At 70.7% G+C, this 230,686-nt stretch carries 160 protein-coding genes and 1 pseudogene (1 of these 161 cut by a window edge); 79 read left to right on the top strand and 82 right to left on the bottom strand.

What is annotated here, in order from left to right; genetic code table 11:
• Both AB0H93_RS13025 and AB0H93_RS13020 read right to left on the bottom strand, forming a co-directional pair.
• A protein-coding gene (locus AB0H93_RS13025) for a 2,3-butanediol dehydrogenase (protein WP_358571768.1) crosses the window boundary here: on the bottom strand, positions 1-298 show its beginning. 761 nt of this gene lie to the left of the window's left edge; 298 of the gene's 1,059 nt are visible here — the first part of the coding sequence; the start codon lies at positions 296-298; the stop codon falls past the left edge of the window.
• Positions 299-419: 121 nt separating this feature from the next.
• Positions 420-1,073: a GntR family transcriptional regulator gene (locus AB0H93_RS13020; RefSeq protein WP_358571980.1), complete on the bottom strand. Its 654-nt coding sequence runs from the start codon at positions 1,071-1,073 to the stop codon at positions 420-422.
• Between the two features lie 187 nt (positions 1,074-1,260).
• On the opposite strand from AB0H93_RS13020, the gene AB0H93_RS13015 reads away from it, so the two are divergent.
• Positions 1,261-1,803 (top strand): SRPBCC family protein, encoded by a 543-nt coding sequence (locus tag AB0H93_RS13015; RefSeq protein ID WP_358571766.1) that lies wholly within the window; start codon positions 1,261-1,263, stop codon positions 1,801-1,803.
• A gap of 143 nt (positions 1,804-1,946) precedes the next feature.
• On the opposite strand, the gene AB0H93_RS13010 is transcribed toward AB0H93_RS13015, so the two are convergent.
• The gene (locus tag AB0H93_RS13010; protein ID WP_358571764.1) at positions 1,947-2,342 is read right to left on the bottom strand and encodes a hypothetical protein; all 396 of its coding nucleotides are present in this window, start codon (positions 2,340-2,342) and stop codon (positions 1,947-1,949) included.
• Positions 2,343-2,471: 129 nt separating this feature from the next.
• On the opposite strand from AB0H93_RS13010, the gene AB0H93_RS13005 reads away from it, so the two are divergent.
• Positions 2,472-3,422, top strand: a complete 951-nt coding sequence (locus AB0H93_RS13005) for an aldo/keto reductase (protein WP_358571762.1) — start codon at positions 2,472-2,474, stop codon at positions 3,420-3,422.
• A 112-nt stretch (positions 3,423-3,534) separates the two neighbouring features.
• Here the strand turns inward: AB0H93_RS13005 and AB0H93_RS13000 are convergent, their stop codons facing one another.
• Positions 3,535-5,301 carry an AMP-binding protein gene (locus AB0H93_RS13000; protein ID WP_358571760.1) on the bottom strand — a complete coding sequence of 589 codons (1,767 nt, stop codon included), beginning with the start codon at positions 5,299-5,301 and terminating at the stop codon, positions 3,535-3,537.
• A gap of 436 nt (positions 5,302-5,737) precedes the next feature.
• Here AB0H93_RS13000 and pabB point away from each other — a divergent pair, with 436 nt between their 5' ends.
• Both pabB and AB0H93_RS12990 read left to right on the top strand, forming a co-directional pair.
• On the top strand, positions 5,738-7,834 hold the full coding sequence (gene pabB, locus AB0H93_RS12995) for an aminodeoxychorismate synthase component I (protein WP_358571758.1): 2,097 nt from the start codon (positions 5,738-5,740) through the stop codon (positions 7,832-7,834).
• A 160-nt stretch (positions 7,835-7,994) separates the two neighbouring features.
• Entirely contained in the window at positions 7,995-9,020 is a 1,026-nt protein-coding gene (locus AB0H93_RS12990; RefSeq protein ID WP_358571756.1) for a methyltransferase, read from the top strand.
• Between the two features lie 49 nt (positions 9,021-9,069).
• On the opposite strand, the gene AB0H93_RS12985 is transcribed toward AB0H93_RS12990, so the two are convergent.
• A complete protein-coding gene (locus AB0H93_RS12985) occupies positions 9,070-9,792 on the bottom strand; it encodes an SDR family NAD(P)-dependent oxidoreductase (protein ID WP_358571754.1) in 723 nt (240 codons plus the stop codon).
• A 449-nt stretch (positions 9,793-10,241) separates the two neighbouring features.
• On the opposite strand from AB0H93_RS12985, the gene AB0H93_RS12980 reads away from it, so the two are divergent.
• Both AB0H93_RS12980 and AB0H93_RS12975 read left to right on the top strand, forming a co-directional pair.
• Entirely contained in the window at positions 10,242-10,376 is a 135-nt protein-coding gene (locus AB0H93_RS12980; protein WP_358571752.1) for a hypothetical protein, read from the top strand.
• An 85-nt stretch (positions 10,377-10,461) separates the two neighbouring features.
• Positions 10,462-10,683 carry a ferredoxin gene (locus tag AB0H93_RS12975; protein WP_358571750.1) on the top strand — a complete coding sequence of 74 codons (222 nt, stop codon included), beginning with the start codon at positions 10,462-10,464 and terminating at the stop codon, positions 10,681-10,683.
• Positions 10,684-10,690: 7 nt separating this feature from the next.
• Here AB0H93_RS12975 and AB0H93_RS12970 read toward each other — a convergent pair whose 3' ends face one another.
• Positions 10,691-11,521: a methyltransferase domain-containing protein gene (locus AB0H93_RS12970; protein WP_358571748.1), complete on the bottom strand. Its 831-nt coding sequence runs from the start codon at positions 11,519-11,521 to the stop codon at positions 10,691-10,693.
• A gap of 352 nt (positions 11,522-11,873) precedes the next feature.
• Here AB0H93_RS12970 and AB0H93_RS12965 point away from each other — a divergent pair, with 352 nt between their 5' ends.
• The gene (locus tag AB0H93_RS12965) at positions 11,874-13,109 is read left to right on the top strand and encodes a cytochrome P450 (protein WP_358571746.1); all 1,236 of its coding nucleotides are present in this window, start codon (positions 11,874-11,876) and stop codon (positions 13,107-13,109) included.
• A 49-nt stretch (positions 13,110-13,158) separates the two neighbouring features.
• Here the strand turns inward: AB0H93_RS12965 and AB0H93_RS12960 are convergent, their stop codons facing one another.
• From AB0H93_RS12960 to AB0H93_RS12935, 6 genes are read right to left on the bottom strand one after another with little or no spacing between them, the layout of a single operon-like run.
• A complete protein-coding gene (locus AB0H93_RS12960) occupies positions 13,159-14,496 on the bottom strand; it encodes an aminotransferase class III-fold pyridoxal phosphate-dependent enzyme (RefSeq protein ID WP_358571744.1) in 1,338 nt (445 codons plus the stop codon).
• Between the two features lie 16 nt (positions 14,497-14,512).
• The gene (locus tag AB0H93_RS12955; protein ID WP_358571742.1) at positions 14,513-41,308 is read right to left on the bottom strand and encodes a type I polyketide synthase; all 26,796 of its coding nucleotides are present in this window, start codon (positions 41,306-41,308) and stop codon (positions 14,513-14,515) included.
• Positions 41,309-41,331: 23 nt separating this feature from the next.
• A complete protein-coding gene (locus AB0H93_RS12950; protein ID WP_358571740.1) occupies positions 41,332-56,730 on the bottom strand; it encodes an SDR family NAD(P)-dependent oxidoreductase in 15,399 nt (5,132 codons plus the stop codon).
• A 23-nt stretch (positions 56,731-56,753) separates the two neighbouring features.
• Positions 56,754-61,151: a beta-ketoacyl synthase N-terminal-like domain-containing protein gene (locus tag AB0H93_RS12945; RefSeq protein ID WP_358571738.1), complete on the bottom strand. Its 4,398-nt coding sequence runs from the start codon at positions 61,149-61,151 to the stop codon at positions 56,754-56,756.
• Positions 61,152-61,182: 31 nt separating this feature from the next.
• A complete protein-coding gene (locus AB0H93_RS12940) occupies positions 61,183-79,371 on the bottom strand; it encodes an SDR family NAD(P)-dependent oxidoreductase (protein WP_358571736.1) in 18,189 nt (6,062 codons plus the stop codon).
• Between the two features lie 54 nt (positions 79,372-79,425).
• On the bottom strand, positions 79,426-80,049 hold the full coding sequence (locus AB0H93_RS12935) for a hypothetical protein (RefSeq protein WP_132487793.1): 624 nt from the start codon (positions 80,047-80,049) through the stop codon (positions 79,426-79,428).
• Positions 80,050-80,339: 290 nt separating this feature from the next.
• On the opposite strand from AB0H93_RS12935, the gene AB0H93_RS12930 reads away from it, so the two are divergent.
• The 9 genes from AB0H93_RS12930 to AB0H93_RS12890 all read left to right on the top strand — a co-directional run bounded on the left by AB0H93_RS12930 (position 80,340) and on the right by AB0H93_RS12890 (position 88,459).
• Positions 80,340-81,287 carry a zinc-binding dehydrogenase gene (locus tag AB0H93_RS12930; RefSeq protein WP_358571733.1) on the top strand — a complete coding sequence of 316 codons (948 nt, stop codon included), beginning with the start codon at positions 80,340-80,342 and terminating at the stop codon, positions 81,285-81,287.
• A 364-nt stretch (positions 81,288-81,651) separates the two neighbouring features.
• A complete protein-coding gene (locus AB0H93_RS12925) occupies positions 81,652-83,079 on the top strand; it encodes a carboxyl transferase domain-containing protein (RefSeq protein ID WP_358571731.1) in 1,428 nt (475 codons plus the stop codon).
• A gap of 41 nt (positions 83,080-83,120) precedes the next feature.
• Positions 83,121-83,846, top strand: coding sequence for an alpha/beta fold hydrolase (locus tag AB0H93_RS12920; RefSeq protein ID WP_358571978.1), 726 nt, complete (start codon positions 83,121-83,123; stop codon positions 83,844-83,846).
• A 158-nt stretch (positions 83,847-84,004) separates the two neighbouring features.
• Positions 84,005-84,214 carry a DUF5988 family protein gene (locus AB0H93_RS12915; protein ID WP_358571729.1) on the top strand — a complete coding sequence of 70 codons (210 nt, stop codon included), beginning with the start codon at positions 84,005-84,007 and terminating at the stop codon, positions 84,212-84,214.
• The gene (locus tag AB0H93_RS12910) at positions 84,211-84,546 is read left to right on the top strand and encodes a hypothetical protein (protein WP_358571727.1); all 336 of its coding nucleotides are present in this window, start codon (positions 84,211-84,213) and stop codon (positions 84,544-84,546) included. Before AB0H93_RS12915 ends, AB0H93_RS12910 begins: the two co-directional genes overlap by 4 nt.
• Positions 84,547-84,874: 328 nt before the next feature.
• The gene (locus AB0H93_RS12905) at positions 84,875-85,834 is read left to right on the top strand and encodes an iron-siderophore ABC transporter substrate-binding protein (RefSeq protein ID WP_358571725.1); all 960 of its coding nucleotides are present in this window, start codon (positions 84,875-84,877) and stop codon (positions 85,832-85,834) included.
• A gap of 5 nt (positions 85,835-85,839) precedes the next feature.
• Positions 85,840-86,853, top strand: coding sequence for an iron chelate uptake ABC transporter family permease subunit (locus AB0H93_RS12900; protein WP_358571723.1), 1,014 nt, complete (start codon positions 85,840-85,842; stop codon positions 86,851-86,853).
• A complete protein-coding gene (locus AB0H93_RS12895) occupies positions 86,850-87,875 on the top strand; it encodes an iron chelate uptake ABC transporter family permease subunit (RefSeq protein WP_358571721.1) in 1,026 nt (341 codons plus the stop codon). The genes AB0H93_RS12900 and AB0H93_RS12895 overlap by 4 nt, the downstream gene beginning before the upstream one ends.
• The gene (locus AB0H93_RS12890; RefSeq protein ID WP_358571719.1) at positions 87,872-88,459 is read left to right on the top strand and encodes an MSMEG_1061 family FMN-dependent PPOX-type flavoprotein; all 588 of its coding nucleotides are present in this window, start codon (positions 87,872-87,874) and stop codon (positions 88,457-88,459) included. The genes AB0H93_RS12895 and AB0H93_RS12890 overlap by 4 nt, the downstream gene beginning before the upstream one ends.
• An 8-nt stretch (positions 88,460-88,467) precedes the next feature.
• On the opposite strand, the gene AB0H93_RS12885 is transcribed toward AB0H93_RS12890, so the two are convergent.
• The 6 genes from AB0H93_RS12885 to AB0H93_RS12860 are packed head-to-tail and all read right to left on the bottom strand — an operon-like array spanning position 88,468 to position 95,399.
• Entirely contained in the window at positions 88,468-89,814 is a 1,347-nt protein-coding gene (locus AB0H93_RS12885) for a serine hydrolase domain-containing protein (RefSeq protein WP_358571717.1), read from the bottom strand.
• Positions 89,811-90,827, bottom strand: a complete 1,017-nt coding sequence (locus tag AB0H93_RS12880; RefSeq protein WP_358571715.1) for an oligopeptide/dipeptide ABC transporter ATP-binding protein — start codon at positions 90,825-90,827, stop codon at positions 89,811-89,813. Before AB0H93_RS12880 ends, AB0H93_RS12885 begins: the two co-directional genes overlap by 4 nt.
• Positions 90,824-91,834 carry an ABC transporter ATP-binding protein gene (locus tag AB0H93_RS12875; protein WP_358571713.1) on the bottom strand — a complete coding sequence of 337 codons (1,011 nt, stop codon included), beginning with the start codon at positions 91,832-91,834 and terminating at the stop codon, positions 90,824-90,826. The genes AB0H93_RS12880 and AB0H93_RS12875 overlap by 4 nt, the downstream gene beginning before the upstream one ends.
• A 2-nt stretch (positions 91,835-91,836) precedes the next feature.
• Positions 91,837-92,718: an ABC transporter permease gene (locus AB0H93_RS12870; protein ID WP_358571711.1), complete on the bottom strand. Its 882-nt coding sequence runs from the start codon at positions 92,716-92,718 to the stop codon at positions 91,837-91,839.
• On the bottom strand, positions 92,718-93,719 hold the full coding sequence (locus tag AB0H93_RS12865) for an ABC transporter permease (protein ID WP_358571709.1): 1,002 nt from the start codon (positions 93,717-93,719) through the stop codon (positions 92,718-92,720). The genes AB0H93_RS12870 and AB0H93_RS12865 overlap by 1 nt, the downstream gene beginning before the upstream one ends.
• 33 nt (positions 93,720-93,752) lie before the next feature.
• On the bottom strand, positions 93,753-95,399 hold the full coding sequence (locus tag AB0H93_RS12860) for an ABC transporter substrate-binding protein (RefSeq protein ID WP_358571707.1): 1,647 nt from the start codon (positions 95,397-95,399) through the stop codon (positions 93,753-93,755).
• Positions 95,400-95,733: 334 nt separating this feature from the next.
• Here AB0H93_RS12860 and AB0H93_RS12855 point away from each other — a divergent pair, with 334 nt between their 5' ends.
• Positions 95,734-96,747, top strand: coding sequence for an Lrp/AsnC family transcriptional regulator (locus AB0H93_RS12855; protein WP_358571705.1), 1,014 nt, complete (start codon positions 95,734-95,736; stop codon positions 96,745-96,747).
• A 247-nt stretch (positions 96,748-96,994) separates the two neighbouring features.
• On the opposite strand, the gene AB0H93_RS12850 is transcribed toward AB0H93_RS12855, so the two are convergent.
• Complete coding sequence (locus tag AB0H93_RS12850; protein ID WP_358571703.1) at positions 96,995-97,924, bottom strand: NADP-dependent oxidoreductase; 930 nt, start codon at positions 97,922-97,924, stop codon at positions 96,995-96,997.
• A 75-nt stretch (positions 97,925-97,999) separates the two neighbouring features.
• Between AB0H93_RS12850 and AB0H93_RS12845 the strand changes: the two genes are divergently transcribed.
• Entirely contained in the window at positions 98,000-98,380 is a 381-nt protein-coding gene (locus AB0H93_RS12845; RefSeq protein WP_132487769.1) for a helix-turn-helix domain-containing protein, read from the top strand.
• A gap of 34 nt (positions 98,381-98,414) precedes the next feature.
• Here the strand turns inward: AB0H93_RS12845 and AB0H93_RS12840 are convergent, their stop codons facing one another.
• The 4 genes from AB0H93_RS12840 to AB0H93_RS12825 all read right to left on the bottom strand — a co-directional run bounded on the left by AB0H93_RS12840 (position 98,415) and on the right by AB0H93_RS12825 (position 100,096).
• The gene (locus tag AB0H93_RS12840; RefSeq protein ID WP_358571701.1) at positions 98,415-98,723 is read right to left on the bottom strand and encodes a hypothetical protein; all 309 of its coding nucleotides are present in this window, start codon (positions 98,721-98,723) and stop codon (positions 98,415-98,417) included.
• Positions 98,724-98,789: 66 nt separating this feature from the next.
• Entirely contained in the window at positions 98,790-99,257 is a 468-nt protein-coding gene (locus tag AB0H93_RS12835; protein ID WP_358571699.1) for an SRPBCC domain-containing protein, read from the bottom strand.
• On the bottom strand, positions 99,254-99,589 hold the full coding sequence (locus tag AB0H93_RS12830) for a metalloregulator ArsR/SmtB family transcription factor (protein ID WP_358571697.1): 336 nt from the start codon (positions 99,587-99,589) through the stop codon (positions 99,254-99,256). Before AB0H93_RS12830 ends, AB0H93_RS12835 begins: the two co-directional genes overlap by 4 nt.
• 87 nt (positions 99,590-99,676) lie before the next feature.
• The gene (locus tag AB0H93_RS12825) at positions 99,677-100,096 is read right to left on the bottom strand and encodes a helix-turn-helix transcriptional regulator (protein ID WP_358571695.1); all 420 of its coding nucleotides are present in this window, start codon (positions 100,094-100,096) and stop codon (positions 99,677-99,679) included.
• A gap of 29 nt (positions 100,097-100,125) precedes the next feature.
• On the opposite strand from AB0H93_RS12825, the gene AB0H93_RS12820 reads away from it, so the two are divergent.
• Positions 100,126-100,584 carry a hypothetical protein gene (locus tag AB0H93_RS12820; RefSeq protein WP_358571693.1) on the top strand — a complete coding sequence of 153 codons (459 nt, stop codon included), beginning with the start codon at positions 100,126-100,128 and terminating at the stop codon, positions 100,582-100,584.
• Positions 100,585-100,768: 184 nt separating this feature from the next.
• Positions 100,769-101,431, top strand: a complete 663-nt coding sequence (gene lexA, locus AB0H93_RS12815) for a transcriptional repressor LexA (protein WP_358381128.1) — start codon at positions 100,769-100,771, stop codon at positions 101,429-101,431.
• 250 nt (positions 101,432-101,681) lie between these two features.
• Here the strand turns inward: lexA and AB0H93_RS12810 are convergent, their stop codons facing one another.
• The 5 genes from AB0H93_RS12810 to AB0H93_RS12790 all read right to left on the bottom strand — a co-directional run bounded on the left by AB0H93_RS12810 (position 101,682) and on the right by AB0H93_RS12790 (position 105,910).
• The gene (locus AB0H93_RS12810; protein WP_358571691.1) at positions 101,682-102,896 is read right to left on the bottom strand and encodes an MFS transporter; all 1,215 of its coding nucleotides are present in this window, start codon (positions 102,894-102,896) and stop codon (positions 101,682-101,684) included.
• A gap of 22 nt (positions 102,897-102,918) precedes the next feature.
• Complete coding sequence (gene pqqE, locus AB0H93_RS12805) at positions 102,919-104,010, bottom strand: pyrroloquinoline quinone biosynthesis protein PqqE (RefSeq protein ID WP_358571689.1); 1,092 nt, start codon at positions 104,008-104,010, stop codon at positions 102,919-102,921.
• Entirely contained in the window at positions 104,003-104,284 is a 282-nt protein-coding gene (gene pqqD, locus AB0H93_RS12800) for a pyrroloquinoline quinone biosynthesis peptide chaperone PqqD (protein WP_358571687.1), read from the bottom strand. The genes pqqE and pqqD overlap by 8 nt, the downstream gene beginning before the upstream one ends.
• Positions 104,285-104,360: 76 nt before the next feature.
• Positions 104,361-104,501, bottom strand: coding sequence for a pyrroloquinoline quinone precursor peptide PqqA (pqqA, locus tag AB0H93_RS12795; RefSeq protein ID WP_093274433.1), 141 nt, complete (start codon positions 104,499-104,501; stop codon positions 104,361-104,363).
• Between the two features lie 284 nt (positions 104,502-104,785).
• On the bottom strand, positions 104,786-105,910 hold the full coding sequence (locus AB0H93_RS12790; RefSeq protein WP_358571684.1) for an NAD(P)/FAD-dependent oxidoreductase: 1,125 nt from the start codon (positions 105,908-105,910) through the stop codon (positions 104,786-104,788).
• 248 nt (positions 105,911-106,158) lie between these two features.
• On the opposite strand from AB0H93_RS12790, the gene AB0H93_RS12785 reads away from it, so the two are divergent.
• The 3 genes from AB0H93_RS12785 (at position 106,159) to AB0H93_RS12775 (ending at position 109,672) form a co-directional block, all read left to right on the top strand.
• Positions 106,159-106,731 carry a helix-turn-helix domain-containing protein gene (locus AB0H93_RS12785; RefSeq protein ID WP_358571682.1) on the top strand — a complete coding sequence of 191 codons (573 nt, stop codon included), beginning with the start codon at positions 106,159-106,161 and terminating at the stop codon, positions 106,729-106,731.
• 419 nt (positions 106,732-107,150) lie between these two features.
• On the top strand, positions 107,151-108,485 hold the full coding sequence (locus AB0H93_RS12780) for a bifunctional o-acetylhomoserine/o-acetylserine sulfhydrylase (protein ID WP_358571680.1): 1,335 nt from the start codon (positions 107,151-107,153) through the stop codon (positions 108,483-108,485).
• On the top strand, positions 108,482-109,672 hold the full coding sequence (locus AB0H93_RS12775) for a homoserine O-acetyltransferase (protein WP_358571678.1): 1,191 nt from the start codon (positions 108,482-108,484) through the stop codon (positions 109,670-109,672). Before AB0H93_RS12780 ends, AB0H93_RS12775 begins: the two co-directional genes overlap by 4 nt.
• Positions 109,673-109,794: 122 nt before the next feature.
• On the opposite strand, the gene AB0H93_RS12770 is transcribed toward AB0H93_RS12775, so the two are convergent.
• Complete coding sequence (locus tag AB0H93_RS12770; protein ID WP_358571676.1) at positions 109,795-112,659, bottom strand: AAA family ATPase; 2,865 nt, start codon at positions 112,657-112,659, stop codon at positions 109,795-109,797.
• A 144-nt stretch (positions 112,660-112,803) separates the two neighbouring features.
• Between AB0H93_RS12770 and AB0H93_RS12765 the strand changes: the two genes are divergently transcribed.
• Both AB0H93_RS12765 and AB0H93_RS12760 read left to right on the top strand, forming a co-directional pair.
• Positions 112,804-114,003, top strand: coding sequence for a S8 family serine peptidase (locus AB0H93_RS12765; protein ID WP_358571674.1), 1,200 nt, complete (start codon positions 112,804-112,806; stop codon positions 114,001-114,003).
• A gap of 110 nt (positions 114,004-114,113) precedes the next feature.
• Positions 114,114-114,521: a nuclear transport factor 2 family protein gene (locus AB0H93_RS12760; RefSeq protein ID WP_358571672.1), complete on the top strand. Its 408-nt coding sequence runs from the start codon at positions 114,114-114,116 to the stop codon at positions 114,519-114,521.
• A 26-nt stretch (positions 114,522-114,547) separates the two neighbouring features.
• Here the strand turns inward: AB0H93_RS12760 and AB0H93_RS12755 are convergent, their stop codons facing one another.
• Both AB0H93_RS12755 and AB0H93_RS12750 read right to left on the bottom strand, forming a co-directional pair.
• The gene (locus AB0H93_RS12755; RefSeq protein ID WP_358571670.1) at positions 114,548-115,459 is read right to left on the bottom strand and encodes an aminoglycoside phosphotransferase family protein; all 912 of its coding nucleotides are present in this window, start codon (positions 115,457-115,459) and stop codon (positions 114,548-114,550) included.
• 110 nt (positions 115,460-115,569) lie between these two features.
• Positions 115,570-115,974, bottom strand: coding sequence for a hypothetical protein (locus tag AB0H93_RS12750; protein ID WP_358571668.1), 405 nt, complete (start codon positions 115,972-115,974; stop codon positions 115,570-115,572).
• A 201-nt stretch (positions 115,975-116,175) separates the two neighbouring features.
• Between AB0H93_RS12750 and AB0H93_RS12745 the strand changes: the two genes are divergently transcribed.
• From AB0H93_RS12745 to AB0H93_RS12725, 5 genes are all read left to right on the top strand, one after another.
• Positions 116,176-116,715, top strand: a complete 540-nt coding sequence (locus AB0H93_RS12745) for an RNA polymerase sigma factor (protein WP_358571666.1) — start codon at positions 116,176-116,178, stop codon at positions 116,713-116,715.
• Positions 116,712-117,539 (top strand): zf-HC2 domain-containing protein, encoded by an 828-nt coding sequence (locus tag AB0H93_RS12740; protein WP_358571664.1) that lies wholly within the window; start codon positions 116,712-116,714, stop codon positions 117,537-117,539. Before AB0H93_RS12745 ends, AB0H93_RS12740 begins: the two co-directional genes overlap by 4 nt.
• Positions 117,540-117,574: 35 nt before the next feature.
• On the top strand, positions 117,575-118,393 hold the full coding sequence (locus AB0H93_RS12735; protein WP_358571662.1) for an ABC transporter ATP-binding protein: 819 nt from the start codon (positions 117,575-117,577) through the stop codon (positions 118,391-118,393).
• The gene (locus AB0H93_RS12730; protein WP_358571660.1) at positions 118,390-119,745 is read left to right on the top strand and encodes a hypothetical protein; all 1,356 of its coding nucleotides are present in this window, start codon (positions 118,390-118,392) and stop codon (positions 119,743-119,745) included. Before AB0H93_RS12735 ends, AB0H93_RS12730 begins: the two co-directional genes overlap by 4 nt.
• Before the next feature lie 68 nt (positions 119,746-119,813).
• Positions 119,814-120,326 carry a hypothetical protein gene (locus AB0H93_RS12725; protein WP_358571658.1) on the top strand — a complete coding sequence of 171 codons (513 nt, stop codon included), beginning with the start codon at positions 119,814-119,816 and terminating at the stop codon, positions 120,324-120,326.
• Positions 120,327-120,330: 4 nt separating this feature from the next.
• On the opposite strand, the gene AB0H93_RS12720 is transcribed toward AB0H93_RS12725, so the two are convergent.
• From AB0H93_RS12720 to AB0H93_RS12685, 8 genes are all read right to left on the bottom strand, one after another.
• Positions 120,331-121,398: a maleylacetate reductase gene (locus AB0H93_RS12720; protein WP_358571656.1), complete on the bottom strand. Its 1,068-nt coding sequence runs from the start codon at positions 121,396-121,398 to the stop codon at positions 120,331-120,333.
• Positions 121,395-122,264, bottom strand: a complete 870-nt coding sequence (locus AB0H93_RS12715; RefSeq protein ID WP_358571654.1) for a dioxygenase — start codon at positions 122,262-122,264, stop codon at positions 121,395-121,397. The genes AB0H93_RS12720 and AB0H93_RS12715 overlap by 4 nt, the downstream gene beginning before the upstream one ends.
• An 8-nt stretch (positions 122,265-122,272) precedes the next feature.
• A complete protein-coding gene (locus tag AB0H93_RS12710) occupies positions 122,273-123,361 on the bottom strand; it encodes an alpha/beta hydrolase (protein WP_358571652.1) in 1,089 nt (362 codons plus the stop codon).
• Complete coding sequence (locus AB0H93_RS12705) at positions 123,358-124,938, bottom strand: bifunctional 3-(3-hydroxy-phenyl)propionate/3-hydroxycinnamic acid hydroxylase (RefSeq protein ID WP_358571650.1); 1,581 nt, start codon at positions 124,936-124,938, stop codon at positions 123,358-123,360. The genes AB0H93_RS12710 and AB0H93_RS12705 overlap by 4 nt, the downstream gene beginning before the upstream one ends.
• A gap of 140 nt (positions 124,939-125,078) precedes the next feature.
• Entirely contained in the window at positions 125,079-126,089 is a 1,011-nt protein-coding gene (locus tag AB0H93_RS12700) for an AraC family transcriptional regulator (protein ID WP_358571648.1), read from the bottom strand.
• Positions 126,090-126,221: 132 nt separating this feature from the next.
• Positions 126,222-126,416 carry a ferredoxin gene (locus AB0H93_RS12695; RefSeq protein WP_358571646.1) on the bottom strand — a complete coding sequence of 65 codons (195 nt, stop codon included), beginning with the start codon at positions 126,414-126,416 and terminating at the stop codon, positions 126,222-126,224.
• Positions 126,417-126,424: 8 nt separating this feature from the next.
• Positions 126,425-127,240, bottom strand: a complete 816-nt coding sequence (locus tag AB0H93_RS12690) for an oxidoreductase (RefSeq protein WP_358571644.1) — start codon at positions 127,238-127,240, stop codon at positions 126,425-126,427.
• A gap of 5 nt (positions 127,241-127,245) precedes the next feature.
• Positions 127,246-128,427, bottom strand: coding sequence for a cytochrome P450 (locus tag AB0H93_RS12685; protein WP_358571642.1), 1,182 nt, complete (start codon positions 128,425-128,427; stop codon positions 127,246-127,248).
• Between the two features lie 170 nt (positions 128,428-128,597).
• Here AB0H93_RS12685 and AB0H93_RS12680 point away from each other — a divergent pair, with 170 nt between their 5' ends.
• Positions 128,598-129,302: a helix-turn-helix domain-containing protein gene (locus AB0H93_RS12680; RefSeq protein ID WP_358571640.1), complete on the top strand. Its 705-nt coding sequence runs from the start codon at positions 128,598-128,600 to the stop codon at positions 129,300-129,302.
• A gap of 7 nt (positions 129,303-129,309) precedes the next feature.
• Here AB0H93_RS12680 and AB0H93_RS12675 read toward each other — a convergent pair whose 3' ends face one another.
• A complete protein-coding gene (locus tag AB0H93_RS12675; RefSeq protein ID WP_358571638.1) occupies positions 129,310-130,308 on the bottom strand; it encodes an AraC family transcriptional regulator in 999 nt (332 codons plus the stop codon).
• A gap of 125 nt (positions 130,309-130,433) precedes the next feature.
• Between AB0H93_RS12675 and AB0H93_RS12670 the strand changes: the two genes are divergently transcribed.
• From AB0H93_RS12670 to AB0H93_RS12640, 7 genes are all read left to right on the top strand, one after another.
• Positions 130,434-131,474, top strand: coding sequence for a TauD/TfdA family dioxygenase (locus AB0H93_RS12670; RefSeq protein WP_358571636.1), 1,041 nt, complete (start codon positions 130,434-130,436; stop codon positions 131,472-131,474).
• A gap of 69 nt (positions 131,475-131,543) precedes the next feature.
• Complete coding sequence (locus AB0H93_RS12665) at positions 131,544-132,518, top strand: quinone oxidoreductase (protein WP_358571634.1); 975 nt, start codon at positions 131,544-131,546, stop codon at positions 132,516-132,518.
• A 68-nt stretch (positions 132,519-132,586) separates the two neighbouring features.
• Positions 132,587-133,471: a TauD/TfdA family dioxygenase gene (locus AB0H93_RS12660; RefSeq protein WP_358571632.1), complete on the top strand. Its 885-nt coding sequence runs from the start codon at positions 132,587-132,589 to the stop codon at positions 133,469-133,471.
• Between the two features lie 48 nt (positions 133,472-133,519).
• Complete coding sequence (locus AB0H93_RS12655) at positions 133,520-134,572, top strand: 3-keto-5-aminohexanoate cleavage protein (RefSeq protein ID WP_358571630.1); 1,053 nt, start codon at positions 133,520-133,522, stop codon at positions 134,570-134,572.
• Positions 134,573-134,707: 135 nt separating this feature from the next.
• Positions 134,708-136,024, top strand: a complete 1,317-nt coding sequence (locus tag AB0H93_RS12650) for an MFS transporter (protein WP_358571628.1) — start codon at positions 134,708-134,710, stop codon at positions 136,022-136,024.
• Between the two features lie 25 nt (positions 136,025-136,049).
• Positions 136,050-136,634 carry an alpha/beta fold hydrolase gene (locus AB0H93_RS12645; RefSeq protein WP_358571626.1) on the top strand — a complete coding sequence of 195 codons (585 nt, stop codon included), beginning with the start codon at positions 136,050-136,052 and terminating at the stop codon, positions 136,632-136,634.
• 31 nt (positions 136,635-136,665) lie between these two features.
• The gene (locus AB0H93_RS12640) at positions 136,666-138,219 is read left to right on the top strand and encodes a long-chain fatty acid--CoA ligase (RefSeq protein WP_358571624.1); all 1,554 of its coding nucleotides are present in this window, start codon (positions 136,666-136,668) and stop codon (positions 138,217-138,219) included.
• 179 nt (positions 138,220-138,398) lie between these two features.
• On the opposite strand, the gene tnpB is transcribed toward AB0H93_RS12640, so the two are convergent.
• Positions 138,399-139,817 carry an IS607 family element RNA-guided endonuclease TnpB gene (gene tnpB / locus AB0H93_RS12635; RefSeq protein WP_358571622.1) on the bottom strand — a complete coding sequence of 473 codons (1,419 nt, stop codon included), beginning with the start codon at positions 139,815-139,817 and terminating at the stop codon, positions 138,399-138,401.
• Positions 139,814-140,185, bottom strand: coding sequence for a hypothetical protein (locus AB0H93_RS12630; protein ID WP_358571620.1), 372 nt, complete (start codon positions 140,183-140,185; stop codon positions 139,814-139,816). The genes tnpB and AB0H93_RS12630 overlap by 4 nt, the downstream gene beginning before the upstream one ends.
• Positions 140,186-140,680: 495 nt before the next feature.
• Here AB0H93_RS12630 and AB0H93_RS12625 point away from each other — a divergent pair, with 495 nt between their 5' ends.
• Together AB0H93_RS12625 and AB0H93_RS12620 are read left to right on the top strand one after the other, a co-directional pair.
• Positions 140,681-141,634, top strand: coding sequence for a hypothetical protein (locus AB0H93_RS12625; protein WP_358571618.1), 954 nt, complete (start codon positions 140,681-140,683; stop codon positions 141,632-141,634).
• 24 nt (positions 141,635-141,658) lie between these two features.
• Positions 141,659-142,138 carry a hypothetical protein gene (locus AB0H93_RS12620; protein ID WP_358571616.1) on the top strand — a complete coding sequence of 160 codons (480 nt, stop codon included), beginning with the start codon at positions 141,659-141,661 and terminating at the stop codon, positions 142,136-142,138.
• Positions 142,139-142,254: 116 nt separating this feature from the next.
• On the opposite strand, the gene AB0H93_RS12615 is transcribed toward AB0H93_RS12620, so the two are convergent.
• The 6 genes from AB0H93_RS12615 to couN all read right to left on the bottom strand — a co-directional run bounded on the left by AB0H93_RS12615 (position 142,255) and on the right by couN (position 148,777).
• Positions 142,255-143,574 (bottom strand): MFS transporter, encoded by a 1,320-nt coding sequence (locus AB0H93_RS12615; protein WP_358571614.1) that lies wholly within the window; start codon positions 143,572-143,574, stop codon positions 142,255-142,257.
• 90 nt (positions 143,575-143,664) lie between these two features.
• Positions 143,665-145,173: a long-chain fatty acid--CoA ligase gene (locus AB0H93_RS12610; protein ID WP_358571612.1), complete on the bottom strand. Its 1,509-nt coding sequence runs from the start codon at positions 145,171-145,173 to the stop codon at positions 143,665-143,667.
• Positions 145,174-145,219: 46 nt separating this feature from the next.
• Positions 145,220-146,443, bottom strand: a complete 1,224-nt coding sequence (locus AB0H93_RS12605; protein ID WP_358571610.1) for a lipase family protein — start codon at positions 146,441-146,443, stop codon at positions 145,220-145,222.
• Between the two features lie 36 nt (positions 146,444-146,479).
• The gene (couM, locus tag AB0H93_RS12600; RefSeq protein ID WP_358571608.1) at positions 146,480-146,944 is read right to left on the bottom strand and encodes a p-hydroxycinnamoyl-CoA hydratase; all 465 of its coding nucleotides are present in this window, start codon (positions 146,942-146,944) and stop codon (positions 146,480-146,482) included.
• A 28-nt stretch (positions 146,945-146,972) separates the two neighbouring features.
• Positions 146,973-147,869: a 4-hydroxyphenyl-beta-ketoacyl-CoA hydrolase gene (couO, locus tag AB0H93_RS12595; protein WP_358571606.1), complete on the bottom strand. Its 897-nt coding sequence runs from the start codon at positions 147,867-147,869 to the stop codon at positions 146,973-146,975.
• Positions 147,866-148,777, bottom strand: a complete 912-nt coding sequence (gene couN, locus AB0H93_RS12590; protein ID WP_358571604.1) for a 4-hydroxyphenyl-beta-hydroxyacyl-CoA dehydrogenase — start codon at positions 148,775-148,777, stop codon at positions 147,866-147,868. The genes couO and couN overlap by 4 nt, the downstream gene beginning before the upstream one ends.
• A 101-nt stretch (positions 148,778-148,878) precedes the next feature.
• On the opposite strand from couN, the gene AB0H93_RS12585 reads away from it, so the two are divergent.
• Together AB0H93_RS12585 and AB0H93_RS12580 are read left to right on the top strand one after the other, a co-directional pair.
• Positions 148,879-149,313 (top strand): MarR family transcriptional regulator, encoded by a 435-nt coding sequence (locus tag AB0H93_RS12585; protein WP_358571602.1) that lies wholly within the window; start codon positions 148,879-148,881, stop codon positions 149,311-149,313.
• Positions 149,314-149,432: 119 nt separating this feature from the next.
• A complete protein-coding gene (locus tag AB0H93_RS12580; RefSeq protein ID WP_358571600.1) occupies positions 149,433-150,245 on the top strand; it encodes a DUF899 domain-containing protein in 813 nt (270 codons plus the stop codon).
• Positions 150,246-150,411: 166 nt separating this feature from the next.
• On the opposite strand, the gene AB0H93_RS12575 is transcribed toward AB0H93_RS12580, so the two are convergent.
• The 3 genes from AB0H93_RS12575 to AB0H93_RS12565 are packed head-to-tail and all read right to left on the bottom strand — an operon-like array spanning position 150,412 to position 152,490.
• Positions 150,412-150,957, bottom strand: a complete 546-nt coding sequence (locus tag AB0H93_RS12575) for a dihydrofolate reductase family protein (protein WP_358571598.1) — start codon at positions 150,955-150,957, stop codon at positions 150,412-150,414.
• Between the two features lie 40 nt (positions 150,958-150,997).
• Positions 150,998-151,579, bottom strand: a complete 582-nt coding sequence (locus AB0H93_RS12570) for an NAD(P)H-dependent oxidoreductase (RefSeq protein WP_358571596.1) — start codon at positions 151,577-151,579, stop codon at positions 150,998-151,000.
• Positions 151,576-152,490, bottom strand: coding sequence for an alpha/beta hydrolase (locus AB0H93_RS12565; protein ID WP_358571594.1), 915 nt, complete (start codon positions 152,488-152,490; stop codon positions 151,576-151,578). Before AB0H93_RS12565 ends, AB0H93_RS12570 begins: the two co-directional genes overlap by 4 nt.
• 249 nt (positions 152,491-152,739) lie before the next feature.
• Between AB0H93_RS12565 and AB0H93_RS12560 the strand changes: the two are divergent.
• The 3 genes and pseudogenes from AB0H93_RS12560 to AB0H93_RS12550 form a co-directional block, all read left to right on the top strand.
• Positions 152,740-152,974 (top strand): annotated as a pseudogene (locus AB0H93_RS12560) (IS5/IS1182 family transposase); the annotation flags it as partial.
• Positions 152,975-153,518: 544 nt separating this feature from the next.
• Positions 153,519-154,430, top strand: a complete 912-nt coding sequence (locus tag AB0H93_RS12555) for a MerR family transcriptional regulator (protein WP_358571592.1) — start codon at positions 153,519-153,521, stop codon at positions 154,428-154,430.
• 189 nt (positions 154,431-154,619) lie between these two features.
• Positions 154,620-157,865, top strand: a complete 3,246-nt coding sequence (locus AB0H93_RS12550; RefSeq protein ID WP_358571590.1) for a BTAD domain-containing putative transcriptional regulator — start codon at positions 154,620-154,622, stop codon at positions 157,863-157,865.
• 21 nt (positions 157,866-157,886) lie between these two features.
• On the opposite strand, the gene AB0H93_RS12545 is transcribed toward AB0H93_RS12550, so the two are convergent.
• Positions 157,887-158,447, bottom strand: a complete 561-nt coding sequence (locus AB0H93_RS12545) for a dihydrofolate reductase family protein (protein ID WP_358571588.1) — start codon at positions 158,445-158,447, stop codon at positions 157,887-157,889.
• 596 nt (positions 158,448-159,043) lie between these two features.
• Between AB0H93_RS12545 and AB0H93_RS12540 the strand changes: the two genes are divergently transcribed.
• The 10 genes from AB0H93_RS12540 (at position 159,044) to AB0H93_RS12495 (ending at position 171,767) form a co-directional block, all read left to right on the top strand.
• Positions 159,044-160,075, top strand: a complete 1,032-nt coding sequence (locus tag AB0H93_RS12540) for a ParB/RepB/Spo0J family partition protein (RefSeq protein ID WP_358571586.1) — start codon at positions 159,044-159,046, stop codon at positions 160,073-160,075.
• A 60-nt stretch (positions 160,076-160,135) separates the two neighbouring features.
• Positions 160,136-162,538 carry a glycosyltransferase gene (locus AB0H93_RS12535; protein WP_358571584.1) on the top strand — a complete coding sequence of 801 codons (2,403 nt, stop codon included), beginning with the start codon at positions 160,136-160,138 and terminating at the stop codon, positions 162,536-162,538.
• Positions 162,539-162,564: 26 nt separating this feature from the next.
• Positions 162,565-164,550, top strand: coding sequence for a carbamoyltransferase C-terminal domain-containing protein (locus AB0H93_RS12530; protein ID WP_358571582.1), 1,986 nt, complete (start codon positions 162,565-162,567; stop codon positions 164,548-164,550).
• Between the two features lie 4 nt (positions 164,551-164,554).
• Positions 164,555-166,186 (top strand): hypothetical protein, encoded by a 1,632-nt coding sequence (locus AB0H93_RS12525; protein WP_358571580.1) that lies wholly within the window; start codon positions 164,555-164,557, stop codon positions 166,184-166,186.
• Positions 166,183-166,647: a nucleotidyltransferase domain-containing protein gene (locus AB0H93_RS12520; protein WP_358571578.1), complete on the top strand. Its 465-nt coding sequence runs from the start codon at positions 166,183-166,185 to the stop codon at positions 166,645-166,647. Before AB0H93_RS12525 ends, AB0H93_RS12520 begins: the two co-directional genes overlap by 4 nt.
• On the top strand, positions 166,647-167,672 hold the full coding sequence (locus AB0H93_RS12515) for an ATP-binding cassette domain-containing protein (protein WP_358571576.1): 1,026 nt from the start codon (positions 166,647-166,649) through the stop codon (positions 167,670-167,672). The genes AB0H93_RS12520 and AB0H93_RS12515 overlap by 1 nt, the downstream gene beginning before the upstream one ends.
• Positions 167,673-167,681: 9 nt before the next feature.
• Positions 167,682-168,500: an ABC-2 family transporter protein gene (locus AB0H93_RS12510; protein ID WP_358571574.1), complete on the top strand. Its 819-nt coding sequence runs from the start codon at positions 167,682-167,684 to the stop codon at positions 168,498-168,500.
• Between the two features lie 30 nt (positions 168,501-168,530).
• Positions 168,531-169,367, top strand: coding sequence for an ABC-2 family transporter protein (locus tag AB0H93_RS12505; RefSeq protein WP_358571572.1), 837 nt, complete (start codon positions 168,531-168,533; stop codon positions 169,365-169,367).
• Positions 169,368-169,447: 80 nt separating this feature from the next.
• Positions 169,448-170,482 carry an NAD-dependent epimerase/dehydratase family protein gene (locus AB0H93_RS12500; protein ID WP_358571570.1) on the top strand — a complete coding sequence of 345 codons (1,035 nt, stop codon included), beginning with the start codon at positions 169,448-169,450 and terminating at the stop codon, positions 170,480-170,482.
• A 16-nt stretch (positions 170,483-170,498) separates the two neighbouring features.
• Positions 170,499-171,767, top strand: a complete 1,269-nt coding sequence (locus tag AB0H93_RS12495) for a UDP-glucose/GDP-mannose dehydrogenase family protein (RefSeq protein WP_358571568.1) — start codon at positions 170,499-170,501, stop codon at positions 171,765-171,767.
• Positions 171,768-171,787: 20 nt separating this feature from the next.
• Here AB0H93_RS12495 and AB0H93_RS12490 read toward each other — a convergent pair whose 3' ends face one another.
• A complete protein-coding gene (locus AB0H93_RS12490; protein WP_358571566.1) occupies positions 171,788-173,104 on the bottom strand; it encodes a DegT/DnrJ/EryC1/StrS family aminotransferase in 1,317 nt (438 codons plus the stop codon).
• A 129-nt stretch (positions 173,105-173,233) separates the two neighbouring features.
• Here AB0H93_RS12490 and AB0H93_RS12485 point away from each other — a divergent pair, with 129 nt between their 5' ends.
• Complete coding sequence (locus tag AB0H93_RS12485) at positions 173,234-174,940, top strand: aminotransferase class I/II-fold pyridoxal phosphate-dependent enzyme (RefSeq protein ID WP_358571564.1); 1,707 nt, start codon at positions 173,234-173,236, stop codon at positions 174,938-174,940.
• On the opposite strand, the gene AB0H93_RS12480 is transcribed toward AB0H93_RS12485, so the two are convergent.
• Positions 174,941-176,008: a Gfo/Idh/MocA family oxidoreductase gene (locus AB0H93_RS12480; RefSeq protein WP_358571562.1), complete on the bottom strand. Its 1,068-nt coding sequence runs from the start codon at positions 176,006-176,008 to the stop codon at positions 174,941-174,943.
• Positions 176,009-176,043: 35 nt separating this feature from the next.
• On the bottom strand, positions 176,044-177,000 hold the full coding sequence (locus tag AB0H93_RS12475) for an Ldh family oxidoreductase (protein ID WP_358571560.1): 957 nt from the start codon (positions 176,998-177,000) through the stop codon (positions 176,044-176,046).
• Positions 177,001-177,180: 180 nt separating this feature from the next.
• On the opposite strand from AB0H93_RS12475, the gene AB0H93_RS12470 reads away from it, so the two are divergent.
• The 4 genes from AB0H93_RS12470 to AB0H93_RS12455 all read left to right on the top strand — a co-directional run bounded on the left by AB0H93_RS12470 (position 177,181) and on the right by AB0H93_RS12455 (position 179,891).
• Entirely contained in the window at positions 177,181-177,546 is a 366-nt protein-coding gene (locus tag AB0H93_RS12470; RefSeq protein WP_358571558.1) for a hypothetical protein, read from the top strand.
• 168 nt (positions 177,547-177,714) lie between these two features.
• A complete protein-coding gene (locus tag AB0H93_RS12465) occupies positions 177,715-178,482 on the top strand; it encodes a VOC family protein (RefSeq protein WP_358571556.1) in 768 nt (255 codons plus the stop codon).
• Positions 178,483-178,680: 198 nt separating this feature from the next.
• Complete coding sequence (locus AB0H93_RS12460) at positions 178,681-178,938, top strand: PLD nuclease N-terminal domain-containing protein (RefSeq protein WP_358571554.1); 258 nt, start codon at positions 178,681-178,683, stop codon at positions 178,936-178,938.
• Between the two features lie 167 nt (positions 178,939-179,105).
• A complete protein-coding gene (locus tag AB0H93_RS12455; RefSeq protein ID WP_358571552.1) occupies positions 179,106-179,891 on the top strand; it encodes an IclR family transcriptional regulator in 786 nt (261 codons plus the stop codon).
• A gap of 93 nt (positions 179,892-179,984) precedes the next feature.
• Here the strand turns inward: AB0H93_RS12455 and AB0H93_RS12450 are convergent, their stop codons facing one another.
• From AB0H93_RS12450 to AB0H93_RS12430, 5 genes are all read right to left on the bottom strand, one after another.
• Positions 179,985-180,941 carry a hydroxymethylglutaryl-CoA lyase gene (locus tag AB0H93_RS12450; RefSeq protein WP_358571550.1) on the bottom strand — a complete coding sequence of 319 codons (957 nt, stop codon included), beginning with the start codon at positions 180,939-180,941 and terminating at the stop codon, positions 179,985-179,987.
• Positions 180,938-182,155: a CoA transferase gene (locus AB0H93_RS12445; protein WP_358571548.1), complete on the bottom strand. Its 1,218-nt coding sequence runs from the start codon at positions 182,153-182,155 to the stop codon at positions 180,938-180,940. The genes AB0H93_RS12450 and AB0H93_RS12445 overlap by 4 nt, the downstream gene beginning before the upstream one ends.
• A 310-nt stretch (positions 182,156-182,465) precedes the next feature.
• Positions 182,466-182,957, bottom strand: a complete 492-nt coding sequence (locus tag AB0H93_RS12440) for a hypothetical protein (protein WP_132490574.1) — start codon at positions 182,955-182,957, stop codon at positions 182,466-182,468.
• A gap of 90 nt (positions 182,958-183,047) precedes the next feature.
• Positions 183,048-183,641 carry a GNAT family N-acetyltransferase gene (locus AB0H93_RS12435; RefSeq protein ID WP_358571546.1) on the bottom strand — a complete coding sequence of 198 codons (594 nt, stop codon included), beginning with the start codon at positions 183,639-183,641 and terminating at the stop codon, positions 183,048-183,050.
• Entirely contained in the window at positions 183,638-184,255 is a 618-nt protein-coding gene (locus AB0H93_RS12430; protein ID WP_358571544.1) for a TetR/AcrR family transcriptional regulator, read from the bottom strand. Before AB0H93_RS12430 ends, AB0H93_RS12435 begins: the two co-directional genes overlap by 4 nt.
• A 139-nt stretch (positions 184,256-184,394) precedes the next feature.
• Here AB0H93_RS12430 and AB0H93_RS12425 point away from each other — a divergent pair, with 139 nt between their 5' ends.
• Together AB0H93_RS12425 and AB0H93_RS12420 are read left to right on the top strand one after the other, a co-directional pair.
• The gene (locus AB0H93_RS12425; protein ID WP_358571542.1) at positions 184,395-185,069 is read left to right on the top strand and encodes a TetR/AcrR family transcriptional regulator; all 675 of its coding nucleotides are present in this window, start codon (positions 184,395-184,397) and stop codon (positions 185,067-185,069) included.
• The gene (locus AB0H93_RS12420; protein WP_358571540.1) at positions 185,066-186,439 is read left to right on the top strand and encodes a phenylacetate--CoA ligase family protein; all 1,374 of its coding nucleotides are present in this window, start codon (positions 185,066-185,068) and stop codon (positions 186,437-186,439) included. The genes AB0H93_RS12425 and AB0H93_RS12420 overlap by 4 nt, the downstream gene beginning before the upstream one ends.
• 96 nt (positions 186,440-186,535) lie before the next feature.
• On the opposite strand, the gene gndA is transcribed toward AB0H93_RS12420, so the two are convergent.
• The 6 genes from gndA to AB0H93_RS12390 all read right to left on the bottom strand — a co-directional run bounded on the left by gndA (position 186,536) and on the right by AB0H93_RS12390 (position 192,260).
• The gene (gndA, locus tag AB0H93_RS12415; RefSeq protein WP_358571539.1) at positions 186,536-187,984 is read right to left on the bottom strand and encodes an NADP-dependent phosphogluconate dehydrogenase; all 1,449 of its coding nucleotides are present in this window, start codon (positions 187,982-187,984) and stop codon (positions 186,536-186,538) included.
• A complete protein-coding gene (locus AB0H93_RS12410) occupies positions 187,933-188,508 on the bottom strand; it encodes a gluconokinase (RefSeq protein ID WP_358571537.1) in 576 nt (191 codons plus the stop codon). The genes gndA and AB0H93_RS12410 overlap by 52 nt, the downstream gene beginning before the upstream one ends.
• A gap of 11 nt (positions 188,509-188,519) precedes the next feature.
• Positions 188,520-189,554 (bottom strand): L-idonate 5-dehydrogenase, encoded by a 1,035-nt coding sequence (locus tag AB0H93_RS12405; protein WP_358571535.1) that lies wholly within the window; start codon positions 189,552-189,554, stop codon positions 188,520-188,522.
• A gap of 215 nt (positions 189,555-189,769) precedes the next feature.
• Positions 189,770-190,540, bottom strand: coding sequence for an SDR family oxidoreductase (locus tag AB0H93_RS12400; protein WP_358571533.1), 771 nt, complete (start codon positions 190,538-190,540; stop codon positions 189,770-189,772).
• Between the two features lie 17 nt (positions 190,541-190,557).
• Positions 190,558-191,625 (bottom strand): D-2-hydroxyacid dehydrogenase, encoded by a 1,068-nt coding sequence (locus tag AB0H93_RS12395; RefSeq protein ID WP_358571531.1) that lies wholly within the window; start codon positions 191,623-191,625, stop codon positions 190,558-190,560.
• Positions 191,625-192,260: an RraA family protein gene (locus AB0H93_RS12390; protein WP_358571529.1), complete on the bottom strand. Its 636-nt coding sequence runs from the start codon at positions 192,258-192,260 to the stop codon at positions 191,625-191,627. The genes AB0H93_RS12395 and AB0H93_RS12390 overlap by 1 nt, the downstream gene beginning before the upstream one ends.
• A 380-nt stretch (positions 192,261-192,640) precedes the next feature.
• On the opposite strand from AB0H93_RS12390, the gene AB0H93_RS12385 reads away from it, so the two are divergent.
• The 7 genes from AB0H93_RS12385 (at position 192,641) to AB0H93_RS12355 (ending at position 199,363) form a co-directional block, all read left to right on the top strand.
• Positions 192,641-193,975 carry an MFS transporter gene (locus tag AB0H93_RS12385; RefSeq protein WP_358571527.1) on the top strand — a complete coding sequence of 445 codons (1,335 nt, stop codon included), beginning with the start codon at positions 192,641-192,643 and terminating at the stop codon, positions 193,973-193,975.
• 25 nt (positions 193,976-194,000) lie between these two features.
• Positions 194,001-194,807: a 5-oxoprolinase subunit PxpA gene (locus AB0H93_RS12380; protein WP_358571525.1), complete on the top strand. Its 807-nt coding sequence runs from the start codon at positions 194,001-194,003 to the stop codon at positions 194,805-194,807.
• 24 nt (positions 194,808-194,831) lie between these two features.
• Positions 194,832-195,560 (top strand): carboxyltransferase domain-containing protein, encoded by a 729-nt coding sequence (locus tag AB0H93_RS12375; RefSeq protein WP_358571523.1) that lies wholly within the window; start codon positions 194,832-194,834, stop codon positions 195,558-195,560.
• Complete coding sequence (locus AB0H93_RS12370; protein ID WP_358571521.1) at positions 195,557-196,555, top strand: biotin-dependent carboxyltransferase family protein; 999 nt, start codon at positions 195,557-195,559, stop codon at positions 196,553-196,555. Before AB0H93_RS12375 ends, AB0H93_RS12370 begins: the two co-directional genes overlap by 4 nt.
• 59 nt (positions 196,556-196,614) lie before the next feature.
• Entirely contained in the window at positions 196,615-197,412 is a 798-nt protein-coding gene (locus tag AB0H93_RS12365; RefSeq protein ID WP_358571519.1) for an SDR family oxidoreductase, read from the top strand.
• Between the two features lie 26 nt (positions 197,413-197,438).
• The gene (locus tag AB0H93_RS12360) at positions 197,439-198,620 is read left to right on the top strand and encodes an aminotransferase class I/II-fold pyridoxal phosphate-dependent enzyme (RefSeq protein WP_358571517.1); all 1,182 of its coding nucleotides are present in this window, start codon (positions 197,439-197,441) and stop codon (positions 198,618-198,620) included.
• A gap of 158 nt (positions 198,621-198,778) precedes the next feature.
• Positions 198,779-199,363, top strand: a complete 585-nt coding sequence (locus AB0H93_RS12355; protein WP_358571515.1) for a TetR family transcriptional regulator — start codon at positions 198,779-198,781, stop codon at positions 199,361-199,363.
• Positions 199,364-199,388: 25 nt separating this feature from the next.
• Here the strand turns inward: AB0H93_RS12355 and AB0H93_RS12350 are convergent, their stop codons facing one another.
• The 9 genes from AB0H93_RS12350 to AB0H93_RS12310 form a co-directional block, all read right to left on the bottom strand.
• The gene (locus AB0H93_RS12350; RefSeq protein WP_358571513.1) at positions 199,389-200,144 is read right to left on the bottom strand and encodes a succinate dehydrogenase/fumarate reductase iron-sulfur subunit; all 756 of its coding nucleotides are present in this window, start codon (positions 200,142-200,144) and stop codon (positions 199,389-199,391) included.
• Between the two features lie 15 nt (positions 200,145-200,159).
• Positions 200,160-202,097, bottom strand: coding sequence for a fumarate reductase/succinate dehydrogenase flavoprotein subunit (locus AB0H93_RS12345; RefSeq protein WP_358571511.1), 1,938 nt, complete (start codon positions 202,095-202,097; stop codon positions 200,160-200,162).
• Positions 202,098-202,105: 8 nt separating this feature from the next.
• Complete coding sequence (locus AB0H93_RS12340; protein WP_358571509.1) at positions 202,106-202,861, bottom strand: succinate dehydrogenase cytochrome b subunit; 756 nt, start codon at positions 202,859-202,861, stop codon at positions 202,106-202,108.
• A gap of 289 nt (positions 202,862-203,150) precedes the next feature.
• A complete protein-coding gene (locus tag AB0H93_RS12335; protein ID WP_358571507.1) occupies positions 203,151-204,098 on the bottom strand; it encodes a LysR substrate-binding domain-containing protein in 948 nt (315 codons plus the stop codon).
• Between the two features lie 181 nt (positions 204,099-204,279).
• Positions 204,280-205,086: an ABC transporter permease gene (locus tag AB0H93_RS12330; protein ID WP_358571505.1), complete on the bottom strand. Its 807-nt coding sequence runs from the start codon at positions 205,084-205,086 to the stop codon at positions 204,280-204,282.
• Positions 205,087-205,212: 126 nt separating this feature from the next.
• Positions 205,213-206,103 carry an ABC transporter permease gene (locus AB0H93_RS12325; protein WP_358571503.1) on the bottom strand — a complete coding sequence of 297 codons (891 nt, stop codon included), beginning with the start codon at positions 206,101-206,103 and terminating at the stop codon, positions 205,213-205,215.
• Between the two features lie 72 nt (positions 206,104-206,175).
• On the bottom strand, positions 206,176-207,381 hold the full coding sequence (locus AB0H93_RS12320) for an ABC transporter substrate-binding protein (RefSeq protein ID WP_358571501.1): 1,206 nt from the start codon (positions 207,379-207,381) through the stop codon (positions 206,176-206,178).
• A gap of 26 nt (positions 207,382-207,407) precedes the next feature.
• Positions 207,408-208,499: an ABC transporter ATP-binding protein gene (locus AB0H93_RS12315; RefSeq protein ID WP_358571499.1), complete on the bottom strand. Its 1,092-nt coding sequence runs from the start codon at positions 208,497-208,499 to the stop codon at positions 207,408-207,410.
• A 258-nt stretch (positions 208,500-208,757) separates the two neighbouring features.
• On the bottom strand, positions 208,758-210,176 hold the full coding sequence (locus tag AB0H93_RS12310; RefSeq protein ID WP_358571497.1) for a gamma-aminobutyraldehyde dehydrogenase: 1,419 nt from the start codon (positions 210,174-210,176) through the stop codon (positions 208,758-208,760).
• Positions 210,177-210,301: 125 nt separating this feature from the next.
• On the opposite strand from AB0H93_RS12310, the gene AB0H93_RS12305 reads away from it, so the two are divergent.
• Positions 210,302-211,045, top strand: coding sequence for an FCD domain-containing protein (locus AB0H93_RS12305; RefSeq protein ID WP_358571495.1), 744 nt, complete (start codon positions 210,302-210,304; stop codon positions 211,043-211,045).
• Positions 211,046-211,186: 141 nt separating this feature from the next.
• On the top strand, positions 211,187-211,933 hold the full coding sequence (locus AB0H93_RS12300) for a cache domain-containing protein (protein WP_358571493.1): 747 nt from the start codon (positions 211,187-211,189) through the stop codon (positions 211,931-211,933).
• Between the two features lie 18 nt (positions 211,934-211,951).
• On the opposite strand, the gene AB0H93_RS12295 is transcribed toward AB0H93_RS12300, so the two are convergent.
• The 4 genes from AB0H93_RS12295 to AB0H93_RS12280 form a co-directional block, all read right to left on the bottom strand.
• Positions 211,952-214,540, bottom strand: coding sequence for a DUF4118 domain-containing protein (locus AB0H93_RS12295; protein ID WP_358571491.1), 2,589 nt, complete (start codon positions 214,538-214,540; stop codon positions 211,952-211,954).
• 66 nt (positions 214,541-214,606) lie between these two features.
• Positions 214,607-215,146 (bottom strand): hypothetical protein, encoded by a 540-nt coding sequence (locus tag AB0H93_RS12290; RefSeq protein WP_358571489.1) that lies wholly within the window; start codon positions 215,144-215,146, stop codon positions 214,607-214,609.
• 292 nt (positions 215,147-215,438) lie between these two features.
• Entirely contained in the window at positions 215,439-216,572 is a 1,134-nt protein-coding gene (locus AB0H93_RS12285) for a threonine synthase (RefSeq protein WP_358571487.1), read from the bottom strand.
• 47 nt (positions 216,573-216,619) lie between these two features.
• The gene (locus AB0H93_RS12280) at positions 216,620-217,537 is read right to left on the bottom strand and encodes a LysR family transcriptional regulator (RefSeq protein ID WP_358571485.1); all 918 of its coding nucleotides are present in this window, start codon (positions 217,535-217,537) and stop codon (positions 216,620-216,622) included.
• A 182-nt stretch (positions 217,538-217,719) separates the two neighbouring features.
• On the opposite strand from AB0H93_RS12280, the gene AB0H93_RS12275 reads away from it, so the two are divergent.
• The 6 genes from AB0H93_RS12275 (at position 217,720) to AB0H93_RS12250 (ending at position 224,680) form a co-directional block, all read left to right on the top strand.
• A complete protein-coding gene (locus AB0H93_RS12275; protein WP_358571483.1) occupies positions 217,720-218,802 on the top strand; it encodes a tartrate dehydrogenase in 1,083 nt (360 codons plus the stop codon).
• A 114-nt stretch (positions 218,803-218,916) separates the two neighbouring features.
• Entirely contained in the window at positions 218,917-220,239 is a 1,323-nt protein-coding gene (locus AB0H93_RS12270; RefSeq protein ID WP_358571481.1) for a 2-hydroxycarboxylate transporter family protein, read from the top strand.
• Between the two features lie 47 nt (positions 220,240-220,286).
• Entirely contained in the window at positions 220,287-221,174 is an 888-nt protein-coding gene (locus AB0H93_RS12265; protein ID WP_358571479.1) for a hypothetical protein, read from the top strand.
• A 220-nt stretch (positions 221,175-221,394) separates the two neighbouring features.
• Positions 221,395-222,714 carry a Dyp-type peroxidase gene (locus AB0H93_RS12260; RefSeq protein ID WP_358571477.1) on the top strand — a complete coding sequence of 440 codons (1,320 nt, stop codon included), beginning with the start codon at positions 221,395-221,397 and terminating at the stop codon, positions 222,712-222,714.
• Between the two features lie 98 nt (positions 222,715-222,812).
• Positions 222,813-223,934 (top strand): catalase family protein, encoded by a 1,122-nt coding sequence (locus tag AB0H93_RS12255; RefSeq protein WP_358571475.1) that lies wholly within the window; start codon positions 222,813-222,815, stop codon positions 223,932-223,934.
• 65 nt (positions 223,935-223,999) lie between these two features.
• Positions 224,000-224,680 (top strand): GAP family protein, encoded by a 681-nt coding sequence (locus AB0H93_RS12250; RefSeq protein WP_358571473.1) that lies wholly within the window; start codon positions 224,000-224,002, stop codon positions 224,678-224,680.
• Positions 224,681-224,787: 107 nt separating this feature from the next.
• Here the strand turns inward: AB0H93_RS12250 and AB0H93_RS12245 are convergent, their stop codons facing one another.
• A complete protein-coding gene (locus AB0H93_RS12245) occupies positions 224,788-225,480 on the bottom strand; it encodes a GntR family transcriptional regulator (protein WP_358571471.1) in 693 nt (230 codons plus the stop codon).
• Positions 225,481-225,575: 95 nt separating this feature from the next.
• On the bottom strand, positions 225,576-226,766 hold the full coding sequence (locus tag AB0H93_RS12240; protein WP_358571469.1) for an alpha/beta hydrolase: 1,191 nt from the start codon (positions 226,764-226,766) through the stop codon (positions 225,576-225,578).
• A gap of 196 nt (positions 226,767-226,962) precedes the next feature.
• Between AB0H93_RS12240 and AB0H93_RS12235 the strand changes: the two genes are divergently transcribed.
• Positions 226,963-227,739 (top strand): SDR family oxidoreductase, encoded by a 777-nt coding sequence (locus tag AB0H93_RS12235; protein ID WP_358571467.1) that lies wholly within the window; start codon positions 226,963-226,965, stop codon positions 227,737-227,739.
• Positions 227,740-227,983: 244 nt separating this feature from the next.
• Here the strand turns inward: AB0H93_RS12235 and AB0H93_RS12230 are convergent, their stop codons facing one another.
• Entirely contained in the window at positions 227,984-229,447 is a 1,464-nt protein-coding gene (locus tag AB0H93_RS12230; protein ID WP_358571465.1) for an MFS transporter, read from the bottom strand.
• Positions 229,448-229,746: 299 nt separating this feature from the next.
• Here AB0H93_RS12230 and AB0H93_RS12225 point away from each other — a divergent pair, with 299 nt between their 5' ends.
• Entirely contained in the window at positions 229,747-230,496 is a 750-nt protein-coding gene (locus tag AB0H93_RS12225) for a glucose 1-dehydrogenase (RefSeq protein WP_358571463.1), read from the top strand.
• Positions 230,497-230,686: the final 190 nt, after the last annotated feature.

The following is a 230,686-nucleotide window of genomic DNA, read 5'->3' as shown; positions in this document are numbered from 1 at the left end:
CCAGGTACGGCTCGACGGCGACGCGGTCGCCGACCCGCAGGTCGCGCACCCCGTCGCCGAGCTCGCTGACGACTCCGGCGAACTCGTGGCCGAGCGTGAGGGGCACGGTTTCGCCGGTGAGCGGGTGCGGGGCGCCCGCGCGCGGCGCGAAGATCGGGCCTTCGAGGTATTCGTGCAGGTCGGTGCCGCAGATCCCGCACCACTCGACCGCCACCTTGACGGTGTCGGGGTGGGTTGCGGGTTCCGGCACGTCGTCGATGCGGATGTCGCCACGGCCGTGGAAGCGTGCTGCTCTCATCGCGGACCCTCGCTCAGCAGGAGATTGCGGACGGCATCCCGAGGATGCGCCGAGGCGGGCCGAGGCGGAAGAGCACCGGGCCGCGACGCGGAACCTGCCGGGCCAGGTCGATGAGGCGGGGTCAGGCTTCTTCCGCGGGGGTGCGGCCGGTCAGGCCGGCCGCGGTCAGGGTGAGGTGCTGGGCCAGTGCCTCGGCCGCGGCGTCCGCGTCGCGGGCCAGCGCCGCCTCCTCCAGCCGGCGGTGCTCGCCGACGTGGTCCCGGCCGGGGGTTCGGTGCGCCGACCAGCGGCGAGCCAGCTCGCTCGCGGACCACATCCGGTCGAAGGTCTCCAGCAGGACGGGGTTGCCGCACCCCTCCAGCAAGGTGCGGTGGAAGACCCGGTGCGCTTCGGACCATGCGTCGCTGACGTACTCGCCCTCCTCCGGCACGAACGCCGGGGTGCGGGTCAGGCGGTGGTGTGCGGCGCGTACGCGGGCCTCCCACTCGACGTCGCCGCGCTCGATGGACATGCGCAGCACGAGCGGTTCGATGGTCCGGCGGGCCTCCGCGATCTCCTGCCAGCGGCGGTCGGAGAAGGCGAGGACGGCGAAGCCGCGGTTGGGCAGCCGGTCGGCGAGGCCCTCGCCGACCACCCGCACGAGCGCCTCGCGCACTACCGCCAGGCTCACGCCCTGTTCCTTGGCGAGGTCCTGCGGTTTGAGGGCCTCACCGGGGGCGTAGTCCCCGCGCATGATCGCGTCCCGCAGGTGCGCGTAGACCTGCTCGGAGAGCATCTGCTTTCCCGACGAGGTCGAGGTGTGGGCCGTCCGGGGCATCTCGCCAGCGTAGACGGTCCGGTGGAAAATCGATTATTTGTGTTATGGTCGATTTATTGGCGGGCGACCGTGGCGCCGCTACGCGAGGGGCTTCCGTCGGCCGGATCACCGCCACTCCCGAAGCACGGCCTGAAAGGACGACGCCATGAGCGCCATCGACCCAGCCAACCTGATCGGTACGGCGGAAACGCCGCGCGTGGGCGAAGACGCCGAACGGATCGAGGTTTCCCGGCTCATCCCCGCCCCGGCCGGCGACGTCTTCGCGGTCCTGACCGACCCGAAGGGCCACGTGGACATCGACGCGTCGGGAATGCTCATGGACGCCGAAGGGGAACGGGTCGAGCGGCCCGGCGACCGGTTCCTGGTCCACATGGACCGGGACGCCCTCGGGGACGTCCCCCTGGGCAAGTACGACGTCGAGGTCGTCATCACCAAGCTCACCCCGGGCGAGGAGATCGCCTGGACCGTCGAGGGCAGGGTCCGGCCCCATGCCCGCCACATCTACGGCTACCGGCTGGAGCCGGCCGAGGGTGGCACCCTCGTCACCTCCTACTACGACTGGTCGGAGATCGACGAGGAGTGGAAGGAGCGCATCGTCTTCCCGGTGGTCCCCGAGTCCGCGCTCAAGGCCACCCTCGGGATCCTCGAGCGCACCGTCCGCCGGCGAGCCGCCGCCGAGGCTTGCTGAGGCAGGAAGATCAACGGGCCGACAGCAAGCTTCCCCTGGCCGTGCTCCGTGGTGAACGACGTGGAGTTCCCACCGGATGGCCGAGTGATCGTCGTCACGCCGCGCGCGCAGGACACCTGCGTGCACGGCTGAACCAGGCCCGGTCAGAGCGCGAGCGATGCCCAGCCGCCGCCCCGGGCGAGCAGGGTCTGCACGGCCAGGGCGTGGTCGGCGAATCCGGCGAGGTCGCGGTGCAGCAGCGAGGCGCGCTCGTCGTCGAGCGGCGCGGTGTCGTCCGCCCACGGCTCGCACGTCCAGCTCGCGGCCGGGTACATCGAGGTCAGCAGCCGCGCGACCTCGGCGGACTCGGTGCCGCCCGCGGCGAGGTAGTCGGCCAGGATCTCGTCGCACGCCGCCATCAGCTCTCGCAGGCCGCGCACCGCTTGCCCGGGCGTGCCGTCCCAGTCGGCGCGCGGCCAGGCCGACGAGCCGAGCGCGAGCCACAGCCGCCACCCCGCGATCAGCTCCTCCTGGTCCCGCGGCGTCCACTGCCCGTCCATGACCCGAGTGTGCGCCCGATCCGGCCCCGCGAGCGGATGGCATTCCTCACCCTCCAGTCGTCCATTGTGGACGAATGTCGTCACGGCGGTCCCGGCCGGGCGCGGTGACCTCCGTGAAAGGATGGCCCGGTGACGACGGAGACGAGCGCGGATCGCGTGCTGTACGGGTGCATGGGGCTCGGCGGGAGCTGGGATGCCGAACCCCTCGCCGCGGCCGACATCGACGCGGCCGAGGCGGCGATCCAGGCGGCGCTGGAGATCGGGATCACGACGTTCGACCACGCCGACATCTACCGGCGCGGCAAGGCCGAGGCGGCCTTCGGCGAGGTGCTCGCCCGCACGCCCGGGCTGCGCGAACGCGTCGTGCTGCAGACCAAGTGCGGCATCCGGCAGGCGGAGGGCGACCGGCCCGGGATCTACGACCTGCGCGGGGACAGCATCGTCCGGCGGGTGGAGGAGAGCCTCGCCCGGCTGCGCACCGACGTGATCGACGTGCTCCTGCTGCACCGGCCCGACCCGCTGGCCGACCCGGAAGACGTCGCCAAGGCGCTCATGTCGCTGCACGAGCAGGGCCTCGTGCGGCGCTTCGGGGTGTCGAACATGAGCGCGGCCCAGATCGCGCACCTGCAGGCGCACCTCGGCGTTCCGCTGGTCGCCAACCAGCTGGAGATGAGCCTGCACCGGCGCGACTGGTGCGAGGCCGGGGTGCTGGTGAACACCGCCGAAGCCGCGTCGATCGGCTTCCCGCTGGGCACGATCGAGCACTGCCGGGCGAACGGGATCTCCCTGCAGGCATGGGGCCCGCTCGCGCGCGGCCGGTTCACCGGCGGCCAGGAAACGCCGACCGAGCGGGCGACCGCGGAGCTCGTCGCGGCCCTGGCGGAGGAGAAGGGCACGACGCCGGAGACGATCGTGCTGTGGTGGCTGCAACGCCACCCGGCGGGCATCGCGCCGGTCATCGGCAGCGCGAAGCCGGAGCGGATCCGCGCCTGCCGCGACGCGGCGCAGCGGGAACCCGACCTCACGCACGAGGAGTGGTACCGGCTCTGGATCACGGCCCGCGGCGCCGCGCTGCCCTGACCGGTTCAGGCCGGGCGCGGCGGTCGATGCAGCGATCCTCGCCGGACCAGGAAATGCGGTCGGCTGTTGAGCAGCCGGCGGATTCTCGGACACCGGGACAGGATTTGCCAACCTACGTGTCGAGCGGCTGCGGGCGACGCATCGGGGCGACCCCCTCGCCCGCCACCTCCTGGAGATGACCGCCGTCCGACTTCGAGTGCGCCGACCGCCGCACGGTTCTCGTTCGCTCCGCAGCCGCGGCGGCTTCGCGAAGCGCGGCGCGGTCCAGCTTGCCCACTCCGATCAACGGCATCGCATCGAGGAGTTGCAGGCGCTCGGGCAGCTTGTACCTGGCCAACCCGCGGGATTCGAGGTGCTGGCGCAGTTCTCGCAGCTCGGGGCGTTTCTCGCCGGCAGGTACCACGTACAGGCATACGATCTCGCCGTGCATGGGGTGCGGCCCGGCGACGGCGGCCACCTCGGCGATGTCGTCCAGCTCCCGGAGGAGCTGCTCCAACTCCTCGGCGCACACCTTCTCGCCGCTGCGGTTGATCACGTTCTTGATTCGCCCGACGACCGCCAGGTTCCCGCTCGGCAGCAGCCGGACCAGGTCGCCGGTCCGGTAGAAACCGTCGGCGGTGAAGGCGTTTTCGGTGGCCGCTTCGTCCCGGTAGTACCCGGCGATCGTGGCCGGGCCACGGGTCAGGAGCTGCCCGGTTCGCCCTGGCGGAACTGGTTCGCCCGCGTCGTCGACGATCAGCAGTTCCTCGGCAGCCGAGACGGGCCTGCCCTGCGAGGACGAAACCACCTCTGCGGGGTCGTCGAGCCGGGTGGAGTTGACCAGTCCTTCGGTCATGCCGTAGACCTGCTGCACCACGGAGCCCAGTACCGACCGGGCCTGTTCGGCCCCGGCAGGGTCCAGCCTGGCGCCCCCGACCTGGACCGCGGCGATGCTGGAGATGTCGAAGTGATCCGCGCGGAGCACGGTCGACCACTGGCCGAGCAGTGCCGGAACCACGGCGCAGTGCGTCACCCGCTCCTGCTCGATCAGCCGCAACGCGCGCCGTGGGTCTTCCGCGCTGCCGAGCACGACCCGCCCGCCGAAGGCGAGGGCGCCCAGGATTCCCGGACAGGCCAAGGTGAAGGTGTGAGCGGCGGGCATGACCGCGAAGTAGACCGAATCGGCATCGAGCCCGGCGGTCTTGGACGCGGTTCGAATGACGTGGCCGTAGTCCTCGTGCGTGCGGGCGATCATCTTGGGCGGCCCGGAAGTGCCGCTGGAAAGCAGCAGCAAGGCCGCGTCGTGCGGCTCGGGGGCCGATGGCTGGTGCGCCGGCACCGCCGCACGGGCGGAAGCGCTCGCGGGATCGCACAGTTCGGACAGATCCACGATGTCAGGACCCGCGGGTGGTTCGCCGGTGAGCAGCAGGGTTTCGAGGTACGGGTGCCGGGGACGCAGTTCCTGCACCATCGCGAGGTGATCGAACCGAGGCATGCGGTGCGGCAGGGCCATCGCGCGGGGCCGGATCAGCCGCAGGATGCGCTCGATCTCGTATCCCCGCAGCGCCGGCAGGATCAGCATCGGGAGCGCGCCGATGCGCATCAGCGAGAGGACGAGGACGACGAATTCGAGGCTGTTCGGGAGTTGCACCACGACTGCGTCGCCGCGCCGCAGGCCCCTCGTCGTCAGCAGCGCGGCTGCGCGATCGACAGTGGTGGCCAGCTCTCCGTAGGTCATTCGCCGGTCGCCGGCCACCAGCGCGCACTTCGACGGGACGCGACTGCCGTGGCGCAGGACGAGTTGGTCCAACGTCACGGGCTGCCACCACCCGTCCGCGCGGTACCGCTGCGCGCGTTCCTCGGGGATGCGGGGAATCGTCGGCTGATCCCGAATCGTCATCAGCGCCCCTCGATGGGGTCCCCGCGGAAAAGTGCCGCCACACCTGCGGGTTCGGCGCTACTCGCCAGGAGTTCTTCGGTAACTGAAAGGAATTCGGCCATTCTGCTCTTTCCTTGGTTTCGGCCCCCCCTTTTATAGGCAGCTGCCGAGTTGGCGGGCAACTCGATTCGCTGAACGAACCTCCATCGGGTAGCGGTTCGGGTGTCGCGAACTTTGCTCGGTTTCAACGAAATCAACCGGGGGACGGTCGATCGGGCGAACTGATCGGCAGGCCTGACAGTGCCGAGACCCGAGCGCATCGGGAAATGTCGCGATCCACGCCGGAGTCTTGCCGAGGAGACATGCGTCACCCGCCACTCGGCTCGCCGCTGTGACGCGAGGATTCCAGAATGGACGCGCGTGTCCCAGTCTCGGAATTCTGCAGGAAGGTCGACGCATGCGGACCTTGATCGTCGATAACTACGATTCGTTCACCTACAACCTCGCCCACTACCTTGCTGAAGCCAACGGAGAGCAGTGCGAGGTCATTCGCAATGACGATCCGAGTTTTCGCCTGCAGGGCCTGCAGTACTTCGACAACGTGGTCCTGTCTCCAGGGCCAGGTCATCCCGAGCGGGCGTCGGACTTCGGCATCAGCGCGGACATCGTCCAGTACGCCGATTTGCCCTTGCTGGGCGTGTGCTTGGGCCATCAGGGATTGTGCTCCGCATACGGCGGGAAGGTCGGTCCTGCGGCTGAAGTGCGTCACGGCCGGCTCTCGCCGGTCGTCCACGGCGGCGAGTCGCTCTTCGCCGGCGTGCCTTCACCTTTCTCCGTGGTTCGCTACCATTCCCTGGTCGTGATCGAACTTCCTGACGATCTCGTCGCGGATGCCTGGACTCCGGACGGGGTTTTGATGGCTGTTCACCACCGGAACCGCCCCCAGTGGGGAGTCCAGTTCCACCCGGAGTCGATCTGCACGGCGCACGGCGATCGCATGCTTCGGAACTTCACCGACCTGACCAGGCAATGGCAGCGCACGACCGGAAGGCGGACGCGACTACCTCGCCAACGGCAGCGCAGCACTGTCCCCGATCGCATTCGATCCACCGCACGATTCCGGGTGATCGTCGAGGAACTGGAGGGCTGGTGCGATCCAGAGCGCGTGTTCGACCAGCTTTTCCGATGCAGCGAGTACTCGTTCTGGCTGGACAGCAGTCTCTCCGACGTCGCCAACGGGCAATTCTCGTTCATGGGTGATGCGACGGGTCGGCTCGCCCGAGTAGTGGAGGCCGATACGTGGCGCGGCACGACGGTCGTCCACTCCGCGGCCGGAAAGGACGAAATCCAGGGAGCTTTCCTGGACTGGCTCGAGGCCGATCTCGATTCCCTGGTGGTGGATGTCCCGCCCTTGCCGTTCGACTTCGCCCTGGGATGGGTCGGTTACCTCGGGTACGAGCTGAAGTCCGAGTGCGGCGGACGTCGTGCACATCGGGCCGAGACTCCGGATGTCACGATGATCTTCGCGCCGCACGCCGTCGCTTTCGACCATCATGAGCGCCGGGCGTACTTGCTGGCCTTGGCCGAAGTGGGGGACGAAACCGCTGCCAGGCAATGGATGCGGGAGACGGAAGCGCAGTGGAACGCGATGTGCGCGCTCGGCGCGGCCCTGCGGGAACCCGCACCGTCGACGGAGGTCGAGGGTCTCGAATTGCGCCACGATAGGCAGCACTACCTCGACCTCATCGAGGAGTGCCAGCGCCAGATCCGGGCGGGCGAGACCTACGAGGTATGCCTGACGAACATGGCCCATGGGCGTGCGACCGTCGATCCGTGGGAAGGCTATCGCTTCCTGCGCGCGCACAGTCCAGCGCCGTTCGCCGCGCTGCTTAGGTTCGGTGCGTTGTCGGTCTTGAGCACCTCGCCGGAAAGGTTCCTCCGGATCTCCGCCGATCGCGTGGTGGAATCCAAGCCCATCAAAGGAACTCGGCCCCGCTCGGACGATCTGCGCGAGGACCGGCGACTTCGGGAGGAACTGCGGGCCAGTGAAAAGGATCGCGCTGAGAACCTGATGATCGTCGACCTGGTTCGAAACGACCTCAGCACCTGTGCGGAGCCGGGTTCGGTGCACGTCCACGAGCTGTTCGACGTGGAGTCCTTCGCCACCGTGCACCAGCTCGTGAGCACCGTCCGAGCGCGACTGCGTGCGGATGCCTCGGCGGTGTCCTGCGTGCGGGCGGCGTTTCCCGGGGGCTCGATGACCGGTGCCCCCAAGATCCGCACGATGCAGATCATCGATGAACTGGAGGAAGGGGCGCGGGGAATCTACTCCGGCGCACTCGGCTACTTCTCCCTCAACGGAGCCACGGATCACAGCATCGTCATCCGCACGCTGGTGGTTGACGCGGGTCGGGTGAGCTTCGGAGTGGGCGGGGCGATCACCGCGTTGTCCGGCCCGGACGAGGAATGGGAGGAGACCGCGGTGAAGGCGGTGGGGCTGCTGCGGCTGTTCGGTGAGCGCTTCCCCGATCACGACGTCGTGCTCAGCGAGTGAGCCGACGTGCTTGCCATGGCATGAGGTGAGCCGACCGCCAACCGCGTTGCGAGGCGAGTTCCTGCAGGGATTGCACCCATTCCGGTATTTGTCGATTCTGGCGCTCGCGGTGGTTCGGAATTTGCGGTTAGCCTCTCGTCGTCGACATTGGAGGTTGAACGTGGGAAAACCTGAGGACGATTTGGACGCCATTCTCGGCGCGCAGTGGAATTTTCATCTCCTCGGCGCTGCGGCCAGATTGGGAGTTGCTGATGAGTTCGCCGAAGGGCCTCGTACGGCGGCCGACTTGGCTGCGGCGATTGGGGCCGGTGACGTCAGAGCGGTATCCGCATTCCTCAACAACGCCGAGTCGATCGGTCTCGTGCAGCGGGTCGATGCGGATCAATTCGCGGAAACTCCGATGCTTGCCCTGCTTCGGCGTGATGGGGGTGCGTATCGCAATATCGTGTTGATGCTCACATCGCCTGGACTCTGCCGTCCCGCGGAGATGCTGCACAGCGTTGTGCTGCACGGCCGGTCGCACACCGAAGACGCGCTTGGGAAGGGGTTGTGGTCGTACTACCAGGAAAACCCGGAAGAGGCGGCCGCATTTGCCGACTTCATGAGCGAGCTGTCCGACATGGTGGCCGACTCGGTGCTGTCCCGGTACTCATTCCACGAGCACCGCAAGGTCGTGGACGTCGGCGGCAGCAATGGCGCGTTCTTGTCCCGCATTTTGTCGGAGTACCCGGATGTCGCCGGCGTTCTGTTCGATTTGCCGCACGCGGTCGAAAGGGCGCGACGGATCATTGCGGAGCGTGAATTGAGCTCTCGCGTCGAGTTCGTCGGCGGCAGCTTCTTCGAAAAGGTTCCTGAAGGGGGTGACGTCTATTTGTTGAAGTGCGTGCTGTCCGACTGGGATGACGAGAGTTGCGCGCGAATCCTGTCGCGGTGCCGGGAGGCGGCGTCGCCTGGAACTCCAGTGGTCGTCATCGATTGGCTGTACCGCGAGGATTCGGCGCAGCTGTTCGACGCGATCCATTTGCGGCAGTTGGCCAGGGTCGATGGGAAGGTGCGGACGTTGCCGGAGTATGAATCCCTTTTCGAGGCAGCCGGTCTCGCGCTCAAAAGGGTCGACAGTCCGGCGGAGGGCGATGCGGTGGAGGAGTGGGCTCCGGCCACCGTGTTCGAGACGATTCGCCGTTAGCTCGGGGGGCTGCAAGCACGCGAGTTTGGCTGAGCGTGGTCGTCGTGGCTCATGCCGACCGCGGAGTGGGTGGTGTGGGCCGGTGTCCGGACGCGATCTGCTCGACCTGCGCGACGACGGCCGCCTGCCACTCCGAGGGAACGACGGCGAAGACACCGTCGTCGACGGCCCGCAACGCCTCATGCGCGACGAGGCCCGGCTCGATCCCGTCCGGCGACATGCCGGTGGAGACCAGCGCCGGGCAGATCATGGTGACCCGCACCGGTGTGTCGGCCAGGGCCATCGCCGCGTGCTGGGCGACGGCGACGACGGCGTGCTTCGACGGCCCGTACGCCCCGCCGCCGGGAAAGACCGTGAGGCCAGCCAGCGATGCGGTGATCAGCACATGGGCCTGCTCACCGGAGGCGAGCAGGCCCGGCACGAACGCCCGCAGCCCGTTGACGACGCCGCCGACGTTGATGCCGAACACGCGATCCCACTCGTCGGCCGGCACCTCCCACGGCGCGCCCAGCGACGCTCCCACGACACCGGCGTTGAGGCAGATCAGGCGCGCTTGCGGGGCCTGCGCAGCCAGGGCGTTCATCGCGGCCGGGTCGGACACATCGGCCGTCACACCTGTCGCGCCGAGCCGCTCCGCGGTCGCGGAGAGCGCGTCGGCATCGACGTCGGCCAAGACGAGGTCGGCGCCCTTGGCGTGGAGCGCCTCGGCCAGTGCCCGTCCGATCCCGCTCGCGGCACCGGTGATGACCGCGGTCAGCGCGTCGGTTGCCAAGGACTTCCTCCAGGGTTCGCCGGAATGATCGAGAAGGAGCTTAGGCCGGACGACAGCACCGGCGCACGCCATTAACGACCGATCGTCGAATTGTTGTGGCGATGCGCGCGGTGTTGGGAGCGGAAGGTCGGAAATACCTGGCCGTGCGACAGGTTCACCCCGTGGTACCGGGTGTGGTGGCATGACGAGTGTTGCGGTGAAGTGGTTGCAGCACAACGGAATTGAACAGGTGGCGAACGTCGGGAAGTGGCCGCCGGGATGTCCTTCTTCGATCGAGTGGCGAACCAGGCAGGACGGTTGTGGGAGCCGTAACTTGCGCGTCGGCAACGGTCGATGGCACTTGGAGCGTCGCATGTCGGAACCGAGGAAGTTCCCGTTCAGCGAGCACCTCGACGCAACTCGCGAACTCCGCGTACGCCCTGCTGACCCATCCCCGGGAGCTCCAATGGTTGCTCGCCGACCTCGATCGGGTCCCGCAGGCGGCCGAAGAGCCGCAGGCCGGGCTCCGCACGCTGCTGGAGAGGCTGCCCCGCCTGCGCTTCGCAGGCGACGAGGACGACGTCGTCGTGTGGGGGAGGGGATGATTCTCCACAGCCCGTCGCGCCTGGACATCGCGTGGAACCCGGCTGAACTGGGCGCAACCCGAACCGGAGCCCGCATGGGCGTCGGGTGAGCTGGTCGATCGAGGTGGATGCCGATACCTGCATCGGCTCCGCGCTGTGCGTCGGGATCGCTCCCGAGCACTTCGAGCTGGTGGAGGGGTTCCCCTGCCCGCGCCGGTCGGAGGTCGGTCCGGCCGAGGAGGTGACCGACGCGGCGGAGTCCTGCCCGGTCGAGGCGATCACCGTGCGGGACGCCGGCACCGGCGAGGTGCTGGCGCCCGAGCGGTGAGCCCCGGTCAGCCGTGCGGCTTGGCCGCGACGAACACCGCGTAGCCCAGCGCCGATCCCTCGGCGATCCTGGGCAGCGTTTCGCGCGCTTCGGCCCAGTAGTCCTCCTGGCCGGACGAGGTGGTGAAGGTGTGCTGCAGGCGGGCGATGTTCTCCTGGACCACCGCCAGGGTCTGCCGCCAGCTGCGGTCGGAGACGTCGATCGCCTCCACCATGACGAGGCCGGCGTCCGCGACCGTCTCGGCGTAGTCCTCCAGCGTCGGCATGGCGGAGATGTGGAACCCGGCGAGCCGTTCCTCGACGGCGGTCTGCTCGTCCCGGTCGGGGCCGCGCCGGATGAAGTCCGCGACGGCGAGCCTGCCGCCGGGGCGCAGCACGCGCGCGGCCTGCGACAGCGCGCGGCGGCGGTCGGGCATGTGCAGCAGGGACTCGAAGAACCATGCCGCGTCGAAGGATTCCGGCGGGAAGGGCAGGTCCAGGGCGTCGGCGAACGCGAAGCGCACCCGGTCCTGCAGGCCTTCCGCCGTCGCGCGTTCGGTCGCCGCGGCGAGCTGCTGGCGGCTGACGTTGACGCCCACCACGTCGACGTTCCTGGCGCGGGCCAGGCGGACGGCGGGTTCCCCGATGCCGCAGCCGATGTCGAGCACGGAATGCGCCGGCTCGATCGCCAGCTTCTCGATCATCAGGTCGGTCATGTTGTCGGCGGCCTCCCGCATGCTGCGGGTGGCGTCGTCCCAGAGTCCGAAGTGGAGGCTGCCGTCCAGCAGCGCGGTGAACACGTCGCCGTGCTCGTCGTGGATCTCACCGGCGCCCGGTGATGGTCGCTGTGCTCGGTTCATCTCGTGGATCTCGCCTTCGAGGCTGCGGTGATTGCGGAATTCGTTTCGGCGCGATCCGGCCGTGCCGGACCGGAAGAATTCGGGGACCGCACTGCACGCTATTGCAGCGGAATGGGGTGCTGCAACCGAGGAAACGACTTCGACCTGATCGTGGAAACACCTCGGAAAAATGGCTCAGCGGCGCCGTTTCGTCGCGTCGTGTGCGGGTGTCGATAATCCGCTGGGGTGAACCGGTGGAATACCGGGTGTCGGCGATTCCTGGCCGTTGCTGGGCCATTTCGGGACACCTAGCATCGGGTTCGTCGTCCGCAATTCTCACCGAATGTTCCAGCATCGGATTACAGGAGGAAAGATGGGCACGAGCGACGTGGCCGGCCCGGTGGAACTGTCCATGAGCGACGAGTTCTTGGCCAATCCCCACCCGTGCCTCGCGGCTTGGCGGGAGAGCGGTCCGGCGCAGCCGGTCGTCCTGCCGGACGGGCGCGAGTGCTGGGTGGTGACGCACTATCCCGACGTCGTGAACGTGCTGTCCAGTCCTCACGTGAGCTGCGACCTCTCGCCGGAGCGCAGCGGCGCTGACGAGGTGGCGCCGGAGGTGGCCGAGGCGTTCCGGTCCATCCGGCAGGGACTGTTCATCAACATGGATCCGCCCGACCACACCCGGCTGCGCAAACTGGTGGTGCGCGAGTTCAGCGCGCGCCGCGTGGAAGCGCTGCGGCCGCAGGTGCGGGCCATCGCCGAAAGGCTGCTGGATGCGTTGCACGGCGAGGACGAAGTCGACCTCGTCCGCTCTTACAGCTATGCGTTCCCGGTGTCCGTGCTGTGCGCGCTGCTCGGCATTCCGGAAGCGGACGCCGTGCAGTTCCGGGAGTGGACCAACCAGGCGCTCGGATTCGTCGGAGACCCGGAAAAGGCGCCCCAGGTGGTCTCCGCCGTCAACTCCTTCTACGCCTACTTCGAGGAATTGCTCGACGCCAAGCGCAGGAATCCCGAGGACGACCTGCTGAGCGCGCTCGTGACGGGTGCGGGCGGCGAAGTGGCCGATCGGGAGCTCGCCGGAGTGGCGCTGCTGCTGTTCGTCGCCGGGCACGAGACGACGTCGCACTCGCTGGCGCTCGGCGTGCTGTCCCTGCTGGACCACCCGGCGGAACTCGCCGCCGTGCGCGAAGATCCCACCGCGCTGGCGGCGCACGTCGACGAACTGCTGCGCTACGACGGGCCGTCCACGCCGGGGGTTTTCCGCTTCACCACGGCGGACATCCAGCTCGACGACACCACGATCCCCGCCGGTTCCTGGGTGCTCGCGTCGCTGGCCGCCGCGAACCGCGATCCCGAGCGGTTCGCCTCGCCGGACGTGCTGGACTTCGACCGAGCGGAGAACGGGCACGTCGCGTTCGGACGGGGAATGCACTACTGCCTCGGCGCTTCCCTGGCCAAGGTCGAGATGGAGATCGGCCTCGGCTCGCTCTTCGAGCGCTACCCGAACCTCGAACTTGCCGTGCCTGTCGAGAAGTTGCGGTGGCGGCCCGGTTACATGCGCGCGGTGGAGGAACTCCCGGTGCGCCTGGGCCCGCTCCGGACCAGCTGATCCCGGCCGGTGCGCGGTGGCGGACGGCCCGCCACCGCGCACGCGGCCCTCAGACCCAGGCCGACAGCCGGGGCAGCACGGACCCCAGCACGTCCGCGATCTCGTCGAACTCCGGCTGGTCGCAGATCAGCGGCGGCGCCAGGTGGATGTAGGGCTTGTCGTGGTCCCCGCACCGGATGTGCAGGCCCGCTTCGAACAGCTCGCGGCGCAGCCGCCGGTCGATGAGCTGCTCGCACTCCTCCGGCGAGAACGGCTCCTGCGTCGCCTTGTCCTTGATCAGCTCCAGGGAGAACAGGAACCCGGCGCCCTGCACGTCGTTGACCACCGGCAGTTTCCGCAGGCCCTCCAACGTGTTGCGCAGCGCCGCCTCCTTGCGCAGCACGTGCTCGTAGACGCGCTCCTGCTCCAGGATGTCCATGTTCGCCATGGCCACGGAGGTCGACACCGGGTGGCCGCTGAAGGTGTAGCCGTGGGCGAACATGACGTGCTCCGGCAGGAACGGTTCCAGCAGCCGCTCGGACGCGATCGTCGCGCCGAGCGGCGCGTAGCCGCTGGTGATCCCCTTGGCGCAGCAGATGATGTCGGGCTGGAAGCCGAAGCGGTCACAGCCGAAGAGGTGGCCGAGCCTGCCGAAGGAGTCCACGATGTCGTCGGAGATCAGCAGCACGTCGTACTGGTCGCAGATCTCGCGGACGCGGGCGAAGTAGCCCTCCGGCGGCACCACGCAGGCGCTCGGGTGGGGCAGCGGCTCCAGGATCACCGCGGCGACCGACTCCGGGCCCTCCTGCTCGATGGCCGCCCGGATCTCCTCGGCGTCGTACGGGTCGGCCACGTTGCGGCTGACCGGCCCGCGCGGCTCGAAGATCTGGTGCAGCAGCGCGAAACCGCCCATCGCCACGGCCGCGTAGGTGCTGCCGTGGAAGGACCACTCGCGGCTGATCACCTTGTGCTTGCCGGTCCTCCCGGTCAGCGCGAAGTACTGGCGGGCCAGCTTCCACGCGCTGTCGACGGCTTCGCTGCCGCCGCAGGTGAAGAACACGCGGTTGAGATCGCCGGGCGCCGCGGCGGCGAGCCGCTCGGCGAGCTCCACGGCGGGGCGGGGCGCGTGCTCCATCGCCGGGAAGTAGGCGAGCTCGGCTGCCTGCCGCGCCGCGGTGGCGGCGAGGTCCGGCCGCCCGTACCCCACCTGCACGACGAACGCGCCGGCGACCGCGTCGAGGTAGCGGCGCCCCTGTTCGTCCCAGACGTAGGGCCCCTCACCGCGGGTGATGATGGACACCGGCCCGTCCGTCGGCTCGCCGTAGCCCCGCATGAGGTGATCGCGGGCGGCGAGCCCGAGGCGGCTGTCGGCGGGCTGCGCGGTGGTGGATTCGGAGGTCAGAGTCATCGGCGATCCTTTTCTCTCAGCGGACTTTCGGGCACTCGTCGCGGTGCTCGAAATTCGTGGTGATCCAACCGTCCACGAGCGACGCGGTCTGCTCGGCGTAGCGGTCGATCATGGTGAAGTGGTCTCCCGGAACGAAGAGCACGTGCCGGTCATCGGGCGCGGCGTCGGCGGACAGGTTCCGCGGGAAGTCGGGCGTTTCCCGCTCCGGGTGGACGAACAGCAGCGGAGTGGACACCGGGCCGGGCGTCCAGTCCTCGAACAGCCGCAGGTACGCGCCCATCGCGGTCAGCTGCGCCTGGTCGGTGCGCAGGTTCGGCAGCGTGCCGTCGAGCCGGTGGGCGACCCGGGCCATCTGCGCGAAGCAGCCGCCGCCCGGCGCGGGGCTGTCGAGCAGCACCAGTGCCGCCGGGGCGACGCCTCGCTGTTCCAGCAGTGCGGTGACGGCGTAGGCGAACCAGCCGCCTGACGAATAGCCGACGAGCACGACGGGTTCGCCGCCGGCGCAGTCGAGGACCTTGTCGGACTGGGTCTCGATGGCGGCGGTGAGCGTCGCGGGCAGCGGTTCGTCGTTCTGGTACCCGGGGGTCGGCAGCACCTGGGCCGGCCGCTGGTCGCGGAACACCGACGCGAACCTGGCGAACTGGTAGGGGCTGGTCGGCGCGACGAGGGACGGGAAGCAGATCAGCCCCGGCCCGGTTCCGCCGCGCGTGAGCGGCACGGGCTCCACGGCCGCGCTCGGGTCTCCCGCCTCGAAGGTCGGCCGCAGCCGCGACATGATCTTCAGCAGCTCGATGCCCTCGTCGAACCGGTCCAGGTCGCCGAGCTGCCGGTAGGAGCGGACGAGTTCGTCGTCGACCGGACCGGACTCCTCGCCGGAGCGCTGCTGCGGTGCTGGGGTTTCCAGGGATTCCCGGAGGAAATCGGCCAGTTCGGCGGGGGTGGCGTGGTCGAAGACCAGCGTCGTCGGCAGGTGGCGGCCGGTGGCGGTGGCGAGCCGGTTGCGCAGCTCCACCGCGGTGAGGGAGTCGAAGCCGAGCTCCAGGAACGGCCGGTCCGCGGTGATCGCCCCGGCGTCCGCGTGGCCCAGGACGACGGCGGCGCGGGAGCAGACCAGTTCCAGCAGGGTTCGGCGCTGCTCGGCCTCGGGCAGGCTCGCGAGTCGTTGGAGGAGCGCTTCGCGCTCCGGCCCGTTGCTGCGCCGACCGTCCTGGACACGGCGCCGGATGACCTCGCCGTACAGCGGCGGGAGCGCATCGCCGTGGGACCGGAGGGTCTTGCCGTCGAGGCGGAGCGGCACGAGGTGCGGATCGGGCAGGTCGCGGGCCGCGTCGAAGGCGGCCATGCCGTCATCGGGGCCGAACGGCAGCACGCCGCCGGCGGCCATGCGGTCCCGGTCGGTGCTGGTGAGGTGCTCCGTCATGCCGTTTGTGGTGTCCCACGGGCCCCAGGCGAGGGACTGGGCGGGAAGTCCTTGGGCGTGGCGGTGTCGGGCGAAGGCGTCGAGGAAGGTGTTGGCGGCGGCGTAGTTGGCCTGGCCGGGGTTGCCGAGGATTCCCGCGGCGGACGAGTAGACGGTGAAGAACGCCAGGTCGTGGTGCCGGGTGGCGTGGTGCAGGTGCCATGTCGAGTCCACTTTGGATTTCAGCACTGCGGCGAGTTGTTCGGCGGTCAGCGCGTGGAGGGCGCTGTCGCGGAGTGCGCCGACGGTGTGGACGACGCCGGTCAGCGGGTGCTCGGCGGGGATGCTCTCGATCAGGTCGGTGAGTTGGCGAGGGTCGGTGGTGTCGCAGGCGGTGATGGTGACCTTCGCGCCCAGGGCGGTCAGTTCGTCGCGGAGGTTCTTGGCGTTGGGCGAGGCTGGGCCTTGGCGGCTGGCCAGGAGGAGGTGCGCGGGGTGTTGTGCGGTGAGGTGGCGGGCCATGACGCTGCCGAGTGAGCCGGTGCCGCCGGTGATGAGGATGGTGCCGCGCGGATCGGGCGTGGTGGGGATGGTGAGTGCGAGTTTGCCGGTGTGGCGGGCGTTGCTGAGGTGCCGGAAGGCTTCCGGGGCTTGCCGGATGTCCCACGCGGTCACCGGCAGCGGGCGGATGTGTTCTTGATCGAACAGCGTCGTGAGATCGCCGAGCATGACCTGGAGGTGGGCCGGGTCAACTTCGGTGAGGTCGAAGGCGTGGTAGCGCAGCCCGGGGTGTTCGGCGGGGTCTCGGGGGTCGGTCTTGCCGAGCTCGATGAAGTGCCCGCCGGGTGCGAGCAGCTTCAGCGAAGCGTCGAGGAGGTTTCCGGTGAGGGAGTTGAGGACGACGTCCACGGCGGGGAACCGGGTTGCGAAGTCCGTGGTGCGGGACGAGGCGATGTGGTCCTCGGGGATGCCGAGCTCGCGCAGGAGAGCCCATTTGCTGGGGTGTGCGGTGGCGTAGATGTCGGCGCCGTAGTGCCGGAGGAGCTGGATGGCGGCCATGCCGACACCGCCCGCGGCGGCGTGTACCAGGACCTTCTGCCCGGGTTGGACCTCGGCCAGGCCGTGCAGCGCGTGATATGCGGTGAGGAACACCGCGGGCGTGGCGGCGGCCTGGGCGAACGTCCAGTCCTGCGGTACGCGGGCGAGCAGCCGGTGGTCGGTGATCGCGAGCGGCCCCATCGCGCCGGGCAGGATGCCCCACACCCGGTCGCCGACCCGCAGACCGGTGACGTCGGCGGCGCTCTCAGCGATGACGCCGGCCCCTTCCGCACCGAGCGGCGGGGTGCCGGGGTACATCCCGAGGGCGTTGAGGACGTCGCGGAAGTTCACGCCGACCGCCCGCACCGCGACCCGGACCTGACCGGCTTCCAGCGGTCCTGCGACCTGCGGGAACGAGGCGAGGTGCAGGTTGTCGATGCTGCCGCGCTCGGTCACGTCCAGCCGCCACGCACGCCCCTCGGGCGGGGTGAGGGCCTCCTGGGCGCGGGTCAGGCGCGGCACGAGCATCGCGTCACCCCGGACCGCGAGCTGCCACTCGCCGTGACGCAGCGCCATGCCGACGGCCCGCCCCAGCACATCGTCGAGATCGGCGCCGAGGTCGACGTCGACGAGCAGGATGCGATCCGGGTGCTCGTTCTGCGCCACGCGCAGCAGGCCCCACAGCGGGCCGGTGACCAGGTCCGGAACCTCTCCCGGCTGCGCCGCAACCGCGTTCCGGGTCAGCAGGACCAGCCGGGTCGAGGCGAAATCCTCGCGCGCCAGCCACGACTGCACCAGACCCACGGCCTGCTGAGCCGTGCGCGCCACCGCGCCCGGAACACCGGAGTCGTGCCGCTCGTCGGTGCGGAAGTCGGCGACGACCACATCCGGCACCGGCTGACCGCGGAGCTCGTCCAGGTTCGCGTCCGGTTCGATGCGCACCCACTGCGCTGCGGCGGCTTCCTCCGAGGGACCGTGCGGTAGCCAGGAGAGGCGGAACAGCGGGTCGTTCGCCGGGCCGGTCACCGGGCGCAGGGTCAGCGAGTCGATACCGGCGACGAACCGGCCGCTGTCATCGGCGGTGACGACCTGCAGTGCATCGCCGGTCCGGCGCAGCCGAACACGAAGCCGGGTGGCGCCGCGGCGCGCGCGAACTCCCTTCCACGAGAAGGGCAACCGGAGACCGGTGTCCCAACCGATCAGGAACGCGGTGTGCAGAGCGGCGTCGAGCAGCGCCGGGTGAACGGTCCAGACACCCCGGTGGTCCTCGTCGAGACCGACCTCGGCGTAGAAGTCGTCCCCGTGTTGCCACGCGCTGTGCAGTCCTTGGAACGTGGGCCCGTACTCGAAGCCGTGGTCGGCCAGATCGTCGTAGAGACCGGCGACGTCGACCGGGGTTGCACCGCGCGGCGGCCAGGTCTCGAAGACCGGTTCCTCGTCGGGGGAATCGCCCTGTGCGACGAGCGTTCCCGTGGCGTGGCAGACCCAGTCGTCGTCGGACCGGGAGTGGATCGTGATGGCGTGATGGCCCGACTCGTCGCAGGCGACGACGAGGTTCAGGGTGACCTGATCGTCGCCGGACAGCGTCAACGGGCTCTGCAGGACCAGCTCCTCGACCTCGTGGCCGCCGAGGTCCCCGGCCGCGAGCAGCGCCATCTCGGCGAACACCGTGCCGGGGAGGACCACTCGGCCCTGGACCACGTGCTCGGCCAGCCATGGGTGCGTCCGAGTGGAAACCCTGCCGGTGAACAGGATTTCGCCGGTGCCGGGCACATCGGTGCGGGCGGTGAGCAGCGGATGCCCGGTGGCCGTCAGGCCGAGGTCGTCGGGATCGCCGGCGGACGAGCGCGGCGACAGCCAGAAGTCCTGGTGCTGGAAGGCGTAGGTGGGCAGGTCGATGTGCCGGGGGTTCGGGAAGTGCGGCGTCCAGTCGACGGCGACGTGGTGGGTGTGCGCGAGAGCGACGTTGGCGAGCAGCTGGCGCCCGCTGTCGTGGTCCCGGCGAAGGGTCGTGATGGTGATCGCGTCGGGGTGGTTGATGTGGTGGGTGAGCGTGGGGTGTGGACTGGGTTCGAGGTATACGTGGTGCCCGGTGGTGTGGAGTCGGGTGATGGTGTCGTGGAAGTTCACGGTGGTGGCGAGGTTGGTGTACCAGTAGCCGGCGTCGAGTCCGGTGGTGTCGTGTGCCTCGCCGGTGACGGTGGAGTGGAACGGGATTTCGCTGGTCTGCGGGGTGAGTCCGGCGAGTTGTTCCAAGAGCGGTTGCCGGAGGTCCTGGACGTGGTGGCTGTGGGAGGCGTAGTCAACGGGCAAGATCCGCGACCGGATTCCCCGTTCGCTCAGGGAACGGTGGAGATCGTGGATCGCGTCGGTATCGCCGGAGAGGACGGTGGCGGTGGGGCTGTTGATCGCGGCGACTGAAACGCGTTCCGAGTCGAGGTACGGCGTGAGGTCGTCGACCGAGAGTGCGGCGGAGAGCATGCTGCCGTGTCCGGCGAGGTGGGTGCGGATCAGCTGGGATCGCAGCGCGACGACGCGTGCGGCCTGGTCCAGGTCGAGTGCGCCCGCGATGTGCGCGGCGGCGATCTCACCCTGCGAGTGGCCGACGACGGCGGCGGGTCGCACCCCGTAGGACTGCCAGACCCTGGCCAGGGACACCATGACGGCGAACAGGGCCGGTTGGATGACATCCACCCGTTCCAAGGCGTCGCCGTCGCGGAGCAGGTCGGCCACCGACCAGTCTTGGTACTGCGATAGCGCCTGATCGCATTCGGCCAGAGCTGCGGCGAAGACCGGGTTGGTGTCGAGCAGTTCGCGGCCCATGCCGGGCCATTGGCCGCCTTGCCCGGGGAAGACCATGACGATGCGGTCGGCGCTGCGAGTGGGAATCTGCGTCGGCCGGATGGTGCCCGGTGCCTCGGTGCCGCTGGCGAGATCGGCCAGGTGTTGCAGCAGGTTCTGGCGGTCCTCGCCGAGCAGGACGGCGCGGTGCGAGAAGGCGCTGCGCTTGCTCAGAGCCGCCCCGACATCCACCGGGTCCCAGTCGTCCTGGCCGCTGAGGTGGGTGTGCAGGCGCTTCGCGTGCGCTTCGAGAGCTTCCGGCGTCTTGGCGGAAACCATCCACGGAACCAACGCGCTGCCGACCTCCTGGGTCTCAGCAGAACCATCTCTTGTGGACTCGCCAAGCGATGGCTGTTCCAGGATGACGTGGGCGTTCGTGCCGGAGACGCCGAAGGACGACACGGCGGCCCGGCGAGGCCGGTCGGCATCCGGCCAGGGCTGCGGTCGCGACAGGAGAGCGACGCTGCCGTCGCTCCAGTCGACGTGCGTCGAAGGCGTCTCGGCGTGCAGCGTGGCGGGCAGTTCGTCGTGGTGGAGCGCCTGGACCATCTTGATGATCCCGGCGACGCCTGCGGCGGCCTGGGTGTGACCGATGTTGGACTTCAGCGATCCCAGCCACAGGGGGCGGTCCTTGGTGTGGTGCCGACCGTAGGTGGCGAGAAGTGCCTGGGCCTCGATCGGATCGCCGAGAGCCGTCCCGGTTCCGTGCGCTTCGACGGTGTCGATGTCGCCGGGGGCGAGCCCGGCGTTGGCGAGCGCCTGCTCGATGACGCGTTCCTGGGAAGGCCCGCTGGGGGCGGTCAGGCCGTTGCTGGCGCCGTCCTGGTTGACCGCGCTGCCGCGAACCACCGCCAGGATGCGGTGCCCGTTGCGTTCGGCGTCGGAGAGCCGTTCCAGCACCACCACGCCGACGCCCTCGGAGAACACCGTCCCGTCCGCGCCGGATCCGAACGCCTTGCACTTGCCGTCCCGCGCCACACCCCGCTGGCGGCTGAACTCCAGGAAGATGCCGGGCGTGGCCATCACGGTCGCGCCCCCGGCCAGGGCCAGGCCCGACTCGCCCGACCGCAGCGACTGGCACGCCAGGTGCATCGCCACCAGCGACGACGAGCACGCGGTGTCGACCGTGACCGCCGGGCCTTCCAGGCCGAGCGCGTAGGAGATGCGGCCCGACATGACGCTCGCGGTGTTTCCGGTCGCGACGAATCCCTCGAACTGCTCGTGGTGCTGGCGCAGCACGGCCGCGTAGTCCTGCCCGTTGGTGCCGGTGAACACACCGGCGTTCGCGCCGCGGAGGGAGTAGGGGTCGATTCCGGCGTTCTCGACCGCTTCCCAAGTGGTTTCGAGCAGGAGCCGCTGCTGCGGGTCCATGGCGAGCGCTTCGCGCGGGCTGATGTTGAAGAAGGCCGCGTCGAATCCCGCCGGGTTGTCGAGGAATCCGCCGTGCCGCGAGTACGACTTCCCGACGGCGTCGGGGTCCGGGTCGAAGAGGTCGTCGAGGTTCCAGCCGCGGTTGGTGGGAAAGCCGGTGATCGCGTCGGTGCCGGAACTCACCAGTTCCCACAGGTGCTCCGGCGTGTTCACACCGCCGGGGAAATGGCATGCCATGCCGACGATCGCGATCGGCTCGTCCGCCGCGACCTTCCGCGACGCCACCTGGAAAGTCGACTGTGGACGTTCGGGAACCAGCTGGGACAGGACGAACGTGGCCAGCTGGGCGGGCGTCGGGTGGTCGTAGATGAGCGTGGTGGGGAGGGATACCTGGGTGGTGGCGGTGAGCTGGTTGCGGAGCTGGATCGCGGTGACGGAGTCGTAGCCGAGCTGGTGGAAGGTGTGGTGGGTGGGGATGGCGTTGGGGTCGGGGTGGTTGAGGATCTCGGCGGTGTGGTGGGTGATGTGGTCGAGCAGGTGGGCGTGTCGCTGCTGCTGCGGGAGCCCTTCGAGCTCTTGCCGGAGCGTGTTGGTGGGCCCGGTGCTTTCGGTGGCGGGGGCGAAGTGCGCGAGGAGTGGGCTGGGACGGGTGGCGGTGTAGGCGTCGTGGAACCGGTCCCAGTTGACGTCGGTGATGATCTGCGCGGTGTGCCGGTGGGTGAGGGCGGTGTGGAGGGCGTGCAGGGCGGTCTCGGGCGCCATGGGCTGGATGCCGTGGCGGATGCCGGTGTTGTGGATCTCGCCCATGCCCTGGTCGTGCCACAGGCCCCAGTTGATGCCGATCGTGTTGTGGCGGTGGTGTTCGGCGAACGCGGTGAGGTAGGCGTGCGCGGGTGAGTAGTTGCCCTGCCCGGGGGCGCCGAAGGTGGCGGCGATGGAGGAGAACAGGACGATCAGCGGGTCCTGGCGCCGGGTCAGCTCGTGGAGGTGGGCGGTGCTGTCGATGCGGTGGCGGAGGATGTGGGCGATCTGCTCGGGCCGGATGGTGTTCACGGTGGCGTCGTCGAGGGTGCCCGCGGTGTGGAACACCGCCGACAGCGGGAACTCCTCCGGCACGGATTCGAGCAGCTCCGCCACGGCGGCGCGATCGGTGACGTCGCAGCCGGCGATCGTCACGCGGCTGCCCAGTTCGGCCAGCTCCGCCCGGAGTTCGCGAGCGCCGGGCGCGTTCTCGCCGCGACGGCTGGCGAGCACGATGTTCGGGGCGCCCATCCTGGCTAGCCAGCGCGCCACCTGGCTTCCGATGCCGCCCGTGCCGCCGGTGACCAGGGTGGTGCCGGTCGGCTTCCAGGGCGCGGTGCCGGTGCTGGGCTTGGGGGTGCGGGCGAGCCTTGCGGTGTGGGTGCCGGTGGGCCGGATGGCGGCTTGGTCCTGGGTCCGGTCGTGGAGGAGCGCGGCGAGCCGGGTGGCGGTGCGGTGGTCGGGCGTGCGGGGGAGGTCGATGAGCCCGCCCCAGCGGTGGGGGTGTTCGAGCGCGGTGACGCGGCCGAGCCCCCAGACGGTGCTGTGCGCGGGGTGGGTGAGCGGGTCGTGCGGGCCGGTGGTGACGGCGCCCCGGGTCAGGCACCACAGCGGCGCGGTGACGTCGAGGTCGCCCAGGGCCTGGATGAGGGCCACGGTGGATGTGACCGCGCGAACGGCGGTTTCCGCCGTTGTGTCCTCTGTGGATTCATCGATGGGGGCGGCGAGGAGTGAGATGATCCCGGCCAGTGGTGCGATGTTCTCGAGTTCACGGCGGATGAGCTCCGCGAAGGCGTCGCGGTCGAGCGGCTCGACGGTGTCGAGGACCAGTTCGTGCGCTTGCGCGCCGTGTTCGTTGATCGCGTCGGTCACGACTTGTGCCGCATCGGGCGGCGTGATGACGAGCCAGGTGCCGGTGAGGGTCGCGGCGGGCGGTTCGGGGAGAGCTTCCCAGGTGACGTCGTAGCGCCAGGTGTGGGCTGCGGTGTCGTGCCGTTGTTGGTCGCGCCAGGCGGCGAGCGCGGGCAGCACGTCGCGGAGCGGGGTGGTCTCGTCGATGTCGAGGGCGGCGGCGAGTGCGGTTGCGTCGCGGCTCTCGACGGTTTCCCAGAACCCGGTGTCGTCCTGGTCTTCCGCTGCCGTCGCGTGGTCGGCGGCCGGTTCGAGCCAGAAGCGTCCGCGCTGGAAGGGATACGTGGGGAGCGCGACGCGTTCGCGGCCGGACACGGCCGCTTCCCAGGCGATGGGTGTGCCGTGCGCCCACAGGTGAGCGGCGTTGGTCAGGAGCGTGTCCGTGCTGGGGTGGTCGCGGTGGAGGCTGGTCGCGGTGACGACATCGGCGGCAGTGGTGTTGATGTGGTGCGTGAGCGTGGGCTGCGGGCTGGGCTCCAGGTAGACCCGGTGCCCGGTGGTGTGGAGCCGGGCGATGGTGTCGTGGAAGTTCACGGTGGTGGCGAGGTTGGTGTACCAGTAGTCGGCGTCGAGTCCGGTGGTGTCCAGCACATCGCCGGTGACGGTGGAGTGGAACGGGATTTCGGCGGTTCGCGGAGTGAGCCCGGCGAGTTGCTCCAGGAGCGGCTGCCTGAGGTTCTGGACGTGGTGGCTGTGGGACGCGTAGTCCACGGGCAGCAGCCGCGAACGGACGCCCTCGTCGGTCAGCGTGGCGTGGAGGTGGTGGATGGCGTCGGTGTCGCCGGAGAGCACGGTGGCGGTGGGGCTGTTGATCGCGGCGATCGAGACCCGCTCGTCGAGATAGGGCTTGAGGTCGGCGAGGGACAACGGTGCGGAGAGCATGCTGCCGCGTCCGGCCAGATGCGTGTGGATGAGTTGGGATCGCAGGGCGACGATGCGTGCGCCTTGGTCGAGGTCGAATGCGCCGGCGATGTGTGCGGCGGCGATTTCTCCTTGGGAGTGGCCGACGACGGCCGCCGGCTGAACTCCGAGCGCCTGCCACAGCCGGGCCAGGGAGACCATGACGGCGAACAGCGTCGGTTGGACGATGTCCACGCGATCCAGGGAGGCTCCGTTGCGGAGCAGGTCGGTGACCGACCAGTCCTGGTACCTCGACAGCGCCTGATCGCATTCGGCCATGGCAGCGGCGAACACCGGGCTGGTGTCGAGCAGCTCGCGGCCCATGCCGGACCATTGGCCGCCCTGGCCGGGGAAGACCAGCACCACGCGGTCGGCATCGGCCGCCACGGGGTCCGCGTTGCGCACCAGGCGCGGCGACGATTCGCCACCGGCGAACGCGTGCAGCCGGGTCAGGAACTCGTCGGCGCTGCCGCCGAGCACCACGGCGCGGTATTCGAACGCGGCCCGGGTCGTGGCCAGCGACCACGCCACATCCGATGGATTCCAGTCGTCCTGATCGCGGAGGTAGGTGTGCAGGCGCGCAGCCTGGTCGCCCAGGGCGTCCGGTGTCTTGGCGGAAATCACCCACGGCACCAGCGCATCGCCGAGCCCCTCGGTGGTGTCCACGAACACAGCCTCGCGAGAGTCGTCCTTTGTGGACTCGGCCGTCGGTTGTTCGAGGATGAGGTGCGCATTGGTGCCGGAAACGCCGAAGGAGGAGACGGCGGCGCGGCGTGGCCGGTCCGTTTCCGGCCATGGCTGCTGCTCGGTGAGCAGCGCGAGTGTGCCGCTGCTCCAGTCGATGTGCGGCGATGGTTTGTCGGCGTGCAGCGTGGCGGGCAGCTCGTCGTGGTGAAGGGCCTGGATCATCTTGATGACGCCCGCGACGCCCGCAGCTGCTTGGGTGTGGCCGATGTTGGACTTCAGCGATCCCAGCCACAACGGCCGTTCGGCGCTGTGGTGCTGACCGTAGGTCGCCAGCAGTGCCTGAGCCTCGATCGGATCGCCCAGCGACGTCCCGGTCCCGTGGGCCTCGACGGCGTCCACGTCGGCGGCCGTGAGCCCGGCGTTGGCCAGCGCCTGCAGGATCACGCGTTCCTGCGACGGGCCGTTCGGCGCACTGAGCCCGTTGCTGGTGCCGTCCTGGTTGACCGCGCTACCGCGGATCACGGCCAGGACCTGGTGGCCGTTCCGCTCGGCATCGGAGAGACGCTCCAGCACCACCACGCCGGCGCCTTCGGCCCAGCCGGTGCCGTCGGCGTCGGCGGAGAACGCCTTGCAACGCCCGTCCTGAGCGAGCCCGCGCTGGCGGCTGAACTCGATGAACATCCCGGGCGTAGCCATGATCGTGGCCCCGCCGGCCAGCGCGAGCGCGGATTCGCCCGATCGCAGCGACTGGCAGGCCAGGTGCATCGCCACCAGCGACGACGAGCACGCGGTGTCGACGGTCACCGCCGGGCCCTCCAGACCCAGCAGGTAGGAGATCCGGCCGGAGGCGACGCTGCCCGCGTTGCCGAGGTATCCCTCCGCCTCCGGCGGCGCCTGCCCGGCGAACCGGATCCCGTAGTCCTGGTACATCAGCCCGGTGAAGACGCCGGTGGCACTGGTGCGCAGCCCGGTCGGGTCGATGCCCGCGCGCTCCAACGCCTCCCAGGTGGTCTCCAGCAGGAGTCGTTGCTGCGGGTCCATGGCCAGCGCTTCGCGCGGGCTGATCCCGAAGAACGCCGGGTCGAACTGGTCGGCGTCGTGCAGGAACCCGCCGTGCCGGACGTACGACTTCCCCGACGCGTCGGGGTCCGGATCGAAGATCGCGTCCAGATCCCAGCCGCGGCCGGTGGGGAAACCGGAGATCGCATCGGTGCCCGAAGCCACCAGCTCCCACAGCCGTTCCGGCGAATCCACGCCGCCCGGCAGGCGGCAGGCCATGCCGACCACGGCGATCGGTTCGTCGGCGGCCGCGCGCGTGACCACCACGCGGGAACGGCGGGTGAGCAGCTCGCCGTGCAGGAACGCAGCGAGCGCGCCGGGCGTGGGGTGGTCGAAGACGAGGGTGGTGGGCAGCCGCAGGCCGGTGGCCGCGCCGAGCCGGTTGCGCAGCTCCACCGCGGTGAGCGAGTCGAAGCCGAGCTCTGCGAACGCGCGGTCGGCGGGAATCCCGTCCGGGCTGCCGTGACCGAGCACGGTCGCGACGTTGTCGCGCACCAGGGTCGCGAGGACGCGGATGCCATCCTTTTCGGACATTCCGGCCAGTCGTCCTGCGAGGGAGCGGGAGTTGGTGCCCCGACGCCGGTGCGGAACCAGATCGCCCAGCAGCGGCGGAAGGGTGGACGACCGGGCCAAGGCGCGCAGCGCCCCGGTGTCCAGCCGCAGCGGCACCAACGCAGGCAGTGCCGTCCCGCAGGCCGCGTCGAACAGCCGCATGCCTTCGTCGGGTTCGAGCGGGAGGACACCCGAGCGGACCAGGCGATCCCGGTCGGCGGCGGACAGGTGCTCGGTCATGCTCTGGCTGGTGTTCCACGTGCCCCACGCCAGGGAGCGGGCCGGAGCGCCGTGGGCGACCCGGTGCTGGGCGAGGGCGTCGAGGAAGGCGTTGGCCGCCGCGTAGTTGGCCTGGCCGGGCGCGCCGAAGACCCCGGCTGCGGACGAGAACAGCACGAACATCGCCAGGCCGTGGTCGCGAGTGGCCTGGTGCAGGTGCCACGCGGCGGTGACCTTCGGGGCCAGGACGGCCGCCAGCTGCTCCGGGCGCAGGGCGTGTACCGGCGCGTCGTCGAGGACACCGGCGGTGTGGATGACGCCGGTGAGGGGGTGCTCGGCCGGGACGTTGCCGAGGAGCTCCCGCACGGCATCGGCGTCGGTGAAGTCGCAGGCCGCGATGCTCACGTTCGCTCCCAGGGCCTGCAGCTCGTCGTGGAGCCCGGCCGCTCCCGGCGCGGCCGGGCCCTGCCGGCTCGCCAGGAGCAGGTGCCCGGTGTGCTGGGCGGCGAGGTGGCGGGCGAGGGCGCTGCCGAGGCCCCCGGTGCCGCCCGTGATCAGAATGGTGCCGTTGTCAGGCAGGGCGACATCGTCCTGCGGATCGATGGGCGTCAAGCGCGGAGCGACAATTGTGTTGCCGCGCAAGGCGATCTGCGGTTCGTCGTGCCGCAACGCGGTCGTGATCGCCCGGCGCACCGCGTCGTCACCGAGCCGATCGGTGTCGACGAGCAGGAAGCGGTCCGGGTGCTCGGTCTGCGCTGAGCGCAGCAGCCCCCACAACGCGGCGGTCGCCGGATCAGGAGCTTCGGACTCGTCGACCGCGACCGCGCCACGGGTGAGCAGCACCAGTCGAGCCGCAGTGGTCTCGGCGCGGCTCAGGAAGTCCTGCACCGCTTCGAGGACCTGCAGGGTCAGTCGTTCCACCAGCTCCGGCAGGGCTTCGCCGTCGCTGGAAGCCCGGTGGTCGAGCAGGACGAGCTCCGGGAGTTCGGCGTCGTCGGCCGTTTCGGCCACGGGTGTCCAGGTGACCTGGAACAGGCCGCCCTGTGCTTCGGTCCGCACGGCGGGCAGCGGGCGCAGCGTCAACGACTCGACGGTCGCCACCAGGCGGCCGGTGTCGTCCGCGGTGCTGATCCGGATGGTGTCGGCGCCGGTGCGGGTCATGCGGACACGCGCCGGCGGCGCGCCGTGCTGGTGCAGGCGCACACCGGACCAGGAGTAAGGCACTCGGGGCTCGGCGTCTTCGGCTTGGCCGACGAACGCGGTGTGGAGGGCGGCGTCGAGCAGGGCCGGATGGACCGCCCACTCGCCCGCGCTTCGGAGGGCGTCGGCCCCGACTTCGGCGTAGACGCGATCGCCGAGCTGCCAGGCGGTGTGGAGCCCTTGGAACGCCGGGCCGTAGTCGAAGCCGTGCTCGGACACTGCATCGTAGAGATCGCCGACGTCAATCGGCGTCGCGCCCGGCGGTGGCCACGCGGTGAACGCGTCTTCTTCGTCGGCGAGCGCATTTTCGAGAAGCACGCCCGTGGCATGACGTGTCCAGGAACCGTCGCTCTCGTCCCTCGAATGCAGGCTCAATGCGGGCTCGCCGGACGCGATGGTCAGATGCACGGTGAGCCGGCCGTCCACGGGCAGCACGAGCGGAGCGTGGAGGGTGAGCTCCTCGACGCCCTCGTATCCGAGTTGCGCGGCGGCATGCAGCGCCATGTCGAGGAACGCCGTGCCGGGGAGCAGGACCGTCCCATTCACCGCGTGATCGGCCAGCCACGGGTGCGTGTCGAGCGAGACGCTCCCGGTGAACACGGTCTCCCCGGTGTCCGGCATCTCCGTCCGCGCGGCGAGCAGCGGGTGGCCCGTGCCCGTCAGCCCCAGCTGCGCCGGTTCGCCCGCGGCGCTGGGCACGGTCAGCCAGAAGTCCTCGCGCTGGAACGGATACGTGGGGAGCGCGATGTGCCGCTCGGTGGGCAGGACCTCGGCCCAGGCGATCGGCGTGCCGTGGGTCCAGAGGCGGGCGGCGTTGGCCAACAGGGTGTCGATGTCGGACCGGTCGCGCTGCAGGGTGTTCGCGGTGATCGCGTCGGGGTGGTCGATGTGGTGGGTGAGCGTGGGGTGCGGGCTCGGTTCGAGGTAGACCTGGTGCCCGGCGGCGTTCAGCCGGGTGATGGTGCGGTGGAACTCGACGGTGGTGGCGAGGTTGGTGTACCAGTACTCGGCGCCGAGTCCGGTGGTGTCCAGCACGTCGCCGGTGACGGTGGAGTAGAACGGGATCTCGCTGGCCTGCGGGGTGAGTCCGGCCAGCTTTTCCAGCAGGTGCTGTTGCAGGGTGTGCACGTGGTGGCTGTGCGAGGCGTAGTCCACCGGTAGCAGCCGCGCTCGAATGCCCTGTTCGATCAGCACCTGGTGGAGGCGGCGGATGGCGTCGGTGTCGCCGGAGAGCACGGTCGCGGTCGGGCCGTTGATCGCCGCGACCGAGACCCGCTCCGAGTCGAGGTACGGCTTGAGGCCGTCGACGGACAGTGCGGCGGAGAGCATGCTGCCGTGTCCGGCGAGGTGCGTGTTGATCAGCTGCGACCGCAACGCGATCACCCGGGCGGCCTGGTCGAGATCGAGTGCGCCCGCGAGGTGCGCGGCGGCGATCTCTCCTTGGGAATGGCCGACGACGGCGGCGGGCCGGACCCCGTAGGACTGCCACACCCGGGCCAGCGACACCATGACGGCGAACAACGCGGGCTGGATGACATCCACCCGTTCCAGCTCGTCCCGGCTGCGGAGCAGCTCTGCGACCGACCAGTCCTGGTATCGCGATAGCGCTTGGTCGCACTCGTCGAGGGCGGCGGTGAAAACGGGATTGGTGTCGAGCAGTCCGCGGCCCATGCCGGGCCATTGGCCGCCCTGCCCGGGGAGGACCAGCACCACGCGGTCCGGGTCCGCTGTCGTGCCCCCGGTGCGTCGGACGATCCGGGGGGAGTCGCTGCCGCGGGCCAGGGTGTGGAGCTCGGCCAGCAGCTCGTCACGGCCGCACCCGAGGATCACGGCTCGGTGTTCGAGCGCGGCACGGGTGGTGGCCAGTGACCATGCCACGTTCGACGGCGTCCAGCCGGAATCGAGCACCAGGTGGCTGTGCAGTCGTTCTGCTTGCGCTGCAAGCGCTTCCGTGCTTCTGGCGGAGATCACCCACGGAACGACGTCGTCGCCGGCGCGATCCACCACCGTGATCTCGGGCGAACCGGATTCTGGATTGTCCTGTGTGGACTCTTGTTGTTCGAGGATGAGGTGTGCGTTGGTGCCGGAGACGCCGAAGGCGGAGACGGCGGCGCGCCGTGGCCGGTCGGTTTCCGGCCAGGGCTGGGGTTCGGTGAGCAGTGCGAGCGTGCCGCTGGTCCAGTCGATGTGCGGCGATGGCTCGTCGGCGTGCAGGGTCGCGGGCAGTTCGCGGTGCTGGAGCGCCTGGACCATTTTGATGACGCCGGCGACGCCTGCGGCGGCTTGGGTGTGGCCGATGTTGGACTTCAGCGATCCCAGCCACAACGGGCGTTCGGTGGTGTGGTGCTGTCCGTAGGTGGCGAGGAGTGCCTGGGCTTCGATGGGGTCGCCGAGCGAGGTCCCGGTGCCGTGGGCCTCGACCACGTCGATGTCGGATGGGGTGAGCCCCGCGTTCGCGAGTGCCTGGTGGATGACGCGTTCCTGCGACGGCCCGTTGGGTGCGGTGAGGCCGTTGCTGGCGCCGTCCTGGTTGACCGCGCTGCCGCGGATCACGGCCAGGACGTGATGCCCGTTGCGCTTGGCGTCCGACAGGCGTTCCAGCACGATGACGCCGGCGCCTTCGGCCCAGCCGGTGCCGTCGGCGTTGGCGGAGAATGCTTTGCAGCGGCCGTCTTTTGCCAGGCCGCGTTGGCGGCTGAATTCGATGAAGATTCCGGGCGATGCCATGACGGTGACTCCGCCTGCCAGGGCGAGCGTCGATTCGCCGGATCGCAGTGACTGGCAGGCGAGGTGCATGGCGACCAGGGAGGACGAGCAGGCGGTGTCCACGGTGACCGCCGGGCCCTCCAGCCCGAAGGTGTAGGAAATGCGTCCGGAGGCGACGCTGCCCGCGCTGCCGTTGCCGAGGAACCCTTCCAGCTCCCCGAGCGAACGACCGGCCAGCCGGGTGGCGTAGTCCTGGTACATCATGCCCAGGAACACCCCGGCGCTGGTGCCGCGCAGCGCCTCGGGGTCGATCCCGGCGCGTTCGAGCGCTTCCCAGGTGGTCTCCAGCAGCAGCCGCTGCTGCGGGTCCATCGCCAGCGCTTCGCGCGGGCTGATCCCGAAGAACGCGGCGTCGAAAGCCGCCGGGGAGCCCAGGAATCCACCGTGCCGGGCGTAGGACTTCCCGACCGCGCCCGGGTCCGGGTCGAAGAGGTCGTCCAGGTTCCAGCCGCGGTCGGCGGGGAATCCGGTGACGGCGTCGGTGCCGGAGCTCACCAGCTCCCACAGCTCGTCCGGCGAGTTCACGTTCCCGGGGAGCCGGCACGCCATGCCGACGATCGCGACCGGTTCGGCATCGGAGCCCCGGGACGCGACGACGGTGCGCCGGGTGCCCGCGTTCGTCAGGACGCCCCGGATGTGCTCGGCCAGCCGGGCGGGAGTCGGGTGGTCGAAGACGGCGGTGGTCGGCAGGCTCAGCCCGGTGGCGGCCATGAGGCGGCTGCGCAGCTCGACGGCGGTGAGCGAGTCGAAGCCCAGCTCCAGGAACTGCTTGTCGCCCGGGATGTCCTGGCTCCCGCCGTGGCCGAGCACGGCGGCGGCCTGGCCGCGCACGAGATCCAGCACCGCGCGTGCCCGCTCCTGCTCCGGCAGGTTCGCCAGCCGGTGGATGGGCGCTTCCGGCTTCCGGCGCCGCTGCGGGACCAGCTCCTGCAACAGCGGCGGAATGCCTTGGGTTCGGGCGTGGGCGCGCAGGCTCGTCATGTCCAGCCCGAGCGGCACGAGGTAGGGCAGCGGCGTGCGGCACGCGTGGTCGAACAGGCGAAGCCCCTCATCGAGGTCGAATGCCCGCAGGCCCGTGCGTTCCGATGCGGTCCGGTCAAGCTGCCCCACCATGCCCTCCGGTGAGGCCCACGCACCCCACGCGAGGGACTGAGCCGGAAGGCCGTGGGCCCACCGGTATTCGGCGAGTGCGTCGAGGAAGGCGTTCGCGGCGGCGTAGTTCGCCTGCCCCGGGTTCCCGAGCACAGCGCCAGCGGAGGAGAACAGCACGAAGAGAGCGAGATCATGGCCGAGCGTGGCCCGGTGCAGGTTCCACGCGGCGTCCACCTTGGGCCGCAGCACCGCGGTCAACTGCTCCTCGCGCAGGGTGTGGATAGGCGCGTCGTCGAGCACGCCCGCCGTGTGGATGACGCCGGTCAGCGGCTCATCGGCAGGGATGCCGTCCAGGAGCCGCTGCAGGGCCTCGGGATCGGTGACATCGCAGGCCACGATGTCGGCCGCCGCGCCCAGCTCGCGGCCGAGCGCCTCGGCTCCGGGGGCGGCGGGGCCCTGCCTGCTGACGAGCAGCAGCCGCCCGGTGTGCCGGGCGGCCAGGTGCCGGGCCAGGGCGCTGCCGAGGGCACCTGTGCCGCCGGTGATGAGGATCGTGCCGTTCGGGTCCGGCGCGGCCGCCTCAGTGGGCTCCGGCGCGGGCCGCAAGCGCGGCACGAACATCGCACCGTCGCGGACCGCGATCTGCGGCTCGTCCTGGTGCAGCGCGTCGGAGATCGCCTGCTCGATGGCCTCGTTCTCCGTCGTGGCTTCCACGTCGAGAAGGAGGATGCGTCCGGGGTGTTCGTTCTGCGCCGGGCGCAAGAGGCCCCACACGGCCGCCGCGGCCGGATCCGGGACGTCACCCGGGCGCACCGCCACCGCGCCCTCGGTGAGCAGCGCGAGGCGGTTGGACGACTCCCGAGCGAGCCACGACTGCACTTGCGCGAGCGCCTCGTGCGTCAATCGCATTGCAGCACAAGCCAGATCGTCGTCCGTCGACCGGAAGTCCAGGACCACGACCTCGGAATCCAGGGCCAACGCGTCGCCGGGGCGAAGGAACGTGCACCGCTGGCTCGCGGCGGTGGAGTTCCACGTGCGCGGGGACCAGGCGAGCTGGAAAAGGCTGCCCTGCCGGTCGGGATCGACCGGCATCGTCAGCTGCCGCAGGGCCAGGGATTCGATCGCGGCGACGGGTTGCCCGGTTTCGTCGGCGAGGTCGACGCGCAGGCTTTCGGGACCGGTGCGACGCAGGTGCACGCGCAGCCGCGAGGCGCCGCCGTGGTGGAAGCGGACGCCGCTCCAGGAGAAGGGCAGTGCGCCTTCACCGTCCTCGGCGAGGAACGAGGTGTGCAGGGCCGCGTCCAGCAGCGCCGGGTGGGCGCCCCACGTGCCCGTGCCTTGGTCCTCCGGAAGCACGACCTCGGAGTAGAGGTCGTCGCCGAGCCGCCAGGCGGCGTGGAGACCCTGGAAGGCGGGGCCGTAGTCGAAGCCGAGGTCGGCGAGGCGGTCGTAGAGGTCGCCGACGTCGATCGGCTCCGCCTCCGCCGGCGGCCAGTTGGTGAGGTCCGGTTCCGGCGCCGGGCCGATCACACCGAGGGTTCCGGCGGCGTGGCTGGTCCACGGCCCGTCGTCGCGGCGCGAGAACACGTTCAGCGCGGAACGGCCGGTGTCGCCGTCCGGTTTGACGGTCAGGCGCAGCGTGACGTGGTCGTGCCGGGGGAGCGGGAGTGCAGTGTGGACGGTGAGGTCTTCGAGCTCCTGGTCCAGTTCCGCAGCGGCGTGGACGGCCATGTCGAGGAAGGCCGTGCCGGGCAGCAGCACGATGCCCTGCACGGCGTGGTCGGCCAGCCAGGGGTGGGTGTCGAGCGAGACCCGCCCGGTGAAGACGATCTCGTCGGTGTCCGGCAACTCGACCCGGGCCGGGAGCAGCGGGTGCGCCGCGGCGGTCATGCCCAGGTGTTCCGCCGCGCCACCGGGCGGCGCTTCCAGCCAGAAGCGCTGGCGTTGGAAGGCGTAGGTGGGCAGGTCGAGGATCCGGCCTTGCGGCACCAGCGCCGCCCAGCGGGGCGACAGGCCGGTGGTGTGGGCGCGGGCGAGGGCGTCGAGGTACGCGGTGGTGTCGTCGGTGCCGGCCTGCAGGGTGGGGTGTGCGGGCGTGTCGAGAGCGGACCGGGCGAGGGTGGTGAGGGTGGCGTCGGGCCCCAGCTCCAGGTGGTGCGTGACGGCGTGGTTCTCGTGCAGCCAGGTGAGCGCGGGGTGGAAGCGGACCGGCCGGCGGATCTGGCTGGCCCAGTAGCCCGGGGTGGCGATGTCGTCGGTGGGGGTCCCGGTGACGGTCGAGATGATCGGGATCGCGGGCGGGTGGTAGGTCAGCTGCTCGGCGATCCGCGCCAGCTCGTCGACGAGCGGATCGCAGTGCGCGGAGTGGAACGCCCGGCTGGTGTGCAGTTCCCGGACCGTGCGGCCCCGGCCGCGCCAGTGGTCGGCGATGGCCCGCACCGGGCCGGGGTCGCCGGAGACGACGGTGGACCGGGGCGCGTTGATCGCGGCGATGCCGACGCCGCTGCGCGGGTCGAGGAGCTCGGGATGCGCCTCGGTGAGCTCGTCCTCACCGGCCTGGATCCCGGCCATCACACCGGTGTCGGGCAGGGTGTGCATCAGCCGGGCCCGCCCGGCCAGCAGCGCCGCCGCGTCCGGCAGGGAGAACACCCCGGCCAGGTGGGCGGCGGTCAGCTCGCCGACGGAATGGCCGATGAGGTGGTCCGGGGTGATGCCGTGGTGTTCCAGCAACCGGAACAGCGCCACCTGCAGCACGAACAACGCGGGCTGCGCGACGAGCGTCTGCTCGACCTCGTCGTCCCGGCCGTGGAACACGATCTCCGACAGCGGCCGGTCCAGCCCCAGCAGCGGGTCCAGGTGCGCGCACGCCTCGTCCCAGGCCTGCGCGAACACCGGGAACGCCTCGTGCAGCCCACGGCCCATGCCGGGCCGCTGGCTTCCCTGACCGGACAACAACATCGCGGCGCTCGGATCGCCCATCGCGATACCGCGCACGACACCGGGGTCCTCCCCGGCGCGGGCGATGGACTCCAGTCCGGCCAGCAATGCCTCGCGGTCGCCGCCCAGGACCGCGGCCCGGCAGTCGAAGCTCGCCCGCGAGCTCAGCGACGAGCCGACCGCCTGCGGTGTCCAGTCGGCGTCCTGCCGGAGGCGAGCGAGCAGCCGCGCTGCCTGTTCCTGAAGCGCTTCGGTGCTCTGCGCGGAGACGATCCACGGAACAGCAACCGGCGATTCGTCCTTTGTGGACTCTTCTTGCGGCGCCTGCTCGATGATGAGATGGGCGTTGGTGCCGGAGACGCCGAAGGAGGACACGGCGGCGCGGCGAGGCTGGTCGCCTTCGGGCCACGGCTGCGCTTCGGTGAGCAGCGCGACGCTGCCACTGCTCCAGTCGACGTGTGGTGACGGTTCGTCGGCGTGCAGCGTGGCGGGCAGTTCTTCGTGGTGCAGCGCCTGGATCATCTTGATGACACCCGCGACGCCCGCGGCCGCCTGGCTGTGGCCGATGTTGGACTTCAGCGACCCCAGCCACAAGGGCTTCTCGGCGGTGTGGTGCTGTCCGTAGGTCGCCAGCACGGCTTGGGCCTCGACGGGGTCGCCCAACGACGTCCCGGTGCCGTGCGCTTCGACCACGTCGACGTCGGCCGGGCGGAGCCCCGCGTTGGCCAGCGCCTGCAGGATCACGCGTTCCTGCGAGGGCCCGTTGGGTGCGGTGAGCCCGTTGCTCGCGCCGTCCTGGTTCACCGCGCTGCCGCGCACCAGCGCCAGCACGCGGTGGCCGTTTCGCCGAGCGTCGGAGAGCCGCTCCAGCACCACCACGCCTGCGCCTTCGGCCCAGCTCGTCCCGTCCGCAGCTGCGGAGAAGGACTTGCAGCGGCCGTCCTGCGCGAGCCCGCGCTGACGGCTGAACTCCACGAACACCGTGGGCGTGGACATGACCGTGGCGCCGCCTGCCAGGGCGAGCGTCGATTCGCCGGCGCGGAGGGACTGGCAGGCCAGGTGGATCGTGACGAGCGACGACGAGCAGGCGGTGTCGACGGTGATGGCGGGGCCCTGCAGCCCGAAGGTGTAGGCGATGCGGCCGGAGGCGATGCTGCCTGCGCTGCCGTTGCCCACGTAGCCCTCGAACTCCGGCGGGATGTGGTGGACCAGCCGGGCCCCGTAGTCCTGGTACATGATCCCGGTGAACACGCCGGTGCTGGTGGCGCGGAGGGCTCGTGGGTCGATGCCCGCGTGTTCGAGCGCTTCCCACGACGTTTCGAGCAGCAGCCGCTGCTGCGGGTCGATCGCGGCCGCCTCGCGGGGGCTGATGTTGAAGGGCGCGGGGTCGAACTGGTCGGCCTCGTGGAGGAATCCGCCGTGGCGGGTGTAGCTGGTGCCGGGGTTGTCCGGGTCGGGGTCGAAGAGGGTGGCGAGGTTCCAGCCGCGGTTGGTGGGGAAGCCGGTGATGGCGTCGGTGCCGGCGGCGACCAGCTGCCACAGCTCGTCCGGCGAGTGCACGCCGCCGGGCAGGCGGCACGCCATGCCGACGATCGCGATGGGCTCGTCGGTGGCGGCGGTGCGGGCGGGCGCGGCGGCGGCCTGCTGAGCCCGGGGGAGGAGTTGGCGGTCGAGGTAGGTGGCGAGCGCGTCCGGGGTGGGGTGGTCGAAGGCGAGGGTGGTGGGGAGTTGCAGGCCGGAGGCGGTGGCGAGCCGGTTGCGCAGTTCGACCGAGGTGAGGGAGTCGAACCCGAGGTCCAGGAACGGGCCGTCGGCGGGAATCGCGGCCGCACCGTCATGGCCCAGCACCGCCGCCGCCTGGGTCCGGACCAGATCCAGCAGGGCCTTGTGCCGCTGCCGGTCGGGCATGGCCGCGAGCTGCTGGGTGAGGGCGCCGGATTGGCCGGAGTTGCGCCGGGACACCAGTTCGCTGAACAGCGGCGGGAGGGAAGCCGAGCGCGAGTAGCGCCTGAGCGCCGCGCGGTCCAGGTCCAGGGGCACAGGATTCGGCCGCGCAGAACGCAGTGCGCCGTCGAACAGCGCGAGACCGTCGGCCTCCGCCAGCGGCATGACGCCCGCGCGGGTGAGGCGTTCCACGTCGCCCCGGTCCAGGCCGCTCGTCATGCCGTCGCTGGTGTTCCAGGGGCCCCAGGCGAGGGAATGCGCGGGTTGGCCGTTGGCATGGCGGTGTTGGGCCAGCGCGTCGAGGAAGGTGTTGGCGGCGGCGTAGTTGGCCTGGCCGGGGTTGCCGAAGATCCCCGCGATGGACGAGTAGAGGACGAAGAACGCCAGGTCGTGGTGCTGCGTGGCGAGGTGGAGGTGCCAGGCGGAGTCCACTTTGGATTTGAGAACGGCGGCGAGCTGTTCAGGCGTGAGCGCGTGGACTGGGCTGTCGTCGAGAACTCCGGCGGTGTGGACGACACCGATCAACGGGCGTTCGGCGGAGATGTCGCCGATCAGTGCGGAGAGCTGCTGCGGGTCGGTGACGTCGCAGGCGGCGATGGTGACCGCTGCACCGAGTTCGTCCTGAAGTGCTTGGGCGTTGGGGGCGGCCGGTCCTTGGCGGCTGGCCAGGAGGAGGTGGCAGTCGGGGTGCTGTGCGGCGAGGTGCCGGGCCAGTGCGCCGCCGAGGGCACCGGTGCCGCCGGTGATGAGCACGGTCCCGCCGGAGAGCTCCACCGCTCCGGTCGTCGGCGCCGAGGCCGTCAGCCGCGGCACGAACACCACGTCGCCTCGCGCGGCGAGCTGCGGTTCGTCGTGGCTCACGGCCATGGCGATCAACCGCTCGACGGTGCCGGCGTCGGCGCCGGAATCGACGTCGACCAGCAGGATCCGGCCCGGGTGCTCGGACTGGGCGGACCGCAGCAGCCCCCACAGCGGCGCGGTCGCCAGATCCGGGGCCTCGTCGGCGCTGACGGCGACCGCACGATCGGTGAGCACCACCAGCAGCTCACCGACCGTTTCGCCCTCGCGCAGCCAGTTCTGGACGCGGATCAGCAGCTCGTCGGCCAGCCGCCCGGCCACCGCCGGGATGTCTTCGTCCGCGTCGGCCCCGGCACTCCGGTAGTCGAGCAGCACGACATCGGCGTCGAGATCGGCCGCCCGGTCGTCGCCGATCGGCAGCCAGTCGAGCTCGAACAGGCGGCCCGACTCGGCGCGCCGGGGCGCCCCGGCCAGCGGCCGCAGGGTCAGCGACTCGACCTCCACCACCGGATGCCCGGACTCGTCCGCGGCCGTGATCCGCACCGCGTCGGCGCCGGTGCGGGACGTCCGCACCCGCAGTCGCGACGGGCACCGGCCGTGCAGCCGGACGTCCGCCCACGAGAACGGCAGCCGGATCCGGTCGTCGTCGCCGCTCCAGTCCAGCAGGAACGTGGTGTGCAGGACCCCATCGAACAGCGCCGGGTGCACCGCCCACTCCCGGGTGTCGTGCTGCTCGGAGAGCCCGATCTCGGCGAAGACCTCGCCATCGCGTTCCCAGGCGGCGTGGAGCCCCCGGAAGGCCGGGCCGTAGTCGAAGCCGAGGTCGGCCAGCCGGTCGTAGAGGTCGGCGGTGTCAACGGGAATCGCGCCTTCCGGCGGCCACGATGCGAACGCGTCGTCCGCGTGCGGGACGTCGTCGGGCACGAGGGTGCCGGTGGCGTGGCGCGTCCAGAACTCCTCGGGATGCACCTCGTCGGCCGAGACGTCCTGCGACCGGCAGTAGAGGGTGAACGTCCGCTGGCCGGAGTCGCCGTCGGCGGTGATGGCCATGTGCAGCGCGACGTGCCCGTGGTCGGGCAGCGCGAGCGGCGCGTGGATGCTCAGGTCGGCGAGCCGGCACTCGACCTGAGCGGCGGCGTGGAGGGCCATGTCGAGGAACGCGGTCCCGGGGAGCAGGACGTTGTTCTGGACGGTGTGGTCGGCGAGCCAGGGGTGGGCGTCGAGCGAGATCCGCCCGGTGAGGATGGTTTCGCCGGTGTGGGGCGTGGTGATCCGTGCGGTGAGGAAGGGATGGCCGGTGGTGGCCATGCCGAGTTGTTCGGGTCGTTCGGTGGTCGGCGGGTTGAGCCAGAAGCGCTGGCGCTGGAACGCGTAGGTCGGCAGGTCGAGCGTCCGGGCCGGTGGCAGGAGCGCGGCCCAGTCGGGGCTGAGCCCGGTGGTGTGCGCGCTGACGAGCGCGGTGACGTACGCGGTGGCGTCGTCGGTGCCGGGATTCAGCGTGGCGTAGCCCGGTGTGTCGTGGGTGGTGCCCGCCAGGGTGGTCAGGGTGGTGTCGGGCCCCAGTTCCAGGTGATGGGTGACGCCGTGGTTCTGGTGGAGCCAGGCGAGAGCGGGCGCGAAGCGCACGGCCTCGCGCACCTGCCGGGCCCAGTAGGCGGGCGTCGCGATCTCGTCGGTGACGGTCCCGGTGACGGTCGAGATGATCGGGACCTTCGGCGGGTGGTAGGTCAGCTGGTCGGCGGTCCGTTCCAGCTCGTCGAGGATCTGCTCGCAGTGCGGTGAGTGGAAGGCGCGGCTGGTGTGCAGCTCTCGGGTGGTGCGGCCCTGGTTCCGCCAGTGTTCGGTGATGGCTCGCACCGGGTCTGGGTCTCCCGAGACCACTGTGGACTGCGGACTGTTGATCGCGGCGATGGACACACCGCTCTGCGGGTCCAGGAGCTCGGGATGAGCGTCGGTGAGCTCGCGTTCGCCGGCTTGGATGCTGGCCATGACGCCGTGTGCGGGGAGGCTTTGCATCAGGCGGGCGCGGGCGGCTAGGAGTGACGCAGCGTCGGGGAGGGTGAGTACGCCTGCGAAGTGGGCGGCGGTGAGTTCGCCGATGGAGTGGCCGATGAGGTAGTCGGGTCTGATGCCGTGGTGTTCGAGCAGTCGGAACAGGGCGATCTGCAGTGCGAAAAGCGCAGGTTGCGCGACGAGCGTCTGCTGAACCTCGGTGTCCTGGCCGTGGAACACGATGTCGGTGAGCGGCCGGTCCAAGCCCAGCAGCGGGTCCAAGTGCCCGCAGGCTTCGTCCCAGGCTTGCGCGAATACCGGGTACGCCTCGTACAGGCCGTGTCCCATGCCGGGGCGCTGGCTGCCCTGCCCGGAAAGGAGCATGGCCACGCGGCTGCGGCGGCTGCTCGCCAGGCCGCGGACGATCCCGTCCCGTCCCCGAGCCAGATCATCGAGACCGGACAGCAGTTCCCGGCGATCACCGACGATCGCAGCTCGGTGCGGGAAGTGGGTGCGAGCGGTGGCCAGCGACCACGCCACCTCGGCAGGCGCCCAGTCATCCCTTTCGCCGAGTTCGGAAAGCAGGCGTTCTGCTTGCGATGCAAGAGCTTCCGATGCCTTCGCGGAGATCACCCACGGCACCGGTCCGTCTGCGTTCCCTCCGGTGATCTCGGTGTCCTGTGTGGACTCTTCTGGTGGTGCCTGTTCAAGAACGAGGTGGGCGTTGGTGCCGGAGACGCCGAAGGAGGAGACGGCGGCGCGGCGCGGGCGCTCGGCCTCGGGCCACGCCTGCGGCTCGGTGAGCAGCGCGAGGCTGCCGCTGCTCCAGTCGACGTGGGGAGAGGGCTCCTCGGCGTGCAGGGTGGAAGGCAGCCGACCGTGCTGGAGGGCCTGCACCATCTTGATGACGCCCGCCACCCCGGACGCGGCCTGGGTGTGGCCGATGTTGGACTTCAACGATGCCAGCCACACCGGCCGCTCGGAACTGTGGTGCTGGCCGTAGGTCGCCAGCAGCGCCTGCGCCTCGATGGGATCGCCCAACGACGTCCCGGTGCCGTGGGCCTCCACGGCGTCGACATCGGCCGGGGTGAGTCCGGCGTTGGCCAGCGCTTGCAGGATCACGCGTTCCTGCGACGGCCCATTGGGCGCGGTCAGACCGTTGCTGGCGCCATCCTGGTTGACCGCGCTCCCGCGGATCACGGCCAGCACGCGGTGGCCGTTTCGCACGGCCTCCGACAGCCGCTCCAGCACGACGATACCGACGCCCTCGGCCCAGCTCGTTCCGTCGGCGTCGGCGGAGAACGCCTTGCAGCGCCCGTCCTGCGCCAGCCCGCGCTGGCGGCTGAACTCGATGAACGGGGTCGGCGTCGCCATGATCGTGACGCCACCCGCCAGCGCGAGGGTCGATTCGCCCGACCGCAGCGACTGGCACGCCAGGTGCATCGCCACCAGCGACGACGAGCACGCGGTGTCCACTGTGACCGCCGGGCCTTCCAGCCCGAGGGTGTAGGACACGCGGCCGGACGCGATGCTGCCCGCGCTGCCGTGGCCGAGGTACCCCTCGAACTCCTCCGGGATGCACAGCGCGAGGCGACCGCCGTAATCCTGGTAGTTCACGCCTGCGAACACACCGGTCCGGCTGCCCTGCAGCGCCGCCGGCGCGATCCCGGCGTGCTCCAGTGCCTCCCACGACGTCTCCAGCAGCAGCCGCTGCTGCGGGTCGATCGCCACTGCCTCGCGGGGGCTGATGCCGAAGAACGCCGCGTCGAATTCGTCCGCCTCGTGCAGGAAGCCGCCGTGGCGGGCGTAGGACTTCCCGGCGGCATCGGGATCGGGGTCGAACAGCGCGTCCAGGTCCCAGCCGCGGTTGACCGGGAAGCCGGAGATCGCGTCCGCGCCGGAGCTCACCAGCCGCCAGAGCTGCTCCGGTGAGCGGACGCCGCCCGGCAGCCGGCACGCCATGCCGACGATCGCCACCGGTTCCTTGGCCGCCGCTGTGACCTGCTGGTGCCGTTGGCGCAGCGACTCGTTCTCCTTGAGCGACAGCCGCAGCGCTTCGACGAGCTTGTCCCGTGAGGTTTCCATTTCGGTCCCTTGGTTCCCGGGGGCTAGCGCCCGCTACTCTCGAATGCCTTCTGCACCAGGCTTTCCACGTCCATGGCGTCGATGTCCGCCGCGGGCTCCGCGGCGGGTCGGCCGCCCTGCGGCGGGATGTCGGTCGGCTCGCCGAAGAACTTCCGGTGCAGGAGGGCGGCGACCTTGGCGGGCGTCGGGTGGTCGAAGACGAGGGTCGTGGCCAGCGGCAGGTCCGTGGCGGCGGTGATCCGGTTGCGGAGTTCGACGGCGGTCAGCGAGTCGAAGCCGAGGTCCAGGAAGGGCCGTTCCTCGGGAACGTCGTCCCGCCCGGTGTGGCCGAGCACGCCCGCCACCTGATCCCGCACCAGGTCCAGCAGCGCCTCCAACTGCTGCGACTCCGACATCCCGGCCAGCCGCCGGTGCAGCGGCTCGGCAGCGGAGCGTTGTGCCCGCTGCTGCGGGAGGAACTCGGTCAGCAGCGGCGGCACGGGGTTCGCGCGGGCGTAGGCGCGCAGGGTCGTCGCATCGAGGTGCAGGGGGAGCAGGTGCGTGCTGGGAGTCCGGCAGGCCTCGTCGAACAGCCGGAGGCCGTCGTCGGGTTGCAGCGGAACGATGCCGGCCTGCGTCATCCTCGCCAGGTTGACCTCGCTCAGGTCGGTGGACATGCCGCTGGAGACCTGCCACGGCCCCCAGGCCAGGGCGTGCGCGGGCAAACCGAGATCGCCCCGGTGCTGGGCGAGGGCGTCGAGGAACGCGTTCGCCGCGGCGTAGTTCGCCTGCCCGGGGTTGCCGAAGATCGCCACGGCGGAGGAGAACAGGACGAACATGTCCGGCTCGTACTGCTGCGTGGTCTCGTGCAGGTTCCACGCCGCCGTGACCTTGGGGGCCAGCACTGCCGCCAGGTCGTCGGGCCGGAGGGCGTGCACCGGGGCGTCCCGCAGGACGCCGGCGGTGTGGATGACACCGGTCAGCGGGTGCTCATCGGGAATGCCTTCGAGCAACCCCGTCAAGGCCGCCGGATCGGTGAGGTCGCAGGCGGCGATCTCCGCCTCGGCGCCGAGCGCGGCCAGGTCGGCGAGGAGCTGTTCGGCACCGGAGGCGGCCGGTCCCTGTCGGCTGACCAGCAGCAACGGCCCCCGGTGCGCCGCCGCGAGGTGACGGGCGACGAGGCTGCCCAGCGCGCCGGTGCCGCCGGTGATGAGCACGGTGCCGTCCGGGTCGAGTCCGCGAGCGGAGCCGTCGTCGGTCGGCTCGGCGGGCGCCAGGCGCTGGGCGAACAGCTCCCCTTCCCGGAGCGCGACCTGCTGTTCCCCGTGGTGCAGCGCGGTTGCGACGGCCCGGCCGATGGTTTCGGGTGCTGCATCCGGATCGTCGACGTCCATCAGCAGGATCCGGTCGGGATGCTCGGTCTGCGCGGGGCGCAGCAGCCCCCACAGCGACGCGGTGCCGAGGTCCGGTGCTTCGCCGGGGTGGACGGTGACGGCGTTGCGGGTGAGCAGCACGAGCCGCGACCCGGATTCCTGGCCCAGCCAGGCCTGCACGAGGTCGAGGAGCTGCTGGGTCCGCCGGCCCACGAGCGCCGGGATGCCGGCGTCCGGATCCGGGTGATCGCGCTGATCGATCACGACGACGTCGTTGTCGGGCAACGAGTCCCGCCCGGACGCGATCCAGCCCAGGTCCACCGCCTCGGCCTGCTGGGGGAGGGGCCGCCAGACGAGCTGGAACAGGCGGTCGGGGTCGGCCGGGCCCGCGGTGAGGGCCTTCAGATCGAGCCGCACGGCCGCCACCGGAAGGCCGGACTCGTCCACGACGTCGAGCTGCACCTCGGTCGGGCCGTCGTAGCGCCACGCGGCTCGCAAGCCCGCAGTTCCGACCTGGTGGGCTTCGCCGTCGGCGATCTCGTCGTAGAAGTCCTGGAGATCGACCGGAGCGATGTCCGCTGCGGCGGGAGCGGCGCTGCGGAGGCGGCCGGATGCGTGCAGGGTCCAATCGCCGTCACCGCAGCGCGAGTGGAGGGTCAGCGCGAGGTCGTCGTCGTCGCCTGGCGTGGTGACCAGTTGTAGCACGATGCGGTCCTGCGAATATCCATTGTGGATGGTCAACTCGTCGAGCACGTGCCCTAGCCGGTTGGCTGCGTGTAGCGCCATGTCGAGGACTGCGGTGCCCGTCAGCGGTGCGTCTTGCGTGATCTGGCCCGTGAAGATGGTCTGGCCGGTCTGCGGCACGTCGATGCGCGCGCTGAGCAGCGGATGGCCGGTGCTCTCGAAGCCCAGATCCTCGGCGCGGCTCGACGGCTCCGGCACCGCCCAGAAGTCCCGCCGCTGGAAGGGATAGGTGGGCAGATCGAGGGTTCGGGCCGGGGTGAGGACCGTGGTCCAGTCGGGGCTGAGTCCGGTGGCGTGGGCGTGGGTGATGGCGGTGAGGTACGCGGTGGTGTCGTCGGTACCGGGTTCGAGGGTGGAGTGGCCGGGTGTGTCGTGAGTGGTTCGGGCGAGGGTGGTGAGGGTCGTGTCGGGTCCGAGTTCGAGGTGGTGGGTGATGGTGTGGTGTCGGTGGAGCCAGGCGAGGGCGGGCGCGAAGCGGACGGCTTGGCGCACTTGGCGTGCCCAGTAGGTGGGGGTGGTGATGTCGTCGGTGACGGTCCCGGTGACGGTGGAGATGATCGGGATCTTCGGCGGGCGGAAGGTCAGGTCGCGGGCGGTCCGTTCCATTTCGGCGATCAGTGGCTCGCAGTGGGGTGAGTGGAATGCCCTGCTGGTGTGGAGTTTCCGGACGGTGCGGCCTTGATTCCGCCAGTGCTCGGTGATGGCCCGCACTGGTGCGGGGTCGCCGGAGATCACTGTGGACCGTGGACTGTTGATGGCGGCAATGGAAACGCCGCTTTGCGGATCGAGGAGTTCGGGATGTGCTTCGGTGAGTTCTTGCTCGCTCGCGTTGATCCCGGCCATGACGCCGTGTGCGGGGAGGTTCTGCATCAGCCGGGCGCGTGTGGCCAGCAGACGTGCTGCGTCGGGCAACGTGAGTACGCCTGCGAGGTGGGCGGCGGTGAGTTCGCCGATGGAGTGGCCGATGAGGTAGTCGGGGGTGGTGCCGTGGTGTTCGAGCAGTCGGAACAAGGCGACCTGCAGCACGAACAGTGCGGGCTGCGCAACGAGGGTCTGCTCGACCTCATCGGACTGCCCGTGGAAGACGATGTCGGTGAGCGGCCGATCCAGTCCCAGCAGGGGGTCAAGGTGTGCGCAGGCTTCGTCCCAGGCTTGCGCGAACACCGGGAACGCCTCGTGCAAGCCATGTCCCATACCGGGACGTTGGCTGCCCTGACCGGACAACAACATGACCACAGCAGGCTCGTCTACCGCGATACCCCTTGCTAGGCCGGGGTGTTCTCCTGAATGAGCCAGGTTCTTCAGCCCTGTCAACAGTTCCTCGCGATCGCTGCCGAAGACCGCGGCGCGGTGCGCGAAGGCGGTCCGCGCGGTGGCCAGCGACCACGCCACGTCGGCGGGCGACCAGTCCGGGTTCTCCATCAGCCGGGAGTGCAGCTGTTCTGCTTGTGCTTCAAGAGCTTCCGGAGTCTTCGCGGAGATGACCCACGGCACGAGCGCGCCGCCAGGATCCGCAGTCGCCGTGCGCTCCACGGCCTGGGACGGCTGTTCGAGGATGAGGTGTGCGTTGGTGCCGGAGACGCCGAAGGCGGAGACGGCGGCGCGGCGCGGCCGGTCGGTTTCCGGCCAGGGCTGGGGTTCGGTGAGCAGCGCGAGTGTGCCGCTGCTCCAGTCGATGTGCGGTGAGGGTTCGTCGGCGTGCAGCGTTGCGGGCAGTTCTTCGTGGTTGAGCGCCTGCACCGTCTTGATGACGCCTGCGACGCCTGCAGCTGCTTGGGCGTGGCCGATGTTGGACTTCAGCGACCCCAGCAGCAGGGGCTTCTCGGCGGTGTGGTGCCGGCCGTAGGTGGCCAGCAGTGCTTGGGCTTCGATGGGATCGCCCAGCGATGTCCCGGTGCCGTGCGCTTCGACCGCGTCGACATCGGCCGGGGTGAGTCCGGCGTTGGCGAGCGCTTGCAGGATGACGCGTTCCTGCGACGGTCCGTTGGGTGCGGTCAGGCCGTTGCTGGCGCCGTCCTGGTTCACCGCGCTGCCGCGAACCACCGCGAGCACGCGATGACCGTTGCGCTCGGCGTCGGAGAGCCGTTCCAGCACCACCACCCCGACGCCCTCGGACCAGCTGGTGCCGTCCGCCGAGGCCGAGAACGCCTTGCAGCGCCCGTCCTGCGCCAGCCCGCGCTGGCGGCTGAACTCGATGAACACGTCCGGCGTGGCCATGATGCTGGCGCCTCCGGCGAGCGCCAGGCTCGACTCGCCGGAGCGCAGCGACTGGCACGCCAGGTGGATCGCCACCAGCGACGACGAGCACGCGGTGTCCACCGTCACCGCCGGGCCTTCCAGCCCCAGGATGTACGCGACGCGGCCCGAAAGGACGCTGGCCGTCGTGCCGGTGCCGACGAACGGTTCCAGCTCGCCCGGCGTCGGCTTGCGCCGCAGCACCGCCGCGTAGTCCTGGCCGTTCGTTCCCGTGAAGACGCCGGTCGGCGTGCTCCGCAGCGTCGCTGGGTCGATTCCCGCGCGCTCCAACGCCTCCCAGGAGGTCTCCAGCAGCATCCGCTGCTGCGGGTCCATCGCCAGCGCTTCTCGTGGGCTGATGCTGAAGAACTCCGGGTCGAACGCCGCCGCGTCGTGCAGGAATCCGCCGCTGCGGACGTAGGTCCTGCCGACGGCGTCCGGGTCGGGGTCGAAGATCCCGGCGAGGTCCCAGCCGCGGTTCGCCGGGAACGGCGTGATCGCGTCGGTCCGGGAGCCGACCAGGTCCCACAACCCCTCCGGCGAATCCACGCCGCCGGGCAACCGGCACGCCATGCCCACGATCGCGATGGCCTCGCCAGCGGCCGCCTGCGCGGCAACGGGTGCGACGGCCGGTGCCTCGGGCGTGAGCCGGCCGAGGACGTGGTCGGCGAGGGCCGCGAGCGTCGGGTGGTCGAAGGCCAGCGTCGCCGACAACCGCAACCCGGTGCTCTTGGCGAGGCGGTTGCGCAACTGGACGGCGGTGAGCGACTCGAAGCCGAGCTCCTGAAGCGGCCGGCTCGCCGGGACCGCCGCCGGATCGGCATGCCCCAGCACGGCGGCGACCTCGCCGCGCACCAGCTCCACCACGGCCCGGCGTCGTTCCCTCTCGGGAAGGCCGGTGATCCGCTCGCGCAGCGCGGCGTGCGGCTCGTCGGAGCTTGCGGCCGCGTCGTGGCCGGCATCGGCGAGGCCGGCGAAGCAGCGGGACGCGTTCGACGCGACGAACCGGTTCCAGTCGACGTCCGCGACGGCGACGACGTGGTCGTCGTTGCCGATGGCCTGCCGCAACGAGGCGATGGCCAGCTCCGGGGACATCCCGAGCAGACCCCGCCGCCGGGCGGCCTCGGCGTCGTCCGAGTCGTCCCACGGGCCCCACTCGACCGAGGCCGCGCGCAGCCCGGCGGCCCTGCGCCGACGCACGAGCGCGTCGATCCAGGCGCTGGTCGCGGCCCCGGCCGCGTAGCCCTCGGCGCCCCAGGCGTCGGTCACGGCGGAAAGGACGACCAGCGTCTCGATCTGCCCGTTGACGAGCAGTTCGTCGAGTCGGGCGAGCTCGGTGATCGAGCGCCGCATCGCGGCTTCGACGTCCGCCGCGTCCGTGGTGGCCAGGAGTCCGGTGGCCGTTTCGCCGGGAACGATGTGGAACACAGTGCGCCCTGGGGCCGGGGCCGTGGCGATGCCGTGCTCGCCCAGCAGCTCGGTCAGGTGATCCACGCCGGGCGAAGCCCCGGTCACCATGACGGCTTCGTCGGGCTGCCAGGGGGAATCGGTCGTTGCGGGCACTCGGGCCAGCCGCGCGACGTGGGCGCCTGCCGGGCGGATGGCGACCTGGTCCTCCGCGCGGTCGGCGAGGATCGCGGCGAGGGACGCGGCGGCTCGGCGGTCGGGGCGGAGCGGCAGGTCGACCAGCCCGCCCCAGCGGTCCGGGTGTTCGAGCGCGATCACCCGGCCCAGGCCCCACAGCGTCGCGAGCTCGGGGTTGGGCGGCTCGTCGTGCTCGTCGACCCCGACCGCGCCGCGCGTCAGGCACCACAACGGGGCCGTGACGCCTGCGTCGCCGAGCGCCTGGGCGAGCGTGATCGTGGCGGCGACCGTGCCGAGCAGCGAGACGATGCCAGTCGGAGCCTCGTCCCGGAGGAGGTCGGCCAACTCGTTCCGGGTGGGCTGATCGTCGATCAGGATCGGGTGCGCCTCGGCCCCGTCCATGGCCTGCGCGACGGCGTCGAGCACGTCCCGGTCAGTGTCGGGCGCGCTGATGATCAGCCAAATCCCGCGCAGTTCAGGAGGATTCTCCGGTGCGGGGGCCGGATGCCACCGGACTTCGTAGCGCCACGAGCTCAACGTGACCGCGTCGCGCCGACGGCGTCGCCACGCCGACAGGGCGGGCACGACGTCGTGCAGCGGGGTCTCGGGGGCGATGTCGAGGGCCTTCGCGACCGCGCCGGGGTCGTTGTCCTCCACGGCGGTCCAGAAACCGGCGTCGGAGCCGGTCTCGGTGCCGCGGTCGTCCGGCGGGTCGAGCCAGAAGGACTGGCGCTGGAAGGCGTAAGTGGGTAGGTCGACGGTCCGGGCCGGGGTGAGGACCGCGGGCCAGTGCGGTGAGAGGCCGGTGGTGTGGGCGTGGGCGAGGGCGCTGAGGTACCCGGCGGCACCGTCGACGCCGGGTTGCTGCGTGGGGAGGCTCGGCGTCTCGTCGTGACTGGTCAGGGCATGGGTGGTGAGGGTGGCGTCGGGCCCTAGTTCCAGGTGGTGGGTGATGGTGTGGTTCTGGTGGAGCCAGGCGAGGGCGGGTGCGAAGCGGACGGGCTGGCGTACTTGGCGTGCCCAGTAGGCCGGGGTGGTGATGTCGTCGGTGACGGTCCCGGTGACGGTGGAGATGATCGGGATCTTCGGCGGGTGGTAGGTCAGCTGGTCGGCGGTGCGTTCCAGCTCGTCGAGGATGGGCTCGCAGTGGGAGGAGTGGAAGGCCCGGCTGGTGTGCAGTTCCTTGGCGGTGCGGCCCTGGTTCCGCCAGCGTTCGGCGATGGCGCGCACTGGTTCGGGGTCGCCGGAGATGACGGTGGATCGCGGGCCGTTGATCGCCGCGATCGAAACGCCGCTTCGCGCATCGAGGAGTTCGGGATGCGTCTCGACGAGTTCCTGCTCGCTGGCGTTGATGCTGGCCATGACGCCGCGTCCAAGGCTTTGCATCAGGCGGGCTCGGGTGGCCAGCAGGCGTGCCGCGTCGGGGAGGGTGAGGATTCCGGCGAGGTGGGCGGCGGTGAGTTCGCCGATGGAGTGGCCGATGAGGTAATCGGGCCGAATCCCGTGGTGGTCGAGTAGCCGGAAAAGCGCCACCTGAAGTGCGAACAGCGCGGGTTGCGCGATCAGTGTGTCCGCCACGTCTTCGGGGTTGCCGTGGAACACGATGTCGGTGAGTGGCCGATCCAAGCCGAGCAGCGGGTCGAGGTGTGCGCATGCCTCGTCCCAGGCTTCGGCGAACACTGGGAACGCCTCGTGCAGGCCGCGTCCCATGCCGGGTCGCTGGCTGCCTTGCCCGGACAACAGCATCGCCACGCCCAGATCTCCTGCTGCGACGCCGCTTGCTACGAACGCGCTTTCCCCAGCGCGGGCAAGGGTTTCCAGTCCGGCCAGAAGCTCCTCGCGGTCATCTGCGAGAACGGCGGCGCGGTGTTCGAAGGTGGCCCGGGTGGTGGCGAGCGACCAGGCGACCTCGGCGGGCGTCCAGTCGTCCCGGTCGCGGAGCTGGTCGTGCAGCCGTTGTGCTTGCGCTGTCAGGGCTTCCGATGTCTTCGCGGAGAACATCCACGGAACGATCGCCGAGACAGAATCGTCCTGTGTGGACTCGTCTGATGGTGCCTGTTCGAGGATGAGGTGTGCGTTGGTGCCGGAGACGCCGAAGGAGGAGATGGCGGCGCGGCGCGGCTGGTCGGCCTCGGGCCAGGGCTGGGGTTCGGTGAGCAGCGCGAGGGCGCCGCTGCTCCAGTCGACGTGATGTGAGGGTTCGTCGGCGTGGAGCGTGGCGGGCAGCTGGTTGTGCTGGAGGGCCTGGATCATCTTGATGACGCCTGCGACGCCTGCGGCTGCTTGGGTGTGGCCGATGTTGGATTTCAGCGATCCCAGCCACAAGGGGCGTTCGGCGGTGTGGTGCCGGCCATAGGTGGCCAGTAGTGCTTGGGCCTCGATGGGATCACCCAGTGACGTTCCGGTGCCGTGTGCTTCGACGGCGTCGACGTCGGCGGGCGTGAGTCCGGCGTTGTTGAGTGCTTCCAGGATGACGCGTTCCTGCGAAGGCCCGTTGGGTGCGGTAAGCCCGTTGCTCGCACCGTCCTGGTTGACGGCACTTCCCCGGATCACGGCAAGGATGCGATGACCGTTGCGCTGCGCGTCGGACAGCCGCTCCAGCACCACGACCCCGGCGCCTTCGGCCCAGCCGGTGCCGTCGGCGTCGGCGGAGAACGCCTTGCACCGGCCGTCCTGCGCCAGCCCGCGCTGGCGGCTGAATTCGATGAACGGGGTCGGCGTGGCCATGACGCTGGCGCCTCCGGCCAGCGCCAGGCTCAACTCGCCGGAGCGCAGCGACTGGCACGCCAGGTGCATCGCCACCAGCGAGGACGAGCACGCGGTGTCCACGGTGACCGCTGGGCCTTCCAGACCGAAGGTGTACGACACCCGGCCCGAGGCGATGCTGCCCGCACTCCCGTTGCCGAGGTAGCCCTCGAACTCCGGGAGCACCCGGCCGGCGAGCCGCCCCGCGTAATCCTGGTAGATCACGCCGGTGAACACCCCGGTCCGGCTGCCCGGCAGCGAGGCCGGGTTGATTCGCGCGTGTTCGAGCGCTTCCCACGACGTTTCGAGCAGCAGCCGCTGCTGCGGGTCGATCGTCGCGGCTTCCCGGGGACTGATGCCGAAGAACGCGGCGTCGAACTCGTCGGCCTCGTGCAGGAATCCGCCGCGCCGGGCGTAGCTGGTGCCCGCGTTGTCGGGGTCGGAGCTGAAGAGCGTGGCGAGGTTCCAGCCGCGGTTGGTGGGGAAGCCGGTGATGGCGTCCGCGTTACCGGCGAGGAGCTGCCACAGCTCGTCCGGCGAGTGGACACCGCCGGGCAGGCGGCACGCCATGCCGACGATGGCGATGGGCTCGTCGGACGCCGAGGCGCGTACCGGAGTGGTGGCCTGCTGCGCTCGGGGGAGGAGCCGGTGGTGGAGGTGGGCGGCGAGCGCTTCGGGCGTGGGATGGTCGAAGGCCAGCGTGGTGGGCAGCCGCAGGCCGGTCGCCGCGGCGAGCCGGTTGCGCAGTTCGACCGAGGTGAGCGAATCGAACCCGAGGTCCAGGAACACGCGGCCGGCCGGAATCGACTCGGCCCCGGAATGCCCGAGAACGGCGGCGGCTTCGCGCCGGACCACCTGCAGGAGGGCCTGCTCGCGCTGGTTCTCGTCGAGGCCGTCGAGGAGCTGTTCCAAGGTCCGGTTCGGACGCCGTTTGGCGGCCTGCCGGGGTTTGAGATCGCCGAGAATCGCCGGGGCGTTCCGAAGCCGCGACGTGTCGAGGCGCAGCGGGACGAGGAACGGCGCTGGCCGCCTGCAGGCCGCGTCGAAAGCAGCCGCGCCGCCGTCCGGATCGAAGGGCAGGGCGCCGATGCCCGCCATGCGCTGGTGGTCGGCATGCGTGAGGTGCTCGGTCATGCCGTCGCTGGTGTTCCAGGGGCCCCAGGCCAGGGAGTGCGCGGGGAGTCCGTGGGTGTGCCGGTGTTGGGCGAGTGCGTCGAGGAAGGTGTTGGCGGCGGCGTAGTTGGCTTGGCCGGGGTTGCCGAAGATTCCTGCCGCTGACGAGTAGAGGACGAAGAACGCCAGGTCGTGGTGCTGCGTGGCGAGGTGGAGGTGCCAGGCGGAGTCCACTTTGGATTCGGCGACGGTGGACAGCTGCTCCGCGGTGAGGGCGTGCAGCGGCGCGTCGCGGAGCACGCCGGCGGTGTGGACGACGCCGGTCAGCGGTCGTTCGGCGGGGATGTCGCCGATCAGTGCGGAGAGCTGGTGCTGGTCGGTGACGTCGCAGGTGGCGATGGTGATCCGGGAGCCGAGCTCGTCGCGCAGGGCGCTGGCGTTGGGTGCGGCCGGGCCTTGGCGGCTGGCCAGGAGGAGGTGGCAGTCGGGGTGTTGCGCGGCGAGGTGCCGGGTGAGAACGCTGCCCAGCGCACCGGTGCCGCCGGTGATCAGGATGGTGCCGTGCGGATCGGGCGCTGCGGGAACGGTGAGCACTAGCTTGCCGGTGTGACGCGCGTTGGCGAGGTAGCGGAACGCCTCCGGGGCCTGCCGGATGTCCCACGCCGTGACCGGCAGCGCGGTGAGCCGTCCGCGCTCGAAGAGGCCGGTGAGATCGGCCAGCATGCCCTGATGGTGAGCGGGATCGATCTCGGAGAGGTCGAAGGCGTGGAAGTGCAACCCGGGATGGTCGCCGGGATCGCGGAGGTCGGTCTTGCCGAGCTCGATGAAGTGCCCGCCCTCGTTGAGCAGGTCGAGCGAGGCGTCGAGGAGTTCCCCGGTGAGCGAGTTCAGGACGACGTCGACCGGCGGGAACTGCGTGGCGAATTCCGGGGTGCGCGACGAGGCGATGTGATCTGCGGGAATGCCGAGTTCGCGCAGGAGGGCCCACTTGGTGGGGTGTGCGGTGGCGTAGATGTCGGCGCCGCAGTCCTGGAGGAGCTGGACGGCGGCCATCCCGACCCCACCCGCGGCGGCGTGCACGAGGACCCTTTGCCCAGGCTGGACGGTCGTGAGGTGGCGCAGGGCGTAGTAGGCGGTCAAGAACACCGCAGGCGTCGCGGCGGCCTGGGCGAAGCTCCACCCGTCGGGAACCGGCGCCAGCAGCCGGTGGTCGGTGACCGCCAGAGGGCCCATCGCGCCGGGCAGGACACCCCACACCCGGTCGCCGACCCGCAGGCCCGGCACGCCGCCGCCGATCTCGGTGATCACCCCGGCGCCCTCGACGCCCAGCGGCGGAGTCCCGGGGTACATGCCGAGGGTGTTGAGGACGTCGCGGAAGTTCACGCCGACCGCCCGCACCGAGACCCGGACCTGACCGGCCGTGAGCGGTGCCTGCGCCTCCGGGAACTCCGCGAGGTACAGGTTGTCGATGCTGCCCCGCTCGGACACGTCCAATCGCCACGACATCGAGGCCGGGGCCGCCAGCTCGTTCCGCGCGTCGGCGCGGACCAGCCGGGGCACGAACACGGCATCGCCGCGCACCGCGATCTGCGCCTCACCGTGCCGCAGACCTGCATCGACGGTGCGCCGCAGCTCCTCGTCATCGCCACTGGAGTCGGTGTCGACGAGCGCGAAGCGGTCGGGGTGCTCGTTCTGCGCCACCCGCAGCAGGCCCCACAGCGGCCCCGTGACCAGGTCCGGGACTTCGCCCGGCTGCACGGCCACCGCACCGCGGGTCACCAGCACCAGGCGCGTTCCGGCGAGGTGCGGTGCCGCCAGCCAGGCCTGCAGCTCCGCCACCACCCGCTGCGATACCTCGCCGACGAGCCGCGCGACGTCGTCGCCGGCGGCGAGGCCGCGCTGGTCGAGCACCGCGATGTCCGGAGCCGGCTCGCCGGATGCCACGGCATCGCTCAGCGCCGCCACGCCCGAGTCGATCAGCGCCCAGCGCGTCTGCGGAGCGTCGGTGTCGTCGAACGCCTGCGGCACCCAGTCCAGGCGCAGCAGGCCGTTGTCCTCCAGGACCGCGTTCGACACCCGCCGAAGTGCGAGCGATTCGATGGTGGCGACCGGAAGTCCGTCCTGGTCGGCCAGGTCGAGCTGGAACGCGTCGGTCCCGGAGTGCCGGAGCCGGACCCGGAGACCGGTCGTCGCGGACCCGTGGATGCGCACGCCCGACCACGAGAAGACCAGGCGGGTTCGGCGGTCCTGCGAATCGCCCCCGATCAGCCCGGCGTGCTGCGCGGAGTCGAGGAGAGCGGGGTGGACCGCCCATCCGCCGGTGCTGTGATCGTCGGGGAGCGCGACCTCGGCGTAGATGTCGTCGCCGTCCCGCCAGGCGGTGTGGAGCCCTTGGAAGGTCGGCCCGTAACCGAAACCGTGGTCGGCGAGGCGGTCGTAGAGGTCGCCGACGTCGACCGGCATCGCACCCGCCGGTGGCCAAGCAGCGAGATCTACAGTGGACGAGTCCTCGGCAACGGCGACGAGCGTGCCGGTGGCGTGGCGCGTCCAGACCTCTTCCGCCCCGGGAGTGCGGGAGTAGAGCGCGACGGTTCGCCGACCGCCGTCCTCGGCGGCGATCGCCATGTGGAGCGCGACGTGCCCGTGGTCGGGGAGTTCGAGTGGCGTGTGGAGGGTGAGTTCATCGACGGCGCAGCCGAGTTGTGCGGCGGCGTGCAACGTCATGTCGAGGAACGCGGTTCCGGGGAGCAGGACCTTGCCTTGGACGGCGTGGTCGGCGAGCCAGGGGTGCGAGTCGAGCGAGATGCGTCCGGTGAGGGTGGTTTCGCCGGTGTGGGGCGTGGTGATTCGTGCGGTGAGCAGGGGGTGGCCGGTGGTGGCCATGCCGAGCTGTTCCGGGCGTCCCGCCGCCGGCGGGTTGAGCCAGTACTTCTCGTGCTGGAACGCGTAGGTCGGCAGGTCGAGCGTCCGAGCCGGTGGCAGGAGCGCGGCCCAATCGGGGCTGAGTCCGGTGGCGTGCGCGTGGGCGAGTGCGGTGACGTAGCTGGTGGCGTCGTCGGTGCCGGGGTTCAGCGTGGCGTGGCTGGGTGTGTCGTGAGTGGCGCGCGCGAGGGTGGTGAGGGTGGCGTCGGGCCCCAGTTCGAGGTGGTGGGTGACGCCGCGGTGCTGGTGCAGCCAGGCGAGGGCGGGCGCGAAGCGGACGGCCTGGCGCACCTGGCGGGCCCAGTAGGCCGGGGTCGTGATGTCGTCGGTGGGGCTTCCGGTGACCGTCGAGATGATCGGGATCTTCGGCGGGTGGAAGGTCAGCCCCCGGGCGGTTCGTTCGAGTTCGCCGAGCAGCGGCTCGCAGTGCGGAGAGTGGAACGCCCTGCTGGTGTGGAGTTTCCGGAGGGTGCGGCCCTGGTTCCGCCAGTGGTCGGCGATGGCCTGCACCGGGCCTGGGTCACCAGAGACCACTGTGGACTGTGGTCCGTTGATCGCGGCGATGGAAACTCCGCTGTTCGGGTCGAGGAGTTCGGGGTGTGCTTCGGTGAGTTCTTGCTCGCTCGCGTTGATACCGGCCATGACGCCGTGCGCGGGGAGGTTCTGCATCAGCTTGGCCCGTGCAGCCAACAAGACGGCCGCGTCTGCCAGGGTGAGTACGCCTGCGAGGTGGGCGGCGGTGAGTTCGCCGATGGAGTGGCCGATGAGGTAATCGGGCCTGATGCCGTGGTGTTCGAGCAGCCGGAACAACGCCACCTGCAGCACGAACAGCGCGGGCTGCGCGACGAGGGTCTGCTCAATCTCATCGGGCTGCCCGTGAAAGACGGTGTCGATGAGCGGCCGATCCAGTTCCAGCAGCGGGTCGACGTGCGCGCATGCTTCGTCCCAGGTTTGGGCGAAGACCGGGTACGCCTCGTACAGTCCGCGTCCCATGCCAGGCCGCTGGCTGCCCTGCCCGGACAACAACATGGCGATGCCCGGGTTGTCCACCGCAGCGCCGAGCGTCACCGCATCACTTGTTTCGGCGCGGGCGATGGCTCCCAGTCCTGACAGCAATTCCTGCCGATCAGCGCCGATGATCGAGGCGCGATGTGGGAAGTGGGTGCGGGTCGTGGCCAGCGACCGGGAGACCTCGGCAGGCGTCCACGCGTCCCGGCTGCGGAGGTGGGAGTGCAAGCGTTCGGCCTGTGATTCAAGAGCCTCTGGCGTTTTCGCTGAGATCACCCACGGCATCACTCCAACGCCGGTGTCAGCCTCTCCTCCGACCGATGCGGCGGCACCTCGGGGTGCCTGTTCGAGGATGAGGTGCGCGTTGGTGCCGGAGACGCCGAAGGACGAGACGGCGGCGCGGCGCGGGCGGTCTCCTTCAGGCCAGGGCCGGGATTCGGTGAGCAGCGCAAGACTCCCGCTGCTCCAGTCGATATGAGGTGAGGGTTCGTCGGCGTGGAGCGTGGCGGGCAGCTCTTCGTTGTTGAGCGCCTGCACTACTTTGATGACGCCTGCGACGCCTGCGGCGGCTTGGGTGTGGCCGATGTTGGACTTCAGCGATCCCAGCCACAAGGGGCGTTCGGCGCTGTGGTGCTTGCCGTAGGTGGCCAGGAGCGCTTGCGCTTCGATCGGGTCGCCGAGCGAGGTCCCGGTCCCGTGGGCTTCGACGGCGTCGATGTCGGCGGGTGTCAGTCCGGCGTTGGTGAGCGCTTCCTGGATGACGCGCACTTGCGACGGCCCATTCGGTGCGGTGAGACCGTTGCTCGCACCGTCCTGGTTCACCGCGCTACCGCGGATCACGGCCAGAACGCGGTGGCCGTTTCGCTGCGCGTCGGAGAGACGTTCCAGCACGATGACGCCAGCGCCTTCGGCCCAGCCGGTGCCGTCGGCGTTGGCGGAGAACGCCTTGCAGCGCCCGTCGCGAGAAAGCCCCCGTTGGCGGCTGAACTCGACGAAGATCCCCGGCGACGCCATGACGGTGACTCCGCCCGCCAGGGCGAGCGTCGACTCCCCGGACCGCAGTGACTGGCAGGCGAGGTGCATCGCCACCAGCGACGACGAGCAGGCGGTGTCCACGGTGACCGCCGGGCCCTCCAACCCGAGCGAGTAGGCGACCCGGCCGGACACCACGCTCAGCGCCTTGCCGGTGAGGAAGTAGCCCTCGAAACCCTCCAGCGGCTCGCGCAGCGGAGGGCCGTACTCCGGCAGCACCGTTCCCGCGAACACCCCGGTGCGGCTGCCGCGAAGACCGCCGGGGGCGATGCCGGCGTTCTCAACGGCCTCCCACGAGGTCTCCAGCAGCAGCCGCTGCTGCGGGTCCATCGCCGTCGCCTCGCGCGGGCTGATCCCGAAGAACGCGGCATCGAAGGCCGATGCGTCCCGGAGGAATCCGCCGTGCCGGACGTACGACTTCCCGGCGGCGTCCGCATCCGCGTCGTACAGCTCGTCCACGTCCCAGCCGCGATCGGCGGGGAACTCCGAGATCGCGTCGGTGCCGGTGCGAACCAGCTGCCAGAGCTCGTCCGGAGAGGTGACGCTGCCGGGGAAGCGGCATGCCATGCCCACGATCGCGATCGGCTCGGCCGCGTCGTCCTCCGCCGCACGCAGCCGGTTGCGCGTGTCGTGCAGCTCAGCGGTGACCCGAGCGAGCAGGTGTCGCATCTGATCGTCGGTGGTCATGCGCAGCAACCTCTTTCTGCCGGTCAGCTGATGCCGAGCTCGCGGTTGATGAATTCGACGAGGTCCTCGTTCGACGCGGATTCGAGCCGCGCGGCGACCCCGTCCGGCTGCGGAGCACCGGGCAGCCAGGAGTCGGCGATCGCGGCCAGCCGTCGCCTGTCCACTTCGGACATGCCTTGCCCGGACAGCGCGGATTCCAGGCCGTCGAGCGCCGCCGAGATCGAGGGTGCCGGGACGAGGTCGGCGTGCAGCCGCTCGACCAGCGCTTCCGCCGTGGGATGGTCGAACAGGACGGTGACCGGCAGCTGAAGGCCGGTGATCGAATTGAGCCGGTTGCGGAACTCCACCGCGGTGATCGAGTCGAAGCCGAGTTCCTTGAACGGCTGACCGGGCGCGATCCGCTGCGGCTCCGAGTGCCGAAGCACGACGGCGGCCAGGGATTGCACGGCCTCCAGGAGGATCTTCCGCTTCTCGCCGCCGGGCGCGGCGGCGAGCCGTGCGGCGAGGTCGCTCGGCCGGCCTTCCGCACCGCCGACCGGCTCCGCGGACGGTTCGCGCCGGAACAGCACGATCGAGGTCTCGTCGTGATCGAGCGCCTGCTTGAGAGCGCCCGAAACGGGAGCCGCGCCGGGATTCCAGGACATCGAGACCGCCGTTAGCCCTTGCTCCCGTCGCCGCCGAGCCACCGAGTCCAACACCTCGCCGACGGCGCTGCCGGTGGTCGAGAGGAGCACGAAGGCATCGAGATCGTGGCCGCGAGTCAGCTCGTCCAGGTTCAGCGCACCGCGTGGTTCGGCGAGCGGCGAAGCCGCGATGTGCAGGACTGTCCGCAGTGGATATTGCTGCGGGATCGAGGACAGCACGTCGTCCAGCCCGGCGCGATCGGTCGGTGCGCAGCGGGCGATGGTCACCTTGGCGCCCCGTTCGGTCAGCGCGGCTTCGAGCTCGATCGGGTCGGGCTGGCCGGGGTCGACGAGCAGCACCAGGTGCTCCGCTCCGCGCCTGGCCAGCCATTCCGCGAGGTGCAGACCGCTCTCGGACGTGCAGGCGGTGACGAGCGCGGTATCGCGCGGGCACCAGTCGTGAACGGGCCGGGCGCTGTCGACCGGCGCGTGGACCAGCCGTCGGGCTAGGAGCCCGCCCTCGCGAAGGGCGAACTCGCCGCCGAGCTGCGACAGGCAGCCGGCCAGATCGGCGGGCGAGGGCTCGTCCGGATCTGCGGGGAGGTCCAACAGGCCGATGCCCGGGCGCTCTCCGACGGCCTCCCTCGTCAGCCCGAGCAGGAGCGCCCGGTCGAGATCGGCCGCAGGTTCGGACGGGCCCGTCGAGGCAGCCCCGCTCGTCAGGAACCACAACGGCGCGCGGAAACCGGCCTGCACCAGAGCATCGGCGGCGACCACGTGGCGTGCAGGCTCCGGTCGCTCGGTCAGGGCGAGCAGGGACACGACACCTTCGAAAGGGCCTTGTGCGGCAAGCACTTCCGGAACGGCGGCTTCATCGATCGTCAGGTGCCGCACGGTCGCGCCGCCAGCGGTCAACGCATCGGACACGACCTCCCGCCATCGGTGCGCGCCATCGGGCGGCGAAACGACCAACCAGGTCCCGCCGGGTCGCCGGGGCGGCGTGCGAACGGGATGCCAAGCGACGCGATGCCGGACCTCGTTCAGGCGGTCGTGCTGCGGCCCGTCGAGCCAGTAGCGCTCGCGCTGGAAGGGATACGTCGGGAGTTCGACGTGCTCGCGGGCGGGCAGGGCGGCCTGCCAGGTGATCGGCGCGCCGTGGACCCACAGGTGTGCGGCGTTGGTGAGGAGCGTGTCGGTGCCGGGGTGGTCGCGGTGCAGCGTGCTGGCGGTGACCACGTCCGGCAAGGCGGTGATGTGGTGGGTGAGCGTGGGGTGCGGGCTGGGTTCCAGGTAGACCCGATGTCCGGTGGTGCGGAGCCGGGCGATGGTGTCGTGGAAGTTCACGGTGGTGGCGAGGTTGGTGTACCAGTAGCCGGCGTCGAGTCCGGTGGTGTCGAGTGCCTCGCCGGTGACGGTGGAGTGGAACGGGATCTCGGCGGTCTGCGGATTGAGCCCGGCCAGCTGTTCCAGCAGCGATTGCCGGAGGTCCTGGACGTGGTGGCTGTGGGAGGCGTAGTCCACGGGCAAGATCCGCGAGCGCACTCCTTGGTCGGTCAGAGTGTTGTGAAGTGCGCGGATGGCGTCGGTGTCGCCGGAGAGCACGGTGGCGGTGGGGCTGTTGATCGCGGCGATCGAAACGCGTTCCGGGTCGAGATGGGAGCGGAGATCATCGACGGAGAGCGGCACCGACAGCATGCCACCGTGCCCGGCCAGATGGGTGCGGATCAGCTGGGATCGCAGGGCGACGACGCGTGCGGCTTGGTCGAGATCGAGCGCGCCCGCGATGTGCGCGGCGGCGATTTCTCCTTGGGAGTGGCCGACGACGGCGGCTGGTTGAACTCCGAGTGCCTGCCAGGCCCGGGTCAGGGAGACCATGACGGCGAACAGCGCCGGTTGGACGATGTCGACGCGGTCCAGCGGGGATCCCTTGCGCAGCAGATCGGTGACCGACCAGTCCTGGTGCGCCGATAGCGCTTGATCGCATTCGGCCATGGCTGCGGCGAAAACGGGGTTGGTGTCGAGCAGTTGGCGGCCCATGCCGGGCCATTGGCCGCCCTGCCCGGGGAAGACCATGACCATCCGGTCGGTGTCCTGGGCCGGAGGCTGCGTGCGCCGGATGATGCCCGATGCCTCGGTGCCGCCGGCGAGATCGCGCAGGTGTTGCAGCAGGTCGTGCCGATCCTTGCCGAGGAGCACGGCGCGGTGCGCGAAGCCGCTGCGCTTGCTCAGAGCCGCCCCGACGTCCACGGGAGTCCAGTCCTCGTTCGCGGACAGATGCTCGTGCAGCCGCCCCGCGAATGCCTCAAGCGCCTCCGGAGTCTTCCCGGAGATCACCCACGGCACCGGCTCGTCCCCAGCTCCCGAAGCGCGATCCACAACCACGATCTCCGCATGCAAATTGTCCTGTGTGGACTCGATGCCATGGGTCGGCTGTTCGAGGACGAGGTGCGAGTTGGTGCCGGAGACGCCGAAGGACGACACGGCGGCCCGGCGCGGCCGGTCGACATCCGGCCACGGCCGGGATTCGGTGAGCAGCGCGAGCGCACCGCTGCTCCAGTCGACGTGCGGCGACAGCGCCTCGGCGTGCAGCGATGCGGGCAGCTCGCCGTGCCGGAGGGCCTGGACCATCTTGATGACGCCGCCGACCCCGGCCGCGGCCTGGGTGTGGCCGACGTTGGACTTCAGCGACCCCAACCACAACGGGCGTTCGGCGGTGCGGTGCTTCCCGTAAGTCGCCAGCAGCGCTTGGGCCTCGATCGGATCCCCCAGCGAAGTGCCGGTGCCGTGGGCTTCGACGGCATCGACATCGGCAGGCCTCAAACCCGCGGCCGCCAGCGCCTTCAAGATCACCCGCTGCTGCGAAGACCCGTTGGGCGCGGTCAACCCGTTGCTCGCGCCGTCCTGGTTGACCGCGCTGCCCCGGATCACCGCCAGCACGGGATGGCCGTTGCGCTCGGCGTCGGAGAGCCGTTCCAGCACCACGACTCCGACGCCTTCGGCCCAGCTGGTGCCGTCCGCCGCCGCGGCGAACGGCTTGCACCGGCCATCCGGGGACAGGGCGCGCTGCCTGCTGAACTCCACGAACATGGTGGGCGTGGCCATGAGGGTGGCCCCACCGGCCAACGCGAGCGTCGACTCCCCGGCCCGCAGCGACTGGCAGGCGAGGTGGATCGCCACCAGCGACGACGAGCACGCGGTATCCACCGTGACCGCCGGGCCTTCCAGCCCGAGCGTGTAGGACACGCGGCCGGACGCCACGCTGCCCGCGCTGCCGTGGCCCACGTACCCCTCGAACTCGGCCGGGATGAGCGGCGCAAGCCGCGATCCGTAGTCCTGGTACATGACGCCGGTGAACACGCCGGTCGGGCTGCCGTCCAGCGACAGGGGATCGATGCCCGCGTGTTCGAGCGCCTCCCAGGAGGTTTCCAGCAGCAACCGCTGCTGCGGATCGATGGCCGGGGCTTCGCGCGGGCTGATGCCGAAGAACGCGGCGTCGAATTCCGCTGCGTCGTGCAGGAATCCGCCCTCCCGGACGTAGCTCGTCCCGCGGTGCTCCGGGTCCGGGTGGTACAGCGCGTCGAGGTTCCAGCCCCGGTCGGCGGGGAAGCCGGAGATCGCGTCCCGGCCGGCCGCCACGAGCTCCCACAACTGCGCAGGCGAGGCGACACCGCCCGGGAACCGGCACCCCATCCCGACGATGGCGATCGGCTCGGGGAGCGCGCTCAACCGTTGCCGCGCCTGCCGCAGCTCGGCGGTGACGCGCTTGAGGTAGCTGCGGAGCTTCTCCTCGTTCGCCATCGCGATGTCCTCCTCCTTCGGGGCGCTCGGGTCAGGACTGTTCGAGGTCGCGGTCGATGAGTTCGAAGATCTCCTCGTCGGACGCCGATTCGATCGAGTCGTCGGCGGTGCCTCGTTCGCCGTGGTGCGTCCCGAGCAGCGCGGTCAGCCTCGCCACGACCTCGTTCCGCGAATCGGCGTGCAAGGGGATCGTCGCCAGGACGTCTTCGAGGTGGCTGAGCGCGGACAGCACGGACGTGGCGTCGCCATCCCCGCCGATCAGCTCGGCGCGCAGGTGCGCGGCCATCTTGTGCGGCGTCGGGTGCTCGAAGACGAGGGTGGTGGGCAGCCGCAGGTCGGTGGCCGTGGCGAGCCGGTTGCGCAGCTCCACCGAGGTGAGCGAGTCGAAACCGAGCTCCAGGAACGGGCGATCGGCGGGGATGTCGTCGAAACCGGTGTGCCCGAGAACGGCGGCGGCGTGCATCCGGACGACTTCCAGCACCGTGCGGTGCTGGTGCTGCTCGGGCATCCCCTGCAGCCGGGCCGTGAGCGGCTCGGCGTTCCGCGGCTGCGCCTCCCTGCGCTGCTCGGGGATTCGGCCGGCGAGCGACGCGGGGGCCTGGTGGCGCCGGAGCGCCTTCGGGTCGAGCTTGATCGGCAGCAGCATCGGCTCGGAACTGCCGAGCGCCTCCTCGAACAGGCGGATCCCGTCCTCCGGCTCGAACGGCAGGGCACCGCTGTTCGCCATGCGTTGCTGGTCGGCATGCGTGAGGTGCTGGGTCATGCCGTCGCCGGTGTTCCATGGGCCCCACGCGAGCGAGTGCGCGGGAAGCCCTTGGATGCGGCGGTATCGGGCGAAGACGTCGAGGAAGGTGTTGGCGGCGGCGTAGTTGGCCTGGCCGGGGTTGCCGAGGAATCCGGCGGCGGAGGAGTAGAGGACGAAGAACGCCAGGTCCTGCTGCCGGGTGGCGTGGTGCAGGTTCCAAGCGGAGTCCACTTTGGATTGGAGGACCGAGGTGAGCTGATCGGCGGTGATCGCGTGTACCGGTGCGTCGCGGAGGACGCCTGCGGTGTGGACGACGCCGGTCAGCGGGTGCTCGGCGGAGATGCCGTCGAGAAGCTCGGTGAGTTGGCGAGCGTCGGTGATGTCGCAGGCCGCGATGGTGACAGCGGCTCCGAGCGCGGTCAGCTCGCCGCGGAGGCTCTCGGCGTTGGGCGCGGCCGGGCCCTGGCGGCTGGCGAGCAGGAGGTGGCAGCCGGGGTAGTGGGTGGCCAGGTGCCGGGCCATGACGCTGCCGAGTGAGCCGGTGCCGCCGGTGATGAGGATGGTGCCGCGCGGATCGGGTGCGGTGGGGATGGTGAGCGCGAGTTTGCCGGTGTGACGGGCATTGCTGAGGTGCCGGAACGCCTCCGGAGCCCGGCGGACGTCCCACGTGGTCAGCGGCAGCGGGGTCAGGCGGCGTTGATCGAACAGCGCGGTGAGATCGGTGAGCATGGCCTGCAAGTGGGCCGGGTCGACCTCGGTGAGGTCGAAGGCGTGGTAGTGCAGCCCGGGGTGCTCGGCGGGGTCTCGGGGGTCGGTCTTGCCGAGCTCGATGAAGTACCCGCCGGGCGTGAGCAGCTCCAGCGAAGCGTCGAGGAGTTCCCCGGTGAGCGAGTTCAGGACGACGTCGACTGAGGGGAACTGTGTGGCGAAGTCCGGTGTGCGCGATGAGGCGATGTGATCTGCGGGAATGCCGAGTTCGCGCAGGGTTGCCCATTTGCTGGGGTGTGCGGTGGCGTAGATGTTGGCGCCGTAGTGCTGGAGCAGCTGGATCGCGGCCATCCCGATGCCACCCGCTGCGGCGTGCACGAGGACCTTCTGTCCTGGTTGGACTCCCGCCAGGTGGTGGAGGGCGTGGTAGGTGGTGAGGAAGACCGCGGGCGCGGTGGCGGCCTGGGCGAAACTCCACCCGTCGGGCACCGGCGCCAGCAGCCGGTGGTCGGTGATCGCGAGCGGGCCCATCGCGCCGGGCAGAAGGCCCCACACCCGGTCGCCGACCGACAGCTCGCCGACATCCCCGGCGACCTCGGTGATCACCCCGGAGCCCTCGATTCCCAGCGGCGGGGTGCCGGGGTACATGCCGAGGGTGTTGAGGACGTCGCGGAAGTTCACGCCGACCGCCCGCACCGCGACCCGGACCTGACCGGCCGTGAGCGGCGCCTCGGCCTCCGCGAACGCCGAAAGGCGGAGGTTGTCGATGCTGCCGCGCTCGGTCACGTCCAGCCGCCAAACACCGCTCTCGGGCGGCGTCAGCTCCTGCCGGGAATCGGCGCGGGTCAAGCGGGGTGCGAACATCGCACCTCCCCGCAACGCGAGCTGCCACGAGCCCGAGGCGATGGCCCTCCGCAGCAGATCCGGCACGTCCTGCTGGGAAAGATCGTCGGTGTCGACGAGCAGGATGCGATCCGGGTGTTCGTTCTGGGCCACTCGCAGCAGGCCCCACAACGGCCCCGTGACCAGGTCCGGCGTCTCACCCGGGTGCACCGCCACCGCGCCTCGGGTCGCCACCACCAGGTGGGTCGCCGACTGCTCCGGATCCGACAGCCACTCCTGCACCCGCCCCAGGGCCTCCTGCGCCAAGCCCTCCACCCGGGCCGGAACGGATCCGCTGCCCGCAGGCGACCGGTAGTCGAGCACCAGCGGCTCGGGTGCCTCGTCGCCGGGTTCGGCGGAGTGCGGCACCCAGTCGACGTGGAACAGCTCGCCCTTGCGCCCGCCGGTCGACCGCCGAAGGGTCAACGACCCGATGGTCGCCACCGGGCGCCCGGTGTGGTCGGCCATGGCGAGCGCCATGGTGTCCTCGCCGGTGTGGCGCAGCCGGACGCGAAGCCGCGACGAACCGGCGAAGTGGAGGCGGACGTTCGCCCAGGAGAAGACCAGTCGGGTTCGGTCGTCGCCCCGGTCGTCGCCGATGACGGCGGCGTGCTGGGTGGCGTCGAGGAGCGCGGGGTGGACGGTCCAGCCCTGCGCGCCGTTCTCGTCGGGCAATGCGACCTCGGCGTAGATGTCGTCGCCGAGCCGCCAGGCGGAGTGCAGGCCGCAGAACGAGGGGCCGTAATCGAAGCCCTGCCCGGCGAGCACGTCGTACAGATCGCTGACGTCGACGGCGACCGCACCCTCCGGCGGCCAGGCCGTCAGTTCCGGTGCATCGTCGCCCTCGGCGCTGCTGGCGGTGGCGGTCGCGTGGCGGGTCCACGACTCGCCCTCGCCGCGTGAATGGATCGACAGGTTCCGCCGGCCGTCGTCGTCAACGGCCGTGGCGGTCACGTGGAGCGCGATGTGGCCGTGCTCCCGGAGTTCGAGGGGCGTGAGGACGGTGAGGTCGTCCAGTTGATGCCCGAGCTCGGTGGCGACGTGGAGCGCCATGTCGAGGAACGCGGTGCCGGGCAGCAGGACGGTGCCCAGGACGACGTGGTCGGCGAGCCAGGGGTGGTCGTCGAGCGAGACGCGCCCGGTGAAGATCACCTCGCCGGTGTCGGGGACGTCGGTGCGCGCGGACAGCAGCGGGTGCCCGCTGCTGTCCAGCCCCAGCGTCTCCGGCCTTCCGGCGGAAGCCGTCGGGCTGAGCCAGTACCGCTGGCGCTGGAAGGCGTAGGTGGGCAGGTCGAAGGTCCGGGCCGGGGGCAGGAGGGTGGCCCAGCGCGGGCTGAGTCCGGTGGTGTGCGCGCAGGTCAGGGCCGTGAGGTACGCGGTGGTGTCGTCCGTGCCGGGCTTGAGGGTGGCGTGGCTGGGCGTGTCGTGGGTGGTGCGCGCGAGGGTGGAGAGCGTGGTGTCCGGCCCGAGCTCGATGTGGTGCGTGACGGTGTGGTTCTGGTGCAGCCAGGTGAGCGCGGGGTGGAACCGGACGGCCTGCCGGATCTGCCGGGCCCAGTAGGCCGGTGTCGCGATGTCGTCGGTGATCGTCCCGGTGACGGTGGAGATGATCGGGATCGTCGCCGGGTGGTAGGTCAGCTCCCGGGCGGTCTGTTCGAGCGCGTCGACCAGCGGCTCGCAGTGGGGCGAGTGGAAGGCGCGGCTGGTGTGCAGTACCCGGGTGGTGCGGCCTTGATCGCGCCCGTGTTCGGTGATGGCCCGCACCGGGCCGGGGTCGCCGGAGATCACTGTGGACCGCGGGCTGTTGATCGCGGCGATGGACACGCCGCTGTCCGGGGCTAGGAGTTCGGGGTGGGCAGCGGTGAGCTCGTCTTCGCCGGCCTGGATGCTCGCCATCACCCCGGTGCCGGGCAGGGTGCGCATCAGCTGAGCCCGCGCCGCCAGCAGGCGTGCCGCGTCGGGGAGGGTGAGTACGCCTGCGAGGTGGGCGGCGGTGAGTTCGCCGATGGAGTGGCCGATGAGGTAGTCGGGCCTGATGCCGTGGTGTTCGAGCAGTCGGAACAAGGCGACTTGCAGTGCGAACAGCGCTGGCTGTGCGATCAGCGTGTCTTCGACTTCTTCGGGCTTGCCGTGGAAGACGATGTCGGTGAGCGGTCGGTCCAGTCCGAGCAGCGGGTCCAGGTGCGCGCACGCCTCGTCCCAGGCTTCGGCGAACACGGGGAACGCCTCATGCAGCCCCTGTCCCATGCCGGGGCGTTGGCTGCCTTGCCCGGACAGCAGCATCGCCACGTGGTTGCGGCGGGTCGTCGCCAAGCCGCGGATGATCCCGTCCGCGTCACGGCCGCAGGCCAGATCATCCAGCCCTGCCAGCAGTTCCTCGCGGTCGGAGCCCAGGATCGCGGCGCGGTGTTCGAAGGCGGCTCGGGTGGTGGCCAGTGACCAGGCGACCTCGGTGGGCGTCCAGTCGTCCCGGTTGTGGAGCTGGGCGTGCAGCCGCTCTGCTTGCATTGGCAGGGCGTCCGGTGTCTTCGCGGAGATCATCCATGGCACCTGAACCGAGTCCGCAGTGTCCTTTGTGGACTCATTCGGTGGTGCCTGTTCGAGGATGAGGTGCGCGTTGGTGCCGGAAACACCGAAGGAGGAGACAGCGGCCCGGCGCGGCCGGTCGCCTTCCGGCCAGGACCGGGACTCCGTGAGCAGCGCGAGGGCGCCGCTGCTCCAGTCGACGTGGGTCGACGGTTCGTCGGCGTGGAGCGTGGCGGGCAGCTGGTCGTGTCGGAGGGCCTGGATCATCTTGATGACCCCGGCGACGCCCGCGGCGGCTTGGGCGTGGCCGATGTTGGACTTCAGCGACCCGAGCCACACCGGTTGTTCGGCGGTGTGGTGCTTGCCGTAGGTGGCCAGCAGTGCTTGGGCTTCGATGGGGTCGCCGAGCGATGTCCCGGTGCCGTGGGCTTCGACGGCGTCGACATCGGCCGGGGTGAGCCCGGCGTTGGCGAGCGCCTGCTGGATGACGCGTTCCTGGGACGGACCGTTGGGCGCGGTCAGGCCGTTGCTGGCGCCGTCCTGGTTGATCGCGCTGCCCCGGATCACGGCCAGCACGCGGTGACCGTTGCGCTGGGCGTCCGAGAGCCGCTCCAGCATCACGACCCCGACGCCTTCCGACCAGGTGGTGCCGTCCGCTGCGGCGGAAAACGCCTTGCAGCGCCCGTCCCGCGCCAGGCCCCGCTGGCGGCTGAACTCCAGGAAGATGCCCGGAGCCGCCATGATCGTCACCCCGCCGGCCAGCGCCAGCCTCGCCTCGCCGGAGCGCAGCGACTGGCACGCGAGGTGCATCGCCACCAGCGACGACGAGCATGCCGTGTCCACTGTGACCGCCGGGCCTTCCAGCCCGAGGGTGTAGGCGACCCGTCCCGACATGACGCTCGGCGTCGTGCCCGTGAGCGCGTGGCCGGAGGAATCCGGCGCCACCTGGTGCAGCGGCGGGCCGTAGTCCTGCGCGGTCGCTCCGATGAAGGTCCCGGTGGCGGTGCCGCGGAGCGTCGCCGGATCGATTCCGGCGTTCTCGATCGCTTCCCACGTGGTTTCGAGGAGCAGGCGCTGCTGGGGATCCATGGCGAGTGCCTCGCGCGGGCTGATGCCGAAGAACGCCGGATCGAACTCCGCCGCGTCCAGCAGGAATCCGCCCTGCCGGCAGTACGTCGTCCCCGGGTTGTCGGGATCCGGGTGGAAGAGGCGCTGGAGGTCCCAGCCGCGGTTCGCCGGGAAGTCCGAGATCGCGTCCGTGGCGGAGGCGACCAGGTCCCAGAGCTGGTCCGGCGATGCCACACCGCCCGGCAGCCGGCACGCCATGCCGACGACCGCGATCGGCTCGCGCTCGTCGACCGGCGCGGAGTCCGGTGCGGACCGGGTGCTCGGCTCGCCCAGCAGCAGTTCCAGCAGGTGGTCCGCGAGCTGGGTGGGCGTGGGGTGGTCGTAGATGAGGGTGGCGGGGAGGGAGGTCCGGGTGGTGGCGGCGAGTTGGTTGCGGAGCTGGATCGCGGTGACGGAGTCGTAGCCGATCTGCTGGAACGTGTGGTGGGTGGGGATCGAGTCGGGGGCGGCGTAGTTGAGGACGGCGGCGGCGTGCCGGATGACGTGGTCGAGGAGGTGGGTGTGCCGTTGGTGCGCGGGGAGCTGGGCGAGCTCCTGGCGGAGCTTGGCGGTCGATGTCGTATCGCCCTTGGGGCGGCGGGTGTCCTCGCTTTCCGCCACGCGGGCGGTGGTCGGTGCGAGCCAGAACCGTTCGCGCTGGAACGGGTATGTGGGGAGGGCGATGCGCTCGCGGGCGGGCAGGACGGCCTGCCATGCGATGGGCGTGCCGTTGGCCCAGAGGTGCGCGGCGTTGGCGAGGAGCGTGTCCCGGCCGGGGTGGTCGCGGTGCAGCGTGGTCGCGCTGGTCGCGTCGGCGGCGATGGTGTTGATGTGGTGCGTCAGCGTGGGGTGCGGGCTGGGTTCGAGGTAGGTCCGGTGCCCGGAGGTGTTCAGCCGCGTGATGGTGCGGTGGAAGTTCACGGTGGTGGCGAGGTTGGTGTACCAGTAGTCGGCGTCGAGTCCGGTGGTGTCCAGCACATCGCCGGTGACGGTGGAGTGGAACGGGATTTCGGCGGCTTTCGGGGTGAGTCCGGCGAGTCGTTCCAGCAGTGGCTGTCGGAGGGTTTCGACGTGGTGGCTGTGGGAGGCGTAGTCCACCGGTAGCACGCGGCATCGCACACCTCGGTCGGTGAGCGTGGCGTGGAGGTAGTGGATGGCGTCGGTGTCGCCGGAGAGCACGGTGGCGGTGGGGCTGTTGATCGCGGCGATCGAAACCCGCTCGTCGAGATGGGGTTGGAGGTCGTCGACGGAGAGTGCGGTGGAGAGCATGCTGCCGTGTCCGGCGAGGTGGGTGCGGATCAGCTGGGATCGCAGGGCGACGACGCGTGCGGCTTGGTCGAGGTCGAGTGCACCGGCGATGTGCGCGGCGGCGATTTCTCCTTGGGAGTGGCCGACGACGGCGGCTGGCCGGACTCCATGGGATTGCCAGACCCGGGTCAGGGAGACCATGACGGCGAACAGGGCCGGTTGGACGACATCGACCCGTTCCAAGGCGTCGCCGTTGCGGAGCAGGTCGGTCACCGACCAGTCCTGATATCTCGACAATGCTTGATCGCATTCGGCCAGGGCTGCGGCGAAGACCGGGTTGGTGTCGAGCAGTTCGCGTCCCATGCCGGGCCATTGGCCGCCCTGACCGGGGAAGACCAGCACCACGCGATCCGGATCCGGCGTCATGGGGCCGGTGCGCTGCATGATCCGGGGGGAGGCGTCGCCGCGAGCCAAGACGTGCAGCTCGTTCAGCAGCTCGTCCCGGTCGCGCCCGAGGACCACTGCTCGGTGTTCGAGCGCGGCACGGGTGGTGGCCAGCGACCACGCCACGTTCGAAGGCGTCCAACCGGAGTCCCGCGCCAAGTGGTCGTGCAGCCGTGCTGCTTGCGCCGCGAGGGCCTCGGGCGTCCTGGCGGAGACCACCCACGGAACCAGATCACCAGTGCCGACGACGATCTCCGCAGGGTCATTGTCCTGTGTGGACTCTTCTGCTGGGGCCTGTTCGAGGATGAGATGTGCGTTGGTGCCGGAGACGCCGAAGGAGGAGACGGCGGCGCGGCGTGGCCGGTCGGCTTCCGGCCACGGCTGCGGCTCGGTGAGCAGCGCGAGAGTGCCGCTGCTCCAGTCGATGTGTGCTGATGGTTCGTCGGCGTGCAGCGTCGCGGGCAGTTCGTCGTGGTGGAACGCCTGCACCATTTTGATGACACCGGCGACGCCCGCGGCGGCCTGGGCGTGGCCGATGTTGGACTTCAGCGACCCGAGCCACACCGGTTGTTCGGCGGTGTGGTGCTTGCCGTAGGTGGCCAGCAGTGCTTGGGCTTCGATCGGGTCGCCCAGCGATGTCCCGGTGCCGTGGGCTTCGACGGCGTCGATGTCGGCGGGGGTGAGTCCGGCGTTGGCCAGTGCTTGCTGGATGACGCGTTCCTGCGACGGTCCGTTGGGTGCGGTGAGCCCGTTGCTGGCACCGTCCTGGTTCACCGCGCTACCCCGAATCACGGCCAGAACGCGGTGACCGTTGCGCTGCGCGTCGGAGAGGCGTTCCAGCGCTACGACCCCGGCGCCTTCGGCCCAGCTCGTGCCGTCGGCCTCGGCGGAGAACGCTTTGCAGCGGCCGTCTTGCGCGAGTCCGCGCTGGCGGCTGAACTCGATGAACATCCCGGGTGTCGCCATGATCGTGGCCCCGCCGGCAAGCGCCATGCTCGACTCGCCCGACCGCAGCGACTGGCACGCCAGGTGCATCGCCACCAGCGACGACGAGCACGCGGTGTCCACGGTCACCGCCGGGCCTTCCAAGCCCAGCAGATAGGCCACTCGCCCCGAGATCGCGCTGGAGGTCGTGCCGGTCAGGACGTGCCCTTCCACGTCCTTCGCCGCGTTGTGCAGCCGCGCCCCGTAGTCCTGCGGGATCGCTCCGACGAAGACGCCGGTCGGGCTGCCGCGCAGTTCGCCAGGGTCGATGCCCGCGTTTTCGAGGACTTCCCAGGTGGTTTCGAGCAGGAGCCGCTGCTGGGGGTCCATGGCCAGCGCTTCTCGGGGGCTGATGCTGAAGAACGCCGGGTCGAACTGGTCGGCGTCGTGCAGGAACCCGCCGTGGCGGGCGTACGACTTTCCCGACGCGTCGGGGTCCGGGTCGAAGAGGTCGTCCAGGTTCCAGCCGCGGTTGGTGGGGAAGCCGGAGATGACGTCGGCACCGGACGCGACCAGCTGCCACAGCTCGTCCGGTGAGTGCACGTTGCCGGGAAGCCGGCATGCCATGCCGACGATGGCGATCGGCTCGTCGTCGGCGCGCCGCGTCGTCCTCGGGCCGGGTCGGGTCTTTGGGCGATCGGCCAGCAGGAGGGCGCACAGCCGGTCGGACAGCGTCCAGGGCGTGGGGTGGTCGAAGATCAGTCCAGGCGGCAGGGAAAGCCCGGTGGCGGCGGCGAGCCGGTTCCGCAGCTCCACCGAGGTCAACGAGTCGAACCCCAGGCCCTTGAAGCTCGACCGCGAGTCGATGCTCGCCGGATCGGAGTGGCCCAGAACCGCAGCGGCGTGGGCTTGGACGAGCTCCAGCACCACGCGGTGGCGCTGCGCCTCGGGAACGGCCGCCAAGCGACCGGCCAACGACGACGGTGCCGCTGCCCGCCGCGTTCGGGTCCGGCCGGGAGTCAGGTCGCTCAGCAGTGCGGCCGGCCGGCGCTTGTTGTCGAGGCGGAGCGGCACCAGGTACGGGTCCGGGCTGCCGCCGGCTTGGTCGAAAAGGCGGAGGGCCTCGCCGGGATCGAGGAAGTGCATCCCGATGTCCGCCATGCGCTCCCGCTCGCCGCGGGTGAGGTGCTGCGTCATGCCGCGGTCGGTGCTCCAAGGTCCCCAGGCGAGCGAGTGCGCCGGAAGCCCTTGGGAGTGGCGGTGTTCGGCGAGGGCGTCGAGGAAGGTGTTGGCGGCGGCGTAGTTGGCTTGGCCGGGGTTGCCGAGCAGTGCGGCGGCGGAGGAGTAGAGGGCGAAGAACGCGAGGTCCTGCTGCCGGGTGGCGTGGTGCAGGTTCCAGGCGGAGTCCACTTTGGATTTCAGGACCGCGGCGAGCTGATCGGCGGTGAGCGCGTGTACCGGGGCGTCGTGGAGGGCGCCGACGGCGTGGACGACCCCGGTGAGCGGCCGGTCAGCCGGGATGGTGTCAAGAAGTCGTTGCACGGCAACGGAATCGGTGAAGTCGCAGGCCGTGATGCTGACGTCCGCCCCGAGCGATCGCAGCTCGTCGCGGAGCTGTGCCGCTCCCGGTGCTGCTGGGCCTTGGCGGCTGGCCAGGAGGAGGTGCGCGGGTTGTTGTGCGGCGAGGTGGCGGGCGAGGGTGGTGCCGAGGGCGCCGGTGCCGCCGGTGATGAGGATGGTGCCGTGGGGTTTGGATGGTGTGGGGATGGTGAGTGCGAGTTTGCCGGTGTGGCGGGCGTTGCTGAGGTGCCGGAAGGCTTCCGGGGCTTGCCGGATGTCCCACGCGGTCACCGGCAGCGGAGCTAGGGCGCCGCTGGCGAACAGGCGGGTGAGGTCGCCGAGCATGGCCTGGAGGTGGTCGGGGTCGGCTTCGGTGAGGTCGAAGGAGTGGTAGTGCAGTCCGGGGTGTTCGGCGGGGTCTCGGGGGTCGGTCTTGCCGAGCTCGACGAAGTGCCCACCCGGTTTGAGCAGTTCCAGCGATGCGTCGAGGAGATCGCCTGTGAGCGAGTTGAGGACGACGTCGACTGAGGGGAACTGTGTGGCGAAGTCCGGTGTGCGCGATGAGGCGATGTGATCTGCGGGAATGCCGAGTTCGCGCAGGGTTGCCCATTTGCTGGGGTGTGCGGTGGCGTAGATGTTGGCGCCGTAGTGCTGGAGCAGCTGGATCGCGGCCATGCCGACGCCGCCCGCGGCGGCGTGCACGAGCACGCGCTGCCCCGGCTGGACCCGTGCCAGGTGGTGGAGGGCGTGGTAGGCGGTGAGGAACACCGCGGGCGTGGCGGCGGCCTGGGCGAACGTCCAGTCCTGCGGTACGCGGGCGAACACGCGGTGATCGCCGACCGCCAGCGGCCCCATCGCGCCGGGCAGCATGCCCGCCACCCGGTCGCCGACCGACAGGCGATCGACATCGGAGGCGGCCTCGGTGACGACACCGGCGACCTCGATGCCCAGCGGCGGGGTGCCGGGGTACATGCCGAGGGCGTTGAGCACATCCCGGAAGTTCAGCCCGACGGTCCGTACCGAGACCCGGACCTGACCAGCCGAAAGCGGCGCCTCGGCCTCCTCGAATGCCGCCAGGTCGAGGTTGTCGATGCTGCCGCGGTCGGTCACGTCCAGCCGCCACGCGCGGCCCTCGGGCGGGGTGAGGACCTTTTGGGCGCGCGTCAGCCGGGGCACGAACAGCGAATCGCCGCGCACCGCGATCTGCGGTTCACCCTGGCGCAGGGCAACGCCGACGACTTGCCGCAGCCCGTCGTGATCGGTGTGCGCGTCGGCATCGACGAGGAGGATCCGGTCGGGGTGCTCGTTCTGCGCCACCCGCAGCAGGCCCCACAGCGGGCCGGTGACCAGGTCCGGAACCTCTCCCGGCTGCACCGCCACCGCGCCCCGCGTCACCAGCGCCAGACGCGTCTCCGCCCCGTCCGACAACCAGCTCTGCACCTGATCCAGCGCTTCCCGGGTGACTCGAGCAACGCACGCCGGGACGTCCTCCGACGGATCGATCGCGCGGAAGTCGGCCAGCACCACATCGGGGCGCGGATCACCGCTCTCCGCGTGCAGATCCGCGTTCAGCTGCGTCCACTTCAGACGGAGCAGCTCGGCGTCCCGGCCGCCGGCGGTCGCGGCCGGCCGCAGGGTCAGGGCCTCGATCTCGGCCACGGGATCGCCGGTCTCGTCCGCGGCGGCGATGCGGATCGTGCCGGAACCGACCGGCCGGATGCCGACCCGGAGGCGTTGCGCGCTCCGCTGGTGGAGCCGGATTCCGCTCCAGGAGAAGGGGAGGAGCGCGTCCTGGGAGTCGCCGAGCCTCGGCAGCAGGGCCGCCTGGAGCGCGGGATCGAGCAGTGCGGGGTGGATCGCCCAGCCGCCTGCGCCGGCTTCTTCGGGCAAGGTGACCTCGGCGTACAGGTCGTCGCCGTCCTCCCACAGGGCTTGGAGCCCCTGGAACGCAGGCCCGTAGTCGAGGCCGCGGTCGCCGAAGATGTCGTACGCAGCGGCCAGATCCACCGGCGTGGCGTGCTCCGGCGGTGCGGTCTCCGGAAAGTCGCCCCGAGGACGTTGCGCATCGGCGCTCAAAACACCGGCGGCGTGCTGGACCCAGTCCTGGGCTTCGTCGTCGGCCGACTCGCGGGAGTGGATGGTGACATCGCGATTTCCGGACTCGCTCTCCGGCGCGATCGTCAGGCGCAGCGCGAGGTGCCCGTGGGCGGGCAGCGCGAGCGGCGTGTGGAGGGTGAGTTCTTCGACGGTGCAGTCGAGTTGCGCGGCCGCGTGCAACGTCATGTCGAGTAGCGCGGTACCCGGGAGCAGCACGGTGCCCTGGACGACGTGGTCGGCCAGCCACGGCTGCGTTTCGAGCGAGATCCGCCCGGTGAAGACCGTCTCGCCGGTCTGCGGCATGTCGACGCGTGCGGTGAGCAGCGGGTGCCCGGTGCTCGCCAGCCCCAGCGTCTCGGGGCGCCCGGCCGACCGTTCCGCGTTCAGCCAGTACCGCTGGTGCTGGAAGGCGTAGGTGGGGAGGTCCATGGTCCGGCTCGGCGGGAGGAGCGCGGGCCAGCGGACCGGGAGGCCCGTGGCGTGGGCTCCGGCGAGGGCGGTGACGTAGGCGGTCGCGTCGTCGGTACCGGCGCGCAAGGTGGGGTGGCCTGGTGTGTCGTGCGTGGTGCGCGCGAGCGTGGTGAGGGGCGCGTCGGGACCGAGCTCCAGATGATGCGTGACGTTGTGGTGCTCGTGGAGCCAGGCGAGGGCAGGGGCGAAGCGGACAGGTCGACGTACCTGGCGTGCCCAGTAGGCCGGGGTGGTGAGCTCGTCGGTGACGTTCCCGGTGACGGTGGAGATGATCGGGATCTTCGGCGGGTGGAAGGTCAGCTTGCGAGCGATGCGTTCGAGCTCATCGAGCAGCGGCTCGCAGTGCGGCGAGTGGAAAGCGCGGCTGGTGTGCAGGTCCCGAACGGTGCGACCCTGCCCGCGCCAGTGCTCTCGGATGGCGTGGACGGCGTCGGGATCACCGGAGACGACGGTCGACTGCGGGGCGTTGACCGCGGCGATCGAGACGCCGCTGTGCGGGTCGAGGAGCTCGGGGTGCACGTCGAGGAGTTCCTGCTCCGCTGCCTGGATCCCGGCCATGATCCCGTGCGCGGGGAGGGCCTGCATCAACCGGGCCCGCCCGGCGAGCAGGGCGGCGGCGTCGGGCAGGGAGAACACCCCGGCGAGGTGCGCGGCGGTGAGCTCGCCGACCGAATGGCCGATGAGGTGATCCGGCACGACGCCGTGGTGTTCGAGCAGCCGGAACAACGCGACCTGCAGTGCGAACAGCGCAGGCTGAGCGACCAGCGTTTGTGCCACCTCGGCGTCGTCGCCGTGGAACACGATGTCGGTGAGCGGTCGGTCCAGGCCCAGCAGCGGGTCCAGGTGCGCGCACGCTTCGTCCCAGGCGCGGGCGAACACCGGGAACGCCTCGTGCAGCCCACGGCCCATGCCGGGACGCTGGCTTCCCTGGCCGGACAGCAGCATGGCGAGGCTCGGCTGGTCTGCGGCGGTGCCTTGCACGATGTCCGAAGCGTCCCCGGAACCGGCGAGGGTTTCCAGCCCTGCCAACAATTCCTCGCGGCCGGTGCCGACGATCGCAGCCCGGTGCGAGAAGGCGGTGCGGGTGGTGGCCAGCGACCGAGCCACCTCGGCCGGCGTCCAGCCGTCCCGGGCGTCGAGGTGGGAAAGCAGGCGTTCTGCTTGTGATGCAAGAGCTTCCGGCGTTCTCGCGGAGATCAACCACGGCACGGCGCCCGAATCCGCGGTCGAGATCGGAGTGTCCGCTGTGGACTCCGTGGTCGGCGGCTGTTCGAGGACGAGGTGCGCGTTGGTGCCGGAGATGCCGAACGACGAGACGGCGGCGCGACGCGGCCGTTCGCTCGCGAGCCACGGCCGGGGTTGATCGAGCAGTGCGACGGCGCCGCTGCTCCAGTCGACGTGGGGAGACGGTTCGTCGGCGTGCAGCGTGGCGGGCAGCTCTTCGTGGTGGAGCGCCTGCACCATCTTGATGACGCCCGCGACACCGGCAGCTGCTTGGGTGTGGCCGATGTTGGACTTCAGCGATCCCAGCCACACCGGCCGTTCGGGGCTGTGGTGCTTGCCGTAGGTGGCGAGCAGTGCTTGGGCTTCGATCGGATCGCCCAACGCCGTGCCGGTGCCGTGGGCTTCCACGGCGTCGACGTCGGCGGGCGTGAGCCCGGCGTTGGCCAAGGTCTGCAGGATCACCCGCTCCTGGGCAAGTCCGCTCGGCGCGGTCAGGCCGTTGCTGGCGCCGTCCTGGTTGATCGCGCTTCCCCGGATCACAGCCAGGACCCGGTGGCCGTTGCGCGCGGCCTCCGACAGCCGCTCCAACACCACCACTCCGACGCCTTCGGCCCAGCTGGTTCCGTCGGCGTCGGCGGAGAACGCCTTGCAGCGCCCGTTCTGCGCCAGCCCGCGCTGGCGGCTGAACTCGATGAACATGCCGGGCGTGGCCATCACGGTCACCCCGCCGGCCAGCGCCAGGCCCGACTCGCCCGACCGCAGCGATTCGCAGGCCAGATGCATCGCTACCAGCGACGACGAGCACGCGGTGTCCACTGTAACCGCCGGTCCGTGCAGGCCCAGGGAGTAGGCGATCCGCCCGGACAGGATGCTCGGCGTGGTGCCGGTCAGCGCATGCCCCTCGCCGGACTGGTCCAGGCGAGGCCCGTAGTCCTGCGCGGTCGCGCCGACGAACGTCCCGGTGGACGTGCCGCGCAGCGCCGCCGGATCGATCCCGGCGCGCTCCAACGCCTCCCACGACGTTTCCAGCAGCAGCCGCTGCTGGGGGTCCATCGCCAGCGCTTCGCGCGGGCTGATGCCGAAGAAGGCGGGATCGAAGGCCGCCGCGTCGTGCAGGAATCCGCCCTGCCGGGCATAGGACTTGCCGGCCGCGTCCGGATCCGGGTCGAAGAGGGCGTCCAGGTCCCAGCCGCGATCGGTGGGGAACCCGGAGATCGCGTCCGCGCCGGAGGCGACGAGCCGCCACAGGTCCTCCGGCGACCGCGCGCCACCGGGCAGGCGGCAGGCCATGCCGACGATCGCGATCGGCTCATCGCCGGCCGACGTGCTGACTGCGGTCGGCTCCCCACCACTGGCCCCGGCCAGCTCCGCGCGCAGGTGATCGGCCAGTTCGACGGGCGTCGGGTAGCTGTAGAGCGCCGCGGTCGTCAGCCGGAGCCCGGTGGCGGCGGAGAGGCGGTCGCGCAGCTCCACCGTCCCGAGCGAGTCGAAGCCGAGCTCGCGGAGCGTGCGTCGCGGTTCGACGTCCTCGGGCGAGGAATGCCCCAGGATGACGGCGGCTTGAGAGCGCACGAGCTCCAGCGGGTCCTGCTCGCTCTTGGTCTCGGGCGCCGCGACCGCCTCGTCGTCGGTCGCCTCCTCGTCCAGCCAGTACCGCCGCCGCTGGAAGGCGTAGGTCGGCAGGTCGATCCGCCGGCCTGCGGGCAGCAGAGCCGTCCAGTCGACGGGAACGCCGGTCGCGTGCGCGCGGGCGAGGCAGGTCAGCACGCTCTCGGGCTCCGGAAGATCCGGGTGCAGCGCCGGGATGGCCGGGATGTCGCCGCGCACCTCGCGCGCGAGCGTCGTGAGGGTCGTACCCGGGCCGAGTTCCAGGTGGTGGGTCGCTTCGTGGTTGCGGTGGAGCCAGGCCAGCGCCGGGTGGAACCGGACGGGATCGCGCAGCTGGCGCACCCAGTAGCCCGGCGTCGTGATCGCATCGCCGCGATCACCGGTCAGGGTGGAGATGATCGGGATGCCCGGCCGGTGGTAGGTGAGCCGCGACGCGGTCGACTCGAACTCGTCGAGGATGGCGTCGCAGTGCGGTGAGTGGAAGGCGCGGCTGGTGCGCAGCTGCCGGACGTGGCGGCCGGCTTGGCGCCAATGCCGCACGATCGCGTCCACCGGCTCGGGCTCGCCGGAGATCACCGTGCTGTCCGGCGCGTTGAGCGCCGCGATGGCCACGCCGCTCGCCGGGTCGGCGAGTTCGGGGTGGGACCGGGTGAGTTCGGCTTCGGTCGCCCGCACGGCGGCCATGACGCCGGAGGCCGGCAGCGACTGCATGAGGCGCGCGCGGGCGGCGAGCAGCGTCGCCGCATCGGGCAAGGTGAGGATGCCGGAGACGTGCGCCGCGCTCAGCTCGCCCACGGAGTGGCCGATGAGGAAGTCGGCGCCGATGCCGTGCCCCTCGAACAGCCGGAACAGCGCGACCTGGAGCGCGAACAGGGCGGGCTGCGCGACGAGCGTCTCGTTCAGTGCGTCCTGGCTGCCCGCGAAGACGACCTCGGTGAGCGGGCGGTCCATGCCGAGCAGCGGATCGAGGTGCTCGCACGCCTCGTCCCATGCTTCGGCGAACTCGGGAAAGGCGCGGTGGAGTTCGCGTCCCATCCCGGCTCGTTGGCTGCCTTGCCCGGAGAACAACATCGCGACGCCGATGCCGCCCGTCGCCACGCCGCGCACGAGCCCCGGACCTTCGCCGCCCCGCGCGAGTTCTTCCAGCCGGGCGAGCAGTTCTTCTTCGTCACGGCCGAGGATCGCGGCGCGCTGCGCGTGCTGGCTCCGCGTGGTCGCCAGCGACCACGCCACGTCGGACGGTGACCAGTCCCGGTGCTCGCGGAGGTGTGCGTGCAGCCGGGCCGCCTGCGCGCACAGCGCTTCCGGGGTCTTCCCCGAAACCAGCCAGGGCACGGTGCCCGTGATGTCGCCGGGCTCGCCGGTCTCGATGGCGGGCGGCTCCGTCATGACGAGGTGGCAGTTCGTGCCGCCCATGCCGAAGGAGCTCGCGCCCGCCGTCAGCGGCCGGTCCGGCCGGGGCCACGGCCCGAGTTCCCGCTGGACCGCCAGGTTCAGGGAATCCAGCGGAACAGCGGGATTCGGCGTCTCGAAGTTGAGGCTCGGCGGCAGCATGCGGTGCCGGATGGCCAGCGCCACCTTGAGCAGGCCGACGATGCCCGCCGCGCCCTCCAGGTGCCCGACGTTCGTCTTGGCGGAGCCGACCGGCAGGGGAGAGCCGGGCGGCCGGACGGCGCCCAGTGCCGCACCGAGCGCCGAGGCCTCCACCGGATCGCCCACCTTCGTGCCCGTGCCGTGCAGCTCGACGTACTGCACCTCCGCCGGGTCCACACCGGACGCCGCGTACGCCGCGCGGATGACTTCCCGCTGTGCCAACGAATCGGGCACCGTCAGGCCGTCGCTCGCGCCGTCGTTGTTGACCGCTCCGCCGCGGATCACGCAGTAGATAGGGTCGTTGTCGGCCACCGCCCGGGACACGGGCTTGAGGACGACCACGCCGCCGCCTTCGCCGCGCACGTATCCGTTGGCGCGGGCGTCGAAGGTGTAGCAGCGGCCGTCGGGCGACAGGCTGCCGAACTCCTCCACGCACTCCGAGCTCTCCGGCGCGAGGATGAGGTTCACGCCGCCCGCCAGCGCCAGATCGGTCTCCCCGGACCGCAGGTTCTCGCAGGCCAGGTGCACTGCCACCAGCGACGACGACTGCGCGCTGTCGACGACCATGCTCGGGCCGCGCAGCCCCAGGGCGTACGACACGCGATTCGCGATGATGCCGCGCTGCAAGCCGGTCGAGGTGTGCCGGCCGATCGCCCGCGGCGCACGGCGGTGCAGCAGGGTCGCGTAGTCGTCGGCCGCGCACCCGAGGAACACGCCGGCCCGGCTGCCCCGGATCCGGTCCGCGACGAGCCCGGCGTCTTCGAGCGCCTCCCAGGCCAGCTCCAGGACCAGCCGCTGCTGGGGATCCATCGCACGGGCCTCGCGCGGCGAGATGCCGAAGAAGTCGGCGTCGAAGCCGTCGACGCGATCGAGGAACCCGCCCCGGCGGGCGGCCCCGGACGCATCGGGGCCGCAGCGGTCGGCAGGAGCGTCGGCGATCGCGCTGCCGCCGTCCCGCAGCAGCCGCCACAACGCACGCATGTCCGCTGCTTTCGGGAGCCGACATGCGGCGCCGATGACGGCGATCCCGTCATCGGCGGCCGAACGATCTCCTATTCCTGCGCGGTCAGATCCGGGTACCAAGTGAACTCCCTGTCGGCTCGTTCAACACGCGGGTCCGGGGCCGGGCGCAGGTGCTCAGCCGAGGCTGGTGTTGTACAGACCCGTCAGGGTGATCTCGGTGAGGCCTTCCGGGGAGTCGCACTTCGCCGGGTCGATCCGGCCGATGGTGTTGTTCTCGATGATGTGGCCCTTGAGCTCGCCTTCGGTGACCCGGCCCACCGACCGCTCGATGATGACGTCCCCGGCGATCTGGAACGTGCTCACGAACTCCATCACGCTGGTGCGCTCGGACTGGTCATGGGTGGTCCAGCGCACGCGGTCCTTCACCCACACGATCGCGGACTCGCAGTCGCCCTTGCCCTTGACCTCGACCTCGTGGGCCTTCGTGCCGGTGATCGGCAGGGTGGAGACGCACCGCCCGCTGTGCCCGCCCTCGACGTAGCTGAAGGTGATCTCCTGCTCGGTCCGCTTGAGGCCCGGCGTGATCTTCAGCGTCGCGGTTCCGCTGCACGATTCGCCGTGCACCGGTTCGTCGACGTTCGCCGCGGACAGCGCGGTCGGCCCGCTCGAGACCACCAGCGTTCCGGCGGCCAGCAGACCGGCGGAGAGGCTCGCCAACACCCACTTGCCCCGACGGCCGATCAGCGGCGCGGCTTTCTCGTTCGGCCGGGGCGCGTTGCTGGGGGTCTGGGCCTTCATGGGAGGGGCTCCTTCCGGGGTGAATGCGGGAGATCCGCCCCATTTCTAAGCCACCCAAGACGGTTTCTCGACCGATCATGCCCGATCGAGAAGGCAGCTCACTCGTCTTCGTTGTCCTGCCCGGAAGGGCGATTACGGTTCGCAATGATGATGCCGAGATCGCTTCATATATTGTTGCGGCGCAATGGTTTTCAGCCTTTCGATGAGGTGATCAGTTCTGGTGCGCCCGGCGGGGGGCCGTGTGGTAGTCCTGGGTGGTCCGTGATCGCAGCAGAGCGCTTGGAGATGCGGTGCGCGCCATCCAGATTTCCCGGTACGGCGGGCCGGAAGTGCTCGTACAGGAAGAAGTGCCGGATCCGGCATCCGGCAGCGGTGCGGTGGCCATCCGGGTCAGCGCCGCCGGCGTCAACTACATGGACACCATGTGCACGGCGAATTCCTACCTCAAGCCGGTCGAGCTGCCCTACGTCCCGGGCGGTGAGGTGGTCGGTCGCACCGCCGACGGGCGGCGCGTCCTCGCCATGATGGACGGCGGCGGGTACGCCGAGCTGGTCGTCACGTCCTCCCCGTTCGTCGCCGAGGTCCCGGACGGCGTGGACGACCACCAGGCCGTCGCGCTCGGCGTCCAGGGCCTGTCGGCCTGGCACCTGCTGCGCACCTGCGCGCGGATCGTCCCCGGTGAGTCGGTGGTGGTGAACGCGGCCGCGGGCGGGGTGGGATCGCTGCTGGTCCAGCTGGCGAAGCTGTTCGGGGCGGGCCGCGTGGTGGCCGCGGCGTCGAGCCCCGACAAGCGGGCCTTCGCGATGGCCGTCGGCGCCGACGTCGCCGTGGACGGCGCGGCCGCGGGGTATCGCGACCGGGTCGTCGAGGCCAACGCCGGGCGTCCGGCGGACATCATCTTCGACGCCACCGGCGGGGCGGTCTTCGACGCGGCGCTGGACGCGCTCGCGCCGCTCGGGCGGATCGTCACCTACGGCGTGGCGTCCCACGTGCTGCCCGCCCCGATCGCGACGGCGCAGGTCATCGAGCGCACCGTTGCGGTCGGCGGGTTCTGGCTGCCGCAGGTGATCTCGTTGCCCGGGAGGTACCGGGAGCCGCTGGCCGAGCTGTTCGCCCTCACCGCCGCCGGCCGGCTGCGCCCGGCGATCGGCGGCGTGTACCCGCTCGGCGAGGCGCGGCGGGCGCACGAGGACATGCTCGGCCGGCGGACGCGCGGCAAGCTCGTGCTGGAACCGTGACGCCGCTGCCCACCATCGTGCGGGTGCCGACCCCATCGGTGGTGGTGGACCGATTTCCCGGTGGCGCGAACGCGTTCCGGCGCCTCGCGGTAGTCGCGATTCCGGACGCGGGCCGCCGCAGACGATCTCGGCACGGGATTTCCTGTTGCGGTGAAGAGGTTTTTCCTTTCGCCACGGCTCGCGGGCTTGCCCGCATTCGCACGGCGAGGCGGTGCCCGATGCCCGAAGATGGGGCGGGCGCCGATCACCTCGCGAAGTCCGGTGCGGTTCCGGTGGAAACCGCGCGTTCTGCTCGTGCCTCGCCGGAAGCCCCCGGCGGCAGGACTGATCGGGTCTTCGAACCGCAGAAGCCGGGAGGTTGACGTTGACTGCCACCGCCGCACCGCGGCTGATCGCCGAACGAGCCCCGGATCCCCGCCTGCCGGTCGCGCGGCTGGCGCTGCTGCTCGACAGCGATTCCGCCACCCCGCTGCACCCGCCGGACGACAGCGGGGTGGCCGCGGTGGCGGGGCGGATCGACGGTGCCCGGATGATCGCGTACTGCACGGACGCCACCAGGATGGGCGGCGCGCTGGGTGCGGACGGGGCGCGGCGCATCGTCGATGCCGTCGACCGCGCCGTCCGGGACCGGTGCCCGGTGATCGGGCTGTGGCATTCCGGCGGCGCGAAGCTCGCCGAGGGCGTGGAGTCGATGGACGGCGTAGGCCAGATGTTCGCCGCGATGATCCGCGCTTCCGGTCGGGTGCCGCAGATCTCGGTCGTGCTCGGGCCCGCAGCCGGAGCCGCGGCGTACGGGCCGGCGCTGACCGATGTGGTGATCATGGCGGCCGACGGGCGGCTGTTCGTCACCGGGCCGGACGTGGTGCGCAGCGTCACCGGTGAGCAGGTCGACATGGCCGGGCTCGGCGGTCCCGCGGCGCACGGGCAGAAGTCGGGCGTCGCGCACGTGCTCGCCGACTCGGAGGCGGACGCCTACACCAGGGCTCGCCGGATCACCGGCCTGCTCGCCCAGCAGGGCGCCTTCGACCTGCGTGCGGTGGCGGAGCGCAAGGATCTGCGGGCGTTGCTGCCGGCTGCCGCCAACCGCGCCTACGACGTGCACCCGCTGGTGCGCGAGATCCTCGATGCCGCCAGCGGTTTCGACGAGTTGCAGCAGAAGTGGGCGCCCAACGTGGTCACCGGCCTGGGCCGGCTCGGCGGGCGGACCGTGGGCGTCGTCGCGAACAACCCGTTGCGCAAGGGCGGCTGCCTTGATTCGTCATCGGCGGAGAAGGCGGCCAGGTTCGTGCGGATGTGCGACTCGTTCGGCGTGCAGCTGCTGGTCATCGTCGACGTGCCCGGCTACCTGCCCGGCGTGGACCAGGAATGGGCCGGCGTGGTGCGCCGCGGCGCCAAGTTGCTCTACGCCTTCGCCGAATCCGTGGTGCCGCGGGTGACGCTGGTGACCCGGAAGGCATATGGCGGCGCCTACATCGCGATGAATTCCCGAGCGCTGGGCGCGAGCGCGGTGTTCGCCTGGCCGGAGGCCGAAGTCGCGGTCATGGGCACCGAGGCGGCGGTGGGTATCCTGCACCGCAAGAAACTGTCCGCAGTGGACGATGACGACCTGCGGATGGCGCTGCGGGCCGAGCTCGTCGACGAGCACGAGCGCCTCGCCGGCGGCGTCGGCCGTGCGCTTGACATCGGCGTGGTGGACGAGGTGATCGATCCCGCGGACACCCGGCGCCGGGTCGCCGCCGCGCTCGCCGAGGCCGCCGCCGGCCGCGGCCACCACGGCAACATTCCGCTGTGACCGGAGGAAGAACGGTGACTGTTCCAGCACGCGGCGGCCAGATGTGGATCCGCCGCTTCCACCCTGCGCCCGACGCCGGGGTCCGCCTGGTCGCGCTGCCGCACGCGGGCGGCTCGGCCAGCTTCTACTTCCCGCTGTCCCGCGCGCTCGCGCCGCGGGTCGAGGTGCTGTCGGTGCAGTACCCCGGCCGCCAGGACCGGCTGGCGGAGCGCTGCATCGACGACATCGGTGAGCTCGCGGACCGGCTCGCCGCCGAGCTGCGGCCGTGGGCGGATCGCCCGCTGGCGCTCTTCGGCCACAGCATGGGCGCGGCGGTGGGCTTCGAGGTGGCGCGCCGCATGGAGGTCGCGCCGATCCGGCTGATCGCGTCCGGCCGCCGCGCACCGTCGACGCACCGGGACGAGTGGGTGCACCTGAGCGATGACGAGGGGCTCGTCGCGGACCTGCGGAAGCTGAGCGGGACCGCTGCCGACGTGCTCGGCGACGAGGAGCTGCTGCGCATGATCCTGCCCGCGGTTCGCAGCGACTACCGAGCGGCCGAGACCTACCAGGGCGAGCCCGGGGCGAAGGTGGCCTGCCCGGTCACGGTGCTGCTCGGCGACGACGACCCGAAGGTCACCCTGGCGGAAGCCGAAGCCTGGCGGGAGCACACCGACGCCGAAGTGGACCTGCGGGTCTTCCCCGGTGGGCACTTCTACCTGGTCGAGCACCAGGCGGAGGTGCTCGCGGTGCTCGACGAGCGGCTGAAGGTGCCCGATTCCGTGTGAACCCCTTGCGCGCCGGCCCGGGCCGGCGCGCCCACAGGTGTGAAAATGCCGCTCAATTATTGAGAAACCTCGTCCAAGTGGACAGACTTTGTTGCGGGACAACATCTTTGAGTAAGTTTGCATCGGTGATCTGCTCGGTTCGGCAGGAGGAGACCGACGTGTCTGGTGATGGGGAAGTCATCCTGGAAGGCGGCCCGGTCGGGATCCCGACCCAGGTGACGGCCGCGGAGGTGGATCTGGCCGAGCGGATCAAGATCCGGCGGTGGAACGGGTACGACCACTTCGAGCGGACCGCGGACTATCGCGCGGTCGGCGACTCGAACCTCCCGGTGTTCCGCTGGGCGTACCGGACGCAGGTCGCGGAATGACGGGCTCGGACGGGCTCGACGGCCTCTTCGAGGTGCGCATCGGGGATCGCGACCTCGGCATGTTCACCAGTTGCGCGGGCCTGGAAACCGGAACCGGCGTCGTCGTCCTCAGCCGCCCGCAGGCCGGCCGCGCCGCGGCGATGTCGGACTGGCTGCGCAGCCGCCCGGAGAAGTCGATCGGCGAGATCACGATGCTCGGCCCGGAACGCGCGCCGCTGGCTTGCTGGTCGCTGGCGGGAGTCAAGCCCGTGCAATGGACCGGTCGCGGGCCCGGCGCGCCGTTCGAGACGCTCGAACTGTCCTGCGCGGACCTGACCCGGATCATCTGGTGACCCGCGCCTGACGTCGACCGCAGTTTCAATTGAAACTGCGAACTGGACGCTCGAAGAGTGGCGATTGCGCCCACCGCTGGTAGCCGGGTCCGAGGCGTGCGGCTGCACAGCATTCTGCAACGACCCCTGAGCCCGGCACCGGATTCCACTGTGGAGTCCGGTGCCGGGCTTGTCGTCCCGGCCGCCCGGTGTGACCGACGTCGTCCCCGGCCGCGCCGAGGGTGCTGGACTCGACCCAGTCGGATTAGTTAGGTTAGGCGTACTTAACCACTCTGATTGGGGCTTGATGCGGTTCTCTGGGCGTCGGGGTCGCGGAGCGCTCGCGGCGATGCTGTTGGTGCTGGTGGCGGCGCTCGCCGGGTGCGGTGGGCCGGAGCCCGGGAAGGGGCCGGTGGCGGGGGACGGGCAGTTCCCGGTGACCGTTCCGACCGCGTTCGGTGACGTCACGATCCCGGAGCGCCCGCAGCGGGTCGTGGCCCTGGGCTGGGGCGACGCGGAGGTCGCCCTGACGCTCGGCGTGCAGCCGGTCGGCGCGGCGGACTGGCTTCCGATCGGCGGGGACGGCGTTCCGCCGTGGCTGCCCGCGGACAAGAGGTACGCGACGCCGCCCACGATGCTCGGCACCATGGAAGTCGACATGGAGGCCGTGGCCGCGCTGGAACCGGATCTGATCCTGGACATCCGCGCCAGCGGCGAGCGGGACCGCCACGACCTGCTGGCCGGGCTGGGCGTGCCGGTGGTGAGCATCCCGGCCGGCGGGCAGGCGTACCGGACGAACTGGGACCAGCAGCTCGACATGATCGGCAAGGCCCTCGGCAGGACCGCGGAGGCGCAGCAGGTCCACGCGGACGTCGAGGCGAAGTTCCGCGACGCCGCGGCCGCGCACCCGGAGTTCGCGGGCAAGACCGTGGTCGTCGGCTCCAAGATGGTCGGCTCCTACGGCGCCTACGTCAACGGCGGTTCCCGCGTCGAGCTCATGGAGCGCCTCGGCTTCGTCCAGTCGCCGCAGGTGCAGGCCCAGGCCGGGGAGAGCTTCTCGGTCTCCATCTCGCCGGAGCGGATGGACCTGCTCAACGCGGACCTCGTGCTGATGTCGCCGATCGGCGTGAGCGCGGACGACATCTCCGGCGATCCGCTGTTCCGGTCGGTGCCCGCGGTCCAGGCGGGGCACGCGGTCGTGCTCTCCGACGAGGAGATCTCGCACGCCTTCTCCAGCGGCACCCCGCTCGGCCTGGTCCGCGCGGTGGACGAGGTCGTCCCGCTGGTCGCGCAGGCGCTGGCGCGCTGAGCGCCGTGGGTTCGGTGCGGCGCGGGACGCGTCCCGGTCTCGTCCTCGGGGTGATCGCGGCGGTTCTGGTGCTAGCGGCCTTCGCGAGCATCATGGTGGGCGCCAAGGGGCTCGCGCCCGCTGTGGTGCTGGACGCGCTGCTGCACCCGCGCCCGGGCGATCCCGACCACCTGATCATCTGGCAGGTGCGCGTTCCGCGGACGATCGTGGGGCTGCTCGCGGGCGCGGCGCTCGGGCTGGCCGGCGCGATCATCCAGGGCGTGACCCGGAACCCGTTGGCGGACCCGGGAATCATGGGCGTCAACGCCGGTGCGTCGTTGTGCATCGTGCTGGCGATCAGCGTGCTCGGCTTGCAGTCGGTGGCCGGGTACGTGTGGTTCGGCTTCCTCGGCGCGATCCTCGCATCGGTCCTGGTCTACGGGGTGAGCATGCTGGGCGGGGAGGGCAGCACGCCGCTGCGGATCGCGCTGTCCGGGGCGGCGTGCACCGCCGCGTTCGGCTCGCTGACCACCGGCGTCCTCGTCACCGACAACGTGACCTTCGAGCAGTTCCGGTTCTGGCAGGTGGGTTCGCTGTGGGGCCGGGCCTCGGACTCCGCTTGGCAGGCGTTGCCGTTCCTCGCGGCCGGTTTCGTGCTCGCCTTCGCGTGCACCCGAGTCCTCAATGGACTTTCGTTGGGCGACGATGTGGCCCGATCGCTGGGGCACAACGTGGTGGTCGGCCGCGTGACCTGCGCGGCGGCGGTCGTGGTGCTGTGCGGCTCCGCGACCGCGATAGCCGGCCCGATCGCTTTCGTCGGCCTGATCGTCCCGCACGCCGCGCGGCTGCTGACCGGCCCCGACCACCGCTGGCTGCTGCCGTTCTCGATGCTGCTGGCCCCGTTGCTGCTGGTGGTGGCCGACATCGTAGGGCGCGTGGTCGCGCCGCCGGGCGAGGTGCAGGTCGGCGTCGTCACGGCGATCATCGGGGCGCCGGTGTTCATCCACCTCGTCCGGCGCCGCAAGCTGGTGGCCGTATGACGACGCTGGTCGCGGCGCGCCGCCGCAACGGCCTCCGCTACGCGGTCGTCCTCACGGGGCTCACCGCCGCCGTGGTCGCCGTCCTGATCTTCGCCCTGTGCTTCGGCCGGTATCCGATCGGCGTGCCCGACGTGGTCGCGACGTTGTTCGGCCAGGGCACGCCGAGAACGGACTACGTGGTGCTGCGGCTGCGGATGCCGCGCGCCCTGACGGGCCTGCTGGTCGGGGCGGCGCTCGGGCTGGCCGGCTCGATCTTCCAGCACATCCTGCGGAATCCGCTGGCCAGTCCGGACGTGATCGGCGTGACGGCCGGTTCGAGCCTGGCCGCCCTGCTGTGCATCACCGTGTTCGGGGCGTCGGGTTTCGTGCTGCCGACGGCGGCGCTGGCCGGCGGGCTGGCCACGGCCGGGCTGATCTACCTGCTCGCGTGGCGGCGCGGCATCACCGGTCACCGGCTGGCGCTGGTCGGCATCGGCGTCGCGGCGGTCCTGTCGAGCATCGTCTCGTACCTGATCACGCGCAGCGACACCGAAATCGCGACGATCGCCCTGTTCTGGCTGACCGGCAGCCTCAACGGCGTCGGCTGGGCCGAGGCCGCCACCGCGGCGGCGTTCCTGGCCGTGCTGGTGCCGGTCGCGCTGGTGCTCGGTCGCGTGCTGGCCGCCCTGCAGCTCGGCGACGAGGTCGCCCGGGGGCTGGGGCTGCGGGTCGAGTGGTGCCGCCTCGGGCTGCTGGCGGTGGCCGTGGCGCTGGCCGGCGTCGCGACCGCGGTGGCCGGTCCGGTTGCCTTCGTGGCGTTCGTGTCCGGGCCGATCTCGGTGCGCCTGCTGCGGACCGGCCGACCGAGCCTGCTCCCGGCGGCGATGACCGGCGCGCTCGTGACCCTCGGCGCGGATCTCGTGGCGCAGCACCTCTTCTCCGGCGCCGTGCTGCAGCTCCCGGTGGGCGTGGTCACCGGGGCCGTCGGCGCCCCCTACCTGCTCTACCTGCTGGCCGTCGCGAATCGAAGGGCACGCGCATGACGACGTGGAATCCGGGCCAGGCCGAGCTGGTGACGTCGGAGGCGGCGCTGCGCGAAGTGGTGGAGCCGCCGGCACCGGCGATCGCGGCCAAGGGCATCGCCGGGATCGACGAGCTCAGCAGGGATTTCATCGCAGCCGCAAGGCTGTTCTTCCTCGCGACCACCGCCGCGGACGGCAGCGTCGACCTGTCGCCCCGCGGCGACGCGGCGGGCAGCGTGCTGCTGTTCGACGACGACCGGACGCTGGCCTTCGCCGACCGCAACGGGAACCGGCGCCTCGACAGCTTCCGCAACATCCTCCAGCATCCCCGCGTGGGCATGCTGTTCGTGGTGCCGGGCGTCGACCACGTCCTGCGGGTCAACGGCCGCGCGACGATCGTGCGTTCCGCCCCGTTCTTCGCCGAGTTCGCCGCTCGCGGCGTCGAACCCGCGCTGGCGGTGGTCGTCGAGGTGGACGAGCTGTTCGTGCACTGCGGCCGGGCGTTCCTGCGGTCCGGGGCCTGGGATCCGGAGAGCTGGCCCGTGCCGGCTTCGCTGCCGACTTCGGGCCAGCTGTTCAAGAGCCAGCTCGCCAGCGCCTCCTGATCACCGCGTCAGCCGTCGACCCGGGGCGCCAGCCGGTCGCGCAGGCGCAGTCCGCTGATCGCGCCGGAGTCGTCCCGGCAGACGTCGATGGTCGTGCCGCGTTCGCTCGCCGGCTCGATGATCACCAGCCGGTCCTGCCCGCACCAGGCGACCTGCTCGATCGACGGCGGCTCCAGGTAGTACCTGCCCGGCCGGGGCGTCGGGCGGTGGATGCGCACTGCGGCGCGCCCGTCGGGGCGCGGGCTGAGTTCGAGGCGGTAGAAGGACGCGTCGAAACTGCCCGCCAGCCCGGCGGCGTCGGCCGGTGCGTCGCCGGGTTCTGCGGGCGGCGCCTCGGAGGCGATGCCGACCAGTTCTCGCAGCAGCGCGGCGCGCACCTCCCGGTTCACCTGCTCGCCCGACGTGCCGTTGGTCAGCAGCACGAAGCCGACTCCCCGTTCGGGGACCAGGCACAGCTGGGTGCAGTACCCGATGGTCAGCCCGCCGTGGTAGGCCAGCCGCACGCCGTCGACGTCGTCCAGCCGCCAGATCAGCCCGATCCGCTCGGTCGCGCCGCTGCGCTCGCGTTGCGGGACGAACGGCTCCGCCGGGGTCTTCCCGGCGAGGTGGTAGCGGGCGTAGTCGAGCATGTCGCTCACGGACGACACCAGCCCGCCGCCGGGCACGTCCCAGCCGGGCAGCTGCCAGCCGCGCTGCCAGCCCGCGGTCCGGGCCACCTCGGGCCCGGCGTCGCTGCGGTGCGGGGCGGCCACCCGGTGGGTGATCGCCTCGTCCGCGGTGGTGCAGGTGTGCCGCATCCCGGCCGGTTCCAGCACTTCGCTGCGGACCAGCTCCGCGTACCGCCGGCCGGTGACGACCTCCAGCAGCCGCGCGGCGACGATCAGCCCGGCGTTGCTGTAGGAGTAGTTCGTGCCGGGGACGAACATCAGCGGCAGCCCGGCGATGTGCGCGACGCCGGTGGCGATCGAGTCGTCCGCGCCGTCGGCGAGCAGTCGGGGCCCGTTGAGGATCAGGTGATCGCCGAACAGGCCGGAGGAGTGGGTGAGCAGGTGCCGGACGGTGATCCGGCGGTCCAGCCCCGCGCCCGGCAGGCGGTCGGCCACCAGGTCGTCCAGGCCCAGCCGCCCGGCGTCGGCCTGCGCGGCCAGCATCGTGCCGACGAACGTCTTGGACACCGAGCCGATCTGGAACAGCGTGTGCTCGTCGACCGGCAACGGATGGTCCACATTGGTCACGCCGAAGCCGAGGCGGTGGCTGCCGTCCGGGGTGAGCACGCCGACGCCGACGCCGGGCACCGCCCAGCGCCGCATCAGCGGCGGGATCATCCCGGTCAGCAGTCCGGCAATGTCGGTCATGCGTTCGCACCGTCCTCTGCGGGCAGTTGGAGTTCCTCGCCGGGGCGTACCGGGAAGAAGCAGGAAACCGTCCGTCGACCGGACTCGTCGGCGATCAGGGCGGGCGCCTCCCGCGCGCACCGAGCCTGGGCCCGGGGGCAGCGCGGGTGGAAGGCGCAGCCGGTCGGCGGGTTCAGCGCCGACGGCACGTCCCCGGCGAGCACCACCCGCTGCCGCCGCGCTTCGGCGTCCGGATCGGGCAGCGGGATGGCCGACAGCAGGGACGCGGTGTACGGGTGGGCCGCGCTCGCGAAGAACTCCGCCCGGTCGGCGACCTCCACCACCTTGCCCAGGTACATCACCGCCACCCGGTCGCACAGGTGCTTGACCACCGACAGGTCGTGCGTGATGAACACGTAGGTGAGGCCGAGTTCGCGCTGGAGTTCCTTGAGCAGCTTGAGGATCTGCGCCTGGATCGACACGTCCAGCGCGGATACCGGCTCGTCGCAGACCACCACCCTGGGGCGCAGCGCGATGGCCCGGGCGATGCCCATCCGCTGGCGCTGCCCGCCGGAGAACTCGTGCGGGTACCGGTCGTAGTGGTCCGGGTGCAGCCCGACCATCTCCATCAGTTCGAGCACGCGCCGCCGCACGTCCGGCCGCCGGTGGATGCGCAGCGGCTCGGCGATGATCTCGCCGACGCTGAGGCGGGGGTTCACCGAGGACGACGGGTTCTGGAAGATCATCTGGATGTCGCGGCGCAGCCGGGCCAGTTCGGCGCCGCGCCGCGCGAAGATGTCCTCGCCCGCGAACCGCACCTCGCCGCTGGTCGGGGTGGCCAGCCGCAGCAGCAGCCGGGCGAGGGTGCTCTTGCCGCAGCCGGACTCGCCGACCAGGCCCAGCGTCTCGCCCTCCCGCACGCCGAGGTTCACCCCGTCGACGGCCTTGACCAGACCGCCCGTCCGGCGGAACAGCCCGCCCCGCACCGGGTAGTGCAAGGCGAGATCCCGGGTCTCCACCAGGTAGTCGTTCATCGGCCCGCCTCCGCGTCGTCCAGCGCGCCGGCCAGTTCCCGGAAGGCGGCCGCGGTGTGCACGCAGGCGGCCAGCCGGCCCTCGGCCTTGCGGTCCAGCGCCGGTTCGGTCCGGGTGCACCGGTCGTCGGCGAACCGGCACCGGGGCGCGAACCGGCAACCGGGCGGCGCGTCGGCGAGCGACGGGGGATGGCCGCCGATCGGCTCCGGCGGGACCTCGGAGTCCAGCCTGGGCACCGCGCGCAGCAGGGACCAGGTGTAGGGCATCAGCGGGTCCTGGAAGAGCTGCTTCGGCGTGCCGGACTCCACCGCCTTCCCGCCGTACATCACCAGCACGCGGTCGGCGATCTGGGAGACCACCCCGAGGTCGTGCGTGATCATGATGATGGACATGCCGTACGCCGACTTCAGCTGGCCGAGCAGCTCCAGGATCTGCGCCTGGATGGTGACGTCCAGCGCGGTGGTCGGCTCGTCCGCGATGAGGATCTTCGGCCGCCGGGCCAGCGCGACGGCGATCATGGCCCGCTGCCGCATGCCGCCGGAGAGCTGGTGCGGGTAGTCCCGGGCGCGGCGCTCCGGGCTGGGCATGCCGACCTCGTCCAGCGTCCGCACCGCCCGGCGCATCGCCTCCCCGCAGGAGACCCGCTCGTGGGTGCGGATCGCCTCGGCGATCTGGTCGCCGATGGTGAGCACCGGGTTCAGGCACGTGGTCGGGTCCTGGAAGATCATCGAGATCTCGTTGCCCCGGATCGACCGCAGCTCGCGCTCGGAGGCACCGAGCAGGTCGCGGCCCCGGAACCGGATCCGGCCGCCGGCGTAGTGGCAGGGCGGCGACGGGTTGAGCCGCATGATGGACATCGCGGTCACGCTCTTCCCGGAACCGGACTCGCCGACGATGCCGAGCGTTTCGCCCTCGTCGACGGTGAAGGAGACGCCGTCCACCGCGCGCACCACGCCGTCGGCGGTGCGGAAGTGCGCTTGCAGGTCCTCGACTTCCAGCAGGGGCATGATCACCGCACCGCCTTCGGGTCGAAGACGTCGCGGAAGCCGTCGCCGATGAAGTTCACGCACAGCACCGCGACGGCGATCATCAACCCGGGGAAGACGATCGCGAACTGGCTGGTGAGGAACACGTGGAAGCCGGCGCGGAAGGCGTCGGAGAGCATGGCACCCCATTCCGGTGTCGGCGCCTGCGCGCCGAGGCCGAGGAAGGACAGCGCGGCGATGTCCAGGATCGCCGCGGCGAGGCTGAGGGTGGCCTGGACGATCAGCGGGCCCAGGCAGTTCGGCAGCAGCGTGCGCAGGAGGATCCTCCCGTGCCCGGCGCCCATGGACCGCGCCGCCAGCACGTAGTCGCTGTCCCGCAGCCCGATCACCGCGGACCGGACGACCCGGGCGATCTGCGGGACCGCGACGATGCCCACCGCGAGCATGGCGTTGCCGAGCCCCGGCCCGAGCGTCGAGACGATCATGATCGCCAGCAGGACGCTGGGGAACGCGAGCAGGATGTCCATCAGCCGCATCAGGACCGCGTCGAACCAGCCGCCCCGGTAGCCGGCGAGCAGCCCGATCGCCGTCCCGACGACGGCGGCCAGCGCGACCGAGAGCAGCCCGGCGGACAGCGTCACCCGGGCCCCGAAGAGCAACCGGGACAGGATGTCGCGGCCCAGCTCGTCCTGGCCGAGCAGGTGCGTGCCGCCCGGCGGCTGGAACCGCCCACCGAGGTCCTGCGCGTACGGGTCGAACGGCGCGAGGGCCGGGGCCAGCACGGCGACCAGCGCGAAGATCCCGAGCACCACGACCCCGAACACCGCGAGCCGGTTGGCGAAGAACGCGCGCTGCCGCCGGCTCCGGGCGCCCCTCTGCGGCGCGGTGGCCACTTGGTCGGCCATCAGTACCTCACTCTCGGGTCCAACACCGCGTACAGGACGTCGACCACCAGGTTGACCAGCACGAACAGCAGCGAGGCGTACAGCACCACGCCTTGGATCAGTGCGTAGTCGCGCTGGAACACCGCCTGGTAGGCGATCTGACCGATGCCGGGCCAGGAGAAGATCGTCTCGGTGATCACCGCGCCGCCGAGCAGCAGGCCGAGCTGCAGCCCGATCACCGTGATCACCGGCAGCATCGAGTTGCGCAGGCCGTGCCGGACGGTCGTGACCAGCGGCGAGACGCCCTTCGCCCGGGCGGTCCGGATGAAGTCCTCGGCCAGCGTCTCCCGCATGCTGGACCGCGTCATCCGCATGATCACGCCGCAGGGGATGGTGGCCAGCGCGAGGGCCGGCATGGTCAGGTGTGCGAGGGAGGCGCGGAACATCGCCCAATCCCCCGCGAGCAGCGAATCGACCAGGTTCAGGCCGGTGACCGCCGGCAGCGACTCGGCTGCGGGCAACCGGCCGGGGAACGGCAGCAGGTGCAGGTTCACGCCCAGCACCACCATGAAGATCATGGCCAGCCAGAAGATCGGCATGCTCACCCCGGCGACGGCGAACACCGACGCGACCTTGTCCAGCAGCGAGTGCGGCCTGCTCGCCGCCAGCGTGCCGAGGGCGATGCCGACCACCACGGCGATGAGCAGCGCCGCCAGGGTCAGTTCCAGGGTGGCGGGCAGCCGCGCGGCGAGCTCGGTGACCACCGGCCGACCGGACACGATGGACTCGCCGAGATCGCCCCGCAGCGCCCGGCCGAGGAACAGCCAGTACTGCACGATGATCGGCTCGTCCAGGCCCATCTGGGCGCGCAGCTCGGCGATCTGCTCAGCCGTGGCGTTCTCGCCGAGGATGATCTGCGCCGGGTCGCCCGGGATCATCCGCACGGTGAAGAACACGATCGCGGAGACCCCGAGCAACACGGGGATCAACTGCCCGAGCCGACGCGCGATGTAGATCAGCAAGGCCCGACACCTCCCCGGCGTCCGGCGGGTGGTTCAGACGGTGAGGGCATCGAGGTCGTCCATGGCGATGTTGGTGCCGAAGCCGCGGATCGACGCGCGGAGCGCGACCGGCGGGCTGACGTAGGCGATTGGCAGCACCGGCACCTCGTCGTGCACGATGTGCTGGATCTCGGCGTAGAGGGCACGTTGCTTCTCCACCTCGGCGGTAACCCTGGCCTCGGCGAGCAGCGCGTCGACCTGCGAGTTCTGGTAGAAGGACAAGTTGGACGAGTTGGTCTCCGTCGCGCTGGCGCCGGCGTACCAGTAGCTCAGCGGGAAGTAGGAGTCCACGCCGATCGTGGTGCCGCCGAACATGGCGATGTCGTGCAGCCCCTTGCCGGTCCGCTCCACGTAGGTCGCCAGCTCGTAGGTGACGAGCTCCGCCGTGATCCCGACCGCGGCCAGGTTCGCCTGCACCGCCTGGGCGACGCCCTTGCCGTCCGGCATGTACGGCCGGGCGGTGGACATGTACCAGAGCGTGGTGCGAAAACCGTTGGGCAGCCCGGCTTCGGCAAGCAGCCTGCGCGCCAGTTCCGGGTCGTACGGGTGCGGCCGGATCGACCGGTCGACGAACGCGGAGATCCCGTACAGCGGCGCGCCGGCCACCTCGGCCCCTTCGCCGAAGAAGTACCGCACGATCCGCGGCAGGTCGATCGCGTGCGCGATCGCCTTGCGCACCAAGGGGTTCCGGAACGGCTCGCGCCGGGTGTTCATGGCGAAGTAGCTGAAGCACTCCTGCGGGTGCTGGGTCACGGCGAATCCCGGGGTGTCGCGCAGCGCGTCGGCGTCCTGCGGCACGATGCCGTTGACGGCGGAGAGATCGCCGCCGACCAGCGCCGCCACCCGGGCCGTGCTGTCCGGGATGGGCGTGAGCACCACGGTGTTCAGCCGCCGCCCCGCGTCGCCCGGCCGCGTGCCCCACCAGGATTCGTTGCGGCGCAAGGTGAGCTTGCTTCCGCGCTGCCAGGATTCCAGCGCGAACGGGCCGGTGCCGACCGGCCGCTGCCAGAAGTTCTCCACGTCCCGCTGGATCGCGGTGGGCGAGGCGATGCCGAACTGCGCGCCGGCGAGCGTGGGGAGGAACGGCCCGTAGGGTTCCCGGAGGTCGAACCGCACCGCGTGCGGGCCGATCTTCTCGACCCCGGCGATCACCGACTTCTCGTCGAAGCCGCCGAACAGGTTCTTGTAGTACGCGAACTTGCTGCTCTGCGGGCCGCCGCCGCGGTGGTAGGGGTGCCCGGCCTCCCGCCAGCGCCGGAAGTTGAACACCACGGCGTTGGCGTCGAACGGCGTTCCGTCGTGGAAGCGCACGTCCTCGCGGAGCTCGAAGGTGTACTGCCGGCCGCCGTTCTCGGGTTCCGGCACCGCATTCGCCAGCGCCGGCAGCAGTTTTCCGTCCGGGGCGTAGCGCAGCAGCGAGTCGAAGATCTGGTGCACGACCGCGTAGGACTCGCTGTCGGTCTGGTTCATCGGGTCCAGGGAGACGGCGTCCGAGCTCCGGCCGTAGACGAACACGTCGCCGGCGGCCCTGGCCGAAGCCCCGCAGCCGGCGGTGCCGAGCAGCACCGCCCCGGCCCCGGCCAGCTGGAGCACGCCGCGGCGGGTCAGCCTCGGGCCGGTCGAGGTGCGCTGGTGCGTCATCGCCGCTCCCTTCCTTGGTCCTCAGTGCACGGACCGATGCCGGTGCGGCGGCACGATGTCCGCGGCCGTCCGGATCGGGCGCGTGGTTCCCGGGTACGCTGCGACCGCAGGCCGATTCCGGGCACCTGGTGCGGTTTCCGGTGTTCCAGGGCCGGAACCGGTTGCGGCGCCCGCGCATCGTCCAGCAGATCCAACTTCGCGAACCCCTTGATCTCGCTTCGAGCTGGTCTAGAGTGTGGACTCACCTGCGGATGAGGGAGATCATTCGCTCGATACGCTCATTTTCAGCCCGCAGAGAGCGAGAAACGTGCATCAAGACTTCTCTGAGGACGACTTGGCGCTCATTCACGCCCTGCAGTTGTGGCCTCGCGCGCCGTGGGCAGCGCTGGCCCCGACGCTCGGCGCGTCGCCCACGGCACTGGCGCAGCGCTGGGCCCGGCTCCGCGCGGCGGGGATGGCCTGGATCACCGCATATCCCGAGTACGGCGAGCTTTCCGGCGGCGCGATGGTGGCCCTGGTCGAGATGAACTGCGCCCCGGGTGCGGTGGACGACGTGGCCCGGAGGCTGGAGCGGACGCACCGCGTGCACAACATCGAACACGCCGCGCGTGGACTGGACCTGTTGTTGACGGTTTCCGCCAGCTCGTTCGGCGAACTCTCCGCGCTGCTGCTGGACGAGCTGCCGAAGCTGCCCGGGGTGGCGTCGCTGCACTCCCACATCGGCACCAAGCGGCACATCGAGGGCAACCAGTGGCAGCTGGACGCGCTCGACCGCGCGCAGCGGGAGGCGATCCTGCAAGGGGGCCGCGCCGAACGGGACCGGCCCAGCGAACCGATCTACCTGAGATCCAAGGTCTTCGCCCCGCTCGTGTCCGAGCTCGCGCACGATGGCCGGGCCACCGCGGCGGAACTGGCCGAGCGGCTCGACCGGCCGACTTCCACGGTCCGCCGCCAGCTGACCGCCCTCCTGCGGTCCCGGGCGCTGCGACTGCGCTGCGAAGTCGCCCAGTTGCACACCCGGTGGCCGATCGCGGTGATCTGGTGGTGCCGGCTGCCGAACAGTGCGTTGCCCGCGGCGGTGTCCCGGTTGCGCGAGGACTCGCGGGTGCGGTTGTGCATGTCGGTGACGGGTTCGGCGAACCTCGTGGTGAACGCGTGGACGGCGGACATGGGCGACCTGATGAACATGCAGGACAACCTCGAACGGCTGTTGCCCGCAGGGGGAATCGTGAACAGTTCGGTGATCCTGCGGACCCGGAAGCGGGTGGGCTGGCTGATGCACCCGGACGGCCGCTGCACGGGCGAGGTCATCCCGCTTCCCGGCCCGGCGGCGGACACCCCGGCCTGAGGGCGGTGGCCGCACGACGAAATGCGGGGCGGGGCGGCCGGAAGCCACCCGCCCCGCATTCAAGATGGCGTGCCCGCGCGACCGGTCACGGCACCGCTATCACCGGCGGTGACCGAGCCTCTCGCCGCGCACCTGGACGAGATCGATGTCGGCCACCGAACTGTGTGGCTGCAGACCAAGGGACGCAGCGAACTGGAAGAAGTACCGGCTTCAGGGGCCTCGCTCACGCGAGGCCCCACCGACGGGATCAGACGGTGAGGACGAGCTTGCCCTGGAGATGACCGCCGTCGAGCAGCCGGTGCGCGTCGGCGACGCGCTCGAACGGGAACGTCTCCTGCACGTGGACCCGGAGCCTGCCCTGTTCGACGAGTTCGACGAGACCTCGCAGGGCGACCGGATCGGGGTCGACCGCGATGCCGCTGAAGCGCATGCCGGCCGCCTCGTACTTGGCGGCGAGCTCCGAATCCTCCTCGGCGACCGCCGTCACCAGGTGACCGCCTGGGCGGAGCACCTCGAGCGACCGCTCGACGGTGTCGCCGCCGATCGTGTCTAGCACGACGTCGATGTCGCGGACCGCCTCGGTGAAGTCGACCGCCGTGTAGTCGATCACCTCGTCGGCGCCGAACCCCTCGACGAACTTCCGCTTGCTCCCGCTGGCGGTCGCGATCACGTGCGCGCCGAGCGCTTTCGCGATCTGGATCGCGACGTGGCCGACCCCGCCACCACCGCCGTGGACCAGGACGCGGTCGCCCTCGGTCACGCCGCCGAGGTCGACGAGGCCCTGCCACGCCGTCAGCCCGACGATCGGCAGCGCCGACGCCTCGACGTGCGAGAGCGCCGCCGGCTTGCGCGCCAGGTGCAACGCCGGCGCCGACACGACCTCGGCGTACGCGCTCGCCGCCCGGGGGAACCGCGGCATCCCGAACACCTCGTCGCCGGGCCTGAACCGCCACGTCTGCGGCGCCTCCTCGACCGCGCCGCTGATGTCCCAGCCGAGGATGAACGGCGGCTGGCCGATCAGCGGGAACTCGCCGGCGCGCAGGCGCGCCTCCAGCGGGTTCAGCCCGATCGCCTTGACGCGGACGAGAACCTCGGTCGGGAGGGGCTGGGGCTCGGGCGCGTCCACGATGGTGAGCACCTCGGGACCGCCGAGCGTCTGCTGGGTGATGACTCGCATTGACTCTCCTGGCTTTGGAGGGGGAGAGAACCCAGGCTATGTTTCCGATAGGAACCGGCAGGTACCTTTGGCGCCATGAGCGGTTTCGGTCCCGGTGATCCCTTTCTCGCCGACTGTCCGGCGCGTCTGGCGGTCGAGCTCATCGCCGACAAGTGGACGGTGGTCGTGCTCTACGGCCTCAGCAAGGGCCCGGTGCGCCATGGCGAGCTGATCGAGCTGATCGGCGGCATCTCCCGAAAGATGCTCACCCAGACGCTCCGACGGCTCGAGGCGCACGGACTCGTCCGCCGCCACGCCTACGCCGAGGTGCCGCCCCGCGTCGAGTACGAGCTCACCCCGCTCGGGGCGACGCTGATCGATCCGATCCACATGCTGACCGAATGGGCGAGGGCGAACGGCGACGCAGTGCTCGATGCGCTCGACGCCGATCCCGAGCCGGTCGCCCATAGCGGCTGAGGTCCCCGCTAGGACACTGAGCTCCTCTCGGCCGCTACTCGGTATCGGCCCGGCCGCGTTCGGTCTGCAGGCTCTCGATGCGTTGGACGATCTGCCACATCGGGGTGGTGGTCCTGGCCACGACCACGAGCGTCTCACCGGTCTCACCCCAGGTGCGGTGCACGAGGTCGAGCGCGCGGTCCACGGTGGACGCGGCATCTCCGTCGGCGCCCGAACGCATCCAGGTGCGCAGTCCGCAGTCGTGCGCGGCGATGGTGTACGCGCGCAGCTCGCCGTCCGGCGAAGCGGCGCTTGAGGTAGGCGGCCAGTGCGCGCTCGTACCGCCACACGACGGCCTTCTCAAGGCCCGCTGCTCCAACGGCGGGCCTTAGTGCGGATAAGCCCCGCGACCAAGGATCCGAGAACCCGGTTACCTGCCCTCGGCCAGCCGGGCGAGTTGGTCGGTGGTGGTGCCCCAGCCCTCGGCGAAACCCAGCTCGGCGTGCCGGGCGCGGGCGGCGGGGTCGCCGTGGCGCACGACGATCCGGTAGTCGGTGCCGTCCGGGTGGTCCCGCAGGACGATCTCGGCGGTCATCGGGACCGGTGCGGGGCTCGCGGGGCGCCATCCGCTGTCGAGCGCGTTGGTGAAGACGATCCGCTCGTACTCGTCCACCACGAGGAAGCACGCGTCCAGGTGCGGGACGAACGCGTCGCCGTCGTCGCTCATCAGCGTGACGAACGCGCCGCCGGGCCGGACGTCGAGGCGCTCGACGCGGCAGCGGGTCGGGGCGGGCACCCACCACTGCGCCAGGTTCGCCGGATCGGTCCACGCGTCCCACACCTGCTTGCGGGGCGCGCGGATGACCCGGTCGATGCCGAGATCGAGTTCGAGGTTCACTGCTCCTCCTTCGGGTTGGTGACGAACCGCTCCAGGCGATCGGTGCGGTCCGTCCAGATGCGTCGCTGCTCCGCGAGCCAGTCCTCGACGAGCGCGAACCGCTCCCGGTTGAGCTCGCAGATGCGCACCCGGCCGGACTTGGCCGTGCGGATCAGGCCGTTCGACTCGAGCACCCGCACGTGCTTCATGAATGACGGCAACGTCATGGGGGCGTCCCTGGCGAGGTCGCCGACGCTCGTCGGCCCGCGACCGAGCCGCCGGAGAACCGCGCGCCTCGTCGGGTCGGCGAGAGCGATGAACACGCCGTCGAGCACAGCCGAATACTGAGCCATGCGGCTAAGTATCAACCCGGCCCAACACTTAGCGCAAGGGCAAAGTGTTGGGCCGCGCGGCCGTCGGCTGTAGTCACGCCGGGTTGGTCATCGCCTCGATGGATTCCCGCGCCGCTGCAGGCGGTAACCCTGCGGGGAGACGCCGAATTCGCGTTTGAACGCCTTGGTGAATGCGAAATCGGAGGTGTAGCCGGCGCGTCGGGCTACGGCGCCGACGGGGGCGTCGGTGGTGCGCAGCTCTCGCGCTGCCAGCGTCATCCGCCACCACGTGAGGTAGGTGAGCGGCGGCATGCCGACGAGGTTCTTGAACTTCGAGGCGAAGGTTGCGCGGGACAGTCCGCAGGATTGAGCCAGCGACTCCACGGTCCAGGCGGCTTCGGGTCGGCCGTGGATGGTGCGCAACGCGGCGAGGATCGTCGGGTCGTTCAACGCGGTCGCCCAGAGCCTGTCGGCCGTGTTGTTCTCGATCCACTCGCGGATGATCAGGAGCAGGAGTGTGTCGATCAATGCGGGGACGATCACATCGGCATCGTGCCTTGTGCCTGCGGTCGATCGCCGACCCAGCGGTGTACGCGAACGCGGCGCGAGCACTCCTCACTGCGCTCGACCGGCACCCTCGAACGCGGCTGATCGTCGTCGGCGGCGCGGGGAGCTTGGAGACGGAACCGGGCGTCGTGCCGGCCGACGGCAACGACGACGTGCTCGGAGAAGGGCTGGCGGAGATCGGCCTTCCCCGGGAGTACGCCGCAGCCGTCAGAGGACACCGCGACGCCCTCAACGCATACCGGCTGTCGAACCGCCTGTGGACCTACTTCAGCCCGGCGGCCGAGATCGCTCCCGGGGCGCGAACCGGACGCTTCCGGATCGGTGGGGACCAACTGATCACCGACGCCGACGGCCGGAGCCGGATCTCGTTCGAGGACGCCGCGATCGCCCTGGTGGACGAGGCCGAACTGCCGAAGTTCGTGCAGCGGCGCTTCACCATCGGTTACTGAACGGAGCGGTCACGTGGTCGGGGACCGCGATCGCGTTTCGAGGGGATTCGGTTGCCCGAGGCGGAGAGTTCGCGATTGCCGGTGTGAACGCGTGCGAACAGGACTCCGGGGCCGCCGGCCCACGACCTGATGACCTCGCAGGGCGGTGGGCCGGTGGTGGGTGTGCACCTCTACCATTCCGTGGGTGGCCGCCTACGACGATCTCGACGTGTTCGAGCACCTGGACCCCTCGACCCTGCCGCTGCGCCAGCAGCGAATCCTGGTCACCATCCGGGATTGGGTGATACGGCACGGGTACTCGCCGAGCACTCGGCAGATCGGCGACGCCGTCGGCCTCCGGTCGTCCTCGTCGGTGTCGAAGCACCTGGCGAGCCTGGAGGAGAAGGGTTTCCTCAGGCGCAGCAACACGATGTCCCGGCCGATCGACGTGCGCGCGTTCCTCCGGGAACCGTCCACACGGGAGTCCGCCGAGCACTCGGTGCCCGTGCCCGTGGTCGGCGACATCGCCGCCGGAACGCCCATCTCGGCGGTGGAGCACGTCGACGACGTGCTGACCCTGCCCCGCGAGCTCACCGGGCGCGGCAACGTCTTCGGCCTCCGGGTGCGCGGTGACTCGATGATCGACGCCGCGATCTGCGACGGCGACATCGTCGTGGTGCGCCAGCAGTCCGAGGCCCACTCGGGCCAGATCGTCGCTGCGATGATCGACGACGAGGCCACCGTCAAGGTGTACCGCCGCCGCAACGGCCACGTGTACCTCGAACCGCGCAACCCGGCTTACGAGGTCATCGACGGCGACAAGGCCGCCGTGCTGGGCACGGTCGTCTCGGTGCTGCGCAGCGTCTAGTAGATCCGGTCGCCGGCTCGTTTTGCGTTGCGGTGCGGGTGGCGGAACCTCAGGAGTCTTCTCGCTGTGGGATCCCCGACTCATGAATGCCAATTCACCACGTCGGGGCTGTCCTCGCGAGAAGGCGCCTGAGAACCCGCTGCGGTGCGAGTTGCGAGGGTGGGCTAAGCGGCTGCGCCGCTTCAAGGACAGAACCCCGCGCTACGACACCTCGCATCACGACAAAAAACAGCGTCTGACCCCGGCCCGTTCATCGCCGGCGGGGGTCCCGGGCGAGGGCGAAGCCGCTCGCCGCTGCGGCGAGCAGCAGGGCGGAGCCGAGGAGGTAGACGGCGGTGATGCCGAGCGCGTCGGCCAGGAGACCGCCGACGAGGAGGCTCACGAGCCTGCCTGCCTGGAACAGCGAGTCCAGGGCGGCGAAGACGCGCCCCCGCACCGCCTCGTCGGTGTGGGTCTGCACCAGGCTGGTGAAGGCGATGGTTCCCGTCGAGGTGCCCAGACCGTAGAGCAGCAGCGACGCGGCGGCCAGAACGGGCCATGTCGTCACGGCCAGCAGCACGTTGACCAGGCCGCGCAGCCCGAAGGCGGCGAACACGAGGTTCGGGCCGACGCGGCCGCGCAAGGTCCGGGTCAGCAGGACGGGACCGGCGACGGCGCCGACGGCGATCGCCGCCAGCAGCCACCCGAAACCCTGCGGGCCGAGGCCGAGCCGCTCCTGGGCGAGGACGACGAGCAGGGCGCTGATGGCCCCGGCCGACAGCGCGGCGAGCAGCTGTGCGGCGGCCAGCGCCCGCAGCAGCCGGTCGGCGACGAGCAGGCGCGCGCCGTCGAGGGAGTCGCGCAGCCAGCCCCGGGTGATCGCGGCGGCGCGATGACCGGGTACTGCCATTCCGGCGAGCAGCACGGCGCTGGCGGCGAAGGAAGCGGCGTTGACCCAGAACGCGACGGCGAAGCCGGCTGCCGCGGCGAGCGCTCCGGCCAGCGGGGCGAGCGCGATCTGGGCGATGATGGCGGTCGTCCAGACACCGGAGTTGGCGGCGACCAGCTCGCGCTCGCCGACCAGCGCGGGCAGCAGGCTGTTGGCGGCAGGGTTGAAGAACACCGCGGCGGCGGAGAGCGCGAACGCGATGCCGTAGATCGCGAACACGTGAGCATCGACCAGGGGCAGCGTCGCGGCGAGGACCACGCGGACCAGATCCGCCGCGATCATGATCCGCCGCCGGGGCCAGCGGTCGACGACGATGCCCGCCAGGGGAGCCAGCAGCAGCACGGGCAGGACGTCGGCGATCACCACTCCGGCCACACCCGTACCGGAGCCGGTTCGGTCCAGCACCAGCAGGAGCAGCGTCACCCCGGCCAGGACGTCCCCGGCGCGCGAGATCGTCGCGGCGGCCCACCACCGCCGGTAGACCGGGCGCGCGAGCAACGCCCGCACCGTGATCCGGTCGTGTTCCGCCGCTGGCATCGCGCGCCGGGCTGTCCGGTTCCTACCGGGTGTCGCGGGGATGCGGGCGCGGGGCTAGGACTTCCGCGACCGGCCTGGTCTCCGCGTTCGCGGCGCGCACCGCCTCGGCCACGATCTCGTGGTCCGGCGAGAGGATGCAGACCGGGTCGGTGCGCGCCGCGTCGCCGGTGAGGAGGAACGCCTGGCAGCGGCAGCCGCCGAAGTCGATCTCGCGGCGCGGGCAGCCGCGGCACGGCTCGGGCATCCAGTCGGTGCCGCGGAAGCGCTGGAACAGCGGCGATTCCGCCCAGATCCATGCCAGCGACTTCTCGCGCACGTTCACGCGCGGCAGCGGCAGCGTGTGGGCGGCGGGACAGGGCAGGGCGTTGCCGTTGGGCACCACGGTGAGCTGCAGCTTCCCCCAGCCGCCCATGCAGGGTTTGGGGAAGTCGAGGTAGTAGTCGGGGAGGATGTAGGTGAGCTCCGCCCGCCCCTCCAGGCGCTTCCGCGCGGCTCGCACGACCTGCTCCGCCCGTTCCACCTGCGTCCTGCTGGGCAGCAGCGCGGCGCGGTTGTGCAGGCCCCAGCCGTAGTACTGGGTGTTGGCGAGCTCGATGCGGTCGGCGCCGAGCCGCTCGACCAGCACGATGATGTCGTCGATCCGGTCGATGTTCTGCCGGTGCAGGACGACGTTCACCGTCAGCGGCCAGCCCAGGTCCTTCACGGTCCGGGCCGCCGCGATCTTGCGGTCGAAGGAAGGAGTGCCCGCGATGCGGTCGGACAGGGCCGCCTCGTGGGCCTGGACGCTGATCTGCACGTGGTCGAGACCGGCGGCCCGAAGCTGCTCCGCCCGGCGCGGCGAGAGGCCGATCGCGCTGGTGATGAGATTGGTGTACAGGCCCAGCTCGGCGGCGGTGCGCGCGATCTCCACCAGGTCCCGGCGCTGGAGCGGCTCCCCGCCGGAGAGATGCAGCTGCACCACGCCGAGCTCGCGGGCCTCGGTCAGCACCCGGCGCCACTCCGCCGTGGTCAGCTCGTCGCCGTAGTCGGCGAGCTTGAGCGGGTTGGAGCAGTACGGGCAGTGCAGCGGGCACGCGTAGGTGAGCTCGGCCAGCAAACCGAACGGTCTAGTCATCGTCGGCCTCCACGCACCGCTTGGCGGCGAGGCGGGTGAGGAACTGCGCCACCTCGTCGTCGGCCACGTGGTCGTAGCGGGAGCTCAGCTTCGCCACGATCTCGGCGACCGTCCGCTGCCCGTCGCACAGGTCGAGGATGGCCGCGCCGGTCGTGTTCAGGACGGTCACCGACTCCGGGCCGAGCAGCATGTACTTCTTGCGGGACCGGTCGAACCCCAGGCGCACGTGCGGCGCCAGCCGGGGCCGGCTCGACGGGCGCACCGCCGTGCTCATCGCGGTCCCGCGGCGTTGGTGGCCGGGCGCCGGGCTGCCGGCGCCCGGGGATCGACTGCCGGTCGTCCCACCGCGCCTAGTCCTCCAGCCGCGCGACGTACATCGTGACTTCCGAGGCGCATACGACTTCTTCGAACTCGGGCGTCTCCCATTCGACTTCGTCGAACTCCGGGGGCTCCCATTCGAGAAGACCGGGCCGAGCAGCATCTGATCTCATGACTGGCACCTCCTCTCCGGCGACGAGCGTCCCCGGGCGGAGATCGGCGGTCGGCCAAGTGCCCGGTCGAGGCGAACGCGATGTCCGGTACCGGCGCTCACTGCGAACCGGCCCCCCGACCTGATCCGGACCCCCGACGCGTCCCCGCCGCGTGGGACCACCGCAGGTGCAGGATAGCTCCGCGGAATCGCCGCCGTAAGGGCACGGGAAACCCGAAATCGGCTGGTCAACAGCGATGTCGGCGCCGACGGCACCGTGCCGGTGGGGCGGGTGGTGCTCGGGCGTCAGGGGATGTCGGAGAGGTCGGGCTCGTCGGTGGCGATCGCGCTGTGCAGGCCCTCGTGGGCGGCTTCGGCGTTGGCCGCGGCGCGCGGCAGCATCGCCGCTTCGTAGCGGGCCACGGCGGTGGCGAGATCGGGGGCGTCGATGACGGCACGGGCGAGGTCGGCGCCGTCGAGCATGGCCGTGTTGGCGCCGAGCCCGGAGATCGGCGACATGAGGTGCGCGGCGTCGCCGAGGAGCGTGACGCCGGGAACGGTGTCCCAGGTGTGCGGGACCGGCAGCGCGTACATGGGCCGGCGGATGAAGGTGTCGTCGCAACTGGCCAGCATGGCGCGCAGGCCGGGCGCCCAGTCGTGGAACATGTCGAGCAGCGCGGCGCGCACGGCGGCGGGGTTCGCGGCGTCGATGCCGCGATGGGCGGGCCAGTCGAGGTCTTCGCGGAAGATGACGTAGACGCGGATGTTGTTGCGCGCGTTGCGTTGTGCGAACAGGCCCTTGCCGTTGGCGGTGGCGAACATGGACCCGGGGCCGACGAGGTCGGCGATGCCAGGGTGGGAGTCGGCGTCGCTGATCTGCACCTCGACGAACATGACTCCCTCGTAGCACGGCGTGGCCGGCGAGACGAGCGGGCGGACCCTGGACCAGGCGCCGTCGGCGCCGATGAGGAGGTCGACCTCGGTGGTGTGCCCGTCGCGGAAGTGGAGCAGGTGGCGCCCGTCGCCGGTCGGCGTGGCGCGGTCGAGGGCGCTGCCGTAGCGGATCGTTCCCGGCGGCAGGGAGCCGAGCAGGAGTTCGCGCAGGTCGCCGCGGTCGATTTCGGGACTGTGCAGGTCGTCTTCGTCGGGGACTCGCCGCATGAGGACCGTGCCGTGCTTGTCGGCGGCGCGCATCTCCTGGCCTTCGGGTCGGGCTATCTCCAGGAAGTCCCCGAGCAGCCCGGCGGCGGCGAGCGCCGCCTGGCCGGTGTCCTCCTGCATGTCCAGGGTGCCGCCCTGGTCGCGGGCGTGCGCGGAGGCGTCGCGCTCGTAGACGGTGGGTGCGAGCCCGGCTCGCTGCAGGATGCGCGCGGCGGTGAGCCCTGCGGGTCCGGCGCCGATGATGGCTATGCGCGGGTGGGACGTGGTCATGGTCGTGCTCCGTTCTGGTGTGCGATGCGTGGTCGGGCCGGTTGCGCGGTGCTGCGCCGGTGGATCGGTGTCGATGGCCGCGATTCCCGGTACTTCCCCAGAGCCCGTCGGCTCGGCGGCCTCGGACGGCGCGGATCAGAGCTTCCGGGCGTCGCGCTGTGCGGCCCGACCGAAGAAAACCACATCGAGAGAAAAAGTGCAACAGTTCAACTTTTTAAGCTGTTCCACAGTTGTGTACTGTGCGGTGCATGACCGAAGGCACGATGGGGCGGCGGGAGCGGAAGAAGGCGGCCACCCGCCAGGCGCTGGCCGACGCCGCCATGGAGCTGTTCCTCCAGCGCGGCTTCGACCAGGTCAGCGTCCGCGAGATCGCCGACGCCGCCGACGTGTCGACGACGACGCTGTTCAAGCACTTCCCGAGCAAGGAGGCGCTCGTCTTCGACGAGGCCGTCGACCACGAGGCCGAACTCGTCGCGGCGGTCCGGGAGCGTGCGCCCAGCGAGTCCATTCCGGCCGCGCTGCGCCGGTACGTGCTGCAGGCGGTCGAGCGGGTCAGCGGTGATCCGCGGTGGGAGTCGTTCGTGGCGCTCAGCGAGTCCAGCAGTGCGTTGCGCTCGTACGCCGACCGGATGTGGATGCGGCACCGGGCCGCGCTCGCCGCCGCGATCGCGGAACAGGCGGGTTGCGCCGACGACGACCCCAAGTGCGCCGCCCTGGCGCATTTCGCGTTGCAAACTCGCGCGCTGGCTCGCGGTCCTCGTTCCGGAGAAGTCGTCGCGGCGGCGTTCGACCTGCTCGAAAACGGTTGGCAGGTCGGCTGACGTCACCGTCCATTGTGGAAGTAGATCGGCGACCGGATCTCCGTGGGGTGGTCCGTTGGTCGGCGACGGCGTTCGTCTCAACTGGTGAACACGGTTTGCGGGCGGCTATCGAGCCGCTACTCTTCGGCTCATGATCCGCTTGGTTATCCGCCGGCACGTCGACTACGTGCGCGTGACCACTTCGGCGTGTTGATCTCCTGATCCTCGGGCCATCGCCCTGGATTTTCGCAGTTCTGCGCTGCTTCTCAGGTTTCGTGAGCGTTGTGGATCGTCATGGCGATCCACAACGCTCACGACCGGTTCCCGCGGAACCGCGAATCGCTTTCATCGCAACGCTTCTCGGCGGACCCCCGTCGACCACTCCCAGGCCGCGTCGCCGCTCTGCGGCCGACGCATGCCGTTCTACTCAGGAGACACGCATGAGTGCTGACGCTTCTTCCGCCGCCCTCGACCAGTCCGCCTGGTCGTTCGACACGCTTCAGGTGCACGCCGGCGCCCAGCCCGACCCGGCGACCGGTGCGCGCGCGGTGCCGATCTACCAGACCACCTCGTACGTCTTCCGGGACACCGAACACGCCGCGAACCTGTTCAACCTCAGCGAATCCGGCAACATCTACACGCGGATCAACAACCCCACCCAGGAGGTCCTCGAGAACCGCGTGGCCGCGCTGGAAGGCGGTGTGGCGGCGGTGGCGCTGGCGTCCGGCCAGGCCGCCGAGACGCTGACCATCCTCACCCTGGCGCAGGCCGGGGACCACGTGGTGTCCAGCTCTTCGCTGTACGGCGGCACCCACAACCTCCTCCGGCACACGCTGCCGAAGCTGGGCATCGAGGTCAGCTTCGTCGAGGACCCCGACGACCTCGACGCCTGGCGGGCCGCCGCGCGCCCGAACACGAAGCTGTTCTTCGCCGAAACGCTCGGCAATCCGCGGGCGAACGTGCTGGACGTGCGGGCCGTCGCCGACGTGGCGCACGAGGCCGGGGTCCCGCTCGTCGTCGACAACACCATCGCGACGCCGTACCTGCTGCGGCCGATCGAGCACGGGGCCGACATCGTCGTGCACTCGGCGACGAAGTACCTCGGCGGCCACGGCGCGGCCATCGGCGGCGTGGTCGTCGACGGCGGCACCTTCGACTTCGGCGCCCATTCCGAGCGGTTCCCGGGATTCGTCGAGCCCGACCCGTCCTACCACGGCCTGCAGTACTGGCCCGCCCTCGGCCACGGAGCCTTCGCGGCGAAGCTGCGGGTGCAGGGGCTGCGCGACCTCGGCCCCGCCATCTCGCCGTTCAACGCCTTCCTCCTGCTGCAGGGGCTGGAAACGCTGTCGCTGCGGATCGAGCGGCACACGCGCAACGCGCAGATCCTCGCCGAATGGCTCAGCGGGCGCGACGAGGTCGAGTCCGTGCACTACGCCGGTCTCACCTCCAGCCGGTGGTACGAGGCGGGGCAGAAGTACCTGCCCCGCGGCGCGGGTGCCGTCGTGTCGTTCGAGCTGCGCGGCGGCACGTCCGCCGGGCGGGCATTCGTCGACGGCGTGCAGCTTTTCAGCCACCTGGTGAACATCGGCGACGTGCGCAGCCTCATCGCTCACCCGGCGAGCACCACGCACAGCCAGCTCAGCGAGCAGGACCAGCTGCTCGCCGGTGTCACGCCGGGCCTCGTCCGGTTGTCCGTGGGCATCGAAGCCGTCGAGGACCTCAAGGCCGACCTCGAAGCCGGTTTCCGCGCGGCCAAGGCCGAGCTGGAGCGATGAGCCGATCGCAGGCGACCGGCTCCCTTCCCGCCACCGGGGCGTGGCGGGAAGGGAGCCCGGCCGGTCGGCGCCGGTGGCTGCGCCTGCGCGAGCCGCTGCGGCTGGAGGCGGGCGGCGAACTCCCAGCGGCCAGCCTGGCGTACGAGACGTGGGGAAGTCTCGACCGCGACGCCTCGAACGCGGTGCTCGTGCTGCACGCCCTGACCGGCGACAGCCACGTCGCCGGTCCGGCCGGTGACGGCCACCCGAGCCCGGGCTGGTGGGACGCGCTCGTGGGGCCGGGCCGGGCGCTGGACACCGATCGGTGGTTCGTCGTCGCCCCGAACGCGATCGGCGGCTGCCAGGGCAGTACCGGCCCGGCGGGCGCCGCGCCAGACGGAAGGCCTTGGGGCGGCAGGTTTCCCGCGATCACCGTGCGGGACGCGGTGCGCGCGGAAGCGCGGCTCGCCGACGAGCTCGGGGTGCGGTCGTGGGCGGCGGTGATCGGCGGCTCGTTCGGCGGGATGCGTGCGCTGGAATGGGCCGCCACCTACCCGGACCGGGTGTCGGCGGCGCTGCTGCTGAGCTGCTGCGCCGTGGCCTCGGCGGAGCAGATCGCCTGGTCCTCGGCGCAGATCCAGGCGATCCGCGCGGACCCGGACTGGCTGGGCGGCGACTACCACGACCTGCCCGCCGGTCGCGGCCCGCACGCCGGGCTGGGCGTGGCCCGGCGGATCGCGCACATCACCTACCGCAGCCCGCAGGAGTTCCAGGACCGCTTCGGCATCGACCACCACGACGGCGAAAACCCCTGGAACGGAGGCCGGTACGCCGTGGAGTCCTATTTGGACCACCACGCCGAGAAGCTGGTGCGTCGGTTCGACGCGGCCAGCTACGTGACGCTGGCCCAGGCGATGTCCGGGCACGACGTGGGCCGGGGGAGAGGCGGCGTCGAGGCGGCGCTGAGCCGGATCCGGGCCCGGACCTGCGTCGCCGGTGTGGACAGCGACCGCCTCTTCCCGCTGCACCAGCAGCGCCGCCTCGCCGAGGGAATTCCCGGCGCCGGGCCGTTGCGCACCATCGCCTCGGCGCACGGCCACGACGGGTTCCTCATCGAGACCGCGCAGGTCGCCGAGCTGGTCCGCGAACTGCTGCCGGATCGCAGTCTGGAACCGGCCGAGCGAGGTGTGAGATCCGGTGGCAGTTGATCGCGCTGGTCATGGAAACGCCTCTCGAGAGCCGGGATCGCAAGTGCGGCGGCTTCCCTGTCAGGTCCTAAGAGGACGGATGTCTTCGTGGAACATTCGGTCTTTCAGCGGATTTCGGCGGGCTAGTTCTTCAGCTGTTCGCGGGAGGTGACGCCGAGCTTTCGCAGCACCCTCGCGGCGTGCTGCTCGACGGTGCGCGGTGAGAGGAACAGGATTCCGGCGATCTCGCGGTTCGTGTGCCCGCAGGCGAGCAGCCGGGCCACCTCTTCCTCGCGAGGCGACAGCTCGTCGCCGTACCCCCGGCGGCCCCGGCGGGAGGGCTTGCCGCCGCCCGCGCCGCGCAGCAGGTGGCGGCACCTGGCCGCGTCGCGCGTGGCTCCGAGGCGGTCGAACACGTCGACCAGCGCGGACAGCTCTTCGCTCGCCGGTCCCGGATCGGTGGGCAGCAGGCACGTGGCCGCTCGTTCGGCGACCATCGCCGCGTAGTAGGGCGCCGGCAGTTCCTCGTAGTGCGCGACCGAATCGCGGTAGTGCGCCATCGCCGCGGTCAGGTCTCCCCGGTGTTCGGCCAGCCGCCCGCGGCACTGGGCCAGCGCAGCCACCGCGAGCGGCACGCCCGAACCCGCGATTCCGGCGGCGATCTCGTCCACCACTCGCGCCGCGTCGGCTTCGCGGTCCGCCGCCAGGTACACCGCGACCGCGACCGGGCCCAGCTCGCCGCTCCACGCCCAGACCCCCTTGCGCCGCAGGATGTCCAGCCCGCGGTCGACGTCCGCGCACGCCTTCGCCGGCTCGTCCTGGGACAGCAGGGTCCAGGCCAGTCCCGCGCAGCCGGCGATCGCGACCGGGCTGATCGCCTCGTCCGGGGCGAAGGCGCCCGTTTCGGTGAGATGGCTGGTCGCGGTCGCCCACTCGCCGCGGGCCGCCGCGAGCGAACCCAGCACCAGGCTCAGCTCGCTGACCACCGGGAACAGGTCCCGGTACTCGTCGAGCATCCGGCGCGCCCGCTCGTCGAGCCCGGCCCACTCGCCGGCCAGCCAGTCCAGTCGGGTCCGGGTGGCCCGGGCCGTGCTGATCACGAACGGGGCGCCGCAGCGGGTGGCGATCCGCAGGCCGCCGCGCAGCAGCTCATCGGCGATCCGCAGGTGGCCGGTCCACTCGCACGCGTCGGCCAGGTTGCAGCGCAGTCGTGCGAGGTGGCGCTGCTCGCCGACCGTCGCCACGTCCTCCGGCAGCTCGTCGAGCGAGGCGAGCACGGTGGCGTCGCCGAGGTGCATGCGCGAGCCGAACTCGTTGGCCTGCAATGACAACCGCAGTTCACCACTGGCCTTCGACCGGTAGTCGGTGAGCCGCGCGAGCCACGGCAGGATCTGGTCGAGTGGTGTCTGCCCGACGTAGGGCATCGCCAGCACCGCGATGCCGCGCGCGGCCAGGTCCGGGCATTCCGACAGCTCGTTGATCGCCCGCTCGACCTCCGAACGCGCCTCCACCAGCCCGCCGGCCTGGCGCAGCAACAGCAGCCCCCGGTACAGCCGCACCTCGCCGCGCGCCGACGTGGACAGCCGCCGGTCGCTGAGCAGCCGCTCCAGCGTTTCGGTCGGATCGAGCTGGTCCAGGCCGGTGTGCGCGATCTGCCCGAGCTTGATCGCGAGCCGGTCGACGTGCTCGGCGGGCAGCTCCGGCTCCTTCAGCAGCCGCTGCAGCAGCTCGGTGGCGGTCGCAGCGTCGCCGATCTCGGCGGCCCGGTCGGCGGCCGCCTCCCCGTAGGAAAGCCACTCCGACACCCGGCCGGCACGCTCGGCGTGGTCGGCGAGCTGCTTCAGCGGTTTGGGCTCGACCCCGGCCAGCACGTCGATCGCGCGCGCGTGCAGGTGCGCGCGATCCGGGCCGGTGATGGTGTCGTAGACGGCTTTCCTGGCCAGCGAATGCCGAAAGCCGTAACCGCCGTCCAGCTCGTGCAGCACGTGACCGCTCAACGCGTGCGTCAGCGCGGTGCGCAGCCGCGGCTCCGGGACGCCGGCGACCGCGCCGAGCAGGCCCTCCGTCGCGGGCGCGCCGAGCACTGCGGCCGTCTCGACGAGCCTGGTCGCTGCGGTCGGCAGAACGGCAAGCCGTTCGGCCATCGCGTCCCGCAGCAGCACCGGCACCTCGACCGCGTCGAGCAGCCGGCGGGCGGCGGCGCCATCGGTGCGCACCGTGCCGACGGTGTTGCGCAGCGCCCGCAACGTTTCCTCGACGACGAACGGGACTCCGGCCGTGCATTCGTGCAGCCGGGCGGCGAACTCCGCGGACACCTGCTTCTCGTCGAGGATCGCCTCGGTCAGCGCGCGGACGTCGTCGACGCCGAGCGGGCTCAGCGCCAGCACCACGCTGACCACGCCGTTGGGCGGCCGGTACGCGCCGCCCAGCGGCAGGCCGCCGGGCACGTCCTCGCGCCGGTAGGTCACGACGATCGTCAGGTTCGGCGGCGGGTCGCTCATCAGGAACCGCACCAGCTGACGGGTGCCGTCGTCGGCCCACTGCAGGTCCTCGATGGCGAGCAGCACCGGGCCCAGCGCACCGACCAGCTCGCGCACCGCGCGGAACAGCCGGTGCCGCTCCGCGCGCGGGTCGCCGAGCGGGTCCGGTGCCGGCGGCAGGTGTTCGGCGATCTCCGGGAGCAGCGGGCCGAGGACGCCGGTGACCGGGCTCAGCTCCGGCCGGCGCGCGGGCTTCGCGCCGCGCAGCGCCTCCAGAACCGCGCCGTACGGGAACGGTTCGCCTACCTGACGGCAGTACCCGATGAGCGACGTCGCCGGTCCGAGCTCGCCGGCGAGCACCTCGGTCAGCAGCCGGCTCTTACCGACCCCGGCCTCGCCCTCGATCAGCACCACGGCCGGGTGCAGCACGGCCACTGCCTGCAGCGATGCGAGCTGCTCAGCGCGCCCGACCAGCACCGGTGAGCTGGTGCGGATCCGCGGGCGAACGGGGCGCCGGGTGCGTGCCATGTGCTCTCCCCTCGCCGAAAGACAGGTACCCCTACGTAATGAAACACGGATTGATCATCGTGAGGGCATCAGTCGATCGTGTCGGAAATGGCTGTGCGTCACCACCTCCGTATGGCAGCCATAACTGAAGAGGGAGCACCCGACATGCGACAAGGACGCAAGATCCGGCTGATCACCGCGCTCGGCGCGGGTGTGCTCGCCGCTGCGCTGGCCGCCGCTCCGGCCACCGCCGCCCCGACCGGCTCGATCCTCCCCGCCGCCAACCCGGTTGCCGGCAGTTACATCGTGGTGCTGAAGGACCTGAACGCGAGCGCGGCATCGACCACGAGCACCACCGCCCGCCTCGTCGCGCAGTACGGGGGCACCACGACCGCCACCTACACCTCGACCATCCGCGGCTTCGCGGCGAAGCTCGACGAGGCCTCGGCCAAGCGGCTGGCCGGCGACCCGGCGGTCGCGTACGTGCAGCAGGACGGCGTCGCCCGGATCGCCGGCACCCAGCAGAACCCCACCTGGGGCCTGGACCGCATCGACCAGAAGAACCTGCCGCTCGACCGCAGCTACACCTACCCGAACACCGGGTCGGGGGCGACGGCGTACATCCTCGACACCGGGGTGGACAAGCGGCACCCCGACTTCGAGGGCCGCGTCAGGGACGGCCGCGACTTCATCGACAACGACGCCGACGCCTCCGACTGCCAGGGCCACGGCACGCACGTGGCCGGGACCGTCGGTTCGAAGACGTACGGCGTGGCGAAGCAGGTGAAGCTGGTCAGCGTCCGCGTTCTCGACTGCCAGGGTTCGGGTCAGTACTCCCAGATCATCTCCGGCATCGACTGGGTGGCTGCCAACGCCACCAAGCCCGCGGTGGCGAACATGAGCCTCGGCGGTGGCGGCCACACCACGACCGACAACGCCGTGCGGAGGGCGATCCAGAGCGGCGTCACCTTCGCCGTGGCGTCCGGGAATTCCAACACGGACGCCTGCAGCTCGACGCCGGCCCGCGTGCCGGAGGCGATCACGGTCAACGCCACCGACCGGCAGGACAACCGGTCGTCGTTCTCCAACTACGGCCGCTGCACCGACATCTTCGCGCCGGGCACCGACATCACCTCCACCCTCAACGGCGGTGGCGCGGGCGGCATGAGCGGCACGTCGATGGCCACCCCGCACGTGGCCGGTGCGGTCGCGCTGTACCTGACGGCGAACCCGTCGGCGACGCCGGCGCAGGTGCGCGACGCGCTGGTGAACAACGGAACCCAGAACGCGGTGCGGAACCCGGGCACCGGTTCGACGAACCGCCTGCTGCACGTCGGCTTCATCAGCGGCGGCGCCGTTTACTGATACCGACCGGTGAAAACGGAAGGCCCCGACTGCAGGCGGGGCCTTCCCCCGTTTTCAGACGCCGAGGAGGGCTTGAGCTACACCGAACTCGAAGTTCTAGCGTGGTGTTCATGACGAAGGACGCCGATGAAGTCGCCGCGCTCGTCGAGGTGTACCGGGCCGGTTGGGCGAACCTGGACGCCGCCGCGCTCCGATCGATCTGGGACCCGGAGCACGAAACCGTGTACTGCCCCTCCGAGCTGGACCGGCCGCTGGTGGGCAAGGCTTCGGTCGACCGGTACTTCGACCGCGTCCTCTCGGGCATCCGCCACGTGCACGTCATGGCCGTCTCCGACGTCCGGATCGACATCATCGACAACATCGCCTGCGTGTTCTTCGCCTTCCACCTCGAGGGGGTGGGAGCGAGCTCCGAGCCGTTCACCGTGCATGGCCGCAACACGCTGATCGCGCATCGCAAAGCCGGTGGCTGGAAGGGAATCCACTACCACGAGTCGTTGCGAGGACCCCTGGCCGGTTAGGCGACCGGACTCCGGAAAGCTGCCCGCTACGGGCGTTCCAGCATGGCCTGCGCCATGGCGGCCTGGCTCGGCGCCAGCGCCGTTGCGCCGTCCTCGACGTCCCACAGGCTGTTCTGCAGCACGCGTCCGAGCGTCCAGCCCGCCGCGCGCTCCCGGTCCAGGCCGAGGGCTTCGGTGAGCAGGTCGAACCGCCGGTGCACGACGCGGATCGGGTCGCCGGTGGCCACCACCGCTTCCCACTCGCTGTCCAGGGCGGGCCACAGGTCGAACCCCGGGTCGCCCGCCAGCGGTTCCGGGTCGATCGCCAGCCACGGTTCCCGCTCGCCGGCGAGGACGTTGCCGTAGTGCAGATCCCAGTGCAGCAGCCGATCACCAGGCTCGTCGACCAGGTCGGCGACCGTCGCGGCGCACGAGCGCAGCAGCCGTTGATCGGCCGGGTCGGTCAGCGCCGAAACCGCTCGGGGCGCCTGGTCGAGCATCTCGGCGGCGATCTCGCCGAGCCCCCGCAACCCCTCCGGCGCGGGCACGGCCGTCAACCGGCGCAGCAAGTCGGCGAGGATGCCCATCGCCTCGTCGTCGTCCGCGACGGAGGCCAGGGTGCGCGAACCGTCCAGGCGTTCCAGCAGCATCGTGCAGTTCGCCGGGTCGTGGTCGAGGAGCCGCACGATCCCGCTGCCGTCCCAGGTCCGCAATCCGATGAGCGCGGCCCTGGTTTCCTCCTCGGGAAGCTGTAACCTCAGCACCGCGCGTTCCCCGCCCGCGCGGACGACGGGCACCACGAGCGAGGCCTCCCCGGCGGCGACGTCCCCGTCGGGAGCGAGGTCCCACTTCTCCAGGTACTCGGCTACCTGACCGGGCAGCGCGGCGATCCAGGCCCTCCCCGCCTCGCTCCCGCCGTAGGACGCCAGCAGGGTGTCCGGGACGCCGAACGCGAGCATGTCGGTATTTCCTTTCGGGGCAGGGCTTTCCTGCCTGCCAGTGTACGGACCGGAATGGGCGCGCCGCCGCAAGCGGTGATCGTTGCTTGCGGCGGCGCGGGTTCCGGTCGTCAGGCGTGGGTGACGACGAGGGTGACCCCGGCTTCTCCGCCGCAGTCGACGAAGACCGGGCCCACGCCGTTGCCCACGGTGTCGCTCAGCCGGCCCTTCGCGACGAACCCGGCGGGGTTGGCGTCGATGATGCGCACGTCTTCCAGCACCGGCGTCTTTTCCGAGAAGCCGCTGAGCACGGCCTTGAGGCCGGTTCCGCCGCCGCAGTCGCCGGTGATGGTCACTTCCTGGCCCCGCCAAACGGGATTCGGGTCGACCTGGACGGTCGCCCGGGCCCCCTTGGGCGGGGTGGGGGCCGCGCCGGGCTCGGGCGCGGCGAACGCCCCACTGCTGGTGGCGATGATGATCGCGCCCGCTGCAACGGTCAGCCCGATGGCGGCGGGGACAGTCTTCTTGTTCGGCACAACGAAATCCTCAGGGTTTGGTCCTATTAGGACTTGATTGGTTTCCGTCGTCCCGCCGGCGTGGAGTCGGCCGTCCGGTGGGATCTGGCCGTAAGTCGCGCCGGTCGTCGCTCCGGGTTCTCCTGAGTGATCTGTGTCACTTGAAGAACCCCGGGGTGCTCAGTCGTCGTCTTCCGGGGCGTGAGGGGAAACCGGGTGCCGATGGCTTCGCTGGACGAAGCGCAGCTGGTCGGCCGCATCGCGCGAGGCGACCGCGCCGCCTTCGAGGAGCTGTACCGGCGCACCTCGCCGTGGCTGGCGCTGCGGCTGCGCCGCAGGTGCGCGGACGAGCAACTCGTCGCCGAGGTCATGCAGGAGACGTATCTCGCCGTGTGGCGCGCCGGCGGGGCGTTCGTGGGAGACGCCGTGGGCGGCACCGCCGTGGGGTGGCTGTGGACCATCGCCGCGCGCCGCCTGGTGGACGGTTTCCGGCGGCAGGCCCGGTACGCGCAGGTGCGTGCGGCCGCCGCGGAGCCGACGAGCGCTCCCGCCGCCGAGGACGACGCGCTGGCCCACGAGGTCGGGGGAACGGTGGGCGACGCGCTCCGGCGGCTGGCTCCGGAGCTGCGGCAGGTGTTGCAGGCGATGGTGCTGGACGGGCTGTCGGTCCGGGAAACCGCGCTGCTGCTCGGTGTTCCCGAAGGAACGGTGAAGACCCGCGCCCGGCGGGCGCGGATTGCGATGCGGGAGGCGCTGTCATGAGGGTGCGCGAACACGACGGCGATCACCTCGCGGCCGACCTGGTGCGGCGCTACACCTGCGACGATCCCGCGCTCACGGCCGACGAGACCTGGGCGGTGGAGGCCCACCTCGAATCGTGCGCGGCGTGCCGGGAACAGCTGGCGTCGGGCATCTCCGGTGATGTGACGGTGCTGCTGGAGGGCGTGTGGGCCGAGTTGGAGCCCGCGGTGGCCGCGAGCGCGCCGCAGCCCGCCGGGAACCGGTGGCTGCGGCACCTGCGCACCTGGGCGTCGCCGGTGATGCTGCCGTGGTTCGGGATGACCGCGCTCGTGCTGCTGCTGGCCCTCGCGGTCGACACCTGGACCCCGTTGCTGCGCGAGGGATATCCGTCCATGGTGCTGCTGCTCGCGCCGGTGGCTCCGCTGCTGTGCGTGGCGGCGGCCTGGTCGCGTGGCCTGGACCCGGCGCACGAAGTGCTGGCCGGCGCTGCCCGCGGGGGAGTGGAGCTGGTGCTGCGGCGCACCGCGGCCGTGTTGGTCGTGGTCATCCCGATGCTGCTGGTGGTGGGCTGGGCGGCGGGCACGTCGCCGGCCCGGTGGTTGCTGCCCTGCCTGGCCTTCACCGCGGGATCGCTGGCCCTCGGCAGCTTCGTCGGCATCACCAGGGCGGCCGCCGGCCTCATCGTGCTGTGGGCCGGGGCGGTCGTGCTGCCGAGCTTGTTCGCGGCCGGTTCGCCGCTTCCGTTGGAGCCGTCCGCCGCCCCTATCTGGGGTGCGGCTCTCGCAGTCGGAGGCGTGGTGCTGGCGGTGCGCTCGCGCTCCTGCACCCGGCTCGACAGCCCGTGAACCCAGAGATCCATTGTGGACATAAGGAGGAGATGATGGCACGCGCGGTGAGCGCCGAGGAGATCGCGCCCACTACCTACGCCGCCGAGATCCGCGCCGAAGGACTGCGGGTGCGGGCCGGGCTGCGGATGGCGGTCGACGGCCTGGACCTGTCGTTCGGCACCGGCGTGCACGGCCTGCTCGGCCCCAACGGCGCGGGCAAGACGACGCTGATGCGCGCCCTGGCGACGGTCGCCCGGCCCGCCGGCGGCACCCTGGAACTGCTGGGGCATCCCATCGGCCGGGCGCGCGAGGTGCGCCAGGTGCGCCGGCGGCTGGGCTACCTGCCGCAGAACTTCGGGTTCTACCGGCGGTTCACGCTCCGCGAGTTCACCGAGTACGTGGCCTGGCTCAAGGAGGTCCCGAAGCAGGACCGGCCGGGTGCGGTGCAACGCGCGATCGAGCTGGTCGGGCTCGCCGACCGGGCCGACCACCGGATGCGGACGCTCTCCGGCGGGATGGTGCGCCGCGCCGGCATCGCCCAGGCCATCGTCAACGACCCGCAGATCCTGCTGCTGGACGAGCCGACCGCTGGCCTGGATCCCGGGCAGCGGCTGCGGTTCCGCGAACTCCTGCACCGGATCGGCCAGGACACCTGCGTGCTGGTCGCCACGCACATCGTGGAGGACGTCGCCGCAGCCTGCGCCGACGTGACGCTCGTCGACCGCGGCCGCCTGGTGTTCCGCGGAACGCGCGAGGAACTCCTCGGAGCGGGCGGCGAAAGCAGTCCCGGTGACAGCCCGGCGGAGCGCGGCTACTCGGCGCTGCTGGCCCGGCACCGCGGCGACGCCGAACGGCCCGGGGGATCCTGGTGAGCGCGCGGGTGGTGCGGATCGACCTGCGGCGCTCCAGTGCACTGGCGACCGGCGCGGCGATCTTCTTGATAGCGATGGGATTGCTGTACCTGCTGACCAACGCGTCGTGGCAGAAGTCCACCGGAGCCTGGTACCTGCAATGGGATTCCTTCGTCTACTACCTGCGCTTCATGCACTTCGCGCTGGTGCCGGTGGCGCTCGGCGGCGGGGCCCTGCTGGGGGCGCGCGACAGCCGCAGCGGGGTGGCGGAGTTGTTCGCGTCGGCGCCGCGACCCGCGTGGCAGCGGTCGGTGCACAGCGCCGCGGCGGTCGGCCTGGCGATGGTCGCCGCCTCGGCCGCGGTCCTGGTCGCGGGCGGCGTCTCGGTGGTGGCCAACGGCGGCTTCTTCCACCTCGGCTGGCTGCCGGTCGCGGCGGTCGGAGCGCTGTCGCTGGTCGCGGCCGGCTGGCTCGGCATGGGCATCGGCCGGCTGCTGCCGTCGTTGCTGACCCCGCCCGTGGTGGCGGCCGCCGGGTTCGCGGTCCTGATCCGCGCGCATGCCACGACGATCAACGCGGAGTACTTCGCCGGGCCGGAGTCGAGCGTGCCGGAGCTGCTGACGCCGATGCTGGCGGGAACGACGCGCACTGCCTTCATCGCCGTGTCGGACACGGTGAGCGCGGTGCAGCTCGGGTGGTTCGCCGCGCTGGCGACGACCGCGCTCGGCCTGGTGACCGCGAGCCGTTTCGGAACCCGGATCGTCGCGCTGCTGCCCGCCGTGCTCGGGCTCGTGGTGGCGGTGACCGCCTTGCCGCGCGACGCCGACGCCGTCTACGTCCTCAACGGGGAGGCGGCGGCACTGGTGTGCACCGAAGCCCGCGACGTGTGCGTCACCCGCGCGCACGCCCACGAGCTGGAAGCCCTCACCGGGCCAGCGCGGGATGCCTTGTCGTTGCAGGGGAAACTGCCGGATGCGCCCCGCGTCGTCGCGGAGATCCCGACCCGCGGCACCGTCCCGCACGTGCCGCCGGGAGTGCTCCCAGTGGACTTCGACGAGCTCTCACGCGCCGGAAAGGACTCGAGGTCGGCCCGGATCAGCCTCCTGAGCGGCACCGTCCCGGGATGCAACGAGTGGTACGGCGACGAGTCGCAGGCCGCACGCACGGTCATCGCGTCCTGGCTCGCCGACGAGTTCACGCCGCTGCCCGGCTACTACGGCGCCGGCGACGAGATCCGGGAGCGCGCGGAATCGGCCTGGCACGCCTTGCGCGCCCTGCCGCCGGAAACCCAGCCCCAGATGGTCGTGCAACTGCGCGCGGCCATCCAGGCATGCCAACCCGATCCGCTCGCCGTCCTCGCGCCGGGCAGGTGATCTCCTTGCGAGGACTGGCCTTGTACCTCCGTTCCCGGCGTGTCCCGGCGACATGCGCCGTGCTGCTCGTGTCGACCGTCGCGGTGTGGGCGTTGGGCCGGTGGAACGCCGATCCGCCGGCCACAGCCCGGCTCGTGGTCGCCGGGCTGGCGCTCGGGATCTCCGTGGGAGCGGTCGGCTTCGGCGGCGCGGCCGCGGCGCTGGATCGCACCGCCGCGCTTCGGTGGTCTCCCCTGCGGGCGGGGCACGTCGTCGCGCTTGCCACGGTCGTAGGCGGCGTTTTCGTCGCGGCGCAGGCGATCGGCGAGCAGCTGGTGCCGAACCTCGTGATCGTCCGGAACTGCGCGGGTTTCGCCGGGCTCGCCGCCTTCGGCGCCGCGTTCCTCGGGACGGCCCGCGGCTGGTGGCTCCCGCTGGGCTGGGCGTTGCCTGTCGCCCTGCCGCTTCCCCAGGACACCGCGGCGATGCAGGTGCTCGCCTGGCCGATGGCAGAATCGGGGACGGCCGCCGCGACGATCACCGCGGCCGCCCTCGCCGTGCTCGGCACGCTCACCTACGCGATTCGCGGTTACCGCTCATGACCATCTAGGTGGCGACGGTTGGGCCGCCGTGCACTGCAGCGTGGAGAAGCCGTTCCAGTGCTTCGCGGGATACCGGGCGTGGATTGGTGTAGGGGCTTGCGAGAACCTCCTCGATGACGGCGGGTAGATCCGCATCGGTGACGCCGAGTTCCGCCAGGCTGCCGGGTGCGCCGAGGCGCGCGGCCAGCTCGGCGAGGCCTTCGGCCGGGTCGGTGGTGTCGAGGGCGCGTTGCAGGGCGGATCGCGCATCGGGCGCCGCGTCGAGGTTGAACGCGGCGACGTGGGGCAGCACGACCGCGTGGGTCTCCGCGTGCTGCAAGTCGAGCACTCCGCCGAGGACGTGGCACAGCTTGTGGTGCAGGCCCATCGTGGTGGCGCCCAGGCAGGCCCCGCACAGCCAGGCGCCCTGCAGTGCCGCGCTCCTGGCGTCGATGTCGGCCGGGTCACCGGTGATGGTCGGCAGCGATCCGGCGAGGCCGCGGATCCCTCGTTCGGCCATCGCCGAGATGACCGGGGAGGCGTCGGGGGCGTAGAGCGCCTCCACGGCGTGCGCGATGGCGTTGAGGCCGCTGGTGGCGGACAGGCCGGCGGGCAGGGGGAGGGTGAGTTCGGGGTCGTAGATGACGGATCTGGGCAGCACGGCGGGGTCCCGGCCGGTCTGCTTGCGGGCGTTGTCCGTGAGGCCCCAGATGGGCGTCATCTCGGATCCGGCGTACGTCGTGGGGACGGCGAGCACGGGCAGTCCCTGGCGGAGGGCGAGCGCCTTGCCGAGTCCGATCGTCGATCCGCCGCCGATCGCGACGCACCCGTCGGCGCCGCGATCGGCGGCCACCGCCGCGGCCGCGGCGACGGTTTCCACCGGCACGTGCATGCGGGCCCGGTCGAAGATCTCCACCGCGCGATCGGCCAGCAGGTCGCACGCCGTTCCGGCCAGCGCGGTCTGCTGAGGGGTGGCCAGCACGAGGGCGCGTTCGATGCCGAGGCGCTCGGCCTCCTCGGGGATGCGGCGAACGGCGCCGGCGCCGAAGACCACCCGCATCGGCAACGCCTCGTAGGTGAATTCCCGGATCACGGTGCTGGATCTCCTTCTGGCGCGAGGCGGATGTCGAAGCGGGCGTGCCGGAACGGTGCGGTGACGCCGTACCGGGCCGCTTCGCCGGGGTCGGCGGACTCGGCGAAGTCGACGATCAGGCTGCGCTTGACCGCGAACACGGCGTCGCTGTCGACGTAGGGGCCGTCGGCGACGAAGATGTGCGTGGTCACGCTCCGGTGCCCGGGTGCGTGCGCGATGAAGTGGATGTGCGCCGGGCGGTAGGGATGCCGGCCCGCGGCCTGGAGCAAGCACCCGACGGGCCCGTCGGTGGGGATCGGGTAGTGGCTGGGCACGACCGTGCGGAACCAGAACCGTCCATTGTGGTCGGTGTGGAACAGTCCCCGGCCGTTGCCCGGCGGTTGGGTGTCCGGCTGCTGCACGTCGTAGAAGCCGTCCTCGTTGCACTGCCACACATCGACGGTCGCGCCCGGCAGCGGAGCGCCGGACGGATCGGTTACCTCTCCCGACACGACGCACGGGGTGCCGCCGCCGATCAGGTCGATCGTGTCGCCGAGTTCCCGAGCGGGGGAGTCGACCATGTGGAAGGGGCCAAGGACGGTGCCCTCGGTTCCGGCCGGGTCGCCGTTCATGGTCTCGACCAGCATCGAGATGCCCAGCACGTCGGAGAGCAGGACGAACTCCTGGCGGGTGTCGTCGCACATGTGCCCCACCTCGGTGAGGAAGGCGATGGCCTGCTCCCACTCCCGCATCGACGGGCGCACTTCCCGCACGAGCGAGTGCAGATGGCGGGTCACGGCCTGCAGGACCTGCTTGGTGCGGGCGTCGGCGGTGTTCTCGAAGCTGGTCAGCACAGCATCGAGAGTGGTGCTCTCGTTGAAGTCCACGTTCCCTCCTACTCCGGCAGCCGCGCGAACCGGTCGGCGAACCAGTCCGCGACGAAGGCGGTTCGTTCGTCCGCGTGGTTGTAGATGGTGTGCTCCCCGTCCTCCCACACTCGCAACGTCGCGTCGTCGTGGGTCGCCGCGTCGAGGAAGGGCCGTTGATCGGACAGGCTCACGATCCGATCCTGCCCACCGTGCAGGACCAGCAGCGGGCAGTCGATGCGATCCGCTTCGTGGAGGGCGATCCGGTCGAAGTTGCGCTGGATCGCCTCCGGGTCGGTGGTGCCCAGCATCGCCGCGGCTTGTTCGGCGAAGGCGCGGAACGGCAGCAGGCGCGGTGCCGCTGGAGCGCCGTTGACGCACACCGCGGCCACTCGGCGGTCGGCGGCGGCCGTCGTCGCGGCGTACAGCCCGCCGAGGCTGTTGCCCCACAACCCCACCGCGCCGCCCAGATCCTCCCGCCGCAGCAGCCAGGTCACGAACGCGGAGTACGCCGCGCGGACGTCGACGTCGAGCAGGACCCCGTCGTGGCGGGTCTTCCCCTGCCCGGGGCCTTCCGCCAGCAGGACCGCGATCCCGCGCCGGGTGAGCGCGTCGGCGTGCGGCAAATACCCCGCGCCCCAACCGCTTTGGCCGCCGAACACGACCACCGCGCCGCTGACCAGCGTGGCGGGTCTGATCAGCCAGCCGGACATCCGGCCGCCCGCGAAGGGAACCTCGACCGGCTCCCAGGCCGGGGTGCTCAGCGCACCGGCGGCCGCCACGGCGTCGGTGAACCGGGAGTACAGCGCCGTTTTCCTGGGCCCGTCGAAGTTGTAGGCCATCTGCGCGAACAGGAAGTCCGCCGCGGCGGCCCGGTACGCCTCGATCGCGGTGACGGTGTGCCCGTCGTCCTCGGCGGCGCGGGCGCGGATCAGCTGCGCCTGCCCCAATTGCTCGGCCGCCTCGTCCCACGGGGTGCCGCCGCGAGTGGCGTTGTCCAGCGCCACGACATCGCCGTAGTCCATTCCGCAGTCGAGCAGCCGCGTCGGCGGCATCGCTCGCTGCAGAGCTTCCAGCGGCGGGAGCGCGGCGGGCTCTGCTGGTGTCGTCGAGGTCATGCCGTTGCCTCCGCGGGGGCGTGGGTCCAGTGCAGATCGCGCCGCAGGTCGTCCACCGCGGCCGGTAGCTCGCTGATCGGCCCGGCCCAGTAGCAGTGGAAGTCGGGGCGTCCGATGACGGCGTCGATGCCGTTGTCCCGCATGAACCGGGCATAGGTGCCTTCGACGTCGTCGATGCTGTCCGGCGCGCCGGGTTCGAGCGTGGCGGTGGTGCCGCGCAGCTCCGCGAGGAACAGCCACTGCGCGTCGTCCAGGACGGTGCTCACGTCGGTTCGGCTGATCACGCTGAACCCGCCCCCGACCACGTCGTCGAAGCGCCCCCGGGCCGCGCCCCTGCCGACCACGCCCTGCGGAACCAGGGTGCCCGCCAGCGGCGAGTCGTGGTGGACGACGCCCGCGGTGATCGTCGGGAACGGCGGGAGCGGGGGCGCGGTGCCGTTGCGGAATGCCTCGTCCCTGGCCGCCGCGGCCGCCGGATCGTGCGTGTTCGCGACCTTCCCCAGCGCCACCGAGATCTCCGTGATCGCCGTGGCGTGCGGTCGCCGCTCGGCTTCGTAGGTGTCCAGCAGGCAGTCCCCGGCCCGGCCGGACAGCACGAGGTCGAGCTTCCAGGCCAGGGTGATGCCGTCCCGCATCCCGGAGCAGGCACCCTGCCCCAGGTAGGGCGGCGTGGTGTGCGCCGCGTCGCCGGCGAGGAACACCCGCCCCTGCCGCCACCGCTCGGCGATCCGGGCCTGGAAGGTGTAGACGACCTGGCGCAGGATCCGGACGTCATCGGGGCCGAGGCCGTAGGACTCGGCCAGCCAGCGCCACGCGAACTCGGGCTCCTCGAACTCGGCGGGGTCCTCGCCGGGGAGGATCGCCAGCTCGAACCGCTGGCGGCTCTTCCCGATCGGCATGTGCATCCGCCCGCGAGCCGGGTCGCAGAACTGCACCAGCCGCTGGAGCCGCTCCGGAAGCGGGCGCAGCCGCTCGGTGTCCACGTTCAGCCACCGGTCGTGGGAGCCGAGGTCGCTGCGCTCGATGCCCATCGCGGCCCGCACGAAGCTGTTGGCGCCGTCCGCTCCCACCAGGTACCTGGCGGTGATGGTGCGCTCCTCGTCGGCATGGGACCATTGGCCGGTGCGGCTCTGCGTCCACGGTCGGGCGGTCAGCTCGACGCCCTCGTGGTGCGGGTGCACGCCGACCACGGACCACCCCTGGTTGACCTCGACGTGCGGGTAGCTGCGCACCCGCCGGTCGATCGCGTCCTCGATGTCCGGCTGGTACATCGAGATGTGCGCGGGGAATCCGCAGGACTCGCCGCGCATGTCCAGCTCGACCAGGACGTCGCCGGCGGCGTTGAGGTAGCGGTAGTGCGGGATGGGCCGGCTGTCGGCCAACGCCCGGTCCACATCGCCGACGGACTGGATGATCCGCGCGGTCTCGCCGTCGATGTGCGTCAGGCGGGACAACCCGTACAGCCCGGGCCACCGCTCGAACACGATCACCCGGTGTCCGGCCTTGCCCAGCGCGGACGCCAGGACCAGACCGGTCGGGCCGTAGCCCACGATTGCCACGTCGCAATCGAAGTTCATGAGTCGCTCCCGTTCGCGGAGGAGCTCGACGTCGCGGGCTCCACATTGAGGTGCTGGGAGCGAAGCTAGGCGTCTTCGGCCGAACCTCCGATCCGCTTCGCGACAGGCCGATCCGGTTCGCGACACGACTGCGCAGGCCGTCACGGCATGCCGTCGTGGCCGCTTTCAGGTGGCTCGCGGAGGGTGACGGACGGAGCGACCCCGTAGTGCCGCTGGTACAGCGCGGCGAACCGCGACACGTGGGTGAAGCCCCAGCGCAGCGCCACGTCGGCGACTGTGACGCCGCTGCCCCGCTGGGCGGACCGCAGGTCATCGTGCACGCGGGCCAACCGGACCCGCTGGACGTATTCGTGCGGGGGAACGCCGACGTGGGTCCGGAAGTGCCGCTGGAGCGACCGCGGCGTCACCCCTGCCGCCCTGGCGAGCCGGTCGACCGAGAGGTCTGCGTCGGGCTGGTCGTCGATCAGGTCCAGCGCCTTCCGCACCGGCGCCGGGCGGTGCGCCGCCACCCGCCGCTGTTCGAGCTGCTCGGAGTAGTCGTGCGGCTGGGCGAGGAGCAGGCCGTTCATCAGGAAGCTCGCCCAGGAGCTCGCGCCCCGCACCGTCGAGGCGAGACCGGCGGGTTGGTCGAGGTCCTGGACGAGCAGCCGCACTCCTTGCGACCACGAGGCCGCGGCCGGGGTGTGCAGGTCCATCCGCGGGCGGAACCGGATCGGGCCCGGCACCAGGTGCCCGAGGAGCCCTTCGAGGTGCCGTTCGAGCGCGTGCCGCTCGATGCGCACGTGCAACTGGCTGTAGCCGTCGCTGAGCCGCATCTCCGCGACCATCTTCGGCGAGATGATCCCGGCGGTCGCCCCGTCGAGGAGCACCTCGTCCCCGGCGCAGCTGAGCAGGTTGCGCCCGGCGAGCGCCAGGTTGACGTCGTAGTACGAAACCTGTTCGAGCAGGCGGACACCCAGTTCCGCGCCGGCATTGCGCCCGTACACCAGGGACACCGGGCCGAGGCTGACCTGGGCGAGATCCGCCGTCACGCTCGAATGGCACCGCCCGACCGGTGTCAGGAGGTGCGGCGTCAGGAACCGCGACACGCTAGCCCGGAACTCGTCGACGTCGCTGCCCCGCAACACCGTGTAGCGCTCCAGAGCACCCATCGCTCGCCACCGCCTCACCACGTGACCAGGAATCCACGGTAGCGCCCGCGGGGCCATCACCATCTGGTGCGGGACTCCGGGCGTCAACCAACGGCCGGCACCGCCCCGACCGGCCGCTGGTTCAGCCGCGCATCATTCGTCCGCCTGGATGGCGCGGGTGGGGCACAGCAGGACGGCCTGCAGCACCGCGTCGTGGGCCTCTGCCGGGGGCTCCGGTTGCAGGAGCGCGACGATGCCGTCCTCGTCGCGCTGGTCGAAGACATCGGGGGCCGTGAGCGCGCACTGTCCTGCGCCCGCGCACAGCTCGGTGTCGGCGGTGATCCGCACGGGTTCTCCTACTTGATCGAGCGGGTGGCCAGTTCGTCGAATTCGCGATCCGGCAGCGATCTGTTGAGCTGCAGGAGCTCGTCGGCGAGCCGGCCGACCGCGTAGCGGGTGTCCGGGCGTTCGGCTTCTACGACCTGCCGGATGGCCTCCGCGACGACGCCGGGTTCGGAGCCGTCGCTCAGCCCGGTTTCCCCGCGCCGCGCCATGGCCTCTGCCATCTCCCCATACGGCCCGCCGCCGGAGAATTCCCTCAGCTGCGCGGCAGTCTGATCCTCGAACTCGGTCTTGATGATGCCGGGCTGGACGATCACGACCTCGATGCCGAACGGCTCGACCTCCATGCGGAGCGTGTCCGAGAGGGCTTCGAGCGCGTGCTTGGACGCGTAGTACCAGGCGCCGAGCGGCAGCGAGATCTCGCCACCGATCGACGAGACGTTGACGATCGTGCCGGACCGCTGCGCGCGCATGTGCGGCAGGACGAGCTGGACCAGCCTGGCCGGCGCGAGGAGGTTGACTTCGAGCTGATCGCGCGCCCGGTCCAGCGGCACGTCCTCGATCGCGCCGTGCAGGACGGTTCCGGCGTTGTTCACGAGGACGTCGATCCGCTGCTGCTCGTCGAGGATCCTCGCGACCACGCGGTCGAGGTCCTCGCCGTCGCGCGCGTCCATCTCCAGGACGTGGCCGCCGGCGGAGCGGATGGCGTCCATCTTGTGCACGCGCCGCGCTGCGCCGTACACGGTGTGGCCGGCGCGCAGGAGTTCCAGCGCGGTGGCGCGGCCGATTCCCGATGACGCGCCGGTGACGAGGCAGACCTTGCTGACCACCTCCGCTACACCTCCCAGGTGACGGGCAGCCGGTGGACGCCGTAGATGAGCATGTCGGTCCGCATCGCCACGTCCTCGGCCGGAATCGCCAGGCGCAGCGCCGGGAATCGCGTCACCAGCGCGGGAAGCGCGACCTGCAGTTCCACCCGGGCCAGCTGCTGGCCGAGGCACTGGTGGATGCCGTGGCCGAACGCCACGTGCCCGCTGCTCGTGCGGAGCAGGTCGAGGACGTCGGGGTCGGCGAAGTGGCCGGGATCGCGGTTGGCCGCGGGGATCGAGACGGTGACCGTCTCGCCCGCCTTGATCTGCGCGCCGTGCAGCTCGACGTCCTCCAGCGCGGTGCGGATCGTGAACGGGATGATGCTCAGGTAGCGCAGCAGCTCCTCGACCGCGCGACCGGCGATGCCGGGGTCGTCGCGCAGGACGGCGAGCTGGTCGGGATGGCTCAGCAGCGCGAAGGCGCCCAGCGCGAGCATGTTGGCCGTGGTGTCCAGCCCGGCGCCCAGCAGCACGAACCCGATGTTGACCAGTTCTTCGTCGGTGAGGTCGGTGGTGGTGAGGCCGCTGAGCAGGTCGTCGGTGGGCGCGGCGCGTTTGGCGAGCACCAGCTCGCGGACGAACTCGTGCACCGCGCCGTAGGCGGCCGCCAGCTGCTCCGGCGGCGAGTCCAGCCGGAACATGTCCAGCGCGTGCGTCTGGAAGCGCGCCCGGTCCGCGTACGGCACGCCGAGCAGTTCGCAGATCACCTGCGCGGGCACGGGCTGCGCCAGGGCCTCCACCAGGTCGACCGGGCCGCCGTGCCGCTCCATCTCGTCGAGGTGCTGGGCCGTGATGTCCCCGATCTGCTCGGTCAGCCGGCGCATGCGGCGGACGGTGAACTGGCCGGTGAGCAGGCGGCGGTACCGGGTGTGCTCCGGTGCGTCCATGGCGTTGAAGATCCCGGGCGGCGCGGGCTGGTCGCTGCCGGGGATGCCGGGAATCGGCGTGTGCCGCAGCTCGGGCCTCACGCTGAACCTCGGATCTGCCAGCACTTCGCGCACCACGGCGTGGCTGGTCGCCAGCCACCCCTCGTGCCCGTCCGGGTAGCTCAGCCTGCTCAGCGGCGCCTGCTCGCGCAGCTCGGCGAGCCCCTCGGGCGGGTCGAAGGGGCGGTGGGCCGGCCGTGTGGTCGGCAGTGACGGGGTCATGCCGGTCTCCTTCCACGTGATTCGTTCGCGGTGCGCGAAACGCTAGGACCACATTTCGCGCGTTCGCAACCGGAGAATTCGGTTCTTCCAGGTAGGAGAAGTACGATCGGTGCAATGACATTGATGCTGAATGCACCGGTGGTGCGATCAGTGGCGGACTGGAGGCCGGGATGCCGGGAGGTCGTCTGACCCACGAGGAGCGCCGGCGGATCGCCGCCGGCCTGGCGGCCGGGCTCGGGTACGCGGAGATCGCCCGCGAGCTGGGGCGGCCGAGGTCGACCATCAGCCGCGAGGTCGCGCGCAACGGCGGGGTCCGGGGCTACCGGGCCAACCAGGCGCAGCAGGCGACCGCGTGGCGGGCCCGGCGCCGCAAACCGGGCGGGCATCCGGAAATCCCGGCCGTCGGCACCGACGGGCGCGACCTGCGGACGGTCCGCGAGTTCGAGGAGCGGTTCGTCGACATGATGGTCGAGACGGGGCTTCCGGCGATGATGGCCAGGATCCTCGCCTGCCTGTTCACCAGCGACACCGGCAGCACCACCGCCGCCGAGCTCGTCGCCAGGCTCCAGGTCAGCCCCGCGTCCGTCTCCAAGGCCGTCGGCTGGCTCGAACAGCGGGGCCTGGTCGGGCGCGAGCGCGACGGCCGGCGGGATCGGTACGTGATCGACGAGCACGTCTGGTACCAGGCGTGGTTGGCCAGCGTCGGGTCGATGGCCAGGTGGGCGGACCTGACCAGGCAGGGCGCCGATCTCCTCGGCGGCGCCACCCCGGCCGGGGCCCGCCTGGGCGCCACGAGCCGGTTCTTCCAGCACCTCGGCCGGGACATGGTCCAGGCCGCCGAGCACTGGCGCCAGACCCTCTCCAACCAGCCCTGACGGCGGATCACCTCCGGCTGCGCCACTGGCTGGGACTGCACCCGAACCGGCCCCGGAACCAGCGCGAGAAGTTGCCCGGCGTGGAGAAGGACAGCAGTTCGGCGATCTCCGTCATGCTGTACCGCTGGTTCCCCACCAGGTTCTCGGCCAGTTCGGCCCGCGTCGCGTCGAGGATCGACGAGAAGGTCTCGCCCGCGTCGGCGAGGTGGCGGTGCACCGTCCTGCGGTCCACCCCGAGGCTGCGCGCGACCTGTTCGACCGAGCAGCGCCCGGTGGGCAGCAGGATCTCGATCAGCTCGCGGACCCGGCTCGATGTCGTCGTTTCCCCTTGCAGATCAAGGGAATCGAGGATCTGGTAGGCGTAGTTGCGCATCAGCGGGTCCGACCGCTTGTTGGGCACGTCGAGGTCGTGGGCGTAGAACGTGATCCCGTTGAACTCCTGCTCGAACTTGGCCGTGGGGCCGAAAACCCGCCGGTGGGTGCTCGCGTCGGCCGGTGCGCGGTGCGTGAAGCAGACCGCGATCGGCTGCCAGAGCGATCCGAGGAAATCGCGCAGGAGCCGGTGCAGCGTGCCGAGGGCGAGCTCGGTGGCCTGCCTGGTCTCGGTCTGCTCGCCGAGTTCGAAGCCGACGCGGATGGTCGCCAGCCCGTTGCGCACGACCATGTTCATCCGCAGGGCCTCGTTGTACATGTGCTCGTGGCGGATCAGGATCGTCAGGGCGCTGCGGACGTCGGGTTCCTCGCGGATGACCAGGCCCAGCGGGCCGAGGTTGGCGAAGCGGCGGCGTTCGGCCAGCTGCAGCGCGAAGTCCTGGTGCCCGGATTCCGCCGCCGACCGTTCGAGGAGCCGCGCGACGGACACGGCCGGGATCCACCGGTCCTGGAGCGCCATCCCGGCCGGGTCGAGTCCGACGCCGCGCATCAGCCGGGTCGGCTCGATGCCGACCGACCGGCTGACGTCGATGTAGCTGTTCAGCGAGGCGTAGCGGGCGAGGGGCTTCATCATCACTCTCCGCGATGTCACCAAGTGATAATCATCGTGTCCCGCGAGGATAAGACCTGGCCCTCGTCGACGCCTAATGTCGCCTCCATCACAGCCGATCCCGCTCCGAGATTCCGATGGAGAACGTCATGGCCGAACCAGCGACGCAGTGCGGCTCCCCGGCGATCGGGACCCCGTCCGCCGATGTGCTGCGGGAGCCGTGCCGGACTGCTGCGGCGTGGCGGGCGGCCGACCTCGGCGACCCGGCCGAATGGCGGTTCGAGCTCTCGCCGTCCCACCTCGACGAGCTGGACGTCGCGCTGAAAGCGGTGCGAAGGAACGGGATAGTGCTCCTCCGGATCACCAGCGAGCGGTTTCCCCTTCCCTCGCTGGGGGCGGAGCTGCGACGCATCGCACGTGCGCTGGAGAACGGGCGCGGTTTCGCCGTGATCAAAGGATTTCCCGTGCAGCGGTACGACGATGCCGAGATAAACACCATTTTCTGGGGAATGGCCCAGTACTTGGGTTTTCCGGTCTCGCAGGACTCCTTCGGGCGCAAGCTCGGCCGCATCCGGGGTGCGGCGGCGGGGCCGGAGCTGCGGACGGGCGGCTCGGATGTCGCGGCGCTGCTGAGCCCGCGGCTCGGCGGGCGCAGCACCGTGGTGAGCTCGGCGGCGCTGTACAACGAGCTGCTGGGGCGGGATCCGCGCCTGGCGGAGCGGATGTACACGCGCTTCGGGTTCGACCGTTGGGGCGAGCAGCTCCCAGGGGAAAGGCCTCACCGCTCGGTTCCGCTGGCGTGCTGGTGCGACGGCAAGCTGAGCGTCCGCTACGCCCGGCGCGACATCGAGTCGGCCCAGCGATTCCCGGAGGTTCCCCGGCTGGAACCCGCCGACGTGGCGCTGTTCGAGCTGATCGACGGGCTCGCGGCCGCGGCCGAATTCCGGTTCGGCTTCGACGTCGAGCCCGGTGACATCCAGCTGTTCAACAACTACGCGGTCCTGCACGCGCACACCCAGGGCGGCGGCATCGCGGACCCGGCGGCCGACGACCGCCTGCGCCGTCTCTGGCTGACGCTCCACAATGGACGGAAGCTGCCGCCGGACTTCACCTGGGAGACGGCCGGGTACGGCGGTCCGCGGGGGCGCGGGGGAGTGACGCCCCGGGACGTCATCGCCCGAGCGAACTGACCGGGCGGACAGGGAAATCAACCGAGCAACGGCACGGGCGGATGCGTCCGTGCCGCGAAGGAGCACGCCATGGCACGAGCCGTTCGCTTCCACGAGACCGGTGCGCCGGAGGTCATGCGGTGGGAGACCGTCGACGTCGGCGATCCCGGCCCGGGCGAGGTCCGCATCCGCCACGAAGCGGTCGGGCTGAACTTCGCCGACACCTACTTCCGCACCGGCCTCTACCCGGCCCCGCTGCCCGCGGGCATGGGCGTCGAAGCGGCCGGTGTCGTGGAAGCCGTCGGCGCCGGGGTGGAGCACGTCCGGGAAGGCGACCGGGTCACGTACACGGGCAGCCCGCTCGGGGCCTACAGCACCGAGCGCGTGATGCCCGCCGCGCCGCTGATCGCGCTCCCGGACGAGATCGGCTTCGACACGGCCGCCGCGATGACGATGCGCGGGCTCACCGCTTCCTACCTGCTGCGCCGCATCCACCCGCTGCAGCAGGGAGACACCGTCCTGCTGCACGCCGCGGCCGGGGGAGTGGGCCTGATCTTCCTGCAGTGGGCGAAGTTGCTGGGGATCACCGTGATCGGCACGGTGTCGACGGAGGCGAAGGCCGAGGTCGCGCGCGCCCACGGATGCGACCACGTCGTGCTCTACAAGCAGGAGGACGTGGCCGCACGGGTCCGGGAGATCACCGACGGGGCGGGCGTCCCGGTCGTCTTCGACAGCATCGGCGCGACCACCTTCCAGTCCTCGCTCGATTCGCTCGCCCGGCGCGGCCTGCTGGTGTGCTTCGGCACCGCGTCCGGCCCCGTCCCGCCCATCGACGCGATGCAACTCGCCATCAAGGGATCGGTGTTCGTCACCCGCCCCGCGCTCGCCGACTACATCGCCGACCCGGCCGAGCGCGCGGAGCTGGCGGGGGAGCTGTTCGGCCACGTCGCCGGCGGGCGGATCCGGATCGGCATCAACCAGCGCTACGCCCTCGAAGACGCGGTGCAGGCCCATCGCGACCTCGAAGCGGGCCGCAGCATCGGATCTTCGGTCTTCTCCCTCTGACGCAGCGAATCCTCGCCGCCGCAACGGTTTCCGGGCGACGGCGCGACCAACCAACCCGAGGAGGAATCATGTCCAACACAGTCCAGACGGCCCGGCCGACCACGATCGAGCACGAGCCGCTCACGTGCACCATCGGCGCCGAGCTGTTCGGCGTCGACCTCGGCGACGTCGCGCACGACGACGCGCTGTTCGCGGAACTGCACGCCTTGCTGCTCAAGCACAAGGTGCTGTTCCTGCGCGACCAGGACATCAGCCGGGCCGACCACGTGGCGCTCGCCCGGCGCTTCGGATCGCTCGAAGACCACCCGGTGGCCGGCAGCGACCCCGACAACCCGGGCCTGGTGCGGATCTACAAGGACCTCGACAGCCCCGCCGAGCACTACGAGAACGCCTTCCACTGCGACGCCACCTGGCGGGAGAACCCGCCGATGGGATGCGTGCTCCGGTGCGTGGAAGGGCCGGCGGTCGGTGGCGACACGATCTGGGTCGACATGGCCGAGGCGTACGCGAAGCTCCCCGACCACATCAAGCACCAGATCGAAGGACTGCGCGCCAGGCACAGCATCGAGGCCAGCTTCGGCGCGGCGCTGCCGGTGGAGCAGCGCCACCAGCTGAAGGCGCGATTCCCCGACGCGGAGCACCCTGTGGTGCGCACCCACCCCGAAACCGGCGAGAAGGTCCTCTTCGTCAACGCGTTCACCACGCATTTCGTCAACTTCCACACGCCGGAGAACGTCCGCTTCGGAAGCGACTACGCCCCCGGGGCGAGCAACCTGCTCAACCACCTGATCGCCCAGGCCGCGATCCCGGAGTACCAGGTGCGCTGGCGCTGGACCAAGAACAGCGTCGCGATCTGGGACAACCGGTCCACGCAGCACTACGCGGTCCAGGACTACTGGCCCGCGGTCCGCAAGATGGAGCGCGCCGGGATCATCGGCGACCGGCCGTTCTGACCTCCCTCCGGGATTTTCGTTCCGCCGCTTCGGAAAAGGAGAAGAACGATGCACTTCCACGACGACTCGCTGTTCCCCGAGAACCAGGAGAAGCTCGTCATCACGGCGGCCCCCTACGGGCCCGAGTGGGAGCCGGAGGACTTCCGGGAGGACCTCCCGCTGACCATGGACGAGCACGTCCAGCAGGCGGTCGACTGCTACAACGCCGGGGCCACAGTGCTGCACATCCACGTGCGCGAGCTCGACGGCAAGGGGTCCAAGCGGCTGTCGAAGTTCAACGAGCTGCTGGGCCGGCTGCGCGAAGCCGTCCCCGACATGATCCTGCAGGTGGGCGGCTCGATCTCGTTCGCGCCCGAAGGCGAAGGCGCCGACGCCAAGTGGCTCAGCGACGACACCCGCCACATGCTGGCCGAGCTCGACCCGGCCCCGGACCAGGTCACCATCGCCATCAACACCAACCAGATGAACATCATGGAGTTGATGACCGAGGACGACATCGCCGGGACCTCGCTCGCGCGGCCGGCGGTGGCCGAGGCGTACCGCGAGATGTACGTGCCGGCCGGTCCGGCCTGGGTCGAGGAGCACCTGAAGCGCCTCCAGGCGGCCGGCATCCAGCCGCACTTCCAGCTGGCCAACATCCCGCAGCTGGAAACCGTCGAGCGGCTGATCCGGCGCGGTGTCTACACCGGACCGCTGATGGTCACCTGGGTCGGCATCGGCGGCGGGTTCGACGGCCCCAACCCGTACAACATCATGGAGTTCATCCGCCGCGTCCCCGACGGCGCGGTGCTGACGCTGGAAACCCTCATGCGCAGCGTCCTGCCGGTCAACGCGATGGCCATCGCCATGGGGCTGCACACCCGGTGCGGCAACGAGGACACCATCTGGGGGCGCAAGGGCGCGAAGCTGACCTCGGTCCAGCAGATCGAGCAGCTGGTGCGCATCGCGGGCGAGCTCGGCCGCGAGGTGGCCACCGGCAAGGAGGCCCGCGAGATCTACAAGATCGGCGAAACCTACGCCGGCGCCGACGAGACCCTCGCCAAGATCGGGTTCGCCCCGAACCGCAAGCCGGGGCAGGTCGGCTTCACGCACCACGCCTAGCGGCCGGAGATCCACCGGACGCAGTTGGAGGAGGCCGGGGCGCGGCGCCTCACGAGGGCCCGCGCCCCGGCCCCGGTTTTCGCCAGGGGGACGGGTTTTCCACCGGACGCACCAGCAGCAAGCCGAGGAGTGACAATGAAGTCGCACGCCCTGCCCGCCCGGGAACTGCCCAGCGGGACCGCGGCCGCCGGCCCGCGGATCTACCCCTGGGTGGTCTTCGCCCTGACGTTCGCGCTGTTGCTGTCGGACTACATGTCCCGGCAGGTTCTCAACGCGGTGTTCCCCTTCCTGAAGGCCGAGTGGGCGCTGTCCGACTCCCAGCTCGCCTCGCTGACCAGCGTCGTGGCGATGATGGTCGGCCTGCTCACCTTCCCGCTGTCGGTGCTCGCCGACCGGTGGGGGCGCGTCCGCAGCCTGGTGCTGATGGCGACCATCTGGAGCCTGGCGACGGTGCTGTGCGCGATCGCGGCCGACTACGGCCAGCTGCTCGGCGCACGATTCCTCGTGGGGGTGGGCGAAGCCGCCTACGGCAGCGTCGGAATCGCGGTGGTGCTCAGCGTGTTCGCGCCCCACGTGCGCGCCACGTTCGGCGGCGCGTTCATGGCCGGCGGCTCGTTCGGCTCGACGATCGGCGTCGCGCTCGGCGGCTTCATCGCCGTCCACTTCGGCTGGCGCTGGGCCCTGGCGTTCATGGCCGTCGTCGGCTTGGTCCTGGTCGTCCTGTTCCGGATGGTCGTCACCCAGCGCAGGCTGGATCAGCACCGGTTCGAGGACGAGGCCGCCGTCGAGCCGGGCGCGGCCGGCGGATACCGGGCTCCGCTGTCCAGCCTGTTCTCGAACGCTTCCGTGCTCTGCGCCTACGTCGGAAGCGGTTTGCAGATGTTCGTCGCCGCCGTGCTGCTGGCCTGGACGCCCAGCTACCTCAACCGGTACCACGCCATGAGCCCGGACGCGGCCGGATTCGTCTCGGCGATCCTGGTCCTGCTCATCGGCGCCGGGATGATCGTCTGCGGCGTCATCACGGACCGGGTCAGCCGGCGGCGCCCGGAGCGCAAGTGGACCACCTCGATCGCCTACGGCGCGGCCGCCGCCGTCCTGCTGATCATCGGTTTCCAGTTGCCGGAAGGCGTTCCGCAGCTCGTCGTGATCGGTTGCGGCGCGTTCTTCTCGGCGGGCGCGTCCGGGCCCGCCACCGCCATGGTCGCCAACCTCACGCACGCGTCCGTGCGGGCCACCGGGTTCGGGTCGCTGACCCTGGCGAACAGCCTCCTGGGCCTGGCCGCGGGGCCGTTCGTCGTCGGTCTCCTGGCCGATCGCCTCGGCCTGCTGGGGGCGCTGCAACTCGCCCCGCTGGCCTACCTCGGAGCCATTGCGGCGCTGCTGATCGGAAAGCGCCGCTACCCGGATGCGCGGCGGCGGCTCGCGGCACTCGACAGAAGTCCTTCGGCATGACCGAAGCACAAGATCGGAGCAGCAGTTGAACAACCCCGAAAACCCGACCGTCGTGATCGTCCCGGGTCTGCGGGACCACGTGGCCGACCACTGGCAGACCCATCTCGCCGGGAAGCTGTCGAACACCCGCACGGTGCCGCCGCTCGAACACGACAAGCTCAGCCGGGACGCCCGGGTCGCGGCACTCGACCGCGTCGTGGCGGACATCGAGGGACCCATCGTCATCGTCGCGCACAGCGCCGGGGTGATGATCACCGTCCACTGGGCGCAGCGGCACGCGCGCGAGATCCGGGGCGCCCTGCTGGCAACACCGCCGGACTTCGAGTCGCGGCTGCCCGACGGCTACCCGGTACCGGACGACCTGTACCGCAACGGCTGGCTGCCGACGCCGCGCGAACTGCTCCCGTTCCCCAGCATCGTCGCGGCGAGCACGAACGACCCCCTCGCGCGGCTCGCTCAGGTGGCCGAACTGGCCCGGGACTGGGGCAGTCGGCTGGTCGACCTCGGCGCCGTCGGGCACCTGAACCCCGCCTCGGGGTACGGGCCGTGGCCGCGGGCCGAGGAATTCGTCCGCGAGCTCGCGCGGACGCACGAAGACGCCGCGCACTGACACCGCCGAACCACGACGTAGGAGACGAAGCGTGCTGAACCTGGCCATGTTCCTCGACGACTCCGCCCGCAGGTATCCGCGGCGCGACGCCCTGGTGTGCGGTGACCGGAGGCTGAGCTACGCGGAGGTCGGCGCGCTCGCCAACCGGATCGCCAACCTCCTGGTCTCCCGGGGGATCCGGCCGGGCGACAAGGTGGCGGTCACCTGCCCGAACGTGCCGGAGTTCCCCGCCGTGTACTACGGGATCCTCAAGGCCGGTGCGGTCGTCGTACCGCTCAACGTGCTGCTCAAGGAACGGGAGATCGCCTACCACCTGGCCGATTCGGACGCCCGGGCGTACTTCTGCTTCGAGGGGGATCCGAGCCTGCCGACGGCGGAACGCGGCCGCGCCGCGTTCCGGCAGACCCCGGGCTGTCGGGACATGTTCGTCATCACCGCCGAGAACACCGCACCGGCCGGGGAGACCGAGACGCTGGCGCAAGCGCTGTCGGCCCAGCCCGCGGAGTTCGAGACCGTAGTGCGGGAGGCGACCGACACCGCCGTGATCCTCTACACCAGCGGCACGACCGGGCGGCCGAAGGGCGCCGAACTCACCCACGCCAACATGGTGATGAACGCACTGACGGCCAACCAGATGTTCGGCAGCACCCCGGCGCAGCACGACACGCACCTGGTCGCGCTGCCGCTGTTCCACTCCTTCGGCCAGAGCATCGACATGAACGCGGGGTTCTCCGTCGGCGCGACCCTGGTCCTGCTGCCGAGGTTCGAAGCACGGGCAGCGCTGGAACTGATGGTCGGCGAGGACGTCACGGTGTTCGCGGGCGTCCCGACGATGTACTGGGGCCTGCTCGGCGCGCTCGGCGAAGGCGTCGACGTCGAGCGGATCGCGCGGAACCTGAAGCTGGCCATCTCCGGCGGCGCGGCGCTACCGGTGGAGATCCACTCGCGGTTCGAGCAGCGCTTCGGCGTCCGGATCCTCGAAGGCTACGGCCTGTCCGAGACATCACCGCTGGCCCTCTTCAGCCCGCGCGGGCAGGCGCCCCGGCCGGGCTCGATCGGCCTGCCGGTCTGGGGTGTCGAGGTCGAGCTGGTCGATGCCCGCTGGAACGCGGTGACCGGAGCCGACGAGGTCGGCGAGATCGCAATCCGCGGCCACAACGTCATGAAGGGCTACCTCAAGCGCCCGGAGGAGACGGCCGAGGTGATGCGCAACGGCTGGTTCCGCACGGGCGACCTGGCCCGCCGGGACGGCGACGGCTTCTACTACATCGTCGACCGGGCCAAGGACATGATCGTCCGAGGAGGGTTCAACGTCTACCCGAGGGAGGTCGAAGAGGTGCTGATGAGCCACGAAGCGGTCTCCCTCGCCGCGGTCGTGGGAGTCGAGCACGACAGCCACGGCGAGGAGATCAAGGCGTTCGTGATCCTGGCGGAGGCGGCGAGGATCACGGAAGAGGAGCTGATCGCCTGGTCCAAGGAGCAGATGGCGAGCTACAAGTACCCGAGGCTGATCGAATTCGTCGAAGCCCTACCGATGACGGCGACAGGAAAAATCCTCAAACGACAACTGGGCCAGACTCCGTAGGAGCCACGCCGTCGGATCCTGGTCAGCTCGCGTTCGGCTTCTGGCTACTGCTGTACGGCAATCAGAGGGGCGGCGTCTCCGATCCGATGAGCCACCCAGCGGCGCGCGACGCCGACCAGCGGCGCGCGCTGCGGGCCGGGGCTGACCCGGCCATGTGGTGCCACACCGTTCCTAAAGTTTCAGTGAATCTCTAGGAGCCCGCCGTTACCGGCGGACGGTCCCCGTCTGACCCGCGTGGACGCGGTGCGGGGTGAACGCTTCGCAGCCACCTGCCCACTGGCGTAGGTCTTCTGGTCGGCTCCACGTCCTTTCGAACCCGATGTGGGTTCTGGGTTTCCGGCCACTCCGGCACCCATCGAGTACTCCTCGGCCAGTGTGGCGAGGTTGCGTGCGGCGTTGACGTCCCGATCGAGGATGAGACCGCATTTGTCGCAGCGGAAGACCCGGACACGCAGCGGCAACTTGGCTTTCGTCGCGCCGCAGTCCGAACACGTCTTGCTGGAGGCAAACCACCGGTCGGCAACCACAAGGTAGCCACCGGCCCAGCGGGTCTTGTAGTCGAGTTGCCGCCGGATCTCACCGAATCCGGCATCTGCGATCGCGCGGGCGAGCTTGCGGTTGGACAGCATCCCCGACACGTTGAGGTCCTCGGCCACCACCGTGCCGGCCTGCGCGGCGAGACCGCTGGTGAGCTTGTGGATTCCGTCGCGCCGCAGGTTGGCGACCCGGTGATGGACACGGTTGCGGCGGGCGTTGGCTCGTTTCCACCGGTTTGACGCCTTCTGCCCAGAACGGCGGTCCGGTCCCTGCCGGCGCGACACCGTGCGCGAGGCACGGCGAAGCTTCTTCTGGGCTTTCCGCAGGTGGCGCGGATTAGCCACGAACCCGTCGCCGTCGGTGACACCCGGCACGGGTTGCGAGCAGACCGCGAGATGAGAGATACCGAGATCCACGCCGACGGTCGCGGCAGGATCGGCCGGTTTCCGTTCGGTGCGCTGGACTTCGCAGGTGAACGACACGAACCACCGGCCACCCTCCCGTCGCACCGTGGCCGACAGAATGCGTGCCGTACCCGACTCGACGCGGCGGGCAAGCTTGCGGGTGGACTCGTGGGTTTTCAGCGTCCCCAACCGGGGCAGGGTGAGGTGATGCCGATCTTGTTCGACCCGGATGGTGCCGGTGGTGAACCGCACCGACAGCGCCGCACGGTGCCTGGAACGAAACCGCGGGAACCCGACCCGGCGACCCGCGCGCTTCCCACGCTTGGAGTCGGACCAGTTCTTCAGCCCGCGCGCCAAGCCATCAAGACCGGTGTTGTAGGACTCCTTGCTGTTCTCCTGCCACCACGGGGCAACCTCGTCCTTGGCGGCGTTCCACATGCGCCGCAAGCCGGCAAGAGACCAGTCAGGCGACGGCGTGAGGTCGTCCTCGCCGATACTGTAGGTGCGTTCAGCGGTGCGCTGGTCCAGGTTCGCCTTCACCCGAGCCAAAGCCCAGTTGTAGGCCACCCGCGCCGCACCACAATGCGACAACACGGCACGCTCCTGGCGCGGGGTGAGATCCAGGGCGTACCGGTACGCCTGATGCACGCCGGTCACAGACCGCCCGCCTCAGCGGTCGCGCACGCCACACCCGCTTCCGCGCGCTTACGCGCAGAACGACGCCCATACAGGCGCGCGCACATCGAGGTGAGCACATCCACCATGTCCCGCACGAGGTCATCTTTCAGTTCTTCTGGACCGAGCACCACACGGCCGGCTTGGCGTTCCAGGTCGTCTTTCTGGTCAGTGCTGGACACTCGACAGTACGCCACCGTCAGCCCAGTGAATTCCTGGTTGTGTTCCTGGACGAGCCACGTGCCGGATGGTGTCTGCACTACTGGCACCGGCATCCTCCCGGACCTCGCCCACAACCACGCGGTCTGGTAGTGCACACCGTTCGTAGCGGCCCACTCCGACAACCTCACGCGATCATCATAAACCGTGATGATTACTGAAAGTCACTGAGGTTCAGGGCAACGGTTGCCGACCCCGAGCACGACGACGGCGAAGTCGGTGCGAAGTTGTTCGCCCACCGAAGACCATGCGGGGACGACGTAGTCGACCCATCGTTCGGCAGCTGGAGGGGTGTGACCGGCGTCGATGAGGCGCAGCACCAGCAGCCCGATCGCACGGTACGAGCGTGGCGAAGTCAGATGGCCGGGTGCGGCCTACCGCGCAGGATTTCGTGCAGTGCTCGGCGCGAAGTCCGACAGCGAACTCGGGTTCATTCCGCGTAGGCAGGCACCGGCACCGCCTCGATCCGCGGGGGCAGACGAACAGCCGACGGGCTGGCACCCTTCGGACGTCGTAGCCACTGCCGAGGAAATGACGAGTCAGGACCCCTTTCGCGACGCAAAGCAATGATCTCCGCAGCGGCCGTCGCTGGCGCAGCCCTCACCGAGCCCCTGCAAGGCTGGCTGGTGCCCCAACACGTCCGGCCCACGGGCACCGCAGCGATCAGCGGAGCTGAACTAGACGGCTGGAGGGAAATCACCGGACAACTCCAGGGCTGGAACAACGCACCGACCGGACTACTCGCCCGCAAAGCCGTCATCGCGCTGCTCAACGACGTCAGCGACCGACTCAAGGACGCGTCCGACTGTGCTGCGACACGTGAGGGATTCCTCGCGGGCGCCGAGCTGGCCGAGATCGCCGCGTCGATGTCATGGGACTCCGGTCTGCACCGCGCCGCCCAGCGCTACTACACGCTGTCCGTGCAGTTCGCCAAGATCGGCGGCGATGACAACTTCGCCGCGGTCACCCTTGCTGCGTTCGCGCGCCAGTGCTTCGACCTGGGGCAGCCCGATGATGGCCTCGAACTCGTCCAGCTCGCCCAGTACGGCACCAGGAAATCCGCGCGCCCGATCCTGCGCGCCCTGTTGGCCACTCGCGAAGCGTGGTCCTATGCCCAAACCGGGGCAGCGCAGCAGTTTCGTCGGGCTGCCGGGCTCGCCGAAGACCACTTCGCCGAGTCAATCGACGATGAATCCGATCATCGAGTGCAGGGCCTCGACCAGGCAGAACTCTACGGGGTGCTTGGTGCGAGGTGGCGCGATCTCGCTGCCGCGCGCCAGGAACCGAAGGAAGCGCGGCATGCTCAGCAGTACATCAGCCGTGCCCTGGAGCTGCGCGATCCATCATGCGTCAGGAACCGAGCATTCGACTTGATCGGACTCGCCCGCACTTACCTCGTCACAGGGGAACCCGACCGAGCGTGCGAGCTTGTCGACGAAGCCCTGCCCATCGCCAAGCGGTGGGCGGCCGGTCGCGTCGGGGAGAAGCTGCGAGACTTCTGGCGTGAATCGCAGCCGTTCTCGACGTTCGCGGCGGTGCGCGGTACGCGCGACGCGGTTCGTGACCTCATTGCAGCCTGACCAGGAGCGACGAAAGGGCCGGAGTTGCCGCGTATCGGAATCACCGGGCACTCGAACCTCACAGCCGCGAGCGTTCCCCTCGTCCGGGAGGCTTTGGCGGCTGCGCTGTCCGTCTACCGCGAAGGACTCGCCGGGGTGACCTGCCTCGCCCGCGGCGCCGACCAGATCTTCGCGCGAGCGGTGCTCGACGTGGGCGGGTCCTTCGAAGTCGTGCTTCCCGCCGCCGACTACCGCGAGCGCAAGGTGAAGCCGGACAACGCCGCCGAGTTCGACGAGCTGATCGGCAAGGCGTCGCAGGTTCGCACGATGCCGTTCGAGGAATCCAACCGCGACGCCTACATGGCCGCCAGCGAGCACGTCCTCGGTAGCGTTGACGCGATGCTTGCCGTCTGGGACGGCCGGCCGTCGGGTGGTTACGGGGGTACGGGTGATGTCGTGCAGGCCGCGCGTGAACGCGGAATCCCGGTCACCGTCGTGTGGCCGGCGGGCGCGGAGCGCGAATGAACCCGCCGTGACAGCTCGTGCCGATGACACCAGCGCCCGTCCGGACGTGCCGGGCGGGCGTTGGTTCACAGGTGGACGCGTTGTTCGCCGTGATCTCGGGTGGTCCGCTGCTGGCGTCAGCGGATCGTGGTCAGGTCGTTGTTCTTGGTTTCGCGGGTGGCCAGGAGGACCGCGCCGCTGAGGACGGCGAGCGCGATCAGGAACCCGCCCACCGGGATGATCGCGTTGCCCGACGATGCGGCCAGGGTCGCCAGGATGACCGGTGTGAAGCCGCCGCCGAGCAGGGTTGCGAGCTGGTAGCCGAGGGAGGCGCCCGTGTAGCGGGTGCGGGTGCCGAACTGCTCGGAGATGTACGCCGCCATTGGCCCGTACATGGCGCCGTGGCAGAACGTGTACAGCGTGAACGCGGCGGTGACGGTCGTGAAGTTCCCCGTCGCGAGCAGGCCGAGGATCGGGAACACCAGGACGATCATCGCCGCTAGTCCGAAGAGCATCACCGGGCGCCGGCCGAGCCGGTCCGACAGCCGGGCGTAGCCGAGGGTGAAGAAGATGGCGAAGAACTGGCCGATCGCGAACGCGAGCAGGGCATCCGGTTTCGGCGTGCCGTGTTCGACGGCGTAGGTGATGCCGAAGGTGGTGAACGCGGTCTGCAGGGCGAATCCGGCCAGGCACGCGAACGCCGCCACCACCACGGCCCTGGGCCGCCGCAGCACCTCGATGATCGGCGGGGCGCCGGGCTCGTTCTCGGCCTGTTCGGCAGCCGCCCGGAAGATCGGGCTTTCCGCGACCTTGGCGCGCACGAAGAGGCCGATCGCGAGCATGACGGCCGAGAGCAGGAACGGGATTCGCCAGCCCCACCGCATGAACTCGTCTTCGGGCAGCAGCGCGAACAGCGTCATCACGAGCGTGCCGAGCACGGCTCCGGTCGGGGCACCGGCGTTGGTGAACGCGGCCATGTAGCCACGGCGCTTCGGCTCGGCGTGTTCGAGCGCCATCAGCGCGGCCCCGCCCCATTCGCCCCCGATGGCGATGCCCTGGAGCACCCGCAGGGCGACGAGGATGATCGCGCCCCACGGGCCGATGACCGACGCGGGCGGAACGAGTCCGATGAGGACCGATGCCACGCCCATGACGGTCATGGCCAGGACGAGCATCGCCTTGCGCCCGGCCCGGTCGCCGAAGTGTCCGAAGAGGACACCTCCGAGGGGGCGGGCCAGGTAGCCGGCCGCGAACGTGCCGAGCGACGCGATCGTGCCGACGGCGGACGGGAGACCGGCGAAGAACACCGGCCCGAAGACGAGCGACGCGGCGGTGCCGTAGAGCAGGAAGTCGTAGTACTCCAGGGTGCTGCCGAGGTAGCTGGACAGCACGACCCGGCGTGCCTCCGTCGCGCGTTCGGGCGCCGAGAGCTGCTCGGCCGCAGCAGAGGCACTCATGGGACTCCTTCGGTGAGGTGAGGAGGAATGGGAGAACCGAGATTCGCCGCTGTCAGGGCGCGGTCGCCCAGTTCGCGCGGAGCTCCGGGTTCAGGTGAACCGGCGCCGGAGGAGGTCCTTGCGGATCTTCCCGGTGGCGTTGCGGGGGATCTCGTCGACCACGACGAGCGACCGCGGGATCTTGTACTTGGCCAAGCGGGGCGCGAGGAACTCGGCGAGCCGGGCGTGGTCGAGCTCGTGGCCGTCCTCCAGCGCGACCGCGGCGCAGCCCACCTCGCCCCACTTCTCGTGCGGCACGCCGAAGACCGCGCAGCCCGTGACTCCCGGCATTTCGAGGATCGCCGCCTCGACCTCGGCCGGGTAGATGTTCTCGCCGCCGGAGATGATCAGGTCCTTGAGGCGGTCCACGACGGCGACGAACCCGTCGGCGTCCGCGACCCCGACGTCGCCGGAGCGCAGCCACCGCCCGTCGGTGAAGGTGTCGGCGGTGGCGTCCGGCCGGTTCCAGTACTCGCGCATGACGTTCGGGCCGCAGATCTGGATCTCGCCGCGCTCGCCGGGCGCCACCTCCCGGCCGTCGGCGTCGACGATCCGGACGTCGGTGAAGAAGTGCGGCACACCCGCCGTGCCGAGCTTCCGCTCGACGTCGTCGGGGGTGAGGATCAGCGCGCCCGGGCCGGTCTCGGTCAGGCCGTAGCCCTGGCAGATCTTGATCCCGCGCTCGGTGTAGGTGCGCAGGGTGCGCGGCGGGACGGGGGCCGCGGCGACGATCACCCGCCGGATCGCGCTCAGATCGGTCGTCTCCCAGGCGGGGTGGGCGCTGAGCGCGTCGAACATGGTCGGCACGCCGAAGGTGTAGGTGATGCGCTCGCGTTCGAGCACCTGGAGGACCCGGCCCGGCTCGAAGCCCTCCTCGATGACCACGTTGCCGCCCTTGAGCAGGGTCGGCAGTGCGACGATGTCCAGGGCGGCGGTGTGGAACAGCGGCGCGCACACCAGCGCCGCCTCGTGGCTGTCCAGGTCGAGGTCGATGACGGCGTTCATCACGGAGAACACGATGTTGCCGTGGGTGAGGACCACGCCCTTCGGGCGGCCGGTGGTGCCGGAGGTGTACATGATGAAGCACGGATCGTCGTGGGAGACCGGCTCGTCGATGCGGGACGGATCGGCCGCCGCGATCAGCTCCTCGTACCCGGGGGCGTCCGGGCCAGCGGCATCGAGCACGACCCGGGTCGCGTCGCCGGCGGCCGACCGCGCGATCTCGCCGAGTTCCCGGGAATGGACGAGCACGGCGGCGCCCGAATCCCGCATCGCGTAGTCCACTTCGGGCGCGGTCAGCCGGGCGTTGAGCGGCACGAAGATCGCGCCGATCAGGCCCGCGGCGAACAGCGTCTCGAGGTAGGCGGGGTGGTTCGTGCTCAACAGCGCGACCCGGTCGCCGCGGCCGACCCCGAGCGAGCGCAGCGCGTGCGCCAGGCGGGTGACCCGGTCGTCGAGTTCGCGGTAGGTCGTGGCGCGCCCGCGGAAGGTGATCGCGGTCTTGTCGGAGGAGAGGCGGGCGCGGCGGTGCGGCCAGGTGCCGGTGCCTTCGTTGCGCATGCGGTGGGTCTCCTTCGGGTCGTCGTCGCGGACCGGGCGCGACGGATCAGCCCCGGGGGCAGTTGCTCGGTGCCGCCTCGCCGGCGAACCGGTCCGCGGCCCAGCCCGGGAACCTCGCGGCCGCCTCCGGGACGACGGATTCGTGGTCGAGCCCGGGGAATTCGTGGTAGTCCACTGAGGACCCCGCCTGGCACAGGGCCGCGCGCTCGCGGGCGGTCAGCTCGACGGGGGTCGTCGTGTCGGCCGATCCCTGGTAGACGGCGAACGGCATCGTGCCCGCGGGCCGGAAGTCGTCCACCGCGGTGAGCGCCTTCCACCAGGGGCCGTCGGGGGACATCGCGCCCGGCTGGTACGGGTCGCGCAAGGTGCTCGCGCTGTCCCAGATGTCGAAGCAGCCGTCGGCGAGCACCGGTAGCTGCTCCATGGCCTCGGCGGTGAGGAAGTCGCCGTAGCGCAGGTGCGGGTAGGCGGCCTTGATCCCGGGCAGCGTCGAGATGACGTAGCCGGCCAGTTCCGGGTGCTGCATCGAATTGCCGGTCAGCTCGCGGATCCGGACGGCGGGCGCGATGAGCGCGGCGCCCAGGCCCTCGAACTCCGGGGCGTAGGTCCGCGCGATCGATTCGACGTGCATGGTCGTCTGGCCGCCCTGCGACCAGCCGTACTCGACGAACCGGTTGGAGGCGTTGAGCTCGGGGAGGTTCCGCACGGCGCGCAGCACGTCCAGCGATGCCCGCGCGTTGACCTGGCCCGCCATGTAGTGCGAGGGGCCGGGCAGCGCCTGCCCGGGGTAGTCGCTCATCGCGACGACGTGGCCCCGGCCGAGCAGGTCCTGGATCGCCGGGACTCGGGACCGGTCGCCCTCGCCCAGGCTCCGGCGGGACGGTGCGCAGTTGTCGGCCAACCCGGTCGTCTCGTGGTTCCAGAGCACCATGTCGCGCGGGGCGTTGCTCGCGCCCGTCGGCACGTAGATCTCGCCGGACACGTACTTCTTGACGCCGGGCTGGATCTCCGAGACGTAGACGACGTTCCAGCCCCGGGCCCCGCTCGGCGCGTCGGACCGCGGCTGGATCCAGTAGATGTCGCCGGGCTTCGCCGTTTCCGGGGGCTGCTCGTAGACGTCCCAGAACGTGGTTCCGTCCGGCCCGGGCCTGGCCGATGGCGAATCCGACTTCGGCGCCGCGCTGCCGGCGCTGATGCACGCGGTGAAGGCCAGCGCCGCCAACGAGGTCGCGACAGCCGCCTTGGCGATGCGCCGTTGTGTGAATGGCACGGTTCTCTCCGTATTCCTCGGGGATGTGCGGGGCCGCTATTCGAAGAAGCGGTACACCGGCTCGGCCACCACGGCGGGCCGCTCGGCGCCTTCGAGTTCGATCTTGCCGTCGACGGTCAGCTGCACTCCGCCCTTCGGCAGGTCCTCGACCGTCTTGAGCGCGGCGTTCAGCCGCACCCGGCCGCCGGCGGGCACGGGGCTGGTGAACCGGACCTTGTTCAGCCCGTAGTTCACGGCCATGGTCACGCTGTCGACCGCGAGCACCTCGGCCCACATCGGGATGATCAGCGCCAGCGTCAGGTAGCCGTGCGCGATCGGCCCGCCGAACGGGCTTTCCGCCCGGGCGCGCTCGGGGTCGACGTGGATCCACTGGTGGTCGTCGGTGGCGTCGGCGAAGGTGCCGATCCGCTCCTGCGGCACCTCGATCCACGAGCTGGTTCCCAGCGGCTTGCCCGCCAAGGGCTTGAGGTCGGCGAGGGTCGCGACGCGAGTGGTGGACATGGGTCTCCTGTCGGTGTGGTGCGGGCGGTCAGCGCTTGATGCCCAGGACGCGCAGCGCGTTCTCCTTGAAGATCAGCGGCGCCACTTCGGGCTTGATGTCGAGGGCGGCGAAATCCCTGCGCCAGCGGTCGACCTGGATCACCGGGAAGTCGGAGCCGAAGAGCACCTTCTCTCGCAGCACGGAGTTCGCCGCCCTGACGAGCTGGGGCGGGAAGTACTTCGGGGACCAGCCGGACAGGTCGAGGTAGACGTTGGCCTTGTGGGTGGCGATGGAGATCTGCGCGTTGACCCACGGCACCGCCGGGTGGGCCATGACGATCGTCAGGTCCGGGAAGTCGGCGGCGACGTCGTCGAGGAGCATCGGGTCGGAGCGGCGGAGCTTGATGCCGCGCCCTCCCGGCAGCCCGGCGCCGATGCCGGTCTGTCCAGTGTGGAACAGCGCGGGCACGCCGGCCGCCGCGATGGCCTCGTACAGCGGGTAGAACCGCCGGTCGTCGGGCTCGAAGCCCTGCAGGCTCGGGTGGAACTTGAAGCCCCGCACGCCGTAGTCCTCGACCAGCGCGCGGGCCCGGTCGACGGCCTCCTTGCCGCGCCACGGATCGACCGAGCCGAAGGGGATCAGCACGTCGTTGTGGGCGGCGGCCAGCTCCGCGATCTCCTCGACGGAGTTCGGCCCGTGCCCGGTGGCCGAGGTGGCGTCGACGGTGAACACGACGGCGGCCATGTTGCGCTCGCGGTAGTGGTCGGCGATGGATTCGATGCGGGGCGTGCGTTCCTCGCCGGACCTGAAGTACTTCTCGGAGGCGGCCATCAGCTCGTCGTCCAGCGATCGGTGCCCGCAGGCGTCGATCTCGACGTGGGTGTGGATGTCGATGGCCTCGATCGCGTCGAAGTCGACGCCGCACTGGTAGCGGGCCGGGCTCATTTCGCCACCAGCTCCGCCGGGAACTCCTCGCCGACCGACTCGGCCGAGCCCGCGAACGCCTCGTCCCACGACCCGGCGATGTCGTCGGCGGACCACCCGCCGTCGTGGAAGGCGGTGGCCGTCAGCTGCGGGTGCGACCACAGCGCCAGCCGGTCCCCGCCGACCGACAGCGCCTGGCCGGTGATCCCGGCGGCGGCATCGGAGGCGAGGAAGGCGACGATCCCGGCGGCGTCCTCGGGAGTGCCCATGCCGACCTCGCGGCGGATGACCGCGGGCAGCGGCTCGCCGCGCTTCATCGACTCGATGTGCGGCGCGAGGAACGGGATCGTCTCGGTCATCGCGGTCGCCGCGACCGGGCAGACGGCGTTGACGGTGATGCCGGCGCGCTGCAGTTCCAGGGCCCAGGTGCGGACCATGCCGACGATGCCGGCCTTGGCCGCCGAGTAGTTGGTCTGGCCGAAGTTGCCCCGCTGGCCGGCGGGGGAGCCGATGCAGATGATCCGGCCGCCCCCGCCCTGCTCGCGGAAGCGCAGCACGGCCTCGCGCACGCAGGTGAAGGTGCCGCGCAGGTGCACGTCGAGCACCGCGTCGAAGTCCTCGTCGGTCATTTTCCACAGCACCTTGTCGCGCAGGATGCCGGCGTTGGTGACCAGGACGTCCAGCCGGCCGAACGCCTCGACCGCGCCGGCCACCAGCTTCCGGGCCGTTTCGGCGGTGCCGACCGGGGCGACGACGGCGGTGGCCCGGCCGCCCGCCGCGACGATCTCGGCGACGGCCGCGTGCGCGGCGGCCTCATCGACGTCGTTGATCACCACCGCGGCGCCGTTGCGGGCGAGTTCTCCGGCGTATGCGAGTCCGAGTCCCCGCCCGCTGCCGGTGACGATGGCGACCTTGCCGCTCAGATCCATCGGTGCTCCTCCTGTCGGGTGGATCACAGGCAAACATCCATCATTGAAAATGTCAATGATTGAGATCTGCTACTCTTGTGGCGCTACACGGAGGAGGGCGCATGGCAGAGACCCAGCCGCGGTTGCTGGCGGACGACATCGGGTTCCTGCTTTCCCGGGCGGGGGGAATGGTGCTCGGCGCGGTGAACAAGGCGCTGGTCCCGCTCGGCCTGAAGGTGCGCTCCTACTCGGTGCTCGTGCTGGCCTGCGAACAATCGGCGGGCGTCAACCAGCGCAGCGTCGCGGCGACGATGGGGCTCGACCCCAGCCAGATCGTCGGGCTGATCGACGAGCTGGAGGAGCGCGGCCTGGTCGCGCGCACGCCAGACGCGGCGGACCGCCGCAACAGGCTGATCGCCGCCACCGAGGAAGGGCATCGGGTGCGCGACGAGGCGCAGGAGCTGGTGGACCAGGCGCACAGCGCGTACTTCGGAGATCTGCCCGCCGAGGTCGTCGCCCAGCTGCGGGAGACGCTCGGGCGGATCGTCTTCCCTTAGCGCGCGTCTGCGAACTCGTCACCCCGACGTGGTCCGTGCGATGAGTTCCGGCCGGGGCTCGGGTCTGTTCTGGTGTCTTCGGACGACGCTGCCCGGCACTAGACATCATGGAGGACACCATGACGACCACGCCGAGTGACCCGACCACCGCGCTGCCCGGCCGCCCGCCCGTCGTCGACCTGGCCACCTGGCAGGCCGCCCGTGACGAGCTCCTGGTCCGCGAGAAGGCCCACACCCGCGAGGGCGACGCCATCGCCGCGGCCCGCCGCCGGCTGCCGATGGTGGAGTTCGACGGGACGGTCGAGGTAGTCGGGCCAGACGGCCCGATCCCGTTCCTGGACCTGTTCCAGGGCCGCGACGAACTCGTGGTCTACAAGCACATGTGGCACGACGGCGCGCCGCACCAGGGGCAGTGCGAGGGCTGCACCACCACGGCCTGGCACATGAAGGACGCCGTCTACCTCAACGCCCGCGGCGTCTCTTTCGCCATCCTGACCACGGGCCGGTGGGACGAGGTGGCCTCCTACGTCGAGTTCATGGGTTACACCCAGCCCTGGTACTCGGTGCGCGACGTGGACGCGCCGGTCGGCGGCGACATGGGTTACATCACCTGCTTCCTGCGCGACGGCGACCGCGTGTTCCTCACCTACTCCACGACGGCCCGTGGCAACGAGCCGGTCAACGGGTCCCTCGGCCTGCTCGACATGACGCCCTACGGCCGCCGCGAGGCGTGGGAGGACAATCCGGAGGGCTGGCCCGAGGCCCCTCAGGTCGGCTCGCCGGTCGGCGGGCACGGCTCGCCGATCTGCTGGTACTGGCGCACGGACGCCGACGGGAACGCCACCTGGGGCCCGACCAGCCGCCCCGTGCCGCAGTGGACCCGCCCCGGCGCGACCCCCGTGGAGACCCTCGGCCGGCACGGCCACCACTGACGCGCTTTCGTCGACGGCGCCGGCAAAAGGTGTTGGGTCACCCCATCCCCACGCGAGGCGCCGATTTCGCGCGAAATCGTCGCGCCACGTGGTCACGGCACAAGACGAGAACGGATGTGGGCGCCCTCCGCGGAGAGCGCCCACATCCGTTGGGGCGGCGGCGTTTTCACATCGCGTCCGACTTCGGTTCGTAGACGGCCACCACGATGCCGCTGCTGAGCGTCGTGGTCTCGGCCAGCGTCAGGTGGGTGGTCGCGAGGCCTTCCAGGATCCGCTGCCCGCCACCGGCGATGACGGGGAACAGCCACAGGTCGAGCTCGTCCACGAGTCCGTGCTCCAGCAGCGTGTGGTCCAGCACGCCCGTGCCGAACTTCAGGATGTCCTGGCCCGGCTGCTGCTTCAGCTCCGCTACCTCGGCGGCCACATCGCTGCCCAGAATGGTGGCGTTCCAGGTGGTTTCGGAGTTCTGCAGCGTGCGGGAGGCGACGTACTTGGGCATGCCGTTGATCCGCTCGCCGTATTCGTCGTCGATGGCCGGCCAGTGCGCGAACGACTCGTAGGTCTCGCGGCCCAGCAGCAGCGCGTCGGTGCCGAACAGCAGCTTGTGGGCGTGGGCGTAGTGCTCGGAATCCCAGTACGGCGGGCCCCACTGCTCCGGCGCCGAGATGGTCCCGTCGAGGGTCACGAACGTCGACTCGATCAGCTTCCTCATGATGTTCTCCCAGGGCGTGGGTTCGGATGGCTGGAAAGTGCTACTGGACGAAGGGTTTCGCGGTTCGGGCGACGCGCAGGGCGTTGGCCCACCACGTGAGCTGGTCGAGCACCGCGTTGACGGATTCCTCGAGTTCGGGATCGCGGCGCGGCCAGCTGCCGTCGGCGCCGAAGCGCTGCCAGGCGTTGCGGATGGTCATGGTGCGGCGGATCGGGACCGCGTTCAGCTCGCCGAACACCTGCCGCAGCTGCGCGGCGGCCTGGCCGCCTTCGGCGTCGCGGCAGTAGGCGACGATCGAGACCGGCTTGGCGGCCCATTCGGCGTCGAACCAGTCGATCGCGTTCTTCACCGCGGCCGGGAAGCTCTGGTTGTACTCCGGGGTGACCAGGACGAACGCGTCCGCGGCCGCCAGCCGGGCCCCCAGCTCCCGGACGGGAGCGGGAGTCCCTTCGCCGGGCTCGGTCAGCCGGTCGGGGAGGGCGGCGGTCGCGAGGTCGATGCGATCCAGTTCCAGGTCCCGGCGGCGGCCGATGCGGCCGCCGAACCAGTCGGCCACGAGCGGGCCGAAGCGGCCCGCCCGGGTGGATCCGATGATCATCGCGATCCGCAGCCCAACCGTCATCGGGTTTCCTCGACGGGCGCGTCGAGGAAGGCCGGGATCATCGGCAGCAGCAGCTCGGGGCGGTGCGGCGCGGTGACGTGCGAGGTGCCGGGCAGGATCGCCAGCTGCGCGTTCGGCAGGCCTTCGGGGGTGTCGCCCATGACGCCGCCGCCGAAGAGCCGGAACATCTCGACGGCGTGCTCGGGCCGGACGATGTCGGAGTCGCCGATCACCGTCAGCGTCGGGGCCTTGACCGTGCGGGCGGCGTCCGGCGACACCGACGGGGCCGGGTTCATGTCGTACTCGATGACCCGGGACACCAGCTGCGGGAAGTCCTCCGGGCGCGGCGCGTTCTTCAGGTAGTCGGCGTGGAACGGCGATCCGTGCAGGTGTTCCGGACGCAGTTCCGCGATCCCGTCCATCACGCCCGGGTGCATGCCGTCGACGCCCAGGCCGCCGGAGAGCAGCACCTGCTTGCGCACCAGGTCCGGGTGCTTCAGCGTGATCTCCAGCGCCACCCCGGCACCCATGCTGTAGCCGAGGACGTCGGCGCGCTGGACGCCGATCTGCCGCAGCAGCGCGACGGTGTCCTCGGCCATCTGCGACGTGCGGAGCGGGCGGTCGATGTCGGCGGTCCGGCCGTGGGCCTGCTGTTCCACGGCGATGACCTCGCGGGTCTTGGCGAGCTCCGGGATCAGCTGCCCGAAGTCGGTGCTGATGCCGGACAGGGCGCCGTGCAGCAGCACCAGCGGCGGCTGGTCGGTCGGGTTGCCGTATCGCTCGTAGTACATGTGCAGACCGTTGACATCGGCGTACGCGCCCGGAGTCGCAGTGGCGGTGGCCGGTTCGGCCGGGGCATCGGCGGCGCCGCACCCGGTGAGCAGCGCGGTGGCTGCGATTCCGGCGGTGAGGGCGAGGGCGATGCGCTTCATGGTGATCTCCTGTTTTGCGGTGTTCGCTTTGTTGTCACCACAGTGCGCGCGGCACCTTCCGGATTGTTTACGGTCGCCTTCCGGCCCAGGTCAGCATCGGTGAGAGGCGGTCCGGTGGTGCCGTTCGCGCGCGAAAACGGCGGCCCGCCACCGAGGCGCGGCCCCGAAGCCAGGAGCGCGACCTGCCGTTCGAGTACGGGCCGTGGCAGGTTGTTGCAGGCGAGGGCTGATGCGGCTGGGCTGATCTTCTGGGAGGTCAATGTCGACTCCACCATCTGCCGGGCACACCAGCATGCTGCCGGTGCCCGCCGGCGCGGTGTTGTGCAGAAGGAACCGCCAGGCGGAGTGAGCGCCGAACCTGAAGACCATGGACTGGGCAGGTCGCGAGGCGGGGTTCACCACGAAGATTCATCTGGCGTGTGAGCAGGGACAGAAGCCGTTGTCGCTGCTGATCACCGCCGGGCAGCGCGGTGATCAGTCCGCAGTTCGAGCCGGTCCTGAACGCGACTTGGGTGCCCCGGCCTGGTGCCGGTCGGCCGAGAAGCCGCCCGCTGCGGGTGCGAGGCGATAAGGCGAACTCTTCACACGCGAAATCGCGCCTACCTGCGCAGACGTGGCATCAGGTGCACGATTCCTGAGCCGGTCGATCAGGTCCGCAACCGCGGGCGCCGCGGACGTGGCGGTGGCCGTCCGTCCTTCTTCGACCGCGAGGACTACAAGGCCCGGCACGCGGACGAATGCGGGATCAGCCGTCTCAAGCAGCACCGGGCCGTGGCGACCCGGGCCGACAAACTTGCGGTTCGGTTCGAGGCGACGGTTCAGGTCGCGGCGATTCATCAGTGGCTGTGAACCCTCAGCCTGCCGTCGTGCGGATGCCCCAGCAGGAAAGGACGGCCCTGCGGTCATTACGGAGGAAGGGCGCGTTTCCTGGCATTGGCGCGGAGCGGTGTGTATGGGGTTGCACCTTCCGTAGCGGCATGTGGTCCAGTGGACTTACGTCCCGATCCCTTGAGGAAAGGTCCCTGCTCATGCATTCGTCTTTCATGCCACCCCGCCAGGTCAAGATCGGTGACGCGGCGGCCTTCGCCGGCAGCACGCCACGGGCGATTCGCCATTACCACGAGATCGGCCTGCTCCCCGAGCCTGAGCGGGGCGGCGATGACCGCCGCCGCTACGGGTACGAGGACATGATCCGCTTGCTGTGGATTCGCAAGATGGCCGACGCCGGGATCGCCCTGGACGACATCCGTGACGCCTTTACCACCGGCACGGCTTCCGCCGGTGCGGGCAGCGGAGAAGGTATCGCGGGCATCCTGGAGCGGTTGGAGGAAACCCTCGCCGAGCAGGAGGCGGAATTGCGGCGGCAACGGACCGCCGTGCAGCGGATGCGCACCGAAGGCAGCCGGATGGGCCTGCTCTCCGACTTCGTCACCGAACGCCTCAAGAGCCTGCCCGAGGGCTCCCTGCGTCAGGCGGACCTGGACAGTCTGCTGGTCACTGAGCGGATCTTCGGCCCGCTCGGCGCGGCCGTCCAGGCCACCCGCTTCGTCGCCCTGGCCACGCATCCCACTCTGCGGGCGGATTCCGACCGCATCGATGACGCCGAGGAGGCACTCGATGACAGCGTCGCCGTCGATGATCCACGGGTGGCTCAAGTGGCCGTCGAGCGGCACGCCTTCGAAAGCGCCCTGCAGGCCGTCATCGAGGAGTCCGGCCTGGGTAAGGACGACGATGCCCTCTGCGACGCCTGGGACACTTTGCACCCTGCCACCGCCGATGACGGCGAGGACGAGGCCGACCTCAGCTCTGGCAGGCGGGAAGCTGACTCCATGAGCGTGTTCGAAGCCACCGGCAAGATGCCCTACGACTTCTCCCCAGCCCGCCTGCGCTGTATGGAACTGGCCGAAGAACTATCCGCCCAAGACTCACCCGCTACCTAAAACACGGCCTAGCCCACCCTCGCAGCTTGCACCGCCGTAGGTTCTCAGGTGTTTTCTCGCGAGGACAGCCCCGACGTGGTGAATTGGCATTCATGAGTCGGAGATCCCACAGCGAGAAGGCACCTGAGGTTCCGCTACCCGCACCGCCAAGCAGAGCAAGTTTGGAAACAGGCTCTATAGGCTGCGTTCATGCGTTTCGGTGTGCTGGGCCCGTTGACGGTGTGGACCGACAGCGGCGCCGTCGTGCCCGTGCCGGGTGCGAAGGTGCGTGCCCTGCTGGCTGATCTGCTGGTCGACGCCGGTCAGCCGGTGCCCGCGGACCGGCTGGTGGACGACATCTGGGCCGAGGATCCGCCGGGCAATCCCGCGGGCACGCTGGCGGCCAAGGCCTCGCAGCTGCGGCGCGCGCTGGAGGACGCCGAGACCGGCGGCCGGGACCTGGTGGTGTCGCCGCCGCCCGGCTACCGCCTGGCCACCGCAGACGTCGACGCCCTGCGCTTCCGCGCGCTGCTGGCCGACGCCCGCGAAACCTCCGACACCGCGGCCCGGGTCCGGGTGCTCGCCGAGGCTGTGGACCTGTGGCGGGGGCCCGCATTCGCCGACTTCCGCGACGCGGCCTTCACGCAGGGGGCCATCGCGCAATTGGAAGAACTGCGCCTGGTGGCCGTCGAAGAACTCGCCGAGGCGCGGCTGTCGTTGGGCGAACACCGCGAGGTGGCGGGAGATCTCACGACGTTCGTCGCCGCGCACCCCCTGCGCGAACGCCTGCGCGCAGCCCAGCTGCGGGCGCTCTACGGTGCCGGACGACAGGCCGAGGCCCTCGACGGCTACGAGGATCTGCGCAGGCGGCTGGCCGACGAACTGGGCGTGGACCCGAGCCCGGAGCTGGTCGAGCTGCAACGGTCGCTGCTCGCGCAGGATCCCGCCCTCTCCGCGCCGCGACCGCAGCCCGTGGTTCACCGGCGCACCAGCAACATCCCGGCGCAGCGCACCGAGCTGATCGGCCGCGACACCGATCTCGGCGAGCTGGGCCACGCGGTCACCGAATCGCGGCTGGTCAGCCTCACCGGGCCGGGCGGCGTCGGCAAGACCCGGCTCGCGCTGGCCGCGGCGGCGAGCGCGGCCGACCGGTTCCCGGACGGCACGTGGCTGGTCGAGCTGGGGCCGCTGCAGCCGACCGCGACCGACGAGGCCGGCTGGCTCGCGGAAGAGGTCGCGCAGGTCATCGGCATCCGTGCCGCGGAGGACGGGCCCGCCGACGCCGTCGAAGCACTGGGCGAAGCGCTGGCCGACAAGCACCTGCTGCTGGTGCTGGACAACTGCGAGCACGTCGTCGACCACGCCGCGGACCTGGCCGAGCACCTGCTGGGCGCAGCGCCGAACCTGCACGTCCTGGCGACCAGCCGCGAACCGCTGCGCCTGCCCGGCGAGGACATCGTGCCGCTGCAACCGCTTTCCGTGCCCGCTGCGGACACCTCTTTCAACGATCTCGCGCAGTCGCACGCGGTCCGGCTCTTCGTGAACCGCGCCCGCGCGAGCGCCCGAGACTTCGCGCTGGACGCCGACAACGCCGACGCGGTCGCGACCCTGTGCCGGCGGCTCGACGGGATTCCGCTGGCGCTGGAACTGGCCGCGACCCGGGTTCGCGCGCTCGACGTGCACGAGATGGTCTCCCGGCTGGACGACCGGTTCCGGCTGCTCGCCACCGGTCACCGCGGCGCCCCGCGGCGGCAGCAAACGCTCACGGCGATGATCGACTGGAGCTGGGGACTGCTCGACGACATCGAACGCGCGGTGCTCCGCCGCCTCGCGATCTACCCGGGCGGGTGCACCCTCGAAGCCGCCGAAACCGTCTGCGCCGCAACGGCATCCGTCGGTGAGGACGGCCACCTCGACACCGCGGCGGTCGCCGATGTCGTCGCGCGGCTGGTGGACCGGTCGCTGCTGCAGCAGAGCGGGCGGCGCTACCGGCTGCTGGAATCGGTGGCGGCGTTCAGCCTCGACCGCTTGGCGGAGGCAGGCGAAGACGTGGCGGCGCGGCGCGCGCATCATGCGTACTACCTGGCGCTGGCCGAGCGCGCCGAACCCGAGCTGCACGGCGCCGATCAGCAGCGCTGGCTGGGCCGGCTCGACGCCGAGGACGCGAATCTGCGTGCGGCGCTGGACGGTTTCGTGCGGGACGCCGACGCCGACTCGGCGCTCCGACTGGTGCACGCGCTCGCCTGGTACTGGCTGCTGCGCGGCCGGTCCGGCCTGGCGCGCCGCTGGGTCGATGCGGCGCTCGAACTGGGCAGCAGCGCGCGGCACCGGGCACCGGTGTTGGCGTGGCGCCTCACATTCGCCTTCCAGCAGGGCGATTTCAACGATGCGGCATCGCGTCGGCACGAGGTTTCGGCGGCGCTGGCCGCGCTCGACGATCCGGCCGTGCGCGCCCGCGCCGAGGTGATCCTCACCCTGTCCGCATTGGACTCGGGCGACGAGCAGGACCTGGAAACGACCGTGCAGCAGACCCTTTCGACGTGTCGTGAGCTCGGCGACCGCTGGGGCGTGGCGACCATCCAGCTGGCGCTGGCGAAATCGGCGCACAGCCGCGCCGATGTGGACGCGTTGGCGCGGCACGCGCAGGAAGCGGCTCGCTCGTTCGCCGAGCTGGGCGATCGCTGGGGCAGGCTGCAGGCCGCCGAATGGCTCGGTGGCCTGGCCGAGCTGACCGGGGATCTCGCCGGTGCCGCCGAGATCCACCGCGAGGCGCTGGTGCTGGCGCAGGAGCTGGAGATGTGGGGCCAGGTGGCCGCCCACCTCGGCTGGCTCGGCTGGATCGCGATGCAGCACGCCGAGTTCGACCGGGCCCGCGACTTCGCCGAGCAGGTGCTGGTGCTGTCCGCCGACCACGGCCACGATCCCGGCCGGTTGTTCGCAACGATCGTGCTCGCGTTCACCGCGCGCCGCGACGGCAGGCCCGACGACGCCGAACGGCACCTCCGCGAACTGCTCGCGCTCAACGCCGACGGCCCGGAAACGCCGCTGTTCCTGCCGATGCTCCAAGTCGAACTCGGTTACGTCCTAGAACAGCGCGGTGAAGCGGCCGCCGCGATGGCCGAACACCTGCGGGCCTTCGACGGAGCCCAGCGCATCGAGGCCCCGCGCGACGCGGCGTTCGCACTCGGCGGCTCCGCCGCGGCCGCCGCGGCGCTCGGCGACCACGACACCGCCGCCCGGCTGCTCGGCGCCGCTGAGGCCCTCCGCGACACCACTGGGATGCCGCTGCTGCCCGCCGAACGACCCGATATCGACCGCGTCGCCGACCTCGCGCGCACCGCGATGGGCGGCGCCGCGTACGACGCCGCCCACGCGGAAGGTCAAGGCCTGACCGCGGATCAGGCCCGCGCGCTCATGGTCGCCGCCGGCGGCGCGGACGTGCTGGATCCGGTCTGAGCCCGGAATCCGGGCCATCGCTCAGGACATCTTCGGCGCGTACTGCAGGGCGACGATCCCGCACTCGAACGGCCTCACGGCGACGAAGTCGAACTGCTGGTTCGAGCCGGTGGCGCCGAAGACCGGCAGGCCGGCGCCGATCGCGGTCGGGTTGACGATCAGGTGCAGTTCGTCGAGCAGGCCCTCGGCGATCAGGCTCGCGACGAGCGTGCCACCGCCGTAGGCGATGATGTCGCCGCCCGGCTGCGCCTTGAGCTCGCGGATCGTCTCGACGAGATCGCTCGCGACGACGGTGTTCTCCCACGGCGATTCGGTCAGCGTGGTGGAGATGACGACCTTCGGCGTGTTGTTGATCCGGTCGATGCCCTCCTGCGTCTCGTCCGCCGGCTGCGAGGCCCAGTGCGGGATGAAGCCCTCGGCGAGCTTGCGGCCAAGCACGATCGTGCCGATCGGCTCGTTGAGCGCCTCGATGTAGGAGGCGAGGTCCTCGCTCCACGGCAGCGTCATCCAGTCCATCTCGCCGTTCGGGCCCGACATGTAGCCGTCGATGGTGGTCTGGACCTGGAGCTTGAACTTGCGCATCGCTTGCGTTCCCTTCGGGTGGGCCGTTCGGCCGTCGTCGTGTGCTGGAAGCTTCGCGGGGACGGCTTACGGGATGTTTACGGTTTTGCTCCGGCACCCCGCGACCGGACGAACCCCGAGGCCGGCGCCGAGAACCGGTCCTGGCAGCACGCGAACCGCACGAAGCGCGGGCGTCCGGTCCGGGCTCCGAGAAAGGGTTCGCGGGGTGGGTTGCGGTCGAATCCCGGGTGTTGTTGCGCGGTCGAATTGTCGAGTGGACGCAAAGGAAAGTCGCGAGAGTGATCTGCGTCACATTTTGCATCACTCGTTGGGAGGTACCGGGGATATGCGGCGCTTTGCCAAGGTCTATGCCAATGTGAGCGAAAGGCGGTCGCCCCTGGCTTTTCGGTGCGACGGCCGGTGTGGGGAGCCATCCTTTCGCGGATGGTGAATATGTGATCGTTCCCAGTTTTTTTCGAACCGGAGTCCGCGGACTCCGGATGAGCTGCGTCGAGTGGTTTCGTGATTTCCTGACTTCGCGGGATGTCGAATTGGATTCCAGGGGTAGGCTCTTTTGGTCGACGAGAGATCGGGGCGCGACCGGCGCTGTCGGGGTCGTGCGCGACGACCGGCGAGTCCGGCTCGAACCCGGTGGCGGGCCGGCGAACGCCGGTGCGCAGCCCGGGCGGGAACCGCGCTGGGGCGAGGTGGGCGAGGTGGTGCCGATCGCCCACCTCAACCCGGCCGACTCGCCGCGCGTGCTCGGCGAGGACGGCAAGCACGTCCGGGACCTCGCGGCGTCGGACGCGCAGTTCCCGCCGGTGGTCGTGCACCGCGGCACGATGCGCGTCATCGACGGCATGCATCGCCTTCGAGCTGCGGAAATGCGGGGCAGCGCGAGCGTCCGGGTGGTCTTCTTCGACGGCGACGACGAGAACGCCTTCGTCCTCGCGGTGCGCGCGAACACGGCGCAGGGGCTGCCGCTCTCGCAGGCCGACCGGACCGCGGCGGCCACCCGCATCCTGGGCAGCCACCCGCACTGGTCGGACCGGCGGATCGCCTCGATCGTCGGGCTGGCCGCCACCACCGTGGGCGCGATCCGGTGTTCGACTGAACGGAATGGACAGTCCAACGCCCGGGTCGGCCGGGATGGGCGGATTCGGCCGCTGAACACGCGCCAGGGGAGAATTCTGGCGGGCAAGCTGATCGTCAGCAATCCCAAGGCCTCGATGCGGGAAATCGCGAATGCCGCCAAGATCTCGGTTTCGACCGCGCACGACGTGGCGAAGCGAATACGCGCGGGCGATGATCCGGTGCCGCTGAAGTGGCGGGAGGCCGACGACGGCATCCCGGACCATTCGGATCGGGCACCGCTCGATCCGGTTCCGGACGAGAGCGCGGGCGTCCGGAGAGCGCAGTTGCTGGATGCGTTGCGAAAGGATCCGTCGCTTCGATTCAGCGAAAGCGGGCGAAATCTGATCCGGTGGCTGACCGCCCAGGTGGCGGACGAGGCGAAGCGGCGGTCCCTGCTCGACGCCGTTCCGCGGCATTGCGCCGGGACGCTCGCGGAGCTGGCGCGGGAGAACAGCCGGATCTGGGCCGAATTCGCCGGCCTCCTGGAAGAGCTCGACCAGGTCGTCGGCGGGTGATCTGGTCGGATGCCGTCCATCGACGATGGGGTTGGTGTGAGCGCGAAGTACGTACTCGGTTTGTCGGGAAGTTCGACCGCGTGTCTGGTCGAGAAGTCCGGGATCGTGGCGCTCGGCGAGCTGCAGGCCGGGCACGCGGACTTCGACGCGCTCTCGGGCTTCCTGGAGAAGGCGGGCGTCAGCTGGGGGCAGGTCGCCGCGGTGGCGACGTGCGCCGGTCCACACAGGATCGACGGCTCGTCGCTGCCGTCGGACGTTCGCCGCATCGACGTCACGCACCACACCGCGCTCGCTTACGCGGCGACCGTCCACTCGACCTACAACGACGGCGTCATCGCGGTGGTGGGTTCGAGTTACGGAGCGGGCATCGAGCCGGTCGTGACCGACAGCCTGCACCGCCTGCGCGACGGCCGGCTTGAGCCGATCGAGGAGTCCCTCGGAAATCCTTCCACAGCAACGCTTCTCGGTTTTCACCGGACGGTCAGCCGCTACGTGCTCGGCAGGCCGGACGGCTCGCTCGCGGGAGCTGCCGCCAGTGGCCGGCCGGACGCGTTCGGGGGTGCGGCGGCGTCGGCGGTGCGGTTCGCCGACGGCCGGGTGATCGTCGACCCGTCGGGGCTGGGCCACCTCGACCCGGAGCGGAGCGCGGAGCACGGCACACCGGACGCCGGGTTCCACGCGGACGTCGCGAGGTGGGCGCAGGACCTGATCGAGAAGGCCGCGCTGGACCTCCTGGCGCACTGGTACGAGCTGTGCCCGGCGACGAACCTCGCGTACGCGGGCGGGCTCGCCTTCGACGCCGCGCTCAACAGCCGGATCAGCACCGAGACGCCGTTCGACCAGGTCTACGTGCACGCGGCACCGGTCGCCGGGAGCCTGGCGGCTGGCTGCGGCTACTACGCGTGGGCGGAGGTCCTCGGGGAGGTCGTGCCACCGAACTACGACTACATTCCCCGGTTCGCAGCGGGTTCGACGGCCTGCGGGCGCCGGTCCAGCGCGGTGGCGGACCACGTGTCGGCCATCGACCGGCTCGCGCGCGGCGAAGTCGTCGAATGGGCCGAGCCCGGCGCCGACGGGGACGAGGTGTTCGCGCTCGCCGACCCGCGTTCGCCCCGCGCCGCCGAGGCGGCGACGTGGGCCGATCATCCCCAGGTGCTGGTCAGCGCGACGTGCGCGGCGCAGTGCTTCGAGGTGGCCGACGCGAATCCGTACGGCGCGCTGGCGGGCGTGGCGAGGTCGAACCCGGACTGGATGCACCCCGGGCTCCTCGACGCGGCCGGGCGGGTGCGGCTGCGCGTCGTGTCGGACGCCTCGCACCCGGAGCTGCACGCGATGCTCACGAGCTGGCACGACGCGATCGGCGTACCCGCCCTCGTAGCTGTGCCGGAGCCGAGAGCCGACAACGGCGTCCGTCAACAGTCGCCCCGCCGCGCGCCCGCGCCGGGCGTCCGCCGGAGGGGCGCGGACTGCGCGGTGCTGACACCCGTGCGCATCGACCGGCTCGAACAGTGCGAGGAGCTGCTCAGCACGGTGGACAGCCTGCGCGGGCAGAGCGACGACTCCTGGCACCTCCTGCTGGTCGACGACGGCTCCCCGCTGCCGGAGGCGGCCGATGCGTTCAGCGCGATCGTGGCGGATCTCGGCGACAAGGCGACCCTGATCCGGCGGCGGAAGAACGCCGGCCAGGGGATCTGCCGGAACATCGCCGCCCGCTGGGCGTGGCGCAACGGCATCCCGTACTGCCTGTACCTGGACGGCGACGACCTGGCCGACCCGCGGCGGGTCGAAGTCGTGCGGCGCAACTTCCGGGAGCGGCGCGAGGTCGACTTCCAGTACTCCACCTTCGAGCTGATCGACGAGCGCGGGCACCAGGTCCCCGAAGCGGGCATCACGCCGAGCATCAAGGAGATCCTGCAGTCCCACGAGCAGGAACCCCCGACCGGCGCGCGGGCTTGGCGGCAGATCGCGACCGAGCACGGATACACGACGTTGACCAGCGCGACGTCGGTCCGTACGTGGCTGGCCGTGGCGCACCCGTTCCCGGACGTGTACGTCTCCGAGGACCAGCACGCCTGGCTGCGGATGACGGCCGCGACCGACTTCGTGTTCTTCGACCGGGAGACCACGGCCAAGTACCGGATCGCGACGGACGGGGGAGGGTCCTCGGTCCGCAAGCGGATCGGCGACGGGTACTACGAGCAGAAGGCGTGGGTCGACACCCAAGGCGTGCTCGCCGCGACCCGGATCTCGGTGCGCCGGGGCCGGACCGCGCCGGCGGAGGTGCCCGCGATCCTGGCCGACTACTACGTGCGGTGCGCGCAAACCCTGGAAGCGGAAGGACGTTTCGCCGCGATGCGCGAGTACCACGAGCTGGCGGGCGTCGTCCGCGGACTCGACCACGACCGAGCGCTGGCCTGCGCACCCGCGCGACCCCGGCTGTTCCAGCCGACCGGGCAGAACTGATCCCACCCCGAGACTGTGGAGCCGACATGTACGTTCTGGGCCTGAGCGGCTGCTTCTCGCCGCCCCACGAGGATCTGGTTGCGGGCTTGCCCAACTGGTTCTTCCACGACGCGTCCGCGGTCCTCCTGCGCGACGGCGAGGTCGTCGCCGCGGTGGAGGAGGAACGCGCGAGCCGGATCAAGCACACCAACCGCTTCCCGGGCCGGGCGGTGCAGATCTGCCTGGAGGAGGCGGGAATCCGGCTGGGCGACGTCGACCGGATCGCTTTCTGCTTCAAGGAGGAGTACTCCGACAAGGAGCTCTACCACCAGTACGTGGAGCACCCCGCGGCCCCGCTCGACTACTCGCGGGAACTGGTGGGCCGACGGTTGCGGGAGCGGTTCCGGGTGGACTTCCCCGCGGAGCGCATCGAGTTCGTCGCGCACCACGTCGCCCACGGCTACTGCGCCTTCCTGCAGTCCGGCTTCGACGAAGCGCTCGTCGCGGTGCTCGACGGCAACGGCGACGACGCCTCGACGACCATCTACACGGGCAAGGGCCAGGAACTCACCAGGCTGTTCAGCAAGCCCTCGTGGGAGTCGCTGGGGCACTTCTACTCCACCGGCACGGAACTGCTGGGGTACGGGCTGTTCGACGAGTACAAGGTCATGGGCCTGGCGCCCTACGGCGATCCGGCCCGGTATCGGGAGATCTTCCGGGAGCTCGGCGAACTGCGGCCGGACGGGGACTTCGACCTGGGCGTGTCCCGGCTCCGGACCACCTTCCACCGCAGCGGGTTCCGGCCGCGGCGCAAGGGCGAACCGTTCGACGCCGCGCACGCCGACTTCGCGGCGGGGCTGCAGGAGGAGCTGGAGCGGTTGGCCGGTCACTTGCTCGCGCACTGGCGGCAGGTCACCGGGCAGCAGCGGATCGCGATCGCCGGCGGCGTCGGCCTGAACTGCACGCACAACGGGAAGTTGTTGCGTGGCGGGCTGTTCGAGGAGGTGTTCGTGCATCCCGCCGCCCACGACGCTGGAGCGGCGTTGGGTGCGGCGCTCAAGGTGCACGCCGACACCGCCGGGGAGGCGCCGGCCCGGCGGGTCAGGCAGGTCTTCTGGGGCCGGGGCCTCGACGAGGACGAGACGCGGAGCAGGCTGCACGACTGGCGCGACTTCCTCGACTTCCGCAGGTCTGATCGCGTCGCCGAGGAGGCCGCCGAATCCCTCGCCGACGGCCGGATAGTCGGCTGGGTGCAGGGGCGCTCGGAGTTCGGGCCCCGCGCTCTCGGCAACCGCAGCATCCTGGCCGATCCGCGGCCCGCGGACAACCGGGAACGCGTGAACAAGGCGATCAAGAAGCGGGAGGGCTACCGGCCGTTCGCGCCGTCGGTGCTGGCCGAGCGGCTGCCCGAGTTCTTCGAGTTCCCGGAGAACGCGCCTACCCCCGACTTCATGGTCTTCTCGGTCCCGGTGCGGGAGGACAAGCGCGAGCAGCTGGGGGCTGTCACGCACGTGGACGGCAGCGCGCGCGTGCACGCCGTCGCCCAGGAGGTGAACCCCGCCTACTGGCGGCTTCTCTCGGAGTTCGGCCGGCTGACCGGGATCCCGATCGTCCTCAACACCTCGTTCAACAACAATGCCGAGCCCATCGTCGACACCGTGGACGACGCGATCCAGTGCTTCCTGACCACGGAGCTGGACGCGCTGTTCGTCGGCGACCACGTCGTGACGAAGCGGGAACCCACGCGGTCGAGCCTGCTGGGCCTGCACCCGGTGCTGGTCGAGCACGCGGCGCTGCGCACGACCACCAGGCCGGGCGCCGAGCCCGCCGCATCCGTCGAGTTCACCTTCACCGGCGGGGGCAGCAGGCCGGTGTCGGTCCCGACCCACCGGGTTCTCGCCCGGGCGGACGGGACGCGTCCGCTGCGCGAGCTCGTCGATCCGGCAGCGGATCCGGGGCCGGTGCTCGATCAGGTCCTCGACCTGTGGCAGGCCAGGTACGTGCGGCTGTCCCCGACGCCGGTGCGTGGGTGATCCGGTGCCCGCGGATCCCGATCGGCAGGACCTGCCGCTGCCGTGGCGCACGCGCTGGCCGCTGGTGGTGGTCACCGTCCGCGCCACCTCGCCGGACGAGCTGACCGAGTTCTTCTTCCGGCTGGGCGGCGTGGCCTACCCGCTGGAACGGGTGCTCGTCCGGGTCAGGTCCGAGCCCGGTTCGATCGCGTGGGTGCGGGACGTCGCGGGCCGGTGGCGCGGCGGCGTCGAGGTGTTGCGCCGCGGCGGAGTGGCCTGGGACAACGAGATCGCGCGGTGGCAGCGAGCCCGCCCGTCGACCGTCACCGTTGCGTGGGAGGCCGAGCCGGGGGACCGGTATTCGGCCGATGCCTTCCGCCGGATCGCCGCGGGGCGTCTGCGGGCGGGAGTCCGCGGCGAAGTGGGCATCGATCGCCGGCAGGTCCCGTCGACCGTGGCAAGCGACCTCGCAGCGCTCCGCAGTGAGCTGCGGCTGGTCGCCGGGGATGTCCGGATCAGCGTCGCCGTCATGTTCCACCCCAAGCGGCGGGACATCGCGCGCCGCCTGGCGGAAGCGTGCGCACCGTTGCCGGTGGATCTCGTGCCGGATCCCGATCCGACCGGGCGACCCAACGCGCTGCGCACGGCGCGGCGGGCGTGGGCGGCCATCCCGGACTGGGCCACCCACCACATCGTCCTCCAGGACGACGTAGTGCCCGTCGAGGATTTCGCCGCGGCCGTGCGCGCCGCGATCACCGACGCCCCGACGGCAACGATCGCCTTGTACAGCAACGCGAATTCCCGCAACGGTGCGATGGCGCGAAACGCTGCCGTGCGCGGCGCGGCCTGGGCGGCGCTGCTCGCCGACGAGTACACGCCGACGCTCGGCGTGGTGATGCCGCGCGAGCGGGCCCTGGGCTACTTGGAGTTCCTGGAGACCGTCCCGGCCTCCGCCAGCAGCGATGACGACATCCTCACCGACTACCTTCGGCTGGCCGGCGGGCTGAAGCTCCAGGCGGTGCCGAACCTCGTCGAGCACAGCGACGGCCCCAGCGTCGTCGGGACGCTCGGATTCCACCAGGGGAAGCGGAGATCCGCCTGCTTCACCGGCGACGCCGCGCGGCGCACTGCGCCTTCGCCGCTGGCCGAGGTGTTCCCCGCCGGGGGCGATCCGCTGGTCGTGCTGCAAGCGGGCCACGCGCAGGTCCTCCTGCCGGACCGCTCGGCGCCCAAGGACTACGGGACCGAGCGCTCGTTCCACTGGCCGGAGGCGTGCGCGGTCTTCCAGGACGGGCTCGCGTCGCGCCTGAAGGACGCACTCGCCGGTCACCTCGCGCGGTCCCCGCTGCCGTCCTTGCCCGCCGCACGGCTTCCCGCCTCGCTCGTTCGTGAAGCGGCAGAACAGGTTTGGGCGGCGTGCTTCCTCGTAGGCTACACAGCGGCCAGGAGCGCAATGCCTCGACCGGTGAAGTCCCCACCCGATCCCGTGCTGTCGCGGCGGATGGTCGAGAGCTTGCTGGGCTCGGGCCTGCCGCCGTCGATGCCGCTGGCGGCACCGGGCGAGGTCGGCTGGTTCACCGACCTGGGGACGGCCGCGATCGGAGCAGGCGTCGCAGCAGCGGGGTGCCGCGTGGAGTTTTCGCAGGAGGAGTCATGAACGACGACAGCGCCGAGCGGTACTCGCAGGTCGAGGATCTGGTGGCGGAGCTGCGCGCCTGGGCCGACGGGCGGCCCGACGTGCAGGCGGTGGCCCTGGTCGGTTCGTATGCGCGCGAGCGCGGCGCCGCGACCGCGGAATCCGATGTCGACATCGTCGTCGTGACGTCGAGGATCTCCGACTACCTGGACAGCACCGACGGTTTCCCGGCCACGCTGGAGCCGCCGCTGCTGCGGGTGAAGCAGTGGGGGCCGGTGCACGAGCGGCGACTCCGCCGGCGCGGGACAGGCCTGGTCGTGGAGATGAACTTCACCACATCGGACTGGACGGCGACCGAACCCGCCGTGGACGACGGGACGCGGCGGGTCGTGCTGGACGGGATCTGGGTCCTCCGCGACCCGCACGGCCTGCTGGCACGGCTGATCGACGCCTGCCGCGCCCGGACCGGCGAGGAGCCGTGATGCCCGCCGCCCGCCGCGCCGGGCCGGTGATCGAGCTGGCCAGCGTGACCAGGCAGTTCGTGATCACCGAACGCGATCCGGGCATCCGCGGTGCCGTGCGCGCCCTGCTCCGGCCGAAGCGCCGCATCTTCACCGCGGTCTCCGACGTCTCCTTCGAGGTCGGCGGCGGCGAGACGGTGGCGTTGCTGGGCCAGAACGGTGCCGGGAAGTCCACCCTCATCAAGATGCTGGCGGGCGCGCTGGTGCCGACCTCGGGAGAACTCCGGGTCGCCGGGCGCGCGCCGCACCGCAACCGGACGGCGAACGCGTCGCGGATCGGCGTCGTGTTCGGGCATCGGACCCAGCTGTGGTGGGACCTCCCGGTGCGCGATTCGTTCGACATCCTGGGCGACATCTACGGCGTGCCGGTCGCGGAGCGGGCACGCCGCTTGGCCGCGTTCGACGCTGTGCTGGAGACCGCCGAGCTCTACGACAAGCCGGTCCGGCACCTGTCCCTCGGGCAGCGGGTGCGGTGCGACCTGGCGGCCGCGCTGCTGCACGATCCGGAGGTCCTGCTGCTGGACGAGCCGACCATCGGCCTGGACGTCGGCGTCAAGGAGCAGGTCCGTCGGCTGCTGCGGACGCAGACCGCCGCGGGCAAGACGATCGTGCTCACCACCCACGACATGAACGAGGTCGACCGGCTCTGCGAGCGCGTGGTGCTGATCAGACGCGGCGCGGTGGGTTTCGACGGGCCGCTGGAGGAGTTACGCCGCAAGTACGGCGGCCAGGGCTCGGTCGTGGTCGAGTTCGGCTCGCCGGTCCCGGCGCTGCGGCTGGCCAGCGCGGTCGCGGAGTGGAGCGGCGAGGGCCGGGCCCGGCTCGTTCCTGCGGCGGGCTCCTCTACCGATGACGTGCTGCTGGAAGTCGTTCAGCGGTACCCGGTTTCGGCGGTGTCGGTGGAGCGGGGAGACCTGGAGCAGGTCGTCCGCAACGCCTACCTGGACGGGGCGATCAGCGGCGTCGGCCCGGCGGCCGGCGGCTGAGGGGCGGCCATGACCCGCTCGGTCCGGCCGCCGGCGTTCCGGCAGTGGCGGCTCCTGCGCATCGTGTCCACGATCGAGCTGAGCTACCGCAGCCGCGTGCTGTACGGCGTTGCGCTGATCGGCGCCCAGGTCGTCCTCGTCGCATCGCTGTGGTCCGCGCTGTACGGGGGCGACGAAACGGTGGCCGGCGCGAACCGGGAGCAGACCGTGACCTACGCCGTGCTGGCGGTCCTGCTGGCGCGGGTCCGGTGGAGCGCGCGGTTCTACTCCAAGGACGCGCTGGCGAGCCGGGTGCGCGACGGCTCCGTCGTGTACTGGTTCCTGCGACCGGTCCGGCCGAGCCGGTACGTCGCGCTGATCAACATCGGCGACGTGCTCTACGGTTCCCTCTGGCTGGTCGCCGGAATGCTGCTGGCGACGGCGGCCGGCGCCGCCCGGGTTCCGGACCCGGTCGCGTTCGCCTGCTTCCTGCTGAGCGCCGCCATCGGGCAGGCGATCCTCTGCCACCTCGCGTCCCTGCTGGACCTGGTGTGCTTCTGGTTGGTGGTCAACGAGAACGCGAAGCAGGCCTACCGGTTCTTCCAGGACTTCCTGGCCGGGGCCTTCGTGCCGGTCTGGTTGTTCCCCGGGTGGCTGACGGCGCTTTCGTCGTTCCTGCCCTTCCGAAGCACCATCAGCGTCCCGGCTTCCCTTTACGTGGGCACGATTCCGGCCGCGGAGGCGGTGGGCGAGATCGGCACGCAGGTCCTGTGGTGCGTCGTGCTCTACGCGCTGGTCCACCTCGTGTGGCGGCGGGCGGCACGCCGCGTCGTGCTGCAGGGGGGATGACGGCTGCCTGCGTCAGGGAGAGGTGCCCGCATGTGGAACGGCATTCCGGCGGGAGTCCGGAACGCGCGGCGCTGCGCGCGCATCGCCGCGCGGATGACCCGGCTGAACTTCGTCGCGCGCAGCCACTACCGCGGCGATTTCCTGATCGCGATCGCCTGCGGCGTCCTGTGGCAGACCTCGGTGGTGGCGTTCGTCGGCGTAGTCCTGTCGCGGTTCACCGGATTCGGCGGCTGGACCACCGGCGCGCTGGTGCTCTCGGTGGGCATGCGCCTGCTGAGCCACGGCCTGTTCGTGATGTTCTTCGGCCGGATCACCATGCTCGGGATGCTGGTGCAGGAAGGCATGGTCGAGAGCTACCTGACCCGGCCGCTGCCGGTGCTGCTGCAGGTGTTGCTGAGTTCCTTCAGCGTGACGAGCATAGGTGACCTGCTCGCCGGGGGAGCCGTGTTCGCCGCCGCGCTCGTCCAGAGCGACCTGGCGTGGGACCTCGGCCGGGCCTGCTACCTGATCGCCTGCGTCCTGTCCGGGACGCTGATCGAGGCGGCGGTCCACCTCGTGATCGCCGGCTGGGTGGTCCGGCGCCCGCAGGACAGCGGGATCGGCCTGGCCGTCGACGAACTGGCGGGAATGTTCGGGGGATATCCGCTGCACGTCTTCCCGTTGCCGGTGGCGATGGCGCTGACCTACGTGGTGCCCTTGGCGTTCATCTCCTACCTGCCCGCCAAGGTGCTGCTCGACGCGCCCGGCGGCAGCGGCGTTCCGGACTGGCTGGCGGCCGCGTCCCCGCTCGTCGGACCCGTTCTCTTCGCGCTCGCGCTGGCGCTGTGGAACCGCGGCCTGCGGCGGTATCGGGGCGTCGGCGGCTGAATTCCCGGACTGCACTTGAATTCGCCCGGAAACGGCATAATCCAGAACGCCGAACACTGGAATGGGTTGAGGTGCGGATGATGTCGGAAAACAGCTCAGGATCTGCCCTGCCCGAAATCCCGCATCGGGCCGCGGTCGTCACCGGCGGAGCCGGATTCATCGGATCGCACCTGACCGAGGCCTTGATTCGGGCGGGCGTGCGGGTGACGGTGATCGACGACTTCTCCAGCGGCCGCGCGGAAAATCTCGCGGCCGTGGCCGACAGCCCGCTGCTGACGGTGGTGACGGCGGACATCTGCCGCGAGTGGCGGGTGGATTCGGCGGTGGACGTCGTGTTCAACCTGGCGTCGCCGGCGTCGCCGCCGCGGTACCTGGTGCGTCCGCAGCACACGCTGCGGACGAATTCCCAAGGCATGCAACGAGTCATCGACCTCGCGGTCAGTCGGAACGCGCGCCTGGTCCAGGCGTCCACCAGCGAGGTCTACGGCGACCCGCTCCGCCACCCCCAGACCGAGGACTACTGGGGGAACGTGAACCCGATCGGCCCGCGCAGCGTCTACGACGAGGGCAAGCGGTTCGCCGAAGCGCTGATCGCCGCGTACGTCCGGCAGGGCGCGCTGGACGCCGGCATCGTGCGGATCTTCAACACCTACGGCCCGCGGATGCGCATCGACGACGGCCGCGTCGTCCCGAGCTTCATCGACCGGGCGCTGCGCGGCGAGCCGCTGGAGGTGTACGGGGACGGCAAGCAAACGCGGAGCTTCTGCTTCGTCGAGGACCTCGTGGCGGGTCTGCTGGAAATGGCTGCTGCGCCCGGAGTTCTCGGCCCGGTCAATCTCGGCAACGTCGAGGAGATCACCATGGTCGACCTCGCGCGGCTGGTCGGCGAGGCGGTCGGGCGGCCGCCGCGGGTGGTCCACCGGCCGCTGCCGGTCGACGACCCGGTGCGCCGCAGGCCGGACATCAGCCTGGCCCGGGAGCTGTTCGGCTGGCGGCCGGTGACCGGGCTGCGCACCGGTCTCGAACGCACGGTCCGCTGGCAGCGCTCGGCGGGCCTGGCCGTCGCGGGCGCGCCGCGGGATCGCGAGTTCACCGCCGGTAGCGGCAACCACTGAGAGGGGAGGACCTCCCGTGTCGGAGATCGCCGTGATCGGCGCCGGATACGTGGGTCTGGCGAGTGCGGTGGGCTTCGCCGCCATCGGCCACCGCGTCACCTGCGCCGACGTCGACCGGGCGAAGGTGGCGGAGCTGCGCCGCGGCCGGACGGGCATCCTGGAACCGGGGATGCCGGAGTCGCTGTCGGAGTCGCTGGCCGCCGGGCGTCTGCGGTTCACCTCGGACGCGCGGGCGGCGGTGCGCGAAGCGAAGTTCGTGTTCTTGTGCCTGCCCACGCCGACGGGCGACGACGGCGCCGCGGACACCGGTATCGTGCTGTCGGTCGTCGACGACGTCCGGGACGCGTTGCGCATGGCCGCGGTCCTGGTGGTCAAGTCGACCGTTCCGGCGGGAACCACGGACCTGCTGCAGGCCCGCGTCGGCCGCCGCGACATCCGCGTGGTGGCCAACCCGGAGTTCCTCCGGGAAGGCCGGGCGCTGGCGGACTTCCTGCGACCGGAGCGCGTGGTCATCGGGGCGGACGACACCTGCAGCGCGCGCCGGGTCGCCGCCCTGTACGAGCCGCTGAACGCGCCGGTCGTCCGCACGGACCCGCGTTCGGCGGAGATGATCAAATACGCCTCGAACTGCTTCCTGGCCACCAAGCTGTCGTTCATCAACTCGATCTCGGACATCTGCGCGGCGATCGGCGCGGACGTCGACGACGTCGCGCTGGGCATGGGGCTGGACTCCCGCATCGGGCCGGACTTCCTGCGCCCGGGGCCGGGCTGGGGCGGCTCGTGCCTGCCCAAGGACACCAAGGCGCTCGCCTGGCTGGCGGACCGGGCCGGGGTCGACTTCCCCGTGCTGACCGCGGCCGTGGCGTCCAACACCCGGCGGCAGGCCGCGATCGTCGAGCGGATCGGCGAGTTGCTGGGCGGGCGGCTGAGCGGGGCCCGGATCGCCGCGTTCGGCCTGGCGTTCAAGGCGGGCACCGGCGACCTGCGGGAGTCGCCGGGGATCAAGGTGGCGGAGGCGTTGGCCCGGGCGGGCGCCCACGTGCGCGGCTACGACCCGGGAGTCACCGCGACGGCGCGGATCCCCGGCGTGCCGGTCGTCGACGACCCGTACTCCGCGGCCGAGGGCTGCGACCTGATCGCGGTGTTCACCGAGTGGCCGGACTTCCGGGAGCTCGACTGGATGCAGGTGGCCGGCAGGTGCCGGGCCACCGCCGTCTTCGACACCCGGCGCGTGCTGGACCCATTGGTGCTCAACAAGGCCGGCCTGGAGTGCGTGCACCCCTGACCGGCCTCGTCGGGCCGCGCTCAGCCGTCGCCGCGTTCGTCGACCACGACTGCGTGGTCGCCCCGGTCGTCGGCCAGCAGCTCGGCGTGGTTCCGGCTCACCTTCCGGAAGATCTCCGCGTACCGCTCGATCACGTCCGGCCGGAAGCTCCGGAACGGCGGGACCGTGAAGGCCCGGGCGGCCATCGCGTTGGGGAGGTCGTCGGCGCCGAGCCGGGTATCGCGGGCGGCGTGCGCGATCACCGTCGGGACGCCGTCGCGGTAGACGTCCGCGGTGTGGAAGAGCGGGTGCGGGTGGAGCGGGTCCTTGATGCACTTCCGCGTCCACGCCTGGTAACCCTCTGCGCGCACGGCCTCGACGTACCGCGCGGCGGACAGGCCGGAGAGCTCGTCGGCGTGGTAGATCGCATGAGGGTTGTACCAGCCGCCCATCGTCGAACCGGATTCGCGGGGCGGGCGGTGCGCGGAGATCCCGGGCACGTCCTCGACGAGGTCCCAGAAGTAGCTCATCGCGCGGTCGATCTCCGCCATCCGCTCGTCGTACCGGGCGAGCTGCACGCGCCCGAGGGCGCCGCTGAGGTTGTGCATCCTGGACGTCACGCCGCCGAGCGGCAGGCCGGCGTACTGGAGCAGTTCCGGGTCTTTCACCTCCAGGTCGTTGAACCGGAAGTTGTGCCCCCACGCGACCGCGCGCTCCCACAGGCCCCGGTCGTCAGTGGCGATAATCCCGCCCTCGCCGATCGAGATCGACTTGCCGCACAGGGAGAACGCGGAGATGTCGCCGAGCGCGCCGACCATCCGGCCCTTGTACCGGGAACCGTGCGCGTGCGAGGCGTCCTCGATCACCTTGATCCCGCGCGGCCTGGCGATGTCGAGGATCGCGTCCATGTCGACCGGGTAGCCGAGCAGGTGCACAACGACGATCGCGCGGGTGTTGTCGGTGATCTTCCGCCGGACGTCCTCGGCCGATATGTTCAGCGTTTCCCGGTCCACGTCGGCGAAGACGGGCGTGGCCTTCAGCGACATGATCTGCACGCAGGAGGCCCAGTAGCTGAGGCTGGGCACGATCACCTCATCGCCCTTGCCGACGCCGCAGGCGAACAGGGCGCCGAGCACCGCGTGCGTGCCCGAGCTCTCGGTCAGCGCGTGCTCGACACCCAGCCACTGCGCGAAATCGCGTTCGAAAGCGGGCACCACGGTGTCGTTGAAGAAATCGGGTTCGCGGAGGATTTCGAGGACGGCCTCCTCCTCCGCGGTTCCGAAGACGGGCCACCGGAAGAGTTCTTCGGCCGGACTGTCGATGACCGGTTCGCCGCCGAACAGGGCAAGCTCGCTCACCATCGTTCCCCTTCTGCGTGGTAGCGCTCGCTTCCGTCGCGGAGGATGGTAAGCGCAAGCCCGGCTGGCGTGGTCAAACTACAGACGCATGACGTGGTCCGCCGACCGGTGCTCTGCCACGATGGCGCCGTGGAGATCGATCTGGGCGCCGTGTCCGATGAACGGCAACGCGTGGAGAAGCGAACCGCCGAACTGTTCGATCTGATCGAGAACTTCGACGCCGTGCTGCGCACCGTCGGATCGGACGAAGTCGCCAGGTTCGAGCTGCTCTGCGAGCAGATGTTCAGCAGTTTCGTCTGCCCGGACGAATCGGTGGTGTTCCCGGGTGCTGCGCCGCTTTCCAACCTCGACACGGGTGATGCGATGCCCGGCGTGTACCCGCCGTTCGCCGCGGCGCTGCGGGACGAGGTCGGGCTGGTCGACACCGACGGACATCACTACTACGGCCCGGAAGCCACCGCGGAACTGGTCGAAGCGGCGCGGCGATTCCTGGCGCGAACGGGATTCCTGGGCGGAGAGCCGCTTTCCGGCTTGGAGGTCCTGCCGTCTGCGGGCACGGTGCACGGCTACGACGCGCTGTGCAAGGTGCTCGTGCGGAACCAGGCGGACACCGTCATCGTTCCGGAACTCGGCTACGGGTTCTTCCTCACGCAGCCGCACCGGGTCGGCGGCAGGGTCGTCGACGTGCCCTGCGACGGCCGGGGACGCGTCACCGCGAGCAGCCTCCGGCAGGTGATCGAGGAGCAGAACCGGTTGCTCTGGCAGGACTGGGTGCAGGACCGGGAACTCCTCTTCGGTCGCGCAGCCCGCAAACTCGCGGCAGCGGGAATCGTTGCGCACGAAGGCGAGAACACGCGCCGGCTGGCGGAGATCAGCGATGCCATGGCGGCCGACCCTGACGCGTGGCGATCCGCTGAAGTGGGCCGCCAGCTGTTGGATTTGACCACAGGGCAAGGAGAATACGCGCTGAGGCGCGTGCGGGATGCGCTCCGGCCGCCTTGCGTCGTCGCCTTCCTGCACATCCAGCCGACGATCACGGGGCACGTGTACTCGCAGTCGGAGGTCGAGTCGCTGGCCGCGGTGCTCGCTGCGGCAGAGGTGGTCGCGCTGGAGGACATCGCCTACCACTCGATCCGCTGCGATCTGCGCGATCTACCGTCGATGCAGCGCACGAACGCGCTGACCCACACCATGATCGGGCTGTCCAAGCCGATGGCCATCGCGAACTTCCGCATCGGCCTGCTCTACGCCGAGAAGAGCCAGTCGGACCGGATAAGGCGGGCACTGGAGAGCACGACCGGCTACATCAGCACGATGCTGCAGCGCGCGCTGACCGCCGGGCTGAACTCCGAGGAGTACGATCGCTACACCACCGAACGTTCCTTCGGCGCGGACGGTTACGAGTTCCGCGGGCGGCTGGTGCACCAGTTCCTGACGGGAGGCCAGGGCGAACTCGCCGGAGCCGCACGGGATCTGGCCATGCGCCAAGCGCGGCGGTGCCCGGAACTGGCGCCGTTCGTGGACGGGTTCCTCGCCACCGGGCTGTCCAGCTGGCTGCGCCCGTTCAACCGGCCGGACGCGGGGTTCTTCCAGGTCGTCTCGTGCGCGCCGATGCTCGACTCGGAGAGGTTCCGCGGCCTGGGCGTCCGCAGCTCGTTCGACGTCTTCGCCCTGCTCGCCTACGTCTTCGGCATGCGAACCATCCCGGAGGAGGGGATGCGACCGGGCACCCGGGCCGGAACCCGGCTCAGGATCGCGTTCTCCGTCGAGCCCGACGTCCTGGCGGGTCTGTTCCTGCGCGTCTTCGCCGGGCTCAGCGTGCTGGCCGAAGGCTGATCACCGCCCCGCCGGGACCGGGCAGGTGGTGTCCGGGCGGTAGTCGCACGGGCCGGGCCGGCCGAGCGCGAGGCTCAGCTCCGTGACGTGCAGCGCCAGCCGCCCGTAGTGCTCGGTGAACGCGGCCCCGCCGCCACCGCGCAGGCACTGCGCCATGTCGCGGAGACCCTGGTCGAAGTTCAGCCGGTGGGTGCTGTCGTAAGGCCATTGCGGTTGCGGGCTGAGCACGGGCCGCTGGTCGAGCAGCACCGGCCCGTCGACCGACCACATGTCGGGCAGGAACAGCTCGCCCTCCTCGCCGACCACCAGGAGCTCGCGGCACCGGCGGGCGAGGGCGCCGACGGTGATCCGGCTCAGCCGGCCACCGGCGTGCCGGAGCACCGCGATGCACAGGTCGGGCCCGGCTGGCGCCCCGTACTTCGACTCGACCCGCACGGCGGTGTGGCCCTGCACGTGCTCGACCGGGCCGCAGAGCGCGACGGCCCATGTCAACGCGTACGGGAGGTGGTGCAGCACCGGCCCGACGCCGAATTCGTCGGCGAGCGGCCACGGCACGCCCCGCGTGCTGCGCCACGAATGCGGGCTCATCCGGTGCAGCGGCCCGTCGTCCAGATCGCAGTAGAGGTGGCTGACCGGGCCGACGCGGCCTCCGGCGATGGACTCCAGCAGGTACCTCGCGGCGGGGGAGCGGTGCACCGCCGGGGCGGATCCGAGGGCGAGGCCGAGCCGGATCGCGAGCCGGACCAGGTCCCGGCCCCGGTCCAGGTCCATGACGAACGGCTTCTCCGAGAAGACGTGCTTTCCCGCGCGCAGCGCGCGTTCCGTGATGTCGGCGTGCGCGGCGGGTGGGGTGAGGTTCACGACCACCGAAACCGCGGGGTCGTCGAGCAGTTCGTCGAGATCGGCGCACGCCCTGACCCGGTAGGTGCTCGCGAAGCTGCGCGCCCGGGACTCGTCGATGTCGTACGCCGCAACGATTTCGAGCTCGGCCGGATCGCTCGCCACGCACTGCGCGTAGAAGTCGGCGACGTACCCGCAGCCGACGATGCCGAGCGTCAATGCGGTCACCAGCGCACCTTCTTCCGTCGAGAGGTCGTGGAGTGTCATTCGAGGTGCACGCCCGACTCCGCGAGCAACAGTGCGGTGTCGGCGTCGATTCGGATCGTTGTTTCGCCGATGACCTCCTGCCGCCGCGAACCCGGCAGGTAGCAGCCGGCCTCCCGCAGCTGATCGGCGATGCCTGCCAGCGAGGCTCCCGCGCCGAACACCACGACGAACGCGTTGGTGCGCCCGCGCTCGTTGGCCGCCGTGTGAACCTGCGAAAGCATTGCCAGCGCGGTGGAAAGGCCGAAACCGCGGACCCCGCCGAACGGCCTGATCGCGCCGTCTGCGAAGAAGGCATCGGGGTCGGTCGTGGGGCGCCCGGCGTCGTCGACGACGTCGGGCCGGTCCAGCGGCAGCCCGGCGCTTCGCCGGCGAGCGACCTCGTAGAACGGGGTGGCCGCGGTCGATCCGTCGTAGACCGCGCGGACGCCGTCGCCGTCGGACACCCCGATCGCCAGCGGATTGCTGCCGAGCAAGCGTGTTGCCGAACCCGGCGGCGCGACCAGCGCGCTGTGCTCGTCGAGCGCCGACGTCACGGTCAGCATGCCGCACATGCCGCGATCGACGACCCGCCACAGGTATTCGGCCAGGCGGCCGGTGTGCCGGAGCCCGCGAACCCACGCCAGGGCGGTGCCGTGCTCGCGCACCACGTCCGCGCACCGGTCCACGACCTTGGCCAGCGCCGGATGTCCCGGTGAATCGTGCGCGTCGAACTGGAGCAGGACGTTCTCCTGCGAGAGCAACTCGACCGCGGCGCGCGGATCGACCAGGCCCCGCCGCAACTCGTCGAGGTAGGCCGGAACCAGGCGCAGCCCGTGGGATCCGTAGCCTGCCACGTCGGCCAGCACCAGGTGCCTGGCGGTGATCTCGGCGTCCGCCGCTCGGTAACCGGCCTGCAGGAACCGTTCCGCGATGCACTCGATCACGTGGTTTCGGTCGACGATCCGTTCGCGCAATTGGTTTTTCCTTGCTCTTCCGGAGTTTCGACGTGTTCGCAGCGTAGTTCTCCTGCGGCGGCAGGCAAGGAAGCGTCCGACTGCCCGGATCGGTGTCCGCGTTGTGCGACGAGATCCGGATGCGGGACGATCCATGCGGAGCATTGGTCCTAGGCGGCTGCGGGAATGACGAGGACTGCGATGCACGGTCGGCCTCTACCGGACAGCGGAGTCGTAGCCGAAGATCTGCGTGGCGAGCAAGGGGAATTCGGGGACCTGGTGTCGGCCCTGGAGCACGGCCTCGCGGCGGCGCGCGCGAACCGGAGCTCGGACTGCCCCGCGGTGGAACTCCTCATCGAGCTGGCGGAGGCGACGCTCGTCGCGGCGCAGGCCGCAGCCGGGCGATCCCGGTGCCCGTCCTGCGCGTTGCGCGAGGTCCTGGCACATGTCCGGGCGGTTTCGACGACGGCCAGGTTCGCGCTCGCGGCGGCGGCGGACCACCAACGCGCCGCCGGGCTACCGGTGTGCCGGGGCGAGCACCCGAACGATTCGAGCCACCATCCGTGAAGCCGCCCACTATCTCTTGTGGATGATCGTGGAGTTCGAGGACCGGTCGGCGCGGTGCACCTGATGCACGGTGGACGGTGCGGGGACGCTGCTCCCGAAGGCGATCGACGTGCGGCTGTCGGACCCCGTCGTTACCGTCGCTGCACACGGACATGACAGGGAGCAGTGATGAGCGAGCTGACCACCGCCCAGCCGGCGGGCACGCCGACCTGGATCGACCTCGGCATCCCGGACCTCGATCGGGCGATGGCGTTCTACGGGGCGCTGTTCGGCTGGGAGTTCGAGGTGGGCCCGGAGGAGACCGGCCGGTACACGATGTGCCTGCTGCGCGGCAAGCCCGTCGCGGCGCTCATGCCGAACCCGGATCCCGACGCCGCGGAGTTCTGGTGGAACCTGTACTTCGCGACCGATGACTGCGACGCCACTGTGGCCAAGGCGGTCGACGCGGGCGGCTCGGTCCTGGCGGGCCCGATGGACGTGATGGACAAGGGCCGGATGGCGATCATCAGGGACACCACCGGCGCGCAGTTCGGGGTGTGGCAGGCCGGCGCGCACCTCGGTTGCGAGATCGTCAACGAGCCGAACTCCTTGCTGCGCAACGACTTGGTGACCCCGCGGCCGGGGCCTGCGCGCGACTTCTACGCCGCGACCTTCGACTACGTGCTGGACGGCAACCCGGACATGCCGGGCGCGGACTTCACGTTCCTGCGCAGGCCGGACGGCCACGAGATCGGCGGCATCTTCGGCGACCCGAACGCCGGGAAGTCCCACTGGGCGACCCTGTTCCAGGTGGCGGACGCCGACGCGGCGGCGCGACGGGCCGTCGAGGCCGGCGGCACCGCGGGCGAGCCCTTCGACATGATCTACGGCCGGCTGGCCAGGATCACGGACCCGTTCGGCGCGGAGTTCGAGGTGGGCTCGCCGAAGGCGAGCTGAACCCGCGGCGGGAAGCGGTTCCTACGACTGGGGATTGACGCGGACTACGACCTGCGGACTACCGGAAGACCAGTGCCGGGGATGACGCGGTATTACGCGCCTGCCGAATACGTTCGTCCGTGTTGACCGGTCGCGAGCAGTGCAGGGTCGCGACCTGAGAAGACACGCGCCACGGGCGCGGACAGGAGAAGTCACGTCATGCTCTCAGTCGTTCAGCAGGCCGCCCTCGCCGCCGACAGCGGCCTGTACTCGGTCGGGTTGATCGTCGCCACGCTCGCGGTGCTCGGGTACGTCGTCCTGGTCGTCGGGGCGGTGATCAGCATCCTCGCGTCGCACCAGGGCATCGGGATGAAGCTGGTCTGGATCGTGCTCGTGTTCATGGCGCCGTTCCTGGGCAGCCTCCTCTGGTTCTTCATCGGCCGCCGGTCCACGCGCTACCCGTACCGGACCGCCTGATCCTGCGGCGCGCCGGCTCCGCCGCCACGACGGCGACCCGTCGCGGGCGGCCGGAGCAGGCCGGAGAATGCTTGAGCGGCAAGGAGTTCTCGTCATCGGCCGGTTCAGCCGGGCGTGCCGCCGGTGCGGGTGCCGGTGGCGCTCGTGGTTTGCCGTAAGTTCTGGGCATGGCAACCGGTGGAGATTCCGCAGGTGGGGCGCAGCGTCCGCTGCTCGTGCTCGGCAAGATCGCGGAGATCCTGAACGCGTTCACGCTGCGGCAGCCGTCGCTGACGTTGCGGGAGATCCAGCAGGCGACCGGGCTTCCGCAGTCCACCGTGCAGCGGCTCGTGACGAACCTGGTCGCGCACGGGTTCCTGGACCGCGCCGAGGACCGGTTCCGGCTCGGCGTGCAGATGGCCTACTGGGGCGCCGCCGCGGGCAAGGACCTCGACGTGCTGGGCGTGGTCAACCCCGTGCTGAAGGACCTGCGCGACGCGACCGGCGAGACGGCGTGCTTCTTCCGCGTCGAAGGCGAGCACCGGGTGTGCGTGGCCGTCGCCGAGACCCACCACGCGCTGCGCAGGACGATGTCGGTGGGCGACATCGCGCCGATCACGGTCGGTTCCTCCGGCCGGGTGCTGCTCGCCTGGAACCCGGGCCTGGCCGAGCGAGTGCTCGACGCCGAGCTGCCCAGGTTGACCGAGAGCACGGTGACCGATCGGGACGAGCTGCACCGGCTGATCAGGCAGACGGCGGCCGAGGGGTACGCGATCACGGTGGGCGAACGCGTCGACGGGGCCTCGGGCCTGGCGGCGCCGGTGTTCGATTCGGCCGCCGACCTCATCGGCGCGGTGATGGTGCACGGGCCGACGCTGCGGATGCCCTACGAGAAGTGCGTGGAGTGGGTCGATGTCCTGGTGGAGCACGCGGAGCGGATCACCCGCGCGCTCGGCGGCCGGTACCCGAGCTGAGCGGGTAGAGCTGCTCGCGGGAGAGAGCAGCGTTGCGCCCGGCTCCTGCTTGCAGAGGCCGAGAGCGTTCGAGATCGGGCGGCTGCGGAGTCGTCACGAGGAACGCTGAGCGGGGGTCTCCTGGCCGTGCGCGAGCGCCCAGGGGAACGCGGTAGCGCTGGAGCGGGCGCCTTGGGCGGCGCGGGACCGGTTGGGTTCGCCGAGTTCGTCGAGGAGTTCGCCGGAGAGCTCGACGATCCGGGCGAAGGTGCCCGGCGTCAGCCAGTCCGGGCGGAGCGCGAAGAGCAGGTCTTCGGTGCTGGTGTTGCCGCCGGCCCCGGGGGCGAACGGGCAGCCGCCGAGGCCGCCGAGCGCGCCGTCGACCTCGGCGGCTCCGGCGGCGATGGCGGCCAGCGAGTTGGCCACGCCGAGCCCCCAGGTGTCGTGCCCGTGGTAGACGATCCGGCGCGGTGGGGCGTTCCCGGCGATCTTGGTGATCAGGCTGGTGACCTGGCCGGGGACGGCCTGGCCGAGGGTGTCGCAGACGACGATGTCGGCGGCGCCTGCCGAGCGCGGGTCGGTGGCGATGTCGAGGACCCGCCGCTCGGGCACGAACCCGTCGAAGGGGCAGGTGAACGCGGTGGCGATGCACAGCTGGATGCGCCCGCCAGCGTCCCGCGCGTGCTCGACCGCCCGGGGCATGGCGGCGAGGCTGTCCTCCGTGGCGCGTCCGATGTTGGCCCGGTTGTGGCTGTCGGAGGCCGACAGGCAGTACTGGAAGTTGACGGCCCCGGCCTCGGCGGCGCGTTGCACGTGGCGTGGGGTGGCCACCCAGACCCAGCAGCGGGCGAGCTCGTCGGGGCTGAGCCGCTCGACGACTTCGAGGGTGTTCGCCATGGCGGGCACCAGGTCGGCGCGGGCGAGCGAGCCGACCTCGACGGCGGGCACGCCGAGGCGCAGCAGTTCCCGGACCACGGCCACCTTGCGTTCGGTCGGCAACCGCTTGCCGGTCAGCTGCAGGCCATCGCGCAACGTCACGTCGCGGAGCGCGGCCCGGGGCTCGCCGGTCACTTCGGCTCCTCGTCGGCGCGCCGGCCCAGCAGCGCGCCGAGCACCTCGTCGGTGTGCGCGCCGAGTTCCGGTCCGGGCGAGCGAACCGGGAGCGACGTCGGGCCGATGACCGGGACGACGCCGGGGAATCCGACCTCGACGGGCTCGCCCGCGCCGGTGTCGACCGCGAGCTCCTGGATCATCCCGCGCGCGCGGTACTGCTCGTCGGCGCAGATGTCGGCGGCCGTGTAGATCGGCCCGGCCGGGACTCCGGCGGCGTCCAACGCGGCCAGGACTTCCGCGCGGGTGTGCGCGCCCGTCCACTCCTCGATGGCGGCGTCTAGCTCGTCCCGCCGCGCCCAGCGCCCCGCGTTGGTCTGCAGGTCCGGGTCGTCGGCGAGGTCGGGGCGGCCGATCGCCTGCATGTAGCGGCGGAAGATCGAGTCCCCGTTGCCCGCGATGACCACGCTGCTGCCGTCTCGGCAGGCGTAGGCGTTGGTCGGTGCGATGCCCTCCATCCGGCCCCCGACGCGGCGGCGCTGGACGCCGTGCGCGAGGTAGTCGGGCACCAGGGATTCCATCACCGAGAAGACCGCTTCGTGCAGCGCGACGTCGACGACGCGATCGGCCAGCGGTGGCCGCTCGGCGTTGCGCGCCGTCGAGCGTTGCAGGAGCGAGGCGACGATGCCGAAGGCCGCGTGCAGCCCGGCGATCGAGTCCCCGATGGACACTCCCACGCGGGACGGCGGCCGATCGGCTTCGCCGACCAGGTCGCGCAGCCCGCCCATCGCCTCCGCCACCGCGGCGAAGCCGGGCCGGTCGGCCAGCGGCCCGGTCTGGCCGAAGCCCGAGATGCGGGCCAGGACCACGTCCGGGTTGGCGGCTTCCAGCACGTGCGGCCCCAGGCCCCACTTCTCGAGCGTGCCCGGCCGGAAGTTCTCGATGACGACGTCGCAGTGCCGCACCAGCTCCAGCACCGCGTCGCGGCCCCGCTGGGTCTTCAGGTCCAGCACGACCGACTTCTTGCCGCGGTTGATGGTGTGGAACAGCATCGACGTCGATCCGGCGTGGAGCCGCCAGCCCCGCAGCTCGTCGCCGGTGCCGGGCCGCTCCACCTTGATGACCTCGGCGCCGAAGTCGGCGAGCATCCGCCCGGCGGTGGGGGCGGCGATGTAGTTGCCGAGTTCGAGGACGCGCACGCCCGCCAGCGGGAACCGGCTGCTGTCGTTGTGCATTTCTCCCTTTCCGCGAACGGGCTTCCGATCGCCGGACGAGGCTGAGCGCGCGGATCGGCCCCGCCACGACGTCATCCGCATTATGGACACAAACCCACGATGTGAGTCAACCGTCGGACTGGGGCTGACTCGCGTCCCGCGCCGAAATGCTGCGATCGCCGGTGTCGCATGCGAGTTCGCCGGGCCGAAGCTCCCGGAGGCAGCGCAACGCGCTCGCGGCGGCCAGCGTCGCGAGCGCGTTGCGTGGATCAGGGCGCCGCCTCGGCGGCTGGCGGTCAGGTGTTTCCGTTGCGTCGCTTGGGGAAGCGGGTCACTGGTACCGGACGTCGGTGCTCAGGTAGGACACGGCGTCCTGCAGTCGGTCCAGGGCTTCCTTGCGGGTGCTCTCCATCCATTCGGGGTCGTTGTCGTCGCTGCGCCACACGCCCCACAGGCTGATCAGGTACAGCATTGCGACCGCCGCGTGGTTGGAGGCGTTGAGGATCTGCGCGCCGGCGTCATCGGGATTGGTGTGCTCGGCGATGGTGACGAGCTGGTGCTGGAGGAGCAGGACGCGCCGGTGCAGCAATTCCAGGGACTCGCCTGGATCCCCGTCGGTCGCCAGGATCCAGCCCTGGACGACGTCGTCGTTGTGGTCGCCGATCTGCTCGGCGACGAGGCGTTCGACGTGGGTCAGCAGCGCGCCGAGCAGGAACGGCATGTCGCCCGGGCCGGTGCCCTCGTCGGGGGTCTGGATCTCGGCGCCGAGGTTGCCCATGGCCCGGACGACGGAGTGCGGAGTGGGTGGTTCGATCTGCGTCATGATCGTGATCATGTAAAGCGCGTTCACCCGTTTGGCGTTTTATGCGTGATTCTGCATGAATCGTCGCCCGGAGCCCGGCCGCGCTCGGCGCTATGCCTGGGTGAGGCGCATCGAGACGTACGCGTTGATCCCAGTCCGCTTGGTGTGCCGCACCTTCTTGCGCTTGAACTCGCGGAAGCCGAGCTTCTCGTAGAGGCCGAGCGCGGGCGCGTTGGTGTCGGCGATGTCTTCGAGCACGTACGTCTTGAACTGCGGAAAGGCGAGCATGTGCCGCAGCAGCGCGGTCGCCACTCCGCGCCCCCGGAAAGCCGCGGCCGTCGCCACGAACTCGATCGACGCCGTTCTCGGCTCGGCCTGCGCCCACGACTGCTTGAACTCCCGCCGGAAGCCGATATCGGCGATCGTTCCCTTGATCAGCCCCAGGTGCTTGCGCAGCACGCGCGCGTCGTGCCTGGTCGAGACCTCGACGCCGTCGGTGCAGGCGGCGATCGCGGCCGGGCGGCCGTCGACGAGCGCGACGTGGAACAGGTCGAGCACGAGCATGTGCTCGAAGGTCTCGACGAGCTTGCGGCGATCCTTCGAGAAGTACTCCAGGTGCTCGCCGAACCCGTCTACGTAGACCTCGGCGATCGCCGTCCGGTACTCCTCGCCCAGCTCGCTCCCGCGCCTGACTTCTACCGTCACCGATCCTCCTTGATCAACAGTGCTGTCACGACGGACGGGTCCGGGGGAGTGAAGTCCGCGCCCAGCACGAACTTCATCGACGCGAGCCCGTCGAGCAGGGCGAAGAAGCACGTCGTCAGGTCGCCGGCGGCGCCGCCGGCGAACTCGCCGCGGCGCTGACCCCGCTCGATCAGCTCGGTCGTGCGCGCGGCGAGCGCCCGGTGCTGCTCCGCCAGTCGCTCCGCGTGCGGCAGCCGGTCGGGCATCACCAGCGCCTGGCTCATGATCAGGGAGAACTCGGCGAACCCGTTGTCGGCCGCGAGATCCGCGGCGAACTCGCGCACGAACTCCCGGATCGGCTCCGCCGGCGGCGCTTCCTGCTCGATGGCCTGCTCGAATGCCGCCGTCACCCTGGCCAGGCCGTCCGCGGCCTGGGAGGCCAGGTCGTCGAACAGCGCTTCCTTCGTCGCGTAGTGCCGGTACATCAGGCCCGTGCTGATCTCGGCCGCCTGCGCGATGTCCCGCACGGACGTGGCGGCGAAGCCCTTCCGCGCGAACAGGCCGATCGCGGCGGCCTGGATCTTCTCGTGCGTGTCGGAGCGCATCGCCGCGTACTGCTCGGCCGTCCTCGGCATTCCCGCCTCCACCGCCGTATTTTTGAATGAACTAATGTTCACTCTAATCTGTCGGCCCTGGATCGCATTTCGCCGCCTTCGCGCCGATGGGGCGGCGCTCGTCGCCCTGAAATTTCCAGTTGATGGAAAATTCCAGTGGATGTATCTTGGCGTCGTGGAGGAGTCGCGGCGCGAGCGGAAGAAGCAGCTGACCAGACGCCGGATCGTCATGGCGGCCGTCAGGTTGTTCGAGGAACAGGGGTACGAGCAGACCACGGTGGCGGAGATCGCCGCCGTGGCGGATGTCGATCCCAAGACGTTCTTCAACTACTTCCGCAGCAAGGACGAGGTGCTGTTCAACGACGTCGAACGGGACTTCGACGTGCTGCTCGGGGCGATCGCGGAACGCCGGCCGGAGGAGGGCCCGGGCGAGGTGCTGGCGCGGGCGGTCCAGGCCTACGCCGCTCATCGCCGGCCCAAGGTCCCCCGCCGGGAGCCCGCGGAGCTGTCGGCGGCGGCCCGGCTGGCGCTGACCACGCCGGCGCTGCAGGCCAAGGGGCTGTACCTGCTGTCGGACCTGCAGCGGCGGATCGCCGGTGAACTGCTGGCGGCGTTCCCCGGCCGGCTCGACCAGATCACGGCGGCGGCGATGACCGGCGCCGTGCTCGGCGCAATCCAGCAGGCGAGTCTCGCGAGTGTCCAATTGGGACAGTCGCAGGACGAGCTGTGGGAGGCCGCCCGGCGCGGTCTCGACGTCGCCCTGCACGGCCTGGTTTCGGTGCGACCGCCCGCGGAAAGCCCGGATCCGTCCGCAGAGAGGACCAGCTCATCATGACCGAAAGCGTCCGGCGCCTCGCCCGCGAGGCACGACGGGACATGCGGCAGGGCCCCGCCGCCATCGCGCGGCGGCAACGCGCCCGCCTGGCCGAGGCGGTGGCCCACGCCCGCGCGAACTCGCCGTACTACCGCGAGCTGTACCGCGACCTGCCCGCCGCTGTCGACGACCCGGCGCTGCTCCCGGTCACCGACAAGAAGACGCTGATGGGGCACTTCGACGACTGGGTCACCGACCGCCGGGTGACCCGCGAGCGGGTCGAGGCGTTCGTCGCGGACCCGGACCTGGTCGGGGCGCGGTTCCAGGACCGGTACCTGGTGGCCACCACCTCCGGCACCAGCGGTCTGCGCGGGCTGTTCGTGCTGGACGAGCGGAACCTGGCCGTGCCGACCGCCCTCGTGTCACGCACCCGCGGCCTGCTGGGATTCCGCGACGTCGTCCGAGTGCTCGCCCGCGGCGGCCGCACCGCCGTCATCGCCGCACCCAGCGGCCACTTCTACACCGTCGCCTCGGCGGAGCGGTTCCGCCGCGACCACCCGCGGCTCGGCCGGATCATGCGGTCCTTCCCGATCGACCAGCCGCTGCCGACCCTGGTCGACGAGCTCAACCGGTACAACCCCGCCAACCTCGCCGGTTTCCTGAGCACGCTCACGCAGCTCGCCGAGGAGCAAGAGGCCGGCCGCCTGCGCATCCGCCCGTCGGTCGTCATGCCGGGCGGTGAGACGCTGGCGGCCGACGCCCGGGACCGGATCGCGGCCGCGTTCCACGCCAAGGTCCGCGCCGCCTACGCCGCCACCGAATGCGACTTCCTGAGCGTCGGCTGCGCGCGAGGTTGGTACCACGTCAACAGCGACTGGGCCGTGGCCGAGCCGGTCGACGCCGACCACCGGGCGGTCCCGGCGGGGCAGCCGTCGCACACGGTCCTGATCAGCAACCTCGCCAACCGGGTCCAGCCGTTCCTGCGCTACGACCTCGGCGACAGCGTCCTGCTCCGCCCCGACCCCTGCCCCTGCGGCAACCCGCTGCCAGCCATCCGGGTAGCGGGTCGCGCCGCCGACGTGCTCACCTTCCCCGCAGGCAACAGCGGGCACGTCAGCATCTCGCCGATGCTCTTCGGCACCGTGCTGGATCGCGCTCCCGGCGTCGACCGGTTCCAGATCGTCCAGACCACGCCCACCACGCTGCGCGTGCGTCTGCAGCCCAGGGACGGCGCCGACGCCGACCGCGTATGGCAGGCGGTGCGCGACGAGATCGGCCACCTGCTTGCGGAGCGCGAAGCCGACCACGTGACGCTGGAACGCGGCGAGGAGCCGCCGCAGCGGTCATCCGGTGGCAAGTTCCGCCGGGTCATCCCGCTCACCACGTCATGAGCGGTGGCGAGGGTTCCCCACCCCCGGCGGGAAAGTGCTTGTCCTGACCGGACTTCCGGCGCGCCTGCCGAGATCCCTCGGCAGGCACGCGGCTTGCTAGTGGCCGGGGACTTCGACCTCGGTGCGGTCGCCGGACCAGAGGGTGTGGAAGGTGCCGGGCTTGTCGACGCGCTTGTAGGTGTGCGCGCCGAAGAAGTCGCGCTGGCCCTGCACCAGCGCGGCGGGGAGCCGCTTCACCGCCAGCGAGTCGTAGTAGCTGAGCGCGGAGCTGAAGCCCGGGACCGGCACGCCGGAGAGGGCGGCCGTCGCGACGACGCGACGCCAGGCCGCCTCGCCATCGGCGACGGCCTGCGCGAAGTAGGGCGCTTCGAGCAGGGTGGCGATGTCCGGGTTCTCGTCGTAGGCCTCGGCGATGCGGTTGAGGAACTGGGCGCGGATGATGCAGCCGCCGCGCCAGATCTTGGCGATCCGGTCCTTGTGGATGTCCCAGCCGTACTTCTCGGCTCCGGCGATGATGGCGTCGAAGCCTTGCGCGTACGCGACGACCTTGGAGGCGTAGAGCGCCTTGGCGACGTCGTCGGCGAAGGAGGCGTCGGCCTCCTGCACCGCCGGCCGCGAGTTCACGATCCGCTGCACTGCCGCGCGCTGCGTCGGCTTCGAGGAGACGGCGCGGGCGAACACGGCCTCGCCGATGCCGCCGACCGGGACGCCGAGGTCGAGCGCGTTCTGCACGGTCCACACGCCGGTGCCCTTCGAACCGGCCTGGTCGAGAACGATGTCGACGAAGGGCTGGCCGGTGGCGGGGTCGACCTGGCGCAGCACCTCGGCGGTGATCTCGATCAGGTAGGACTCCAGCGGGCCCTCGTTCCACCTCGCGAAGACGTCGGCGATGGCCGCGGGCTGGAGGCCGCCGACGGTGCGCAGCAGGTCGTACGCCTCGGCGATCAGCTGCATGTCGGCGTATTCGATGCCGTTGTGGATCATCTTCACGAAGTGGCCCGCGCCGTCGGTGCCGACGTGGGTGACGCACGGTTCGCCCTCGGCGATGGCCGCGATCGAGGCGAGGATCGGCCCGAGGGTCTCGTAGGACTCCGCCGAGCCGCCCGGCATGATCGACGGGCCGTGGAGCGCGCCCTCCTCGCCGCCGGAGATGCCGGCGCCGACGAAGTGGATGCCGGTGGGGGAGATCCGCTGCTCCCGGGCGATGGTGTCGTGGAAGTTCGCGTTGCCGCCGTCGACGATGATGTCGCCGGGTTCGAAGCGCTCGACGAGCTGGTCGATCACCGCGTCCGTGCCCGCCCCGGCCTGCACCATGATGATCGCGGTGCGCGGCCTCGCCAGCGACGCGACGAAGTCGTCGATCGTCTCGCTCGCCACGAAACCGGCCTCGGGGTGCTCGGCGAGGAGCTCCTCGGTGCGCGCGTACGTGCGGTTGTACACGGCGACGGTGTTGCCTTCGCGCGAGGCGAGGTTGCGGGCCAGGTTCGAACCCATCACCGCCAGACCGACGACGCCGATGTTCGCGGTTGCTGTCCTGGTGTCCATGTGGACCTCTCTGGTTCGGATAGTGCGTGCAGCGCTTTCCCGACGATCACGTCGATGGGCGCGTCGATGTCGACGCTGAAACCCGGTTCGTGCTCGGCGAGGGCCTCGAGCGTGCCGAGCTGGCTCGCCAGCAACGACGCCGGCATGAAGTGCGAGCTCCTGGCGCCCATCCGGGAGCGGATGACGTCGTGCCCACCGTCGAGGTGGACGAACACCGTGCCGGGAGCCTCGCAGCGGATGGCGTCCCGGTAGGCGCGGCGGAGCGCGGAGCAGGCGAGGACGAGTCCGGTCGCCTCGTGGGCGCGAAGCGTTCGGCCGACGTCGTGGAGCCACGGCCACCTGTCCTGGTCGGTGAGTGGAGTGCCGCTGGCCATCTTCTCCACATTGGCGGCCGGATGCAGGTCGTCACCGTCGATGAAGCGCACGCCGAGTTCCGCGGCGAGCCGGGTTCCGACGGTGGTCTTGCCGCATCCGGAGACGCCCATCACGACCACGGGTGGGGGCTCGATGTCTGGTGCTGCCATCGTCGTCCGCTTCAGAAGGCGAGCAGCACTTTGCCGGACACCGAGGCGTCGGCGGCGACTCCCAGCGCTTCCAGCGCCTCGCCGACGGGGAAGGTGTGGGTGATGATCGGGTCGATCACCAGCGAACCGTCGGCGATCGCCGCGATCACCTCGTCGATCTCGTCGTTGAACCGCAACGAGCCGACCAGGCGGAGCTCCCGGGTGATCGCGAGCGAGACCGGCACGGGCTGGTCACCGGTCGGCAGGAGACCGACCATGACCACCGTTCCGCCGCGGGTGGCGCCCTTGATGGCGGACGCCAGCCCGCGGTGGTTGCCGGAGGACTCGAACACCACGTCCGCGTCGACCGCGGCGATGGCCTCGGCGTCGGTGGCCGTCAGGGTCCGCGTCGCCCCGAGGGCGGCGGCGATTTCGAGGGGCTTGTCGTGCAGGTCGACCGCCACGATCTCCGCGGCACCGGCGCGCTTGGCGACGGCGACGACGAGGGCGCCGATGGGGCCGCTCCCGATGACGAGCACGCGCTTGCCGCGGAGGTCGCCCGCCTGCGAAACGGCGTGCCAGGCGACGCTGGCCGGTTCGACCAGCGCCGCGACGCGGAGGTCGAGCCCGGCGGGCAGCTCGCGGAGCATCGTCGCGGGGAGCACGACCTCCCCGGCGAAGGCGCCGTCGGTGTGGGGGAATCGCGCGGCGGAGCCGAGGTAGCGCACGCCGGGGGAGAGGTTCGGGCTGTTCGCGGGGAACCGGACGTCGGTGTGCTCGCGAGTGGCCGGATGGACGGTGACCGGTGTGCCCGCGGCCGGTCCCGTGCCGTCGGCGGCGGCCCGCACGACGGTCCCGGCCACCTCGTGCCCGAGGATCATCGGAGCGCGCAGGATCGACTCCCCGACGGCGCCGTGCTGCCAGTAGTGGAGGTCCGACCCGCAGATTCCGCCGTAGGCGACCGCGATGACGGCCTCCCCGGGCTCGGGCGACCGGACGGCGATCTGCTCGACCCGCACGTCGTCGGCACCGTGGGCGACGACGGCGGTCGTGGTGCTGCTTGTCATGAACTTTCCCGTTCTCAGGGGTGGTTTCAGAATGGGTTGCGTGGCGGTGCGGGTAGCGGAACCTCAAACGCCGTCTGGGCTCCGGGATCCCCGACTTACGTATGACCAATACTCGGCGTCGGGGCTGTCCTCGCCAGACGACGTCTGAGAACCCGCGGCGGTGCAAGTTGAGTCCCACACCGCATGCGGCTGACGCCGCATTCCGAACGAACCTCTCAGACGACGACCGTCATGCCGCCGTCGACGAAGATGACCTGGCCGTTGACGTAGTCGGACGCGTTGGAGGACAGCCACACGGCGGGGCCGACCAGGTCGGCCACCGTTCCCCAGCGCCGGGCCGGCGTGCGGCCGAGGATCCACTCGTTGAACGCCTCGTCGTCGACGAGTTTCTGCGTCATCTCGGTGTGGATGTAGCCGGGCGCGATCCCGTTGATCTGGAGCCCTTCGCCGGCCCATTCCGCCGTCATGGCCCGCGTGAGGTTGCGCAGCGCTCCCTTCGCCGCCGTGTAGGGGCCGATGGTCGGCCGCGCGAGATCGGTCTGGACCGAGCAGATGTTGATGATCTTGCCCGCGTGGCGCGGCAGCATCCGCCTGGCGACGGTGCGGCCCACCACGAACGCGCCCGTGAGGTCGATGTCGATCACGCGCTGCCAGTCCGCGAGGCTCACCTCGACGAGGGGTTCGCGGTGCTGGATGCCGGCGTTGTTCACCAGGACGTCGATGGCGCCCACTTCGGACTCGATCGACTCGACGGCCGCCGCCACGGCGTCCTCGTCGACTACGTCGAACGCCCGTGCCTCGACCCGGTCGTCGCCGAAGCGCTGGGCGAGCACCTCGCGCGTGGCTTCGAGGCGAACCGGGTCGACGCCGTTGAGCACGATCGTCGCCCCGGCGTCCGCGAGTCCTTCGGCGATGCTGAGCCCGATCCCGCGGCTCGAACCGGTGACCAGGGCGACCCGGCCGGTGAGGTCGAAAGCTGAGGTCATTTCGCTGATCTTCCTGGTCAGTAGAACTCGACTGTGTTCACGCGGTTGAGCAGGCTCCGTCCGTCGAGCAGCCGGGTGGCATTGGCGGCGAAGAGCTCGGCGATGAGGCGGTCCTCCGCGGCGTCGAGCGCGGCGGTGTGCGGGCTCACCAGCACGTTGTCCAGTTCCCACAACGGGCTGTCGGCCGGCAGCGGCTCCACTTCGAAGACGTCCAGCGCGGCGAAACCGACCTGGCCGGACCGGAGCGCGTCGATCAGGGCGGCCTCGTCGATGACGGTGCCGCGGCCGACGTTCACGACGGAGGCCCCGGGCCGGAGGGCGTCGAAGAACCGGCCGTCGAGGAGGTGCTCGGTCGCCGAGGTGCCGGGAAGCGTGTTCACGACGGCATCGACCGCCGGTGCGACGTCGATCAGCCGGTCGGGATGCACGACCTCGGCAACGCCGGCGACGCTGATGTTGTTCCGGCTCGTGCCGATGACCGTGGCGCCCAGCGCGTGCAGCTTCTGGGCGACGACCCGGCCGATCCCGCCGAGGCCGAGCACGAGCACCTCCTGCTCGCTCACCTGTCCCATCGTCCAGCGGCCGCTCCACTCGCGGTCGCGTTGCTGGCGGTTCAGGCGAGGCAGGCCCTTGGCCCCCGCGAGCACGCCGAGAACGGCGAACTCGGCGAGCGGCGCCCCGTGCACACCGGCCGAGGTGGTGAAGAGCACGCGGTCGAGCTCATCGGTGCTGAGCTCCGCCGCCTTGACCTGGCCCCCGCCGCCGGCGGCCATCGTGTGCACCCAGCGCAGCCGCGGGTTGGCCCGCACCGCTCGCGCCAGTGCCGCCGGGTCCACGTCGGGGATGCCGTAGAGCGCGTCCGCCGAGTCGATGGCGGCCTCGAAGGCGCGCTGCTGCTCCGGCGTGCGTCGCCAGGACGGATCGCCGGCGAAGTCGGCGGGCCACCGCATGGGTGGGAGGAGCGCGTGGTCGACGACGAGGTCGATCCGCGGTTCCAGCTCCAGGATTCGCGCGCAGTTCTCCTCGGACAGCGGCGCCGCGACGGCGACCCGCAGCCGGCCTGTTCCCTGGTTTTCGGTTCCCATCAGGCGAGCTGGCTCCGCAGCGCCTCGACCTCGGCGTCCAGGCCGGCTTCGCGCGCGACGATCTCCTCGACCCCGGCGAGCGCCTCGTCGACGCGGTGCGGCGGGATGACGATCACGCCGTCGTCGTCGGCGGCGACGATGTCGCCCGGGTTCACCACGACGCCACCGATGGCGACCGGTTCGCCGATGCTGCCCGGTCCGTTCTTGAACGGGCCCGCGGGCGTGAGCCCGCGGGCGAAGACGGGCACGCCGAGCTTTTCGATGATCGCGCAGTCGCGGACGTAGCCGTCGACGACCGCGCCGACGGCGCCGAACACGTCGAACCGCTGGGCGAGGTTGTCGCCGATGATCGCGCGGCCGTCGTAACCGAGGGCGTTGATCACGAGGATGTCGCCGGGCCGGATGTGGTCGAGCGCGGCGATCACGGCCTTGTTGTCGCCCGCGACGGTGAGCACCGGCAGCGCGGTGCCGACGGCCTTGGCACCGCTCCAGATCGGCGCGATCCCGCCGTCGACGATGTTCAGCCGGTCGAGGGCATCGCCGAGGTTGGCCACGGAGTGCCGGCGGAGCTGTTCGAGCACGTGCTCGTCGACGCGCTCCCATCCGGTGTTGACGCGCACGTTGTCTTGGGTCATCGGAGTCTCCTCAGGGCGGGCCCGCCAGAAATGCGAAAGAATTCTCGTTTAGTGCGAGCAAGTGTGCCTCCATCCGTGCCGCGAGACAAGGCTGAACCGGCGAAGTCGGTCCGGTATTGCGGGGAGAAGCACTGGTGGAACGGGATGGAAGCGCAAGCTTAACGTCGCCGCAATCTTCGGGGTTGACCGTCCTAAACTGTGAATCTATTCTCATCTGCGAGTCGAGTCGCACTCCGGTCAGGTGCCGTCGGCGACCTCGCGAGGACTCGGAAGGCCGGCGGAACACCTCGTCACATGGGGCAACAGCCGATCGCGGCCACCTTCAGCGCACGATTGCCAGGACACCGTTCACGGAGTCCGCGACACCGAAAGTGAACCCCATGACCACGTCAGATCGACTCGACGCGACCGCGGTCGGCGTCGTCACCGCAGACGGCAAGGTCGTCCGGAAAGCCACCATCGCCGGCTCGATCGGCTCCTTCGTCGAGTGGTACGACTACGGCATCTACGGCCTGCTCGTCACCTACCTGGCGATCAACATCATGGGCGGCGCCGAGGCGGGCGGGCTCTTCCTCACCAACGTCGGCTTCCTGGTCAGCTTCATCGCGCGCCCGTTCGGCAGCGTCATCTGCGGATACCTGGGGGACAAGCTCGGCAGGAAATCGCTGCTGGCCACCCTGCTGGTGCTGATCTCCGCCGCGACCGCCGCGATCGGCCTCATCCCCTCCGCCGAGGTCATCGGCGTGGCCGCGCCCGCCCTGCTGCTCCTGCTCCGCGTGCTCCAGGGCTTCTCGGCCGGTGGCGAGGTGGCCGGCGCCATGTCCTTCGTCGGCGAATACGCCGAAGACCACCGCCGCAACTACGCGATGAGCTTCATCGCCGTCGGTTCGTTCGTCGCGCTCATGTTCGGCAGCGCCTTCTCCGCGGTCCTCATCACGACGCTCGGCGACGACACGATGACGTCCTGGGCCTGGCGCGTCCCGTTCCTCCTCGCCGTCCCGCTCGGCTACGTCGGCTTCTACATCCGCCGCAAGCTGGAGGAGACCCCGCACTTCGAGGCGCTCCGCGAGCGGAACACCGTCGTGCGAAACCCGCTGAAGGAGGCGTTCACCTCCAAGCGGCACCTCAAGGCGATCGCGATCACGATCTTCCTGCCCGCGCTCAACGGTCCGGGCTACTACCTCCTGTTCGTGTACATGCCGACCTATCTGAAGACCTCGCTCGGCGAGCACGACTTCTCGATGCTGCAGGCGCTCACCGTCACCGCGTTCAGCCTGATCGCGATCGTGATCTGCATTCCGCTCATGGCGCGGCTGTCGGACCGCATCGGCCGCAAGCCGGTGCTCGCCATCTCCGCGGTCGCGATGGCCCTGGTCTCCTACCCGATGTTCCTGCTCATCACGACCGGCGACTTCGCCCTCGCCTGCGTCGGCACGACCGTCCTCGCGATCGCGTTCTCCGGGCACGCCGCGGTGGTGCACACCGTGCTCGCCGAGATGTTCCCGACCACCGTGCGATACTCCGCGTACAGCATCGGGTTCAGCATCTCGACGATCATCTTCGGCGGCAGCGCCCCACTCGTGATGACCACCCTCATCAAGGCGACCGGGTCCAGCCTGATCCCGGCCTTCGCCTCGATCGCCACCGCCATGATCACCCTGGCCACCATCGCGTTCCTGCGCGAGACCAAGGGCCAGCCGCTGGCGTCCAGCTGAACCGCAACGAATTCCGGGAGACAACATGGGAATCAATTCCGTGGCCGTCGTCGCCGACCTCGGCGAGAGCTTCGGCAACTACACGATCGGCGACGACGGCGCCCTGCTCGGACTCGTCACCTCGTCGAACATCGCCTGCGGCTTCCACGCCGGCGACCCGCGCGTGATGGACCAGACCGTCGCCGAATGCGTCGCCCGCGGCATCGAACTCGGCGCGCACCCCGGGTATCCGGACCTCGTCGGGTTCGGCCGCCGGCTCATCGAGGCGTCGGAGGAGGAGATCCGCACCGACGTCCTCTACCAGATCGGGGCGCTCGACGCCTTCGCGCGAGTGCACGGCGGCACGATCAGCCACGTCGCGCCGCACGGCCGGATGGGCTCGATCGCGCAGACCGACGCCAAGCACGCCCGCGCCATCACGGACGCGATCGCCGCGTACGACAAGGACTACATCGTCATCTGCCAGCGCGGCCTGCTCGCCGAGGAGGCGCGCAAGCGCGATCTCGCGGTCGGGTACGTGTTCCTCGCCGACCGCGGGTACGGCGACGACGGCATGCCGGTCCCGCGCTCGCACGAAGGCGGCCTGATCCACGACCCCGAGCTCATCGGCGAGCGGGCCGTACAGGTCGTGCAGGAGGGCACCGTGCGCTCGGTCAACGGGAACGTGGTGCAGCTCGGTCACGACGCCGACGTGCTGCTCCTCCACGGCGATCACCCCACCGTGCTCGAGAACGGCACCGCGCTGCGCGCCGCGCTCGACGCTGCGGGCATCCGCGCCACCGGCCTGCAGGACGTCCTGACCGAGAAAGCGGAGGCGGCGCTCGTCCGCTGAGAGGTCGAGCGCGCGATCTAGACGATGACCACTGCACAACCCGGCATCGCCGTCGAACCGTTCGGGGATTCGGCGGTGATGGTGAAGATTCCCCATGCCGACCAGTCGACCCGCAGGGCGGAGATCGTCAGGTTCCGCGACCGGTTCCTGGCGCGCCGTCCGTGCGGCGTGCTCGACGTCGTATCCGGTCTCGAATCGCTGCTGATCGAGTTCGACCCGCTGGAAACCGCGCCGCAGCACGTGGCGTACGCGGCTCGGTTGCTGGCGGAACTGGCGCCGGCCGACGATCCGGCGCGGGCGCGCGCGTTTCACGAGTTCGCGATCCCGGTCGTCTTCGACGACGAGACCGGGCCGGACCTGGCGTCCGTCGCCGAGGAGGTGGGCTTGGCCCCGGCCGAGGTGGTCGAGGCGATCGCGGGATCCACCTTCACGATCTCCCTCCTGGGGGCGGCGATGGCGCCGATGATGGACGGGCTCAGGGTGCCCCGGCCCGTGCGCCGCCGCGCCGAGCCGCGAACGGACGTCGTCCCCGGGGCGATCATGATCGCCGGCACCAACGCGATCATCCAGCCGTTCCCCGGGCCGACCGGCTGGCGGGTGGTCGGGCGCACGCCGCACACGATCGTCGACATCTCCCGCCCGGATCCGGTCTCGTTCGGCACCGGCGACATCGTGCGGTTCGTGCCCGTCACGCGGGACGAGGCGACGGCGCTGCACGGCGACTTCCTGCTGCCGGTGGAGGTGTCGGCATGACGGCCGTGGCGTTGGAAGTCATCGACACCGGGTGGATCACGACGTTCCAGGACCTCGGGCGGCGTGATGCCGAACGCCTCGGCGTCCCCACCGGCGGCGCCGCCGACCAGCACTCCGCGGTCGTCGCGAACCTCCTCGTGGGCAATCCCCGGGACGCGACGCTGATCGAGAGCCTGGGGGGCGAGCTGGCGCTCGTCCCCGACCGCGACGTGCTGGTCGCCGTGACCGGCGCCCCCGCTCGCGTCACCGTCGGTGGCGCGGCCGTCGGCAGCTGGTCGCCGGTGGTGGTGCCGGCGGGCGCCGAAGTCCGGGTCCGCGACGTGCGTCTCGGCACCCGGACGTACCTGGCCGTGAACGGCTCGATCGCCGCGGAGACCTTCCTCGGCAGCGCGGCCCCGGATGCGCGGATGGGGTTCGGGCAGACCATCGCCAAGGGCTCGCGCGTGCTGCTGGACACGGAGTTCCGCGGCTTCCGGCGCGGGTTCTTCGGCCAGCCGCTGTTCCGGCTCCCCGTTCCGGCCTTGCGGCTCGATGACGGCCCCTGGGTCGTCGACGTCGTCGAGAGCCATGGCATTCGCTCGATCCCGGGCATCCGCGAGCTGATCGAGGAGTCGGCGTACGTCGTCACCGATCGCTCGAACCACGTCGGCCTGCGGCTCGACGGGCCGGTGCTGCACCCGGACACCGACACCGAGATCGTGTCGCACGGGGTCCCCGTCGGGGCGCTGGAGATCCCGCACGCGGACGAGCTCATCGTCCTCGGCAGGTACCGGAGCCTGACGGCCGGCTACCCGATCGTCGGCGTCGCCTCGCGGGCGTCGCTGCCGTTGCTCGGTCAAGCCGGCCCGGGGCGGGAACTGCGGTTCCGGTGGATCGACCGGGAGAGCTCGGTCCGCCGGTTCGCGCAGCTGGAAGGCGAGCTTCGGGCGCTGGAGCACGCGGTGGCGGAGGCGCTCGACGCGCTCGGCTTCGCGGCGCACTTGCCCCGGAACTAGTTGAGAATCTATTCTCATTTGCGAGACATTTCGCGTATCTGTCCGTGGGAGGAAGAACGGTGACGACGTTGGCTGGCAAGACCGCGCTCATCACGGGGGCCGGCAGCGGGATGGGTCTCGAGACCGCCCGGCTGCTCGCTCGCGACGGCGCCACCGTCGTGCTGATCGGCCGGCGGCAGGAGGCGCTCGACGGCGTCGCGGACGCGATCCGCGCCGACGGCGGGGCGGCTCGCGCGATCGCGGCGGACGTCACCAGCACCGCGGACGTGACCCGGGTCCTCGACCAGGTCCACGCCGAGCTCGGCCCGGTCGACGTCCTGGTCAACAACGCGGGAAGCTCGTCCTCGGTGCTGAACCCGCAGTGGCTTCCGCACGAGGAGTGGCGGCAAGTCCTCGACGTGAACCTCACGGCGGTCTTCCAGCTGACCCAGGCGGTGCTCCCCGACATGCTCGGCCGCGGCACCGGAACGATCGTCACCGTGTCATCGCTCGCCGCCGTGAACCCCAACCTGCTCGGCGGCGCCGCCTACGGGGCGGCCAAGGCCGGCGTCCGCAACTTCATGACCTTCCTGCACAACACGTTCCGCAACCAGGGACTGCGGGCGATCACCGTGCTGCCCGGCGAGGCGGACACCCCCATCCTCGACAACCGGGCCCGGCCGCCGGCGGCCGCGGAGCGCGCCAACATGGTGCAGCCCGAGGACGTTGCGGAGGCCATCCGCCTCGCCGTCACGCTTCCCCAGCGCGTCGTCCTCCAAGAGATCGTCGTCGCCCCCACCCGCCAGCGCGACACCTCGGCCGACCTCGAGATCAGCCGCTGGGCGGGTGCTCCCGCCGATGCCACGCCCCAGGACTGAACGCCCCTTTGCTCCAGGAGACCCGCATGTCGCTCACCGTCACGACGCAGCTGCCCGAATTCGCGCCCGCCGAAGCCGTCGCCCGGATCGCCGCGGCTTCCCGCCGGAAGCAGCAACCGCAGTCCTCCGGCGACCTCGTGTCGCTCGCGATGGGGGAGCCCGACTTCGACACGCCCGAGCAGGTGACCGAGGCCGCCACCGCATCGCTGCGCGCCGGGCGCACCCACTACTCGCCGCTGCTCGGTGAGGCGGAGCTGCGCGAAGCACTCGCCGGGAAGCTGCACGGGATCGCCGGAACGCCGGTCTCCGCCGCCGACGTCCTGATCACGCACGGCGGAACCGCCGGCCTCGCCGCGTCGATCCTCGGCATCGTCAACCCCGGCGACAAGGTGGTCATCCCGGACCCCACCTATTCCCTCTACGCCGACCTGGTCAGCATGGCCGGCGGCGTCGTCGTGCCCGTCCCGCTGGCGGCGGACCTGCACTGGGACCTCGACCGGCTGGCCGACGCCCTCGCGGGCGCGAAGCTCTTCGTGTTCTGCAACCCGAGCAACCCGACCGGGATCGTGCACAGCCGCGCCGAACTGGACGCGCTCGCCGGCCTGCTCGACGGCACGCCCACGATCGTCATCTCCGACGAGGCGTACGCCGACCTCGACTACACCGGACGGCCCTTCGCCTCGGCGATCTCGGTCGATGGCCTGCGCGACCGCACCATCTACTGCCAGACCTTCTCCAAGAGCTACGCGATGACCGGTTGGCGGGTGGGCTACCTGTGGGGCCCGTCGCCGCTCATCCAGTCCGCCGCGCGCATCCACAACACCTTCAACGGCTCCGTGAACACGTTCATCCAGGACGCCGCGCTCGTCGCGGTGCGGACCGGTGATGCCGACATCGCCAGGATGCGAGCCGCGTACGAGCACCGCGGCGAGATCATGCGCGCGGAACTCGCCGCGATCCCGGGCCTGGCCCTGAGCGCACCGGAGGGCGCGTTCTACCAGTTCCCGCGCTACGACCTCGACATCCCGTCGGCGGAACTCGTCGCGAAGCTCCGCGAGTTCGGCGTCGCGGTGCGTCCGGGCGGCGAGTTCGGCGCGCACGGCGAGAACCACCTGCGCCTGTCGTACGCGGCGAGCGAAGAAGCGATCCGCGCCGGCGTCGCCCGGCTCGGCGAAGGTCTCGCCGCGCTGCGCCGGTCGCACGGCTGATCGGCGACGAGCCGTAAGATCGCCGTGACCAGGGCGATGCGCGAAGGGCGCGCCTCGAGGGACCGCAGTTTCAATTGAAACTGCGGCCTCCGGGAGTCCCGGCGCAGGTTTCGATGCGCGGGCGTCGGAAGGGAACTAGCTGAGGAGCAGGGGGGATCGTGCGCAGTGACACGGAGCGGAATCGACGGCGGCTGATCAAGTCGGCGGCCTTCCTCGTCAGCCGGCGCGGCACCACCGTGAAGATGACCGACGTCGCGGAGCGAGCCGAAGTCGCGGCGGCCACGGCGTACCGCCACTTCGGCTCGGTCGACGAGATCCTCGCGGAGTACCGGTTCGACGTCGGGCTGATGTTGCTCAAGTTCAGCCAGAAGTCCGAGAGCCACGGGGTGGCACTGCTCGCCGACGTCAGCGCCGAGTGGGTGCGCCTCGTGGTCAAGCACGGGCGCGCGATGGTGCACACCCGGTCGGACGAGGGCTATCTGGCCCGGCTTCGTTCCGGTGCGCGCTACCTGACGGTTCAGGAGGAGGCGCTCGCGCGGCCGATCGCCGAAGCGGCGGCGGAGCTGGGCCTGCCGGAACCGGGCGACGAAGGCATCTTCCTCTGGAACATCCTGTTCGACCCGCGCGAGATCTTCGATCTGATGGACACGGTGGGGCTCACCGAGGAACAGGTGAGCCGCCGCCTGGCGGCGGCGTACTGCGGAAGCCTCCGGGGCTGGTCGGCCGACGACGCCCGGGGCTGAAACCCCGGGCGCCGCGCCACACCGGTCAGCTCGCCGCGGTGTCGTGGAGGGATGCCTTCAGGACGTCGCGGTTGAACCGGGCGATCGTTTCGAGGGGGATGCCCACCGGGCACACCACCGTGCACTCTCCGGTGTTGGTGCAGCCGCCGAAACCCAGGTCGTCATGGGTTTCCAGCATGTTCTCCGCGCGGCTGAGGCGTTCCGGCCGGCCTTGCGGGAGGCTGCCGAGGTGGGTCGCCTTCGCCGCCGTGAACAGCATCCCGGAGCCGTTCGGGCAGGCCGCCACGCAGGCGCCGCAGCCGATGCAGGCCGCGGCCTCGAACGCGCGGTCCGCGTCGCGCTTGCGCACCTGGACCGCGTGCGCGTCCGGCGCGCTGCCGGTCGGTGCGCTGATGTAGCCGCCGGACTCGATGATCCGGTCGAACGCGCTCCGGTCCACCACCAGGTCGCGCACGACCGGGAACGGTTTCGCCCGCCACGGCTCGATCGTGATCGGCTTGCCCTCGTCGAAGTGCCGCATGTAGAGCTGGCAGGTGGTGGTCTCCCGCTGCGGCCCGTGCGCGATCCCGTCGATCATCATCCCGCACATGCCGCAGATGCCTTCGCGGCAGTCGTGGTCGAACGCGACCGGCTGCTCGCCGTCGGCGGCGAGCCGCTCGTTGAGCACGTCGAGCATTTCCAGGAAGGACATGTCCGGCAGCACGTCGTCCACGACGTACTCGACGAGCCGCCCGTCCGAGTCCTGGTTGTCCTGGCGCCAGATGCGCAGGGTGAAACGCATGATCGCCTCCGCTGATCACTGGTAGCTTCGCCGGCTCGGCCGGACTTCGTGGAACTGCAGGTGCTCGCGGTGCAGCACGGGGGAGTTGCCGGTGCCGGTGAACTCCCAGGCCGCCACGTAGTCGAAGTTCTCGTCGTCGCGCAGCGCCTCTCCGTCCTCGGTCTGGTGCTCCGCGCGGAAGTGCCCGCCGCAGGATTCCTCGCGGTGCAGCGCGTCGACGCACATCAGCTCGGCGAGTTCGAGGAAGTCGGCCACCCGGCCGGCCCGCTCCAGCGACTGGTTCAGCTCGGCGCCGGTGCCGGGAACTCGGAGGTCGCGCCAGAATTCCCCGCGCAGCGCGGAGATCTGGTCGATCGCCGCGCGGAGCCCGGCCGCGTCGCGCTCCATTCCGCAGTGCTCCCACAGGATGCCGCCGAGTTCGCGGTGGAAGGAGTCGGCGGTGCGACCGCCGCCGACCGAGAGCAGCCGGTCGATGCGCTCGCGGACCTCGCCGGCCACCGCGACGGCGTCCGGGTGGCTGTCCGTCACCGTCTCAGCAGGACAGTCGGCGAGGTAGTCGCCGATCGTGCTCGGGAGCACGAAGTAGCCGTCGGCGAGGCCTTGCATCAGGGCGCTCGCCCCGAGCCTGTTCGCGCCGTGGTCGGAGAAGTTAGCCTCGCCGATCACGAACAGCCCCGGGATCGTGCTGCGCAGGTCGTAGTCGACCCACAGGCCGCCCATCGTGTAGTGCACGGCCGGGTAGATCCGCATCGGCACCCGGTACGGATCCTCGTTGGTGATCCGCTCGTACATCTCGAAGAGGTTGCCGTACTTGGCCTTCACCGCGGCCGCGCCGAGCCGCTCGATCGCGTCGGCGAAGTCGAGGTACACGCCGCGCCCGCCGGGCCCGACCCCGCGACCCTCGTCGCAGACGTTCTTGGCCGCCCGCGAGGCGATGTCCCTCGGCACCAGGTTGCCGAAGCTGGGGTAGATCCGTTCGAGGTAGTAGTCGCGCTCGGCTTCGGGGATCCGCTCCGGCGGGCGGGTGTCGCCGCGCGCCTGCGGCACCCACACCCTGCCGTCGTTGCGCAGCGACTCGCTCATCAGCGTCAGCTTGGACTGGTGTTCCCCGCTGACCGGGATGCACGTGGGATGGATCTGGGTGAAGCACGGGTTGGCGAACAGCGCGCCGCGGCGGTGCGCGCGCCAGATCGCGGTGGCGTTGCAGCCCTTCGCGTTGGTGGACAGGTAGAACGCGTTCCCGTAGCCGCCGGTCGCGAGCACCACCGCATCCGCGAGGTGGGTGGACACCCGGCCGCTGACCAGATCGCGGACCACCACGCCGCGCGCGCGGCCGTCGATCACGACCAGGTCGAGCATCTCGGTCCGCGGGTGCATGGTCACCGTCCCCGCGGAGATCTGGCGGGCGAGTGCCTGGTAAGCGCCGAGCAGCAGCTGCTGCCCGGTCTGGCCGCGCGCGTAGAAGGTGCGGGAAACCTGGGCTCCGCCGAAGGATCTGGTGTCCAGCAGCCCGCCGTACTCGCGCGCGAACGGGACGCCCTGCGCGACGCACTGGTCGATGATCTGGGTGCTGATCTCGGCCAGCCGGTGCACATTGGACTCCCGGGCGCGGAAGTCGCCGCCCTTGATGGTGTCGTGGAAGAGCCGGTACACGCTGTCGCCGTCGCCGGCGTAGTTCTTCGCCGCGTTGATCCCGCCCTGCGCGGCGATGCTGTGCGCCCGGCGGGGGCTGTCCTGGTAGCAGAACGAGGAGACCTGGTAGCCCAGCTCGCCGAGCGTGGCCGCGGCCGAACCGCCGGCGAGCCCGGTGCCCACCACGATCACCGTGCGCTTGCGCTTGTTGTTGGGGCTCAGCAACCGCGCGGAGAACCGGCGCTGCTCCCAGCGGCGAGCGATCGGCCCGTCCGGTGCCTTGCCGTCCGCGATCGGCTCGCCCTCGGTGTACAGCGGCATCGTTGCCCTCATTTCAGAATCCCGGTCACCACGGCGAACGGCACGGAGAGGAACCCGGCGGTGATGGCGATCGCGACCACGAGCGCGGTCAGCTTCGCGGCTCGTTGCCGCGCGGCGGTCATCGCCCCGAGGCTCTGCAGGGCGCTCCACAACCCGTGCCGGATGTGCAGGCCGAGGGAGCAGACCGCCAGCGCGTAGAACAGCGCGATGTACCAGCGCTGGAAGCTGGCCACCACGTTGCGGTAGACCTCGCCGTGCACGCCGTGCGGGTTGACGTGGCCGGTCGTGAGGTCGAGCAGGTGGTAGACGACGAAGAAGGCGAGGATCACGCCGCCCCACCGCATGGTGCGCACCGCGTACCCCGCCTGCACCTTCGGGCGGCGCCGGTAGCCGACCGGCCGGGCCGCCCTCGCCCGGCGCGCCAGCTGGTAGGCGGCGGTCGCGTGCAGCAGCACGGCGGCCAGCAGCACGAGCCGCACGACCCACACGAAGCCCTCGTACCCCAGCAGGCCGTCGAACAGCCTGCGGAGCCACACCGCGTACGCGTCGATGCTGGCCGGGGAGATGAAGACCTTGAGGTTGGACAGCATGTGCGCCACCACGTACAGCAGCAGGATGGCGCCCGACGCCGCCATGGCGATCTTCTTGCCGGCCGTCGACGACCACAGCCTGCCGATCGACGTCCGGCGGCGCCCGCGCCCGGCCGCGGGCCTTCGAGCGCGGGCCGGGAGCGCGGGTTCGACTCGTTCGTCTTGGAGAGTCACGAAAGCAAGCTAGGCGCGGCGCTCCGGCACTGTCCAATATGGTGAGACGCTGGGCTCGATAGCCCGAGGCGATCGCCGCTCGTGAGGGGTCTCGCGGCGCCGCAGGTGTGTCCCAGGTCTCGGCACCGGCTGGTCCGGATGTCACATCGGGCCCGTCGCCATCGTCAGTTCTCCGGGACGCGATGGGAGGGGCGGCCATGGCACTGGGCCACGGGGTCGGCGAGCGGTCGGATCTGCCCGCACCGCTCTGGCTTGCGCTCTACACGGGCGCGGCGGCGGTGCTGGTCGGTCAGCCCGGTGTTCCGCCGATGAACTCGACTCCGCTGGGCAGGTCGCCGGTGGCGGCCGTGCTGCGCAGGAAGTCCAGCAGCGCTGTTTCGAACGCGCGCACCGCGTTCGTCGGCGCCGTGTCGGTCCTGCGCGCGAGGCCGATCGTGCGGCGCAGGCCAGGGCGAGCGAGCCGGGTGCCGCGCAGGCCGGGGCGCCCGGAAAGCACCATCCTCGGCACGATCGCCGCCCCCAGCCCGGCCTCGACGAAGCACAGCACGGCATCCATCTCGCCGCCCTCGACGGCCAGCTTCGGGGTGAAGCCGGCCTCCGCGCACGCGCGCAGGGTCGTCTCCCGCAGGTCGTAGCCCTCGCGGAACAGCACCATCTGCCGGTTGCGCAGCGCCTCGATCGGGATCGGCGCGCTCGGCCGCTTGGTGCCGGTGGCGGCCGTTGCGACGACGAGCTCCTCGGTCAGCAGCGGCGTGATCGACAGCGAGGGCTGGTCGCTGACGCCGCCGGTCGGCAGGACGACGAGGGCGAGGTCCAGCTGACCGTGGAGGAGCGCGCTCGCCAGGTCGCGCGATCCGTTCTCCCGCACGGAAAGCCGCACGCCCGGGCGCTCGCGGTGGAAGGCGCGCAGGGCGTCGGCGAGGACCGTCACGCACAGGCTCGGGGGCGCTCCGAGGCGGACCAGCCCGCCGTGCACGCCGACCACGTCGGCCACTTCGCGCTTGGCGACGTCCGCGTCGGCCAGCATCCGGGTGGCGATCGGCAGCAGCGCCTCCCCGGCGGGCGTGAGGATCACCTCGCCGCGGGCGCGGATGAACAGCTCGGCGCCCAGTTCTGCCTCCAGGGCCCGGATCTGGTTGCTCAGCGAGGACTGCGCCACCTTGACCGCCTCGGCCGCCTTGGTGAAGTGCAAGGCGCGCGCGACGGCGAGGAAGTAGCGAAGCTGTTGCAAGGTCACCTGGCACCACCCGAGTCCACCACCAGCATCCGCTCGGTCGCGGACCTGGCCCGTTGCGTAGAGCATGCCTGACAACGGGCGCGCCTTCCCCGCGGTCCCGCACGCCTGGGCGCGATGTCACAAGTCGTGCGGGACCGCTCGTCATGCCTGGGGAATCTGCTGGGGGTGGACTCGGTGCGGTTCAGAGGCGGCCGCCGGCGTTGGTGTCGCCGGAGAGCCGTTGCGCCAGGTACACCGGGACCGTCGAGAACACGATCAGCACGGCCGCCACGACGTTGACGATCGGGGCCTGGTTGGGGCGGAACAGGTTGTTGAGGATCCAGATCGGCAGCGTTTCCATCCCGGTGCCGAGCGTGAAGGTGGTGACGATGATCTCGTCGAAGGACAGCGCGAACGCCAGCAGTCCGCCCGCCAGCAGCGCGGAGCGCAGCATCGGGAACGTCACCAGGCGGAACGTGGTGGCTCCGCCCGCGCCGAGGTCCATCGACGCCTCCTCCAGGTTGCCGCCCATCCGCCGCAGCCGGGCCACGACGTTGTTGAACACCACCACGATGCTGAACGTCGCGTGCGCGACGATGACCGTGAACAGGCCGAGATCGATGCCCAGGATGGTGCGGAAGGCGTTGTTGAGCGCGATGCCGGTGACGATCCCCGGCAACGCGATCGGCAGGATGATCAGCAACGACACCTGGTCGCGGCCGAAGAACCGGAACCGCTGCAGGGCGAATGCGGCCATCGTGCCGAGGACCAGCGCGATCGCGGTCGAGGCCACGCCGACCAGCGCGCTCGTCGCCAGGGCGTCGAGGGCGCCCTGGTTGCCGAGCGCCCGGTGCCACCACTCCAGGGTGAAGGACGACGGCGGCCAGGCGAACGTGGTGTCGGCGTTGACCGAGTTGAGCAGCACGACCAGCAGCGGGAAGTAGATCACCGCCAGTCCGAGAACGAGCGCGCCCAGCAGCACCAGCCGGGTCGTTCGGGAAGCACTCATCGCAGCGGCTCCTAGAGGGGCTGTTTCGGGAGTGGGCCTAGGTCTGGTCTTCGAAACGGGTTCCCGGGTCCGCAATTTCCATTGAAATCGAACCTCCGATTTCAATGGAAATTGCGGGAGTGGGGTTCAGAGGTTGTCGAGGGCGCCGGTTCGGCGGACTGCCGCCAGGTAGCAGAGCATGATCACGACGGGGACGGTGGCCACCGTCGCGGCGAAGGGCAGGTTGTTGGCGGCGCCGATGTTGTCGTAGACGACGTTGCCAAGCATCTGGTTGGTGCCGCCGACGATCTTGACCGCGATGTAGTCGCCCAGCGACAGCGAGAACGTGAAGATCGAGCCCGCCACGATCGCCGGGAAGACCAGCGGCAGCACCACCGACCGGAAGCTGCGCCACGGCTTGGCCCCCAGATCGCCGGAAGCGTCCACAAGGGAGTCCGGGAGGCGTTCCAGGCCCGCGTAGATCGGCAGGATCATGTACGGCAACCACAGGTAGGACAGCGTGATCACGGTGGCGAGCAGCCCGTAACCGGGGGAGTCCAGGCCCAGCGGGCTCAGCAGCCAGTGCACCACGCCGTTGCCGGAGAGCATGACCCGCCACGCGTAGGCCTTGACCAGGTAGCTGGCCCACAGCGGGGTCATGATCGCGATGACCAGCAGCCGTTGCGCCCTGGGCGACGCGAACTTGGCCATGTAGTAGGCCATCGGGAACGCGATCACCGCGTCCACGACGGTGACCAGCAGGGCGATTCCGACCGTGCGCAGCGTGACGGTCCGGTAGACCTCGTCGGTGAGCAGCGTCGCGAAGTTGTCCAGCGACCACTCGATCACCACCTGGCCGGTGAACGGGTCGGTGCTCCAGAACGCGGTGATGAACAGGGCGGCCAGGGCACCGAGGTAGGCCAGTCCCAGCCACAGCATCGGCGCGGACAGCAGCAGTCCCAGCCGAAGCCGCGGTCTGCGGTACAGCAAGCTCGACGACCGGCGCGGAGCGCGCTCGGCGGAGGCCGTGGTTGTCATCTCTCTCGATCCTCGCTCGTCGGGGGTGAGCGGCCGGTGGACGCCCCTCGCACCCACCGGCCGCGGTTCGCGTCAGCCCTTGATCTCGGTCCAGGCGCGAGTCCACTCGCCGTAGTCCTTGCACTTCACGTCGGTGCGCCCGTCGAGGCACTGCTCGATCGGCGTCGTCCAGTACCAGATCTGCGAGGCGTAACCGGCGTCACCGGCGTGGTAGGTCGTGCAGTGGTTGCGGTCCTCGGTCAACTCGCACGCCTTCGGGTTGGCCGGGGATTCCCCGAAGTACTCGGCGACCTTGGCGTTGGCCTGCGGGCTCACGATGTGGTTCAGCCACTTGTAGGCGCAGGTCTTGTGCTTCGACTTCGACGAGACCATCCAGGTGTCCGACCAGCCGGTGGCGCCTTCGGTGGGCAGCGTGGCGGCGACCGGGGCGCCCTCGGACTGGGTCAGGTTCACCGTGACCTGCCAGGCGGTTCCGACGTGGGCGTCGCCGTTCTTGAGGGCCTGGCTCTCCTTGAGGTAGTCCGACCAGTACTCGCTGACCATCGGCCGCTGCTGCTTGAGCAGGTCGACGGCGGCCTGGAACTGCGCGTCGTCGAGCGCGTAGGGGTTGGTGATGCCCAGTTCGGGCCGGTGCTTCATCAGGTAGAGGGCGGCGTCGGCGATGTAGATCGGCGAGTCGTAGGCGATGACCTTGCCCTTCTGCGGCGAGTTCGGGTCGAACATCACCGACCACGAGTCGGGGGCGGGCTGGACCTTGTCCGTGCGGTAGGTCAGCAGGTTCGCGCCCCAGCCGTGCGGCACGCCGTACGAGGTGCCGTCGACGCTGTTCCACGGCTTGTCCTTCAGGAACGGGAACACGTCGTCGTAGTTGGGGACCAGGGCGGTGTTGACCGGTTCGACGTCGCCCGCCGCCACCAGCCGCAGCGAGGCGTCACCCGATGCGGAGATCACGTCGTACTGGCCGGTCTTCATCAGGTTCACGGCCTCGTCGGAGGTGCCGAACGGCTTGACGTTGACCTGGCAGCCGGTTTCCTGCTCGAACGGCGTCACCCAGTCCACCGCGGGGTCGTTGGACCCGTCCTCGGCGTAGCCGGGCCAGGCGAGGACGTTGAGCTCGCCCTCGGGCTGGCCGAGCGCGTCGAGGGCGGGCAGCGCGGGCGGCTTGAAGCCGTGGCCGCCGGGCGCGGGGTTCGAGGAGCCGGCCGTGCCGCAGGCGGCGACCGCGGTGGTGGCGGCCAGCACGCCCGCGAGCAGGCTCATCTTCTTGCGGTTGCGCATCGGATTTCTCCCGTTCGTCGGAGGGATCAGCGATCGGCTTCGGTGAGTTGGAAGCTGTGCTCGTCGCGCCAGACGAGGCGGACCTTGCTGCCCGCTGGGTGGTCGACGTCGGAGGTGCCGGAGTTGGGGCGCACCACGGAAAGCCGCGCGCCCGCGTCCAGCGACACCTCGTAGCGCACCGACGCCCCGGCGTAGACGGCGTCGGTCACCGTGCCGGCGGCGCTGGTTTCGCCCAGTGCCGCGCCGCGGTCGAGGTCGGCGTCGATGCGGATCTTCTCGGGCCGGATGCTGTAGACGCCCGGCCTGCCGATGACCGCTTCCGCGTTGGAACCGCTGAGCAGGTTCGAGGTGCCGACGAATCCGGCGACGAACGGGCTGGCGGGCTGTTCGTAGACCTCCGCCGGGGTGCCGACCTGCTCGATGCGGCCCTGGTTGAACACCGCGATGCGGTCGCTCATCGTCAGCGCTTCGTCCTGGTCGTGGGTGACGAAGATGAACGTGATGCCCACCTCGCGCTGGATCTGCTTGAGCTCCAGCTGCATCTCCTGCCGGAGCTTGAGGTCCAGCGCGCCCAGCGGTTCGTCCAGCAGCAGCACCTTGGGCCGGTTGACCAGCGCTCGCGCCAGCGCCACGCGTTGGCGCTGGCCGCCGGAGAGCTGCGAGGGCTTGCGGTCGCCGTGCTCGCCCAGCCGCACGCTGCGCAGCGCCTGCAGGGCGCGCTCGCGGCGCTCCGCCTTCGGCACCCGCTTGACCCGCAGCCCGTACTCCACGTTGCCCAGCACGGTCATGTGCGGGAACAGGGCGTAGTCCTGGAAGACCGTGTTGACGTCGCGTTGGAACGGTGCCGCCCGGCTGACGTCCCGGCCGTCGAGTTCCACGGTGCCGCTGGTGGGCAGCTGGAATCCGGCGATCATGCGCAGCACCGTCGTCTTGCCCGATCCCGACGGCCCGAGCATGGAGAAGAACTCCCCGCCGGCGATGTCGAGGTCGACCCCGTCGACGGCGTGCACCTGGCCGAAGGACTTGCGCAGATCGCGCAGCCGCACGGCGGGCTCCGCCCCGCTCGTCGCCGCGGCCGGCGGGCTGCCGACCAGCGGTGAAGTTGAATTCGGCGACATCGTCTGCCTTTCCTGCTCTAGACGCGGTCCTGGAAGTGGCTTTGCCTGTTTTCTTTGAAGCGGCGCAGCCGCTTAGCCCACGCTGGCAACTTGCACCGCCGCGGGTTCTCAGACGTCGTTTGGCGAGGGCATCCCCGATGCCGCGTATTGGTCATACGCAAGTCGGGGATCCCGGAGTCCAGACGGCGACCGCAATTCCCGCAGGGAGGGCCGTCACCCGCACCGCCACGCAAAATGCGTTTGGAAATTCAAGGCTGGTCAGAAAGCGCTCATGACGTGCTTGATGCGCGTGTAGTCCTCCAGGCCGTACAGCGAGAGGTCCTTGCCGTAGCCCGATTTCTTGAAGCCGCCGTGCGGCATCTCGGCCACCAGCGGGATGTGGGTGTTGATCCACACGCAGCCGAAGTCCAGCTCGCGGGACACCCGCATGGCGCGCCCGTGGTCGGCGGTCCACACCGAGGAGGCGAGGGCGTAGTCGACGCCGTTGGCCTTGGCCAGCGCTTCGTCCTCGTCGGCGAAGCGCTGCACGGTGATCACCGGGCCGAAGACCTCGTTCTGCACGATCTCGTCGTCCTGGCGCACATCGGAGATCACGGTCGGCTCGAAGAAGTAGCCCTGGTCGCCGACGCGCTTCCCGCCGCTGCGGACGACGGCGTGATCGGGCAGCCGCTCGATGAACCCGGACACCCGCTGCAGCTGGGTCGCGTTGTTCAGCGGGCCGTAGGCCGCATCGTCGTCGTCGGGCTTGCCGGTCCGGGTCGCGCCGGCCTGCTCGACCAGCGCGGCGACGAACTCGTCGTGCACCGATTCGTGCACCAGCACCCTGGTGGCGGCGGTGCAGTCCTGCCCGGCGTTGAAGAACCCGGCGGCGGCGATGCCTTCCGCGGCGGCGGCGATGTCGGCGTCGGCGAAGACCAGCACCGGCGCCTTGCCGCCGAGTTCCAGGTGCACGCGCTTGAGGTCGGCGGCCGCGGCCCCGGCGACCTCGATGCCGGCGCGCACCGAGCCGGTGATCGAGGCCATCGCCGGGATCGGGTGCGTCACGAGCTCGCGGCCGGTGTCGCGGTCGCCGCAGAGCACGTTGAACACGCCCGGCGGCAGGAATTCGGCGCAGATCTCGGCCAGCAGCAGCGTCGACGCCGGGGTGGTGTCGGCGGGTTTGAGGACCACGGTGTTGCCGGCGGCCAGCGCGGGCGCGATCTTCCAGATCGCCATCAGCAGCGGGTAGTTCCACGGCGTCACCTGCGCGCACACGCCGACGGGTTCGCGGCGCACGTAGGAGGTGTGCCCGGCCAGGTACTCGCCCGCGGCCTTGCCCTCCAGCACCCGGGCCGCGCCGGCGAAGAAGCGCACCTGGTCGAGGACCATCGGGATTTCCTCGGCGTGGGTGAGCGCGAGCGGCTTGCCGGTGTCGGCGGATTCGACGCGCACGATCTCGTCGGCGCGGGCCTCGATCGCGTCGGCGATGCGGGTCAGCGCGAGCTGGCGTTCGGCGGGGGTGGTGTCGCGCCACTTCCGGAACGCCGCCGACGCGGTCCGCATCGCGTGGTCCACGTCCTGGGCGTCGGCGACGGGCGCGGTGCAGTAGGGCCGGCCGGTGACCGGATCGATGATCTCGGCCACCCGGTCCGCGCGGGATTCGGTGTACTCGCCGCCCACGAAGTGCTTGAGCTCCACTGGATAGCTCCTAGTCAGAGGGGCAGGGGGTCTCGGTGGGACGAAAACATATAAGACCATATGTAATAGAACAAGAGTTTCCGGCAAGATTGGTCCCGTAGGACCGAGAGGAGCCGGGGAAGCGCATGGGCGAACGGGTGCCGCATCGCGCGCGATCAGCGATGTTCGCGCCGCTGGACCAGACCGGCCGCGTGGAGGCGGTGACCAGGCGGCTGGTCGACGCCATCACGCTGGGTCTGCTCGCCGACGAGGAGCAGCTGCCGAGCGAAGCCGAGCTGGCCGGCCAGCTCGGGGTCTCGACGGTCACCATCCGCGAAGCGCTCATGGCCCTGCGGCAGCAGGGGCTGGTGGAGACCCGGCGCGGGCGCAGCGGCGGCAGCTTCGTGCGGGCCCCGCGCGACCACGGCGGCGAGTTCTGGCGCGAGCGGCTGCGCGAGGTGAGCCTCGGCGAGCTGCGCGACCTCGGCGACCACTACGCGGCCATCGCCGGGGCGGCCGCCCGCCTCGCAGCCGAGCGCAGCTCGCCGGAGGACCTCGAACGGCTTGAGCAGGCCGCCGACGACGTGCGCGGGACCAGCGGGAACGGCACTGCACGCGCGGAGCGGCAGTTCCACCTCGAAGTCGCCGCCGCGGCCCAGTCGAGCAGGCTGACCCAGCAAGAGGTCCAGCTGCAGGGCGAGCTCGGCGCCGTGCTGTGGCTGTCGGCCGGATGCCGCGGGGGAGCCGACCGCTCCCACCCCGAGCACCGCGCGATCGCGGAGGCGATAGCGCGCGCCGATGGCCCACTGGCCAGAACGCTCACGGAGAAGCACATCCTCGCGGCCGTGGATCGAGCGGCCGAAGTCCACCTGGAGCTGACCCGGCAGTAGTGCATTCCGGGCACCCGGCACATGTGCCGCGAAACGGCCTGGCGCAATGGGCGCACCGGCGGGCGGCATGCCGCTACGCTGACCCAACCCCAACATCGGCAGCCGGCGACGCAATCGGCACGTGCATGAGGTGGTCGCATCGTGAAGGACACGCGCACACTGGTCGGCGACGAGGTCATCGACCACGTTTCGACGCTGGTGGAGGACGTCTTCGCGCGCTTGGCAACGATCCGCAGCGGTGCCGAAACCCTGCTCGCCGAGGATTCGTTGCGGGCCCGCGACCTGGCCCGGCTGCGGCCGGAGGTGGTCGGCGCCCTCGGCGAGCTGGTGACCGGAGCGGGTTTCATCACGGCGCCGAACCTGCTGGTCGACCAGGAACTGGGCTTCCAGTGGTGGACCCTGACGCCGGGTGAGGAGCCCGCGCAGCTCCTCATCAGCCTGGACCCGGCCAGCGAGCACTTCCTGGACTACACGCGGCAGCCCTGGTTCACCATCCCGCGCGACACCGCGCAGCGTCACATCACCGGCCCCTACGTCGATTACCTGTGCAGCGACGAGTACGCGCTGACCTTCACCGTGCCGCTGAACGTCCGGCAGGGCTTCGCCGGAGTCGTCGGCGCGGACGTGTTCGTGAAGGACTTCGAGCGCGCGGTGTTCCCGCACCTGCGCGACCTCCGCGGCCGAGCCGCGCTGGTCAACTCCCAGGGAAGGTTCATCGTCTCCAACAACGTCGGGCAGGCGACGGGCGCGCTGGCCCGCGAACTGGACGTGCCGGCGTGGTGGAACGCGGGCGCGATCCCGCGCGCCGAGAACGGCGTGGTGCTCAGGCGCTGCGGCGAAACGCCGATCGCCCTCGTGGTCGACCGAACCGGAACCGCTGCGTCCTGACGCGGTCCCAAGCCCGGGTCACCGGATGGTCCCGCGATGCGGTGCGGGCCGTTCGACCGAGGATTGTTCCGGTATCGCGGGAGATTCGGCCATCGGCAGGGTCAGGACCATGGTGAGCCCACCGCCAGGGGTTTCGTCCGGGGTGAGCGTGCCGTGCATGGCTTCGGTGAGGCCGCGGGCGAGGGCGAGCCCGAGCCCGACACCGGTGTTCTTGTCGCGGTCGCCGAGGCGTTGGAACGGCAGGAAGATCTTCTCGTGGTCCTCGGGCCGGACGCCCGGGCCGCGGTCGATGATGCGGACCTCGACGTGGTCGGCGAGCGCGCTCGCGGTCACGAGCACCGGCCGGCCGGGCGGGTTGTAGTGCAGGGCGTTGCCGATGAGGTTGGCCAGGACCCGTTCGAGCAGACCGGGATCGGCGAGGACGTCGGGCAGCGCCTCGGGGATCTGGATCCGCACCCGGCCGTCCGCGTCCAGGCCGTCGAGCGCCTGCGGCACGGCATCGGCGACCGCCAGCTGCCGGGTGACGATGCCGAGCGTGCCCGCCTGCAGGCGGCTCATGTCCAGCAGGTTGGCGACCAGCCGGTCCAGCCGGACCAGCGATTGGTAGGCGGTGTCGAGGAGTTCGGCCTCGTCCTCCTCGCTCCAGGCGACGTCGTCGCTGAGGAGGCTCTCGACGGCGGCGGTGGCCGACGCCAGCGGGGTGCGCAGGTCGTGGCTGACGGCGGCGAGCAGCGCGGTGCGCATCTGGTTCGCGGCGGTGAGCTGCCGGGCCTGCTCGGCCTGCTCGGCCAGCCGGTGCTGGTGGAGCGCGACGGCGGCCTGAGTGGCGAAGGCTTCGAGCACGCGGCGGTCGGCGGCCGGGAGGGTTGGGCCGCGCAGGGCCAGCGCGAGGTCGCCGCCGACGGCGATGTGCGTGTCGCCCGCGTCCGGGCTGGGGCACGGCGGCGCACCGGCGGCGTCCACGACGTGCCAGGCCCGCGGATCGTGCTGTTCGTCCGGTGTGCGGCCGGATTCGGGCCGCCGCTCCAACAGGGTCGCGGAGTCCTGCCCGAAGGTTTCGCGGAGCCGGGACAGCAGTGCGGACAGGGGGTGTTCGCCGCCCAGGACGCTGCCGGCGAGGTTGGACAGGACGGCGGCTTCGGCTCTCGCTCGGGCGGCTTCGCGGGCGCGGCGGGCCGCGAGGTCGACGACCGCGCTGACCGCGATCGCCACGACCGCGAAGACGATCAGCGCGAGGAGGTTGTCGGGATCGGCGATCGTCCACACGTACAGCGGCGGGGTGAAGAAGTAGTTCAGCACCAGGAATGCGGCCAGCGCGGCGGAGATCGCGGGCCAGCACCCGCCGACGAGCGCGATGCCGACGACCAGCACGAGGAACAGCAGGATCTCGCTGGGCAGCGAAAGGTCGTTGCGCGCGAGCTCCAGGAGCGCGGTCAGCAGGGGAATTCCGAGCGCTGCCAAGGCGAAACCGGCGATGCGGCGCCGCCGGCCGACGCCCGGCGCGAAGGTGGGCAGCCACTGCCGGTGGCCGACGTGCTCGTGGGTGACCATGTGCACGTCGATGGGGCCGGAGCGGGCGGTGGTCGTGACCCCCACGCCGCGGGAGAACAGCTGCGCCAGCCGGCCCCGGCGGGAAGCGCCGAGCACGAGTTGGGTGGCGTTGACGCCGCGTGCGAAGTCCAGCAGTGCGCTGGGGATGTCCTCGCCGACGACCTGGTGGTAGGTGCCGCCGAGGTCCTCGATCAGCGCGCGCTGCCGCGCCAGGTGCGCGGGACTGGCGTCGGAAAGCCCGTCGCCGCGCACGACGTGCACTGCGAGGAGGTCCGCGCCGCGGGCGCGTTCGGCGATCCGGGCGGCCCGGCGGATCAGCGTGTCGCCTTCGGCGCCGCCGGTGAGCGCGACGACGACGCGTTCGCGAGCCTCCCAGGTGCCGTTGATGTCGTGCTCGGCGCGGTAGCGGTCGAGCTGTTCGTCGACCTTGTCGGCCAGCCACAGCAGCGCGAGTTCGCGCAGCGCCGTGAGGTTGCCGACGCGGAAGTAGTTGCTCAGCGCCGCGTCGATCTTCTCGGGCGGGTAGACGTTGCCGTGGGCCATCCGGCGGCGCAGGGCCTCGGCGGTCATGTCGACGAGTTCGACCTGCTCGGCGCGGCGCACCACCTCGTCGGGCACGGTTTCGCGCTGCGGGATGCCGGTGATGTGCTCGACGACGTCGTTGAGCGATTCGAGGTGCTGGACGTTCACCGTGGAGATCACGTCGATGCCCGCGTCGAGGACCTCCTCGATGTCCTGCCACCGCTTGGTGCGGCGGGAACCGGGCACGTTGGTGTGGGCGAGCTCGTCGATCAGCGCGACCTGCGGGTGGCGGGCGAGGACGGCGTCCACGTCGAGCTCGGTGAACACGGCGCCCCGGTAGCCGAGCGTCCGGCGCGGGAGGACCTCCAGGCCGTCGAGGAGTTCGGTGGTGCGGGGGCGGTCGTAGGTTTCGACGAAGCCCACGGCCACGTCGGTGCCCCGATCCTGGCGGCGGTGGCCCTCGCAGAGCATGGCGTAGGTCTTGCCGACACCGGGCGCGGCACCGAGGTAGACGCGCAGTCGTCCGCGTGGCATCCGCCCTCACCTCCGCGGCTACGGCCGTTCGGGTGCTCACGACCAGTGTGCGCACCCGTTCCCGGCTCACGCCACGGGCCGGGACACCCGGGCCGGTGCAACCGCGACCTCGGGCGAGGAAGCGCTCTTCGCGAGTTCCGCCTTCGGTCGCCGGTCGCCCGCAGGCTGCTCGGCTCTGGGGGCCGGGATGGTCTCCACGACCACCGGCCGCTCGTGGCGGGCCGCCCGGACATTGCCGAGGAGCGCGCCGAGCAGCGCCGCACCGGTCAGCGCGGCCAGTCGAACGGTGTCGCCGGAGCCGTTCCAGCCGAGGTCGCCGTGGGAGTGCACGACGAAACCGTTGAACAACATCCAGCCCAGCACCGCGGTGACCAGCGCGCCGGTGGAGTTGCGGACGGCGAAGCCGTAGCCGCCTGCCACGAGGCACAGCACGACCAACCCGGCCACCTGCCCGCCCGACCACCAGACCGCCACGGCCGTCGGCGCCATCCCCGCCACGACCGCGAAGAAACCGACCGCGGATGATGTCGCGGGCCTGGCCACCGACCGGCGAACCAGGCCACGCCGGAACACGACCATCACGACGCCCCCGGACCTGATGAGCACCGTCTTCCATCGGCGGTGACCTGTTCAGTGAAGCTCGCCGAGGGGCCCTCGGACGGGCTCTTGACGCGATCCCTACAGGTGGCGGGCGGACCTTGACGGCGGGATGACCCCGCGAAGGCGTCCAGCGCGCAGCCGCAGGCGGCGAGCGCGCAGCCAGCGCCGTCCCGTCCCGGCTCCGGTCCGGTCCTGTCCCGGTCCGCAATTTCCATTGAAATTGGACCTTCAATTTCAATGGAAATTGCGGACCGAGGGCGGAACCCGGGCATCCCGGGGGTTGGGTCGGTGGGGCGGGTCAGTCGTCCAGCAGCCGGGCCATCGCGGTGCTCGCCTTGAGACCCGAGCCGGTCAGCACCGCTACGACGACGTCGTCGCCGGTGAGGCGGCCCTCGCGCACGAACCGTTCGAGGGCGGGAACCACCTGGGCGCTCGTGGGTTCGGCGTAGAGGCCGGTCTTCGCCAGGGCCAGCGTCGCCGGGCGGAGTTCTTCCTCGGGCACCGCGGTCATCGCGCCTCCGCTGCCGCGGATCGCGCGCAGCACCTCCTGGTCGCGTACGGGGTGTGCGATGGACGTGCCCTCGGCGAGCGTTGGGGCCCATTCGGCCGGTTCCACGCTGTCCGCGCCGGAGTCGAACGCCCGCACCAGCGGGCTGCACCGCGCCGGCTGGCTGACCAGCAAGCGCGGGACCCGGTCGATCTCGCCGGCCCGGTGCAGCTCGCCGAAGCCCGCGGCGCAGCCCAGCACGAGGCTCCCGGCGCCGGCCGGGACGACCACCGCGGACGGGGCGGTGAAACCGAGGTCCTCCCAGATCTCGTAGGCGATGAGCTTGATGCCGTCGAGGAAGTGGGGGTGCCAGTTGTGGCTGGCGTAGAAGCGTTCGGCCGACCGGCGGAGCGCCTCGTCGGCGGTGTCCTGCCTGCTGCCGGGCACGAGTTCGACCGACGCGCCGTGGATCCGGCTCTGCAGGATCTTGGCCGGGGACGTCGCTTCAGGGGCGAGGATCTGCGCGTCGATCCCGGCCGCCGCGCAGTAGGCGGCGACGGATGAGCCGCCGTTGCCGCTGGAGTCCTCCAGCACCGCGGGGACGCCCTGCGCCCGCAGGGTGCTGATCATCACCGAGGTGCCGCGATCCTTGAAGCTGGCCGTGGGGTTGGCCGACTCGGCCTTGACCGCGACATCCAGCCCGGCCAGCCGGCGGTGCAGCAACGGGGTCAGCCCCTCGCCGAGGCTGACCGCCGGGGTGTCGGGCAGCGCGAGCGCGGCGGCGTAGCGCCATTGCGAGCGCACGCCCGAGTCGATGCGCTCGCGGGTGATGCCCGGCAGCGGCTCGACCAGCAGGGGAGATCCGTCGTCGCCGCACCAGCGCGGCTCGTCGATCGGGTAGCGGCGGCCGGCGCGGTCGACCAGCTCGGGTTCGCCAGTGCTCACGATGTCTCCTCGGCTCGGGTGGACGGTTTGGCAGGGGAGCGCGAAAGTCATTGCCCCGCAGGGACGTCCAGGCGCTGGGTGAGTCCCTCGGCGATGTGGTCGATCGCGAGCTTCGCGCGCCGGGTCAGGTTCTGGGCGGAGTCGTAGACGGCGTAGATGTTCGCGCCGGGAGTGGGGACGTCGTCGAGCAGCTGGACCAGCGCGCCGGTGCGCAGCATCGGGGCGACGTGCCACCGGGAGCGCATGAGCAGCCCGTGGCCTTCCACGCACCACTGCGTCGCGACGTCGCCGTCGTTGCTGACCATGGAGCCGGGGACCTTCACCGCGGTCTCCTCCGATTCGGTGCCGAATCTCCAGACGGCGTAGTCGGAATCGTTCTCCCGGATCACGATGCAGTCGTGCTCGGGGAGCTCGTGGATCGACCGCGGCGGGTTCCGGTTCGCGAGGTACTCCGGGGCGGCGCACACGACGCGCCGGTTCGGGTGCAGGAGCCGGGCGCGGAGGCTGGAGTCGCGCTGCCTGCCGACCCGGATGGCGAAGTCGAACCGGGTCCCGGCGATGTGCAGCGGCAGGTGGGACAGCTCCAGGTCGATCTCGACATCGGGATGCAGGTCCTTGAACCGCCCCAGCAGGGGAGCGATGTGCGTGCGGCCGAGCCCGATGGTCGAGTGCACCACGACGTGGCCGCGCAGCTCGTGGCGGCGCTCGCCCACCTCCTCCTCGAGATCGCTGATCAGCGGCAGCAGCCGCGCCGCTCCCGCCGCGTAGCGCCGGCCCTCGTCGGTGAGGTCGAGCCGGCGGGTGCTGCGGGTGATCAGCTGTGCGCCGAGCCGCCTTTCCAGATGTGCCAGTCGTTTGCTGACCGCGGAGGTCGACACGCCCCACTGCCGCGCCGCCTGGGTCAGGGTCTCCGAGCGGGCGACGCCGTCGAAGAACTGCAGATCGTCGAGCTCTGGCAGATCCACGGCGTCCTTCTTTCGTCTCGCGCAACACTGTTGTGCCGAATCAGGTCTTTTTGGTCCACTTCGTGCGTCCTACGCTACATGGAAATCGCCCGCGGGACGCGGGACGAGGTCGGGCCGATCCGCCGGACAAAGCCGATTTCGACTGCGCCGCGAGGAAATGCGGCCACCGGAGGAATTCCAACATGACCAGCACGCATCGCATTGCCGTGATTCCCGGCGACGGCATCGGGAAGGAGGTCGTGCCCGAGGGCGTGCGGGTGCTGACCGCGGCCGCCGAAACCTTCGGTTTCGCCCTCGACCTCGTGGACTTCGACTTCGCGAGCGCCGACTACTACGTCGAGCACGGCCGGATGATGCCGGAGGACTGGTTCGAGCGGCTGCGCGGTTTCGACGCGTTGTTCTTCGGCGCGGTGGGGTGGCCCGAGGTCGTGCCGGACCACGTGTCGTTGTGGGGCAGCCTCCTGCAGTTCCGGCGCCGCTTCGACCAGTACGTGTCGCTGCGCCCGGTGAAGCTGCTCCCGGGGGTGAAAAGCCCGCTCGCCGGGCGCGTTCCGGGCGACGTGGACTTCTACGTGGTGCGGGAGAACACCGAAGGCGAGTACTCCAGCATCGGTGGCAAGATCTTCGAGGGCACCGACCGCGAGACGGTGGTGCAGGAGACCGTCATGACCCGCAAGGGCGTCGACCGGATCCTGGAGTTCGCCTTCGAACTGGCGCGCAGCCGACCGCGGCGGCGCCTGACCTCGGCGACGAAGAGCAACGGGATCTCGATCTCGATGCCGTACTGGGACGAGCGGGTGCGGAACATGGCCGCCCGGTACCCCGACGTCGAGGTGGACAAGTACCACATCGACATCCTCACCGCGAACTTCGTGATGCACCCCGACTGGTTCGACGTCGTCGTGGCCAGCAACCTCTTCGGCGACATCCTCTCCGACCTCGGTCCGGCCTGCACGGGCACGATCGGCGTGGCGCCGAGCGCGAACATCAACCCGGAGCGGAACTTCCCGAGCCTCTTCGAACCGGTGCACGGCTCGGCGCCGGACATCGCGGGCAAGGGGATCGCGAACCCGGTCGGCCAGATCTGGTGCGCCGCGATGATGCTGGAGCACCTCGGCGAGCACGCCGCCGGCGCGGCCGTGCTGCGAGCGGTCGAGGACGTGCTGGGCCGCGGCGGAGCGCGGCTCACGCCGGATCTGGGCGGCGACGGCACGACCGCGGAGCTCGGAGCCGCCGTCGCCGACGCGGTCCGCGGCGCCCGCTGAGAGCGCTCCTGTCCGGTCGATCGGCTCCCGGATTTGCCGCCGCCGCCCGGAAATCGATTGGTCTCGCGGTTCGGTCGCGCCGTTTTCCGCGCAACTCTCAGAAGGATCTCAATGATGAGCACATCCGCAGAAGTCGCGACGAGCAGGACAACAGGCCGGGGCAGGAGCTGGAATCCGCTCAAGGCCACGGTCGGGGACGTTCCCCTCGTCGTGCCGGTCCTCCTGGTCGCCCTGGTCGTCGTCGCCGGGGTGTTCGGCCGGATTCCCGAGAACATGATCGGCGGTCTGGCCGTCATCACCGGCTTCGGGATGCTGCTCGGCCCGTTGGGCAACCGGCTGCCGGTCGTCTCGAAGATCGGCGGTGGGGCGCTGCTGTGCCTGATGGTGCCGTCGGTGCTGGTCCACTTCGGAGCGTTCAACGAGACGATCCTGAACGCGACCGCCGCGTTGATGAAGGAGGCGAACTTCCTCTACTTCGTCATCTCGGCGCTGGTGGTGGGCAGCATCCTCGGGATGCGCCGCAGCACGATGCTCAAGGCGCTGGTGAAGATCTTCCCGCCCCTCGTGGTCGGCACCGCGGTCGCCGTCGCGGCCGGACTCGGGGTGGCGGTGCTGTCCGGCTACCCGCTGCGAGAGGCGTTCTTCTTCATCGTCGTGCCCATCATCGGCGGCGGCATCGGCGAAGGCGTCATCCCGCTGTCGGCGGCGTACGCGCATGCGCTGGGCGGCGAGCAGGCCGACTTCGTCGCCCGGCTGATCCCCGCAGCCGTCATCGGCAACATCGTCGCGATCATCTCCGCCGGCCTGCTGCGCCGCCTGGGCGACCGGCGACCGCACCTGGACGGCGGCGGCGACCTGGTCAAGCAGAAGCGGCACGAGGCCGAGGAGGAAGTCGAGCCCGGTCAGGACGCCGCGGCGAACCACGGGATTGGTGTGCTGGTGATCTGCGGCCTGTTCGTCGCCGGGTACCTGGCCGAGCCCGTGCTGCACCTCCCGGCGCCGGTCCTGGTGATCGTGTTCTCGGTGATCTGCAAGCTGCTGAACGTCTTCCCGGACAGCGTGGAGCACGGCGCCCGGGCCTGCTACGGGATCGTCTCCGGGCACTTCATCTACCCCGTCATGATCGGCCTCGGGATGCTCTACGTTCCGCTGACCAGCGTCTTCGGCGTGATCTCGGTGGGCTTCGTGGTCACCTGCGCGGCGGTGGTCCTGACGATGGCGGCGTCGGGCTTCCTGGTCGGGAAGTGGCTCGGCATGTATCCCGTCGACGCCTCACTGGTCACGGTGTGCCACAGCGGACTCGGCGGCACCGGGGACGTGGCGATCCTCTCCGCGTCGAACCGGATGGTGCTCATGCCGTTCGCCCAGATCTCCACGCGGATCGGCGGGGTCGTGACGGTCATCGGCGCGGCCGCGCTCATCCAGGCGTTCGGCTGATGGGGCGGGGCTGGTGGGGCTCATCGGGAGGTGCGGCGGGCCAGAGGTTGGATCAGCTGGGCGACTTCTTCGGCGCGAGCCGCGATGCGCAGTTCACCGCGATCGCGGAATCGTTGCCCGGCAAGCGGATCGGCAGGCCCGAGGAGATCGCCGACGCCGCCCTTTTCCTCGTTCGACTCCGTGGACGTCGGCGGGAACAACGCCGGAAACTCCTGGCACGCGGAGAACAGCTCTCTGCTCGAACCCGCTCGGAGGGCTTTCGGCTCTTGCTCGGCCACAACGTCTGCCCAAGCCTGGAGCACAAGGGCGCGTGGCCGCTTGCGGGCACCAGGCTCCCTGATGAGCATGGAGGAGGTACTCCGATGGCGGAAGCGACTCAGCCGGAGCGGCCGGGCATGGCGGATGGGGTGTGCAGCGAGTTCACCGTTTTCACGAAGATCAAGGCGGGCCACGCGGATGCGCTGCGCAAGGACATCGCCGACCTCAGGAGCGGATCGTCCAGGGAGGAGAATCGAGCAGCATTGAAGGAGATCGGCACGTTGCACGACGCACGGCATGCGATCTTCGATGACGATTCCCGGCACATGTTCGCCAGCGTGTTCGACGGGTCCTGGGACACCTACATCGATGACTTCGCCAAGACGGTTGTCGGGGCGAACTTCGAGAAGATCTTCTCGCACGCGGAAGGGTTCCCCGGCATCGCCGATCCCAACGTGAAGGACTGGTTCGTCGCCCACCAGGCGCCTGCGGAATTCTTCATCAGCTCCTATCCCGATCTCACCGTCCAGCAGATCTGGAAGAACCAACGCGTGAACGAGGCGTTCCAGGCGGTGCTCGACACCCCCGAGTTCCGGGCGGCGCTCGACGATCCGGCCAACGCGGCGCTGCTGGCCACGCCGGCCTTCCAGAAGCTGCTCGACGAGGCCGCGGGCTAACGCCGAGGAACCCTCGCCGAGTCGATCACAAGTCCTCATCGGGTGATTCCGGTCGCGGTGCCAGGGCTTCGGCGGTCGACTGGGGCGTGGAACGGGCAAGCCAGGCCGCAGTGGCAGGTGGGAGTGCGTGCCGGCCGCGCGGCGTCATCCGAGTCGTGTGGAGACCTGATACGGGGGCACTACGTTCATGGACGCAGCGGGAAGCAGCAGTACACCGAGCGTGAGCGTCGAGATCGACGACATCCAGAGCGGAGCGCTTCGTCCCCGGCCGGTGCCGTACGTCGGCAGGTTCTTCTTCCTGCGCGTTGACGACCGCCAAGCCGGGCGTGCCTTGCTGCGGCGGCTGCTCCCGGCGATCGATGCCGGGCTCCCCAGCGTCGATCCGAGTCAAGGGGCCTGGGTGGCCGTGGCCTTCACCTACCAGGGACTACGAGCCCTCGGGGTTCCCCAGGAGTCGCTCGACAGCTTCCCGCTTCCGTTCCGGCAGGGCATGGCGGCGCGGGCGGCTGTGATCGGCGACGTCGGCGAGAGCGATCCGGCCCAGTGGGAGGCGCCGTTCGGAACTCCCGACGTTCATATCGCGGTGAGCGCGCTCGCGCCCGATGCGGCGAGTCTGGAGAAGGCGCTGGAGCGAGAACGCGCCGCCCTCCGGGAGACGCCCGGTGTCGAGGTGATCTGGCAGCAGGAGGTCCAGCAGCTCCCCACCGGCCGCACCTCCTTCGGCTTTCGCGACGGCATCAGCCATCCGAGCATCGAGGGGGTCGGGCTTCCCGGCTCCAATCCTCACGAAGCCCCCCTCAAGGCCGGTGAGTTCATCCTCGGCTACCCCGATGAGACCGGAAACCTGCCGCCCATGCCGCGACCCGAGGTCCTGGGGCGCAACGGGACCTACCTGGCGGTGCGCAAGCTTCACACCAAGGTGGCGGCCTGGCGGCAGTACCTGCGCGCGAACACCTCCGGTCCCGAGGAGGAGGCGTTGCTGGGGGCGAAGATGATCGGACGCTGGCCGAGCGGCGCACCGCTGACCCTCTCCCCGGAGCACGATGATGCGGAGTTGGCCGCGGATCCGCGCCGCAACAACGACTTCCTCTACCGGGAGGACGACGATCGCGGCTTCAAGTGTCCCGCTGGTGCGCATATCCGGCGGGTGAACCCGCGCGATGCCAACATCATCGGGGTGGCACGGATGCACCGCATCATCCGTCGCGGTACCAGCTACGGCCCGCCGCTGCCGGAAGGCGTGCTCGAAGACGACGGCGCCGATCGCGGACTCGTCGGGGTCTTCATCTGCGCCCACCTGGACCGGCAGTTCGAGTTCATCAAGTCCGAGTGGGTCAACGATGGCAACTTCATCGGGTTCCCGGGGGAGAAGGATCCGGTGGCCGGGCACCACGGCGGAACGGGCAGCGTCACCATTCCGGGGAAGCCGGTCCGGCGCCGCCTGCAGAACTTGCCGAGCTTCGTCGCCACCCGCGGTGGGGAGTATTGCTTCCTTCCCGGCCTGCGCGCCCTGCGCTGGCTCTCCGAGCTGGAGAACTGAGTGCCAGGACCGATTCACTTCCTCGGTACGCGCTCTCGCCGACCCCGCAGTGCCGGCCGACCCGTTCATCGACCGCATGACGAAGGAAGGTCGAGATCATGGCAACAGGGTTCATCCCCTACACGCGGGACGTCGAAGTCGCTGATCCCCAGTTCGACCAGAACCTGCAGACGGTGATCGGGAAGACGGAGCGGTACGTTGCCGAATCGGTCGAATCCGAGGGCACCGGCCGGGCTGTCCGCGACGCACATGCCAAGGGATATGGACTGGTCCGGGCGGAGGTCGAGATCCTGGGCGGGCTGCCCGCCGAGTACGCGCAGGGTGTTTATGCCGCGCCGGGAAAGCACGGGGCGCTCATCCGCTTCTCCAATGGTTCGCCCCACGCCGGAGCCGACGCGCGGCTCGGCGCGGCGACCGGACTGGCGCTGAAGATCTTCGACATCGATGGTCCGACCCTGCTGGAGGACGAGCCTGACACGCGCACTTTCGACTACGCCAACATCAATGCGCCGATCTTCTTCTGCAACACGGTCGAGCACTACCTGTTCATCCAGGACCTGTTCCTCCAGGCCCCGGCCTACTTCGCGGAAGGCCGCCCTGGGGTGCATCGCTTCTACCGGGATTTCGTGACCGGTAAGGGAACGCTCGACCAGGAGGATTGGGCCTGGGACGAGTTCCTGGCCTTCCTCCGCCTGTCGCAGCTGCCCAAGGTGAACGTGCTGCTGTCGAGCTACTGGACGATGGGCGCGGTCCGGCACGGCGACTACATCGCCAAGGTGCGCTTCGCCCCGGACCCCGTCTCCGCCGACGCGGTGGTCCGGCGTGCCATGGACATCGCCTCGGCGCCGGAGGTCTTCCGGCCGGCTTTGGTGGCCGAGCTGGGGGAGCGCCCCTACGCGTTCGACATCCAGGTCCAGCTGTGCACCGATCTGGAGCGGATGCCGGTCGAAGACGTCACCGTGGAGTGGCCGGAAGGGCTCTCACCGTTCGTCACGGTGGCCAAGCTGCGGATCCCGCAGCAGGACATCTCGGGCGAGGACAACCTGGAGAAGATGGATGCGCTGTCCTTCACACCGTGGCGGGTCACGGCGGAACACGCGCCCCTGGGCAACATCATGCGGGCACGCAAGGAGGTTTACCGCCGCTCCTCCATGCTGCGTCACAAGCTCAACCAGCAGCAGCGCGAAGAGCCCCGCAGCGCCGACGAACTGCTGCCGTAGCCCCTAGCGGTCGGCTCGGTGGAGCGAGTCAGCCTGATCGTCCCTGATCCCGCCCGGAGGCCACGTTGGACAAAGCTCTCGGTGATGTGCTGGGCCTGGCGGCCGGTGTCGCCGTCAGCCCACTCCCGATCGTCGCGATCATCCTCGTCCTGGCCACGCCGCGGGGACGTCTCAACGGACCGCTGTTCGCAATCGGCTGGGTTGTCGGGCTTTCGGCGCTGGGCGCCGTGATGCTGGCGATCGGCGGGCCGGCCGGTGCCTCCACCCACCAGCAACCGGCCACCTGGGTGGGGGGCCTCAAGCTCGCACTGGGGGTGCTCCTCGTCCTCCTCGGCGCCCGGCAGTGGCGCCGGCGGCCTGTCGACGCCTCGCAGCAGGTGCAGTTGCCGAAGTGGATGGCTGCGATCGACCGCTTCACACCGATCAAGATCTTCGGGCTTGGACTGGCACTGGCGGCGGCCAATCTCAAGAACGCACCGCTGACCCTCGCCGCGGGTGCCTCGATCAGCTCGGCCGGGCTTCCCGTCGGGCAGCAGATCGCGTCGCTGGCGGTGTTCGTGATCATTGGTTCGCTGGGACTTCTGGTTCCGCTCGGGGTCGTCCTGTTCATGGGCGAGCCGGCGAAGAACATGCTCGACGGGTGGAAAGATTGGGCCGTGCGGCACAACACCGCCGTGATGGCGGTGTTGTTCTTCGTGCTCGGCTTGAAGCTGTTCGGCGACGGTCTCGGCATCCTCATCTCTTGAAGACGAAGCGTGGATCGAGGCCAGGGCGCGCTGTTCTCGGGTGCGCGATCAGTGCCGCTTGCGCGATCGCGCTACGCCCGGCCGGCGCGGCGGAAGCCCGCTGATCTTCAGGATTCCGGTTCCTCGTCTTCCCAGAGACCGGTCTTCTCGAGCATCTCGATCACGTAGTCGGCGCCCTCGACGACATGTTCTTCCATGAGCGTCCGCGCCTTCCGGGCGCTGCGCTTGCGCAGGGCCTCGACCAGGAGGGCGTGCTGTTCCCTGGTCAGCTCGACGTGGGATTCGAGCGAGGCGTAGAAGCGGTTCGGCAGGTGCCGCACGACGCCCGCGAGCAGGAGCGCGAGCCGGTGCGAGTCCGCGGCGAGGTTGATCTCGCGGTGGAAGGCGTGCCCGAGATCGGCGATGCGGTCCTTGTCGCCGGCCTCGATGGCCTCGTCGAGCTGCTCGATGACCGACTTGAGGCGGTCGACCTGCTCCGGGGTGATCTTCTTCGCGGCGCGCGCGGCGAGCTCACCGGCCAGCCTGGCCTGCGCCCAGAACAGGTCCCGCACGTCCTGCCGAGTGAAGGGGGCCACGACGAAACCGCGGCGGGGGACCAGCTGCACGAAACCCTCGCTGTGCAGCGTCAGCAGGCCCTCGCGGACGGGGGTGTTGCTGACGCCGACGGCCTCGGCGATGGGCTCCATGCGGAGGAAGTCGCCCGGCTTGAAGTGCCCGGACATGATCTGCTCGCGGACGTAGCTCGCCACCTCGTCGGGCAGCTGCCTCCGCTCGTTGCCGCGGACCGCGCCGTACGCCACCGACACTCCCATTCCACGCTCTCGAAAGCCTCCCGATCATCATATCTCGGGGCCGGGTTCATCCGTGCCTGTTGCGGATCGGGCGGCGGCCGGGTTCACGGCCGGGAGCAGGCGCTCGCCGGTTGCCGGTTCGCGAGGAGATCTTCGGTGAACCGCTGCGCCGCGGGCTGCGACGCCGCGAGGACCTGGCGGTGATCCGCGCCGTCGTACGCCTCGTAGCCGATCGAGGGGGAGCGTTCGCACAGGGACTTCACCAGCTGGTCGGTTCCCCGCTTGTTCACGAGCACGTCCGTCGTGCCCTGCAGGACCAGGGTCGGGACGCGCAGCGCCAGGCCCTCCGGTTCCTGCGACTTCAGGTACGCCGTCAGGCGGTCGAGATCCGCGCCCTCGCGGAAGACCCGCTCCGCCCGCACCGTCGAGGCGGCCTCCCGGATCCCGTCCTGGCAGGTCGCGCGCGCCGCGTCCAGCACCGGGCGGACCTCGTCGGCGAGCAGCTGTTCGGGCACGATTCCGGGATCGACCACAGCCGCCCCGATGAGCATCGTGGGGAGGAACGGCAGCGCCGCCCGGACGCCCTGCTCGCCTGTTTGCTGCTGGAAGTACGCCGTCGTCTGGCTCGTCTGGAAGCCGCCCGGCGCGATGGACACGGCACCGCGCAGCGACAGCCCAGCGGCTTGCTGGTCCGCTGCCGCGGTGAACAGCGCGGCGTGGCCGCCCTGGCTGTGCCCCACCGCGAACCAGTCCGATCCGACGCCGGGGTCGACCTGGCGCGCGGCGCGGACGATGTCGGCGACCGCGTTCGCCGCGCTGGGCCCGTTGAGGTAGGGGTGTTCGCCGGGGGTGCCGAGCCCCTCGTAGTCGGTCTGCACCACGACGTAGCCGGCGGCGATCCACCGGTCCAGCGTCTGGTCGACGAGCCCGACGTAGGAGTGCGCCGGGCTGCCCGGCCGGTCGGCGGACGGTGCGCAGACGTCGGCCGTGCCGGTGGTGCCGTGCGCCCAGCTGATCACCGGCCAGCCCGCCTGCGGCGGGGGAGACTTGGGCACCGAGACCGTTCCCGAGACCGTGATCGGCTTCCCGGCGGCGTCCGCGGAGGTGTAGGAGATCAGCCATTCGCCCTGCGCGCTGGGCAGGCGCCGGTGGTCCAGCGGGACCGAGCTCGACAGGGTGCCGCGTTCCGCCGGCGCCGGCTCGGGGGTGTCGCCGGTGCTCGCGGAGCAACCGGACGCGACCAGTCCGGCCGTGAGCAGCGCGGTCAGCGAGGTGGTTAGGGACAGCCGGTTCACGGGCGTTCCTCCCGGGCGGTCGGGGTTCGAAGTCCCGCAGAGACAACCTCGTCGGCACTCGGCGGGGGCCGCCGATCCCACTCACCGGTACTACCGGATCCCGCTGCGCGGTGAACTCCGATAGGCATGCGGTGATGGCCGCTGCGCCGGATTTCCCAGGCGAGGCCGAACGAACTGGTGTGAGGAGCACGAGGACATGACACGCCGCATCGCCGTGACCGGCTCGGCATCGGGCATCGGCAAGGCCCTGGTGGAGATGCTGAAGGCGCAGGGGGACACCGTGATCGGTGTCGATCGGGACACCGCGGACGTCCGGGCCGACCTGTCCACCGACGAGGGACGGACCCGGGCGGTGGCGGAGGTGGCCGAACTCGGCGCGGGACGCCTGGACGGCGTGGTCGCGTGCGCCGGCGTCTCGCTGCCCGATCCGATCGCCGTGGGCGTCAACTACTTCGGCGTCGTCCGGCTGCTGGAGGGGCTTCGGCCGTTGCTCGCCGCCGCTGAGCAGCCGCGGGCCGCGGTGGTCGGTTCCATCGCCGGCACGCAGCCGGTCGACCAGGCCGTGATCGACGCGTGCCTGCGGGACGACGAGCAGGCGGCGCTGGAACGCGCGCGGGCAGCGGTCGAGGGCGGGGCCGGTTCCCGGTTGTACCCGTCGTCGAAATCGGCCCTCGCGCAGTGGCTGCGCCGAGTGGCCGTGACCGCGGACTGGGCAGGTGCGGGCATCCCGCTCAACGCCGTGGCACCGGGAGTGGTGCTCAGCCCGATGGCGGCGCCGCTCCTCGCGGACGAGGCGATGAAGAAGGTCATGGACGAGGCGGTGCCGATGCCGCTGAACGGATACGCGGAACCGGGCGTGATCGCCGCGGCGCTGGGCTGGCTGATCAGCGCGGGGAACACGCACATGACCGGCCAGGTGATCTATGTGGACGGTGGCGCCGAAGCCACCCTGCGGGGCCCGGGGGTCTTCTAGTGGCCGGAAACGGTCGAGAACGGGGCTGCGGTGTGCGACCGCAGTTCCGTTCTCGATGCGCAGGAACCAAGGCGGCCACCGGCCCTGGCACCTATCGAGGTGAACGGTCTGTGCTCCGCTCCGGATGGATGAAGTGAACGGCCTGTTTGCCTCGTCCATTGAGGTGAACAGGCCGTTCATGCCACACCAGCCGGGCGAGGTCGTGCCACGTCGCCGGATGGGTGCGGTTCCGCCGGGACAGCCCCTACAGCGCGTGTTGGCCGCGGAGGGGGCCGGTGGAGAGGGCGCTGATCAGGGCGATGGCGCCGCACACCGCAGTTGCGAGGAAGGCCAGCACGAAGCCCGATTCGGCGTAGTGCACCCCGGTGCCGAGATAGGTCGCGCCCGGCAGCAGTAGCAGCACCACCAGCACCTGCGATCCGAGCGAACTGCCGAAACTGCCCACCAGGTTCAGCATTCCGCCGCTGACCCCCTGCACGTCGGCGGGCACCGCGTGCATGATGACGTTCGGGAGCGAGGCCGAGGCGGCCCCGATGCCGAGCCCGAAGATCAGCTGCGACAGCAGGACGATCCCCGTGGTGTCGTGGACGAACGCGATCAGGGTCGCGCCGATGGTGAGCGCCGAGGCGCCGAAGGCCATGCCGGCGCGGGGCCCGAAACGCCGCGAGACCAGCCCGCTGACCGGGCCCGCGATCATCGCGGATACTCCTGACGTGGCGACGAATCCGGCCACCTCGAACGCCGACGAGCCGAACCCGAAGCCGCCTTCCGGAGATGACATCACGAACATCGGCACCAGCATCGAGTTGCCGACCAGCGCGAACTGCACGCAGGCGTTGGCGATCATGGGCAGCCCGACCCAGCGCCGCGTGAGGAGTCCGATGTGGACGAGCGGATCAGCGGCACGCCGCTCGTAGGCGACCCATCCCGCGATGAGCAGCACGCCCGCGATGATCCCGCCCAGCGTCGGCACCGAGACCCAGCCCGCCTTCTTGGCCATCCCGACACCGGCGAGGAAGGCCAGCGCGCCGAGTCCCAGCAGCGCCGCCCCGGTCCAGTCCACGCCGACCTTGGCGCGCAGCCCGCTCTCGGGGATCAACCGCCACACCAGCAGGCCCACCACGACCGCGTAGCAGAGCTGGAACCAGAAGATGCCGCGGAAGGAGAACGTGCCGAGCAGGATTCCGCTGATGAACGGGCCGATGATCGTGCTGGCCCCCATCCCCGTGCCGATGAAGCCCAGCGCGATCGGGATCAGCCGCTTCGGCAGCACGTCCCGGACCAGCCCGTACGCCAGCGACAGGACGGCCAGGCCGAAGCCCTGCAGCGCGCGACCGGCGATCATCAGCGGCAGCACCGGAGCCGTCGCGCACAGCGCGGTGCCGACGGCGAACACGGCGGTGCAGGCCAGCGCGACCTTCTTCTTGCCGTAGATGTCGCCCAGCTTGCCGCACACCGCGAACGCGATCGCGCCGACCAGGGTGACGGCGGTGATGATCCAGGAGATGTCCGGCGATCGGTACGCGGCGGCGATGTTCGACAGCACCGGCGTCACCATCGTGTAGGTGAGCCCGGTGATCTCCACCAGCAGGACGAGAAGCGCGATGATCGCGTAGTTCTGCGCGGTGGACCGCTCCTGGCGAACGGATTCGCCGTCGGCGTCCGGTCCGGTGGGCGCAGATCTTTGCGGCAGCGATGCCTGATCCATTCTGGACTCCTCGCTGAGTCGGATTGGCTGCGGTGATCGTCGAGATCGGGCCGGCGGGGCGGAGTTCTGGCCGGCCGCGCGGCGCCCGGGGCACGTCGTGGCGGATGCCCGGAGCGGGCGTGCCAGCGGACGCTAGCGACTCGACCAGGGGGCAACCGAAGAGGTCTCGGTCACCGAGACGGATGCGGAACCGGTCGCCCGCGGTGGAGGAGATGCTCAATCAGCGGGATCGGGCCGGTGCGCTGCGCGCTCCACCACCATGCTGCCCCCACGCACGACGGACGCGGAGGAGCGGGTCGATGGGCAAGCTGGACGGCAAGGTCGCACTGGTCACCGGAGGCGCGCGGGGCATGGGCGCCGCCCACGTCCGCACCTTCGCGGCGGAAGGGGCCCGGGTCGTCTTCGGCGACGTGCTGGCCGACGAAGGCCGGCGGCTGGCGGGGGAACTCGGCGACGACTGCCGCTTCTTCCCGCACGACGTGACCGAGACCGACGACTGGTCGGCGATCGTCGACCACACCGTTTCGGCGTTCGGCGGGCTCGACGTCCTGGTCAACAACGCGGGCATCCTGCGGTTCCAGTCCTACGCCGACGCGAACGTCGCGGACTTCCGGCAGATCCTCGAGGTCAACCTGGTTTCGCAGTGGCTTGGCATCAAGCACGCCGCGCCGGTCATGCGGGAGGGCGGCTCGATCGTGAACATCTCGTCGGTCAACGGGCTGGTCGGGGGAGCGGGCTTCGCCGGCTACAGTGCCAGCAAGTTCGGCATCCGGGGCCTGACGAGGTCCGCGGCGCTGGAGCTCGGGCCGCGCGGGATCCGGGTCAACTCCGTGCACCCCGGCAGCGTGGCCACGCCGATGACCGGCAGGGAGGAGGACGAGCTGGAGGACCGGACCGGCGGGGTGATCCGCCGGCTGCCGATTCCCCGCTACGCCAGGCCGCAGGAGATCAGCAACGCGGTGCTGTTCCTCGCCTCCGACGAGTCGAGCTACTGCACCGGGGCGGAGTTCGTCGTCGACGGGGGAATGACCGCCGGAGCCGGGTTCTGAGAGGGCGTTCCAGAATGGGGTGCGGGCACGCGCGAGGCGTGACCGCCTGGCACGCAGGGCGTCGTTTCCGCGCGAAACCGGCGTTCTGCGTGGGGCGTGAACACCAGGGTGCCGAAGGTGTCGCTGGTGACCGCGCGGTAGGTGCCGGACAGGCCGTTGCCGTTCCAGTCCGCCTCGACCTGGTCGCTGG

Source organism: Saccharopolyspora sp. NPDC050642, assembly GCF_040654735.1.
Lineage (GTDB): Bacteria > Actinomycetota > Actinomycetes > Mycobacteriales > Pseudonocardiaceae > Saccharopolyspora > Saccharopolyspora elongata.
Note: the sequence above shows the minus strand (reverse complement) of the source record. Positions and strands in the feature narration are given on the sequence as shown.

Bases quoted from the DNA above. Each gene is read 5' to 3' on its own strand.
- AB0H93_RS13020 (WP_358571980.1), bottom strand. From the start codon at position 1,073: ATGCTCTCCGAGCAGGTCTACGCGCACCTGCGGGACGCGATCATGCGC.
- AB0H93_RS13015 (WP_358571766.1), top strand. From the start codon at position 1,261: ATGAGCGCCATCGACCCAGCCAACCTGATCGGTACGGCGGAAACGCCG.
- AB0H93_RS13010 (WP_358571764.1), bottom strand. From the start codon at position 2,342: ATGGACGGGCAGTGGACGCCGCGGGACCAGGAGGAGCTGATCGCGGGG.
- AB0H93_RS13000 (WP_358571760.1), bottom strand. From the start codon at position 5,301: ATGACGATTCGGGATCAGCCGACGATTCCCCGCATCCCCGAGGAACGC.
- pabB (WP_358571758.1), top strand. From the start codon at position 5,738: ATGCGGACCTTGATCGTCGATAACTACGATTCGTTCACCTACAACCTC.
- AB0H93_RS12970 (WP_358571748.1), bottom strand. From the start codon at position 11,521: ATGAACCGAGCACAGCGACCATCACCGGGCGCCGGTGAGATCCACGAC.
- AB0H93_RS12965 (WP_358571746.1), top strand. From the start codon at position 11,874: ATGGGCACGAGCGACGTGGCCGGCCCGGTGGAACTGTCCATGAGCGAC.
- AB0H93_RS12960 (WP_358571744.1), bottom strand. From the start codon at position 14,496: ATGACTCTGACCTCCGAATCCACCACCGCGCAGCCCGCCGACAGCCGC.
- AB0H93_RS12955 (WP_358571742.1), bottom strand. From the start codon at position 41,308: ATGGAAACCTCACGGGACAAGCTCGTCGAAGCGCTGCGGCTGTCGCTC.
- AB0H93_RS12950 (WP_358571740.1), bottom strand. From the start codon at position 56,730: ATGACCACCGACGATCAGATGCGACACCTGCTCGCTCGGGTCACCGCT.
- AB0H93_RS12945 (WP_358571738.1), bottom strand. From the start codon at position 61,151: ATGGCGAACGAGGAGAAGCTCCGCAGCTACCTCAAGCGCGTCACCGCC.
- AB0H93_RS12935 (WP_132487793.1), bottom strand. From the start codon at position 80,049: ATGAAGGCCCAGACCCCCAGCAACGCGCCCCGGCCGAACGAGAAAGCC.
- AB0H93_RS12920 (WP_358571978.1), top strand. From the start codon at position 83,121: ATGTGGATCCGCCGCTTCCACCCTGCGCCCGACGCCGGGGTCCGCCTG.
- AB0H93_RS12910 (WP_358571727.1), top strand. From the start codon at position 84,211: ATGACGGGCTCGGACGGGCTCGACGGCCTCTTCGAGGTGCGCATCGGG.
- AB0H93_RS12905 (WP_358571725.1), top strand. From the start codon at position 84,875: ATGCTGTTGGTGCTGGTGGCGGCGCTCGCCGGGTGCGGTGGGCCGGAG.
- AB0H93_RS12895 (WP_358571721.1), top strand. From the start codon at position 86,850: ATGACGACGCTGGTCGCGGCGCGCCGCCGCAACGGCCTCCGCTACGCG.
- AB0H93_RS12890 (WP_358571719.1), top strand. From the start codon at position 87,872: ATGACGACGTGGAATCCGGGCCAGGCCGAGCTGGTGACGTCGGAGGCG.
- AB0H93_RS12885 (WP_358571717.1), bottom strand. From the start codon at position 89,814: ATGACCGACATTGCCGGACTGCTGACCGGGATGATCCCGCCGCTGATG.
- AB0H93_RS12880 (WP_358571715.1), bottom strand. From the start codon at position 90,827: ATGAACGACTACCTGGTGGAGACCCGGGATCTCGCCTTGCACTACCCG.
- AB0H93_RS12875 (WP_358571713.1), bottom strand. From the start codon at position 91,834: ATGCCCCTGCTGGAAGTCGAGGACCTGCAAGCGCACTTCCGCACCGCC.
- AB0H93_RS12870 (WP_358571711.1), bottom strand. From the start codon at position 92,718: ATGGCCGACCAAGTGGCCACCGCGCCGCAGAGGGGCGCCCGGAGCCGG.
- AB0H93_RS12860 (WP_358571707.1), bottom strand. From the start codon at position 95,399: ATGACGCACCAGCGCACCTCGACCGGCCCGAGGCTGACCCGCCGCGGC.
- AB0H93_RS12850 (WP_358571703.1), bottom strand. From the start codon at position 97,924: ATGCGAGTCATCACCCAGCAGACGCTCGGCGGTCCCGAGGTGCTCACC.
- AB0H93_RS12845 (WP_132487769.1), top strand. From the start codon at position 98,000: ATGAGCGGTTTCGGTCCCGGTGATCCCTTTCTCGCCGACTGTCCGGCG.
- AB0H93_RS12830 (WP_358571697.1), bottom strand. From the start codon at position 99,589: ATGGCTCAGTATTCGGCTGTGCTCGACGGCGTGTTCATCGCTCTCGCC.
- AB0H93_RS12810 (WP_358571691.1), bottom strand. From the start codon at position 102,896: ATGCCAGCGGCGGAACACGACCGGATCACGGTGCGGGCGTTGCTCGCG.
- pqqE (WP_358571689.1), bottom strand. From the start codon at position 104,010: ATGACTAGACCGTTCGGTTTGCTGGCCGAGCTCACCTACGCGTGCCCG.
- pqqD (WP_358571687.1), bottom strand. From the start codon at position 104,284: ATGAGCACGGCGGTGCGCCCGTCGAGCCGGCCCCGGCTGGCGCCGCAC.
- pqqA (WP_093274433.1), bottom strand. From the start codon at position 104,501: ATGAGATCAGATGCTGCTCGGCCCGGTCTTCTCGAATGGGAGCCCCCG.
- AB0H93_RS12790 (WP_358571684.1), bottom strand. From the start codon at position 105,910: ATGACCACGTCCCACCCGCGCATAGCCATCATCGGCGCCGGACCCGCA.
- AB0H93_RS12785 (WP_358571682.1), top strand. From the start codon at position 106,159: ATGACCGAAGGCACGATGGGGCGGCGGGAGCGGAAGAAGGCGGCCACC.
- AB0H93_RS12780 (WP_358571680.1), top strand. From the start codon at position 107,151: ATGAGTGCTGACGCTTCTTCCGCCGCCCTCGACCAGTCCGCCTGGTCG.
- AB0H93_RS12775 (WP_358571678.1), top strand. From the start codon at position 108,482: ATGAGCCGATCGCAGGCGACCGGCTCCCTTCCCGCCACCGGGGCGTGG.
- AB0H93_RS12770 (WP_358571676.1), bottom strand. From the start codon at position 112,659: ATGGCACGCACCCGGCGCCCCGTTCGCCCGCGGATCCGCACCAGCTCA.
- AB0H93_RS12765 (WP_358571674.1), top strand. From the start codon at position 112,804: ATGCGACAAGGACGCAAGATCCGGCTGATCACCGCGCTCGGCGCGGGT.
- AB0H93_RS12760 (WP_358571672.1), top strand. From the start codon at position 114,114: ATGACGAAGGACGCCGATGAAGTCGCCGCGCTCGTCGAGGTGTACCGG.
- AB0H93_RS12755 (WP_358571670.1), bottom strand. From the start codon at position 115,459: ATGCTCGCGTTCGGCGTCCCGGACACCCTGCTGGCGTCCTACGGCGGG.
- AB0H93_RS12745 (WP_358571666.1), top strand. From the start codon at position 116,176: ATGGCTTCGCTGGACGAAGCGCAGCTGGTCGGCCGCATCGCGCGAGGC.
- AB0H93_RS12740 (WP_358571664.1), top strand. From the start codon at position 116,712: ATGAGGGTGCGCGAACACGACGGCGATCACCTCGCGGCCGACCTGGTG.
- AB0H93_RS12735 (WP_358571662.1), top strand. From the start codon at position 117,575: ATGGCACGCGCGGTGAGCGCCGAGGAGATCGCGCCCACTACCTACGCC.
- AB0H93_RS12710 (WP_358571652.1), bottom strand. From the start codon at position 123,361: ATGACCTCGACGACACCAGCAGAGCCCGCCGCGCTCCCGCCGCTGGAA.
- AB0H93_RS12705 (WP_358571650.1), bottom strand. From the start codon at position 124,938: ATGAACTTCGATTGCGACGTGGCAATCGTGGGCTACGGCCCGACCGGT.
- AB0H93_RS12700 (WP_358571648.1), bottom strand. From the start codon at position 126,089: ATGGGTGCTCTGGAGCGCTACACGGTGTTGCGGGGCAGCGACGTCGAC.
- AB0H93_RS12685 (WP_358571642.1), bottom strand. From the start codon at position 128,427: ATGACCCCGTCACTGCCGACCACACGGCCGGCCCACCGCCCCTTCGAC.
- AB0H93_RS12680 (WP_358571640.1), top strand. From the start codon at position 128,598: ATGCCGGGAGGTCGTCTGACCCACGAGGAGCGCCGGCGGATCGCCGCC.
- AB0H93_RS12675 (WP_358571638.1), bottom strand. From the start codon at position 130,308: ATGATGAAGCCCCTCGCCCGCTACGCCTCGCTGAACAGCTACATCGAC.
- AB0H93_RS12670 (WP_358571636.1), top strand. From the start codon at position 130,434: ATGGCCGAACCAGCGACGCAGTGCGGCTCCCCGGCGATCGGGACCCCG.
- AB0H93_RS12665 (WP_358571634.1), top strand. From the start codon at position 131,544: ATGGCACGAGCCGTTCGCTTCCACGAGACCGGTGCGCCGGAGGTCATG.
- AB0H93_RS12660 (WP_358571632.1), top strand. From the start codon at position 132,587: ATGTCCAACACAGTCCAGACGGCCCGGCCGACCACGATCGAGCACGAG.
- AB0H93_RS12655 (WP_358571630.1), top strand. From the start codon at position 133,520: ATGCACTTCCACGACGACTCGCTGTTCCCCGAGAACCAGGAGAAGCTC.
- AB0H93_RS12650 (WP_358571628.1), top strand. From the start codon at position 134,708: ATGAAGTCGCACGCCCTGCCCGCCCGGGAACTGCCCAGCGGGACCGCG.
- AB0H93_RS12615 (WP_358571614.1), bottom strand. From the start codon at position 143,574: ATGAGTGCCTCTGCTGCGGCCGAGCAGCTCTCGGCGCCCGAACGCGCG.
- AB0H93_RS12610 (WP_358571612.1), bottom strand. From the start codon at position 145,173: ATGCGCAACGAAGGCACCGGCACCTGGCCGCACCGCCGCGCCCGCCTC.
- couM (WP_358571608.1), bottom strand. From the start codon at position 146,944: ATGTCCACCACTCGCGTCGCGACCCTCGCCGACCTCAAGCCCTTGGCG.
- couO (WP_358571606.1), bottom strand. From the start codon at position 147,869: ATGAGCCCGGCCCGCTACCAGTGCGGCGTCGACTTCGACGCGATCGAG.
- couN (WP_358571604.1), bottom strand. From the start codon at position 148,777: ATGGATCTGAGCGGCAAGGTCGCCATCGTCACCGGCAGCGGGCGGGGA.
- AB0H93_RS12585 (WP_358571602.1), top strand. From the start codon at position 148,879: ATGGCAGAGACCCAGCCGCGGTTGCTGGCGGACGACATCGGGTTCCTG.
- AB0H93_RS12580 (WP_358571600.1), top strand. From the start codon at position 149,433: ATGACGACCACGCCGAGTGACCCGACCACCGCGCTGCCCGGCCGCCCG.
- AB0H93_RS12575 (WP_358571598.1), bottom strand. From the start codon at position 150,957: ATGAGGAAGCTGATCGAGTCGACGTTCGTGACCCTCGACGGGACCATC.
- AB0H93_RS12570 (WP_358571596.1), bottom strand. From the start codon at position 151,579: ATGACGGTTGGGCTGCGGATCGCGATGATCATCGGATCCACCCGGGCG.
- AB0H93_RS12565 (WP_358571594.1), bottom strand. From the start codon at position 152,490: ATGAAGCGCATCGCCCTCGCCCTCACCGCCGGAATCGCAGCCACCGCG.
- AB0H93_RS12555 (WP_358571592.1), top strand. From the start codon at position 153,519: ATGCATTCGTCTTTCATGCCACCCCGCCAGGTCAAGATCGGTGACGCG.
- AB0H93_RS12550 (WP_358571590.1), top strand. From the start codon at position 154,620: ATGCGTTTCGGTGTGCTGGGCCCGTTGACGGTGTGGACCGACAGCGGC.
- AB0H93_RS12545 (WP_358571588.1), bottom strand. From the start codon at position 158,447: ATGCGCAAGTTCAAGCTCCAGGTCCAGACCACCATCGACGGCTACATG.
- AB0H93_RS12530 (WP_358571582.1), top strand. From the start codon at position 162,565: ATGTACGTTCTGGGCCTGAGCGGCTGCTTCTCGCCGCCCCACGAGGAT.
- AB0H93_RS12520 (WP_358571578.1), top strand. From the start codon at position 166,183: ATGAACGACGACAGCGCCGAGCGGTACTCGCAGGTCGAGGATCTGGTG.
- AB0H93_RS12515 (WP_358571576.1), top strand. From the start codon at position 166,647: ATGCCCGCCGCCCGCCGCGCCGGGCCGGTGATCGAGCTGGCCAGCGTG.
- AB0H93_RS12510 (WP_358571574.1), top strand. From the start codon at position 167,682: ATGACCCGCTCGGTCCGGCCGCCGGCGTTCCGGCAGTGGCGGCTCCTG.
- AB0H93_RS12505 (WP_358571572.1), top strand. From the start codon at position 168,531: ATGTGGAACGGCATTCCGGCGGGAGTCCGGAACGCGCGGCGCTGCGCG.
- AB0H93_RS12500 (WP_358571570.1), top strand. From the start codon at position 169,448: ATGTCGGAAAACAGCTCAGGATCTGCCCTGCCCGAAATCCCGCATCGG.
- AB0H93_RS12470 (WP_358571558.1), top strand. From the start codon at position 177,181: ATGCACGGTCGGCCTCTACCGGACAGCGGAGTCGTAGCCGAAGATCTG.
- AB0H93_RS12465 (WP_358571556.1), top strand. From the start codon at position 177,715: ATGAGCGAGCTGACCACCGCCCAGCCGGCGGGCACGCCGACCTGGATC.
- AB0H93_RS12460 (WP_358571554.1), top strand. From the start codon at position 178,681: ATGCTCTCAGTCGTTCAGCAGGCCGCCCTCGCCGCCGACAGCGGCCTG.
- AB0H93_RS12455 (WP_358571552.1), top strand. From the start codon at position 179,106: ATGGCAACCGGTGGAGATTCCGCAGGTGGGGCGCAGCGTCCGCTGCTC.
- AB0H93_RS12445 (WP_358571548.1), bottom strand. From the start codon at position 182,155: ATGCACAACGACAGCAGCCGGTTCCCGCTGGCGGGCGTGCGCGTCCTC.
- AB0H93_RS12440 (WP_132490574.1), bottom strand. From the start codon at position 182,957: ATGACGCAGATCGAACCACCCACTCCGCACTCCGTCGTCCGGGCCATG.
- AB0H93_RS12430 (WP_358571544.1), bottom strand. From the start codon at position 184,255: ATGCCGAGGACGGCCGAGCAGTACGCGGCGATGCGCTCCGACACGCAC.
- AB0H93_RS12425 (WP_358571542.1), top strand. From the start codon at position 184,395: ATGTATCTTGGCGTCGTGGAGGAGTCGCGGCGCGAGCGGAAGAAGCAG.
- AB0H93_RS12420 (WP_358571540.1), top strand. From the start codon at position 185,066: ATGACCGAAAGCGTCCGGCGCCTCGCCCGCGAGGCACGACGGGACATG.
- gndA (WP_358571539.1), bottom strand. From the start codon at position 187,984: ATGGACACCAGGACAGCAACCGCGAACATCGGCGTCGTCGGTCTGGCG.
- AB0H93_RS12410 (WP_358571537.1), bottom strand. From the start codon at position 188,508: ATGGCAGCACCAGACATCGAGCCCCCACCCGTGGTCGTGATGGGCGTC.
- AB0H93_RS12405 (WP_358571535.1), bottom strand. From the start codon at position 189,554: ATGACAAGCAGCACCACGACCGCCGTCGTCGCCCACGGTGCCGACGAC.
- AB0H93_RS12400 (WP_358571533.1), bottom strand. From the start codon at position 190,540: ATGACCTCAGCTTTCGACCTCACCGGCCGGGTCGCCCTGGTCACCGGT.
- AB0H93_RS12395 (WP_358571531.1), bottom strand. From the start codon at position 191,625: ATGGGAACCGAAAACCAGGGAACAGGCCGGCTGCGGGTCGCCGTCGCG.
- AB0H93_RS12390 (WP_358571529.1), bottom strand. From the start codon at position 192,260: ATGACCCAAGACAACGTGCGCGTCAACACCGGATGGGAGCGCGTCGAC.
- AB0H93_RS12385 (WP_358571527.1), top strand. From the start codon at position 192,641: ATGACCACGTCAGATCGACTCGACGCGACCGCGGTCGGCGTCGTCACC.
- AB0H93_RS12380 (WP_358571525.1), top strand. From the start codon at position 194,001: ATGGGAATCAATTCCGTGGCCGTCGTCGCCGACCTCGGCGAGAGCTTC.
- AB0H93_RS12375 (WP_358571523.1), top strand. From the start codon at position 194,832: ATGACCACTGCACAACCCGGCATCGCCGTCGAACCGTTCGGGGATTCG.
- AB0H93_RS12370 (WP_358571521.1), top strand. From the start codon at position 195,557: ATGACGGCCGTGGCGTTGGAAGTCATCGACACCGGGTGGATCACGACG.
- AB0H93_RS12360 (WP_358571517.1), top strand. From the start codon at position 197,439: ATGTCGCTCACCGTCACGACGCAGCTGCCCGAATTCGCGCCCGCCGAA.
- AB0H93_RS12350 (WP_358571513.1), bottom strand. From the start codon at position 200,144: ATGCGTTTCACCCTGCGCATCTGGCGCCAGGACAACCAGGACTCGGAC.
- AB0H93_RS12345 (WP_358571511.1), bottom strand. From the start codon at position 202,097: ATGCCGCTGTACACCGAGGGCGAGCCGATCGCGGACGGCAAGGCACCG.
- AB0H93_RS12330 (WP_358571505.1), bottom strand. From the start codon at position 205,086: ATGAGTGCTTCCCGAACGACCCGGCTGGTGCTGCTGGGCGCGCTCGTT.
- AB0H93_RS12325 (WP_358571503.1), bottom strand. From the start codon at position 206,103: ATGACAACCACGGCCTCCGCCGAGCGCGCTCCGCGCCGGTCGTCGAGC.
- AB0H93_RS12320 (WP_358571501.1), bottom strand. From the start codon at position 207,381: ATGCGCAACCGCAAGAAGATGAGCCTGCTCGCGGGCGTGCTGGCCGCC.
- AB0H93_RS12315 (WP_358571499.1), bottom strand. From the start codon at position 208,499: ATGTCGCCGAATTCAACTTCACCGCTGGTCGGCAGCCCGCCGGCCGCG.
- AB0H93_RS12305 (WP_358571495.1), top strand. From the start codon at position 210,302: ATGGGCGAACGGGTGCCGCATCGCGCGCGATCAGCGATGTTCGCGCCG.
- AB0H93_RS12295 (WP_358571491.1), bottom strand. From the start codon at position 214,540: ATGCCACGCGGACGACTGCGCGTCTACCTCGGTGCCGCGCCCGGTGTC.
- AB0H93_RS12275 (WP_358571483.1), top strand. From the start codon at position 217,720: ATGACCAGCACGCATCGCATTGCCGTGATTCCCGGCGACGGCATCGGG.
- AB0H93_RS12270 (WP_358571481.1), top strand. From the start codon at position 218,917: ATGAGCACATCCGCAGAAGTCGCGACGAGCAGGACAACAGGCCGGGGC.
- AB0H93_RS12255 (WP_358571475.1), top strand. From the start codon at position 222,813: ATGGCAACAGGGTTCATCCCCTACACGCGGGACGTCGAAGTCGCTGAT.
- AB0H93_RS12235 (WP_358571467.1), top strand. From the start codon at position 226,963: ATGACACGCCGCATCGCCGTGACCGGCTCGGCATCGGGCATCGGCAAG.
- AB0H93_RS12230 (WP_358571465.1), bottom strand. From the start codon at position 229,447: ATGGATCAGGCATCGCTGCCGCAAAGATCTGCGCCCACCGGACCGGAC.
- AB0H93_RS12225 (WP_358571463.1), top strand. From the start codon at position 229,747: ATGGGCAAGCTGGACGGCAAGGTCGCACTGGTCACCGGAGGCGCGCGG.